The organism is Methylobacterium nonmethylotrophicum, assembly GCF_004745635.1.
GTDB lineage: Bacteria > Pseudomonadota > Alphaproteobacteria > Rhizobiales > Beijerinckiaceae > Methylobacterium > Methylobacterium nonmethylotrophicum.
In genome coordinates, this window is record NZ_SRLB01000006.1 from 1 (window position 1) to 225,078 (window position 225,078).

The 225,078-nt window shown below is 71.3% G+C and carries 203 protein-coding genes, 5 tRNA genes, 4 pseudogenes and 1 riboswitch (1 of these 213 only partly in view); of the genes and pseudogenes, 109 read left to right on the plus strand and 103 right to left on the minus strand.

From position 1 onward, the window contains the following. The 4 genes from EU555_RS08830 to istA form a co-directional block, all read right to left on the minus strand. Window positions 1–2,258 (minus strand): heavy metal translocating P-type ATPase (locus tag EU555_RS08830; RefSeq protein WP_135414317.1); only part of this gene is annotated, 2,258 nt, incomplete at its 3' end. 65 nt (window positions 2,259–2,323) lie between these two features. After that, complete coding sequence (locus EU555_RS08835; protein ID WP_048447856.1) at window positions 2,324–2,560, minus strand: DUF2171 domain-containing protein; 237 nt, start codon at window positions 2,558–2,560, stop codon at window positions 2,324–2,326. Window positions 2,561–2,879: 319 nt separating this feature from the next. After that, window positions 2,880–3,674, minus strand: coding sequence for an IS21-like element helper ATPase IstB (istB, locus tag EU555_RS08840; protein ID WP_091889755.1), 795 nt, complete (start codon window positions 3,672–3,674; stop codon window positions 2,880–2,882). Then, window positions 3,671–4,714, minus strand: coding sequence for an IS21 family transposase (gene istA, locus EU555_RS08845; protein WP_091889757.1), 1,044 nt, complete (start codon window positions 4,712–4,714; stop codon window positions 3,671–3,673). The genes istB and istA overlap by 4 nt, the downstream gene beginning before the upstream one ends. Before the next feature lie 193 nt (window positions 4,715–4,907). Between istA and EU555_RS08850 the strand changes: the two genes are divergently transcribed. The 3 genes and pseudogenes from EU555_RS08850 to EU555_RS08860 all read left to right on the plus strand — a co-directional run. Beyond that, window positions 4,908–5,441 (plus strand): hypothetical protein, encoded by a 534-nt coding sequence (locus EU555_RS08850; protein WP_048447857.1) that lies wholly within the window; start codon window positions 4,908–4,910, stop codon window positions 5,439–5,441. Between the two features lie 955 nt (window positions 5,442–6,396). Beyond that, the gene (locus tag EU555_RS08855; protein WP_048447858.1) at window positions 6,397–6,738 is read left to right on the plus strand and encodes a hypothetical protein; all 342 of its coding nucleotides are present in this window, start codon (window positions 6,397–6,399) and stop codon (window positions 6,736–6,738) included. Beyond that, window positions 6,729–6,902, plus strand: a pseudogene (locus EU555_RS08860) (histidine kinase); the annotation flags it as partial. The gene EU555_RS08855 and the pseudogene EU555_RS08860, both read left to right, overlap by 10 nt. A 336-nt stretch (window positions 6,903–7,238) precedes the next feature. Here the strand turns inward: EU555_RS08860 and EU555_RS08865 are convergent. Next, window positions 7,239–7,472, minus strand: a pseudogene (locus tag EU555_RS08865) (transposase domain-containing protein); the annotation flags it as partial. Window positions 7,473–7,778: 306 nt separating this feature from the next. Between EU555_RS08865 and EU555_RS08875 the strand changes: the two are divergent. The 3 genes and pseudogenes from EU555_RS08875 to EU555_RS08885 all read left to right on the plus strand — a co-directional run bounded on the left by EU555_RS08875 (window position 7,779) and on the right by EU555_RS08885 (window position 9,464). Next, window positions 7,779–7,958, plus strand: a complete 180-nt coding sequence (locus EU555_RS08875; protein WP_048447860.1) for a hypothetical protein — start codon at window positions 7,779–7,781, stop codon at window positions 7,956–7,958. Next, window positions 7,945–8,142: pseudogene (locus tag EU555_RS08880) on the plus strand (recombinase family protein); the annotation flags it as partial. The gene EU555_RS08875 and the pseudogene EU555_RS08880, both read left to right, overlap by 14 nt. 167 nt (window positions 8,143–8,309) lie before the next feature. After that, complete coding sequence (locus EU555_RS08885; protein ID WP_048447862.1) at window positions 8,310–9,464, plus strand: IS110 family RNA-guided transposase; 1,155 nt, start codon at window positions 8,310–8,312, stop codon at window positions 9,462–9,464. Between the two features lie 437 nt (window positions 9,465–9,901). On the opposite strand, the gene EU555_RS08890 is transcribed toward EU555_RS08885, so the two are convergent. From EU555_RS08890 to EU555_RS08895, 3 genes and pseudogenes are all read right to left on the minus strand, one after another. After that, complete coding sequence (locus EU555_RS08890; protein WP_083469530.1) at window positions 9,902–11,746, minus strand: site-specific integrase; 1,845 nt, start codon at window positions 11,744–11,746, stop codon at window positions 9,902–9,904. A 12-nt stretch (window positions 11,747–11,758) separates the two neighbouring features. Then, a pseudogene (locus EU555_RS37685) lies at window positions 11,759–11,956 on the minus strand (DUF6538 domain-containing protein); the annotation flags it as partial. A gap of 79 nt (window positions 11,957–12,035) precedes the next feature. Further along, window positions 12,036–12,110: transfer RNA gene (locus tag EU555_RS08895), tRNA-Gln, on the minus strand. A gap of 145 nt (window positions 12,111–12,255) precedes the next feature. Here EU555_RS08895 and EU555_RS08900 point away from each other — a divergent pair. Both EU555_RS08900 and EU555_RS08905 read left to right on the plus strand, forming a co-directional pair. After that, on the plus strand, window positions 12,256–13,011 hold the full coding sequence (locus EU555_RS08900) for an SDR family oxidoreductase (RefSeq protein WP_135414318.1): 756 nt from the start codon (window positions 12,256–12,258) through the stop codon (window positions 13,009–13,011). A gap of 179 nt (window positions 13,012–13,190) precedes the next feature. Next, a complete protein-coding gene (locus EU555_RS08905) occupies window positions 13,191–14,804 on the plus strand; it encodes a peptide chain release factor 3 (protein WP_135414319.1) in 1,614 nt (537 codons plus the stop codon). A gap of 56 nt (window positions 14,805–14,860) precedes the next feature. On the opposite strand, the gene EU555_RS08910 is transcribed toward EU555_RS08905, so the two are convergent. Together EU555_RS08910 and EU555_RS08915 are read right to left on the minus strand one after the other, a co-directional pair. Beyond that, window positions 14,861–15,313 carry a response regulator gene (locus tag EU555_RS08910; protein ID WP_135414320.1) on the minus strand — a complete coding sequence of 151 codons (453 nt, stop codon included), beginning with the start codon at window positions 15,311–15,313 and terminating at the stop codon, window positions 14,861–14,863. 127 nt (window positions 15,314–15,440) lie between these two features. Then, on the minus strand, window positions 15,441–15,911 hold the full coding sequence (locus EU555_RS08915; RefSeq protein WP_135414321.1) for a BLUF domain-containing protein: 471 nt from the start codon (window positions 15,909–15,911) through the stop codon (window positions 15,441–15,443). A gap of 252 nt (window positions 15,912–16,163) precedes the next feature. Here EU555_RS08915 and EU555_RS08920 point away from each other — a divergent pair, with 252 nt between their 5' ends. The 3 genes from EU555_RS08920 (at window position 16,164) to EU555_RS08930 (ending at window position 21,739) form a co-directional block, all read left to right on the plus strand. Beyond that, window positions 16,164–17,537, plus strand: coding sequence for a flagellar hook protein FlgE (locus EU555_RS08920; protein ID WP_135414322.1), 1,374 nt, complete (start codon window positions 16,164–16,166; stop codon window positions 17,535–17,537). Window positions 17,538–18,047: 510 nt separating this feature from the next. Further along, the gene (gene flgK / locus EU555_RS08925) at window positions 18,048–19,928 is read left to right on the plus strand and encodes a flagellar hook-associated protein FlgK (RefSeq protein ID WP_135414323.1); all 1,881 of its coding nucleotides are present in this window, start codon (window positions 18,048–18,050) and stop codon (window positions 19,926–19,928) included. Window positions 19,929–19,942: 14 nt separating this feature from the next. Continuing rightward, window positions 19,943–21,739, plus strand: a complete 1,797-nt coding sequence (locus EU555_RS08930) for a hypothetical protein (protein ID WP_135414324.1) — start codon at window positions 19,943–19,945, stop codon at window positions 21,737–21,739. 108 nt (window positions 21,740–21,847) lie between these two features. On the opposite strand, the gene EU555_RS08935 is transcribed toward EU555_RS08930, so the two are convergent. From EU555_RS08935 to EU555_RS08950, 4 genes are all read right to left on the minus strand, one after another. Then, window positions 21,848–22,435 (minus strand): CCDC90 family protein, encoded by a 588-nt coding sequence (locus tag EU555_RS08935; protein ID WP_135414325.1) that lies wholly within the window; start codon window positions 22,433–22,435, stop codon window positions 21,848–21,850. Window positions 22,436–22,573: 138 nt separating this feature from the next. Beyond that, window positions 22,574–23,503, minus strand: a complete 930-nt coding sequence (locus EU555_RS08940) for a LysR substrate-binding domain-containing protein (RefSeq protein ID WP_135414326.1) — start codon at window positions 23,501–23,503, stop codon at window positions 22,574–22,576. 113 nt (window positions 23,504–23,616) lie between these two features. Then, complete coding sequence (locus tag EU555_RS08945) at window positions 23,617–24,207, minus strand: glutathione S-transferase family protein (protein WP_135414327.1); 591 nt, start codon at window positions 24,205–24,207, stop codon at window positions 23,617–23,619. Window positions 24,208–24,224: 17 nt separating this feature from the next. Further along, window positions 24,225–25,430, minus strand: a complete 1,206-nt coding sequence (locus EU555_RS08950) for an ABC transporter substrate-binding protein (protein WP_135414328.1) — start codon at window positions 25,428–25,430, stop codon at window positions 24,225–24,227. Between the two features lie 322 nt (window positions 25,431–25,752). Between EU555_RS08950 and EU555_RS08955 the strand changes: the two genes are divergently transcribed. Next, window positions 25,753–26,958, plus strand: coding sequence for an iron-containing alcohol dehydrogenase (locus EU555_RS08955; protein WP_135414329.1), 1,206 nt, complete (start codon window positions 25,753–25,755; stop codon window positions 26,956–26,958). Between the two features lie 39 nt (window positions 26,959–26,997). Here EU555_RS08955 and EU555_RS08960 read toward each other — a convergent pair whose 3' ends face one another. Next, entirely contained in the window at window positions 26,998–27,900 is a 903-nt protein-coding gene (locus EU555_RS08960; RefSeq protein WP_135414330.1) for a polysaccharide deacetylase family protein, read from the minus strand. 19 nt (window positions 27,901–27,919) lie between these two features. After that, window positions 27,920–28,312: a hypothetical protein gene (locus EU555_RS08965; RefSeq protein ID WP_135414331.1), complete on the minus strand. Its 393-nt coding sequence runs from the start codon at window positions 28,310–28,312 to the stop codon at window positions 27,920–27,922. A gap of 127 nt (window positions 28,313–28,439) precedes the next feature. On the opposite strand from EU555_RS08965, the gene EU555_RS08970 reads away from it, so the two are divergent. The 4 genes from EU555_RS08970 to EU555_RS08985 all read left to right on the plus strand — a co-directional run bounded on the left by EU555_RS08970 (window position 28,440) and on the right by EU555_RS08985 (window position 32,989). Then, complete coding sequence (locus EU555_RS08970) at window positions 28,440–28,967, plus strand: hypothetical protein (protein ID WP_245524209.1); 528 nt, start codon at window positions 28,440–28,442, stop codon at window positions 28,965–28,967. Window positions 28,968–29,414: 447 nt separating this feature from the next. After that, on the plus strand, window positions 29,415–30,026 hold the full coding sequence (locus tag EU555_RS08975) for a histidine phosphatase family protein (RefSeq protein WP_135414332.1): 612 nt from the start codon (window positions 29,415–29,417) through the stop codon (window positions 30,024–30,026). Next, window positions 30,023–30,790 (plus strand): TIGR04290 family methyltransferase, encoded by a 768-nt coding sequence (locus EU555_RS08980; RefSeq protein WP_135414333.1) that lies wholly within the window; start codon window positions 30,023–30,025, stop codon window positions 30,788–30,790. The genes EU555_RS08975 and EU555_RS08980 overlap by 4 nt, the downstream gene beginning before the upstream one ends. Before the next feature lie 105 nt (window positions 30,791–30,895). Beyond that, on the plus strand, window positions 30,896–32,989 hold the full coding sequence (locus EU555_RS08985; protein ID WP_135414334.1) for an FUSC family protein: 2,094 nt from the start codon (window positions 30,896–30,898) through the stop codon (window positions 32,987–32,989). Between the two features lie 136 nt (window positions 32,990–33,125). On the opposite strand, the gene EU555_RS08990 is transcribed toward EU555_RS08985, so the two are convergent. Beyond that, entirely contained in the window at window positions 33,126–33,671 is a 546-nt protein-coding gene (locus EU555_RS08990) for a SclB protein (RefSeq protein ID WP_135414335.1), read from the minus strand. A 259-nt stretch (window positions 33,672–33,930) separates the two neighbouring features. On the opposite strand from EU555_RS08990, the gene EU555_RS08995 reads away from it, so the two are divergent. From EU555_RS08995 to EU555_RS09005, 3 genes are all read left to right on the plus strand, one after another. After that, window positions 33,931–34,506: a carboxymuconolactone decarboxylase family protein gene (locus EU555_RS08995; protein ID WP_245524210.1), complete on the plus strand. Its 576-nt coding sequence runs from the start codon at window positions 33,931–33,933 to the stop codon at window positions 34,504–34,506. A 125-nt stretch (window positions 34,507–34,631) separates the two neighbouring features. After that, window positions 34,632–34,826, plus strand: coding sequence for a hypothetical protein (locus EU555_RS09000; RefSeq protein WP_135414337.1), 195 nt, complete (start codon window positions 34,632–34,634; stop codon window positions 34,824–34,826). 9 nt (window positions 34,827–34,835) lie between these two features. After that, the gene (locus EU555_RS09005) at window positions 34,836–35,246 is read left to right on the plus strand and encodes a type II toxin-antitoxin system HicB family antitoxin (RefSeq protein WP_135414338.1); all 411 of its coding nucleotides are present in this window, start codon (window positions 34,836–34,838) and stop codon (window positions 35,244–35,246) included. Window positions 35,247–35,257: 11 nt separating this feature from the next. Here the strand turns inward: EU555_RS09005 and metW are convergent, their stop codons facing one another. Further along, window positions 35,258–35,881: a methionine biosynthesis protein MetW gene (gene metW / locus EU555_RS09010; RefSeq protein WP_425375104.1), complete on the minus strand. Its 624-nt coding sequence runs from the start codon at window positions 35,879–35,881 to the stop codon at window positions 35,258–35,260. A gap of 35 nt (window positions 35,882–35,916) precedes the next feature. Beyond that, complete coding sequence (gene metX, locus EU555_RS09015) at window positions 35,917–37,089, minus strand: homoserine O-acetyltransferase MetX (RefSeq protein ID WP_135414340.1); 1,173 nt, start codon at window positions 37,087–37,089, stop codon at window positions 35,917–35,919. Window positions 37,090–37,349: 260 nt separating this feature from the next. On the opposite strand from metX, the gene EU555_RS09020 reads away from it, so the two are divergent. Further along, window positions 37,350–38,192, plus strand: coding sequence for a chorismate mutase (locus EU555_RS09020; RefSeq protein ID WP_135414341.1), 843 nt, complete (start codon window positions 37,350–37,352; stop codon window positions 38,190–38,192). Window positions 38,193–38,242: 50 nt separating this feature from the next. Here the strand turns inward: EU555_RS09020 and EU555_RS09025 are convergent, their stop codons facing one another. Then, window positions 38,243–39,589, minus strand: coding sequence for an MFS transporter (locus EU555_RS09025; RefSeq protein WP_135414342.1), 1,347 nt, complete (start codon window positions 39,587–39,589; stop codon window positions 38,243–38,245). Between the two features lie 144 nt (window positions 39,590–39,733). Between EU555_RS09025 and cyoA (EU555_RS09030) the strand changes: the two genes are divergently transcribed. From cyoA (EU555_RS09030) to cyoD (EU555_RS09080), 11 genes are all read left to right on the plus strand, one after another. After that, window positions 39,734–40,843, plus strand: coding sequence for a ubiquinol oxidase subunit II (gene cyoA / locus EU555_RS09030; protein ID WP_135414343.1), 1,110 nt, complete (start codon window positions 39,734–39,736; stop codon window positions 40,841–40,843). A gap of 41 nt (window positions 40,844–40,884) precedes the next feature. Next, the gene (gene cyoB, locus EU555_RS09035) at window positions 40,885–42,936 is read left to right on the plus strand and encodes a cytochrome o ubiquinol oxidase subunit I (RefSeq protein ID WP_135414344.1); all 2,052 of its coding nucleotides are present in this window, start codon (window positions 40,885–40,887) and stop codon (window positions 42,934–42,936) included. A 10-nt stretch (window positions 42,937–42,946) separates the two neighbouring features. Then, window positions 42,947–43,579 (plus strand): cytochrome o ubiquinol oxidase subunit III, encoded by a 633-nt coding sequence (cyoC, locus tag EU555_RS09040; RefSeq protein ID WP_135414345.1) that lies wholly within the window; start codon window positions 42,947–42,949, stop codon window positions 43,577–43,579. Continuing rightward, window positions 43,576–43,971: a cytochrome o ubiquinol oxidase subunit IV gene (cyoD, locus tag EU555_RS09045; RefSeq protein WP_135414346.1), complete on the plus strand. Its 396-nt coding sequence runs from the start codon at window positions 43,576–43,578 to the stop codon at window positions 43,969–43,971. The genes cyoC (EU555_RS09040) and cyoD (EU555_RS09045) overlap by 4 nt, the downstream gene beginning before the upstream one ends. Next, window positions 43,968–44,723, plus strand: coding sequence for an SURF1 family protein (locus EU555_RS09050; RefSeq protein ID WP_483466645.1), 756 nt, complete (start codon window positions 43,968–43,970; stop codon window positions 44,721–44,723). Before cyoD (EU555_RS09045) ends, EU555_RS09050 begins: the two co-directional genes overlap by 4 nt. Before the next feature lie 87 nt (window positions 44,724–44,810). Beyond that, the gene (locus EU555_RS09055; RefSeq protein WP_135414347.1) at window positions 44,811–46,178 is read left to right on the plus strand and encodes an ATP-binding protein; all 1,368 of its coding nucleotides are present in this window, start codon (window positions 44,811–44,813) and stop codon (window positions 46,176–46,178) included. A gap of 1 nt (window position 46,179) precedes the next feature. After that, a complete protein-coding gene (locus EU555_RS09060) occupies window positions 46,180–46,716 on the plus strand; it encodes a response regulator transcription factor (RefSeq protein WP_135414348.1) in 537 nt (178 codons plus the stop codon). A 341-nt stretch (window positions 46,717–47,057) separates the two neighbouring features. Continuing rightward, window positions 47,058–47,999, plus strand: coding sequence for a ubiquinol oxidase subunit II (gene cyoA, locus EU555_RS09065; RefSeq protein ID WP_135414349.1), 942 nt, complete (start codon window positions 47,058–47,060; stop codon window positions 47,997–47,999). A 2-nt stretch (window positions 48,000–48,001) separates the two neighbouring features. Beyond that, window positions 48,002–50,011 carry a cbb3-type cytochrome c oxidase subunit I gene (locus EU555_RS09070; protein WP_135414350.1) on the plus strand — a complete coding sequence of 670 codons (2,010 nt, stop codon included), beginning with the start codon at window positions 48,002–48,004 and terminating at the stop codon, window positions 50,009–50,011. Further along, the gene (gene cyoC, locus EU555_RS09075) at window positions 50,008–50,703 is read left to right on the plus strand and encodes a cytochrome o ubiquinol oxidase subunit III (RefSeq protein WP_245524211.1); all 696 of its coding nucleotides are present in this window, start codon (window positions 50,008–50,010) and stop codon (window positions 50,701–50,703) included. Before EU555_RS09070 ends, cyoC (EU555_RS09075) begins: the two co-directional genes overlap by 4 nt. Continuing rightward, a complete protein-coding gene (gene cyoD, locus EU555_RS09080) occupies window positions 50,700–51,170 on the plus strand; it encodes a cytochrome o ubiquinol oxidase subunit IV (RefSeq protein WP_135414351.1) in 471 nt (156 codons plus the stop codon). Before cyoC (EU555_RS09075) ends, cyoD (EU555_RS09080) begins: the two co-directional genes overlap by 4 nt. Window positions 51,171–51,400: 230 nt before the next feature. On the opposite strand, the gene EU555_RS09085 is transcribed toward cyoD (EU555_RS09080), so the two are convergent. The 3 genes from EU555_RS09085 to EU555_RS09095 all read right to left on the minus strand — a co-directional run bounded on the left by EU555_RS09085 (window position 51,401) and on the right by EU555_RS09095 (window position 54,158). Next, a tRNA-Phe gene (locus tag EU555_RS09085) sits at window positions 51,401–51,473 on the minus strand. Window positions 51,474–51,557: 84 nt separating this feature from the next. Then, a tRNA-Phe gene (locus EU555_RS09090) sits at window positions 51,558–51,633 on the minus strand. 107 nt (window positions 51,634–51,740) lie between these two features. Further along, window positions 51,741–54,158, minus strand: coding sequence for a type IA DNA topoisomerase (locus EU555_RS09095; protein WP_135414352.1), 2,418 nt, complete (start codon window positions 54,156–54,158; stop codon window positions 51,741–51,743). 204 nt (window positions 54,159–54,362) lie between these two features. On the opposite strand from EU555_RS09095, the gene EU555_RS09100 reads away from it, so the two are divergent. The 7 genes from EU555_RS09100 to EU555_RS09130 all read left to right on the plus strand — a co-directional run bounded on the left by EU555_RS09100 (window position 54,363) and on the right by EU555_RS09130 (window position 61,975). After that, window positions 54,363–54,758 (plus strand): phospholipase A2 family protein, encoded by a 396-nt coding sequence (locus EU555_RS09100; protein WP_245524212.1) that lies wholly within the window; start codon window positions 54,363–54,365, stop codon window positions 54,756–54,758. A 160-nt stretch (window positions 54,759–54,918) separates the two neighbouring features. Next, window positions 54,919–55,944: an ArsR/SmtB family transcription factor gene (locus tag EU555_RS09105; RefSeq protein WP_135414353.1), complete on the plus strand. Its 1,026-nt coding sequence runs from the start codon at window positions 54,919–54,921 to the stop codon at window positions 55,942–55,944. Window positions 55,945–55,975: 31 nt separating this feature from the next. Continuing rightward, window positions 55,976–56,890: a methylenetetrahydrofolate reductase [NAD(P)H] gene (gene metF, locus EU555_RS09110; RefSeq protein WP_135414354.1), complete on the plus strand. Its 915-nt coding sequence runs from the start codon at window positions 55,976–55,978 to the stop codon at window positions 56,888–56,890. Window positions 56,891–56,918: 28 nt separating this feature from the next. Then, window positions 56,919–57,101 carry a hypothetical protein gene (locus EU555_RS09115; protein ID WP_135414355.1) on the plus strand — a complete coding sequence of 61 codons (183 nt, stop codon included), beginning with the start codon at window positions 56,919–56,921 and terminating at the stop codon, window positions 57,099–57,101. A gap of 301 nt (window positions 57,102–57,402) precedes the next feature. Further along, complete coding sequence (metH, locus tag EU555_RS09120; RefSeq protein ID WP_135414356.1) at window positions 57,403–61,152, plus strand: methionine synthase; 3,750 nt, start codon at window positions 57,403–57,405, stop codon at window positions 61,150–61,152. Window positions 61,153–61,213: 61 nt separating this feature from the next. Further along, window positions 61,214–61,468, plus strand: coding sequence for a hypothetical protein (locus EU555_RS09125; RefSeq protein ID WP_135414357.1), 255 nt, complete (start codon window positions 61,214–61,216; stop codon window positions 61,466–61,468). Window positions 61,469–61,549: 81 nt separating this feature from the next. Beyond that, entirely contained in the window at window positions 61,550–61,975 is a 426-nt protein-coding gene (locus EU555_RS09130) for a hypothetical protein (RefSeq protein WP_135414358.1), read from the plus strand. Here EU555_RS09130 and EU555_RS09135 read toward each other — a convergent pair. After that, on the minus strand, window positions 61,969–62,187 hold the full coding sequence (locus EU555_RS09135) for a hypothetical protein (RefSeq protein ID WP_135414359.1): 219 nt from the start codon (window positions 62,185–62,187) through the stop codon (window positions 61,969–61,971). The genes EU555_RS09130 and EU555_RS09135 overlap by 7 nt on opposite strands. A 145-nt stretch (window positions 62,188–62,332) precedes the next feature. On the opposite strand from EU555_RS09135, the gene EU555_RS09140 reads away from it, so the two are divergent. Both EU555_RS09140 and EU555_RS09145 read left to right on the plus strand, forming a co-directional pair. After that, a complete protein-coding gene (locus EU555_RS09140) occupies window positions 62,333–62,878 on the plus strand; it encodes a formaldehyde-activating enzyme (protein WP_135414360.1) in 546 nt (181 codons plus the stop codon). Window positions 62,879–63,010: 132 nt separating this feature from the next. After that, the gene (locus EU555_RS09145) at window positions 63,011–63,928 is read left to right on the plus strand and encodes a collagen-like domain-containing protein (RefSeq protein WP_135414361.1); all 918 of its coding nucleotides are present in this window, start codon (window positions 63,011–63,013) and stop codon (window positions 63,926–63,928) included. A gap of 137 nt (window positions 63,929–64,065) precedes the next feature. Here EU555_RS09145 and EU555_RS09150 read toward each other — a convergent pair whose 3' ends face one another. Beyond that, window positions 64,066–65,295, minus strand: coding sequence for a BaiN/RdsA family NAD(P)/FAD-dependent oxidoreductase (locus EU555_RS09150; RefSeq protein ID WP_245524213.1), 1,230 nt, complete (start codon window positions 65,293–65,295; stop codon window positions 64,066–64,068). Between the two features lie 231 nt (window positions 65,296–65,526). Between EU555_RS09150 and EU555_RS09155 the strand changes: the two genes are divergently transcribed. After that, window positions 65,527–66,573, plus strand: coding sequence for a TerC family protein (locus tag EU555_RS09155; RefSeq protein WP_135414363.1), 1,047 nt, complete (start codon window positions 65,527–65,529; stop codon window positions 66,571–66,573). A gap of 57 nt (window positions 66,574–66,630) precedes the next feature. Here the strand turns inward: EU555_RS09155 and sorU are convergent, their stop codons facing one another. From sorU to EU555_RS09180, 5 genes are all read right to left on the minus strand, one after another. Then, on the minus strand, window positions 66,631–66,966 hold the full coding sequence (gene sorU / locus EU555_RS09160; protein WP_135414364.1) for a SorU family sulfite dehydrogenase c-type cytochrome subunit: 336 nt from the start codon (window positions 66,964–66,966) through the stop codon (window positions 66,631–66,633). Between the two features lie 70 nt (window positions 66,967–67,036). Further along, window positions 67,037–68,287: a SorT family sulfite dehydrogenase catalytic subunit gene (sorT, locus tag EU555_RS09165; protein WP_245524214.1), complete on the minus strand. Its 1,251-nt coding sequence runs from the start codon at window positions 68,285–68,287 to the stop codon at window positions 67,037–67,039. Window positions 68,288–68,406: 119 nt separating this feature from the next. Further along, on the minus strand, window positions 68,407–69,162 hold the full coding sequence (locus EU555_RS09170; RefSeq protein ID WP_135414365.1) for an N-acetylmuramoyl-L-alanine amidase: 756 nt from the start codon (window positions 69,160–69,162) through the stop codon (window positions 68,407–68,409). Window positions 69,163–69,169: 7 nt separating this feature from the next. Further along, window positions 69,170–69,895, minus strand: a complete 726-nt coding sequence (locus tag EU555_RS09175) for a J domain-containing protein (protein ID WP_135414366.1) — start codon at window positions 69,893–69,895, stop codon at window positions 69,170–69,172. A 197-nt stretch (window positions 69,896–70,092) separates the two neighbouring features. Continuing rightward, window positions 70,093–70,362, minus strand: a complete 270-nt coding sequence (locus tag EU555_RS09180) for a glycine zipper domain-containing protein (RefSeq protein ID WP_135414367.1) — start codon at window positions 70,360–70,362, stop codon at window positions 70,093–70,095. A 247-nt stretch (window positions 70,363–70,609) separates the two neighbouring features. Between EU555_RS09180 and EU555_RS09185 the strand changes: the two genes are divergently transcribed. The 9 genes from EU555_RS09185 (at window position 70,610) to EU555_RS09225 (ending at window position 82,935) form a co-directional block, all read left to right on the plus strand. Continuing rightward, window positions 70,610–71,272: an urease accessory protein UreE gene (locus tag EU555_RS09185; RefSeq protein ID WP_135414368.1), complete on the plus strand. Its 663-nt coding sequence runs from the start codon at window positions 70,610–70,612 to the stop codon at window positions 71,270–71,272. 268 nt (window positions 71,273–71,540) lie between these two features. Continuing rightward, a complete protein-coding gene (locus EU555_RS09190) occupies window positions 71,541–73,862 on the plus strand; it encodes a methyl-accepting chemotaxis protein (RefSeq protein WP_135414369.1) in 2,322 nt (773 codons plus the stop codon). A gap of 163 nt (window positions 73,863–74,025) precedes the next feature. After that, window positions 74,026–75,048, plus strand: a complete 1,023-nt coding sequence (gene dusA, locus EU555_RS09195) for a tRNA dihydrouridine(20/20a) synthase DusA (protein WP_135414606.1) — start codon at window positions 74,026–74,028, stop codon at window positions 75,046–75,048. A gap of 75 nt (window positions 75,049–75,123) precedes the next feature. Beyond that, window positions 75,124–77,232 carry a glycogen debranching protein GlgX gene (gene glgX / locus EU555_RS09200; RefSeq protein WP_135414370.1) on the plus strand — a complete coding sequence of 703 codons (2,109 nt, stop codon included), beginning with the start codon at window positions 75,124–75,126 and terminating at the stop codon, window positions 77,230–77,232. 142 nt (window positions 77,233–77,374) lie between these two features. Continuing rightward, window positions 77,375–77,854 carry a nucleoside deaminase gene (locus EU555_RS09205; RefSeq protein WP_135414371.1) on the plus strand — a complete coding sequence of 160 codons (480 nt, stop codon included), beginning with the start codon at window positions 77,375–77,377 and terminating at the stop codon, window positions 77,852–77,854. 108 nt (window positions 77,855–77,962) lie between these two features. Then, entirely contained in the window at window positions 77,963–78,229 is a 267-nt protein-coding gene (locus tag EU555_RS09210; RefSeq protein ID WP_135414372.1) for a hypothetical protein, read from the plus strand. A gap of 441 nt (window positions 78,230–78,670) precedes the next feature. After that, window positions 78,671–80,620, plus strand: a complete 1,950-nt coding sequence (gene acs / locus EU555_RS09215; protein WP_135414373.1) for an acetate--CoA ligase — start codon at window positions 78,671–78,673, stop codon at window positions 80,618–80,620. A 321-nt stretch (window positions 80,621–80,941) separates the two neighbouring features. Continuing rightward, entirely contained in the window at window positions 80,942–81,250 is a 309-nt protein-coding gene (locus tag EU555_RS09220; RefSeq protein ID WP_135414374.1) for a DUF485 domain-containing protein, read from the plus strand. Further along, window positions 81,247–82,935 carry a cation acetate symporter gene (locus EU555_RS09225; protein ID WP_135414375.1) on the plus strand — a complete coding sequence of 563 codons (1,689 nt, stop codon included), beginning with the start codon at window positions 81,247–81,249 and terminating at the stop codon, window positions 82,933–82,935. Before EU555_RS09220 ends, EU555_RS09225 begins: the two co-directional genes overlap by 4 nt. Before the next feature lie 184 nt (window positions 82,936–83,119). Here EU555_RS09225 and EU555_RS09230 read toward each other — a convergent pair whose 3' ends face one another. Next, window positions 83,120–84,403 carry a DUF3422 family protein gene (locus EU555_RS09230; RefSeq protein ID WP_135414376.1) on the minus strand — a complete coding sequence of 428 codons (1,284 nt, stop codon included), beginning with the start codon at window positions 84,401–84,403 and terminating at the stop codon, window positions 83,120–83,122. 259 nt (window positions 84,404–84,662) lie between these two features. On the opposite strand from EU555_RS09230, the gene EU555_RS09235 reads away from it, so the two are divergent. After that, window positions 84,663–86,189, plus strand: a complete 1,527-nt coding sequence (locus EU555_RS09235; RefSeq protein WP_135414377.1) for a class I adenylate-forming enzyme family protein — start codon at window positions 84,663–84,665, stop codon at window positions 86,187–86,189. Window positions 86,190–86,293: 104 nt separating this feature from the next. Here the strand turns inward: EU555_RS09235 and EU555_RS09240 are convergent, their stop codons facing one another. From EU555_RS09240 to EU555_RS09255, 4 genes are all read right to left on the minus strand, one after another. Then, complete coding sequence (locus EU555_RS09240) at window positions 86,294–87,184, minus strand: LysR family transcriptional regulator (RefSeq protein ID WP_135414378.1); 891 nt, start codon at window positions 87,182–87,184, stop codon at window positions 86,294–86,296. A gap of 114 nt (window positions 87,185–87,298) precedes the next feature. Next, window positions 87,299–88,315 (minus strand): thioredoxin-disulfide reductase, encoded by a 1,017-nt coding sequence (gene trxB, locus EU555_RS09245; RefSeq protein ID WP_135414379.1) that lies wholly within the window; start codon window positions 88,313–88,315, stop codon window positions 87,299–87,301. A gap of 31 nt (window positions 88,316–88,346) precedes the next feature. After that, window positions 88,347–89,348 carry a mitochondrial fission ELM1 family protein gene (locus tag EU555_RS09250; RefSeq protein WP_135414380.1) on the minus strand — a complete coding sequence of 334 codons (1,002 nt, stop codon included), beginning with the start codon at window positions 89,346–89,348 and terminating at the stop codon, window positions 88,347–88,349. A gap of 32 nt (window positions 89,349–89,380) precedes the next feature. Continuing rightward, entirely contained in the window at window positions 89,381–90,697 is a 1,317-nt protein-coding gene (locus tag EU555_RS09255) for a bifunctional folylpolyglutamate synthase/dihydrofolate synthase (RefSeq protein WP_245524215.1), read from the minus strand. Between the two features lie 21 nt (window positions 90,698–90,718). Next, window positions 90,719–90,804: riboswitch (ZMP/ZTP riboswitch) on the minus strand. 161 nt (window positions 90,805–90,965) lie between these two features. Between EU555_RS09255 and EU555_RS09260 the strand changes: the two genes are divergently transcribed. Beyond that, on the plus strand, window positions 90,966–91,445 hold the full coding sequence (locus tag EU555_RS09260; protein ID WP_135414381.1) for an Lrp/AsnC family transcriptional regulator: 480 nt from the start codon (window positions 90,966–90,968) through the stop codon (window positions 91,443–91,445). A 248-nt stretch (window positions 91,446–91,693) separates the two neighbouring features. Further along, window positions 91,694–91,981 carry a hypothetical protein gene (locus tag EU555_RS09265; protein ID WP_167858496.1) on the plus strand — a complete coding sequence of 96 codons (288 nt, stop codon included), beginning with the start codon at window positions 91,694–91,696 and terminating at the stop codon, window positions 91,979–91,981. A gap of 144 nt (window positions 91,982–92,125) precedes the next feature. Here EU555_RS09265 and EU555_RS09270 read toward each other — a convergent pair whose 3' ends face one another. Both EU555_RS09270 and EU555_RS09275 read right to left on the minus strand, forming a co-directional pair. Continuing rightward, on the minus strand, window positions 92,126–92,803 hold the full coding sequence (locus tag EU555_RS09270; protein ID WP_135414383.1) for a type 1 glutamine amidotransferase domain-containing protein: 678 nt from the start codon (window positions 92,801–92,803) through the stop codon (window positions 92,126–92,128). Between the two features lie 352 nt (window positions 92,804–93,155). Continuing rightward, window positions 93,156–94,790 (minus strand): alpha-amylase family glycosyl hydrolase, encoded by a 1,635-nt coding sequence (locus EU555_RS09275; RefSeq protein WP_135414384.1) that lies wholly within the window; start codon window positions 94,788–94,790, stop codon window positions 93,156–93,158. Between the two features lie 247 nt (window positions 94,791–95,037). Between EU555_RS09275 and EU555_RS09280 the strand changes: the two genes are divergently transcribed. Beyond that, window positions 95,038–95,472: a tellurite resistance TerB family protein gene (locus EU555_RS09280; RefSeq protein ID WP_135414385.1), complete on the plus strand. Its 435-nt coding sequence runs from the start codon at window positions 95,038–95,040 to the stop codon at window positions 95,470–95,472. Window positions 95,473–95,610: 138 nt separating this feature from the next. Here the strand turns inward: EU555_RS09280 and putA are convergent, their stop codons facing one another. After that, window positions 95,611–98,700, minus strand: coding sequence for a bifunctional proline dehydrogenase/L-glutamate gamma-semialdehyde dehydrogenase PutA (putA, locus tag EU555_RS09285; protein ID WP_135414386.1), 3,090 nt, complete (start codon window positions 98,698–98,700; stop codon window positions 95,611–95,613). Between the two features lie 125 nt (window positions 98,701–98,825). Here putA and EU555_RS09290 point away from each other — a divergent pair, with 125 nt between their 5' ends. After that, a complete protein-coding gene (locus tag EU555_RS09290; RefSeq protein WP_135414387.1) occupies window positions 98,826–99,290 on the plus strand; it encodes an Lrp/AsnC ligand binding domain-containing protein in 465 nt (154 codons plus the stop codon). 146 nt (window positions 99,291–99,436) lie between these two features. Continuing rightward, window positions 99,437–99,727, plus strand: a complete 291-nt coding sequence (locus tag EU555_RS09295; protein WP_135414388.1) for a hypothetical protein — start codon at window positions 99,437–99,439, stop codon at window positions 99,725–99,727. A 349-nt stretch (window positions 99,728–100,076) separates the two neighbouring features. Here EU555_RS09295 and cysK read toward each other — a convergent pair whose 3' ends face one another. Beyond that, window positions 100,077–101,057: a cysteine synthase A gene (gene cysK, locus EU555_RS09300; protein WP_135414389.1), complete on the minus strand. Its 981-nt coding sequence runs from the start codon at window positions 101,055–101,057 to the stop codon at window positions 100,077–100,079. Between the two features lie 289 nt (window positions 101,058–101,346). On the opposite strand from cysK, the gene EU555_RS09305 reads away from it, so the two are divergent. Both EU555_RS09305 and EU555_RS09310 read left to right on the plus strand, forming a co-directional pair. Continuing rightward, the gene (locus EU555_RS09305; protein WP_135414390.1) at window positions 101,347–102,747 is read left to right on the plus strand and encodes an NAD(P)/FAD-dependent oxidoreductase; all 1,401 of its coding nucleotides are present in this window, start codon (window positions 101,347–101,349) and stop codon (window positions 102,745–102,747) included. Between the two features lie 19 nt (window positions 102,748–102,766). Further along, entirely contained in the window at window positions 102,767–103,132 is a 366-nt protein-coding gene (locus EU555_RS09310) for a hypothetical protein (RefSeq protein WP_135414391.1), read from the plus strand. A gap of 493 nt (window positions 103,133–103,625) precedes the next feature. On the opposite strand, the gene EU555_RS09315 is transcribed toward EU555_RS09310, so the two are convergent. Then, window positions 103,626–104,462 carry an outer membrane protein gene (locus EU555_RS09315; RefSeq protein WP_135414392.1) on the minus strand — a complete coding sequence of 279 codons (837 nt, stop codon included), beginning with the start codon at window positions 104,460–104,462 and terminating at the stop codon, window positions 103,626–103,628. Window positions 104,463–105,124: 662 nt separating this feature from the next. Between EU555_RS09315 and glyA the strand changes: the two genes are divergently transcribed. The 4 genes from glyA (at window position 105,125) to EU555_RS09335 (ending at window position 108,855) form a co-directional block, all read left to right on the plus strand. Continuing rightward, window positions 105,125–106,426, plus strand: a complete 1,302-nt coding sequence (glyA, locus tag EU555_RS09320) for a serine hydroxymethyltransferase (protein WP_135414393.1) — start codon at window positions 105,125–105,127, stop codon at window positions 106,424–106,426. Window positions 106,427–106,543: 117 nt separating this feature from the next. After that, window positions 106,544–107,080, plus strand: coding sequence for a transcriptional regulator NrdR (gene nrdR / locus EU555_RS09325; RefSeq protein WP_135414394.1), 537 nt, complete (start codon window positions 106,544–106,546; stop codon window positions 107,078–107,080). Next, on the plus strand, window positions 107,077–108,210 hold the full coding sequence (gene ribD / locus EU555_RS09330; RefSeq protein WP_135414395.1) for a bifunctional diaminohydroxyphosphoribosylaminopyrimidine deaminase/5-amino-6-(5-phosphoribosylamino)uracil reductase RibD: 1,134 nt from the start codon (window positions 107,077–107,079) through the stop codon (window positions 108,208–108,210). The genes nrdR and ribD overlap by 4 nt, the downstream gene beginning before the upstream one ends. After that, window positions 108,211–108,855 carry a riboflavin synthase gene (locus EU555_RS09335; protein ID WP_135414396.1) on the plus strand — a complete coding sequence of 215 codons (645 nt, stop codon included), beginning with the start codon at window positions 108,211–108,213 and terminating at the stop codon, window positions 108,853–108,855. Between the two features lie 22 nt (window positions 108,856–108,877). Here the strand turns inward: EU555_RS09335 and EU555_RS09340 are convergent, their stop codons facing one another. Genes EU555_RS09340 through hemB form a run of 3 tightly spaced genes read right to left on the minus strand, consistent with a single transcriptional unit; the run spans window position 108,878 to window position 111,620 of the window. After that, window positions 108,878–110,119: a threonine ammonia-lyase gene (locus EU555_RS09340; protein WP_135414397.1), complete on the minus strand. Its 1,242-nt coding sequence runs from the start codon at window positions 110,117–110,119 to the stop codon at window positions 108,878–108,880. A gap of 47 nt (window positions 110,120–110,166) precedes the next feature. Then, window positions 110,167–110,556, minus strand: coding sequence for a hypothetical protein (locus tag EU555_RS09345; RefSeq protein ID WP_135414398.1), 390 nt, complete (start codon window positions 110,554–110,556; stop codon window positions 110,167–110,169). Window positions 110,557–110,570: 14 nt separating this feature from the next. Next, window positions 110,571–111,620: a porphobilinogen synthase gene (hemB, locus tag EU555_RS09350; protein ID WP_135414399.1), complete on the minus strand. Its 1,050-nt coding sequence runs from the start codon at window positions 111,618–111,620 to the stop codon at window positions 110,571–110,573. Window positions 111,621–111,895: 275 nt separating this feature from the next. On the opposite strand from hemB, the gene EU555_RS09355 reads away from it, so the two are divergent. From EU555_RS09355 to ldtR, 3 genes are all read left to right on the plus strand, one after another. Beyond that, entirely contained in the window at window positions 111,896–112,939 is a 1,044-nt protein-coding gene (locus EU555_RS09355) for an enoyl-CoA hydratase/isomerase family protein (protein ID WP_135414400.1), read from the plus strand. 2 nt (window positions 112,940–112,941) lie between these two features. Then, window positions 112,942–113,403, plus strand: coding sequence for a DUF6163 family protein (locus EU555_RS09360; protein ID WP_135414401.1), 462 nt, complete (start codon window positions 112,942–112,944; stop codon window positions 113,401–113,403). 173 nt (window positions 113,404–113,576) lie between these two features. Further along, complete coding sequence (ldtR, locus tag EU555_RS09365) at window positions 113,577–114,092, plus strand: transcriptional regulator LdtR (protein ID WP_135414402.1); 516 nt, start codon at window positions 113,577–113,579, stop codon at window positions 114,090–114,092. Window positions 114,093–114,396: 304 nt separating this feature from the next. Here ldtR and EU555_RS09370 read toward each other — a convergent pair whose 3' ends face one another. From EU555_RS09370 to EU555_RS09410, 9 genes are all read right to left on the minus strand, one after another. Beyond that, window positions 114,397–114,669 (minus strand): DUF6894 family protein, encoded by a 273-nt coding sequence (locus tag EU555_RS09370; RefSeq protein WP_245524216.1) that lies wholly within the window; start codon window positions 114,667–114,669, stop codon window positions 114,397–114,399. Window positions 114,670–114,902: 233 nt separating this feature from the next. Then, window positions 114,903–115,388, minus strand: coding sequence for a F0F1 ATP synthase subunit B family protein (locus EU555_RS09375; RefSeq protein ID WP_135414609.1), 486 nt, complete (start codon window positions 115,386–115,388; stop codon window positions 114,903–114,905). A gap of 24 nt (window positions 115,389–115,412) precedes the next feature. Then, on the minus strand, window positions 115,413–115,976 hold the full coding sequence (locus EU555_RS09380) for a F0F1 ATP synthase subunit B family protein (protein ID WP_135414403.1): 564 nt from the start codon (window positions 115,974–115,976) through the stop codon (window positions 115,413–115,415). A gap of 257 nt (window positions 115,977–116,233) precedes the next feature. After that, window positions 116,234–116,461 (minus strand): F0F1 ATP synthase subunit C, encoded by a 228-nt coding sequence (locus EU555_RS09385; RefSeq protein WP_012336551.1) that lies wholly within the window; start codon window positions 116,459–116,461, stop codon window positions 116,234–116,236. 134 nt (window positions 116,462–116,595) lie between these two features. Continuing rightward, window positions 116,596–117,351, minus strand: a complete 756-nt coding sequence (locus EU555_RS09390; protein WP_135414404.1) for a F0F1 ATP synthase subunit A — start codon at window positions 117,349–117,351, stop codon at window positions 116,596–116,598. Window positions 117,352–117,439: 88 nt separating this feature from the next. After that, window positions 117,440–117,817: an AtpZ/AtpI family protein gene (locus EU555_RS09395; protein WP_135414405.1), complete on the minus strand. Its 378-nt coding sequence runs from the start codon at window positions 117,815–117,817 to the stop codon at window positions 117,440–117,442. A 158-nt stretch (window positions 117,818–117,975) separates the two neighbouring features. After that, complete coding sequence (locus EU555_RS09400) at window positions 117,976–121,425, minus strand: chromosome segregation SMC family protein (RefSeq protein WP_135414406.1); 3,450 nt, start codon at window positions 121,423–121,425, stop codon at window positions 117,976–117,978. Between the two features lie 255 nt (window positions 121,426–121,680). After that, window positions 121,681–122,325, minus strand: a complete 645-nt coding sequence (locus tag EU555_RS09405) for a DsbA family protein (RefSeq protein ID WP_135414407.1) — start codon at window positions 122,323–122,325, stop codon at window positions 121,681–121,683. Between the two features lie 217 nt (window positions 122,326–122,542). Next, window positions 122,543–123,028 (minus strand): DUF721 domain-containing protein, encoded by a 486-nt coding sequence (locus tag EU555_RS09410; RefSeq protein ID WP_135414408.1) that lies wholly within the window; start codon window positions 123,026–123,028, stop codon window positions 122,543–122,545. Between the two features lie 196 nt (window positions 123,029–123,224). On the opposite strand from EU555_RS09410, the gene mutY reads away from it, so the two are divergent. Continuing rightward, complete coding sequence (mutY, locus tag EU555_RS09415; RefSeq protein ID WP_135414409.1) at window positions 123,225–124,457, plus strand: A/G-specific adenine glycosylase; 1,233 nt, start codon at window positions 123,225–123,227, stop codon at window positions 124,455–124,457. Between the two features lie 6 nt (window positions 124,458–124,463). On the opposite strand, the gene EU555_RS09420 is transcribed toward mutY, so the two are convergent. Both EU555_RS09420 and EU555_RS09425 read right to left on the minus strand, forming a co-directional pair. Then, entirely contained in the window at window positions 124,464–125,069 is a 606-nt protein-coding gene (locus EU555_RS09420) for a hypothetical protein (RefSeq protein WP_135414410.1), read from the minus strand. 156 nt (window positions 125,070–125,225) lie between these two features. Further along, entirely contained in the window at window positions 125,226–126,416 is a 1,191-nt protein-coding gene (locus EU555_RS09425) for a site-specific DNA-methyltransferase (RefSeq protein WP_135414411.1), read from the minus strand. A gap of 456 nt (window positions 126,417–126,872) precedes the next feature. Between EU555_RS09425 and EU555_RS09430 the strand changes: the two genes are divergently transcribed. The 3 genes from EU555_RS09430 to EU555_RS09440 all read left to right on the plus strand — a co-directional run bounded on the left by EU555_RS09430 (window position 126,873) and on the right by EU555_RS09440 (window position 127,943). Beyond that, a complete protein-coding gene (locus EU555_RS09430) occupies window positions 126,873–127,268 on the plus strand; it encodes a septal ring lytic transglycosylase RlpA family protein (protein WP_135414412.1) in 396 nt (131 codons plus the stop codon). 70 nt (window positions 127,269–127,338) lie between these two features. Then, window positions 127,339–127,656, plus strand: a complete 318-nt coding sequence (locus EU555_RS09435) for a polyhydroxyalkanoic acid system family protein (protein ID WP_425375100.1) — start codon at window positions 127,339–127,341, stop codon at window positions 127,654–127,656. A 65-nt stretch (window positions 127,657–127,721) separates the two neighbouring features. Further along, entirely contained in the window at window positions 127,722–127,943 is a 222-nt protein-coding gene (locus tag EU555_RS09440; RefSeq protein ID WP_135414413.1) for a hypothetical protein, read from the plus strand. Window positions 127,944–127,953: 10 nt separating this feature from the next. Here EU555_RS09440 and EU555_RS09445 read toward each other — a convergent pair whose 3' ends face one another. Continuing rightward, window positions 127,954–129,786 carry a gamma-glutamyltransferase family protein gene (locus EU555_RS09445; protein ID WP_135414414.1) on the minus strand — a complete coding sequence of 611 codons (1,833 nt, stop codon included), beginning with the start codon at window positions 129,784–129,786 and terminating at the stop codon, window positions 127,954–127,956. A gap of 162 nt (window positions 129,787–129,948) precedes the next feature. Between EU555_RS09445 and EU555_RS09450 the strand changes: the two genes are divergently transcribed. From EU555_RS09450 to EU555_RS09465, 4 genes are all read left to right on the plus strand, one after another. Continuing rightward, window positions 129,949–131,772, plus strand: coding sequence for an ABC-F family ATP-binding cassette domain-containing protein (locus EU555_RS09450; RefSeq protein ID WP_135414415.1), 1,824 nt, complete (start codon window positions 129,949–129,951; stop codon window positions 131,770–131,772). A 384-nt stretch (window positions 131,773–132,156) separates the two neighbouring features. Beyond that, a complete protein-coding gene (locus EU555_RS09455; protein ID WP_135414416.1) occupies window positions 132,157–133,791 on the plus strand; it encodes a porin in 1,635 nt (544 codons plus the stop codon). Between the two features lie 121 nt (window positions 133,792–133,912). Then, entirely contained in the window at window positions 133,913–135,844 is a 1,932-nt protein-coding gene (locus tag EU555_RS09460) for an OmpA family protein (RefSeq protein WP_245524218.1), read from the plus strand. A gap of 7 nt (window positions 135,845–135,851) precedes the next feature. Further along, on the plus strand, window positions 135,852–136,139 hold the full coding sequence (locus EU555_RS09465; RefSeq protein ID WP_135414417.1) for a hypothetical protein: 288 nt from the start codon (window positions 135,852–135,854) through the stop codon (window positions 136,137–136,139). A gap of 37 nt (window positions 136,140–136,176) precedes the next feature. Here EU555_RS09465 and EU555_RS09470 read toward each other — a convergent pair whose 3' ends face one another. Both EU555_RS09470 and EU555_RS09475 read right to left on the minus strand, forming a co-directional pair. Beyond that, window positions 136,177–138,291, minus strand: a complete 2,115-nt coding sequence (locus EU555_RS09470; RefSeq protein WP_135414418.1) for an OmpA family protein — start codon at window positions 138,289–138,291, stop codon at window positions 136,177–136,179. Between the two features lie 77 nt (window positions 138,292–138,368). Continuing rightward, a complete protein-coding gene (locus tag EU555_RS09475) occupies window positions 138,369–139,403 on the minus strand; it encodes a DUF2865 domain-containing protein (protein WP_135414419.1) in 1,035 nt (344 codons plus the stop codon). Between the two features lie 181 nt (window positions 139,404–139,584). Here EU555_RS09475 and EU555_RS09480 point away from each other — a divergent pair, with 181 nt between their 5' ends. Then, a complete protein-coding gene (locus EU555_RS09480; protein WP_135414420.1) occupies window positions 139,585–140,103 on the plus strand; it encodes a CreA family protein in 519 nt (172 codons plus the stop codon). A gap of 91 nt (window positions 140,104–140,194) precedes the next feature. On the opposite strand, the gene EU555_RS09485 is transcribed toward EU555_RS09480, so the two are convergent. The 5 genes from EU555_RS09485 to EU555_RS09505 all read right to left on the minus strand — a co-directional run bounded on the left by EU555_RS09485 (window position 140,195) and on the right by EU555_RS09505 (window position 146,168). Continuing rightward, a complete protein-coding gene (locus EU555_RS09485) occupies window positions 140,195–140,794 on the minus strand; it encodes a GNAT family N-acetyltransferase (protein ID WP_135414421.1) in 600 nt (199 codons plus the stop codon). Beyond that, a complete protein-coding gene (locus EU555_RS09490; RefSeq protein WP_135414422.1) occupies window positions 140,794–143,139 on the minus strand; it encodes an Orn/Lys/Arg family decarboxylase in 2,346 nt (781 codons plus the stop codon). Before EU555_RS09490 ends, EU555_RS09485 begins: the two co-directional genes overlap by 1 nt. A 77-nt stretch (window positions 143,140–143,216) precedes the next feature. Beyond that, the gene (locus tag EU555_RS09495; protein ID WP_135414423.1) at window positions 143,217–143,831 is read right to left on the minus strand and encodes an SGNH/GDSL hydrolase family protein; all 615 of its coding nucleotides are present in this window, start codon (window positions 143,829–143,831) and stop codon (window positions 143,217–143,219) included. Next, complete coding sequence (locus tag EU555_RS09500; protein WP_135414424.1) at window positions 143,828–144,808, minus strand: hypothetical protein; 981 nt, start codon at window positions 144,806–144,808, stop codon at window positions 143,828–143,830. Before EU555_RS09500 ends, EU555_RS09495 begins: the two co-directional genes overlap by 4 nt. Continuing rightward, entirely contained in the window at window positions 144,795–146,168 is a 1,374-nt protein-coding gene (locus EU555_RS09505) for an MBOAT family O-acyltransferase (RefSeq protein WP_135414425.1), read from the minus strand. The genes EU555_RS09500 and EU555_RS09505 overlap by 14 nt, the downstream gene beginning before the upstream one ends. Window positions 146,169–146,535: 367 nt before the next feature. Between EU555_RS09505 and EU555_RS09510 the strand changes: the two genes are divergently transcribed. Continuing rightward, window positions 146,536–147,039, plus strand: a complete 504-nt coding sequence (locus tag EU555_RS09510) for a Ros/MucR family transcriptional regulator (protein ID WP_135414426.1) — start codon at window positions 146,536–146,538, stop codon at window positions 147,037–147,039. A 98-nt stretch (window positions 147,040–147,137) separates the two neighbouring features. On the opposite strand, the gene EU555_RS09515 is transcribed toward EU555_RS09510, so the two are convergent. The 3 genes from EU555_RS09515 to EU555_RS09525 form a co-directional block, all read right to left on the minus strand. Next, window positions 147,138–147,491, minus strand: coding sequence for a hypothetical protein (locus EU555_RS09515; RefSeq protein WP_135414427.1), 354 nt, complete (start codon window positions 147,489–147,491; stop codon window positions 147,138–147,140). A gap of 457 nt (window positions 147,492–147,948) precedes the next feature. Further along, a complete protein-coding gene (locus tag EU555_RS09520) occupies window positions 147,949–148,971 on the minus strand; it encodes a helix-turn-helix domain-containing protein (protein WP_167858498.1) in 1,023 nt (340 codons plus the stop codon). After that, window positions 148,931–150,277: an MFS transporter gene (locus EU555_RS09525; protein ID WP_167858499.1), complete on the minus strand. Its 1,347-nt coding sequence runs from the start codon at window positions 150,275–150,277 to the stop codon at window positions 148,931–148,933. Before EU555_RS09525 ends, EU555_RS09520 begins: the two co-directional genes overlap by 41 nt. 368 nt (window positions 150,278–150,645) lie before the next feature. On the opposite strand from EU555_RS09525, the gene speB reads away from it, so the two are divergent. Next, window positions 150,646–151,692 (plus strand): agmatinase, encoded by a 1,047-nt coding sequence (gene speB, locus EU555_RS09530; RefSeq protein WP_135414430.1) that lies wholly within the window; start codon window positions 150,646–150,648, stop codon window positions 151,690–151,692. A gap of 22 nt (window positions 151,693–151,714) precedes the next feature. Here the strand turns inward: speB and EU555_RS09535 are convergent, their stop codons facing one another. Both EU555_RS09535 and EU555_RS09540 read right to left on the minus strand, forming a co-directional pair. Continuing rightward, entirely contained in the window at window positions 151,715–152,650 is a 936-nt protein-coding gene (locus EU555_RS09535) for an SMP-30/gluconolactonase/LRE family protein (RefSeq protein WP_135414431.1), read from the minus strand. Between the two features lie 71 nt (window positions 152,651–152,721). After that, window positions 152,722–154,026 (minus strand): MFS transporter, encoded by a 1,305-nt coding sequence (locus EU555_RS09540; protein ID WP_135414432.1) that lies wholly within the window; start codon window positions 154,024–154,026, stop codon window positions 152,722–152,724. A 152-nt stretch (window positions 154,027–154,178) separates the two neighbouring features. On the opposite strand from EU555_RS09540, the gene EU555_RS09545 reads away from it, so the two are divergent. From EU555_RS09545 to EU555_RS09570, 6 genes are all read left to right on the plus strand, one after another. Then, entirely contained in the window at window positions 154,179–154,916 is a 738-nt protein-coding gene (locus tag EU555_RS09545; RefSeq protein ID WP_245524219.1) for a GntR family transcriptional regulator, read from the plus strand. Window positions 154,917–154,964: 48 nt separating this feature from the next. Continuing rightward, a complete protein-coding gene (locus EU555_RS09550; RefSeq protein WP_135414433.1) occupies window positions 154,965–155,798 on the plus strand; it encodes an NAD-dependent epimerase/dehydratase family protein in 834 nt (277 codons plus the stop codon). A 241-nt stretch (window positions 155,799–156,039) separates the two neighbouring features. Next, complete coding sequence (locus tag EU555_RS09555) at window positions 156,040–158,292, plus strand: ATP-binding protein (protein ID WP_135414434.1); 2,253 nt, start codon at window positions 156,040–156,042, stop codon at window positions 158,290–158,292. A gap of 23 nt (window positions 158,293–158,315) precedes the next feature. Beyond that, the gene (locus EU555_RS09560) at window positions 158,316–158,777 is read left to right on the plus strand and encodes a response regulator (RefSeq protein ID WP_135414435.1); all 462 of its coding nucleotides are present in this window, start codon (window positions 158,316–158,318) and stop codon (window positions 158,775–158,777) included. Next, a complete protein-coding gene (locus tag EU555_RS09565) occupies window positions 158,770–160,503 on the plus strand; it encodes a response regulator (protein ID WP_245524220.1) in 1,734 nt (577 codons plus the stop codon). The genes EU555_RS09560 and EU555_RS09565 overlap by 8 nt, the downstream gene beginning before the upstream one ends. Window positions 160,504–161,049: 546 nt before the next feature. After that, window positions 161,050–163,365 carry a xanthine dehydrogenase family protein molybdopterin-binding subunit gene (locus tag EU555_RS09570; RefSeq protein WP_135414436.1) on the plus strand — a complete coding sequence of 772 codons (2,316 nt, stop codon included), beginning with the start codon at window positions 161,050–161,052 and terminating at the stop codon, window positions 163,363–163,365. 97 nt (window positions 163,366–163,462) lie between these two features. Here EU555_RS09570 and EU555_RS09575 read toward each other — a convergent pair whose 3' ends face one another. Then, on the minus strand, window positions 163,463–163,936 hold the full coding sequence (locus EU555_RS09575; protein WP_135414437.1) for an Rrf2 family transcriptional regulator: 474 nt from the start codon (window positions 163,934–163,936) through the stop codon (window positions 163,463–163,465). A 93-nt stretch (window positions 163,937–164,029) separates the two neighbouring features. Here EU555_RS09575 and hmpA point away from each other — a divergent pair, with 93 nt between their 5' ends. Next, the gene (hmpA, locus tag EU555_RS09580; RefSeq protein ID WP_135414438.1) at window positions 164,030–165,271 is read left to right on the plus strand and encodes an NO-inducible flavohemoprotein; all 1,242 of its coding nucleotides are present in this window, start codon (window positions 164,030–164,032) and stop codon (window positions 165,269–165,271) included. A gap of 264 nt (window positions 165,272–165,535) precedes the next feature. On the opposite strand, the gene EU555_RS09585 is transcribed toward hmpA, so the two are convergent. From EU555_RS09585 to EU555_RS09610, 6 genes are all read right to left on the minus strand, one after another. Further along, complete coding sequence (locus EU555_RS09585) at window positions 165,536–166,606, minus strand: enolase C-terminal domain-like protein (protein ID WP_135414614.1); 1,071 nt, start codon at window positions 166,604–166,606, stop codon at window positions 165,536–165,538. Between the two features lie 56 nt (window positions 166,607–166,662). Next, window positions 166,663–167,418 carry an SDR family NAD(P)-dependent oxidoreductase gene (locus EU555_RS09590; RefSeq protein ID WP_135414439.1) on the minus strand — a complete coding sequence of 252 codons (756 nt, stop codon included), beginning with the start codon at window positions 167,416–167,418 and terminating at the stop codon, window positions 166,663–166,665. A gap of 8 nt (window positions 167,419–167,426) precedes the next feature. Beyond that, a complete protein-coding gene (locus EU555_RS09595; RefSeq protein WP_135414440.1) occupies window positions 167,427–168,233 on the minus strand; it encodes an amino acid ABC transporter ATP-binding protein in 807 nt (268 codons plus the stop codon). A 10-nt stretch (window positions 168,234–168,243) separates the two neighbouring features. Beyond that, window positions 168,244–168,906, minus strand: coding sequence for an amino acid ABC transporter permease (locus EU555_RS09600; protein WP_135414441.1), 663 nt, complete (start codon window positions 168,904–168,906; stop codon window positions 168,244–168,246). A 43-nt stretch (window positions 168,907–168,949) separates the two neighbouring features. Further along, a complete protein-coding gene (locus tag EU555_RS09605; protein ID WP_135414442.1) occupies window positions 168,950–169,816 on the minus strand; it encodes a transporter substrate-binding domain-containing protein in 867 nt (288 codons plus the stop codon). 88 nt (window positions 169,817–169,904) lie between these two features. Further along, complete coding sequence (locus tag EU555_RS09610; protein WP_135414443.1) at window positions 169,905–171,221, minus strand: NAD(P)/FAD-dependent oxidoreductase; 1,317 nt, start codon at window positions 171,219–171,221, stop codon at window positions 169,905–169,907. Between the two features lie 109 nt (window positions 171,222–171,330). Here EU555_RS09610 and EU555_RS09615 point away from each other — a divergent pair, with 109 nt between their 5' ends. After that, window positions 171,331–172,011: a nitroreductase gene (locus EU555_RS09615; RefSeq protein WP_135414444.1), complete on the plus strand. Its 681-nt coding sequence runs from the start codon at window positions 171,331–171,333 to the stop codon at window positions 172,009–172,011. A gap of 116 nt (window positions 172,012–172,127) precedes the next feature. On the opposite strand, the gene EU555_RS09620 is transcribed toward EU555_RS09615, so the two are convergent. From EU555_RS09620 to EU555_RS09630, 3 genes are read right to left on the minus strand one after another with little or no spacing between them, the layout of a single operon-like run. After that, on the minus strand, window positions 172,128–173,003 hold the full coding sequence (locus tag EU555_RS09620) for an SMP-30/gluconolactonase/LRE family protein (RefSeq protein ID WP_135414445.1): 876 nt from the start codon (window positions 173,001–173,003) through the stop codon (window positions 172,128–172,130). Beyond that, window positions 173,000–174,010 carry an aldose epimerase family protein gene (locus EU555_RS09625; protein WP_135414446.1) on the minus strand — a complete coding sequence of 337 codons (1,011 nt, stop codon included), beginning with the start codon at window positions 174,008–174,010 and terminating at the stop codon, window positions 173,000–173,002. The genes EU555_RS09620 and EU555_RS09625 overlap by 4 nt, the downstream gene beginning before the upstream one ends. A gap of 14 nt (window positions 174,011–174,024) precedes the next feature. Further along, window positions 174,025–174,753, minus strand: a complete 729-nt coding sequence (locus EU555_RS09630) for a FadR/GntR family transcriptional regulator (protein ID WP_245524232.1) — start codon at window positions 174,751–174,753, stop codon at window positions 174,025–174,027. A gap of 214 nt (window positions 174,754–174,967) precedes the next feature. Here EU555_RS09630 and EU555_RS09635 point away from each other — a divergent pair, with 214 nt between their 5' ends. From EU555_RS09635 to mmsB, 4 genes are all read left to right on the plus strand, one after another. Continuing rightward, window positions 174,968–175,726 carry an SDR family NAD(P)-dependent oxidoreductase gene (locus EU555_RS09635; protein ID WP_135414448.1) on the plus strand — a complete coding sequence of 253 codons (759 nt, stop codon included), beginning with the start codon at window positions 174,968–174,970 and terminating at the stop codon, window positions 175,724–175,726. Window positions 175,727–175,907: 181 nt separating this feature from the next. Next, on the plus strand, window positions 175,908–176,972 hold the full coding sequence (chvE, locus tag EU555_RS09640; protein ID WP_135414449.1) for a multiple monosaccharide ABC transporter substrate-binding protein: 1,065 nt from the start codon (window positions 175,908–175,910) through the stop codon (window positions 176,970–176,972). Further along, a complete protein-coding gene (gene mmsA / locus EU555_RS09645; protein WP_135414450.1) occupies window positions 176,972–178,558 on the plus strand; it encodes a multiple monosaccharide ABC transporter ATP-binding protein in 1,587 nt (528 codons plus the stop codon). Before chvE ends, mmsA begins: the two co-directional genes overlap by 1 nt. 4 nt (window positions 178,559–178,562) lie before the next feature. Then, window positions 178,563–179,768, plus strand: coding sequence for a multiple monosaccharide ABC transporter permease (gene mmsB, locus EU555_RS09650; RefSeq protein WP_135414451.1), 1,206 nt, complete (start codon window positions 178,563–178,565; stop codon window positions 179,766–179,768). Between the two features lie 280 nt (window positions 179,769–180,048). On the opposite strand, the gene EU555_RS36085 is transcribed toward mmsB, so the two are convergent. The 3 genes from EU555_RS36085 to EU555_RS09660 form a co-directional block, all read right to left on the minus strand. Further along, window positions 180,049–180,192: a hypothetical protein gene (locus tag EU555_RS36085; protein WP_167858500.1), complete on the minus strand. Its 144-nt coding sequence runs from the start codon at window positions 180,190–180,192 to the stop codon at window positions 180,049–180,051. 150 nt (window positions 180,193–180,342) lie between these two features. Then, window positions 180,343–181,275, minus strand: coding sequence for a LysR family transcriptional regulator (locus EU555_RS09655; protein WP_135414452.1), 933 nt, complete (start codon window positions 181,273–181,275; stop codon window positions 180,343–180,345). Window positions 181,276–181,379: 104 nt separating this feature from the next. Next, entirely contained in the window at window positions 181,380–181,634 is a 255-nt protein-coding gene (locus EU555_RS09660; protein ID WP_135414453.1) for a hypothetical protein, read from the minus strand. Between the two features lie 248 nt (window positions 181,635–181,882). Here EU555_RS09660 and aroQ point away from each other — a divergent pair, with 248 nt between their 5' ends. Further along, a complete protein-coding gene (gene aroQ, locus EU555_RS09665; RefSeq protein ID WP_135414454.1) occupies window positions 181,883–182,329 on the plus strand; it encodes a type II 3-dehydroquinate dehydratase in 447 nt (148 codons plus the stop codon). A 65-nt stretch (window positions 182,330–182,394) separates the two neighbouring features. Here the strand turns inward: aroQ and EU555_RS09670 are convergent, their stop codons facing one another. The 3 genes from EU555_RS09670 to EU555_RS09680 form a co-directional block, all read right to left on the minus strand. Next, window positions 182,395–183,156, minus strand: a complete 762-nt coding sequence (locus EU555_RS09670) for an outer membrane protein (protein WP_135414455.1) — start codon at window positions 183,154–183,156, stop codon at window positions 182,395–182,397. A 110-nt stretch (window positions 183,157–183,266) separates the two neighbouring features. Further along, complete coding sequence (locus EU555_RS09675; RefSeq protein ID WP_135414456.1) at window positions 183,267–183,476, minus strand: hypothetical protein; 210 nt, start codon at window positions 183,474–183,476, stop codon at window positions 183,267–183,269. Between the two features lie 17 nt (window positions 183,477–183,493). Further along, window positions 183,494–183,703, minus strand: a complete 210-nt coding sequence (locus EU555_RS09680) for a hypothetical protein (RefSeq protein WP_135414457.1) — start codon at window positions 183,701–183,703, stop codon at window positions 183,494–183,496. A 147-nt stretch (window positions 183,704–183,850) separates the two neighbouring features. Here EU555_RS09680 and EU555_RS09685 point away from each other — a divergent pair, with 147 nt between their 5' ends. From EU555_RS09685 to EU555_RS09695, 3 genes are all read left to right on the plus strand, one after another. Beyond that, the gene (locus tag EU555_RS09685; RefSeq protein WP_245524222.1) at window positions 183,851–184,786 is read left to right on the plus strand and encodes a DUF6502 family protein; all 936 of its coding nucleotides are present in this window, start codon (window positions 183,851–183,853) and stop codon (window positions 184,784–184,786) included. An 11-nt stretch (window positions 184,787–184,797) separates the two neighbouring features. Continuing rightward, a complete protein-coding gene (locus tag EU555_RS09690; RefSeq protein ID WP_135414458.1) occupies window positions 184,798–186,192 on the plus strand; it encodes a DUF5666 domain-containing protein in 1,395 nt (464 codons plus the stop codon). A 235-nt stretch (window positions 186,193–186,427) separates the two neighbouring features. Next, complete coding sequence (locus EU555_RS09695; RefSeq protein WP_205820859.1) at window positions 186,428–187,543, plus strand: lytic transglycosylase domain-containing protein; 1,116 nt, start codon at window positions 186,428–186,430, stop codon at window positions 187,541–187,543. A gap of 384 nt (window positions 187,544–187,927) precedes the next feature. On the opposite strand, the gene EU555_RS09705 is transcribed toward EU555_RS09695, so the two are convergent. Next, window positions 187,928–189,076: a UDP-galactopyranose mutase gene (locus EU555_RS09705; protein WP_135414460.1), complete on the minus strand. Its 1,149-nt coding sequence runs from the start codon at window positions 189,074–189,076 to the stop codon at window positions 187,928–187,930. A 53-nt stretch (window positions 189,077–189,129) separates the two neighbouring features. After that, window positions 189,130–189,897 (minus strand): DUF4422 domain-containing protein, encoded by a 768-nt coding sequence (locus tag EU555_RS09710; RefSeq protein ID WP_135414461.1) that lies wholly within the window; start codon window positions 189,895–189,897, stop codon window positions 189,130–189,132. A 318-nt stretch (window positions 189,898–190,215) separates the two neighbouring features. On the opposite strand from EU555_RS09710, the gene EU555_RS09715 reads away from it, so the two are divergent. Beyond that, the gene (locus EU555_RS09715) at window positions 190,216–190,413 is read left to right on the plus strand and encodes a hypothetical protein (RefSeq protein WP_167858501.1); all 198 of its coding nucleotides are present in this window, start codon (window positions 190,216–190,218) and stop codon (window positions 190,411–190,413) included. A gap of 379 nt (window positions 190,414–190,792) precedes the next feature. Here the strand turns inward: EU555_RS09715 and EU555_RS09720 are convergent. The 7 genes from EU555_RS09720 to EU555_RS09750 form a co-directional block, all read right to left on the minus strand. Further along, a tRNA-Leu gene (locus EU555_RS09720) sits at window positions 190,793–190,877 on the minus strand. Window positions 190,878–191,207: 330 nt separating this feature from the next. Continuing rightward, window positions 191,208–191,292: transfer RNA gene (locus EU555_RS09725), tRNA-Leu, on the minus strand. A gap of 106 nt (window positions 191,293–191,398) precedes the next feature. Beyond that, entirely contained in the window at window positions 191,399–192,814 is a 1,416-nt protein-coding gene (leuC, locus tag EU555_RS09730) for a 3-isopropylmalate dehydratase large subunit (RefSeq protein ID WP_135414463.1), read from the minus strand. A 282-nt stretch (window positions 192,815–193,096) separates the two neighbouring features. Next, window positions 193,097–193,987 (minus strand): carbohydrate ABC transporter permease, encoded by an 891-nt coding sequence (locus EU555_RS09735; protein ID WP_135414464.1) that lies wholly within the window; start codon window positions 193,985–193,987, stop codon window positions 193,097–193,099. Window positions 193,988–194,003: 16 nt separating this feature from the next. Continuing rightward, window positions 194,004–194,948, minus strand: coding sequence for a carbohydrate ABC transporter permease (locus EU555_RS09740; RefSeq protein WP_135414465.1), 945 nt, complete (start codon window positions 194,946–194,948; stop codon window positions 194,004–194,006). Between the two features lie 365 nt (window positions 194,949–195,313). Beyond that, window positions 195,314–196,624, minus strand: coding sequence for an ABC transporter substrate-binding protein (locus EU555_RS09745; protein ID WP_135414466.1), 1,311 nt, complete (start codon window positions 196,622–196,624; stop codon window positions 195,314–195,316). A gap of 151 nt (window positions 196,625–196,775) precedes the next feature. After that, window positions 196,776–197,867, minus strand: coding sequence for an ABC transporter ATP-binding protein (locus EU555_RS09750; RefSeq protein ID WP_135414467.1), 1,092 nt, complete (start codon window positions 197,865–197,867; stop codon window positions 196,776–196,778). Between the two features lie 275 nt (window positions 197,868–198,142). Between EU555_RS09750 and EU555_RS09755 the strand changes: the two genes are divergently transcribed. Together EU555_RS09755 and EU555_RS09760 are read left to right on the plus strand one after the other, a co-directional pair. Then, window positions 198,143–199,099, plus strand: coding sequence for a 2-hydroxyacid dehydrogenase (locus tag EU555_RS09755; protein WP_135414468.1), 957 nt, complete (start codon window positions 198,143–198,145; stop codon window positions 199,097–199,099). Window positions 199,100–199,117: 18 nt separating this feature from the next. Continuing rightward, window positions 199,118–199,876, plus strand: coding sequence for an AprI/Inh family metalloprotease inhibitor (locus EU555_RS09760; protein ID WP_135414469.1), 759 nt, complete (start codon window positions 199,118–199,120; stop codon window positions 199,874–199,876). Window positions 199,877–199,912: 36 nt separating this feature from the next. Here the strand turns inward: EU555_RS09760 and EU555_RS36090 are convergent, their stop codons facing one another. Beyond that, window positions 199,913–200,077, minus strand: coding sequence for a hypothetical protein (locus EU555_RS36090; protein WP_167858502.1), 165 nt, complete (start codon window positions 200,075–200,077; stop codon window positions 199,913–199,915). 49 nt (window positions 200,078–200,126) lie between these two features. Here EU555_RS36090 and EU555_RS09765 point away from each other — a divergent pair, with 49 nt between their 5' ends. Further along, the gene (locus EU555_RS09765; RefSeq protein ID WP_135414470.1) at window positions 200,127–200,327 is read left to right on the plus strand and encodes a hypothetical protein; all 201 of its coding nucleotides are present in this window, start codon (window positions 200,127–200,129) and stop codon (window positions 200,325–200,327) included. Between the two features lie 391 nt (window positions 200,328–200,718). Further along, window positions 200,719–202,209 (plus strand): carboxypeptidase M32, encoded by a 1,491-nt coding sequence (locus tag EU555_RS09770; protein ID WP_135414471.1) that lies wholly within the window; start codon window positions 200,719–200,721, stop codon window positions 202,207–202,209. A 38-nt stretch (window positions 202,210–202,247) separates the two neighbouring features. Here EU555_RS09770 and EU555_RS09775 read toward each other — a convergent pair whose 3' ends face one another. Next, entirely contained in the window at window positions 202,248–203,039 is a 792-nt protein-coding gene (locus EU555_RS09775) for a class II glutamine amidotransferase (protein ID WP_135414472.1), read from the minus strand. Window positions 203,040–203,479: 440 nt separating this feature from the next. Here EU555_RS09775 and EU555_RS09780 point away from each other — a divergent pair, with 440 nt between their 5' ends. Next, the gene (locus tag EU555_RS09780) at window positions 203,480–203,863 is read left to right on the plus strand and encodes a response regulator (RefSeq protein ID WP_135414473.1); all 384 of its coding nucleotides are present in this window, start codon (window positions 203,480–203,482) and stop codon (window positions 203,861–203,863) included. A gap of 160 nt (window positions 203,864–204,023) precedes the next feature. Here EU555_RS09780 and rpsU read toward each other — a convergent pair whose 3' ends face one another. Together rpsU and EU555_RS09790 are read right to left on the minus strand one after the other, a co-directional pair. Beyond that, a complete protein-coding gene (gene rpsU / locus EU555_RS09785; RefSeq protein ID WP_135414474.1) occupies window positions 204,024–204,320 on the minus strand; it encodes a 30S ribosomal protein S21 in 297 nt (98 codons plus the stop codon). A 323-nt stretch (window positions 204,321–204,643) separates the two neighbouring features. Then, window positions 204,644–205,873, minus strand: coding sequence for a polyhydroxyalkanoate depolymerase (locus tag EU555_RS09790; protein WP_135414475.1), 1,230 nt, complete (start codon window positions 205,871–205,873; stop codon window positions 204,644–204,646). A 344-nt stretch (window positions 205,874–206,217) separates the two neighbouring features. Between EU555_RS09790 and EU555_RS09795 the strand changes: the two genes are divergently transcribed. Continuing rightward, on the plus strand, window positions 206,218–206,871 hold the full coding sequence (locus EU555_RS09795) for a glutathione S-transferase family protein (protein ID WP_135414476.1): 654 nt from the start codon (window positions 206,218–206,220) through the stop codon (window positions 206,869–206,871). 159 nt (window positions 206,872–207,030) lie between these two features. Here the strand turns inward: EU555_RS09795 and chrA are convergent, their stop codons facing one another. Further along, window positions 207,031–208,422 (minus strand): chromate efflux transporter, encoded by a 1,392-nt coding sequence (chrA, locus tag EU555_RS09800; protein ID WP_135414615.1) that lies wholly within the window; start codon window positions 208,420–208,422, stop codon window positions 207,031–207,033. Between the two features lie 143 nt (window positions 208,423–208,565). On the opposite strand from chrA, the gene ruvB reads away from it, so the two are divergent. The 7 genes from ruvB (at window position 208,566) to tolB (ending at window position 215,450) form a co-directional block, all read left to right on the plus strand. Next, entirely contained in the window at window positions 208,566–209,612 is a 1,047-nt protein-coding gene (gene ruvB, locus EU555_RS09805) for a Holliday junction branch migration DNA helicase RuvB (protein WP_135414477.1), read from the plus strand. Then, the gene (locus EU555_RS09810; protein WP_245524223.1) at window positions 209,609–210,547 is read left to right on the plus strand and encodes a metallophosphoesterase; all 939 of its coding nucleotides are present in this window, start codon (window positions 209,609–209,611) and stop codon (window positions 210,545–210,547) included. The genes ruvB and EU555_RS09810 overlap by 4 nt, the downstream gene beginning before the upstream one ends. Before the next feature lie 214 nt (window positions 210,548–210,761). After that, window positions 210,762–211,166 (plus strand): tol-pal system-associated acyl-CoA thioesterase, encoded by a 405-nt coding sequence (ybgC, locus tag EU555_RS09815; RefSeq protein ID WP_135414617.1) that lies wholly within the window; start codon window positions 210,762–210,764, stop codon window positions 211,164–211,166. Window positions 211,167–211,350: 184 nt separating this feature from the next. Continuing rightward, the gene (tolQ, locus tag EU555_RS09820; RefSeq protein WP_135414478.1) at window positions 211,351–212,067 is read left to right on the plus strand and encodes a protein TolQ; all 717 of its coding nucleotides are present in this window, start codon (window positions 211,351–211,353) and stop codon (window positions 212,065–212,067) included. Window positions 212,068–212,097: 30 nt separating this feature from the next. Then, entirely contained in the window at window positions 212,098–212,541 is a 444-nt protein-coding gene (locus EU555_RS09825; RefSeq protein WP_135414479.1) for an ExbD/TolR family protein, read from the plus strand. 15 nt (window positions 212,542–212,556) lie between these two features. Then, window positions 212,557–214,074 (plus strand): cell envelope integrity protein TolA, encoded by a 1,518-nt coding sequence (gene tolA / locus EU555_RS09830; protein ID WP_167858503.1) that lies wholly within the window; start codon window positions 212,557–212,559, stop codon window positions 214,072–214,074. Between the two features lie 47 nt (window positions 214,075–214,121). Continuing rightward, window positions 214,122–215,450, plus strand: coding sequence for a Tol-Pal system beta propeller repeat protein TolB (gene tolB, locus EU555_RS09835; RefSeq protein WP_135414480.1), 1,329 nt, complete (start codon window positions 214,122–214,124; stop codon window positions 215,448–215,450). 78 nt (window positions 215,451–215,528) lie between these two features. Here tolB and EU555_RS09840 read toward each other — a convergent pair whose 3' ends face one another. Together EU555_RS09840 and EU555_RS09845 are read right to left on the minus strand one after the other, a co-directional pair. Then, window positions 215,529–217,088, minus strand: a complete 1,560-nt coding sequence (locus EU555_RS09840) for an OpgD/OpgG family glucan biosynthesis protein (protein ID WP_135414481.1) — start codon at window positions 217,086–217,088, stop codon at window positions 215,529–215,531. A 10-nt stretch (window positions 217,089–217,098) separates the two neighbouring features. Beyond that, entirely contained in the window at window positions 217,099–217,278 is a 180-nt protein-coding gene (locus tag EU555_RS09845) for a hypothetical protein (RefSeq protein WP_135414619.1), read from the minus strand. Window positions 217,279–217,472: 194 nt separating this feature from the next. On the opposite strand from EU555_RS09845, the gene EU555_RS09850 reads away from it, so the two are divergent. Beyond that, entirely contained in the window at window positions 217,473–219,071 is a 1,599-nt protein-coding gene (locus tag EU555_RS09850) for a gamma-glutamyltransferase family protein (protein WP_135414482.1), read from the plus strand. Between the two features lie 6 nt (window positions 219,072–219,077). Here EU555_RS09850 and EU555_RS09855 read toward each other — a convergent pair whose 3' ends face one another. The 3 genes from EU555_RS09855 to EU555_RS09865 all read right to left on the minus strand — a co-directional run bounded on the left by EU555_RS09855 (window position 219,078) and on the right by EU555_RS09865 (window position 222,059). Then, entirely contained in the window at window positions 219,078–219,878 is an 801-nt protein-coding gene (locus EU555_RS09855; protein WP_135414483.1) for a class I SAM-dependent methyltransferase, read from the minus strand. Between the two features lie 153 nt (window positions 219,879–220,031). Next, on the minus strand, window positions 220,032–220,631 hold the full coding sequence (locus EU555_RS09860; protein WP_135414484.1) for an ActR/PrrA/RegA family redox response regulator transcription factor: 600 nt from the start codon (window positions 220,629–220,631) through the stop codon (window positions 220,032–220,034). Window positions 220,632–220,673: 42 nt separating this feature from the next. Further along, window positions 220,674–222,059 (minus strand): ActS/PrrB/RegB family redox-sensitive histidine kinase, encoded by a 1,386-nt coding sequence (locus EU555_RS09865; RefSeq protein WP_135414485.1) that lies wholly within the window; start codon window positions 222,057–222,059, stop codon window positions 220,674–220,676. A gap of 315 nt (window positions 222,060–222,374) precedes the next feature. On the opposite strand from EU555_RS09865, the gene EU555_RS09870 reads away from it, so the two are divergent. Both EU555_RS09870 and EU555_RS09875 read left to right on the plus strand, forming a co-directional pair. After that, the gene (locus tag EU555_RS09870) at window positions 222,375–223,643 is read left to right on the plus strand and encodes a polyhydroxyalkanoate depolymerase (RefSeq protein WP_135414486.1); all 1,269 of its coding nucleotides are present in this window, start codon (window positions 222,375–222,377) and stop codon (window positions 223,641–223,643) included. Window positions 223,644–223,857: 214 nt separating this feature from the next. Then, window positions 223,858–224,601, plus strand: coding sequence for a M48 family metallopeptidase (locus EU555_RS09875; protein WP_135414487.1), 744 nt, complete (start codon window positions 223,858–223,860; stop codon window positions 224,599–224,601). 311 nt (window positions 224,602–224,912) lie between these two features. Here the strand turns inward: EU555_RS09875 and EU555_RS09880 are convergent, their stop codons facing one another. Then, window positions 224,913–225,078, minus strand: partial view of a hypothetical protein gene (locus EU555_RS09880; protein WP_135414488.1) — the final stretch only. 215 nt of this gene lie beyond the right edge of the window; the window shows 166 of its 381 coding nt (coding positions 216–381); its start codon lies off the right edge, out of view — the gene reads right to left on this strand; it ends in the stop codon at window positions 224,913–224,915.

Below are 225,078 nucleotides of genomic sequence, written 5' to 3' on the forward strand. Positions count from 1 at the left end.
AGCGCGTTCGCGGTGACGATCACGGTGGCCCCCGTATCGGCCAGGATGGCGATCCACAAGCCCGTCAGCCCGAGCACGCTCGTGACCAGGAACACCGCCTTGAGCCCCAGCGCGACGGCGATGTTCTGGCGGATGTTGGCCATGGCGGCCCGCGCCAAGCGGATCATCTCCACGACGTCGTAGGTGTGGCTCCTCAGGAGCGCGCCGTCGGCGGTCTCCAGGGCCACGTCGGTGCCCGAACCCATGGCGATACCCACGCTCGCCGCCGCCAGTGCAGGTGCATCGTTGATACCGTCGCCCACCATCATGACCCGGCCCCCCACCCCGAGCGCCCGGATCACCGCGACCTTGTCATCGGGCATCTGCTCGGCGCGGAACTCCAGACCGAGCGCGCTCGCGATCGCCGCACCGGTGCGCGCGTTGTCGCCTGTGAGCATGATCGGACGGATGCCGAGATCCTGTAGGGCTGCAAGAGCCGACTTCGCGTCGAGACGCGGCTCGTCGCGCAGGGCGATCAGCCCCACCAAACGGCCGCCCACCACGAGCGCCGTGACGGTTTTGCCCTCCGCTTCAAGCGCGGCGCTCCGCTCGCTCGCCCCGGCCGGCCAGGTCGTACCGCCTTCGGCAAAGCGCGGAGCACCGAGAAAGATCTCCTGCCCGCCGAGCGAGCCGGTCACGCCCTGACCCGGAACGGCCCTGACCCCGTCGGCGGGCTGGATCCGGCAGCCCGTCGTCCTGGCCCACTCCACGATCGCGACGGCGAGCGGATGGTTCGATCCGGTCTCGACGGCCGCAGCCAGCCGCAGCACCTCAGCCTCGCTACCGGAATAGACCGCGACGTCCGTCACCCGCGGCGCTCCTTCGGTCAGCGTGCCTGTCTTGTCGAAGGCGATGACCTGCGTATTCGCCGCCGCCTCGATCACGGCGCCCCCCTTCATCAGCAAGCCGCGGCGCGCGCCGGCCGACAGGGCCGATGCGATCGAGGCCGGCACCGAGATCACGAGCGCGCACGGGCAGCCGATCAGCAGGAGCGCGAGCCCGCGATAGACCCAGGTCGACCAAGCCCCCCCGAACAGGAGCGGCGGCACCAGAACGACGAGGAGGGCGAGGCCGACGATGAGCGGCATGTACCAGCGCGAGAAGCGGTCGATGAAGCGCTCCGTCGGCGCGCGCGCCTCCTGCGCCTCCTCGACGAGGCGGATGATGCGCGCGATCGTGTTATCCTCGGCGGCCTTGGCGACGCGCACCCGGAGTGCCGCCTCGCGGTTGATCGAGCCCGCGAAGACGCCGTCCCCCGCCCCTTTGGTGCTCGGGAAGGATTCCCCCGTCACAGGAGACTCATCGATGCCGGACGTGCCGGAGAGGATGACGCCGTCGGCCGGGATGCGATCGCCCGGTCGCACCAGCACTGTCTGGCCGATCGTGAGCGAGGCGGCCGGCACGTCTCGGGCGATGCCGTTCTCCTCGACCAACGCTGTTTTCGGGACGAGTTCGCCGAGCGCCCGGATGCCGGCGCGGGCTCGGTCGGCCGCCACGCCCTCCAGCACCTCGCCGACCGCGAACAGGAACACGACGAGGGCGCCTTCCTCCGCGGCGCCGATGAACAGGGCGCCGGCAGCGGCGATCGACATCAGCATCTCGATCGTGAACGGCATGCCGGCGCGCGCGGCCGCGATGGCGCGCTGGGCGACCGGCGTGACCCCGACCAGCGTCGCGCCCACGAATGCCCAGAAGGCCAGCGCGGGAACGCTGAGCTTGATCGTCCAAGCCAGGGCGAGCATGGCGCCGGTGAACAGGACCAGACGGCCCTTGCTGGCCTGCCACCAAGGCCTGTCAGCGCTCTCGCCATGTGCGTGCCCTTGCTTTGCGAGAACGCCGTCATGCTGGTCTGCCGCCGTCAGGGGTGCCTGCTCGTCCTGGTCACAGCCCGGCTCACCACAGCCGTGTGCTGCGTTCGCATCGCGGCGGCCGAGCAGCTCGTGCTCGGGACCGGAAGTGAGGGATGGCGGCAATTTGCGCGTGAGCGTGTAGCCGAGGCCGGCCACGCGTTTTTCGACGGTCCTTGAGGAGATCTGGGTCTGATCGATCGTGGCGGTCAGGGTCTCGGTGATCGTCGAAGCCCTGACGTCGCTGACGCCCGGCAACTTGGCCAACGCCGTTTGGATCTTGCCGACGCAGCTGGCGCAATCCATCCCCTCGACCTTCCAGGTGAAGGTCGAACCGTTCTCGCGCGCGGCGTCCGCACTGTGTCCCGTCATGAGATCCTCCTGCTCCCCGGCAGCCTAGAACCTTTAGCCGCTAGAGGAGCAAGGAGCGGTCGGTCTCAGCCTTGGCTCTGCCACTGCGTCATGACCTCTTGGCTCGACCTGCTGAGGTGCACATGCGCGTCGACGCGCTCGACCCAGGCGAGCGGGATGAGGTGATGCGCGCCGTGCGCGGCCGGATCGTTCCGGGTCAGCTTGATCTGATCGGATCCCTGCATGTGGTCGACGGTGCCGACATGGTGCCCATCGGACGCCTTGACCTCCATGTGCTCTTTGATCTGGCTTGCATCGATCATGACGTATCTCCTCGACCTGAGACGGCTGACACATGGTATGAGGGGAGACGCTCGACGAGCGCCTCGCGCGCTAGGCGGCCATCTTCCGGCAGCTCTCGGCGCAAGTCCGATACCGTTCGAGGCCGATGAGAACACCGTCTCGCCCTGGAACCGGGGATAGCGACGAGAGAACCAGCGCTGCAAGGAATGGTTGCGCACAGTCGTGCTCGAGCCCAACATCGATGATCTCGGAGTATTCCCGCGGGGGGTCTCGTTGTCAACGCCGATTGAAGTCTGACCCACCTTTGGGTTTGTCGCCGATCGTAACCTGACCCACCCCTCACGCAGGAACGTCTGGTTCCCGCACTGGCCGCGCCACCAGTCCGGCGCGCCGCTTGTCCTTCAGCCGGTAGCTCTCGCCGGTGATCGTCACCACGCTGGCATGGTGCAGCACCCGGTCCAACATCGCCGCCGTCAGCACCGCGTCGCCGGCAAACGCCTGGTCCCACGCCCCGAACGACAGGTTCGAGGTCAGGATCATCGCGCCCCGCTCGTAGCGCTTGGCCGCCACCTGGAAGAACAGGTTCGCCTGCTCGCGCGCGAACGGCAGGTAGCCGATCTCGTCGACGATCAGCAGCCGGTAGAGGTTCACCGCCCGGTGCATCGCCTCCTTCAGGCGACCCTGGCGCTGCGCCGTCTCCAGCGTCAGGACCAGGTCCGCCGCACTGGTGAAGCGCACCTTCATCCCGCGCTGCGTCGCCAGGTAGCCGAGCGCGATCGCCAGATGCGTCTTGCCCACGCCGGACGGACCCAGGAACACCACGTTCTGCGCCCGTTCCACGAAGGCCAGGCTGGCCAGTTCCTGGATCTGCGCCCGCGGCGCTCCGGTGGCGAAGCCGAAGTCGTAGCCCTCCAGCGTCTTCACCGCCGGGAACCCCGCCACCCGGGCGAACATCTCCCGTGCCCGGGTGCGCCGGGCCTCGCGCTCGGCGCGCAGCACCTCCTCCAGGAAGACGGCGTAGGGCGTGTCGCGCTCGGATGCCGCTTGCGCGAGCGCGCCGTAGGCCGCGGGCACCGCCTGCAGGCGCAACTCGCCGCAGAGTTCGGCGAGGCGGGCATGCTGCAGGTCGCTCATGCCGGCTCTCCCGTCATCAGGCCCGAGAGCCCGTCGTAGAGCGCCAGCGGGTGCTGCAGCCCGACCACCGGGTGGGCGGGAGCCGGCACCGCCGGGGCCTTGATCTGGCGCACCGAGCGGCCGCCATAGGGCGGCGGCACCGGCTGCAACTGCGTCCGTTCCACGTCCAGGCGCTCGGCCGGCACCGCGCCGGTCGTGGCATGGACCCGCTGGTTGGCCACCGTGCGCAGCCAGCGACCCGCCGCCAGGTTGGCCGCCTCGCGATCGAGCACCAGCCCTTCCTGGCCCAGCCGGCTGGCCAGCGGCACGTAGAAGCTGCCGCGCAGGTAGCGGATGAAGCGCTCGACCTTGCCCTTCGTTTGCGCCCGTCCGGGCTGGCACAGCCGGGGCCGGAAGCCGCAATGGCGGGCAAAGTCCAGGAAGCCGGCCTGGAAGCGATGACGCCCGCGACCGTAGGCGTTCCGCTCCACCACCACGGTGCGCATGTTGTCGTAGAGCACCTCGCGCGGCACGCCCCCGAAGGCCAGGAAGGCGTTCTCGTGGGCGGCGATCAGCGTCTCGAGGCGCTCGTCGGTCACGAACTCCAGGTAGGCCGCCCGGCTCCAGCCCAGCGTTGCCACGAACACCGAGAGACGGTCGGCGCCGCGCCGCATCACCGCCCAGTCGACCTGCATCTGCTCGCCCGGCGCAGTCTCGAAGCGCACCACCGGCTGCGGGGTCGGCGCCGGCGCGAGGCCGGCGACGAACTCCTTGAGCATCGTGTAGCCGCCCGCATAGCCCCGCTCGCGCAACTCGACGAGCAGCACGCTGGCCGGGATCCGCTCCGGCGCCGCAGCCGCCAGACGTTCCACCACGTAGCCCTTGAACGGATCGAGCTTGCCCGGTCGGGGCGGCCGCCCCTTGTAGCGCGCCGCCGCCTCGTCGCGCAGGTAGCGCCTCACCGTGTTGCGCGACAGACCCGTCGCGCGGGCAATCTCGCGGATGCCCTTCCCGTGCCGATGCAACACCCGGATCTCCAACGCTGCCTCCTCACCCACCATCCGGGCCTCCTCCCGCAGAAGGAGCCCAGCCTACGGCCTGGGTCAGGGTTCAGTCGGCGACTGGGTCAGTTTCACATCGGCGCCTACATCGTGCTCGGTCCGGAAGAGCCGCTCGAGATCGCAATCCATGATTCAGTCGCGCGCCAGCGACGACGTGCGGGGACGTCGCGGATCAACGGAGGGAGAGACGACGATGAGACGCAGCGCCCTGTCGACCCTGCTTTGGCTCGGCTGCCTGCACGGAGCCCATGCTCAGGAAGCCCCATTTGGCCTGTCCTGGGGACCCGTCGACACGGTGCCGAAGCCCTCGATGGTCGACCGCGAAGCGAACATCACGGCGCTGACCTACTTCCACGACCGTCCGCTGGCCGCGGGCATCGATACGGACGAGGTCATCCTGGAAGTCTGCCGGGACGAGGGCCTGCAGCAGGTCATCTGGCTCAGCCGTCCGCTCTCGGAGGCCGAACTGCCGTCGCGCTACGAGGCCATCTACCGGGAGGGCGTGCGGCGGTACGGTCAGCCGCAAACCGAGCCGGGTGCCGAGACTGTGTCGTGGCCGTCTGGACGCGCGCTCCTGGCCGTCAGGAAGGCTGTTCCCGGCGAGCGGCGCTTGACCATGCTGGCCAGGGGCGACCACTACGAGGCGTGCTCGGTCGCCCACCAGGCGGCCACAGGCCACCCGGCCTCCCGGCACGCGTCGGACCTAATCCTCGGGCAGACCCCGTGAAGCAGGTCGCGATCATCCGCACCGGGCCTACGATGGCGGCCGATCCACAAACCGCCGAGATAATCGGGCTCGGTGCGACGCCATATGCGGCCTTGATCGGACAATCGCCGCCTTGGTGCCCGGACATGACGATGCGGCCTGAGCCCGGGGCTTCATGAGCGGTGCGCCGCAGTGGGCTTCGTCAGCGGACGACGATCGGCCGACCTGCGGGCCCCGTCCTCCTTTCGAGAGCAAGCCGGTTCCCGCAAACCTGTCCCGCCGGGATCATCCCGGACGGGACGACATGGACGCCACGCACGCCCTCCAGCGCAGGCTTCGAGGCCGGGGGGTGGCGCCCGTACCGGTCGCCCCGCGCCAGCTGTGCTGCGCAGCCGAGAAGCTCACAAGTGGCATCGAACCGTCATCGGCCGTCGATAAAACAGGCGCACCCGGAGATTGCCGCCTGTTTCGGCGGTGACGCGCCCCTGACCGAACCCGCGGCATTCGGGGAACGATCGATCGCGCGCACGACCACGATGCGTTTCGAATGTCGCCCCATTCGCCCGCACGCGGGTTCGCAGTCGTGATTACGGCCGATGGGAAGAGCGGCATGGCTGCCGTCGCTGCGAGCAACCCACACGCTATGCCGCTTGAATTCTGGAAGTTCGGCCTCTCCCCGTCCCGCTCCATAGGCGTGGCGAGGGGCGTGAGGGCGGTGTCTACCTCGGTGGTACGCGTGGCTATCTCATCGGCCGGGGTCGTCAGCTCAACCCGAACCCGGCGGCGGGCTTGCACGAAGCCGCTCGTCCATGGTTAGCAGCGCGGCCAAGTTTGGGCGGATGCCGCATCGTGTCCTGGTCACCGCATCGCTAGTCCGGGTTCGGTTCACGCATGTGGAGGCGGCACGATGAGCCGGTGGAGACAGGCCGCAGGACGCCTCCGCGCAGGTGCAGGGGTTGCGACGTTGCTCGCTGGCGTGTCCACCGGCGCCCACGGGGCCAATCTCGCCACGCCGACGCCACACGACGCGACGCACCTGCCCTCCTTCGGTGCCTGGGCGGGCGGCTATATCGGATGGCAGGGCAGCGCCGGTGACGCCTTCGGCAGCTTCGGCTTCGGTTCCGGCATGATCGGCCGCCGTTCGGTGCCGGAATTCCGCACCGGGGATGCCACGGGCCGCAACGATGCCGGGCGCGATGCGACCACCGCGCTCGGCGGCCTGTTCGGCGGGTATGCTTGGCAGAGCGGCCCGTTCGTGTATGGCCTTGAAGCCGACGTTGACGCCTCGAACCTGGAGCGGCCCGTGTCCAGGTGCTGATCGCCCAGCAGGGCTACCTCTCGGCCCTGGTCACTTCGGCGGGCGCGCGCGCCACCCAGTACGCCGACACCGCCGCCCTGTTCGTGGCGCTCGGCGGCGGCTGGTGGAACCGGGCCGACGTGGCCCCGCCCCCGCCCGAGAAGGACCCGCTCAAGTTCCTGTGAAGGGGCTCTCCCGCGGGACCGGCCAGCCGTCCGCCTCGGGGTCCGCCCGAGCCCAAATCGCACGCCGACGGTCGGGCAGGGCATCCACGCGACTGAGCCGACGCGGCTCAGATCCCCTCGCCAGCTCATGCTGGGCGGTTCTGTCCATGAACGCCGGGCCCGGTGTCGGCCTCGGGAGGTCGGTCATGTGATGGCTCACGAACGGTCGCGGGCGTGGCGCGTCGGTGCCGAGCCCAAGGTCCGGCCCATGGGATTCCGTCAGGGGCATGGATTGGATCCCCGGCCCCGGACGTTTCCTTCCGATCCAGGAGGGTAACGATGGTAAGCGTCAGGCTTTCACACGTTTGCTGCCGGTTTGACGGCGGTCGACCAGTTCCAAGGCAGGAGTACGTCGAGATCTCGGGCCGGATGACCGCTGCTCATCCGGGTCAACACGTCGGTGAGGTAGGCATAGAGCTCGACGCCGTTGAGCTTGGCCGTCTCGATCAAAGAAGCGATGACGGCCCACCGCGCTCCGCCGCCATCTGAACCGGCGAACAGGTAGTTCTTGCGCCCGACCGCCATCACCCGTTCATTCTGCCCATGTCGGGCAGGAAGCGGAGGTTCGTTATCGCGGGCACCCCCATTCCGGCCGGAAGGTGCTGGTGCGCCGGGTCGAGCAGCGGACGTACGGCCCGATTCTCCTGGTGCAAGCGCCTTCCGGCGTTGTGATCGTCATGGCCGGATGGATGTTCGACCCGGTTCACTGCGCCGGCATGACGTCCGGGTCTCCGCGCGTCGATGTCACGGCGCTGATCGAGCTGGCGCGGCTGTTGAGTGGGGCAGACAGCCCCGCAAAGTTCCGGAGCGATGTCGGCATCGTTCCGGAGGCACAGGATGGAACCTTTCAAGCGGCCGGCCGCGGTGCCGGATCGGCAGATCAGCTTCCTCTTCGAACAGGACGGGCTGGAGGGCCTGAGCGCTCAGGAACGCGACACGGTCGTCGCAATGCTGGCGCAGATCCTCATGCAGGCCGGCGGCCTCGGCGTCGAGGAGCTTGACGATGACGAGCGCTGAGCTGCTCCCGCCAGCCATCCTGAAGCGAACGGCGGTCGTCTATGTGCGGCAGTCGACGCAATCCCAGGTCATGACCAATCTCGAGAGCAAACGGCGCCAGTACAATCTGGTCGATGTCGCCCGCCAGCGCGGCTTTGTCGACGTCGAGGTCATCGACGATGATCTCGGCCGGTCGGCGAGCGGACTTTAGCAACATCACCGCGCCGACGCGCCCGAACAAAGCCCCGCTTCCGTTTGCCAGCGCCCTGGGCCTACGCGCTCTGCCACGCCGCATGAATGGCCAAAGATACCATGCAGGGAGCTGGAGATTGGATCACTCTCCGGTTCTCTGACCTTGGACCGGAGTTGGCCATGCTTGATCGTGAACAGATCCAGACAAACCTGCCTGAGGTTGCTGTGTTCGTCACGCTGGAACTCAGCAAGTCGGCATGGCTCCTGGCCGCCCAGGCCGTCCCGAGCGGGAAGACCTCTGCACACCGGGTGAGCGGCGGCGACGTGGAGGGCCTGCTCGCCTTGCTGCGCCGCCTGCAGGCTCGCGAACAGCGCAGCTCCGGCCGAGAGGTCGCGATCATCCTCGGCTACGAGGCCGGATACGACGGCTTCTGGCTGCAGCGCCGCCTCGCGGCCGAGGCAATCACCTGCTTCGTCATGGATCCCGGCAGCCTCCAGGTCGACCGCCGCGCGCGACGGGCCAAGACCGACCGGCTCGACGCGGCCATGCTGCTCCGGGCCCTGATGGCGTGGTGCCGCGGCGATCACGCCGCCTGCCGCATGGTGCAGGTGCCCTCGGTCGAGCGCGAGGATGCGCGGCGCACTCATCGCGAGCGCCAGCGCCTGATCGCGGAGCGGGTGCAGCACGTCAACCGGATCAAGGGCCTGCTCGCCACCCAGGGCGTCTACACGTTCCAGCCGCTGCGACGCGACCGTTGGGAGCGGTTGAAGGAGGTGCGCACCGGCGACGGGCGCGACCTGCCTCAGCGCCTGCGCGGCGAGATCGAGCGCGAGTTCCGGCGGCTGGAACTCGTGCTCGAACAGGTTGCGGCCGCCGAGGCCGAGCGCGATGCCGCCGTGGCGGATCCGGCCGTCACGGACGCCGACGCCGAGAAGGTGGCGCGTCTGGCCCGGCTCGGTGGCATCGGCACCGAGCTGGCCACGGTGCTGGTGCGCGAGGCGCTGTACCAGCCGTTCGCCAACCGCAAGCAAATGACCGCCTATTCCGGGCTCACGCCGAACCCGTACGCCAGCGGCGACCGACAGCGCGACCAGGGCATCTCAAAGGCCGGGAACCCACTCCTGCGGAAGTCGATGGTCGAGCTGGCGTGGCTGTGGCTGCGCTATCAGCCGGGCAGCGGGCTCGCCCGCTGGTTCGTCGAGCGGTTCGGCACCGGACGCGGGCGCATCCGCAAGATCACCGCGGTGGCGCTGGCGCGCAAGCTGCTGGTCGCCCTGTGGCGCTATCTCGCCACCGGGCTGGTTCCAGAGGGCGCGCGCCTGAAAGCGGCCTGAGGATCAAGGTTCGTCCGCCGGGCCGGTCCACGGCATGTCGGACGAGTGGGGGCAGGCGTGTGACCGGAGCTCGACGGGGTTTGCTGCCGTCGCCAAAGATGGGTCCCGCCGCCTTCAGCCGGTTCGCCTCGCATGAGGCATCTTGGTCAGGAACGTTCTGTTCCGCCGGACACGAGTGGATCCGCGAGCCCGGCGCTCGCACGACATCCCGGCTCCCCCGCCCGTCCGAAACGTCGATCACCGACCCCCTTGCGGAAATGCCTCATACGAGAGTTTGGATGAAGGACCGGCCGCGCTGCGGGCACCTTCAAACGTAAGTGCCGGCGCTCCGTCTTGCAGCTCCCGCACAAACTGCATAACCTGTACGCGTGGACGCTCGTTAGAGCGCTGGCAGCAATAGCTTTTTTGGTTGCAGGTTCGAGTCCTGCCGGGCCCACTTATCCCCGAGAGATGGAGCGTCTGCGGGCTCTTGCGAATGGCGGCCGCTCTTTTGCGGAGACCCACGGGAGCAGCTGTATTGGCTTCTGCGCTAGATGGTTGGTGACCGCTGGAACCTTTTTCAGCTCCTCCAGCATCAATGCCAGAGCTGTCGGATCGCAATAACGCTCGTCTGTTTCACCGGACCCGGCGTGTCCAAGGATGTCGGCTCTGATTTCCGTGTGAACGCGGGCTTGCTTAAGATTGTTGCCGAGCGAATGTCTGAAGGAGTGGATGACCTTTTTACGTTCTGCTTCGTTTGAGATCGCTTTTCGAAGTCCGCTGCTAAATTCATCGTAGAGGCGATCGCCGAGCGGCGAGCTTGAGTTTGGCGATTTTAGATCCGGAAACACGAGTCCGTATCCGAGTGCGCGAACAGCTTTGACGTAGTCCAAAAACCCGAGGCGGAGCACCTCTGGGTGCAAAGCGACAAACCGAATAGATTGAACGTTCTTAAGACGACGCGTTTCGTTGAATCGAAAAGCAAGGTATGCAATCCCGCTTGCCTCCTCCACGTCGTCGACATGAAGTCCTGCAATTTCCTCTCGTCTCGCGCCTGTATAATAGAGTAAAATAATTGCGAAGTACAAAGCGCGATGGAATACCTGATCGCCGGTGGTAAACGGATCGCGCCACGAACGACAGCCTGTGAAGCAGGGCAGTCGGAAGATCGCCGCAACATCGTCGTTGCTAAGAGATGGTCGCCGGTTACGTGCCCTGTCCCGCTTGCGGGCGCGAAGGAGCGCGAGATCGATGCTCGCATCAATCGCGAGGCCCTGCGCTTTGAGAAATGTTACAAGCTGTCCGAGGAAAGTCAGGTGACGGTTGATGGTATCCCCGACGATGCCTCGTTTGTTGGTTGGAAGCTTGGCGCCAATCTCACGCAGTTCGGCAGTGCTGCGTTCGGCATCACGAGGGCTCTTACCATACGACGGCGAGACGGACCGCAAAAGATCAACTAATTCGGCAAAATGGCTCTGCCGAAGATCAGTCACACGGATGAGGCCGTTCTCGACGAGTAGCTTGGCGAACAGGGCAAAAATCTGACGCGCCTGGTGCTGTGTTTTTGCATCCCAGGTTTCGTCACGAGCGCGCCCGGCGATCATCGCCTCCCCGAACGCTATGATTGGATGCATCCCCTTCTGATGAGGCTCTTGGTCCGTCGTATCCAGCGCGAGGTCCGGGCTTGCTGACACGATTGCAACGCCTGTCGGCATTTGAGGGACGGCATCAGCGTTTGATTGCGAACGAGCTGTACTCACGGTTGCCGTCGAGCCTGTGGCCTCCGGCGGCACCTGCGCTTCCCTCAGCAGGATCGCGTCGCGCAGTGTGACCTCTTCGATCCGAAGACCATCGTAGCGGCGCTCAGTTGCAAAGGCCGCCGCGGACATACCGCGGAAGGCAATCTCCTGAGCTAGAGACAAGTTAGTCATGGTCGGTGCGACCGCTTGGTTTGCGAGCAGCCCTTCCAGCCGAGCGCGAGGCATCAGGTGGCCGTTCTGGCGCACCATCGCGGCCAGCGTCGCCCGTGCTTCCTCAATGTCGAGGTCATTCAGCCCGTCGCGACGCATCTCATCAGCCAACGGAGTATCAATGGTCGCTGCCGCGCCGCGCGCTCCAAGGATACGCAGGATCCATCCCATACGCCGATCGGCACGCCGGCTCGCCTCAGGATCGAAGTCCGGTTCTGCACGTTCTGCCGCAGCGATCCGGTCGAGTTTTTCGAGGTGGGCCAATAGGCTTTCGCGAAAGATGCCGTCGAGCTGGCGGCGGCTCATGATGAGATCGGGTTCGGGCTCGCTCATGGCGCGATGAAAAAGCTGATCGGAATGAGCCGTGAGCTGGCTCGCGAGGAAGCGTGCCCTGGCTGGGTCGCGCGTGCCTAGGCTTACCACGAGCTGCCTGGAACGGCAGAATCGGATCAGCGGCAGCGGGATCCGGCGGCGCCAGGAATAGCTCCCACCGCGCCTGTAAGCATGAGCGATAGCCGGCACCGGACACCTCGTGTGAGACACGCATGTGCAACACCGATGTGTGCCGACGCCTCCCGCTTCAGCGGGAAATCGTTCGAATTCAGAGACTTACGGGGGAATTTGGCTGGGGCGCCAGGATTCGAACCTGGGAATGGCGGTACCAAAAACCGCTGCCTTACCGCTTGGCGACGCCCCAACGTGCGGCTGGCGCTTCCATAGCGGGGCGGGGCGGTGCTGGCAACCGGGGCCGCCGGGGTTCGGCGCGGGCCGCGGTTGGAGCGACTTTCGGGCTCGTGTATGCCGGAGCGCGCAACGGCAAGGAACACGGGGAGGAGAGACGCATGAGCACGCAGAAGGTCGCACTGGTGACCGGGGCCGGCTCGGGGGTGGGCCGCGCGGTGGCGCTCGGGCTCGCGGAGGCCGGCTACGACGTGGTGCTGTCGGGCCGCCGTCCCGAGCCGCTGCAGGCGGTCGCCGGCGAGATCGAGGGGAAGGGCAGGCGCGCGCTGGCCCAGCCGACCGACATCGGCGACGAGGCCTCGGTGGCGGCACTGTTTGCCCGTCTCGAGGAGGAGTTCGGCCGCCTCGACGTGCTGTTCAACAATGCCGGCATCGGTGCGCCGCCGGTGGAGCTCGACGAGCTGCCGGTCGCGACCTGGAAGGCGGTGGTCGACACCAACCTCACCGGCGCCTTCCTGTGCACCCAGGGTGCGTTCCGGCTGATGAAGAAGCAGCGGCCCCATGGCGGGCGCATCATCAACAACGGCTCGATCTCGGCCCACGTGCCGCGGCCGTTCTCGGCGCCCTACACCGCCACCAAGCACGCCATCACGGGCCTGACCCGCTCGACCTCGCTCGACGGGCGCGCCCACGACATCGCCTGCGGGCAGGTCGACATCGGCAACGCCGCCACCGACATGACCGCGCGCATGCAGAAGGGCGTGCCCCAGCCCGACGGCTCGACGCGGCCCGAGCCGACCATGGACGCCAAGCACGTCGCCGACGCGGTGGTGTACATGGCGAGCCTGCCCCTCGACGCCAACGTGCAGTTCATGACCGTGATGGCGACCAAGATGCCGTTCATCGGCCGCGGCTGAGCGGGCAGGGCCCCGGACTTTGAAGGCCTCTGGCCCTCAGGCGCCTCCTCGGGCTAGAGAGGCGGCGCGGGCGCTGACGCAAGCGACCGCGCCTCCCCATATGGGGAAGACCGTCTCCTCACCGACGACCGGGCCCCCGGCCCGGACCAGACCCGGGCCCGGGCTTTGAAAACACTCCCATGCTGATGCAGACAGACGCCCCGCGCGCCCCCGCCGATCCGGTCGCCCGGCGCCGCACCTTCGCGATCATCTCGCACCCGGATGCCGGCAAGACCACCCTGACCGAGAAGCTGCTCCTGTTCGGCGGCGCGATCCAACTCGCCGGCGAGGTCAAGGCCAAGCGCAACCGCGTCTCGACCCGCTCGGACTGGATGGGCATCGAGAAGGAGCGCGGCATCTCGGTCGTCACCTCGGTGATGACCTTCGAGTATGGCGACTGCGTCTTCAACCTCCTCGACACGCCGGGCCACGAGGACTTCTCGGAGGACACCTACCGGACGCTGACCGCGGTCGATTCCGCCGTGATGGTGATCGACGCGGCCAAGGGCATCGAGGCGCGCACCCGCAAGCTGTTCGAGGTCTGCCGCCTGCGCGACATCCCGATCGTCACCTTCGTCAACAAGCTCGACCGGGAATCCCGCGATCCCTTCGACCTCCTCGACGAGATCGAGAAGACCCTCGCCCTCGACGTCGCGCCGGTGACCTGGCCGATCGGCCGCGGCCGGAGCTTCGCCGGCACCTACGACCTGCTGCGCCGCCGCGTGCGCCGGCTCGACGCGGCGGACGATGCCGGCACGGTGCCGGTGTCGGGCCTCGACGACCCGCTCTTCGACACCCTGCTGCCGGAGGCCGGTGACGCCGCGACCTGGCGCGAGGAGGCGGAGTTGGCGGAGGGCGGCTGCAAGCCGTTCGACCTCGACGCCTTCCGCGAGGGCCACCTGACCCCGGTCTTCTTCGGCAGCGCGCTGCGCAATTTCGGGGTGCGCGACCTGATCGACGGGCTGGCCGAGGTGGCGCCGCCGCCGCGCGGCCAGGACGCCGACACCCGCGCGGTGGCGCCGACCGAGCCGAAGATGACCGGCTTCGTGTTCAAGATCCAGGCGAACATGGACCCGAACCACCGCGACCGCATCGCCTTCATGCGGGTCTGCTCCGGCAGGCTCAGCCGCGGCATGAAGGCGAGGCTGGTGCGCACCGGCAAGCCGATCTCGCTCTCGGCGCCGCAATTCTTCTTCGCCCAGGACCGCGCCATCGCCGACGAGGCCTATGCGGGCGACGTCGTCGGCATCCCCAACCACGGGACTTTGCGCATCGGCGACACGCTGACCGAGGGCGAGGAGCTGGTCTTCCGCGGCGTGCCGAGCTTCGCTCCCGAGATCCTGCGCCGGATCAAGCTCACCGACGCCATGAAGGCCAAGAAGCTGCGCGAGGCTTTGCAGCAGATGGCCGAGGAGGGGGTGGTGCAGCTCTTCCTGCCGCAGGACGGCTCGGGGGCCATCGTCGGCGTGGTGGGAGCGCTGCAGCTCGACGTGCTCAAGGAGCGGCTCCAGGCCGAGTACGGCCTGCCGATCGACTACGAGCCGACCCGCTTCACCATCTGCCGCTGGATCGAGGCGCAGGATCCGGCCGAGCTCGACAAGTTCATCGGCTCGCACGGCTCGTCGATGGCGAGCGACCTCGACGGCGCGCCGGTCTTCATGGCGACCACCGGGTTCTCGCTGCGCTACGAGGAGGAGCGGGCGCCCGCGATCCGCTTCACCGACGTCAAGGACTACCAGAAGCGGCGCGCCTGAGCGCTCCTGACGGCCTTCGCTTCGGCCTGCCCCCGGGACGGGGGGCAGGGCCGATGTCAGAACCGGCCCAGCAGCGGGAAGTCGAGCTTCAGGCTCGAGACCGGGGTCGGGGGCGTGTCGCGCTTGCGCGGCCGGCCGTTGAGCACCTGCTTCAGCTTGGTCTTCAGGAGGGCCAGGTCGAACGGCTTGAGGATGAAGGCGTCGGCGCCGGCGATATGCGCCACGTTGATGTCCTCGAAGCTGAACGAGGTCTCGGTCAGGATGAACGGCGTGTTCATGAGCGTGTCGTCGGACCGGATCTCGCGCAGCAGCTGGATGCCGTCCATCGGCTCCATGTCGAGATCGGAGATCACGAGGCCGTAGCGGCGGGAGCGCAGCTGCTCGAGCGCCTGCTGCCCGTCGGACACGCCGTCGACCTCCGGGAAGCCCAGGCGGTTCATCAACTCGGTCACCAGGCGGACGAGTTTCACCTGGTCGTCGACGATCAGGATGGGAGGGGTTTCGCTCATCGGCACCAGCCAGCGGGTTGTGTTTCGTGACGCGGATCACCGGGCTGGGCCCGGCGGGTTCCTCGGCGGAGGACGGGGTCCCCGCCCAGGCTCTCGATGGTCCGCAGGTCCCGTGACGGGACCTGCTCTAGACGAAAAGGTGGTCGATGCCCTGCTTGGCCATGACCTCGGCCTGGAGCGCCTGGGCGAGACCGTAGACCGTGCTGGCCTTCGGCGTGCCGCGCTGGAGCATCGGCCCCAGATTGGCTCTCTGGAACAGGGCCTCGTTCGACGGCGCGCGCAAGGCGGTGGCGAACGAGGTCACGAACTCGCGCTTGGTGATCTCCCGCCACTCGACGATGTGGACGTCGCGGTGGCGCACATCCGTGCTGATCCGCTGGAACGTCTCCTGCACGGACAGGCGCTCGCCCTCGAGGATCTGGATGAAGTATCCCTGATCGACGATGAGCAGGCTGGTGATCACCGAGAACTCGTTCTTCTTCTGCGCGTGCCGGGCGATCTCGGCGATCTGGCGGGCGCGCACCGGCGGCTCGGCGGAGAGCTGAGACCGCGAGAAGTAGATCAAGTGGATGAGGCTGCTTCGTTTGCTCGCACGCATATCCCTGGTCCGGCGCCGTCCAGAACGCCAGCTAAGGGCAAGAGGTTCAACACGGCGTAAACATCACCCCGCGGATCACGGCAGAATTTGCCGCGGGGCGCCGGTGCGGCCCGGCGGGTTTTGCCGCCCGGTCCGACGCACCCCCAGCAAAATCAAGGACTTGGTCCCTGGCACACGGCTTGCGGTTCCGATCCCCGAGAGCGTGCCGGATGACCTCGACGGGTCGGCCGGCCGGACGGAGACCCGGAAACGATGGACGTTTTCAGCGCGCTGCAGACCTCTGTATCAGGTCTCAAGGCCCAGGCCTTCAGCCTCGAGAACATCTCGGGCAACATCGCCAACTCGCAGACCGTCGGCTACAAGCGGATCGACACCGACTTCGTCGACCTCCTGGCCGAGCAGCCGGCCAGCCACCAGACCGCCGGCTCGGTCGCGGCCTTCTCGCAGCTGACCAACAGCCTTCAGGGCGGCGTGGCGGCGACCGGGGTCGCCACCAACATGGCGCTCAGCGGCAACGGCTTCTTCACGGTGCAGACCAAGGCCGGCGACAATGGCGGCGCCCCGGTCTTCTCCGGCACCAACCTCTACACCCGCCGCGGCGACTTCTCGGTCGACCGCGACGGCTACCTCGTCAACGGCGCCGGCTCCTACCTCGTCGGGCAGACCCTCGACCCGGCGACCGGCCAGTCCACCGGCACGGGGCCGATCGCGGTGCCCGATTCGACCCTGCCGGCCCGGGCGACGTCGAGCATCGCCTACGCGGCGAACCTGCCCAGCACCCCCACCACCGCCTCCGGCGCGGCGCTGCTCGGCACCCTCCTGGGCGGGGATCCCCGGGTGCTCACCGGCACGGCCGCGCCGGGCCCGACGGTCTCGGCCTCCGATTCCGCCACCTTCGTCAATGCGAGCGTGTCGGGCGGCGAGCTCACGGCCTATTCGGGCACCGGCACCCCGGTGAGCGTGCAGCTGCGCTGGGCCAAGGTCGCGAGCGCCGACGCCGCGGCGGGCACCAGCGACACCTGGAACCTGTACTACGCCAACCAGACCGGCTCCGGCTCCTCGGCCGGGACCTGGCAGAACGTCGGCACCGCCTTCACGTTCAACGGCAGCGGCCAGCTCACCGCGCCGACCGGTACCAGCCTCAGCATCCCCGACCTCACGGTGAACGGCACCAATCTCGGGGCGGTGGCGCTGAACTTCGGCACCGGCGGCCTGACCCAGTACGGCTCCCCGACCGGCCAGGTCACCACCAACACCCTGCAGCAGAACGGCTACGCCGCCGGCACCCTCAACTCCCTCGCGGTGACGAGCGACGGCAAGCTCACCGGCACCTATTCCAACGGCAACACCGTGGCGCTGGCCCAGGTCGGGGTGGCGCGGTTCAACGCGCCCGACTCGCTCAAGGCGGTCTCTGCCGGCAACTACGCCCAGACGGCGGAATCCGGCGGGCCGCTGGCGGGGCTTGCCGGCGGCACGATCATCGGCGGCAACGTCGAGCAGTCGAACACCGACACGGCGAACGAGTTCTCCAAGCTCATCGTCACCCAGCAGGCCTACTCGGCCAACACGCGGGTGATGTCGACCGCCCAGCAGATGATGTCCGACCTCATCAACGTGATCCGCTGATCGCGGGATCGGACTCAGCAGAGTTGCACGGGGCAACTCCGCTGAGCTCATCGGATCTGCATCATTGTCGCCGCCGGACCGGTGAACGCTTCGGCACCGGTCGTTCGCGACCGGCGGAATGATGCACAGGATCGCCGGGATCGATCCCGGCGGCCCGCGCGGGGGAGCAGAAGGCTCCGTCGAGATGCGTCGCCCCGCATGAGTGGGCGAACCCGATCTCCGCGTTCCCGGGGCGAGCACCCGGGAACGGCCGGACATCGTACGCGCGGGTCGTCTCTTCGCGATGGAAAGCCGGTCGGCCGCCCGACAACGGACGGCCCGGTGCAACACCGCGACCGCCGCCCAAAAGGGGCGGCAGACCAGGTCGGGACCGCCGCCCAAAAGGGGCCGAGGCGGGCCCGGCCGCGAGCGAGACGCCGGACCGCGACACGACCCCCAAGACGGCCGTCACGGCCGGCGGGGGTCCTCGCGCGGCCCGGCCCGAATCACTGTCGCTACCGGACCCGCCCGATGTCCCTCAACGCCCTCAACACCGCGACCGCCGGCCTGCAGGTGACGCAGGCGGCGATCGGTCTCGTCTCCCAGAACGTCGCCAATTCCGGCACCGCCGGCTACGTCAAGCGCACCCTCACGTCGGTGTCGCAGCTCGGCAATTCCGGCGTCGCCGCCGGGGCGGTGAGCCGGACCTTCGACGCGGTCTCGCTCAAGCAGCTGCGCCTCGAGACCGCCGGGGCCGCCTATACCGGGCTCACCGCCAAGGTGCAGGATCAGCTCGACGCGCTCTACGGTACCCCGGGCAGCGCCTCCGCCCTCGACGGGGTGATGAACAGCTTCACCCAGTCGCTGCAGGCGCTGACCTCGGACCCGACCTCGGCCGCCTCCCGGGCGACGGCGGTGAGCGGCGCCAAGACCCTCGCCACGACGATCGCCCGCATCGCCGACGGCGTGCAGGACCTGCGCACCGGCCTCGAATCCCAGCTCGGCAGCGACGTGGCCTCGGCCAGCACGCTCCTGTCGCAGATCGCCGCGCTCAACACCCGGATCGCCGCATCGAGCGGCGGCGTCACCGGCGACACCACCACGGCCGATCTCCAGGACCAGCGCGACCAGGCGATCAACGCGCTCTCGCAATACCTCGACGTGCAGGTGAGCCCGCAGCGCGACGGCACCGTCACCCTGCTCACCGCCTCGGGTGCGACGCTCGTCGACCACGGCGCGGCGGCGTCGCTCGGCTTCGACGGCCGCGGCACGCTGAGCGCCGAGGCGCAGTATTCCACCGACCCGGCCACCCGCGGCGTCGGCACCGTCACGGCGACGACGCCGGCCGGGGCGACGATCGACCTCGTCGCCACCGGGGCGATCCGCTCCGGCTCGATCGCGGCGGCGGTCTCGCTGCGGGACGACACCCTGGTCGAGGCGCAGCGCCAGCTCGACGACCTGGCGGCCGGCCTCTCGCGGGCGCTGAGCGACCGGCCGGCGACCGGCACAGCCGCGAGCGCGAACGGGCTCTCGGGCTTCGACATCGACCTCACCGGGCTCCAGGCCGGCAACGCCGTGACGCTGGGCGTGCGCAACGCCGCGGGCGTCGGCCGCAACGTCATCCTGATCCCGACGAGCGGCGGCGCGCCGGCGACCATCGATCCGGCGCTCACCGACGACCCGACCGCCCTGGTGGTGCCGGTCGACATCTCGGGCGGGCCCTCGACCTTCGCGGCCAAGATCGGGGCGGCCCTCGGCACCGGTTTCACCGTCTCGGCCACGCCGGACGGGGCGACGGGTTCGGTGCGCATCCTGTCCGATCCGGCGAGCCTCACCCTGACGGGCGCCAGCGCCTCGGTCACGGTGCCGACGAGCGCGGCCGACACCAAGACGGGCAGCGGCCCGCTCGCGCTGTTCGTCGATGCGGGGGACGGCAACGGCGTGTTCACCGGCTCGTTCGAGGGCGGCTCGCACCTGACCGGCTTCGCCCAGCGGATCGCCGTCAACCCGGCGGTGGCCGCCGACAGCGCCACCCTGGTGGACTACGCCGCCACCACCGCCTCGGGCGACACCGCCCGGCCGCAAGCCCTCACCGACGCCCTCACCAACCGGACGCGGACCTTCTCGGCGGGGAGCGGCATCGGCGGCGTCAGCGCCCCGCACGCCGCCAGCGTCGTCGGCTTCACCCAGTCGGTCGTGGACGCCCGCGGGGCGGCCAGCGCCGCGGCCGGGCAGCTCGACGAGGGCCAGCAGATCGCCCTCTCCACCGCCCAGAGCCGCTTCGGCAAGGAATCCGGCGTCAGCGTAGACGAGGAGATGTCCCGGCTGATCCAGCTCCAGACCGCCTACAGCGCCAATGCGCGGGTGCTGACCGCCGCCCGCGACATGCTCGACACCCTGCTCAGGATCTAGAAGGACCGCCCGCGATGACGATCGCCCCGTACGCGGCCGGCACGGCCGCCGCCGACCTCAACACCCAACGCCTCGTCGCCATGAAGGCGACGCTCGGCACGCTCTCGAACCAGATCGCCACCGGACAGGTCTCCGACACCTATGGCGGCCTCGGCACCGGGCGCACCCAGAGCCTGTCCGCCCACGCCCAGATCAGCGCGCTGGACGGCTATATCGCGGCCGCCGGCACCGCCTCGACCCGGGTGGCCTTGGCCACCACGAGCGTGCAGCAGGTCGCGACCCAGTCCTCCGCGGCCTGGAGCAGCCTCGTCGATGCCCGCACCGGCACCGGCACCACCGCCCGCTCCACCCTCCAGCAGACGGCGGCGGGCCAGCTCGGCGGCGCACTCGACGCCCTCAACCAGAGCACCGGCGGCCAGTACATCCTGGGCGGCCGGGTCACCGACCGGGCGCCGGTCGAGACCGCCGCCCGCATCCTCGACGGCGATCCCGCCGCCGGCCTCGACGGCGTCCGCACGCTGATCGCCGAGCGGCAGGCCGCCGATCTCGGCACCGGCACGCCGAAGACCGGGCGGCTCGCCCTCTCGGCCTCGGGCGCCGCCGTCAGCCTGTCGGAGAGCGCGTCGGCGGACGTCCGGGCGAATTTCGGCTTCACGGTCGAGACCGCGGTCAGCTCGAACCCGGCCGGCCTGTCGGTCGCCGTCACGGCCGGGGCGTCCGCCACCGCCACCCTGTCCTTCGCCAGCCAACCGAAGGACGGCGACATCGTGCGGGTGAGCGTGCAGAACGCCGACGGCAGCCAGGGCTTCGTCGACCTCACCGCCCGGGCGGCGGGCAGCGGGGGCGAGAACACCTTCGCGATCGGGACCGACGCTTCGGCGAGCGCCCGGAACCTCACCGCGGCGCTCGCGGGCAAGACCGTCGTCGGAGTCCAGAGCGCGAGCCCGCCCGGCGCGACAGCCGCGCTCGCCGGCGGCACTGCGGCCTCCGCCACCGTGACGGTCGGGGCGGGGCTCGCCGTCGGCGACAGCGTGCAGGTCACGGTCGGCCTGCGCGACGGCACCAGCAAGACCTTGAGCCTGAAGGCCGCACAGGACGGCACCGCTGCCGGAACCTTCGCGATCGGCGCGACCCCGGCCGACACCGCCGCCAACCTGAGGACCGCGCTCGCGACGGCGCTCGACGCCACCGCCACGACCGACCTCGCGGCGAGCGCGGCCACGCGGGCGACGAGCGACTTCTTCGCCGGCTCGTCCTCGCCGGGCCTGAGCCCGCGCCGGGTCGCGACCGATGCGAGCGGCGCCGCCACCGGCTACGTCGCCGATCCGGGCGGCCGCACCCTGATCTGGTACAAGGGCGACGACACCTCCGCCGATCCGCGCCGGACCGCGACCGTGCCGGTTTCGGGCACCCAGACGGTGGCGATCGGCGTCCAGGCCAACGAGCCGGCCCTGCGGGCGGCGCTGAGCGGCTTCGCGGTCCTGGCCGCCACGTCGTTTCCCGACACCGACAGCGACGGGACCCGCTTCGACGCCTATTCGAGCCGGGTCCAGGCACTGCTGAAGCCCGGCGACGGCCAGCAGACGGTGCAGGGCATCGCCTCGGAGCTGAGCCTCGCCTCGGCCCAGATCGACACCCAGAAGAGCCAGAACACCGCCACCAAGACCGTGCTGCAGAAGACGCTCGACGCCGTCGAATCGGTCTCGACCGAGGAGGCGGCGGCCAAGCTCATGACGCTGCAGACCCAGCTCCAGGCGAGCTACCAGGCGACGTCGATGCTCTCGAAGCTGACGTTGACGAGTTACCTGTAAGGATCTCCGGCGGGGCTCACAGGATTCGCGATCATTCCGGGCTCCGCTGCGCAGCCCCGGAACGACCGCGGAGGGTGCCGATGGGTCCAGAGTGAATCGAACACTCTCTCAGTGCACGATGACGCGCATCGCGGCGATGAGGATGCCGGCGAAGGCGGCGAGCATGGCGCCGAGCTTGATCGTCATGCGCTGCTCGAGGAGCTTCATGTCCGCTCGGACGGCGGTGAACTCGTTCTTGGTTTCTTTCTGGGCGGCTGCCATCTCCGCTCGGACGGCAGCGAACTCGTTCTTGGTTTCTTTCTGGGCGGCTGCCATCTCCGCCCGAACGGCGGCGAACTCGCTCTTGGTTTCTTTCTGGGCGGTTGCGATCTCCGCCCGAACGGCGGCGAACTCGTTCTTGGTTTCTTTCTGAAACGCTGCCATCTCCGCCCGAACGGCACCGAACTCGTTCCTGGTGTCTTTCTGAAACGCTGACACCTCCGCGCGAACGGTGGCGAATTCCATCTTCATGTCCGTCCGGAGCACCGCGATCTCGGATCGAACGGAGGTGAACTCGGCCGCCGTTTCGGATTTCGCCGGCACGTTGTCCTGGACGGCCGAGGAGATCGCCGCGGCCAGCCCCTCCGCCTGCTCGGGCGAGAAGGCGGCGTTCTCCCGCAGGTCGCGGGCGAGCTTGAGGGTGTCGAAGGCGAACATCGGCGACGGCGGCTCCCGACGCCGAGGATAGGTCGCAGCGGACGGAAGGGAAAGCCTCGGCACCTGCCGCCGAGCGGGCCCGATGCCTGGATCGCGGCCGCGTGCCGGCGCGCGACCGCTCCGGCTTCGTCGAGCCGGTCACTCGGCCGCCGACGCGTCGGATCCCTCGCCCGCCTCACCCCTCACCCGCGCCAGCACCAGATCCGTGAAGATCCGCGCGTGCGGCATCTCGGGCGCCGGGTGGCGCACCAGCGTCATCGGCGCGACGGGGGCCGGGCCGAGGATCGAACGGTAGCGGACGCCCTCGGTGGCGAGCCGCGCCATCGAGCGCGGCACGATCGCGACCGCGATGCCGGTCGCCACGAGGTTGACCACCGAGGCGAGCTGCGGCGCGTTCTGGGCGATCTGGGGCGAGAAGCCGGCCGCCGCACAGGCCGCCATGATGCCGTCGTAGAGCGCCCGGCCGTTGCGGCGCGGATAGACGATGAAGCCCTCGCCCGAGAGGTCGGCAAGCCCGACCGGGCCGGTCTCGGCGGCGAGCCGGTGCGTCGCCGGCAGCGCCGCCACCATCGGCTCGTCGAAGAGGTGGCGCGCCCACAGGTCATCCACCTCGCCCTCGCCCGGGCGCATGAAGGCGACGTCGACCCGACCCGCCCGGAAGGCGGCGAGCAGGCTCGCGGTCGTCTCTTCGAGAAGCTCGACCTGCACGTCCGGATAGGCGCGGCGGTAGTCGCGGATCGCACCGGTCACCAGCGGATGGAACGAGGCCGAGGAGGTGAAGCCGATGCGGATCTGGCCGACATCGCCTGACGCGATGCGCCGCGCCCGGGCCTTGGCGGCGTCGACGGCGGCGAGCACCGCGCGGGCATCGTCCGCGAAGGCGCGGCCCGGCTCGGTCAGCGCCACCCCGCGGGACAGGCGCTGGAGCAGGATGGTCCCGACCTCCTGTTCGAGGCTCTTGATCTGATGGCTCAGCGCCGGCTGGGCGATGTTGAGCCGCTCCGCCGCCCGGGTGATGCTGAGATCGTCGGCCACCGCGACGAAGTAGCGAAGATGGCGAAGCTCCATCGCGCCGGTTCCCCCCTGACCCGCGGTTCTCGCCGCGGCTGCCGGACTGACATCCGGAAGCCCTACGATAGCGGAGGTCCGGGGGGAGCGCATGGCGCGCGCGTCGAGCGGGCTTATCCGCGCGGCACGGTGTCCCGCACCGACGGGCGGTCGGCATTCGCGTCCCGGAAGGCCGCGACCCGCGGGCAGAGGCCGCGCCAGTCGTGGTCTGGGAAGCGGAACACCAGGTAGTCGAGGGCGGTGATCGCGGCGATCGCCGGGAGGCCGAAGGGCTCCTCGTGCCCGGCGAAGACCGCATCGAGGCGCCGCAGGCCCTCCCGCATGGTGCGGTAGCGCTTGGTGCCGACGAGGCCGGTGTCGAAGTCGGGCGCCGACTTGCGCCCGATGATCACCGCGACGGCCGCGTCGAAGACCCCGATCGCGACGCCTGCGGCCGACAGGGCCTCCGGCCCGCCCGCGAGCACGGCGGGCTTCGATCCGACCGCGTCGAGGTGGCTGAGGATCAGGAGCGCTTCCGTCAGCCGCGCGCCGTCATCGGTGATCAGAGTCGGCACGCGGCCGGCCGGGTTGGCGTCGAGGAAGCCTGGGTCGTCGGCCCAGGCGTCGACGAAGGTGGTGTCGACCGTCTCGTTCAGGCCCTTCTCGATCAGCGCCATGCGGACGATGCGCACGAAGGGCGAGGTCGGGTTGGCGTAGAGTTTCATGATGCGGGCGCTCCGGGTCAGCCGGTGGTCAGGGGGCAGCCGCTCTTGTCGGCGGGGGTGAACAGCGTGCCGCCCGGGATCGTCTCGATGACGCGGTAGAGGTCGGCCTTGCTCTTCGACTCCTTCGGGCTCTTCACCTCGACGAGCATCATGTCCATCACCACCCGGCCGTTGGCCTGAATGCGCGGGTTGCCGTAGAAGCCGTCGTCGATCGGCAGCTCCTTCATGACCTTGTTGACGGCGGCGGCGTCGTCGGTGCCGGCCTTCTCGACCGCCCGCAGGTAGTGCCGCACCGAGGAATAGGCGGCGGCGTGGCCCATGGTCGGCACGACGTTGCCGTTGCGGGCCATCAGGCGCCTGGCCCAGGCGCGGCTGGCGTCGTTGGCGTCCCAGTAGAAGTTCACCGCCATGCGGATGCCCTGCGCCACGTCGAGGCCGAGCGCCACGGTGTTGTTGGTGAAGACCAGCATCGCCACCACCTTCGAGGTGATGCCGAATTCCCGCGCCTGCTTGATGGTGTTGACGAGGTCCGGCCCGGCATTGGCGAGCCCGATCACGTCGGCGCCAGAGGACTGGGCCTGGATCAGCTGCGAGGAGAGGTCGGTGGCCCCGAGCGGGTGGCGGATCTCCCCGACCACGCTGCCGCCGGCGGCCTTCACGGCCTTGCCGGCGTCGGAAGCGAGCCCGTGGCCGAAGACGTAGTCGGCGGTGATGAAGGTCCACTTCTTGCCGCCGGACTGCACCACCGCGCCCGCCACCGCGTTGGCGAGCTCGCCCGTCGAGGGCACCCACTGCGTGCCGTAGGGCGAGCAGCCGGGGCCGGAGAACTGCGAGGCGTAGCCGCCGGTCACCATCGTGGTGATCTTGCGCTCCTTGGCGTAGGCCTGGACGCCGAGACCCACCGAGCTGGCGCCGCCGAGCACGAAGGCGGTGACGCCGCGCTGGTCGACGAGCTGGCGGGCAAGGCCCGAGCCGATGTCGGGCTTGTTCTGGTGGTCGACGCCGATCACCTCGATCGGCCGGCCCAGCACCTTGCCGCCGAAATCCTCCGCCGCCATCGTGGCGGCCAGCACCATGTTCGGCCCGCCATTGCCGGAATACATCCCCGACAGGTCCTCGATCACGCCGATGCGCAAGGGCGTCTGGGCGAGCGCCGGGACGGTGAGCGTCGTGGCGAGCAGTCCGGCGACGGCGGCGCGTCGCGTCCAGGACGGGCGGAGCATGGGCGTTTCCTCGTGATCGGCATCGGTCTTCCCGCGCCCGTCGAGGGGCGTCGGAGCGATGCGGGATGAGCGGCACGGATCTTATGGATCGCCGCGATATCGCGGCGGATCACAGTCGAAGTCCAATAGTTTGCGCGAGGCCCCGCCATCGTTTCCCGTTATGGCATGCCTCGACCTCGGCCGTACGCGCCGTCATCGTCGCCGTCTATGGCTCGCGCCCGACGTTTGTATTGGACGTGAGCCCCGCCGATCGGCGAAACCCGGGACATGATCGCGAGGGCCGTCCGCACACGAGCGCCCCGCAGCCGGAGGAGACGCCCGCATGATCACCAGCTTCTACATGCCGACCCGGATCGTCTCGGGGTCGGGCGCGCTCGCCACCATCGGCACCCTCGCCCGCGACCTGAAGATGACGCGGGTGCTGGTCGTGTCCGACCCGGTGATCTCGGCGCAGGGCTTCCACGCCGACGCGCTCGCCGCGCTCAATGAGGCCGGGATCGCGACGGCGCGCTTCGACGCGTGCGGGATCGACGCGCGGTGCTCGCACATCGACGACCAGGGCGAGCGGGTGCGCCGGGACGGCATCGACGGCGTCGTGTGCATCGGCGGCGGCTCGGTGATGTGCACCGGCAAGGGCATCGCCATCGTGGCGACGAACCACAAGCCGATGGCGGAGTGCACCGGCGTCGGCCGGTTCGACCGCAAGGCGCTGCCGATGATCATGGTGCCGACCACCGCCGGCTCCGGCTCCGAGGTGTCGCAATGGACCATCGTCAAGGACGAGGTGCGCCACCTGAAGCTCCTCGGCGGCGGCCCCCTGAGCTTCCCCGACGCGGCGATCCTCGACCCCGTCACCTTGCGCTCCCTGCCGATGCACGTGGCGGCCCTGCCGGCGGTCGACGCGCTGACGCACGGCGTCGAGGCGTACTTGAGCGGAATCGGCTCGCCGCTCACCGACGCGGTGGCGCTCGCCGCCGTGCGGCTCCAGGCCGCCTCCTTGCGCGCCTCGATCAATGCCGACGACGACCGGGCCCGGGAGGACAACCTCGTCGCCTCCTGCATGGCCAACATCGCCTGCGGCAACGCGCGGCTGGGCCACGGCCACGCCCTGTCCCTGCCGCTCGAGGGCCATCTCGACCTTCCCCACCCCTACGGCGTCGGGGTGCTCCTGCCGCACGTCATCGCGTTCAATCTCGCGGTTCTGCCCGCCAAGGTGGGTTCTCTCGCCGAGGCGCTCGAGGTCGAGACCGCCGGCCTGTCGCGGCAGGAGACGATCGAATCTTGCGCCGACGCGGTCCGGGCGCTCTACGCCGATATCGGCTTCCCCACCCGCTTCACCCCCGAGCAGCTCCCCCGCGACCGGGTGCGCGAGATGGCGCTGCGCGCCGTGCCGGGCCTCTATGCCGGCATCGCCGCCGAGGACTTCGACCCGGCGACCGCCAACGACCGCACCCTCATCGCGAGCCCGGCGGCGCGGAAGATGACGGTCAGGCAGGCGGAGGAGATGTTTGAGCGCTGCGTCGGGTGAGGGGGCGGTTCGCCCGCCGGATCCGGAATCCCCGGGTCGTCACCCCGGCACCATCCCTTCCGGCAGCCCGATCGCGTGATCCGCGATATCGCCGGCGCGGGTGATCCACACCGCGTCCCGGTGCTGCGCGATGTGCCGGAGCGCCTGCCGCAGCGGCCGCAGGCGGTGCGGCTGGCCGACGAGGTAGGGGTGGAGCGCGATGCCCATCACCAGCGGCGCGGAGGCGGCCGCCTCCCGCATCTCGTCGAAGGTGTCGACGATCATCTCGGCGAACTGGGACCCCGAATCCTTGCGTCCGACGATCGACGGGATGTCGTTCAATTCCTGCGGGTAGGGCACCGACAGGATGCGCCCGCCGCCGCGGGTCGAAAACCAGGTCGGCTGGTCGTCGTGGCACCAGTCGAGGAGGTAGCGGTAGCCGGCCTCGGCCAGGAGGTCCGGGGTCGCGCGGCTCTGCGAGATCCAGGGGCCGAGCCAGCCCGCCGGCGGTTGGCCCGCGTGGCGCGTCAGGACCGCGGTAGCCTCGGCGATCAGCGCCCGCTCCTCCTCCTCCGGCAGGGTGCCCTGGCGCTCGGCATTGGTGCGGCCGTGCCCCACCACCTCGTCGCCGCGGGCGCGGAAGACGTCCATCAGGCCCGGGCACGCGGCGTAGATGCGGCTGTTGACCAGCACCGAGGCGGGCAGGGCGAGCGCGTCGAACAGGTCGGCGAGGCGAAACACCCCGACGCGGTTGCCCCAGTCGCGCCAGGCATAGTTCAGCACGTCGGGCTGCGGCCCGCCCGGCGCCAGCTCGGCCCCGAGGCCGGTGCCGAAGTCGAAGCACTCGACGTTGAGGGCGACGTAGACCGCGAGCCGCTTCCCTCCGGGCCAGTCGTAGGCCGGACGTCGCGGCAGGGGGCTGTAGGCGTAGCGCCCGTGCTGGCGGCCGGTGCCGTCGCTCATCCGAGTCTCCGTCCTTCGTTCATTTGGCGGGCGGGGGCGCCTCCGCCGGGGCGGCGGGGGGCAGGAGGATGCCCGGGGCGACGCTGCCCTCCGGGCCGTACTCGCCGGCAACCGCCCGGCAGGCGGCGTCCCGGTTCTGCATCATCTGGTTCGACATCAGGGCGAAGATCGTCTGGACCTTGGCGCCGAAGGGACCGCGCGGCGGGCGCACGTCCTCGATTCCCACCTGATAGCGCGCGAGCAGCGCCTCGAACGGCGCCGTCCCGATGCGGTAGCCGCAGACATTGGCCGCCGCGAACACGTAGGCGGCCGTCTCCAGCGCCCGCGGCGGCGGGGCGTTGCGGATGCCTTGGGCGGCGGCCGGGCCGCAGGCGAGGGCCGCCGCGAGGGCGAGGGGCGGGATCGGACGCATCGGGGATCCTCCTGAAGGCGCCGCCCGGTCTGCGGCCGGGCTTTCGGCATGGGGCGGAACCTAGCGCAATCCGCCCTCGGCGCCAGGGCGGGCGCAACCGCCTCGCGGAGTGCCTCGAGACCGGCCGGTGCCGGAATCCGGGCGCGCGGCACACCCCGGCGGCGGCGATGACCTGACGGCTGACCATCCGCACGTGTACCTTGCGGCAGCCGCGAATCGTGACGGCGCCCGGATCTTTTGGGGAAGATATTCGATGTTGCGACTGGCGATCATGGCGGTCCTGCTTCTCGGTGCCCTCCCGACGGGGGCGCAGGCGCAGCAACCGCCCGGCCCGGCGGCGACGCCTGCGGATTACGTTCTCCTCACCATTCTCATGCGCCACGACCAGTCCAAGAACTTGGGTGAAATCAACCAGATACAGGATGACCAGGGGTTCTGGCGGAATTTCCCTCCCGAGGGGATCGAGGTCGAGTCGTGGTATATCGCCATGGGACTCGGGTATGTCGTGACGCTGCGGGTGCCGCCGGCACGGCTGCGGGAGGTGAACCGCTCCGTCGAGCAGGCGGCCTGGAAGGCGTTCCGGACGGAATTCTATCCGACCTACGACGCACGGGAGATCGTCAAGGCCTTGCGCGAGCGGGCCAAGGCGAAGTGACGCCTCAAGAGGGGCCGGCGCCCGATCGGGGCCGGCGCCGGGTCCGTGCGACGGCGTGAGCCGTGCCGCGGCGCCCTCGCGCCGGCTCCTCGGTTGCCGATGCCGACCTGCGGGTGGAGCCGCGCCGCGGCGAGCGGCAGCGGCGTCGTCCGGACCGGCAGCCCTCGTCGCGGATCCCGGACCTCCTTCCGCCCGGGTTCGGGTCCGCGCGGTCGCACGGCGTGCAGGTCAGCCGCGTGCCCGTGGCCGGCGGGGAATGGCCGAAGGGGAACGGGCGTCCGGGGCAGGCGGGCCGGCCTCGACGCGAGGCGCGGCGAAGGTCCGCGGGAATCGCCGCGATGGACGTGGCGAAGCGCCCCCGAAAAACTACCCTCCAGTATCCTGCCGACCCATGGCGGCTCCCGCGCCCCAGCCTATCTGCCCCCGGACGTTGCGGGGCCGGACAGCATGACCACGACCTTCTTCCTGGTGCGGCACGCCGCCCACGACCGGCTCGGCCGCACCTTGTGCGGGCGGATGCCCGGCGTGACGCTCGGGGCCGAGGGGAGGGCGCAGGCCGCGGCGCTGGCGGAGCGCTTGGCCGGCGAGGGGCTGGCGGCCGTCTACGCCTCGCCGCTCGAGCGGGCGCAGGAGACCGCCGCCCCGCTCGCGGCCCGCACCGGCCTCGCGCTCGAGACCCTGCCGGCCTTGAACGAGATCGATTTCGGCGCCTGGGCCGGCCGGGACTTCGAGGCGCTGCACGCCGATCCGGCCTGGACCGGCTGGAACCAGGCCCGCCACGTCACGAGGCCGCCGGGGGGCGAGACGGCGCTCGAGGCGCAGGCCCGCGTGCTGCGCGGCCTCGAGGAGCTGCGGCAGCGCCACGGCGAGGCCCGCCTCGCCCTCGTCAGCCACGCCGACCTGATCAAGCTCGTGATCGCCCACGCCCTCGGGCTCGGCGCCGACGCGATGCAGCGTTTCGAGGTCGGCCCGGCCTCGGTGAGCGTGCTGGTGCTGGGCGACTGGGGCACCAAGGTCGAGAGCCTGAACGAGCGGGCCTTCCTGGGGGAGAACGCATGACCGACGAGAGACTGCGCGCCGAATCCCTGCGCGAACGGGCCGAGGCCCTGGGCCCCTGGTTCCACAACATCGAGCTCGCGCCCGGCGTGGTCACGGCGCCGGACCACTTCCTCGGCGACTACCCGATGGTGAAGTGGCGGAGCTTCGCCGACGCGGTGCCGGCCGATCTCACCGGCCGGACCGTGCTCGACATCGGCTGCAACGCCGGTTTCTACGCGATCGAGATGAAGCGGCGCGGCGCCGCCCGGGTGCTCGGGATCGACGAGGACGAGCGCTATCTCGCGCAAGCGCGCTTCGCCGCCGAGGCGCTGGGGGCGGAGATCGAGTTCCGCACCCTCTCGGTCTACGATGTCGGGGCGCTGGGAGAGCGCTTCGACGTCGTGCTGTTCATGGGCGTGCTCTACCACCTGCGCCACCCGCTGCTCGCCCTCGACCTGATCCACACCCACGTCGCCGGCGACCTCATGGTCTTCCAGTCGATGCAGCGGGGTGCGAACACGGTTGCGCCGGTCGCGGACGACTACGATTTCTTCGAGACCGGCCACTTCGACGATCCGGGCTATCCGAAGCTGCATTTCATCGAGACCAACTACGCCGGCGACCCGACCAACTGGTGGGCCCCCAACCGCGCCTGCACCGAGGCGATGCTGCGCGCCTCCGGCTTCCGGATCGAGGCGCATCCGGAGGAGGAGGTCTATCTCTGCCGGCGCGCCGCGACGCCGGTCGATTGCCGGCCGGTCTACCCGGCGCGCCCGCCGGCTTGAGCGGTACACGGGGCAGGCCTGCGTCCAATAACGTCGCGGCGGGCACGCGGATTGCCAAGGTCCTCGCGCCCCAGGACCCGAGCGCCCCGTGACACCTCCCGCCCGATGAAGCTCACGATCCGCCGCGGGACCCTGCGCGAGCCGGGCCCGGATCTCACCCGGCTGCCGGTGGCGCCGGACCTCACCGGCATCAGCATCGCCGAAGGCCTGCGGGCGGCGGTGGCGTTCGCGAGCATCATCCTGCTCGAAGGGTGGCTGGCCTGGCCGCCGCTCCTCACCATGGCGCTCGCCGCCAACCTGACCTGCTTCTGCGACATCGGCGGGCCGATCCGGCCGCGCCTCACGGCGCTCCTCGCCTTCGCGGGACTCGGAGGCGTGGTCTGGGGCGCCTTCGGGGTGATGGAGGGCCACGGTCCGGCCCTGGTGCTGCCGGTGGCGCTCGCGGTCATCCTCTGCTGCACCTTCGCGCGGGTCTGGGGCGTGCCGGCCCAGACGGTCGGCAACGTGCTGGTGGTGGTGCTCTGCCTCGCCCTCGACCGGGCGCTGACCCCGGAGCAGGGCGTCGTCGTGGCGGCGATGTTCTGGGCCGGCGGGCTCTGGGCCGCCTTCCTCGCCCTGGTGGTGTGGCGGCTCCACCCCTACCGGCCGGCCCACGCCGCCATCGGGGGCGTCTGGCGCGGCCTCTCGCGCCTCGCCCGCGACCTGCGCCGCCTCTCGGCCGACCCGCACGGCGCCGGCCTCGCGGTCTGGGAGGCCCATGCCCGGGGCCACCGCCGGGCGGTGCGCGACGCGATCGAGGCCGCGCGCACGCTCGTTCTCGACCTCGCCCGCAGCCGCGCACGGCTCTCGGAGCGCAACGCCCGGGCGTTGATCCGCCTCGAGGCGGCCGAGCAGCTGTTCGGGGTGATGATCGCCCTGTCGGACTACCTCGAGCGCGCCACCCCGGCGCAGCGGGCGGAGGCGGCCAAGCTCCTGCGCCTGCTGCCGCCGATGCTGAAGGTCCTGGCCCGGGCGATCCGCCGCGACCGGCCGGTGGATCTGCGCCGCATCGAGCGGGCCTTGAGCCGGGCGAAGCCCGCCCCCGAGGCCGACCCGGCCTTGCGCCGGATGGCCGAGCGCATCCTCGACCGGGTGCGCATCGGCGCCAAGCTGTCGGGGCCGGAGGACCTCGCCGGCGGCGGGGGGCTCGCCGGCGCACCGGCCCCGCCCTGGCGCGAGCGGGTGCTGGGGCCGCTGCGGGCAAACCTGACCTGGTCCTCGGCGAACCTGCGCCATGCCGTGCGGGCGACCGTGGTGGCGCTGCCGGCGCTCGCCGTCACCGTCTGGTGGCCGGGCCCGTTCACCCACTGGCTCACCATCACGGTGGTGCTGACGATGCAGCCCTTCTACGCCGCCACCTGGCAGCGGGCGCTGGAGCGCATCGGCGGCACGGTGCTCGGCGGGGTGATCGGGGCGGTGCTGGCCTTCTACGCCACCTCGCCGCCGATCCTCGCCGCCATGATGGTGCCGCTCAGCGTCGTCGGCTTCGCGGCCCGCGGGGTGAGCTACGGCACCTTCATCGCCTGCCTCACGCCCCTCGTGGTCGTGCTGGTCGAACTCGTCGAGCCCGGGCACTCGTCCTGGGAGATCGTCGGGATGCGGGCGCTGTTCACGGTGCTGGGCGGTGCGGTGGCGGTGCTGGCCGGCCTGCTGCTCTGGCCGCTCTGGGAGCCGGGGCGCGTGCGCGACGCGCTGCGCATCGCGCTCCAGGCCCATGCCCGCTACGCCGAGGCGGTGGTGGCGGAGCGCTTAGGCGAGGGGACGATGCCGGCCGCCGAGGCGGCGGCCCGGGCGGCGGGGCTCGCCAGCAACAACCTCGAGGCGGCGCTCTCCCGCGCCCTGCAGGAGCCGCACCGCCGCGGCCGCTCCCGCATCGAGGCCGCGATGGTGGCCGACGCCACGCTCCGTCGCATGGCCGGCCGCCTCGCGATCCTGCGCCACGAGCCGGAGCCGGCGGGGGCCGACGCAGCCGCCTGGAAGGCCTGGCGCGACTGGCTCGGCCAGGCGCTTGCCGCGACCGCCGCGGGCGAGAGGCTGCCGCCGAAGCCCGAGGGTGCGGACTCGGCGGCATTCGGGCGCATCGCCGCCCAGGTCGAGCTCCTGGCCGGGACGCTGAAGCGGGCGGGGATCGGCGGGCGCGAGGCTGGGGCGGCGGGGTAGCGGCGGTTCCGGAGGACGGGATCGCTCACCGTCACGGTCCATCCCGGCCACGACCCCTTTCCGAGGTCGCGGGTGGGGCGAGCGATCCACGCCGGTCCGGTCGGGTTCATGCCTCGCAAGCGTCGCGGCGTTCCCCTCACCCCCGCTTCGCCCCCGCCCGGTCCGCCGGGGAGGCGAGGGGATCCCGGGGGGCCTCGCGCCCCTCGCGGGCCGCGTTCGTGAACACCGTCTGGCCGCCCGGGCCCGTATCCTCGCGCCGGGGCGGATTGCGCCTTGTGTCGTCGCGGCCGGCCAGCTCGTCCGGGTTGCCGCGCTCGGACGGAGGGACATCGTCGATCCGCGTCGGCGCCGCCTCGCTGCCGCCCGGCGCGCTCAGGATCCCGGATTGCGTCGTCCCGTCGCCGCCCATGCCGCCATAACCCTGCGGCCCGCCGCCGCCGGCATTCTCGCCGGCGGTGCCGAAGGCCGCCCGCACGTCGTCCGCCTCGCCCGGCAGGTCGCCGGGATCGGGGGCCCGCCCGGCATCGTCGCGCGGCCCGTCGGGATGAGCGAGGCGCTCGGCCAGCTCGCGCCGCTCCTCGGGCGTGAGCAGCTCCCGGCGGGCCGTCCCGGCCGCGCCCGTCGCGGGCGAGACCCGGCCGCCGGGCACCGGCGCCTCTCGGTTGCCAGGATGATCGGCCATGCGCGCGCTCCCTCTCGACACGGATCCGGCCGCCGGCCGGGCCGGACCAAAGCGCGGGGTCTGGGGCCGTTCCATCGCCCACCCGAGTGGAACTCGGCCTGCGATGCGTCTACGACGGGAGCGCCGCCCGAAGAGGCGGGACGTCCCGTGCGGACGAGACGACAGGGAGGATGAGGCGATGCCTGGAAAACGGCTGTGGATGCTGTCGGTCGCCGTGGCGGCCGGGTGCGGATGGCTGGCGTCGGGATGGAGCGCGTCGATGGCGACCGGGAAGGAACCCCGCTTTCCCCAGCTCACGCTCGAGACCCTGAACGAGCAGCAGCGCCCGCTCGGCGAGAAGATCATGAAGATCTCCAGCGTCGGCATCGGCGGGCCCTACAACCCGCTCCTGCGCAGCCCGGTCCTGGCCTCGCGGATGTACGACCTGCTCGACTACCTGCGCTGGAACAGCTCGCTGCCGGCCCGCCTGAGCGAGTTCGCGATCCTGATCCAGGCCCGGCTCTGGCGCTCGCAGGTCGAGTGGTACGCGCACCATCCCCTCGCCCTGAAGGCCGGGCTGCCGGAGAGCGTCGCGGCCGACCTCAAGGCGAACCGGCGCCCGGCCGGCATGAGTCCGGAGGAGGAGGCGGTCTACGACTTCTGCATGGAACTCACGACGAAGCACGAGGTCTCGGACGCGGTGTTCGACCGCGCCAAGCGCCTGCTCGGCGAGCAGCAGGTCGTCGACCTCATCGGCATCAGCGGCACCTACGTGACGGTGGCGATGATCCTGGCGGCCGCGGAGGCCGGCGTGCCGCCCGGCAAGGAGCCGCCCTTCAAGCCCGGCGAGCCGTGAACCGGGAAGCGGGTGGCCGTCGGTGCCGTGCGTCGTGGCCGTCAGGCGTGAGATGATCTCGTCCGCAGCAGCACCTTCCGGCGACGGAGATCTCATGCATAAATAAATACACACGGAGCGCGGCGATGCCCAAGGTCGAAACGGATCCTCGGGCGATCGTCGTGCGCCTCCTGGCCGAAGGCTGGCTCAGCGAGGGTGGCGCGAAGCACGAGAAGTTCGCTCATCCGCAGCGACCCGGCGTGAAGATCATGGTGCCCCGGCACCGAACCCTCACGCCCGGCGTCGCCCGCGTCATCGCCAAGGGGGCCGGCTGGATCTGAGAGGATGACATGCCCCGCTACATTGCCCTGATCGACGGCGAGCCCGGCGGCTACGGCGCCGCCTTTCCGGATTGCCCCGGCTGCACCGCCATGGGCGGGACGATCGACGAGGCCATCGGCAATGCCGGCGAGGCGTTGCGCGAGTGGATCGGCGACCGCCTGGCCGCCGGGCTCGCTGCCCCGGAGCCGCGAACGGCCGACGCCCTCCTTGCCGATCCGGAGGAAGCGGAGGCGATGGTCGAGGCCATCCTGGTGGCGACCGTTCCGCTCGTCCTCGACGAGGGCCGCTCGGTACGGGTGAACCTCTCGCTCGACGCGGGCGCCCTCGCGATGATCGACCAGGCCGCCCGCGAGCGCGGCGTGACGCGCTCGGCGTTCCTCGTCTCGGCGGCGCGGGAGAAGATCATGGCCGACGGGTAGGGGCGGCCCCCTCACCCCCGCCGCAGCAGGAACACCCCCTGCGTGCCGACGAGGTTCCACACCCACCACGGCAAGGCGAAGCGCATCGGGTGGCCCGAGGCGTCCAGCGCCGAGGCGCGCTCGATCCGGGCGCCGACGAGGCGGCACAGGCCGACGAAGTCGCGGATGGTGCAGTGGTGGATGTTCGGGGTCTCGTACCAGGGATCCGGCAGGGTGTCGGTCACCGGCATCCGGCCGCGCAGCATCAGCTCGCTGCGCACCCGCCAGTGGCCGAAATTCGGAAACGACACGATCGCCCGGCGGCCGATCCGCAAGAGGTGCTCCAGCACCACCTTGGGCTGGCGCGTCGCCTGGATCGTCTGCGACAGGATCACGTAGTCGAAGGCGTCGTCCGGATACGCCGCGAGATCCGTGTCGGCGTCGCCCTGGATCACCGGCAGGCCATGGGCCAGGCAGGCATTGACGCCCGCACGCGACAATTCGATGCCCCGGCCGTCGACGCCGCGGCGGTCCCGCAGGAGCGCGAGCAGCGAGCCGTCGCCGCAGCCGACGTCGAGGACCCGCGAGCCCGGCTCGACGAGGTTGAGCATCACCAGATGGTCGATGCGTGACGAGCCGGTGGCGTCCTGCGGCAGGTCCGCCGGGGCGAGGGAGGGAGAAGCGGTGGCGCTCACAGGCCGCGCTCCCGGGCGGCGGCCGCGATGAAGCCCCTGGCCGCCGAGATCATGGCGGGCTCGTCGAGCAGGAAGGCGTCGTGGCCCTTGTCGCTCTCGACCTCCACGAAGGCGACCGGCGCCGCCGCGGCGTTCAGCGCGTGGACGATCGCCCGCGAATCGGCGGTCGGAAAAAGCCAGTCGGAGGTGAAGGACATGATGCAGAACCGGGTCCTGGTGCCCCGGAAGGCGTTGGCGAGCACGCCGCCGTGGTCGGCGGCGAGGTCGAAATAGTCCATCGCCCGGGTGAGATAGAGGTAGGCGTTGGCGTCGAAGCGCTCGACGAAGGTGATGCCCTGGTGGCGCAGGTAGCTCTCGATCTGGAAGTCGGCGTCGAACGAGAAGGTCGGGGCGTCCCGGTCCTGCAGGCGGCGGCCGAACTTGCGATGGAGCGCCGGCTCCGACAGGTAGGTGATGTGGGCGCCCATCCGGGCGACGCCGAGGCCCTTGGCCGGGCGCGTGCCGACGTCGAGGTAGCGCCCGCCATGCCAGTTCGGGTCGGCCAGGATCGCCTGCCGGCCGACCTCGTGGAAGGCGATGTTCTGGGCCGAGTGGCGCGCGCCCGTGGCGATCGGCATCGCGGAAAAGACCCGCTCGGGATAGCTCGCCGCCCATTGCAGCACCTGCATCCCGCCCATCGAGCCGCCGATGCACAGGAAGAGATCCTTGATGCCGAGCCGGTCGAGCAGCATCGCCTGGCCCCGGACCATGTCGCGGATCGTCACCAGCGGGAAGTCGAGGCCGTAGGCGCGGCCGGTCGCCGGATTGATCGAGGCCGGGCCGGTCGTGCCCATGCAGGAGCCGACCACGTTGGCGCAGATCACGAAGTAGCGGTCGGTGTCGACCGGCTTGCCGGGCCCGACCAGGCGCTCCCACCAGCCGGGCTTGCCGGTGACCGGATGGGTGTTGGCGACGTGCTGGTCGCCGGTGAGCGCGTGGCAGACCAGCACCGCGTTGCTGCGGGCCGCGTTCAGCGTGCCGGCGGTCTGGTAGGCGATCTGCCAGGGTGCCAGGTCCACCCCCGCATCCATCGCCAGGGCTTCGTCGGCCTCGAAGCGGGCGACGGGGCTCGTCGGCTCGACGGCCTGGGAGGGGGCCTCGATCCCGGGCTTCAGGAGTGGTGTGGCCATGCTTCTCACGGGGCTGTCGCCGGGCGGCGGGCTCGACGAGGCGGCTCTCGGAAAATCCGGAGGCGGTTCGTTCTCCAAACCGGACCGGCCGTTAAAGCGTCCGAAAATTCCGCTTCGACGGACGAAAGAGGTAGGCCTTCGCTGCCGCCCCGTCAATCGACGGAAGTCTCTTCTCTCAAGGCCCGCGCGCCGTCGGCGCTGGCCCGCGGCGGCGGCGGGTCGTAAGACGGATTTTTCCCACCGCTGTCTCACGGGACGCCATGACGTCGACCCCGCCCGCCGACCTCGCCGCCCTCCGGGCCGACATCGACCGTATCGATTCGGCGATGCACGACCTCCTGATGGAGCGCGGCCGGATCATCGACCGCCTGATCGCCGTGAAGAAGACCTCGGCCTCGGGCTCCGCCTTCCGGCCCGGCCGCGAGGCCTCGATGATGCGCGCCATCGCCGAGCGCCACACAGGCCTCCTGCCCCTCGACACGGTGGAGGGGATCTGGCGCGTCATCATCGCGACCTTCACCTATGTGCAGGCGCCGTTCGCGGTCCATGCCGACGTCTCGGGCGGCGACGCGCCGATGCGCGACTCGGCCCGGTTCCATTTCGGCTTCACGGTGCCGTACCGGCCGCATCCGAGCGCCGCGGCGGTGATCGCCGCGGTCGCGGCCTCGCGCGGCGACCTCGGGGTCTTCCGCCTCGACCAGGGGGTGACGGCCGGCGCGTGGTGGCGGCTCCTGGCGGGTCCGGGCCGCCCGAAGGTGATCGCCCGGCTGCCCTTCATCGAGCGACCCGGCCACCCGGCCGGCACCCCGGTCTTCTGCATCGCCAAACCCCTCGACGACCCGGCGGCGGCCCAGCGCGACTGGGTGCTCTACGCCGCCCGCTTCGAGCGCTGGCGCGACGAGGCGGCGGAGGCGGTGGCGGAGTTCGGCGGCGAGGTGGTGGCGAGCGCCGGGATCGGCGGGGGCCTGAGCCAGCTCCTGGCGCTGCCCGGGGGCGTGAGCCCGGAGGAGGCGCAGGCGGCGCTGGCGGAGGCGGGCGCGGCGCCGGGCGCCTTCGAGGAGATCGGCAGCCACGCGGCCCGGTTCCGGGTGGGCGCTGCCTAGAACTTCCTCCCCCGGCGATCCTGGGATCGCCGGGGGAGTGGGGAGAGGTGTCAGGCCGTCGTGCCGAGCCGCCGGTTGAGCGCCAGCGCCCCGAGGGTGCAGACCGCGCCAGAGAGCAGGTACACCCCGACCCAGGGCAGCCCGAGGCGGCTCGAAGCGGCGAGCGCGACGAGCGGCGCGAAGCCGGCGCCGACGAGCCAGGCGAGGTCGGAGGTCAGCGCCGAGCCGGTGTAGCGGTACTTGGTCCCGAAGTTCTCCGCGATGGCGCCCGAGCTCTGGCCGTAGGCGAGGCCCAAGAGCGCGAAACCGATCACCACGAAGATCGTCTGCCCGGCCATGCTGTCGCCGAAGAGCAGCGGGCCGATGATGCTGCCGAGGGCGAACAGGCCGATCAGCGAGGCGGCGAGCGCGATGGTGGAGCGCCGGCCGATCTGGTCGGCGATCAGGCCCGACATGATGATCGTCATCGTGGCGATGGCGGCGCCGGCGAACTGCACCATCAGGAACTCGCCGACGGAGCGGCCGGTGAACAGGTTGATCCAGCTCACCGGAAACACCGTGACGAGGTGGAACAGGGCGTAGCAGGCGAGCGGCACGAAGGCGCCGACCACGATGTTGCGGCCGCTGGCCTGGACGGTGGCCAGCACCGGCTCCGGCTCGAGCTCGTCGGCCTCGAGCAGGCGGCGGAACTCCTCCGTGGCCACGAGGCGCAGGCGCGCGAACAGGGCCACGACGTTGATCGTGAAGGCGACGAAGAACGGGTAGCGCCAGCCGAAGCCCATGAAGTCGGCGTCCGAGAGCTGGGTCTCGAAGAAGGCGAACAGCCCGCTCGCCAGCATGAAGCCGACCGGCGCGCCGAGCTGCGGCAGCATCGCGTACCAGCCGCGGCGGCTCTCCGGCGCGTTGAGGGCGAGGAGCGAGGCCAGCCCGTCCCAGGCGCCGCCGAGCGCCAGGCCCTGGCCGATCCGGCAGAGCGCCAGCAGCACCGCCGACCAGGTGCCGATCGTCTCGTAGCCCGGCAGGAAGGCGATGAGGCAGGTCGAGGTGCCGAGCAGGAACAGCGCGATGGTGAGCTTGGTGGCCCGGCCGTAGCGCCGGTCGATCGCCATGAACACCACCGAGCCGACCGGCCGCGCCACGAAGGCGAGGGCGAACAGCCCGAACGCATACAGCGTGCCGGTCACCGGCTCGGCCCACGGGAAGACGTGGCGCGGGAAGACCAGCACGCAGGCGAGGCCGAACACGAAGAAGTCGAAGAATTCCGAGGTCCGGCCGATGATGACCCCGAGGGCGATCTCGCCGGGGGCGACGTGGCCCGGCTCCGACGAGGCCAGGCGGGCATCCCGTTCCGGCTTGGAGGAGTTGGCGGCGGCGGGATCCGCCGTGATCGTGGCCATATCGGAGTCCTGCTTCGTCACGCTACGACGGCCTCTTCTTTAGAGGAGAACCGCGCCCGAGGGGGCCTGGACAAAACGTCCAATGCCGCGGCGTGCGCAGGGAGCGTAAGTGACGGAAGCCGAAAGCTGACGTCCGGGCTGCCCGTGAAACACTTGCGCCTCCTCCTCGTCCTCCCGCTCATCCTCCTCACCGGAGGGTGCAACATGGTGCTCCTGTCGCCGTCCGGCGACGTGGCGCTGCAGCAGCGTAACCTGCTGATCGCCTCCACGGTCCTGATGCTCCTCATCATCGTGCCGGTGATGGCGCTCACCGTCGCCTTCGCGTGGCACTACCGCGAGGGCAACAAGAAGGCGGTCTACGACCCCAGCTTCCATCACTCGATTGGTCTCGAGGTGGTGATCTGGTCGGCGCCGCTGCTGATCATCGTGGCGCTCGGCGCGCTCACCTGGCTCGGCACCCACCTGCTCGATCCCTACCGCTCGGTCAGCCGCATCAGCGCGTCGAAGCCGATCGTGTCGAGCGTCGGCGACCCGATGGTCTCGGGCAAGCCCCTGGTGGTCCAGGTCGTCGCCCTCGACTGGAAGTGGCTCTTCCTCTACCCCGAGCAGGGCATCGCCTCGTTGAACGAGGTCGCGGCCCCCGTCGACCGGCCGATCGAGTTCCGCATCACCTCCTCCTCGGTGATGAACTCGCTGTTCATCCCGGCGCTCGCCGGCCAGATCTACGCCATGCCGGGCATGCAGACGCGGCTCAACGCCGTGATCAACAAGGCCGGCAACTACGAGGGCTTCTCGGCCAATTACAGCGGCGCCGGGTTCTCGCACATGCGCTTCACCTTCAAGGGCGTCGACGAGGGCGATTTCAGCGCCTGGGTCGACAAGGTCAAGAAGGAGGGCGGCTCGCTCAACCGGGCCGACTACCTGAAGCTCGAGCGGCCGAGCGAGAAGGAGCCGGTGCGCTACTACAACGCCGTCGACGCCGACCTCTACGACGCGATCCTCAACATGTGCGTCGACCGCGCCAAGATGTGCATGCACGACATGGTGGCGATCGACGCCCGGGGCGGCGGCGGCCGCGAGGGCATCAACACCGTCATGAGGCTGACCTACGACAAGGCGGTCCGCCGTGGCACCGGCGCGACCCAGCAGGCCACTTTCGTGACGGCGCTCTGCACCCCGGCCGACGCCTACGGCTTCGGCAGCACCTCGGCCGCCAACGCCAAGGCGGCCGCCGCGACGCCGCGCCTGAACTGACACGAGCCCGGGCACAGACTTTCCGACATCCAGGCTGAGCCATGAACTCCGAGCACAATCCGATCGAAGCCTACCCGCACTGGTGGCGGCTGCTGTTCGGCCGCTTCACCCTCGAGTCCCTGCCGCTCCACGAGCCGATCGTGGTGGTGACCTTCGCGGTCGTGGCGCTGGGCGGCCTCGCCATCCTGGGCGCGCTCACCCGCTACAAGCTGTGGGGCCCGCTCTGGCGCGACTGGCTGACCAGCGTCGACCACAAGAAGATCGGGATCATGTACATGGTCCTCGGGCTCGTCATGCTGCTGCGCGGCTTTGCCGACGCGCTGCTGATGCGCTCGCAGCAGGCGATCGCCCATGGCGGCGCCGAGGGCTTCCTGCCGCCGCACCACTACGACCAGATCTTCACCGCCCACGGCGTGATCATGATCTTCTTCGTGGCGATGCCGCTGGTCACCGGGCTGATGAACTTCGTGGTGCCGCTGCAGATCGGCGCCCGCGACGTCGCCTTCCCGTTCCTCAACAACTTCAGCTTCTGGATGACCGCCGGCGGCGTCGTGCTGACGATGATGTCGCTGTTCATCGGCGAGTTCGCGGCGACCGGCTGGCTCGCCTATCCGCCGCTCTCGAACATCGCCTACTCGCCGAGCACGGGCGTCGACTACTACATCTGGGCGCTGCAGATCGCCGGCATCGGCACGACATTATCGGGTGTCAACCTGATCGCCACCATCGTCAAGATGCGGGCGCCCGGCATGTCGATGATGAAGATGCCGGTCTTCACCTGGACCTCGCTCTGCACCAACATCCTGATCGTCGCGTCCTTCCCGGTGCTCGGCGCCGTGCTGGCGCTGCTCACCCTCGACCGCTACGTCGGCACCAACTTCTTCACGAACGATCTCGGCGGCAACCCGATGATGTACGTGAACCTGATCTGGATCTGGGGCCACCCCGAGGTCTACATCCTGGTCCTGCCGGCCTTCGGCATCTTCTCCGAGGTGACGTCGACCTTCTCCGGCAAGCGCCTGTTCGGCTACGCCTCGATGGTCTACGCCACGGTCGTCATCACCATCCTGTCCTACCTGGTCTGGCTGCACCACTTCTTCACCATGGGGTCGGGGGCGAGCGTCAACTCGTTCTTCGGCATCACCACGATGATCATCTCGATCCCGACCGGCGCGAAGATCTTCAACTGGCTGTTCACCATGTATCGCGGCCGGATCCGCTTCGACCTGCCGATGATGTGGACCGTCGCCTTCATGCTGACCTTCGTCATCGGCGGCATGACCGGCGTGTTGCTCGCCGTGCCCCCGGCCGACTTCGTGCTGCACAACTCGCTGTTCCTGGTCGCGCACTTCCACAACGTGATCATCGGCGGCGTGCTGTTCGGCCTGTTCGCCGGCATCTACTACTGGTGGCCGAAGGCCTTCGGCTTCCGCCTCGACCCGTTCTGGGGCAAGGTCTCGTTCTGGTGCTGGGTCAGCGGGTTCTGGGTGGCGTTCATGCCGCTCTACATCCTCGGCCTGATGGGCGTGACGCGGCGCATGAGTTCCTTCGCCGACACCTCGCTCCAGCCCTTCTTCGTGATCGCCGCCCTCGGCGCGCTGCTCATCGCCTGCGGCATCGCCGCGATGATCGTCCAGTTCGCCGTCAGCATCCTGCGGCGCGACCAGCTCGCCGACCTCACCGGCGACCCCTGGGGTGGCCGCACCCTGGAATGGGCGACCTCCTCGCCGCCGCCGGCCTACAACTTCGCCTTCACGCCGATGGTGCATGACGGCGACGCCTGGTGGGACATGAAGCACCGCGGCTACGAGCGTCCGCTCCAGGGCTTCAAGGCGATCCACATGCCCAAGAATACCGGCGCGGGCGTCATCATCGCGGGCATCGCCACGGTCTTCGGCGTCGCCATGGTGTGGTACGTCTGGTGGCTCGCGGCGATCTCCTTCGCGGGCGCGGTCGCCGCCACCATCATCCACACCTTCAACTACGACCGCGACTATTACATCCCCGCCGACGAGGTCGTGCGGACCGAGGACGAGCGCACCCGGCTGCTCGCCCGCGCGGTCGCGAACGCCCCCGCCCCCGCGCAGGCCTGAGGACCCCGGCATGGCACAGTCACACACGGCCGCGGCCGACGACGGCGCGCTGCACTTCTACGTCACGGACGACGAGCACGGCCACGCCGAGGGCGGGACCATGCTCGGGTTCTGGCTCTACCTGATGAGCGACTGCCTGATCTTCGCGATCCTGTTCGCGACCTACGGCGTGCTCGGACGGAACTACGCGGCGGGCCCGTCCGGGGCGGACCTGTTCGACCTCAAGCTCGTGGCGGTGAACACCTCCATGCTCTTGTTCTCCTCCATCACCTACGGCTTCGCCATGCTGGAGATGGACAAGGGCGACCAGCGCATGACGCAGCGGTGGCTCGCGGTCACCGGCGCCTTCGGCCTCGCCTTCGTGGGCCTCGAACTCTACGAGTTCGCCCACCTGATCCACGAGGGCGCCACGCCCCAGCGCAGCGCCTTCCTGTCCTCGTTCTTCACCCTGGTCGGGACGCACGGCCTGCACGTCACCTTCGGGCTGATCTGGCTCGTGACCCTGATGGTGCAGGTGCACCAGCGCGGCCTGATCGAGGCCAACCGCCGCCGCCTCATGTGCCTGAGCATGTTCTGGCACTTCCTCGACGTGATCTGGATCGGCGTCTTCACCTTCGTCTACCTGATGGGGTCCCTCAAATGAGCGCCCGCGCGCCCGCCTCCGACGAGGTCCACGTCGAGGTCGTCCACGACCATCACGAGGCCGCCCACGGCTCGCGCCGGGGCTACATCACCGGCTTCGTCCTGTCGGTGATCCTGACGGCGATCCCGTTCTGGCTCGTGATGGCCGAGGTGTTCGCCGATTCCCGCGTGACCTCGATCGTCATCATGGCCTTCGCGATCGCCCAGATCTTGGTCCACATGGTCTACTTCCTGCACATGAACGCGCGCTCGGAAGGCGGCTGGACCATGATGGCGCTGATCTTCACCGTCGTGCTGGTGGTGATCGCGCTCTCGGGCTCGCTCTGGGTGATGTACCACCTCAACACCAACATGATGCCGATGTCGCCCGGCGACATGCGCACCATGCCGTGACGGGGCCCACCGGCGTTCCGCAATCCCTGGCCGGGACGGTTCCGCCCCGGCCTGCCACGCAGGCCAAGCGCCTCCTCCTGGTCGCGCTCTCGCTCCTGGCGACGGCGCTCTTCGTCGCCCTCGGGGTCTGGCAGGTCGAGCGCCGGGCTTGGAAGCTCGACCTCATCGCCCGCGTCGAGGCCAGGCTCGCGGCCAGCCCTGTCCCGGCCCCCGGCCGGCCGGCCTGGCCGACGCTCTCCCGCGAGGCCGACGAGTACCGCCGCGTCACGGCGACCGGCCGCTTCCTCCCCGGGCAGGCCGTGCGGGTGATGGCCGTGACCGAGAAGGGGGCCGGCTCCTGGCTCCTCGTGCCTCTCGTCACCGCGACCGGCGACGCGATCCTCATCAACCGCGGCTTCGTGCCGCCCGACTGGCAGCCCACCCCCGGCGAGGGGGCGGGAGCCGCGACGGTGACCGGCCTCCTGCGGATGCCCGAGCCCGGCGGGGCGTTCCTGCGCAGCAACGATCCGGCGAACGACCGCTGGTATTCCCGCGACACCGCGGCGATCGCGGCGGCCCGCGGCCTCGGCGAGGTCGCGCCCTACTTCATCGACGCCGACGCCTCCGGCAACCGCCCCGGCCAGCCGGTCGGCGGGCTCACCGTGGTGGCGTTCCGCAACCATCACCTGATCTACGCGCTGACGTGGTTCGGGCTGGCGATCATGTCGGGATACGCGGTGTATCGGCTGCTGCGGGAGGCACCGCCAGGGTGAGGAGGGTTTTTCCGGGCATGGCGCGCGCGAGAACCCTCCCCCGCTGCGGGGGGAGGGTTCTCGCGGGCGCGCACCAACGGTCCTCCCATGACCGACTGGGCTGACCTGCAGCGGACCGCCCGCGAGATCCTGGCCGAGGCGGCACGGCGGCTCGGTGCCGGCACGCCGGCCGGTCTGCCGGAGCCCGGCGCCCTCGACGACCACGATGGCGGGCGGCAGAACCTGCTGCTGCTGGTGCAGCTGCGCTGGATCGCGGTGGCCGGCCAGGTCATGACCATCGCGGTGGCGCAGGGGGTGCTGGGCGTCGTGCTGCCGCTCGGCGCGATGGCGGTGGTGCTGGTCGGGCTCGTGCTGCTCAACCTCGTCAGCCTCGGGTGGATCGTCCGGGGTGGGCGCGTCACCGAGGGCGTGCTGTTCGTGGCGCTGCTCCTCGACGTGGTCGCGCTCACGGTGCAGCTCTCCCTGAGCGGCGGCGCCACCAACCCGTTCACCTCTTTGTTCCTGCTCCAGCTTACCCTGGCGGCGGTGCTGCTCAGCAGCCGGGCGACGATCGGCCTCGTCGCCATCACCACCGCAGCTCTCGGGCTCCTGATGCTGGTCTACCGGCCGCTGGTGCTGCCGCAGGGCGACGGCGAGGGCGACCTGTTTCGCCTCTACCTCATCGGCATGCTGGTGAGCTTCGTGATCGACGCGGCGCTGATCGCGGTCTTCGTCACCCGGGTCTCGCGCAACCTGCGCCGGCAGGATGCCCGGCTCGCCGACCTGCGCCAGCGCGCGGCGGAGGAGGACCACATCGTCCGCATGGGCCTGCTCGCCTCGGGCGCGGCGCACGAGCTCGGCACGCCGCTCTCCTCGCTCTCGGTGATCCTCGGCGACTGGCGCCGGATGCCGGAGCTCACGGCGTCCCCCGACATCGCCCGCGAGATCGAGGAGATGCAGGAGGCGGTCGGGCGCTGCAAGGCGATCGTCACCGGCATCCTGCTCGCCGCCGGCGCCGCCCGCGGGGAGGCGCCCCACCTCACCAGCGTGCGCGCCTTCGTCACCGAGCTCGTGGTCGATTGGCGGCGCATGCATGCCTGCGCCCCCCTGCAGGTCCGCGACGCGTTCGGCGAGGACGAGGAGATCGTCTCCGACACCGCCCTGAAGCAGGTGGTGTTCAACGTCCTCGACAACGCGCTGGACATGTCCCCGGACTTCGTCGAGCTGGCGGTCCTGCGCGAGGGCGACACCCTGCGGCTCTCGGTCACCGACCGCGGTCCGGGTTTCGCGCCCGAGATGCTGGCGCGGCTCGGCCAGCCCTATACATCGAGCAAGGGCCGCCTCGGCGGCGGGCTCGGGCTCTTCCTCGTCGTCAACGTCGTGCGCAAGCTCGGGGGCACGGTGGAGGCCCGCAACCGCAGCATCGGAGGCGCCGTCGTGACCCTCAGCCTGCCGCTCTCCAGTCTCACGGTGTGAGATGCCCGAAGACGACCGCCTGCTCGTCATCGTCGAGGATGACGACCGCTTCGCCGCCACCCTGACCCGCTCCCTCGAGCGGCGCGGCTACACGGTGGTGAGCGTCGTCGGCCTCGCGGCCCTCGAGGCGCTGCTCGCCGAGCGCACGCCCGCCTACGCCGTCGTCGACCTGAAGCTCAACGGGGAATCGGGGCTCGCCTGCGTCAAGGCCCTGCACGACCACGATCCCGACACCCTGACGGTGGTGCTGACGGGCTATGCCAGCATCGCGACGGCCGTCGAGGCGATCAAGCTCGGCGCCTGCCACTACCTCGCCAAGCCCGCCAACACCGACGACATCGAGGCCGCCTTCTCGAAGGCCGCGGGCGACGTCGACGTCTCGCTCGATGGCCGGCCGACCTCGATCAAGACGCTCGAATGGGAGCGCATCCACCAGACCCTGGCCGAGACCGACTTCAACATCTCGGAGACCGCCCGGCGGCTCGGGATGCACCGTCGGACGCTGGCCCGCAAGCTCGAGAAGCAGCAGGTCAAGTAAGGCCTGCGGCGGGATCATCGCCGGTCCCATCAGGCCTCGGGACCCGTCACTGATGCCCGTCGGGCCTGCTATCGTGCGCGTGGTAGGATTGCATAGAGCAAAGTCAAGGGCAGCTGGATCTCAGATATTTGCTGGCTAAAGGCCTCGCTTGAGGTTCGTCAATCGTCCTCGTCTTAACATGCATCAGTGCAGGGCGGGCCCGTTCGACGGCACAACGAAGCCCGATCGTCCGATCGATCGCCCGTCGATCGACCGGACGCGCTGGAGAGCCGTATGCGACGCAGCCAGCACCGCGAAGACATCGTCGAGTCTTGCCCCGCATCTGTCGCAGCGACCCCGCGATGAGAGGCGACGCAGCCCGGCCGCAGCGCCGGCAGGCGAGAGTGTCCGCCGCGCTTCCCCACCTCGGCGCCATCGCCGCCGCAGGCCTCGTCCTGTCCGGCTGCCAGATGAGCCTGCTCAACGCCAAGGGGCCGGTCGGCTCCGACGAGGCCAACATCCTGATCGTCGCGTCGATCATCATGCTGGCGATCATCGTGCCGACGATGATCGGCACCCTCGCCTTCGCCTGGTGGTTCCGCGCCTCGAACACGCGGGCGCATTACCGGCCCGACTGGGCCTTCTCGGGCAAGATCGAGCTGGTCATCTGGTCGGTGCCGTTCCTCACCATCGTTTTTCTCGGCGGCATCGCCTGGATCGGCGCGCACCGGCTCGACCCCGCGGTGCCGCTCGACTCCGACAGGACGCCGCTGCGGGTGCAGGTCGTGTCGCTCGACTGGAAGTGGCTCTTCCTCTACCCCGACCAGCAGGTCGCCTCGGTCAACGAGCTGGTCGTGCCCGCCGGCACCCCGGTGCAGTTCGTCCTGACCTCGAGCAGCGTCTGGAACGCGTTCTTCGTGCCGCGGCTCGGCAGCATGATCTACACGATGCGGGGCATGACCTCGCAGCTCAACCTGATGGCGGATCAGGAGGGCACGCTGCACGGCCTCTCGACGCATTTCAGCGGCGACGGCTTCCCCCACATGCAGTTCCCGGTCCGTGCCGTGTCGGACACAGCCTTCGCCGGCTGGGTGCAGGGCGCCAAGGGCGGTCCACGACTCGACACCGCGGCCTATGGCGAGCTCGCCCGGCAGGGCACCGTCGACGCGCCCCGCACCTACGGCAGCCTCGAGCCCGGTCTCTTCGCCCGCATCGTCGACCAGACCATCCCGAAGGGCCCCGGCCCCGCGCAGGGGGCCGAGACCGGCGCCCCCCCGACCGTCAAACCCAAAGGGGGCTCGTGAGCATGCTCGGCAAGCTGACCTGGTCGGCGATTCCCTTCGACCAGCCGATCCCGCTCGTCGCCGCGGCGCTCGTGGGCGTCGTCCTCCTCGGCGTGATCGCCTGGGTGGCGGTCGCCGGCTGGCTGCCGTACCTCTGGCGCGAGTGGATCACGAGCGTCGATCACAAGCGCATCGGCGTGATGTACGTGATCCTCGGGCTCGTCATGCTGATCCGCGGCTTCTCCGACGCGATCCTGATGCGCTCGCACCAGGCGCTCGCCTACAACGCCCCGGGCTACCTGCCGCCCGAGCATTACGACCAGATCTTTTCCGCCCACGGCACGATCATGATCTTCTTCGGCGCGATGCCGTTCATGATCGGGCTGATGAACTTCGTGGTGCCGCTGCAACTGGGCGTGCGGGACGTCGCCTTCCCGACCCTCAACTCGGTCAGCTTCTGGCTCACCGCCACCGGCGCGCTCCTCGTCAACGTCTCGCTGGTGGTGGGCGAGTTCGCCCGCACCGGCTGGTGGCCGTCGCCCCCGCTCTCGGAGGTCACCTACTCGCCGGGCGTCGGCGTCGACTACTATCTCTGGGCGATCCAGATCTCGGGCATCGGCACCCTGATGTCCGGGATCAACCTCGTCACTACGATCCTCAAGATGCGGGCGCCGGGCATGAGCTACCTGCGCATGCCGATGTTCTGCTGGACCGCGCTCGCCTCCAACATGCTCATCATCGCGGCCTTCCCGATCCTGACCGCGACCCTCGCGATGCTGACCCTCGACCGCTACCTCGGCTTCCACTTCTTCACCGACGAGGCCGGCGGCAACTCGATGCTGTTCATGAACCTGTTCTGGGCCTGGGGGCATCCGGAGGTCTACATCCTGGCGCTGCCGGCCTACGGGGTCTTCTCGGAGGTGATCTCGACCTTCTCCGGCAAGCCGCTCTTCGCCTACCGCTCGATGGTCTGGGCGACGCTGGCGATCTGCCTGCTCTCGTTCATGGTCTGGCTGCACCACTTCTTCACCATGGGGCCGGGCGGCGACGTCAACGGCGTGTTCGGCATCACCTCGATGATCATCGCGGTGCCGACCGGCGTGAAGATCTTCGACTGGATGTTCACGATGTATGGCGGGCGGGTGCGCTTCACCACGCCGATGCTGTGGTCGGTGGCCTTCCTCGTCACCTTCGTGGTCGGCGGCGCCACCGGCGTGCTGCTGGCGATCCCGCCGGCCGACTTCGTGCTGCACAACTCGCTGTTCCTGGTCGCCCACTTCCACAACGTGATGGTGAGCGCGGTCGTGTTCGCGGCCTTCGCGGGCTACACCTACTGGTTCCCGAAGGCGTTCGGCTTCACCCTCGACGAGTGGTGGGGCAAGGCGGCGTTCTGGTTCTCCCTCGTCGGCTACGTCTGGGTGTTCACGCCGCTCTACGTCGTCGGCCTGCTGGGCATGACCCGGCGGCTGCAGCATTTCTCCGTCGCCGAATGGTATCCGTGGATCGTGGCGGCGAGCCTCGGCGTGATCGTGATGGTGTTCGGCGTGGTCTGCCAGGTGGTGCAGCTCGTCGTCAGCATCCGCCGGCGCGAGCAGTTGCGCGACGTCACCGGCGATCCGTGGGACGGCCGCTCGCTCGAATGGGCCACCGCCTCGCCGCCGCCCTCGTTCAACTTCGCGGTGATGCCGCGCGTCGAGGGCGAGGAGGCCTATTGGGCGATCAAGCAGCGCGCCCGCGAGCAGGCGCGGCTGCGCGAGGAGCCGGATTACGAGCCGGTCGAGATGCCGCTCAACAGCCCGACCGGTTTCGTCTGCGCCTTCTTCGCCACCCTCGTGGGCTTCGCGATGATCTGGCACATCTGGTGGCTCGCCGCCCTGGGTCTCGCCGGCGCCTTCGCCACCTTCGTGGTCTTCGCCTGGCGCGACCGGGTCGAGTACGAGATCCCGGCGGACGCCGTCGCGCGCATCAATCGCCGGAACCGGGCGAGCCGCCTCGAGGCGCTCCAGCAGGCCCGCCGCAAGGAGGCCGCATGAGCAGCTCCGCGGCCATGCCGGGTGCCGTCCCGGGGGTGGTGCCGATGCGGCGCGACCCCAACCACCTCGGCCACCACGCCGCAGGCGAAGGGGAGACCCGCGCCCCGGGGCGCGGCATCGGCGGTCCCGCCCCGAAGCGCATCGTCGTCGGCTACGGCTTCTGGATCTTCCTGCTGAGCGACATCGTGATGTTCGCCGCGTTCTTCGCGGCCTTCGCGGTGCTGCAGGGCGGCACCGCCGGCGGCCCGACCGGCGCCGAGCTGTTCGACCTCACCAACGTGGCGATCGAGACGGGCCTGCTGCTCCTGTCGAGCTTCGCCTGCGGCATCGCCACCCTGGCGCTGAACGCCCGCCGACCCCTCGCCTTCCAGGCCGCGATGGCGGTGACCTTCCTGTTCGGCGCCGGCTTCCTCGCGCTGGAGCTGCGCGAGTTCACCGACCTCGTCGCCCGCGACGCCGGCCCGACCCGCAGCGCCTTCCTGTCGGCCTTCTTCACCGTGGTCGGCTGCCACGGCCTGCACGTCACGGCCGGCCTGCTCTGGCTGCTCACCATGATGGCGCAGGTGCTGGCCAAGGGGTTCCGCCCCGACATCCTGCGCCGGGTGATGTGCTTCTCGCTGTTCTGGCACGCCCTCGACATCGTCTGGGTCGCGGTCTTCACGGTCGTCTACCTGATGGGGGCCGCCACATGAGCCACACCGACACCGACGACCGCGCCCATGCCGACGTCGCCCCGGGCGACGAATACCCGCACGAGGAGTTCGGCGCCGGGCTTCGCAGCTACCTGATCGGGCTCGCGCTCGCGACCCTCCTCACCGCCGCGTCGTTCTGGGTCGCGCAGACCAAGGTCATGTGGGCGCCGGCGATCCCCGTCGCGTTGCTGACCTTCGCCATCGCCCAGATGGGCGTGCATCTGGTGTTCTTCCTCCACCTGACCAGCGGGCCGGACAACACCAACAACATCATGGCGCTCGCCTTCGGCGTGCTGATCGTCTTCCTGCTGTTCGGCGGGTCGGTGTGGATCATGCACCACATGAACTATAACATGATGGCGCCGGTGGAGGGCGGGGTGCGGATGCCGTTGCAGAAGGGGGTGCCGCTGCAGCCGGAGCCGCAGAAGGGAGTGCCGATGCAGCACGGGGGCGGCGGGCACCATTGAGCGGCTGACCCTGCGAGCCGGACAGTCACGCGCAGGTGCAACACTTCGCATTATTCCGGCGCGGACCGGAGGCGGAGACCCGGGATGAGGCTGAGTATTTCAGCGCCGTCGCGACAGCCGAACGATCGCATCGCGGCCGCAAACCTATGGCACGAACAGAATTCGGATCGCTCGTAGCATTATCGTAGGATACACGATCGTCATCGTAGGATACACGGTCGTCTGAACGGTGCCCGGGGACGGAGTCGAACCGCCGACACTGCGATTTTCAGTCGCATGCTCTACCAACTGAGCTACCCGGGCGCACCGGCCGCGCGAGGCGGAGGTCAAGGCACCAGAGATCGTCCCCGTCGAGGGACGGCACCACTCACGTCAGACTGTGAGGAGTGGTGCCCGGGGACGGAGTCGAACCGCCGACACTGCGATTTTCAGTCGCATGCTCTACCAACTGAGCTACCCGGGCCCGCCGGCTGCGCGGGGCAGCGGCGTTGAGCGGCGGTATAGAGACGCCCGGATCCCCTGTCCAGCCGTCTCGTGCGGGCGCGCGGGCGATTGTGTGCCGGCGCCGGCTCACCCCTCGCCGTGGCCGGCGGCGCGGCGCCGGCGGGGGGCGCGGCCCGGGCTCGGTGCGGCGCGCGGGCGGCGGGTGCGGGTCTTCTTCGCCGGCGCGTCGCGGGGAGACGTCGTCTGTCCCTCCGGGCGCCGGCCCTCGCCGCCCGCATGGGCGTCGAGGAAGGCGCGGCAGGCGGAAAAGTCGGTCTCGACCTCGGGCGGCAGCGCCTCCAGGCGCTTCTCGCGGGCCAGCGAGGCGGCGAAGCGCAGCATGGCCGGGGTCGGCGGGCGGGTCGCCCCCTCGGCCGCCGGGGTCCTCGGTCCCGCATGGGTGTTGAGGAAGACCCGGCAGGCCCCGGCCTCGCGGGTGGCCTCCGGGGGGAGGGGGATGCCCTTGCGGGCGGCAAGCGAGCGCGCGAACGACACCATCGCGGCACTCGGCGCCCGGCCGCCGCGGGGCGGGGCCTCGCCCGCGACGGCCAGCCGCTCGGCGCCCGAGACGGCCCCGATCAGCGCCTCGACCCGCTCGCGGGTGCGCCGGCGGAAGGCGTCGGCCCGGCGCAGGGCCTCGGCCTTCGTGGCGGCCCGGCCGATCTCGGCGAGTTCCGATTCGAACACCGCCCGGCCGACCGGGTCGCCATAGGCCGGAAACACCCGTCGGACCGCGGCCACGAAGGCGAGGCCCGCCTCCGTCACGGTGATCGCCGGGTCCTTGCCCTTGAGCAGCGTGACGTAGTGGCTCTTCATCAGCTTCGGCAGCACCGCGTCGCGCGTCGCGGCGGTGCCGAGGCCCTTGGGCTCGGTCGGGTTGGCGGGGTTCTCGAGCGCCCGCTTCAGGGTCGGATCCTCGACCTGGTCGATCAGCCGGCCCATCACCACCGGCAGCTCGCCCCGGGTGATGCGCCGGGGCGGCTCGGTCCGGGCGGTCTCGATCGTGGGTGCGCCGCCTGTTCCGGCCTCGCCGTCGCGCACCGGCGGCAGGCGCCCGGTGGTCGGCTCGTCGTCAGGCCTCGCCTTGCCGGGCACGACCTCGTCCTCGTCGGCCTCGGTGCCGTAGAGCGCGCGCCAGCCCGGCACCGTCACCACGCTGCCGGTGATGGCGAAGCGCTTCGGCCCCCGCGGCGTCGCGACCTCGGCCGTGACCGTGGTGCGGGCGTCGGTCCCGTCGGCCATGTGCGCGGCGAGGAAGGTCTTGGCGACGAGGAGCCAGAGCTTCCGCGCGTCGGGCGCGACGTCGCCCGGCCCCGGCACCTTGCGCAAGGGCACGATGGCGTGGTGCTCGCCCGGGTCCTTGACGTAGTGGCCCTTCGGCCCGCGGCGGATCTGCGGCGTCGCGGGCGTGTGCGTGGCGAGGTCCGTGTCGGCGGCGGCGATCGCCGCGAGCACCGCGCTCGCGTCCTTGGCTTGCGAGTCCGGCAGGTGCACGGATTCGGTGCGGGGATAGCTGAGAAAGCCCTTGTCGTAGAGCGCCTGCGCGTGGCGCGCCGTGACTTGCGGGTCCCAGCCGAAGCGCTTGGCGCAGGCGCGCGCCAGCGTGTCCTTCGAGAACAGCTTCGGGGGTGCCCGCCGCACGTCCTTCTGCATCACCGCGAGCGGGCCGGACCAGCCATCGGCCGCGTCGCGGATCGCCTCGGCGTCCTTGATGTCGAAGATCTTCTCCTTCGGCGCGTGCCAGAGCGTCAGGCTCGCGCCGCTCTCGGTCGTCACCGGCAAGGCGATCTTGAAGAAGTCGCGCGGCACGAAGGTGCAGATGCGCTCCTCCAGGTCGGCGAGGATCGCCAGCGTCGGCGTCTGCACGCCGCCGAAGCGCCAGGGCTCGCGGAAGGCCGGCGGGCGCAGGCGCAGCGACACCGCCCGGGTGCCGTTGAGGCCGAGATGCCAGTCCTCGTATTGCCGGCACAGGGCCTCGAGATAGGCGGCGTAGTCGCGCTCGCCGGAATCGTCCTCCCGCGCCAGCAGCCCGAAGGCACGGCGGATCGAGACCTCGTCGAGGGCGCCGAGGCGCAGGCGGTCGACCCTCCCGCGCCAGCCGAGATGCTCCAGCACCTCCCAGGCGATCATCGAGCCCTCGCGGCCCGGATCGGTGGCGATGATGACCCGCTCCACCCCCGCGAGCGCCTGGCGGATCGCCGCGAGCTTCGGCGCGTGGGACTGGCCAGAGCGGCCGTGGCCGGGGGCGACGGGCAGGCGGTCCAGGGCGATCGGCAGCGCGTCGAAGCGCCAGGGCTTCCAGTCCGGCCGGATCTCCCCGGGTTCGGCCACCTCCAGCAGGTGCCCCTCGGCGGCGACGCAGACCGTGCTGGCCGAGCGGAAGAACCGCTGCACCTGGCGCATCGCCGAGGGCTTCTCGAAGAAGAACAGCGTCTTGCCTGAGGATGGCGTGCCGGGGGGCGTCTTGCCGGCCGGGGTCTTGCCGGGGGAGGGGGCCTGCGCCATGGCCGCTCGGCGCTCCTTGCGGGCGGCGGTGCCCGAACGAAGCAAGAACATATCGGAAGCCGGGCCGGTCGGTCAACGTCCGGCCGGACGCCCTGGTGCGCCACTGCGGAGGTGCGGGGACACACAGGTCAGCACGGGGCGTCATTGCGAAGCTTGCCGATTGTGGCATCCTGGACTTGAGGCAAACAGACGAGACCAAGTCCCATGCGCAAGATCGCCCGTTCAAGACTGGTGGCGGCCGTCACGATGCTGTCGTTTTCATTTTTGGCCGCCGGGCCGGCGGCGGCCCAGGGGCTGCCGTTCGGGGTCGAGCTTCCGGCTGGCGTCGACATCCCGAGCGACTCCCTGGTGTTCCATGGCAATTACTGCGGGCCCGGGAGCCGCGGACCCGGGTTGCCGCCGGTCGACGCCCTCGACGCCGCCTGCATGCGCCACGACGCCTGCACCCCGCCGCGCGGCCGCGGCCTGCCGACCTGCTCCTGCCACGCCCGGCTCCAGCGCGAGGCGGAGGCGGTGGCCCGCAATCCCCGCAACCCCGACGACCTGCGCAGCCTCGCCGGCCTCGTCTCGGCCGGCGCCACCCAGCTGCCCTGCCGCTGAACTTGTCGTCGTCACCTCGTCCGATCGCCCCGGCGCGTGCCCCGCGCCGGGGCGATGTCGTTCCCGGGTGCCGACGCCTCGAAAACGGCGCTTGCGCCATCGTCTCCGCTCACATAAAGATATCTTTATGTTTCGCATCGGAGGCGAGGAGCCCGCCGGAATGAGCGCCACGATTCCCTTCGCGGACGCCTTGAGCGTGCTGCGGGCCGCCGCCGAGGAGACCCGCCTGCGCATCCTGGTGCTGCTCGGCGAGGGCGAGTTGTCGGTCTCCGACCTCACCGACATCCTGGGCCAGTCGCAGCCGCGGATCTCCCGCCATCTCAAGCTCCTGGTCGAGGCCGGGCTGGTGGTGCGCCACCGCGAGGGCGCCTGGGCCTTCTTCCGCCTGCGCGAGGGCGTGGCCGGGCTGGTCGCGCCCCTCATCGCCGCGCTCGACGCCGCCGAGCCGCCGCTCTCCGAGGACCGGGCCCGGCTCCAGGCGGTGCGGGCGCAGCGGGCGGAAGCCGCCCAGACCTTCTTCGCGCGGCTCGCGCCGCAATGGGACCGGGTGCGCTCGCTCCACGTGCCGGAGGCGACCGTCGAGGCGGCGGTGCTCGACGTGCTCGGGGAGGGCCCGGTCGGCAGCCTCGTCGATCTCGGCACCGGCACCGGGCGGATGCTCGGGCTCCTGGCGCGGCGGGCGTCCCGGGCCACCGGGCTCGACGCCAACCACGCCATGCTGTCGGTCGCCCGCGCCAACCTGGAGCGCCAGGGCCTGACCCGCATCGACCTGCGCCAGGGCGACATCCACGCGCCGCCCTTCGGCCGGGCGAGCTTCGACCTCGTGCTGATCCACCAGGTGCTGCACTACCTCGACGACCCGGCCCGGGCCCTGCGCGAGGCCGCCCGCCTCGTCGCCCCGGGCGGCCGCCTCCTCGTGGTCGATTTCGCGCCCCACACCCTCGAGTTCCTGCGCGAGGACGAGGCGCATCGCCGCCTCGGCTTCGCGCCCGAGCAGGTGTCGGGCTGGCTCGCCGAGGCCGGCCTCACCGACCTGCGGCTGCGCCACCTCGCCCCGACCGGCGGCGCGGAGCACCAGCTCACCGTCACGCTCTGGCTCGCTCACCACCCGGAGGCGGCGGCCGATCGACAGATCGGGGCCGATCAACGGATCGGTCCCGGCCTGCCCGACCGCGCCGTCGCCTGATCCGCCACCCGTTTTCCGCCTGAGGCCGCCGATGTACGCCACCGCCTTCCGCCCGAGCCGCGAGAGCCGCCGCCCGATCCGGGTCTCGTTCGAGTTCTTCCCGCCCAAGACCCCGGAGATGGAGGCGACCCTGTGGTCGTCGATCGAGCGCCTGGCGCCGCTCGGTCCCAGCTTCGTCTCGGTGACCTACGGCGCCGGCGGCTCGACCCGCGAGCGCACCCACAACACCGTGGCGCGCCTGGTGCGCGAGACCGCGCTGAAGCCCGCCGCCCACCTCACCTGCGTGGCCGCCACCAAGGGTGAGGTCGACGACGTGGTGCGCGCCTACCACGAGGCGGGCGTGCGCCACATCGTGGCCCTTCGCGGCGATCCGGCCGAGGGCGTCGGCACCGCCTACACGGCGCATCCGGGGGGCTACGAGCGTTCCTGCGACCTCGTCGCCGGCATCAAGCGCGTCGGCGACTTCGAGGTCTCGGTCTCGGCCTATCCCGAGCGCCACCCGGAGGCCGGTTCTCTCGATCAGGACCTCGACGCGCTCAAGGCCAAGGTCGATTGCGGCGCCGACCGCGCCATCACCCAGTTCTTCTTCGACAACGACCTGTTCTTCCGCTACCTCGACCGGGTGCAGGCGCGCGGGATCGCCATCCCGATCATCCCGGGCATCCTGCCGGTGCAGAACTTCAAGCAGGCCGCCAACTTCGCCCGCCGCACCGGCTCCTCGGTGCCGGACTGGCTCGCCGCCCGCTTCGAGGGCCTGGACGACGATGTCGCCACCCGCAAGCTGGTGGCCGCGGCGGTGGCCGCCGAGCAGGTGCTCGACCTCGTCGACCGCGGCATCACCGACTTCCACTTCTACACCATGAACCGCGCCGACCTCGTCTACGCGATCTGCCACCTGCTGGGCTTGCGCGCGGCGCCGGGGGCGGTGGAGAAGGCGGCGGCCTGACGATCGATCATCGCGAGGGGAGGCGGCCTTGGCCGAATCGCAGGACGTGAGCGTTCCGCGGCTGAGCCAGATCCTGGCTGATCCCGCCTCCGCCCGGCCTGCGGTCCTGGAGGAGGCCCGGACCTACGCCGCGGCGCGCATCGAGGCACGGCTCGACGACCTTGAGCGGCGCCTCGCCGCGCTCGAAGCCCGCATGGCTGCCCGGGAATAAGAATAGGCGCGAGATCCCCCCTCTCCCGTGTGGGAGAGGGGCCGGGGGTGAGGGTGATACGCTGCCGTATAAAGCGCTGAGCGTGGTGCTGGCAGCGTGACGCTCAGAGCTTGATCCTGGAGCGTGTCACCCTCACCCCTACCCCTCTCCCACACGGGAGAGGGGATCCCGCGCCTACCTTTCTGTCGAAGAGTTCGGGGGTGACGCCCCGCCGAATTACTGAATCGGCCGCTGCCACACGGCCCACATCTTCCCTTCGCGGCCCCGCGCCGCCCGACCGACCCGCTGGAACCCCACCCCGATGACCGATTTCCGCCCCGCCGACGGTGCCGACATCCTGACCGCCCTGCGCCGGCGCGCGGCGGAAAAAATCCTCGTCCTCGACGGGGCGATGGGCACGGTGATCCAGCGCCTCGGGCTGAGCGAGAGCGATTTCCGCGGCGACCGGTTTCGCGATCACGCGCACGACCAGAAGGGCAACAACGACCTCCTGATCCTGACGCAGCCCGATGCGATCCGGCAGATCCACCTCGACTACTTCCTTGCCGGCGCCGACGTCGTCGAGACCAACACCTTCTCGGGCACGACGATCGCCCAGGCCGATTACGGCATGGAAGCGATCATCCACGACCTCAACCGCGAAGGCGCGCGGCTCGCCCGCGAGGCGGCCGTGCTGGCCGAGAAGCAGGACGGGCGCCGCCGCTTCGTCGCCGGGGCCATCGGCCCGACGAACCGCACCCTGTCGATCTCGCCGGACGTCAACAACCCGGGCTATCGCGCCGTGACCTTCGACCAGGTCCGCGACGCTTACGCCGAGCAGGTGCGCGGCCTGATCGCCGGCGGTGCGGAACTCATCCTGATCGAGACGGTGTTCGACACCCTGAACGCCAAGGCGGCGGTGGCGGCGGCCTGGCAGGTGTTCGAGGAGACCGGCACCCGCCTGCCGATCATGATCTCGGGCACCATCACCGACCTCTCGGGCCGCACCCTGTCGGGCCAGACGCCGACGGCGTTCTGGCACTCGCTGCGCCACGCCGACCCGCTGACCTTCGGGCTCAACTGCGCGCTCGGCGCCCGCGAGATGCGCGCCCATATCGACGAATTGTCCCGCACCTGCGACACGCTGGTCTGCGCCTACCCGAATGCCGGCCTGCCGAACGAGTTCGGCCTCTACGACGAGAGCCCGGAGGCGATGGCCAAGCTCGTCGGCGAGTTCGCCGAGAGCGGCCTCGTCAACATGGTCGGCGGCTGCTGCGGCACCACGCCGGACCACATCCGGGCGATCGCCGGGGCCGTCGCCGGCAAGGCCCCGCGCCGGGTGCCCACGGTGAAGCCCCTGATGCGGCTCTCGGGCCTCGAGCCCTTCACGCTGACGCCCGAGATCCCGTTCGTGAATGTCGGCGAGCGCACCAACGTCACCGGCTCGGCGCGCTTCCGCAAGCTCATCACCAACGGCGACTACGCGGCCGCCCTCGACGTCGCCCGCGACCAGGTCGCGGCCGGCGCCCAGGTGATCGACGTCAACATGGACGAGGGTCTTCTGGATTCGCAGAAGGCGATGGTCGAGTTCCTGAACCTCGTCGCCGCCGAGCCCGACATCGCCCGGGTGCCGGTGATGATCGATTCCTCGAAGTTCCCGGTCATCGAGGCCGGCCTGAAATGCGTGCAGGGCAAGGCGATCGTGAACTCGATCTCCCTCAAGGAGGGGGAGGAGAAGTTCATCGCCGAGGCGAAGATCTGCCGCGCCTACGGCGCCGCCGTGGTGGTGATGGCCTTCGACGAGCAGGGCCAGGCCGACACGCTCGAGCGCAAGGTCGCAATCTGCACCCGCGCCTACAAGGTGCTGACCGAAGAGGTCGGCTTTCCGCCCGAGGATATCATCTTCGATCCCAACGTCTTCGCGGTGGCGACCGGCATCGAGGAGCATAACGGCTACGGCGTCGCCTTCATCGAGGCGGCCCGGATCATCCGCGAGACGCTGCCCCACGCCCATATCTCGGGCGGCATCTCGAACCTGTCCTTCGCCTTCCGCGGCAACGAGCCGGTGCGCGAGGCGATGCACGCGGTATTCCTGTACCACGCCATCAGGGTCGGCATGGACATGGGCATCGTGAATGCGGGCCAGCTCGCGGTCTATGACGAGCTGCCGGCGGAGCTGCGCGAGCTGTGCGAGGACGTCGTCCTCAACCGCCGCCCCGACGCCACCGAGCGCCTGCTCGACGCCGCCGCCCGCTTCAAGGAGGGCGGCCAGGCGCAGGCCAAGGGCGCGGATCTCGCCTGGCGCGAGGCGCCGGTGGAGAAGCGCCTGGAGCATGCCCTCGTCAACGGCATCACCGAGTATATCGAGGCCGACACCGAGGAGGCGCGCGCGAAGGCCGAGCGCCCGCTCCACGTCATCGAGGGTCCGCTGATGGCCGGCATGAACGTGGTCGGCGACCTGTTCGGCGCCGGCAAGATGTTCCTGCCGCAGGTTGTGAAGTCCGCTCGCGTCATGAAGCAGGCCGTGGCCTACCTGATGCCCTTCATGGAGGCGGAGAAAGCCGCCAATGGCGGCGTCGGCGGCCGGCAGGCGGCCGGCAAGGTGCTGATGGCGACCGTGAAGGGGGACGTCCACGACATCGGCAAGAACATCGTCGGCGTCGTGCTCGCCTGCAACAACTACGAGATCATCGACCTCGGCGTGATGGTGCCGGCGGCCAAGATCCTGGACACGGCGCGGCGTGAGAACGTCGACATCGTCGGCCTCTCGGGCCTGATCACGCCCTCCCTCGACGAGATGGTCCACGTCGCGGCCGAGATGGAGCGCGAGGGCTTCGACGTGCCGCTCCTCATCGGCGGGGCGACGACGAGCCGGGTCCACACCGCGGTGAAGATCCACCCGGCCTACGCCAGGGGCCAGGCGGTCTACGTGACCGACGCCAGCCGCGCCGTCGGCGTGGTCTCGAACCTCCTCTCGCCCGACACCAAGGTGCAGACGATCGAGAGCGTCCGCGCCGAGTACAAGCGCGTCGCCGAGGCCCATGCCCGCTCCGAGGCCGACAAGCAGCGCCTGCCGCTCGCCAAAGCCCGCGCCAACGCGTTCAAGGGCGACTGGTCGGCCTACAGGCCGGTCAAGCCGACCTTCACCGGGACGCGGGTCTTCCGCAGCTACGACGTCGCCGAGCTCGTCCCCTACATCGACTGGACGCCGTTCCTGCAGACCTACGAGTTCAAGGGCCGCTATCCGGCGATCCTCGACGACCCCGAGCAGGGGCCGGCCGCCCGCGCCCTGTTCGAGGATGCGCAGGCGATGCTGCGCCAGATCGTCGAGGAGCGCTGGTTCAACCCGAAGGCGGTGATCGGCTTCTGGCCGGCCAATGCCGTGGGCGACGACATCCGGCTGTTCACCGGCGAGAGCCGGGCCGAGACGCTCGCCACCTTCCACGGCCTGCGCCAGCAGCTCTCGAAGCGCGACGGCCGGCCGAATACCTGCCTGTCGGACTTCGTGGCGCCTGCCGAGAGCGGATTGCCCGACTATGTCGGCGGCTTCGTGGTCACGGCGGGGCTGGAGGAGGTGCGCATCGCCGAGCGCTTCGAGCGCCAGAACGACGATTACCGCTCGATCCTGGTCAAGGCGCTCGCCGACCGCATCGCCGAGGCCTTCGCCGAGCGGATGCACGAGCGCGTGCGCCGGGAGTTCTGGGCCTACGCGGCGGACGAGGCCTACAGCCCGGCCGAGCTCGTCACCGAGCCCTATGCCGGCATCCGCCCGGCCCCGGGCTACCCGGCCCAGCCCGACCACACCGAGAAGATGACGCTGTTCTCGCTGCTTCAGGCCGAGCCGCGCATCGGCGTCAAGCTCACCGAATCCTACGCGATGTGGCCGGGTTCCTCTGTCTCGGGCCTCTACCTCGCCCATCCGGACGCGCACTATTTCGGCGTCGCCAAGGTCGAGCGCGACCAGGTCGAGGACTACGCCGCCCGCAAGGGGATGGACGTGGCGGAGGTGGAGCGCTGGCTCGGGCCGATCCTGAACTACGACACGGCGCGATATCGGGCGGCGGCGGAGTAGGGGCCTTGCCTCCGAGGGAGGCCCGTCCTCAGGAAGGGCCGGACAGCCCCGGAGGTGCGTATTGGGCGAGACCGAGAAGCCGGTGACGGGCGGCTGGGACTGGCTCCGGGACCGCGTTCAGCCGCTCGATCGCGACGTGGAGGCGGCATTGGACGAGCCATGGCCCGAGATGCCCGAGACGCCGATAGAATTCCCGGAGAACTGGGATTGGCTGCGTCGGCTCGTCGGCCCGCTGGACGACGACTTTGCGCGGGCGGCGGCCGAGCAGCCGCCTTTGCTCCCCGATGACGCGGTGGAGGACGACCCCACGCCCTGACCCGGGCTTGACCGCCGCGCCCGCCCCGGCTCAAAGCTTGGGCTTGAGGGCGCCGGACGGATCGGGCGGGAAGGGTCGGGGATGCGGACAGGACCAGGGAGGCTCGCCCTCGTCGCCGTGGCGGGTGCCATCGGGGCGGCGGCCGGCTGCACCGAATTCTCCTACATCTCGAAGACCTATGTCGGCCTCGTCCCGCAGGTGGTCACGATCGGCTGCAACGACCCCTACGAGGTCTACGACCAGCGCCAGCAGCGCAAGGTCCTGATCGTCTCGAACAACCTGCGCGAGATCGCCGGCTGCGGCCTCGAGGGCAAGGACCCGGCGCTGACGCGCCGGCGCCGCTTCTCGGAGGCCGCCGCGACCTACCTGCGCGAGACGGCGCGCGAGACCTGCACCATCGTCGGCGAGACGGTGTTCACCGACCTCCAGACCGAGTTCGTCTATTCCTGCGCCGAGCCGATCGAGAAGCCCGGCACCAAGGTGCCGCGCCTGCCCGGCCGCTACTGAGGGCCCTCGCCGTCGACGGGCGGGTGCGGGAAGGTGCGCTCGGCGGCGTCGCCCGCGGCGGCCAGCATCGCCCGGGCGAAGCGGCGCGCCTCGGCCCGGTCGAGGGCGATCGCCGCGGTGACCGGGGCGCCGTCGAGGTCGGCGAGGTCCAGTTCGAGCCGCACGCCCGCCTCGGTCGGCGTCACCCGCAGGGTCCAGTCGCGATCGCTCATCCGTCCGCATCAGCTCTTCGGGGCGCCCGGCCCCAGCCATCGGCCCTATAGACCAATTTCCGGACAGGTCGATGGGTTCGCGGCCGTTGACGGTTCCGGCGCCGGTATGGTCGATCCGCCCCGGGATCGAACCGAGGAATCGCCGATGAGCGAGATCGTCTTCCGGACCGGCGAAGCCACGGTGCTGGCGGCCGAGGGCCAGTACACCGACGCGATGCCCGAGGTCTTGATCGGCTCGGTGCGCGGGCCGGTCGGCCAGGCCTTCGCGTCGATGATGGGGCAAGTCCAGGGCCATACCCGGATGTTCGTGGTGCGCGACATCAACCAGCTGGTGCGCCCCGCCACGATGATGACCACCAAGGCGACGATCCACACCGCGGAATATGTCGAGCTCCTCGGCGGCGTGGTCCAGGCCGCGACAGGCGACGCCATCGTCGACTGCATCATCGAGGGCATCCTGCCCCGCGACGGGCTGGACGAGCTGTGCATGATCATCATGATCTGGCTCGACCCGCGCTGCGCCGAGGACCCGAACCTCGACCGCAAGGATCTCTACCGCACCAACTACGAGGCGACGAAGCTCGCCATCGCCCGGGCCTTGAGGGGCGAGCCGACGGTCGACGAGCTGATCGCCAACCGCCGGACCGTGCGCCACTACGCTCTCGAGGGCGTGCTCGACGACGAGGGCTGACGAGGCCCCCTTCTCATCGCGCCCTGCGCAGTTGACCGCAGCTTGACAGCGCCGCAAGGTGCGCCGCCCGCCACCTCGACTCCGCGCGCGGGCCGTCCATCACACCGTGCCATCACGCCTTGGGGCTGAACGATGCGTCCATTCCGCGCCGCGTTGATCCTGACCGCCTGCGCCGTCCTGTCCGGCCCGGGCCTCGCGCAGCAGCCGTCGCCCCCGCCGCCAGCACCGTCCGGCCAGCCCGGCCAGCGCGCCGCCGCGCCGTCCCAGTCCGCCGGCATCAATGTCTGGGACGCGCGGATCGAGGGCGGGGACCTGCGCGTCTCCGGCAGCGTCGGCAAGGGCGGCGTGGTCGTCACCCTGGACGAGGACATCCCGGTCACCGCCGACAAGCGCGGGCGCTTCGCCTTCAAGGTGCCCTACGTGCCGCAGAACTGCGTCGCGACCCTGAAGGCCGGCGAGATGTCGCGCGAGATCGCGGTGGCGAATTGCGGCGCCACCGGTGCGTCGGGCCCGAAGGGCGAGCCAGGCCCCACCGGCCCGCAGGGGCCGGCAGGTCCGCAGGGGATGGCCGGCCTCGCCGGTCCGCCCGGCCCGAAGGGCGATGCCGGTCCCAAGGGCGATACGGGCCCGAAAGGCGAGCCGGGTGCCAAGGGCGATGCTGGTCCCAAGGGCGAGCCCGGCCCGAAGGGCGAGGCCGGCCTGAAGGGGGAGGCGGGCCCGAAGGGCGAGGCGGGCCCCGCCGGCCCCCGCGGCGAGTCAGGCCCCAAGGGCGAGCGCGGCCCTCAAGGTCCGGCAGGCCCGCAGGGACCGGCCGGGTCGCCGGCTGCGGCGACGGCCGCGACCACGGCGGGCCTGCCGTTCCGGATGCTGCGCACCGACGGCTGCGCCAAGCCCCATTGCGAACTGACCTGCGACGAGGGCGAGACCTTCGTGTCGGCCTATTGCCTGCGCGGCGGCAGCCCGAGCTTCACCCGCCGCGAGAGCGGCGAGGCGGTGGCGATGTGCGCCTCCGACAGCTCCGGCATGGTGGGCTTCTGCGCGAAGCTCTGACGAAGCGGTCGGCTCCCGCGGCCAAATCGGCACCTCAAGGGTCGTCCCGGAGCCGCAGAGCGGAAACGGGATGACAGAGCGAGGATCGGCGTGTGGCCCGTCCGATCGTCACGGCAGGTGACGGAGCGGACGGGTCGTCAGCGCCTGCCGAGCCAGTCCAGCACTCCCCCCGCCGCCGCCCGGCCGCTGGCGAAGCTCGCCTGGAGCAGGTAGCCGCCGGTCGGCGCCTCCCAGTCGAGCATCTCGCCGGCCAGGAAGGTGCCGGGCCGGGCCCGCAGCATGAACCGGTCGTCGATACCCGCGAAGGCGACGCCGCCGGCACTCGAGATCGCCCGCTCGATCGGCCGCAGGCCGGTGAGCCGCAGCGGCACCGCCTTGATCAGCGCCGCCAGCGCCCCGGCTTCCGCCGGGAGCTCGCGCGCGGCCTCGCGCAGCAGGCCCGCCGCTGGCGGGCTCAGGCCCGCGGCCTTGCGCAGGACCGTGGCGCGGGACTCCTTCGGCCGCGCCGCCGCCAGGCGTCGGGCGAGGGCGGCGATGTCGAGGTCGGGCCGCAGGTCGACCTCCACCACCGCCTCCGCCCGCGCCTCGATCGCCTCGCGGATCGGCCGCGACAGGGCGTAGATCGCGCCGCCCTCGATCCCGTCGTGGGTGATCACCGCCTCGCCCCGCACCTGATCGGCCCCGAGGCGGAGCGCGATGCGCTTGAGCGGCGCGCCGGCGAACCGCTCGGCGAAGACCGGCGACCACGCGGCCGTGAAGCCGGCATTGGCCGGGCGCAGGGGGCTCACCGGAACGCCCGCGGTCTCCAGCACCGGCACCCAGGCGCCATCGGAGCCGAGGCGCGGCCAGCTCGCCCCGCCGAGCGCCAGCACTGTCGCGTCGGCCCGCAAGGTTTCCGGCCCCGCCGCGCCCGCGAGGACGAGCGCCCCGTCCCGGTCCCAGCCCGTCCAGCGGGTGCGGGTACGCAGGATGACGCCGAGGCGATCGAGCCGCGCGAGCCAGGCCCTCAGCAGCGGCGAGGCCTTGAAGGCGTCCGGGAACACCCGGCCGCTCGAGCCGACGAAGGTCGGCTGGCCCAGGGCCTCGCACCAGTCGCGCAGGGCCTGCGGCGGGAAGGCGCGAATCGCTGCGTCAAGGCGTCGCTCCTGCGGCGCGTAGCGGGCGAGGAAGCGCTCCAGCGGCTCGCTGTGGGTGAGGTTGAGGCCGCCGCGCCCGGCGATCAGCAGCTTGCGGGCCGGGGAGGGCATCCGCTCGATCACGGTCACCCGCAGGCCCGCCTCGGCCAGGGTCTCGGCGGCAAAGAGGCCGGCCGGCCCGCCCCCGATCACCGCCACGCGGGCGCCCGGCTCCGTGATTGGCTGGGTCATGGGCTCGGTCATGCCCCCGCCAAGGCCGTGACCTAGCCGGCCCTGTCAACCGGACGCCCCGCTGCGACACGAAAAATAAGAGCGTGGCCGTCGCGCGCCGCTGCCCTTGATCCGCCGCCATCCGGGACATAAGTCGGGCCCATCGGCTGCGGGCCCCTCTGGCGAGCTGCGCTTCTCGCGCTCGTGATGTCGGAGCCGATGCTTTCTTCCTCGAAGCATCACGGTCCCGCGATGGTCGATTTCCTGTACATGACGTGGCTCGGCAAGCCGGTCTGGATGTGGCTGGGTTTCCACGCCGTCATCTTCATCCTGCTCGCCCTCGATCTCGGCCTCCTGCACCGCGACAAGAGCCGCGAGATCGGCGTGAAGGAGAGCCTGCTCCTCACCGCCTTCTACCTCAGCCTCGGGCTCCTCTTCGGCGGCTGGGTGTGGTGGTACATCGGCCCGCAGGCGGGCCAGGAGTATCTCGCCGGCCTCGTGGTCGAGAAGTCGCTGTCGATGGACAACGTCTTCGTCATCGCGGTGATCTTCGGCTATCTCGGCATCCCCCGCAACGCCCAGCACCGGGTCCTCTTGTGGGGCATCCTGGCGGCGATCGTGCTGCGCGGCCTGATGATCGGCCTCGGCGCCGCCCTCGTGCACCAGGCCGAGTGGGTGCTGACGATCTTCGCCGCCTTCCTGATCTATGCCGGCATCAAGATGCTGGTCTCGGGCGAGGAGGAGGAGGGCGAGAGCAAGTCCGCCGACCGCTTCACGAGCTTCATGCGCAGGCACATGCGGGTGACCGACGAGCTCGACGGCCAGAAGTTCACCACCCGCCGCCCCGACCCGAAGACCGGCCAGCCGGTGCGCTGGCTGACCCCGCTCGCCCTGGCGCTGGTGCTGGTCAACGGCGCCGACGTGATCTTCGCGGTCGACAGCGTGCCGGCGATCTTTGCCATCACGACCGACACCTACGTCGTCTATACCTCGAACATCTTCGCGATCCTCGGCCTGCGCGCGCTCTACTTCGCGCTTGCCGCCATGGTCGACCGCTTCGCCTACCTCAAGAGCGCGCTCGCCCTGATCCTGATCTTCATCGGCCTGAAGATCGTGGTCGCCGACACGTTCGAGCTGGTCGAGATCCAGCCCTGGGTCGCGCTGGTGGTGACCGTGGTCCTGCTCGCCGGCGGCATCGTCTACAGCCTGTGGCGCACCCGCGGCGCGGCCGAGGCGCCGGCCGCCGTTCCGCCCCAGGCTGGCGCGCCGCGCGAGCGGCTCGGCAGCAGCCACGGGTGATGGACGGGGGGCGGCTGCACCGCCCCTCCTGCCGGGCAGGGTGGAGCGCCCGCTCGCCTATCGCGTCGCCCCGGTAACCGACGCGACGTAGCCGGCGACGGCCGCGACCTGTTCGGGGGTCAGGGCCTCGAAGGCCGGCATCACGCCGATGCCGTTCGTCACCGCCGTTGCGACCCGGGCGGCATCCGGCTTCAACGTGTCGAGGCTCGGTCCGACCTCCCCCTTCGTGCCCGCATCCGCGAGCGTGTGGCAGATCCCGCATTGCGGCTCGGCGAGTTCGGTGAACACGCGCTTGCCGAGCGCGAGGCGTGCCGGGTCCGCGGCGGCGGGGCATGCGGCGAGGGAGAGGCCGAGAACGAGGTGAGCCAGGACCAGGCGAGGCGGAGCGTTCATCGAGGGCTTTCGGGACGTAGGCAGGGCGCCCGCATCGCCGGGATGCGGGCCGAGGGCGGCGGGAGGGCGCTCAGGTGGTCTCGATCCTGACCGCCGGTCCGCGCCAGCCGTTGTAGCTGTAGCCGCCGCCGTTCGGCGCCGTGTCCTCGGGCTGGACGTGACCGGCCGCGTCGGTCGCCCGGCTCGCCAGGACGTGCCGTCCGGCCGGCAGGTCGAGCGCGAGGGCGAAGTGCCGCCAGGCGTAGCGGCCGAGATCGGGGCCGACGAGCGGCGCGTCGGTCCAGCTTCGGCCGCCATCGGTCGACACCTCGACGCGCGCCACCGCGTGCATGCCGCCGAAGGCGACGCCCGTGACGACCGTGCGACCCGCTGCACCCCCGTCCAGGGGGCCGGTGATCCATGAGCGCACCGGCTGCTCCCAGATCGCGGGCTGGGTGGGTGCGGCCTTCTCGCCGACGCCGTGCATGCGGTAGCTCGCGGCCTGGATCTTGGCGTCCGTCTCGGCCTCGGTCAGCGCCACGGTCTTCACGTACTTGATGTTGTTCACGCCCGAGTAGCCCGGCACGATCATCCGCAGCGGGCCGCCATGCGCCAGCGGGAGGGGCTCCCCGTTCATCTCCCAGGCCAGCAGCACCGTGTCGAGGGTCGAGATCGGCACCGAGCGCTCGACGATCACGTCCTTGGGCTTCAGCCCGGCGGGCAAGTCCTCGCCGCCCGTGCCGGTGACGAACTTCACGCCGCCCGCCGGGCCGCCGAGCATATCGACAACGGCCTTGAGCGGCACGCCGCTCCAGATCACGCAGCCGGCCGCCCCGACCGTCCAGGGCGTGCCCGGGATCGTCTGGCCCGGCTGCAGCGCGTCCTGCATGTACTTGCGGCCGTTGCCGGAGCATTGCAGGACGGTCGCGACGCTCGCGAGGCCGATGCGCTTCAGCTCGGCCAGCGTCAGCGTCCGCGGGCTCGCCACCCCTGCGATCTCGACCCGCCACGCGTCCCGGTCGGCGACGATGCTGTCCGGAGGCGGATTGACGTTGTTGCGGATGAACAGCCGGCCGACGGGCGTGATGACGCCGCTGCCGGTGTGACCGCGCTTCGTCTCCACCGTCTGGTTGGAGTGAACGATGAAGGCGTTCGGGTCCTTCCAGGCGAGGGACGCGGGCAATCCCTTGGCGCCGGGCTTGCCGGCATCGGGCTTGCCGGCATCGGGCTTGGGCGCCTCCGCGGCGGGGGATTGCGCGCGCGCGGAGGAAGCCACGGTCATCGCCCCCGCGGCGGAGCCGGCGAGGAAGGTCCGTCGGTGCAGGTTCGTCGCCTCGGGCACGCCACATCCTCCCGTTCTGTTCTTTTGGGGGAGATGTTGTCTGCCGCGCGCCGTCGGGCCGTCAAGCGCCCGGCGCGCGACACCGCCTGACGGCGCGTCGCCCTACGCCGCGCCGGCCGTCAGGCCGGCTTGGCCGCCAGCAGGTCGCGCAGGGTCGTGATGGTCGAGGCGTCGGCGACGCCGTCGGCCCGGGCCGGCCGGAAGTGGCGCTGGAACGCGGTCACCACCGCCTTCGTCCTCGCGTCGAAGGTGCCGCTCACCGGCACGTCGTAGCCGTAGAGGGCGAACAGCGATTGCAGCGCCTCGATCGGCTGGCCGGCATCGCCCTCGGAGAAGAAGCGGCCGTCGCGGATCGGGGCCGGCGGCACCCAGTGGCCGATGCCTTCCCGGTGCAGGTCCCGCCACGGGAAGGACTCGCCCGGATCGTTCTTGCGCTCGGGCGCGACGTCGGAATGCGCCAGCACCCGGTCGGCGCGGATCGGCCAGCGCGCCAGGATGTCGCGGCAGAGCGCCGTCACGGCGGTCATCTGCGCCTCCGGATAGGGCGCGAGCGTCCCGTCGGCGGCGTGGCCCGGATGGGCGATCTCGATCCCGATCGAGCGCGAATTCGTGTCGCGCACGCCCTCCCAGGCCGACAGGCCGGCATGCCAGGCGCGGCGCGCCTCCGGCACCAGCTGCACCACCCGGCCCTCCTCGAAGACGAGGTAGTGCGACGAGACCTTGGCCAGCGGGTTGCAGAGCCGCAGCAGCGCCTCCCCGGCGCTCGCCATGCCGGTGTAGTGCAGGATCAGCGCGTCGACCGGCAGGGTGCGGGCGTCGTGGTTGGGGGAGGGCACCACCTGGGTGGCGACCGGGCTGTCGGGGGAGAGGCTCATCGGCGGCTCAAGGCAGATGCCGCTCGGCGGCGATGCGGTCGTAGGCGGCGTTGATGGCGGCGAGCCGCCGCGTCGCGATGGCGACCGCGGCGGGCGGCAGGCCGCGGGCGATCGCCCGGTCGGGATGGTTCTCGGCGACGAGCGCCCGGTAGCGCGCCTTCAGCTCGGCGTCGGTCAGGCTGCGGGCGACGCCCAGCACGTCGTAGGGATCGTCGGCCAGGCGCACGTGGCGGGCGGTGATGGCGGCGAACCGCGCCTCGTCGAAGCCGAAGATCGCCGCGACCTCGGCGAGGTAGCGCGCCTCGCTCTCGTGCACGGCGCCGTCCGCCTTGGCGATGTGGAAGAGCCCGTCGAGCACGTCCTCGAGCAGGGCCGGCTCGTCGCGGAAGGCCTCGGCGACCTGGCGGGCATAGCCCTCGAAGCCGCTGGTGGTGCGCTTGGCGAGATCGAACAGCCGCTCGACCCCGGCGCGCTCGGCGTCGGGCACCTGCACGATGTCGGCGAAGGCCGCGACCTCGGAGGGCGTCACCACCCCGTCGGACTTCGCCATCTTGGCGGCGAGCGCGACGAGCCCGGTGGTGAACACCACCTCGCGCGGCGTGGGGCCGAGGAGCGAGCCCTCGCGGTCGATCAGGAAATGGCCCGCCACCGCGCCGATCAGCGCGCCGAGCGGACCGCCGGCGGCGAGCCCGAGGCCCGCGCCGCCGAGCTTGCCCCAGACGCCCTGGCTCATGCCCGCCTCCTGAGGTCGGCCGGGCGGGGGAGGGACGTGGGGTCTGGTGGAGGAGCGGACGTCATCACGCCCTTGTAGCGCCCCCGCGGCTCCGGCGGAACGCCGGAGCGTGGCCGGCGGAACGCCGGAGCACGGCTGGCAGCCCTCGAAGCACCCCGGCGGACGCGCCGCCGGGGCACTCGCTCAGGCGAGGCCGATCAGCGGCAATAGATGTTGCCGTACGGGTCGCGGTAGGTGCCGTAGGGGCACTGGGGCGCTGTGGCCGCGCCGACCACGGCGCCGCCGGCCGCACCGATCAGGCCGCCCGCGAGCGCGCCGCTGGCCCGGCCCGTGGCGGCCGCGCCGACCGCCGCGCCGGTCAGGCCGCCGAGGGCGGCGCCGCCGGCGGCGCGGTCGCCGGGGGTGTTGCAGGCGCCGACGGACAGCGCCAGGGCGCCGGCGAGCGTGGCGGCGATGAGCTTCTTCATGGTGGTGTCCCCTCGTGCGTGTCGCGGTCCGGCTTGTCGGGCGTCACGCCCGCGCCGCTGCCTCCCAGCTTAGCCGTGTGGCCGCTGAACGCCAAATGAGCTTGGCCGTCGGATGGTTCCCGGGACCCTGGCCGGGCCGGGCGGGAGGCGTGACGGTGAGGCACCGGGGCCACAGGTGCAGGGCCCTGCCGCGCGCCCGGCAAATGCTCTAAAGGGGGCCACGACAGCCCGCGAGGAACCTCCTGCGATGCAGCGCGCCACCACCATCGTCCGCAAAGCCGCCGTACGGCCCGACGCCGTCGTCGATGAGGTCGCCCTCGACCACGCCGCGCGCTCGCGGCGCAGTGCCGCGCTGACCGCGCAGGGCGGCCTCGCCTTCCGGCTCGACCTCGACCGGGCGACGACCCTCGAGGACGGCGATGCGGTGCGCCTGGAGGACGGGCGGCTGGTACGCGTCCTCGCCGCCCCGCAGGCGCTCCTCGCCGTGACGGCGGAGAACCCCGTCCGCCTGACCCGCCTCGCCTGGCAGCTCGGCAGCAACCACGTCCAGGCCGAGATGACCGCCGACGCCCTCTACGTCCTCGACGATCCGGTGGTGGCGGAGCTGATCCGCGGCCAGGGCTGCACCGCGACCGCGCTCCAGCGCCCGTTCCGCCCCGAGAAGGAGGTGGAGGCCCACGACCACACCACTTGCGGGCACGACCATCACCATCATGGGCACGAGCACCAGGCTCACGACCATCACGGCCATGATCATCACGACCACGGCCATGACCATCACGCGCACGGCCATGATCACGATCATGCCCACCATGACCATGGCCACTCGCACGGCCACTCGCACGGCCATGAGCATCACGCGCCTGGTCACGGCCACGTCCACGGCCCGGGTTGCAAGCACGGCCACTGACCGCGGCCTGTCCGCCGGAGCGGCCCAGGGACCCGGGCTCCCCGTTTGCGCCGCGCGCGGGGCGGAACGAGCCGCCTCGCGCCGGACGAGGCGCAGCCGGCGCCGGGCATGCAAAGACAGCGAAACCGTCAGGTTCGCGGGGCCCGACGTGCAGCGACTTCGAGCAACGATGCCATGCGGGCTCAGGGCCCGCGAAGTCTTAAGTCGGGCTTAAGCCGGTCTCCCTATTCCTGATCCCGGTGACGGCAAGACCCGGGTTCACGGACCGATGACGATCAAAGCGCGCCTGCTCTGCGGCTTCACGGTGATGCTGGCGCTGACCGCCGGCGTCGCCGCCTCGGGCTGGGTCAGCCTCTCCGGTTTCGCGCGGCGCGTGGACACCGCGAATGCGGCGCAGACGCTCGCAGGCCGGGTGGGCGACCTCGCGCTCGCCGCCGAGCGGTCGCTGCACGACCCGGCCGGCCGGGGCGAGGGCGCGGTGACGGACGGTCTGGCGCAGGTCCGCTCCGGCTTCGCCGCGGTTCCGGGCGCGGACGCGATGGCCCGCGGCGTCGACGCCTTCGCGCGCACCCGCACCACCTACGCCTCGGAGCAGGACCGCAAGGCGCGCGTCCAGGCCGAGCATCTCAGCCTGATCGAGGAGCTGCAGGGGGCGGCCGGCCGGATCGGCGAGGCCCAGCGGGCCCGCCTGGCGGCGGCGAGCCAGGCGCTCCAGGAGAGCGTCGAGGCGCTGAAAGGCGCCGCCACCACCGGATCGCTCACCGGCTCCGCGGTCCGCGGCGCGCTCGAGATGCGCAACATCGAGCAGGCCCGAGGCGGCGAGCGGACCGCGATCGCCGAGCGGTACCGTCTCCTGTCCGCGATCGTGAAGCGCCTCGCCGCGCAGGACGCGATGCGGCCCCCGGCCAAGGCCGCCGGCGACGCCCTGGACGATTACTTCGACGCCATCGACCTGCCGCCGGACGAGGCCGGAAGGCTTGAGACGATCACGAAGGCGTTCGACGCGCTCATGGCGGCCCTGCGGGAGGTCGAGCAGGTCCAGAGCGACGCCGGCCTCGCGGTCCAGGCCCGCCTCCAGCAGGAGCAGGACCGGGTCGAGCGGGCGGCGGCGCTGCTCGCCGCCAGCGCCGAGGCGGTCAACGCCTCGAAGTCGCTCCAGATCGCCGAGATCGCCCTGTTCGCGGCCCGGGACGAGGGCGCCGCCGTCGTCGCCAGCGCCGACGCGCTGATGACGGCGCTCGACACGATCCGCCGCGTCGAGACCGACCCGACCGCACGCAACGCCGTCGAGGCGCTGATCGCGAAGGTGCGGGACGTCAAGGACAAGGTGCCGGGGATCGTCGAGGCGAACGGCGCGCAGGCCGCGATCCTTCGGGAGCGCGACGGGCACCTGAACACCCTCGTGACGACGGCCCGCGCGGCGGGGGACGGCGAGCTCGCCCGGATCGGGTCCGAGCGGCGCGCCGCCGAGATCCTGCTCCTCGTCGGCGTCGCGCTGGCCGCCGCCCTCGGTGCCGCCGCGGCCTTGTGGCTCTCCCGCAGCATCGTGCGTCCGATCGGGCAGCTCGGCGCCGCCATGCGGGCGCTCGCCGCCGGCGACCTGTCGGTCGCGGTCCCGGCCCGGGAGCGGCGCGACGAGATCGGCGGCATGGCCCGGGCGGTCGGCGTGTTCCAGGACGCCCTCGTCGCGAAGGCGCAGAGCGACGCCGAGGCGGCCGCCGCCGCCGAGGCCGCGGCCGAGCGCGCCCGCCGGCTCGGTGCGCTGACCGCGGAGTTCGACGGGACGATGTCGTCCTCGACCCAAGACCTGACGCGGGCCGCCGACACCATGCAGGGCACGGCCGAATCGATGTCCGCGGCGGCCGCCCGCACCAACGCCCGGTCCGCGGAGGTCGCGGAGGCCGCCGCGCGCACCTCGGCCAATGTCGAGACGGTCGCCGCCGCGACGGAGGAGATGGCGATCTCGATCCGCGAGATCGCCCGCCAGGTCGCGCACTCGGCCGAGATGGCGGCGGGCGCGGTCGGCCGCGCCAGGGAGACCGACGCCACCATCGCGGCCCTCTCCGCCGGCGCCGAGCGCATCGGCGAGGTCGTCACCCTGATCCAGGGCATCGCCGGGCAGACGAACCTCCTGGCGCTCAACGCCACCATCGAGGCGGCCCGGGCCGGCGAGGCGGGGCGGGGCTTCGCGGTCGTCGCCCAGGAGGTCAAGCAGCTCGCCGGCCAGACCGCGAAGGCCACGGAGGAGATCGGCGACCAGATCGCCCGCATCCAGGACGCGACCCGCGAGGCCGTCGCGGCCCTCCAGGCGATCGGCGGGGTGATCGGCGAGATGTCCGAGATCGCGACCGGCATCACCGCCGCCATGGAGCAGCAGGGCGCCGCGACCCAGGAGATCGCCCGCAACGTCGGCGAGGCCGCGCAGGGCACGCAGGTGGTCTCCACCGGCATCCGCGACGTGCGGCGCGACGCGGAAGGAGCCGGCGAGGCCGCCGCCCGCGTGCTCGCCGCCGCCGAGGCGCTGGCCGGCACCGCGACGGGCCTGCGCGGCGAGGTCGATGCGTTCCTTGATGGCGTGAAGGCGGCCTGAGGGCCCTCGGTGGCGTGGCGCCACCCCCATATCGCCGCCTCGGTCCCATGCCGGGCCGGGGGTACCCCCGTGTTCCCGGGCGCGGTACAAGCCGGCCCCTGATCCGGACGGGAAGACCGTCCTCGCGGCTGGTGGTGAGACGGGACGGAACAACGTGACGGTGATGGTCGAGCAATCCGGCAGCTTCAGCCCCTGGCGCTTCTCCGTCGCCCCCATGATGGACTGGACCGACCGCCACTGCCGGGCGTTCCACCGCACCCTCTCGGCCCGCGCGCTCCTCTACACCGAGATGGTGACGACCGGGGCGGTGCTGCACGGGCCGCGGGAGCGGCTGATCGGCTTCGATCCGGCGGAGCACCCGGTGGCGATCCAGCTCGGCGGATCGGACCCGGGCGACCTCGCGGCGGCCGCCCGCATCGCCGAGGAGTTCGGCTACCGGGAGGTGAACCTCAATGTCGGCTGCCCCTCCGACCGGGTGCAGGACGGGCGCTTCGGCGCCTGCCTGATGCGCGAGCCGGGGCTCGTCGGCGAGTGCGTCGCCGCCATGAAGGCGGCGGTCTCGGTGCCGGTGACGGTCAAGTGCCGCATCGGCGTCGACGACCAGGACCCGGAGGAGGCCCTCGACGCGCTGACGGCCATGGTCCGGGCGGCGGGCGTCGACGCGCTCATCGTGCATGCCCGCAAGGCCTGGCTGAAGGGCCTGTCGCCGAAGGAGAACCGGGACATCCCGCCCCTCGATTACGGCCGCGTCCACCGCGTCAAGGCCGCGAATCCCGACCTGCCGGTGGCGATCAACGGCGGCCTGCAGGACCTCGCGACCGCGAAGGCCGAGCTCGCGCCGCGGGACGGCATCGCTCTCGACGGGGCGATGCTCGGCCGCGCGGCCTATGCCGAGCCGGCGCTCCTGCTCGGCGTCGATCCGGAGCTGTTCGGGCAGGACGCGCCCGTGGCCGATCCCTTCGCGGCGATCGAGGCCTACGAGCCCTATATCGCCGCCCGGCTCCAGGAGGGCATGCGCCTGCACGCCATGACCCGGCACATGCTCGGCCTGTTCAACGGCCGCCCGGGGGCGAGACCCTATCGCCGCCACCTCTCGGTCGCCGGCACCCGGCCGGAGGCGGGCCTGCACACCCTGCGCGAGGCGGTGGCCCTCGTCTCGCGCGAGGCGGCGAGCGCGGCGGCCTGAGGACGGGACGGGCCCCAAGCTTGGCAGCCGCCCGGTCCGGGGGCATGTTCGCTCCCGAACAGGATGACGGACCGGATGATCGCACTCGATGACGGCGCGCCCGCGCCGCTCGGCGCCCATTTCGACGGGCGCGGGGTCAATTTCGCGCTGTTCTCGGCCCACGCCACGGCGGTGGATCTCTGCCTGTTCGACCCGACCGGCCGGGTCCAGACCGACGTGGTCCGGCTGCCCCGGCGCAGCGACGACGTCTGGCACGGCTACCTCTCGGGTGTGCTGCCGGGCCAGCTCTACGGCTACCGGGTGCACGGCCCCTGGGAGCCGGGGCGCGGTCACCGCTTCAACCCGCACAAGCTCCTCCTCGACCCCTATGCCCGCGAGCTGCACGGGCGGGTGCGCTGGCACGACGCCCTCTACGCCCATCGCCGCGGCAGCCACCGCGAGGACGTGCTCGACCGGCGCGACAGCGCCCCGATGATGCCGAAGGGCGTGGTCACCGCCCCCGAGGCGCCGGTCCACGACGATCCGCCCCTGCGCCACCCCCTCGTCGACAGCGTGATCTACGAGGCCCATGTCCGCGCCCTGACCCAGACCCATCCGGGCGTGCCGCTGCCCTGGCGCGGTTCCTACGCGGCTCTAGGCCATCCGGCGATCGTCGAGCACCTGCTGCGCCTCGGCGTCACGGCGATCGAGCTGCTGCCGATCCAGGCCTTCGTCGACGACCGCTTCCTGGTCGAGCGCGACCTCACGAACTTCTGGGGCTACTCGCCGCTCAACTACTTCTCGCCCGAGCCGCGCTATCTCGGGCCGACGGGCGCCGCCGGGCTCAAGGCGGCGATCCGCCAGCTCCACGCCGCCGGCATCGAGGTGCTGATGGACGTGGTCTACAACCACACCTGCGAATCCGACCATACCGGCCCGAGCCTGTCGTTCCGCGGCATCGACAATGCGAGCTACTACAAGCTCAAGCCCGACGACCCGCGCCGCGACATCGACTGCACCGGCTGCGGCAACACCCTCGACGTGGCGGTGCCGCGGGTGATGCAGATGGTGCTCGACTCGCTCCGCCACTGGGTCGAGACCTACCGGGTCGACGGCTTCCGCTTCGACCTCGCCTCGAGCCTCGCCCGCTCGCCCTACGACTTCACGCCCCGGGCCGCGGTCCTGCAGGCGATGGCGCAGGACCCGGTCCTGTCCCGGGTCAAGCTCATCGCCGAGCCGTGGGACATCGGCATGGGCGGCTACCAGCTCGGCGGCTTCCCTGTGGGCTGGAGCGACTGGAACGACCAGTTCCGCGACGCGGCGCGGGGCTTCTGGCGCGGCGATGCCGGCCAGCTGCCGAAGCTGACGCAGGGGCTGACGGGATCCAAGGAGATCTTCTCCGCCTCCGGCCGCGGGCCTGGCGCCAGCATCAACTTCATCGCCTCGCATGACGGCTACACGCTGGCCGACGTCGTCGCCTACGAGGAGAAGCACAACGAGGCCAACGGCGAGGGCAACCGCGACGGCCACGGCCACAACGTCTCGCGCAATTACGGCGTCGAGGGGCCGACCGACGATCCCGCCATCCTGGGCCTGCGGGCGCGCCAGAAGCGCAACCTGATCGCCACGATCCTGCTCGCGCAGGGCGTGCCGATGCTGCTGATGGGCGACGAGCGCTCGCGCACGCAGAGAGGCAACAACAACGCCTATTGCCAGGACAACGCCACCTCCTGGGTCGACTGGGAGGACGATGGCGGTGATCCGGGCCTCACCGAGTTCGTGCGCAACCTGCTGGCGCTCCGCCGCGACCACCGGGCGCTGCGGCGGCGAAGATTCCTCACCGGCGAGACCCTGGCGACGAGCGGCCTGAAGGACGTGCACTGGCTCTCGCCCTGCGGCGCCGAGATGGACGCCGCCGCCTGGGGCGACGGCGAGCGCCGGGCCTTCGGGATGCAGATCGGCAACGATGCCCCGGACGGGCGCCGCCTCCTGATCCTCGCCAATGCCGGCGAGGCGGCGCTCGACTTCCACCTCGCCCGGGTGATCGGCGGGCCGTGGACGCCGCTCTTCGACACGACCGTGGCGGATGGCCGGCCCGCCGCGCGCGAGAGCGTGAAGGGCGGCGGCTTCGTGCGGCTGCCCGGGCGGGCGCTCGTGGTGCTGGCTCGGAGCGTGCCGCGCGGCGGGAAGGCCGCGCCCGCTTGACCGGTGCGGGCTTCGTCCTTGCCTCGGGATGCGGTCGCGGAGGGGACGAACGGACGATCCCGGGGCGCCCCTTGCGCTTGCCTTTCCGTGCGCCGGCGCCATGCTCGCGGAGCCGCCGCTAGGTCAGCCTCGAGGAGCCCCGATGACCGACGACGAGACCTTCATGGCCCGCGCCATCGCGCTGTCGGAGAGAACCGCCCTGGTCGAGAGCGCGGGCGGCGTCTTCGGCGCCGTGATCGTGCGCGACGGCCGCATCATCGGCGAGGGCGCGAACCGGGTCGTCGCCGAGAACGACCCGACCTGGCACGCCGAGATGGCGGCGATCCGCAACGCCTGCAGGCAGGAGGGCAGCTTCAAGCTGCCCGGAGCCACTCTCTACACCTCCGCCGAGCCGTGCCCGATGTGCATGGCCGCCGCCTACTGGGCCGGCATCTCGCGGATCTTCTACGCCTCGACCAACGAGGACGCGCTGCGCCACGGCAATTTCGACGACAGCATGATCTACGAGGAGATCCGCAAGCCCGTCGACCAGCGCAAGATCCCGATCCGGCAGATCATGCGCGCCGAGGCGGTCGAGGTCTGGAAACGCTACGAGGCCAAGGACGACCGGGTGCCGTATTGAAGCGCGTGTGCCCGCCGGACGAAACCGTGGCTCGGCCGTGGCGTTGTGCTCTGTAACCCGTGAAGCGTCGCCCCGATCCTCGACCGGACGATCACCAGGAGGCCGTTCATGCGTCGCGCGCCTCATCTCGCCGCCCTCCTCGCGGCGGCCCTCGCCCCCGGCCCGCTTCTCCCGCAAGCCGGGCCCCCGGCGCGGGAGCCGGGCGTCACCGGATCCCTCGGATCCGCCGCTCGCGACACGATCGGCGTAGGTCAGACCAAGCCGCCGGGTGCGGCCCTGGGCTCCGATGGAGAGATCACGCCCGCGTTGCGGGAACGCGACCGCGCGCTTCAGCGCAGCATCGACACCGGCATCTGCGCCGGCTGCGACGACTGACACGTTTTCCGCTTGATCTGTTCCAATATCAGTTAAGCGCGGGATCCCCTCTCCCGTGTGGGAGAGGGGTAGGGGCGATCGCAGATCGCACGTGAGGGTGACACGCTTCAGTGTAGATCGCAGAGCGTGGTGCTGGCAGCGGAACGGTCGGAGCCTGACTCGGAACCGTGGCACCCTCACGTGCGATCTTCGATCGCCACGGCCCCTCTCCCGCACGGGAGAGGGGAGACGCGTTCTATTCTGAATGCGAACGAATCAAATGGAGGTCGTATGACACGTTTTCGCCGCCTACGGGCAGCGGCGCGACTTAATCCATCGCATATTAGACGGAATGATCGGTTGCGAGGGCGGCGAGCGGATGACTAAACCGGCCGCAATCGGTCCGGCCGCCCGTGCGTCCGTCCGGACGGGCCAGAACAGAGTCGAGACAGGGAGAGCGCCATGAACCAGCGGGTGATCGAGGTCAGCCAGGACACGCGTGCCCGGGCGCATATCGACGAGGCGAAGTATCAGGCCTGGTACGAGGCCTCGATCCGCGATCCGGAAGGCTTCTGGCGCGAGCACGGCAAGCGGATCGACTGGTTCACACCTTACGCCAAGGTCAAGGAGACGACCTTCGGCCCGGGCGACGTCTCGATCAAGTGGTTCTCCGACGGCGTCACCAACGCCGCCCATAACTGCATCGACCGCCATCTCGCCAAGCGCGGCGACCAGGTGGCGATCATCTGGGAGGGCGACGACCCGTCGGAATCGCGCCACATCACCTACCGCGAGTTGCACGCGGAGGTGTGCCGGATGGCCAACGTCCTGCGCAACCGCGGCGTCGGGAAGGGCGATCGGGTGACGATCTACCTGCCGATGATCCCGGAGGCCGCCTTCGCGATGCTGGCCTGCGCCCGCCTCGGCGCGATCCACTCGGTGGTGTTCGGCGGCTTCTCGCCCGACTCGCTCGCCGGCCGCATCCAGGGCTGCGACTCGAAGCTCGTCATCACCGCCGACGAGGGCCTGCGCGGCGGCCGCAAGGTGCCGCTCAAGGCCAATGTCGACGCGGCGATCCAGCGCCTGCCCGCCGACAGCGTCGACCACGTCGTCGTGGTGCGCCGCACCGGCGGCGCCGTCGAGATGGACCCCGTCCGCGACGTCTATTACGACGCCGCTGCCCGGGAGGTCACCGACGAGTGCCCGGTCACCCATGTCGAGGCCGAGCACCCGCTGTTCCTGCTCTACACCTCGGGCTCGACCGGCCAGCCGAAGGGCGTCGTCCATACCACCGGCGGCTACCTCGTCTACGCCTCGATGACGCACCAATACGTCTTCGACTACCACGAGGGCGACATCTACTGGTGCACCGCCGATGTCGGCTGGGTCACCGGCCATTCCTACATCCTGTACGGGCCGCTGGCGAACGGCGCCACGACGCTGATGTTCGAGGGCATCCCGACCTACCCGTCGATCTCGCGCTTCTGGGACGTCGTCGACAAGCACAAGGTCAACATCTTCTACACCGCGCCGACCGCGATCCGCTCGCTGATGGGCGCCGGCGAGGAGCCGGTGAAGAAGACCTCGCGCAAGACGCTGCGGGTGCTCGGCTCGGTCGGCGAGCCGATCAACCCGGAGGCCTGGGAATGGTACTACCGGGTCGTCGGCGACGAGCGCTGCCCGATCGTCGACACCTGGTGGCAGACCGAGACCGGCGGCATCCTGATCACGCCGCTCCCCGGCGCCACGAAGCTCAAGCCCGGCTCGGCGACCCGGCCGTTCTTCGGCGTCAAGCCGGTGGTGGTCGACGGCGACAACGTGGTCCAGGAGGGCGCCTGCGAGGGCAATCTCTGCATCGACGATTCCTGGCCCGGCCAGATGCGCACCGTCTGGGGCGACCACGAGCGCTTCATCCAGACCTATTTCTCGACCTTCCCGGGCCGCTACTTCTCGGGCGACGGCTGCCGGCGCGACGCCGACGGCTATTACTGGATCACCGGGCGGGTCGACGACGTCATCAACGTCTCGGGCCACCGGATGGGCACGGCGGAGGTCGAATCCTCGCTGGTCGCCCACCCGAAGGTGTCCGAGGCCGCTGTGGTGGGCTATCCCCACGACATCAAGGGCCAGGGCATCTACGCCTACGTCACCCTGATGCAGGGCGAGGAGCCCACCGACGCGTTGCGCAAGGAGCTCGTCGCCTGGGTGCGCAAGGATATCGGGCCGATCGCCTCGCCCGACCTGATCCAGTTCGCCCCAGGTCTGCCCAAGACCCGCTCCGGCAAGATCATGCGCCGCATCCTGCGCAAGATCGCCGAGAACGAGTTCTCGTCCCTCGGCGACACCTCGACGCTCGCCGAGCCGGCGGTGGTCGACGACCTGATCGAGAACCGGCAGAACCGCACCAAGTGACCGCGACCGAGTGACCGCGACCGACGGATCGTGCGCCGGGGCCCACGCCGGGCCCCGGCCTTTCATCCCGGCCAATATGCCTGCGCTTCTCAGACCTTCGTCGTACTAAGAGCATTCTCAGTCTCTTTGCGCTGGCATTTGCCCGAAAATCAGGTCATCCGCATTTTTGCGCCGCACCATACGCAGTCGGCGCAAGTCGGCCTGGCAAGAACAGGCGCACCACAGAATGACCGAAGCATCGGCTTTGCTGCCCCGCGTCGCACTCGGCGCGGGGTGGAGCCGTCATCGGTCGCAGAAGCGAACCAGGAGGGAGCCCCGCCGATGGCAGAGGCAGACACCGCACGGGTTCTGACGAGCCCGAAATTCCGCGAGCTGGTGACCGAGCGCACCCGCTTCGGCTGGATCCTGTCCGGCGTGATGCTGGGCATCTACCTCGTCTTCATCCTGCTCGTCGCCTTCGCGCACGGCCTGATGGCGACGAAGATCGGCTCCGGCGTGACCTCGCTCGGCATCGTGCTCGGCCTCGTCGTGATCGTCTCGGCCTTCGTGCTCACCGGCGTCTACGTCGCCCGTGCCAACGGCCGCTTCGACGACCTGACCCGCGACCTCAACCGGGAGCTCGGCCGATGACCGCGCGCCGCATCGCCATCGTGGCGCTCCTCACCCTCGTCGGAGCCGGCGCCGCCCTCGCCGCCGGGCCGGATCTCGGCGCGGTCCAGAAGCAGGCGACGAACTGGACCGCCGTCATCATGTTCCTGCTCTTCGTGCTGGCCACGCTGGGCATCACCTACAAGGCCGCTGCGGGCTCGAAGTCCGCCGCCGACTTCTACGCCGCCGGCGGCGGCATCTCGGCCGGCCAGAACGCCCTCGCCATCGCGGGCGACTACATGTCGGCGGCCTCGTTCCTGGGCATCTCGGGCCTCGTGTTCTCGTCGGGCTTCGACGGGCTGATCTACTCGATCGGCTTCCTGGTCGGCTGGCCGATCGTGCTGTTCCTGATCGCCGAGCGCCTGCGCAACCTCGGCAAGTTCACCTTCGCCGACGTGGCGAGCTTCCGCCTCGACCAGACCCGGATCCGGATCCTGTCGGCGACCGGCACGCTCGTCGTGGTGGCGTTCTACCTGATCGCCCAGATGGTCGGCGCCGGCAAGCTGATCCAGCTCCTGTTCGGCCTCGACTACCTCTACGCGGTCATCGCGGTCGGCATCCTGATGATCGTCTACGTCGCCTTCGGGGGCATGAAGGCGACGACCTGGGTGCAGATCATCAAGGCCTGCCTGCTGCTCGCCGGCGCCTCGTTCATGGCGCTCGCGGTGCTGTGGCGCTACGGCTTCAACCCGGAGGCGCTGTTCGCGGCCGCCGTGCAGGAGCACCCCAAGCACGAGGCGATCATGGCGCCGGGCGGCCTCGTCGCCGATCCGGTCTCGGCGATCTCGCTCGGCATCGGCCTGATGTTCGGCACCGCCGGGCTGCCCCACATCCTGATGCGGTTCTTCACCGTCTCGGACGCCCAGGCCGCCCGCAAGTCGGTGTTCTACGCCACCGGGCTCATCGCCTACTTCTACATCCTCACCTTCATCATCGGCTTCGGCGCCATCACCTTCCTGATGAGCGACCCGAGCTACTTCAAGGCCGGGGCGAACGGCGGCTACGACCGGATCGCCGGGCTCCTCGGCGGCAGCAACATGGCGGCGGTGCACCTCGCCAACGCCACCGGCGGCTCGCTCTTCCTCGGCTTCATCTCGGCGGTGGCCTTCGCGACGATCCTGGCGGTGGTGGCGGGCCTGACGCTCGCCGGCGCCTCCGCGGTCAGCCACGACCTCTACGCCCAGGTCTTCGCCCGCGGGCGCACCACCGAGGCCGGCGAGGTGCGGCTGTCGAAGATCTCGGCCGTCGTGATCGGCATCGTGGCGATCTATCTCGGCTACGTGTTCGAGAACCAGAACGTCGCCTTCATGGTCGGCCTCGCCTTCGCGGTGGCGGCGAGCTGCAACTTCCCGGTCCTCGCGATGTCGATCCTGTGGAAGGGCACCACGACGCTGGGCGCCCTGGTCGGCGGCCTGATCGGCCTCGTCAGCGCGGTGGTGATGGTGGTGCTGTCGAAGGCCGTGTGGGTCACCACGTTCGGCTATCCGGCGGCGTTGTTCCCCTACGACAACCCGGCGCTGTTCTCGATGCCGCTGGCCTTCCTGGGCATCTGGGCGGTCTCGAAGGCTGATTCGAGCGCCCGGGCGCGGCGCGAGCGGGCGAGCTTCGAAGCGCAGTACGTGCGCTCGGAGACCGGCATCGGGGCCGCGGCGGCGCACGCGCACTGACGAAAGAGGGGCGGCGGCCGGTGATCGCCGCCCCTCTTCTTTCAAGGATGACCTTGTTTCAAGGATGACTTGGCGGGCTCGACGGTGTTGGCACCCACCGCATCATTCCGGGGCCGCGCAGCGGAGCCCGGACTGCCGCAGAGGGAGTCAGGTCCGTCCATGACAGCGAACCAGGGCGATCCCATCAGTGCCCGCCCGGCTCCGCATGCATCCGCCGGATCCGCCGGACCGTCCACCACACGCCGACCAGCACCAGCGGCACCGCCAGGGCGGTCCCGATCGTCGCGTCGACCGGCACGCCGGCGTGGTGGGCACCTTCGAGCACGTGGTGGACGAGGCTCGCGACGTAGTAGGTGATCGCCGCGACCGAGAGGCCCTCGACGGTCTGCTGCAGGCGCAATTGCAGCCGCACCCGGTCGTTCATCGACTGGAGCTGGGCCTGGTTCTGGCGCTCGAGCTCGATGTCGACCCGGGTGCGCAGCATCTGCGAGGCCCGGGCGAGGCGGCGCGAGAGCGCGTCCTGGCGCTCGGCGATCGCCAGGCAGGTGCGGATCGCCGGGTTGTAGCGCCGGCCCAGGAACATCGACCAGCTCGTCTGGCCAGGCAGCGCGTGCTCGCCCGCCGCCGAGAGGCGCAGGCGGATCAGCTCGTCATAGGCCCGCGTCGCCCCGAAGCGGAACATCGTCCGCGACGCCCCGACCTCGAGCTCGGCCGCGAGCGCGATCAGCCGGTCGAGGAGGGCGTGGTTCTCGGCGAATCCGTCGCTCGTGCGCATCGCCTCCATCAGGAGCGGCAATTCGGTCTCGATCCGCCGGATGGCCGGCCCGAGGCTCTGCGCCTCCGGCAGGCCGAGGAGCGCCAGCGTACGGTAGGTCTCGATCTCGAGCAGGCGCTGCACCAGGGCGCCGGCGCCGAGGCGGCTCAGGCGCCGGTCGGCGACCACGATCCGGACATAGCCGTGCGGGTCGGGCTGGAAGTCGGTGGCGATCACCGCGGCCCCGCCCTCGGCCTCCGCCATGGCGAGCGAGGCGGCGTTGAAGGTCGAGACGATCTCGGGCGGCAACCCGCCCTCCACCGCCGGCAGCAGGTGGAGGTCGACCGCGACGAGGAGCGGGCCGGGCTGGGCCACCTCGTTCATCGCGCCCTCGAGGGCGTCGGGCTGCGGCTGGAAGGCCTGGGCCTGGGCGTCGCCGAACTCCCAGGTATAGGTGGTGAACTCGCTGTGGCTCTCCCAGCGCAGCACGGCGCCGGAGAAGATCACCCGGTGCTGCTTGACCCCCGGGGCCGGGCCCGGATGGCCGAGGCCGGTGCAATAGGCCTCGAGGGCGTCGCGATCGGCCGCCGCCGCCTCGCCGTCGGTCAGGAAGGCATAGTGCAGGAAGCGGCGCGGCGTCTTGACCGGCGTGAACGGCCGGGCATGCACCTCCGCCAGCACCCGCGACCGCAGGGGATGTTCGCTCAGCCTCACGATCCGGTCCGCCCCCGCTCCCCCGCCCACCGGTGCCGCTGGGCACCGGCACCGCTTGGTGCAGGGAAAGCGTGGTGCAAGCAAGGCTTGGTTCACGCAAGCGCCGCCCGTCAACGGCCTTTCAGGGGCGGGCGGTGACCCGTCCCGCGAGCCGGCCGCCCGCTGCTGCGCCGGGCCCGCGCGACGTCCGCAGCCCCTGGCCACCACCCCGACCCCGCGCTAGCACAGGCTTCCGACACCGCGACCCGGAGCCCGCGCCTTGCTCGACGACCGCCAGCCGCCGCCGCGCTTCAACGGCGCCCGCTACTGCCTGGAGGCGAATGCCCGGGAGCGTGGCGACAAGCCCGCGCTGGTCATGGTCGGCGATGGCGGCCGGACGGAGGTGATGACCTTCGGCGAGATCGACCGGGCGGTGCGGAGCGTCGCGGCGGGTCTTCGGGGCCTCGGGCTGCCGGCGGGCGCCCGGGTGATGATCCGCATGGGCAACGACGCCGATTACGTGATCACCTACTTCGCGGCGCTCGCCGCCGGGCTCGTGGCGCAGCCCTCCTCGCCCCAGCTCACCGCCGGCGAGGCGGCGTTCCTGATGCAGGATTCCGGCGCCGCGGTGATCGCGGCGGCCGACGACTGCCCCCTCGACCCGGAGGCCTGCCGCGGCCGGATCGTCCTGCGCCGCGACGACATCGCCCGCCTGCGGGAGGGCCGCCCGCTCGACGCTTACGCCGACACCGCCGCCGACGATCCCGCGACTCTCGTCTACACCTCCGGCACCACCAGCCGGCCGAAGGGCGTGCTGCACGCCCACCGCACGATCTGGGGCCGGCGGCCGATGCACGATCACTGGCTCAGCCTGCGCGAGGACGACGTGGTGCTGCATGCCGGCACCATGAACTGGACCTACACCCTCGGGGTCGGCATCCAGGATCCCTGGGCGCGGGGCGCCACCACGGTGCTCTACAACGGACGCCGCGACCCCGCCCTGTGGCCGGCCCTGATCGCGCGCCACCGCGCCACCCTGTTCGCGGCGGTGCCGAGCCTCTACCGGCAGATCCTCAAATACGCGGACCTCCCCGCCCACGACCTCTCGTCCCTGCGCCACGGCATCACGGCGGGCGAGGCGCTCTCGCCCCAGCTCCTCGCCGAGTGGCGGGCCGCCACCGGCACGCCCCTCTACGAGGCGCTCGGGATGAGCGAGATCTCGACCTACATCTCGACGAGCCCGGTCGTGCCGATCAAGCCCGGCTCGCCGGGCCGGCCGCAGCCGGGCCGGCGCGTCGCGATCCTTCCCGTCGAGGGCGCGCCGGAGCCGCTGCCGGCGGGCGAGGTGGGGCTGCTGGCCATCCACCGCTCGGACCCGGCCCTGATGCTCGGCTACTGGAACCGCCCCGAGGAGGAGGCGGCGGTGATGCGCGGCGACTGGTTCGTCGGCGGCGACCTCGCCTCCCTCGATGCCGACGGCTACGTCTGGTTCGAAGGCCGCAACGACGACATCATGAACGCCTTCGGCTACCGCGTGTCGCCGAACGAGGTCGAGAGCGTGCTGATCGGCCATCCGGACGTGCAGGAGGTGGCGGTGACCGAGCTGCCCGTCCGCGACGACGTGCGGGTGATCGCCGCCTTCGTGGTGCCGAAGCCCGGCGCGGCGCCGGCGCGCGACGCGCTCCTCGCCTGGTGCGCCGAGCGGCTTGCCGCCTACAAGTGCCCGCGGGAGGTCGTCTTCCTCGAGGCGCTGCCGCGGACGCCGAACGGCAAGGTGCAGCGCAAGCGGCTGCCGGCGGTGGGGTGAGGGGGTGTCATGGCCCGGCTCGCCGGCGTCTCGCTGAGCACCGGAAGCCGCCCAGCTTCCGACCGACGTTTGCGGATATCGCCTCTCTCTCCGGAAGGACGCCCTCAATACGTCCAGCGCTGCGCCTTCGCGACGAGGAAGTCCCGGAAGGCCTGGACGCGGGCCACGGTCCGCATCTCCTCGGCATAGACGAGGTAGCTCTCGAGGTTCGGCATCTCGTAGTCGCGCAGGACCTGCACCAGCTGCTCGTTCCCGTCGGCGACGTAGTCCGGCAGGATGCCGATGCCGGCGCCGGTCTCGACCGCGAGCTGGAGCGCCGAGATGTTGTTGACCGTGAAGTGGATGGTGCGGTGCTCGCGGCCCTCGCGGCCGACGGTGGCGAGCCAGTGGGTCGCCATCAGGTAGGAGGGCTGGTCGCCGCCGAACGAGACCAGGCGGTGCTTGTCGAGTTCGTCGATCGTCTTCGGCTCGCCGAAGCGCTTGATATACTCGAGCGAGGCGAAGACGTGGTAATGCACGGTAAACAGCCGGCGCTGGATCAGGTCGGGCTGGGCCGGGCGGCGCAGGCGGATCGCCACGTCGGCCTCGCGCATGGCGAGATCGAGTTCCTCGTTGGTCAGGATCAGCTCGACGCGCACGTCCGGGTGCAGGTCGAGGAACTCGGCGACGCGCTGGGCGAGCCAGGCGGTGCCGAGGCCGACCGTCGTCGTCACCTTGAGGTCGCCCGAGGGGCGCTCGCTGGTCTCGACGAGGCGCGCCCGGGTGGTCTCGAGCCGCATCTTCATGTCCCGGGCGGCCCGGAACAGCAGGTCGCCCTGCTCGGTCAGGATCAGCCCGCGGGCATGGCGGTGAAACAGCGGCGCCTTCAGCTCGCGCTCCAGCGCGCTGATCTGGCGGCTGACGGCCGACTGGCTGAGGCCGATGTCGTCGCCCGCCTTGGTGAAGCTGCCGGCTTCGGCGACGTTGAGGAAAATCCGGATCTTGTCCCAGTCCACGACCGTCAACCCCTCGCCACGGCCCCGTCCGGCCCATGGAGGGGCCGGTAAGGTCAGGGCGAACGCACCACAAGGCCGGAACCGGGGCTCATCCCCGGCCCCGGTACATGTCGCCTACTCGGCCGCGGCCTGGCGCGGCGATTCGGCCGCGGCCTGGCGCGGCGCCTCGCCGATCGCCAGGTTGGCCAGGTACTTCTCCGCCTCGAGGGCGGCCATGCAGCCCATCCCGGCGGCGGTGATCGCCTGCCGGTAGACGTCGTCGGTCACGTCGCCGGCCGCGAATACCCCGGGGATCGCCGTCATCGCGGTGCCGGGCGTCACCTCGAGGTAGCCGCCGGCCCGGAAGGGCAGCTGCCCCTCGAACACCGCCGTCGCCGGCTGGTGGCCGATGGCGACGAACACGCCGTCGGCCTTGCGCTCGGTGATCGCGCCGGTGCGGGTGTCGCGCAGGCGGACATGGGTGACCGACGGGGCCGGCTTCTCGCGGCCGCAGATCTCCTCGACCGCGTGGTTCCACACCACCTCGACGTTCGGATGCTTGAACAGGCGCTCCTGCAGGATGCGCTCGGCCCGGAAGGCATCGCGCCGGTGCACCACCGTGACCTTGGAGGCGAGGTTGGCCAGGTACAGCGCCTCCTCGACCGCCGTGTTGCCGCCGCCGACCACGACCACCTCCTTGCCCCGGAAGAAGAATCCGTCGCAGGTGGCGCAGGCCGAGACGCCGAAGCCCTGGAACTTCGCCTCCGAGGGCAGGCCGAGCCACTTCGCCTGGGCGCCGGTGGCGATGATGAGCGCGTCGCAGGTGAAGACCGCGCCCGAATCGGCCTCGAGCCGGAACGGCCGCCGCGTCAGGTCGACCTTGGCGATGTATTCCGAGACGATGCGGGTGCCGACATGCTCGGCCTGGAGCCGCATCTGCTCCATCAGCCACGGGCCCTGGATCGCATCGGCGAAGCCCGGGTAGTTCTCGACGTCGGTGGTGATCATCAGCTGACCGCCGGGCTGGAAGCCCGAGATCAGCAGCGGCTCGACCATGGCGCGGGCGGCGTAGATCGCGGCGGTGTATCCGGCCGGGCCGGAGCCGATGATCACGAGCTTCTCGTGCTGGGGAGCCTGCGGGGTGACGGACATAGGGGTCTCCGGGGCTGCCGCCGGTCAGGCTCTAACGAACCCGATGGCGGGCGAGCGCGTCGCGATGCCCGATATAGGCATTCGCCACAGCCTGCGCGATCGCGAGTGTCATGTCTAAGGGCTTGGGCCGCAACGCTTCAACCCGTCCGTCGAAGGCATGCACAGGTCCGTGGCTTTTCAGCGCCTCGAACAGCGGGCGATGGCGGGCATAGAGGTTTTTCGGCTCGAACAGCAGCACCGGCACGCCGGCGGCGCAGGCCTCCGTCACCATGTTGGCCGAATCGGCCGTCGCCACGATCGCGTCGGCCAGCGCCAGCATCGACAGGTACGGGTTCTCGCCGCTGCCGTCCCAGAAGAAGCCGCCGCGCCGGCGCGCGAGGTCGGCGAGCGCCGCCCGCAGGGCGTCCGGGGTGCGGCGGGAGGCGGTGATCATCAGGCTCGTCCCCTCCGCCAGGCGTTCGAGCCCAGCGAGGAGGCGTGCGGCGTCCTCGTCCGAAAAGCGCCCGTGCCGGCTGTCGCCGCCGATCAGCACGGCGGCGCGGGGTTGGGGCAGGGCGGCAAGCCGCGGGTCGGGCCCTGCGCGCGCGGCGGCGAGGCGCGCGGGCGAGATCGGGTGAGGCCCCATCACCGTCACCACCACGTTGGCGCCGCGCAGGCGGTCATGGGCCGGCACCCAGATCAGGTCGGCGGCCCGGGTGCCGATGCGCGGATCGCGCAGGAACACCGTGAAGCTCCGGCCCCCCGAGCGGTGCTTGACGGCCCGGAGCGCCGGCACCGCCCGGCGGCCGGTCGCGATGGCGAGATCCGGCCAGGGAGGCAGGAGCGCGGGTTCGCGCGGATCGGCCGGGCCGCGGGGGGCGATCCACGAGAAGGGCGGGCGGGGCGCCACAACCCGTTCCTCCGCCATGACCCCGAGGGCCTCGGCGAGGCCGCGGCAGGGCGCGAGGTCGCCGGCCTTGCCGTCGGTGATCAGCCAGGTCGTGGTGCCGGCCGGCAGCAGACCGGCCGGCGCGGGAGGGGAGGGGAAGGCCACGCCTCCGCGATGGGGCGGCGGGAGCCCGCCTGTCAAGGCGCGCGCGTCGCGGATCGCAGGGCGCCGACGAGGTGGAGCGAGCCGGTGACGAGCACCCAGCCGCCGCGCCGGGCGGCCCGCTCGGCCGCCCGCGCCAGGGCCTCGTCCGGCGCCTCCACCGCCTCGGCCGCGAGTCCCTCGGCGAGGGCGAGCCCCCGCAGCGCCGCGGCGCCGTGCCCGCGGCGTCCCGGCATCTCGGTGCAGATCACTTCCGCTCCCGGGCCTTGCGCACCGTGCCGGTGCAGGACCGCGAGGAAGCCCGCCGCGTCCTTGTCGGCCGCCAGGGCCACCACGGCGATGCAGGGGCCGGCGAGCGCCGGATCGTCCGCGAGGTCGCGCAGGACCGCCGCGAGGTTGAACGGCACGTGGGCGCCGTCGAGCGCCACCGGCACCAGCCCCGCAGGGCCCCGGATCTCCCGCCGCTCCAGCCGCCCCGGCAGCCGCGCGGCCTCGAGGGCCGCCGCATCGAGCAGGGCGCCACCGAGCGGGATGGAGCGGCCCGCACGGGTGCCGGTGGCGCCGTTCCTGCCGAGATGGTCGAGGACGAGGCCAGCCAGAGCCGCGTTCTCCTGCGCGATCGAGGCGCCGGCCGGGATCGCCGGCCGCAGGACCGGGCAGCCGAGGGCGGCGGCGCGGGCGGCGACGACGCGCCCGGCCTCGTCCCGAGGGCCCAAGGTGGTGACGAGCGTGGCGCCGGCCTTGAGGATGCCGGCCTTCTCGGCGGCGATGGCGGCGCGGGTATTCCCGAGGATCTCGGTATGCTCGAGCTCGACATTGGTGATGACCGCGACCGCGCTCGCGACCGCGTTGGTCGAATCGAGGCGCCCGCCGAGGCCGACCTCGACCACCGCCCAGTCGAGCCCGGCCTCGCCGAAGACCAGGAGGGCGGCGGCGGTCAGCACGTCGAACCAGGTCGCGTCCCGGCCGGCCGTCGCGTCCCGGCCCGCCGCCTCGTGGGCGTCGAGCGCCCGGGAAAGCGCCCGGGCGAGCACCGGCTCCTCTACCGGCCGGCCCCCGAGGCAGACCCGCTCGGTGACCGACTCGACGTGGGGCGAGGCGTAGCGCCCGACCCGCAGGCCGGCCCGCATCAGCCCGGCCTCGATCAGCGCGCAGACCGAGCCCTTTCCCTTGGTGCCGCCGACATGGATCACCCGCAGGTCCGCCGCCGGCTCGCCGAGCCGCCGCAGCAGGTCGCGCATCGGGTCGAGGCCGACCCGCATCCCGCCCCGCGGCCGCTTCTCCCAGTCGGTCAGGCGGTCGAGGCGGTCGAGCACCCCGGTCAGGGACGAAGCGTCGTGCGCGGCGATCATGGGTCACCCGTCGGTCGGTTCGGGGGGTGCCCAGGCGAGCGGCAGCGAGACATCCGCGCTCCCCGGTGGTTGGACCACCTTGAACCTCGCCAGTCACGCGGACAGCCCCCCATAAGAGACGAGCCGGTGGCGGGCAACGGGCCGCGTCACCTTGTGCGGGCTCCGGCGGACGGCTACTCACCGACCCAAGCCCCTTGGCCCAGCCGCTCGGCCCGGCCTCTTGGCCCAGCCGCTCGGCTTCGCCCCTCGCGCAGGATCGCCCGCCGCCTTGCCCGCCCGCCTCGACGCCATCGACTGGGCGATCCTCCGGGAGCTGCAGGCCGACGGCTCCATCACCAACGTGGAGCTGGCCCGCCGGGTCGGCCTCTCGGCGCCGCCCTGCCTGCGCCGGGTGCGGGCCCTGGAGGAGGCCGGCATCATCCGCGGCTACCGGGCGCTGCTCGAGCCCAAGGCGCTCGGCTACGAGGTCGTGTGCTTCGCCATGGTGCAGCTCGCCGCGCAGGGCCAGGCCGAGCTTGCCGCCTTCGCGGCGGAGATGCGGGGCTGGCCGCTGGTGCGGGAATGCTGGACCCTCTCGGGCGAGACGGACTTCCTGCTCAAATGCGTCGCGCCGAATCTCGGGGCGTTCCAGCAGCTCGTCGGCCACCTCACCGGCCTGCCCAACGTGCGCACCGTGCGCACCGCCCTCGCGATCGACCAGATCAAGGACGAGCCGATCGCCCCGCTGGACGGCACCGCCGAGGCGTGAGGCGAGTCATCCACTGCCGCCGCATCTCCCTAACCTGTGAAACGCTGACTTTCGCGACAGTCATACCTTATATGGGTGATGCCGTAGGACAGTGCTGCGCGTTGTCATCACGGCTGCTGAAGTCCAAACCGGGCGCCCCGTGGCGTCCTGCGAACCGTGAGTTGTTGTTTTGATGGGACGATGACGATCCTGGCGTGTGCGGCGGCCGGCGTTACTCGTGACCATTACTGAAGCGCCATGATCGCAAGGTGACGATGCGCCACTCCATAGACCCGGTCAGCCTTTTCGCCACCCCGATCGGCCGCCTGACGAGCGCTCCCGACGATCCCGTGCCGGTGACCCAGACGCTCTACCGCATCCCGGACGGCAGCTACGCGCTCCGGACCTGCCTGCATCTCGGCGGAGACCCGCGGCGCGATGCCTGCGACGTGATGATCTACGCCGACGAGGACGACCTGCGCGAGGCGCTGTCGGCCGGCGGTGACGGGTTCGACCAGGCGCTGCTTGCGGCCGCCGGCCTCGACCGGGGCGGGTAGGCAGTCGGCGAGCGGCGCAACCTAGAAGGGAATGCCGCGCTCGGGTCGAAATCCAACCCGCTTGGCCACGCGAGGGTCTGAACCCGGCCCCTTGCGGACGCTGCACTCACGTCTCGCAAGTGGCCGTTTCGCACGTGACAGCGGTCATCCGGCGATCGTCTTCAGCGCCGCGAGCAGTTCCTTTGCCATTGGACCCGCCGATGCTGGATTTTGACCGGTTATGAGGCGGCCGTCGACAACAACTTTCGGCATCCAATTATCTGCTGAGGAGTATTCGGCGCCTTCTGCTCGAAGTGCGTCTTCTAGTTCGTAAGGAACGTCGTCGCGGGCATAATCGTATTCTTCCTTCTTCGAAAAGGAAGTGAGCTTCTTGCCGCGCACGAATGGGACGCCGTCACCAAGGTCCACGCCGAGGAGCGAGCAGGGGCCGTGGCAAACGGCGGTCACGATCTTGCCCGTGGTCCAAGAGCGAACGACAGCCTTCTGCACATCCGTATTGCGCGCGATGTCGACCATCGGTCCGAGACCGCCCGGGACCAGAATTGCGTCATAGTCAGCGGCATCGATTTCGGACAGCTTGCGGCTCCGATTGAGTCTCCGAAATGCCTTGCTTTCCAGAAATTTTTTCTGTGCATTATCGTTTTCGTCATAAGCATCGTAAGGTGTCCAGCCGCCTGAGATGGATGCGAACTCGATCGCTATCCCCGCTTCGTCAAGCACCTCAAATGGATGAGCGACCTCGGCAAAAAAGAAGCCGGTCTTGCGATTGTTCGGTCCAATGACCGCTGCGTTGGTGACAATAAAGAGAACATGCTGGGTCACGATGTTGCTCCCTGTCGAGAGATCCGCGCAGCTTGTGAATACGCAACTGGTTCAGCATCCTGTCTGATGTATAGGCCGGATGCAAACGCTGCTGATCGTTCGGCGTGAGGCGGCCGGTGGGGCAACGGCTCGTTCACACCCGCCACAGCCCCTCGCATGGTCAAGCTGGTTGGGTTTTGACCTAAGCATCACTCGCCGAAGTGGTCACCGGTTCAGCGGCAAAAATGATGCAGGCCAGGAGCGAAGCAGAGTTGCCCCGTGCAGCTCCGCTGAGTGTCTCTCACACAACTCCCGATCGCCGGCCTTGCTCAGTGTGGCGGCCTCGGCGAAGCGTGGGTTGTGTGAGGTGCAGTTAGCCGCGCGTCTCCACGATCGCCCCCTCGTGCGGGCCGAGCGCGACGCTGTCCTCGACCGTCTCCCCCTCCCGCCCGGGACCGCTGGCGAGGACGATCCGCCCCCGGCCGGGAAGGGCGGGCCGCAGGCGCGAGGCGGTGAGGTTGAGCGCGACGACGAGCCCGTCCGCCCGGTGCCAGCGGGCGAAGACCAGGGTCCCGCCCCCGCTCGACAGCCGGCGGTAGCGCCCGGTCTGCAGGGCCATTCGGCTCCGCCGCAGGGCGATGAGCCGGCGGTAGAGCGTGAGGAGCGAGCCTGGATCGCCGCGCTGCGCGGCGATCGTGCAATGGTCCGGCACCCCGTCGGCCGGCAGCCAGGGCTCGCCGGTGGTGAAGCCCCCCTCCGCCTCCCAGCGCAGGGGCACCCGGAACGGGTCGCGGCTCAGTCCGTAGCCCGGCACGCAGCGCTCGAACGGGTCGCGCCCGGCCTCGGGCGGCACCGGCACGCTCGGCATCCCGACCTCGTCGCCGGCATAGAGAATCGGCGTGCCCGGCAGCGTCATCAGCAGCATCGCGGCGATCCGGGCCTGGTCGGTCCCGATCCGGCCGGCGATGCGGGGCTTGTCGTGGCTGCCCAGCACCCAGTTCGGCCAGGCGCCCTCCGGCAGCGCGTCGAGGAAGTCCTGCACCAGGCGCCCGATCGCGTCGGGCTTCCAGGGCGCGTCGACGAGGCGGTAGTTGAGCGGCAGATGCAGGCGCGGCACGTCGGCGCCGTAGAAGTCCGGCAGCGTGTCGGGCGCGGTGTCGACCTCGCCGAGGAGCACGCGGTCCGGAAACTCCTCCACCACCTGCCGCAACTCGGCAAGGTAGTCGAGGCCGACCGGCTGGCTGTCGGTGCGGGTGCGCCGGAAGCGCTCGGGCGGCGGCGTGTCGCCGTCGACATCCGGGTTCGGAGGCTCGTCGCGCAGGACCGCATCCTCCGCCAGCACCGCCGCCGCGTCGACCCGGAAGCCGTCGACCCCGCGCCGCAGCCAGAACCGCATCACGTCGTGGATCGCCGCCCGCACGGCGGGATTGCGCCAGTTGAGGTCGGGCTGCTCGGGCAGGAAGGCGTGGTAATAGGCTTGGCCCGTCGCCGGGTCGGTGGTCCAGGCCGGGCCGCCGAACCGGCTGAGCCAGTTGTTCGGCGGCAGGCCGCCCGGGCCCGGATCGGCCCAGACGTACCAGTCCCGCTTCGGGCTGTCCCGCGCGGCGCGGGCCTCCCGGAACCAGGGATGCCGGTCCGAGGTGTGGTTGGGCACGAGGTCGAGGATCAGCCGGATGCCGCGGGCCTGCAGGGCGGCGCGCAGCCGGTCGAAGGTGTCGAGGTCGCCGAAAGGCCGGCCGACGGCGCAGTAATCCGCGATGTCGTAGCCCGCATCAAGGAGCGGCGAGGGATAGATCGGCGTCAGCCATACGGCGCCGACCCCGAGATCCGCCAGGTGGTCGACCCGGCTCAGGATGCCGGCGAGGTCCCCGAACCCGTCGCCGTCGGAATCCTGGAAGGAAGGGGTGAAGATCTGGTAGATCACCGCGCGCTGCCACCAGGGCTGGCCGGTGGCGGACGCGCCGGCGGAGCGGGCGTCGTCGGAGGCGGGATCGGTCAGGTCGCTCATCGGCTCAGGTCTGCGATCGCTCTCGCGCGTGGCCGCGCGGCTGGCCGAGGAGAACGACCGACCGCAGGCCCGGTTCGCATCGCCCTGTCCTTCGCGGTCTTCGATCACATCCTGCATGAAACCTTCCGGTCTGCTCGACGTCGCGCCGGGATGATCGCGTGCCTTGCGGTGCCGCAGCCGGTGCGGATGTTCGTCCCGCGCGGGTCTTGCTAAGCAGAGCCCGACTGATTCGCCCTGAAAGAGACCCATGAGCTTCGTCCAGGCGGCCTTCGGCCGGTTCAAGCAGACGGTGACGGCCTATGCGGGCGACGCGCTGCTGATGCGGGCCGCGGTCTCGGCCTGCGCCAACGTGATCGTGGCCGACGGCGAGGTCGCGGGCGCCGAGTTCGAAGCCGCTCTCAAGGGCCTGCTGGCCGATCCCGTCCTGGAGAAGGGCTACGACAGCCTGATGCTGGAGGAGGAGCTCTACGACGCGATCGGCCGCGCCCGGACCCGCGCCGGGCGGATGCAGAACCGGCACTTCATCGAGGCGATCGCCGAGCGCCCGGCGGAGCAGCGCCAGAGCGTCTTCCTGATCGCCGCCGACGTCGCCGATTTCGAGGGCATCAGCCGGTCCGAGCACCGGGCGCTGACCGAGGTGGCAACGGCGCTCCGGCTCGATCCGGACGCGCTGCTGTCCTGACCGCCGCCTGCGCGGGGTCGGGAGCCGGCCGGGTGCCCCTGCTATACCTGCGCGTCACCCCGGGCTCGGCTGACGCGGGCCCGCGACGGAACGGGGGCTGTCCGACGCCCCCGACATCGCCCGCCTTCTGACCGGCCCTCACCCCTCCATCGCGATCAGCGCTGCATCGCCCCCCGCCGCCGCGGTGTTGACCGTCACGGTCTGCTCGGTGGCGAAGCGGGCGAGGTAGTGCGGCCCGCCGGCCTTCGGGCCGGTGCCGGAGAGGCCGTGGCCGCCGAAGGGCTGCACCCCGACCACCGCGCCGATCATGTTGCGGTTGACGTAGACGTTGCCGGTGGAGAGCCGCGCCACCACCCGCTCCACCGTGGCGTCGATGCGGGAATGGATCCCGAGCGTCAGGCCGTAGCCGGTGGCCTCGATCGCGTCGAGCACCCGGTCGAGGTCCCCGGCGTGATAGCGGGCGACGTGCAGGATCGGGCCGAACACTTCGTCCGTCAGGGCCTCGGGGCCGGGGATCTCGTAGATCTGGGGCGCCACGAAGTGCCCCTCGCCCGGGACCTCGCCGACGTAATGGGTTCGGGCAGCGCGGCGCATCGCGGCGCCGTGGCGGTCGAGGCGGGCGCGGGCCTCGGCGTCGATCACCGGGCCGACATGGGTGGCGGGGTCGGCGGGGTCGCCGAGGCGCAGTTCCCTCGCGGCGCCCGCCACCATGGCGATCACCTTGTCGGCGACGTCCTCCTGCACCAGGAGCAGGCGCAGGGCCGAGCAGCGCTGGCCGGCGGAGCGGAAGGCGGAGGTCACCACGTCGTCGGCGACCTGCTCAGGGAGAGCGGTGGCGTCGACCAGCATCGCGTTGATGCCGCCGGTCTCGGCGATCAGCGGCACGATCGGGCCGTCCTTGGCGGCGAGCGCCCGGTTGATGTGGCGCGCCACCTCGGTCGAGCCGGTGAAGACCACGCCGGCGACGTCCCGGTGCGCCACGAGCGCCGCCCCGACCGTGCCGTCGCCGGGCAGGAGGTGGAGGGCGGAGGGCGCCACGCCGGCCCGGTGCAGCAGGCGCACGGCCTCGGCCGCCACGAGCGGCGTCTGCTCGGCGGGCTTGGCCACCACCGCGTTGCCGGCCATCAGCGCCGCCGCGACCTGCCCGACGAAGATCGCGAGCGGGAAGTTCCAGGGCGAGATCGCCACGAACACGCCGCGGCTGCGCAGGGACAGGCGGTTGCTCTCGCCGGTCGGGCCCGGCAGGGCCTGCGGCGTCCCGAAGAGCTTGCGCCCCTGCGCCGCGTAGTAGCGGCAGAAATCCACCGCCTCGCGCAGCTCCGCCACCGCGTCGTCGAGGGTCTTGCCGGCCTCGGCCTGGAGCAGGTGGATCAGCCGGCCGCGCGAGGCCTCCATCGCGTCGGCGGCGCGCTCCAGCGCCGCGGCGCGTTGCTCAGGCAGAACCCTGCCCCAGGCGAGCGCGCCCTTGCGGGCGGCCCGCATCGCCGCCGCGGCGGTCTCGGGCGACGCCTCGGTCACGGTGCCGACGACCGTGCGGGCATCGCTCGGGCTCACCACGGCGCGCGGCGTGCCGCCCTGCACCGCGCCGTCGACGAGCGGGGCGGCCTCTCCGGGCCCTCCCGCCGCGGCGACCGCCCCGGTCAAGCGCTCGAGCGCCGCCCGGTCGCCGAACTCGACCCCGGCGGAGTTGATCCGCTCCGGCGCGAACAGGTCGGCCGGGCGGCGCAACTTGGCGTGCCGGGCGCGGTCCGGGTTGCCGACGCTCTCGGCCGGGCGGCGCAGCAGGCTCTCGACCGGCACCGCCGGGTCGGCGGCCTGCGAGACGAAGGAGGAGTTGGCGCCGTTCTCGAGGAGCCGACGCACCAGGTAGGCCAGGAGGTCGCGATGGCCGCCGACCGGCGCGTAGGTGCGGCAGGCCACCCCCGGCACGCGGGCGAGCAGCCGGGCGTAGAGCGCCTCGCCCATGCCGTGCAGGCGCTGGAACTCATACGTTCCCGCCTCGGGTCCGGCCCGCTCGACGATCGCCGCGACGGTGAGCGCGTTGTGGGTGGCGAATTGCGGGAAGAGCCGCGGCCGGTGGGCGAGCATCCGCTCGGCGGCCGCCACGTAGCTGAGATCCGTCATGCTCTTGCGGGTGAAGACGGGGTAGTCCGGAAGGCCGCGCTCCTGCGCCCGCTTCACCTCCGTGTCCCAGTAGGCGCCCTTGACGAGGCGCACCATCAGGCGCCGGTCGAGGCGGGCGGCGAGGTCCGCGACGTGGTCGATGACGGCGAGGCAGCGCTTCTGGTAGGCCTGGACCGCGAGCCCGAACCCGTCCCAGCCGGCAAGCGACGGATCGCCCATGACGGCGGCGATGACGTCGAGGGAGAGCTCCAGCCGGTCCGCCTCCTCGGCATCGACCGTGAAGTTGAGGTCGTAGCTCTTGGCGGCCCGCGCCAGGTCGAGGAGGACCGGCACCAGCTCGGCCATCACCCGGTCGCGACTGAGCGCCTCGTAGCGCGGGTGCAGGGCCGAGAGCTTGACCGAGATGCCGGGACGGTCGGGCAGCGGCTTGTTGCCGGCCGCCCGGCCGATCGCCTCGATGGCGGCGGCGTAGGAGGCGGCGTAGGCGCGGGCATCCTCCGCCGTGCGGGCGCCCTCGCCGAGCATGTCGAAGGAGTAGCGGTAGAGGCGCCCTTGCCCGCTCGCCGAGCGCTTGAGCGCCGCCTCGATCGTCTCGCCGAGCACGAAGTGCCCGCCCATCACCCGCATCGCCTGGCGGGCGGCCTGGCGCACCGCGGGCAGGCCGAGGCGCTTGGCGAGGCCGGCCAGGATCCCCTCCGGCGTGTCGCCGGGCTGGATGATCCGGGCCGAGAGGCCGAGCGCCCAGGCCGAGGAGCGCACCAGCAGGGCGTCCGAGCGGGTGGCGTGCTGCTCGAAGCCGCCGAAGCGCAGCTTGTCCTCGATCAGCCGGTCAGCGGTGGCGGCGTCGGGCACGCGCAAGAGCGCCTCGGCCAGCACCATCAGGGCCAGCCCCTCCTTGGTCGAGAGCGAGTATTCGCGCAGCATCGCCTCGACGCCGCCGAGGGACCCGCTCTCCTGCCGGATGGCGCCGACGAGGTCGCGGGCGAGCGCGTCGACCCGCGCCTCGCGCTCGCGGGGCAGGGTGCTGCGCTCCAGGAAGAGGCGGGCGAGAGTGGCGTCGTCGGCCGCGTAGGGAGCGTGGAAGACCGGGAGGGGAGCGGGCATCGGGGCAGTCCGGGCGAGGCGCTTCAAGACGATGCTCAGCGTAAACCGGCTTTCGCCGCGCTTCGATGGCGCTTATCGCGGGATCGCCGCAGGATCAGCGGCGAAACGGGCAGGTGGTAGAGAACATGACGGACGGGCTCGACCGGGTCGACCGGCAGATCCTCAGGATCCTCCAGCGCGAGGGGCGCATCCCGAACGTGGAGCTGGCCGAGCGGGTCGGGCTGTCGCCGACCGCCACCGGCGAGCGCTTGCGCCGGCTGCAGAAGGACGGGGTGATCACGGGTTTCGGGGCGCGGCTCGACCCGCATCGCCTGGGCCTGAGCCTCCTCGTCTTCGTCGAGGTCTCGCTGGACAAGACCACGCCCGACGCCTTCGCGCGCTTCGCGGCGGCCGTGCGGCGCGCGCCCGAGGTGCTCGAGTGCCACATGGTCGGGGGCGGGTTCGACTACCTGGTCAAGGCCCGCGTCGCCGACATGCCGGCCTATCGCCGCTTCCTCGGCGAGGGCCTCTTAGGTCTGCCGGGGGTCAACAACACCCGCACCTACGCGGTGATGGAGGAGGTGAAGAGCGACGGGCTGCTGCCGCTCTGACGCCCGCGCCATGCCCCGGGCGCAGGAGATGACTGCGACATAACGGAGCTTTGCGGCGCCTGCGGAGTTGGCAGACGGAGCAACTTGCCGCAGTCTCTCGGGGACAGGCCGCCGCAGAGCGGCCCGACGAGAACGGAGGTACGCCGATGGTCAATCCGAACCGCCTCGTGAAGTCCGCCTGGATCGCCGCGGAGGTCTCCCGCGACAAGGCCGAGAAGGTCCTGGTGGTCGAGGCCTATATCGCGGTGAGCCCGCTGGAGGGCGGCTTCGACGCCGACCGTTACGGCCGCCTGGTCGAGGACGTGCGCCGGATCCTGGCCGACAATCCCGACATCGACCGCGCCTCGATCCTCAGCGTCCACCGCGAGTCGCGTTGCGCCGCGCTCTTTCGCCGGGGTGCCTGCGAGGAGGAGCGCCGGCCCGAGCTGGTGGCCTGAGGCGCGGCATCCCCCTCTCCCACCCACGACCTCATCCTGAGGTGCTGCCGCTTGCGGCAGCCTCGAAGGAGGGCTCCAGACGTCTCCGTGATCCCTGGAGCCATCCTTCGAGGCCGTCGATCAAAGATCGAGATGATCTCCGATCGCGTGCGATCTCCGATCGCCAGCACCTCAGGATGAGGTCGTGGATGGGATGATCAGGGTTTGATGGGGTGCTCAGCTCGGTCGAACTGGTCTCGGGCGTCCGCGGTCACGGGTCGCGCTGCGCGGCCCCGGAATGACCAGGAGGGTCCTCATTCGCCGAGTGAACCCGACGAGGCGGGGCCTTATGACCCCGCCCCGGCCGATCTCACAGCCCCTCGAACAGCGCCGACGAGATGTAGCGCTCGGCAAACGAGCAGGCGACCGTCACGATCCGCTTGCCCTTGAACTCGGGCCGGGCCGCGACCTCGAGGGCCGCCGCGACGTTGCCGCCGGTCGAGATGCCGCCGGGGATGCCCTCGATCCGGGCGAGGAGGCGCGCGGTGTCGAAGGCGGTCTGGTTGGAGACCGTCACCACCTCGTCGATCACGCCGCGGTCGAGCACGTTCGGCACGAAGCCGGCGCCGATGCCCTGGATCTTGTGCGGGCCGGGCTGGCCGCCGGACAGGACCGGGGAATCCTCCGGCTCGACCGCGATCACCCGGAGGTTCGGCAGGCGCGGCTTGATCACCTGGCCGACGCCCGTGATGGTGCCGCCGGTGCCCACGCCCGCCACGAAGGCGTCGAGCTGGCCCTGCGTGTCGTTCCAGATCTCCTCCGCGGTCGTCTTGCGGTGGATCTCGGGGTTGGCCGGGTTGTTGAACTGCTGGGGCATGATGGCGCCCGGGATCTCCTTCAGCAGTTCCTCGGCCTTGGCGATCGCGCCCTTCATGCCCTGCGGGCCGGGGGTCAGCGCCAGCTCGGCCCCGAGATAGGCCAGCATCTTGCGCCGCTCGAGCGACATCGTCTCGGGCATGACCAGGATCAGCCGGTAGCCCCGGGCCGCGGCCACGAAGGCGAGCGCGATGCCGGTATTGCCGGAGGTCGGCTCCACCAGGGTGCCGCCGGGCTTGAGCACGCCGGAGGCCTCCATGGCGTCGATCATGTTGACGCCGATGCGGTCCTTCACCGAGGCGATCGGGTTGAAGAACTCGAGCTTCAGGAGGATCTCGGCGTCGACCCCGCGCTCCTTGGCCAGGCGGCTGAGGCGCACCAGCGGCGTGTTGCCGATGGTCTCGGTGATCGACCCGTAGACCCGCCCGTGGCCGATCCGGCGGCCGTGATCCGAGGTGGCGGTGGCGTCGGCCATGGTGTGTCTCCCTCAAGGGCTCGTCGTCCGCCGCACGGGTAGCGGAAATCCCGCGCTGCGTCGAGGTATGCTGTTTTATACAGATTTCGACTGTAAAATATGCTCTGTACCAGTATGGGGCGGACACCGGAACACCGCCCTTCCTGCCGGGTTGAACGGCAGCGCATCGCGCGCGGCGCGGCGCGCCACGGACCTCGCCAGGACGGTAACCTTGGGTCACAATGTCGCTCCGGCAAGCCCCGACACGGCAAGCCCCGAACAGGCGACACCGCCCGCCCGAGAGAGTCGCATGCCCGAGATCCTGCCTCGCTCCACCGTCGAATCCGGTCCTGGTCCGGAGGGCTCCGTCCCGGCGAGCGAGGCCGCCCGGGTGCCGGTCCCGGCGAGCGGTCCGCACCGGGTGGTGATCGTCGGCGGCGGCTTCGGCGGGCTCACCACGGCGCGGGGCCTCGGCGGCGCCGAGGGCATCGACGTCACGCTGATCGACCGGCGCAACCATCACCTCTTTCAGCCGCTGCTCTACCAGGTCGCCACCGCGGTGATCGCCCCGGGCGAGATCGCCGAGCCGATCCGGGCGATCCTTCGCCGGGACCGCAACGTCTCCGTGCTGATGGGCGAGGTCCAGGGCGTCGACGTCGAGGGGCGTGCCGTGATCCTGCGCGACGGCACCCGCATCCCCTACGACACGCTCGTCCTCGCCACCGGCGCCACGCACAGCTATTTCGGCCATCCCGAGTGGGAGAAGCACGCCCCGGGCCTGAAGACCCTCGACGACGCGCGCCGGATCCGGGCCCGGGTGCTGCTCGCCTTCGAGGCGGCCGAGCGCGAGGACGACCCGGCCGCCCGCGAGCGCCTCCTGACCTTCGCGGTGATCGGCGGCGGGCCGACCGGGGTCGAGATGGCGGGCGCCATCGCGGGCCTCGCCCACCACGCCCTGTCGCAGGATTTCCGCCGCATCGACCCGACCAAGGCCCGCATCCTGCTGATCGAGGCGGCGCCCCGGGTGCTCGGCACCTTCTCGGAGGACCTTTCGGCCTATACCCGCCAGGCGCTCGAGCGTCTCGGCGTCACGGTGCTGACGAACCATGCCGTCGAGGACGTGTCGGAGGCCGGCGTCACGGTGGCGGGCCGGCTGATCCCGGCCGCCACCGTGGTCTGGGGCGCGGGCGTGCGCGCCTCGCCGGCGGGCGAGTGGCTCGGGGTCGAGACGACGCGCCAGGGCCACGTCCCCGTGGGTCCGGACCTCGCGGTGATCGGCCGGCCCGGGATCTACGCGCTCGGCGACCTCGCGATGGCGAAGGCCGAGGACGGCACGCCCCTGCCGGGCCTCGCCCAGGTGGCCGACCAGCAGGGCCGCTATCTCGGCCGCTCCTTGCGCGCCCGGATCCTGCACGGCGCCGCCCCGGCGCCGTTCCGCTTCAAGAGCCGCGGCAACCTGGCGATCATCGGCCGCAATGCCGGCGTCGTGCAGTGGGACCACACCAAGCTGAAGGGCTTCCTCGCCTGGTTCGTCTGGGGCGTCGCCCACGTCTACCTGCTGGTCGGCTTCCAGAACCGCATCGTCGTCACCCTGCGCTGGCTCTGGGCCTACCTGAGCTTCCAGCGCGGCGCCCGCCTGATCGCCGAGCGCGACGAGGCCGTGATGGCGCTCATCCGCGGCAAGGCGCCGGCCGCGCCTCCCCCGCCCTGACCCTTCGACGGAGCACGCGATGGCGAGACCCCCCTCCGACCTGCCGCCGACCCGCACGATCGCGCCGGTCGCGACGCCGCCCGATTCCGCGGCGCCGACCTCGGCCCAGCTCAAGGCCGACATCGACAGCGGCCGCACCGGCGACAAGACGGAGGTGTTCGATCCCGGCCTGTCGCCGCTGGGCACCGACGACGAGGCCGCCGGCCACACGCCCTCGCCCGAGCGGGTGGCGCTGGCCCGGGCGACGGAAGGGGCGGGGCGCTGGCGCGCCGGCGGCGAGACGAAGTCCTACGCCCATCACCGCCAGAACAAGGCGCTGTGGTTCTTCCTCGCCTTCATCGTGCTGGCGGCCCTCGTGTTCGCGTCGGTGGCGTGGCTGCGCTGAGCTAAGCGGACTGGTGTTTGCGTGCTACAGGGTACAGACAGTGCGGTTCTGGCGGCGTCAGGCCCTCCTCCTACCCGCGACCTCATCCTGAGGTGCTGCTGCTTGCAGCAGCCTCGAAGGAGGCCTCCAAAAGGCTCCGCGATCCCTGGAGCCCTCCTTCGAGGCCGTCGATCAAAGATCGAATCGATCTCCGATCGCGTGCGATCTCCGATCGCCAGCACCTCAGGATGAGGTTTGAGGATCGGAGATCCGTGACCGCCGGTAGATCGCGCTGTCGTGTACCGTGACCTGCCTGGCGCAACTCCGCTTAAGTTTTCGTTTTGCCGCAATTTTATTTTGCAAAACCGGCGATCGATTTTGTGAAACCTGCTTGGCGGCCCGGTCGAGGCGCCGGAGCCGGTGTCGAGGTCCGCGAGCGGCGTCCGGACGAAGAATGCCCCGGGCTCATCGCCCGGGGCACGGATCTCACGCGTCAGGGCGCGGGAGCCTCGGCTCAGAACGTGCCGAACTTGAAGTTGAGGCCGGCGCGGACGAGGCTGCCCTCGGTGCGGAACCGCGTGAAGTAGCCGACGCCGGGGCTGAGCGGCGCGCCGGTCGAGGCGACCAGGATGTTGCGGCTGCCAAGGTCGTAGCGGAGGTATTCGATCTTGGCCGTCACCGCGCTCGACTTGAGGAAGTTCAGGAACGAGTCGGTCGGAAGGGCGTACTCGACGCCGCCGCCATAGGCGTAGCCGGTCTCGATCCGCGAGCGGCTGCCGAAATAGGTGACCGGCGCGTTGGTCTGGAAGGCCACCGTCTGGGTCACGTCGCCGTAGGCGAAGCCGCCGGTGCCGTAGACCAGGAAGCGGTCGAACGCGTAGCCGATCCGGCCCCGCACCGTACCGACGAAGCTGAGATCCGCCCGGTAGCTGTTGGTGAGCAGGTTCGGGTTGAAGGCCGGCAGGAAGATCGTCTCGCTGCGCCGGCGGTTCAGGTCGGTATAGGCCGCGTCGGCCTCCAGGCCGATGACGAAGCCGGAGCCCGGCGTGAACTGGTAGTTGTAGCCGACCTGGCCGCCGGCGGTGAAGCCGTCCTGCGGCAGCGGGACGTTGGGGCGGCGCAGGCCGTTATTGACGTTGGTCTGCAGCGCGCCGATGCCGGTGGTGCGCAGGGTGTCGGCCTCGGTGAAGGCGTAGCCGGCATTGACGCCGAAATAGGCCCCCGTCCAGGTGAAGACCGGAACCGGCGTGAAGACCGGCGGCGGCGCCGCGCGCCGCGGCAGGTCGGCCGCGGAGGCAGCGCCCGCGGACAGGACGGCGGCGCCTCCGGCCGCGAGGATGCGTCTGAGCATCGGAATTTCCCTTTGTGCGTGATTGGGACGCCCGCGTGATAACCGGCCGCCCCGGCGGGGCCTATGTCCGGATGGCCACGGCGGCACGGAATGCGCGCCTTCGACCAAGTTTCGGGCCGACAATCGACGCAATTTGACTGGGAGTGGTCGAGGGGACACGCGACAACTCGTCTTTCATGATCTAACAAAAAATCTCGTCTGTAGTCGGGATTAAACGGGATGTTCGGACGTAAGCTTTCCGCGCCGGGCCGGGAACGCCACGGGCCGGCGAGTGGCGCCTCGATACGTGGCGACGCGACCGCTGGCCCCCGGACCGCACCCGGGATCGCGGCTCGGAGACGTGAACAATGCGGTCATGTGGTCCTGCTCTCCCGGGTGCTCATTTTCTCTTGGGCCGACGTTCAATTTTTCTGATTCGAGAGCGCCTTGACGTAAATCGCGTTCAATCTTAGCTCAGTTCGGCGCGGCGATCGTGTGACTGGATCCTCTGATCTCGACGGATCGGCGCCAAGTCCCGAACCGGGCGCGGTGCGTGTGGCCGAAGGTCCGGGGCCCCGGCCTTGGACTCTCCTGCGCCCGCGTGTAGAAGCCCGACGATCCCATCGCGTTACGTCCGCGCCGGCGTCCCGTCCGGTCGGCTCCCGACAACTCCCGAGGCCATCATGAGCGTGGGCACCGCCGCCAATTCCCGGTCCAACTCGTTCTTCTCCGCGTCGCTGGCCGACGCCGATCCGGAGCTCGCCCGCGCGGTCGGGCAGGAGCTCGGTCGCCAGCAGCACGAGATCGAGCTGATCGCCTCGGAGAACATCGTCTCGCGCGCCGTGCTCGAGGCGCAGGGCTCGGTGCTGACCAACAAGTATGCCGAGGGTTATCCGGGCCGGCGCTACTACGGCGGCTGCGAGTTCGTCGACATCGCCGAGAACCTCGCCATCGAGCGCGCCAAGCGCCTGTTCGGGTGCGACTTCGCCAACGTGCAGCCGAATTCCGGCTCGCAGGCGAACCAGGCCGTGTTCATGGCGACCATGCAGCCCGGCGACACCTTCCTCGGCCTCGACCTCGCGGCGGGCGGCCACCTCACCCACGGCGCGCCCCCGAACGTCTCGGGCAAGTGGTTCAAGCCGGTCTCCTACACCGTGCGCCGCGACGACCAGCGCATCGACATGGAGCAGGTCGAGCGCCTGGCCCAGGAGCACAAGCCCAAGGTCATCATCGCGGGCGGCTCAGGGTATCCCCGCCACTGGGACTTCGCGAGGTTCCGCGAGATCGCCGACAGCGTCGGCGCGGTGTTCTTCGTCGACATGGCCCACTTCGCCGGCCTGGTGGCGGGCGGCGCTCATCCGTCGCCGTTCCCGCACGCCCACGTCGTCACCACCACCACCCACAAGACCCTGCGCGGCCCGCGCGGCGGCATGATCCTGACCAACGACGAGGCGCTGGCCAAGAAGCTGAACTCGGCGATCTTCCCGGGCCTCCAGGGCGGGCCGCTGATGCACGTCATCGCCGGCAAGGCGGTGGCCTTCGGCGAGGCGCTGCGGCCGGAGTTCAAGGTCTATGCCCGCCAGGTGGTGGAGAACGCCCGCGCGCTCGCCGACACGATCATCTCGGGCGGCTACGACATCACCTCGGGCGGCACCGACAACCACCTGATGCTGGTCGATCTCCGTTCCAAGGAGCTGACCGGCAAGGCGGCGGAAGCCGCGCTCTCCCGCGCCGGCATCACCTGCAACAAGAACGGCGTGCCGTTCGATCCCCAGAAGCCGACGATCACCTCCGGCATCCGGCTCGGCACCCCGGCCGCGACCTCGCGCGGCTTCGGCGTGGCGGAGTTCAAGAAGGTCGGCGAGCTGATCGTGCAGGTGCTCGACGGCCTGCATCGCGCCGGCGAGGCGGGGGATGCGGGTGCCGAGGAGGCGGCCAAGCGCGAGGTCCACTCCCTCACCGACCGCTTCCCGATCTACGGCTGATCGCGAGAGCCTGACTCCCGGCTTCCCCTTCCGCCGGGAGCGCTCTAGAACACGCCCCTCCGGGGCCGGTCCCGCGCGGGACCGGCCCTTTTTCGTCACGAGAGGAACGGGCGGCCGATGCGGTGCCCCTATTGCGGCGGCCTCGACACGCAGGTGAAGGATTCGCGGCCGAGCGACGACAGCTCGGCGATCCGGCGCCGGCGGATCTGCCCGGATTGCGGCGGCCGCTTCACCACCTTCGAGCGGGTGCAGCTGCGCGAGCTGATCGTGGTCAAGCGCTCGGGCCGCAGGGTGCCGTTCGATCGCGACAAGCTGCAGCGCTCGGTCGAGACGGCTTTGCGCAAGCGCCCGGTCGAGCCGGAGCGGATCGAGCGCCTGGTGAGCGGCATCACCCGGCGCCTGGAGAGCAGCGGCGAGGCCGAGGTGACCAGCGAGGCGATCGGCGAGGCGGTGATGGAGGGGCTCAAAGGCCTCGACGACGTCGCCTACGTGCGCTTCGCCTCGGTCTACAAGAATTTTCGGGAGGCCCGGGACTTCGAGGAGCTGCTCGGCCACCTCGCCGCCGGCGCGGCGCAGGCCGCGGCGGCCGCCGACGAGACGGCCCCGGCCGACGAGGCGCCGCCGGCCCGGCGCCCGCGGACCCGCGCGTCATGAGCGGGCCGGATGCTGCGGCCCAACAGGCGGTCGACCGGCGCTACATGCGCCTCGCCCTGGCGCTCGGCCGGCGCCACCTGGGCCAGGCCTGGCCGAACCCGTCGGTCGGCGCGGTGCTGGTCGGCGGTCCGCCCGGGGCCGAGCGCATCCTCGCCCAGGGCGTGACGCAGGAGGGCGGCCGGCCCCATGCCGAGCGGGTGGCCCTCGCGGCGGCCGGGGAGGCGGCCCGAGGCGCGACCCTCTACGTGACCCTGGAGCCGTGCTCGCATCACGGCCGCACCTCGCCATGCGCCGATGCCACCATCGCGGCCGGCGTCGCCCGGGTGGTCAGCGCGATGGACGACCCCGACCCCCGGGTCGCCGGCCGTGGCCATGCCCGGCTGAAGGAGGCCGGCATCGCCGTCTCGGTCGGGCTGATGGGGCTTGAGGCGGCCCGCGACCAGCGCGGCCACATCGCGCGGATCACCCTGGGCCGGCCGGCCGTCTTCCTCAAGCTCGCCCGCACGGCGGACGGCTTTGCGGCGGGAGGGGAGGGGCGGCTGATGATCAGCGGGCCCCGGGCCAATGCCGAGATCCACCTGCAGCGGGCCCATTGCGACGCCATCATGGTCGGCGTCGGCACGGTGCTGGCGGACGACCCCGAACTGACCGTGCGCCTGCCCGGGATGGCGGCGCGCTCGCCGCTGCGGATCGTCCTCGATCCCCAGCTCCGCACGCCCCCTACGGCCCGCCTGGTGCGCACGAGCGCGACCGTCCCGACCCTGATCCTCGCAGGCCCCGGCGGCCCCGCCGCGGCGGCCGAGGCGCTGACGGCGGCCGGTGCCGAGGTGCAACGGGTGCCGATCACCGCCGAGGGGCGCATCGACTTGCCCGCAGCCCTGCTTTTCCTCGGCGCCCGCGGCCTGACCCGGATCTGCTCGGAGGGCGGGCCGACCCTCGCCGATGCCCTCGCGCGCGAGAACCTCGTCGACGAGTGCCTGCTCGTCACCGGCGACAGGCCCCTCGGCCAGCCCGGCCTGCCGGCGGTCGGCCCGAACCTCGCCGCGCGCCTCGCCTCGGCGGACTTCGCGGTCGCGGAGGAGTACAGGATCGGGACCGATCTCTTCACCTGCCACGCACGGAGCCCGTAGATGTTCACCGGCCTCGTCTCGGATGTCGGCCGCGTCGCCGCGGTCTCCGGCGATTCCAAGCTCCGGCGCATCGCCATCGACTGCGCCTACGACCCCGCCACGATCCTGATCGGCGCCTCGATCGCCTGCGCGGGGCCCTGCCTCACCGCCGTGACGGTGACGCCGCGCGAGGGCGGCTGCACCTTCGCGGTCGATGCCGCTGCCGAGACCCTGGCCCGCACCACGGTGGGGCTTTGGGCGCCCGGCACCCGGGTGAACCTCGAGCGCTCGCTCAAGATCGGCGACGAGCTCGGCGGCCACCTCGTCACCGGCCACGTCGACGGGCTGGCCGAGATCCTGGCCCGCGAGCCGGTGACGGCGCAGGTCGACGATGTCTGGGCCCCGAGCGAGCGTTTCGTGATCCGGGCGCCCGCGCCGCTGGCGCGCTTCATCGCCGAGAAGGGCTCGGTCTGCCTCGACGGCACCTCGCTCACCGTGAACGGTGTCGAGGGCGACACCTTCACGGTGCTGCTGATCCCCCACACGCTCGCGGTCACCACCTGGGGCGAGCGCCGGGCCGGCGACCGGCTCAACCTCGAGGTCGATCTGATCGCCCGCTACGCGGCGCGGTTGACCGAGGCGCGGGAGGCGGTCGGGACCGTCTGAAGGTCGGCGGCCGGTCGCGCCCTCAGCCTCCGGTCGCCGCGGTCCCGTGCGGGCCGATGCGCCGCGGCATCAGCCCTTCCCGGCACAGCGTGTCCAGGATCTCGGCGGTGTGGCCGGGGCCGCGGGTCTCGATCGTGACGTCGATCGAGACGCTTTTCGCCGGCACGTCGAGGTGCAGGCGGCCGTGCGAGACCTCCAGGATGTTGGCGCCGAGCTCGCCGAGCCGCCCGGCGACCCGCCCGAGCACGCCGGGCCGGTCGCTCGCGGTCATCCGGAACGAGATGATGCGGTCCTCGCGCTCCAGCTCGCGCACCATCACGGAGGCGAGCAGCCGCGCGTCGATGTTGCCGCCGCAGAGCACCAGCCCGACGGTGCGGCCGGAAAAGAGGTCGGGCCGGGCGAGCAGCGCCGCGAGGCCGGCGGCGCCCGCGCCCTCGGCGAGGCTGCGCTGGAGCGTGGCGTAGTCGTGCACCGCCCGCTCGATCTGCGGCTCGTCGACGAGGACGATCTCGCGCACGAGGTCGCGGATGATCGGCAGGGTCAGGCGGCCGACGGTCTTGACCGCGATGCCCTCGGCGAGCGTCGGGCCGCCGATCGGGCGGTCCTGCCCGTCGATGGCGTTGAGGAACGAGGGGTAGAGCGCGGCTTCGACGCCGTAGAGCGCCACCTGCGGCTCCGGGCTCGCCGCCACCGCGATGCCGCTCATCAGGCCGCCGCCGCCGATCGGCACCACCAGGCAGTCGAGGTCCGGGGCGTCCTCCAGCATCTCCAGCGCGATCGTGCCCTGGCCGGCCATCACCAGCGGATCGTCGTAGGGGTGGACCAGCACGTAGCCGTGCGCCTCGACGAGGCGCTCGACGGCGGCTGCCGCCTCGACCAGGGTCTCGCCCTCCAGCACCACCGTGGCGCCGTGGGCGCGGGTGTTCTCGACCTTCACCAGCGGAGTCGTCGCCGGCATCACGATGGTGGCCGGGATGTCGAGGCGCTTGGCGTGGTAGGCCACGGCCTGGGCGTGGTTGCCGGCCGACATCGCCACCACGCCGCGGCGGCTCTCCGCCTCCGAGAGGGCGCTGAGCCGGTTGATCGCGCCCCGCTCCTTGAAGGCGCCGGTCGCCTGCATGTTCTCGTGCTTGACGAGCACCCGCGCCCCGGTCAGCTCCGACAGGCGCGGCGCCTGCACCAGCGGCGTGCGCAGCACGTGGCCGCGGATCGTGCGGGAGGCCCGGACGACGTCGTCCGGGGTGATGGCGTAGGGCTGGCTCAACGGGCTTCTCCGGCGCAGCACCACTCTACGGCCGGCAGCATCCGGCGTCAGCCCGCCCCCGGCTCGGCGAGCGCCGCGTCCGGCGTGTCGAGGTAGTAGTGCTTGAGGAGATAGAGCGCCGCGCCGCCGACCGGGCCGCGGTCGCTCGACAGGCCCGACAGGTCGGTGCGATTGAGCCCCGAGAACTCGCAGACCGCGTAGCGCGGCACCGGGGTGCGGCCGTCGCGCTCCTGCGAAAAGTCGATGCGGATGCTGCGCTCCTGCGGCCCGCTCGCCGTGCGCAGGACCGCGACGCGGGCGCCCGCCGGCACCAGGGTCGGCAGCGCCCGCCGGCAGGTCCGGGCCTGCTCCGCGTCGACGCTCCCGGAGCAGGCGCCGAGGCCGAGAAGGGCGGCGAGGATTACGGGCCTCGTCTTCCCCCTGACGCTCGGGCTCACCCCCGTTTCCAAGGTCACCCTTGGCGCAGCCGCTCGGCGACCCGCGGGGCGAAGTAGGTGAAGATGCCGTCGGCGCCGGCGCGCTTGAAGGCGGCCAGGCTCTCCATCATGGCGCGCTCGCCGTCGAGCCAGCCGTTCTGGGCGGCGGCCGCGATCATCGCGTACTCGCCCGAGACCTGGTAGGCGAAGGTCGGGACCGAGAAGGTCTCCTTCACCCGGCGGATCACGTCGAGATAGGGCATGCCGGGCTTGACCATCACCGAGTCGGCGCCCTCGTCGAGGTCGAGGGCGACCTCGCGCAGGGCCTCGTCGGTGTTGCCGGCATCCATCTGGTAGGTGCGCTTGTCGCCCACCAGCGTGGCGTTGGTGCCGATCGCGTCCCGGAACGGGCCGTAGAAGGCGCTGGCGTACTTCGCCGCGTAGGTCATGATCTGCACGTCGCGATGCCCGGCCCGGTCGAGCCCGGCCCGGATCGCGCCCACCCGCCCGTCCATCATGTCGGAGGGCGCGATGATGTCGGTGCCGGCCTCGGCCTGGATCAGGCTCTGCTCGACCAGGAGCGCCACCGTCTCGTCGTTGACGATCACCCCGTCCTCCAGGAGCCCGTCATGGCCGTGGCTGGTATAGGGGTCGAGGGCGACGTCGGTGATGACCCCGACCTCCGGCACCGCCTTCTTGACGGCGCGGACGGCCCGGCAGACGAGGTTGTTGCGGTTCAAGGCCTCGGAGCCGGTCGCGTCGCGCAAGGCGGGCTCGACGAAGGGAAAGAACGAGATCGCCGGGATGCGCAAGCCGGCGGCCCGCTCGGCCGCCCGCACCGCCTCGTCGATCGACAGGCGCTCGACGCCCGGCATCGAGGCCACGGGCTGGCGCCGCCCGTCGCCCTCGATCAGGAAGATCGGCCAGATCAGGTCGTCGACGGTGAGCGTCGTCTCGCGCACCAGGCGGCGCGACCACTCGGCCTTGCGGTTGCGCCGCGGGCGCTGGGTCAGCGCCAGGGAGGCCGGCTCGGTCCGGGCGGCTTCCCGGGCCAGCGGCCGGGGCATCGGCTGGATCTGCGACATCCGGGATCGGGCCTCCTCGCGGCCCGCTTCGCGCCGGGCCTGATTCTTCGTGGAATTCATCCAATGCGGAGGTAGCACGATCCGGCCCGCGCCAGAACCCGGGCAGAGCTGCGCAAGCAGGGAAGCCGGTGCATGGCAGGGCCGCGGGCGCTCCACGGCACGGCGCGGGCGCTCGACACGACCGCGGGCGCGCGGCGGGGCCGCGGACCGCCCTGCGCCGTTGACGGGGCGGGTCCCGCCCGGTTAACCGCCCTTAACCCCGGAGGGACGAGACCATGGGCGAGACGGCGGACGACGCGGTTCTGTGCGAGCGGCGGGGTGCGGCCGGGCTCATCACCCTCAACCGGCCGAAGGCGCTCAACGCGCTGACCCTCGAGATGGTGCGGGCGATCCGCGCCGCCCTCGAGGCCTGGGCGGCGGATCCGGCGGTGACCCGGGTGGTGGTGCAGGGCGCCGGCGAGCGCGCCTTCTGCGCCGGCGGCGACATCCGCCGCATCCATGAGGAGGGCAGCGCCGGGCGATACGCGCAAGCCCAGACCTTCTTCCGCGAGGAATACGAGCTCAACGCGCTGATCCAGCGCTACGCCAAGCCCTATGTCGCGCTGATCGACGGCATCGTGATGGGCGGCGGCGTCGGGGTGTCGCTGCACGGCTCGCACCGGGTCGCGGCGGAGCGCACCGCCTTCGCGATGCCCGAGACCGGCATCGGCTTCTTCCCCGATGTCGGCGCCACCTACGCCCTGCCGCGCCTGCCGGGCTTCGTCGGCACCTATCTGGCGCTCACCGGCGAGCGGATCGGCCAGGGCGACGTCCTCGCCTTCGGGCTCGCCACCCACGCGGCCCCGGCCGCACGGCTCCCTGAGATCCGCGACGCGCTCGCCGAGGGCGCGCCGATCGAGACGGCGCTCGGCCCGCACGACGATCCGGCCCCCGGCCCGGTCCATGCCGAGCGGGCGCTGATCGACGCATGCTTCTCGGCCGACAGCGTGCCTGAGGTTCTGGCGCGCCTCGACGCCGCCGGCTCCGACTTCGCCGGCAAGGCCGCCGCGACGATCCGGACCCGCTCGCCCACCAGCCTCACCCTGGCCCTGGCGCAGATGCGGCGCGGCGCCTCCCTGTCCTTCCCGGAGGCGATGCAGCTCGAATACCGCATCCTGTGCCGGATCCTGCGCGGGCACGACTTCTACGAGGGCGTGCGCTCGGTCCTGATCGACCGCGACGGAAAACCGGACTGGCGGCCCGCCACCCTGGAGGCGGTGAGGCCCGACGACATCGCAGCGCATCTCGCGCCGATGCCCGGCGAGCCGAGCTTCACCTGACCATGCGCTCGCTCAGCAAGGTCCGGGGCGGTCCCCGGCGGTCGGTGCCCGAGGACACGGCCGACCGCATCGAGCGCCGGGCGCCGCGGCCCGAGACGCGCTGGGACGTGGTGCTGGTCTGGCTGATGCGGGTCGTCGCCGTGGTGTGGATGGTCAAGGGCCTGAGCGCCTGGGCCGAGATCCTCGGGGCCCGCCCCAACGCCGCGCCGTTCGAGGCCGCGCCGATCGGGCGCCAGGCGGTGATCGTCTATTTCGGGGTCATGAACCTCCTGGCGGCGGTGGGCCTGTGGCTCGCCACCGCCTGGGGCGGGGTGGTCTGGCTGCTCGCCGCCACCTCGGCCATGGTGCTCGCTCTCCTGACGCCGCAGCTCCTGCCGATGTCGCTCCCGAGCCTCGCCTTCGACGGCATGATCATCATGGTCTACTTCACCGTATCCTGGCTTGCCTCGCGCGAACTACGCTGAAGGTCAGCCTTTCTCGAAAGTGAACGATCAGGTTCATCTTCGGTTTACCGACAGAGGTAAATCGAGAATTTATCCTGTCGTTTAAACTCACATTCACGGGGTGCGCCTAATTTGAACCCATAAGCGGAGCGGGAGACACCGCCGAGCACCCCCGTACAGAGTGAGGCGTTCCCATGAAGACCCAGGCGACGAAGCTGGCGCAGACGATCTCCGCTCTCGAGGCCGAGACCGCCGTGCGTCCCCACTACCTCGAGGCCCTCCACCTGGTCGAGCGCCTGCACCGCCGGCTCCTCGACGTGATCAAGGACGAGTTCGAGCGCCGCGGCCGCGAGGACGTCAACAGCGTCCAGGCGCTCCTGCTCTACAACATCGGCGACAAGGAGCTGACCGCCAGCGAGCTGCGCACCCGCGGCTACTACCTCGGCTCGAACGTCTCCTACAACGTCAAGAAGCTGGTCGAGACCGGCTACCTGCACCACGCCCGCTCGAAGACCGACCGCCGCTCGGTGCGCATCAGCCTCACCGAGAAGGGCCGCGAGGTGCACGAGATCGTCCGCGGGCTCTACGACAAGCACGCCAAGACCATCCAGCCGATCGGCGGCATCTCGGAGGACGATTTCGGCCGCCTCAACCAGGCGCTCGCCCGCCTCGAGCGCTTCTGGACCGACCAGATCCGCTACCGGCTCTGAGGCGCAGACGCCCTCTCCCCGGCCGTGGCCCGGCGACGCCCGATCGCGGGCGCTTCCGGGCCGACCGGACCCGCGACCGGCCTATGAGCCTGGCACCGCCGGTGCCGCCCACCGAGCCCGTCCGCAGCCCCCCGAGGGTCGCGGGCGGGCTCGCCGTGTTGTCGGAGGGTGTGGACCCGCGAAAATGGCTTGCCCGCCGGGCTGCCTGCGCCCCGCCCTGGTCCTGGACGGACCCGCGCGGCGCCGGACTGCCTGCCCCTCGGCTCGAGCCGCCGAGGCTCGCCGCCGAACCTGGCCGGGGTCCCTAATTCACGAAGGCCCGGCTGCGGCTCTCCCGCGCCCGGACGGTCGTCATCGGAAGGCGGAAGACGCGGCGCTGGTGCTGGTCCTCGACCCGGAAGGCGCTGCGTGCCCAGTCGCAGGCGACCTCGCGGTCGTCGAGCAGCCCGGCCGCGAGCTTGGCCGCCACTTCCAGGGCGTCGGCCGGGCTCTGCAGCTCGACCCCCTCGGGATCCATGATCAGGCGGCGCCCCGACTGGAAGTGGAAGTAGTAGACGGTCATCACGGGCCCGGCCAAGCGATTCGGGATGTTCTATGCCACAGAAAATGACAGCGCGCGATTGTCTCTTTATTTAACCGGTAAAACCGATGCGGGTTTAGAGATGTCGCGTCGACGCGCAGCCGCCGAGCTTGAAATAATTCCTTGGTTTCGGAGCGAAAACAAAATGAGAACTTGATGTTTCGGGCGCGCCAAACAAGAAAGCCGCCCGAAGGCGGCTCTCGCAGTGGCATCTGGAGGCGTGGCGCGTGTCAGGCCCGCAGGCGGGTGCGGACCTCGCCGAGGCTGCGGCGGACGAGGTCCTGGGCGGCCTCGCCGCTGACCTTCTCCCGCAGGATGGTCTCGGAGACCCGCACGGCGGCTTCCGCCGCGGCGGCCCGCACCTCGGCGGCGGCCTGGGCCTCGGCCTGCGCGATCTTCGTCTCCGCCGCCTTGGTGCGGCGGGCGACGAACTCGTTCAGGCGGGCATGGCCTTCGGCCGCGGCGGCCTCGGCCTCGGCGCGGGCATTGGCGACGATCTCGGCGGCCTCGCGCTCGGCGTCCGACCGGCGGCGCTTGTAATCCGCCAGCACGGCCTCGGCCTCCTCGCGCAGGCGACGGGCCTCCTCGAGCTCCTTGCGCACGCGCTCGCCGCGCTTGTCGAGCCCGCCGATGATCTGGTCGAACAGGCCCATCTTCCAGGCGATGCCGCAGAACACCACGAAGGCGACCGCGACCCAGAACTCCGCATCGAACAGCATGATGATGATCTCCTGCGGGCTCTAATGCACGGCGCGGGTGCGGTCGTAGGCCGCCTCGACGGCGCCACGCTCCGGCGCCTGGCCGGTCAGGCGCTCGACGATCGCGGTCGCGGCATCCGCCGCCACCTCCCGCACGCTGCTCATCGCGGTGGCGGTGCGGCTCTTGATCTGGGTCTCGGCCTCGGCGAGCTTGGTCGCGAGGTCGGCCTCGAGGGACTTGCGCCGGGTCTCGGCCTCGGCGGCGAGCTGCGCGCGGGTGGTCTGCGCGATGCCCTTGGCCTTGTCCTGAGCGTCCTTGAGGGCGCGCTCGTAGGTGTCGCGGGCGCTGTCGGCCTCGGCCTTGGCGCGGGCGGCCTGGTCGAGGTCGCCGGCGAGCCGGGTCTGCCGGTCGTGCAGGATGCCGGCGATCTGCGGCAGCGCGATCTTCGACATCAGGTAGTAGAGCAGCCCGAAGGCGAGCGCGAGCCAGAGGATCTGCGCCACGAAGGTGCTGCTCTCGAACGGCGGGAAGCCGCCGCCATGCTCGGAGGCCGGCTCGTGAATCAGCCCCTCCTTGGTGGGGGCGGGTGCGTGTGGCTGCGCCATGGTGTCGTCCGGGTGTGGGGGAGACGAAGCGCTCCCGCCGAGCGCTCGGCCGGGCCGGCCGTCGCGCCGCCACGCCTCGCGGAATGGCGGCGGCACGAAGAGGGGCGAGGCGGCCCGTCGCGGCATCCCCCGCGCACCGCCCGGCCGCCATCGGCGGCGGGCGTGGCGTGAGGGTTCACGAACGCGCGCGCACCGGCACCTTGCTCAGAAGGCCCGGTGCGCGGGTGGACCACCTCGTGAGGCAATCCTCGCCGGGATCAGACGGCGAACAGCAGCAGCAGCGCGACGAGCAGCGAGAAGATGCCCAGCGCCTCGGTCAGCGCGAAGCCGAGGAGCAGGTTGGCGCGCTGGCTGTCGGCCGCGGAGGGGTTGCGCAGGGCGCCGGCGAAGAACTGGCCGAACAGGTTGCCGAGGCCCACGGCGGCGCCCGCCATGCCGAGGCAGGCGAGGCCGGCGCCGATGTACTTCGCAGCAACGGGATCCATCAGAGTGCTCCTAAGGTCGTCTAGTCGTCTGGCGGGTGGGATCCGGCCGCGACACGGCGAACCGGGGTGGGAAGCTCTGGGGGCGCGATCGCGGGCGAGGGGCCGGAGGTCTCGGATGAGGCCTCAGGCCGCGCTCAGTGGCCCGGATGCAGGGCGTCGCTGAGGTAGATCGAGGTCAGCGTCGCGAAGACGTAGGCCTGCAGCACCGCGACCAGCATCTCCAGCGCCGTGACGGCGACCGAGAGGGCGAGGGGCAGGGGCGAGAGGATGCCCCAGACGCCGGCGGCGAGGAGCGCCGGGACGAAGCCCGCGAAGATCTTGAGCGCGATGTGGCCCGCCAGCATGTTGGCGAAGAGACGGACCGAGAGGCTGATCGGCCGCGAGATGAAGGACACGACCTCGATCACCACGATCAGCGGCTTGAGCCAGCCCGGCACGCCCGGGGGCACGAACAGGCCGAGGAAGTGGGTGCCGTGGGCCATGAAGCCGTAGATCACCACGGTGAGGATCACCACCAGCGCCAGCATGAAGGTGACGATGATGTGGCTGGTCACCGCGAAGGCGTAGGGGATCATCCCGAACAGGTTCAGCAGCAGCACGAACATGAACAGGGAGAAGACCAGCGGCACGAAGCGCTCGCTGCCGTGGCCGGCCGACTGGTGCACCGTCTGGCCGATGAACTCGTAGAACACCTCGGCCAGGGACTGGGCCCGGCCCGGCACCACCGCGCGGCTCTTGGTGGCCCAGATCGTCAGGAGCGCGATCAGCCCCACGGCCAGGAACATGTACAGCGCCGACTGGGTGAAGGCGATGTGCTGGTGGCCGATATGCCCGAACGAAACCAGCGGCTTCAGCTCGAACTGGTGGATCGGATCCATCTTGACGGCCATGCCGGTCCCGCCCCCTCGTGTGTCGCCGCGGGCTCCTCCCGCTGCGCTGCAAATCCGTGCAGGCGGATGCACGGCATCCACCGGATGATCAAGACCCTGGCGGGCCTTTCTTCGTGTCCGCGGCCGGAAAAAATCCGGAAACCCGCATCACGTTGTAGATTCCGGCCGCGAAGCCCAGGACGAGCAGGACGATCAGGCCCCAGGGCTTGGTGCCCAGGAGACGATCGCAGCCCCAGCCGAGGAGGCCGCCCGCCAGCACGCCCGCCACGAACTCCGTGGACAGCCGCATGGCGACGCCGAGGGACGAGGGCTGGCCGCGGTCTTGACGCGCCGAAAGATCGGGAGCCGCCGCGGGGCGCTTCCGGTCGATCTGCATCTCGAGACGCTTGAGCCTCGCGGAGAGGTCGTCGTCGGCGGGCTGGCCCTCACCGGTGCCGTCCTTTCCCCGCGGGTCGTTGCCGCTCATGGCGAAACCTCGCGCGTGAAAGGATGAGGAGATCCGGTCCGGCTACCCCCGTCGAGCGGGCGCACCATAGTTTCGCCCACCTTGGGTGTCAAGGCATCCAGGACTGGCGTTAAGTCATTGGACTTTCGGCGGATTTCTCGAATTTCGCGCAGCCTTCGTCAAACCGTCTCGGACAGCCGTTCCGCGGTCGCGAGATCGATCGAGACGATCTGCGACACCCCCCGCTCGGCCATCGTCACGCCGAACAGGCGGTTCATCCGCGCCATCGTGATCGGGTTGTGGGTGATGACGATGAAGCGGGTGTCGGTGTCGCGCGCCATGGCGGCGAGGAGGTCGCAGTAGCGCTCGACATTGGCGTCGTCGAGGGGTGCATCGACCTCGTCGAGAACGCAGACCGGCGACGGGTTGGTGAGGAACACCGCGAAGATCAGGGCGGTCGCGGTGAGCGCCTGCTCGCCGCCGGAGAGCAGCGTCATGGTCTGGGGCTTCTTGCCCGGCGGCCGGGCCAGGATGTCGAGGCCGGCCTCCAGCGGGTCGTCGGAATCGACGAGGGTCAGCTCGGCGGTGCCGCCGCCGAACAGCGTCGTGAACAGCCGCTCGAAATGCCCGTTCACCGCCGTGAAGGCGGCGAGCAGGCGCTCGCGCCCCTCGCGGTTGAGGCCCTGGATCGCGCCGCGCAGGCGCCGGATCGCCTCGATCAGCTCGTCGCGTTCGCGGCCCAGCGCGTCGCGCCGCCCCTCCGTCTCGCGCAACTCCTCCTCGGCCCGCAGGTTGACGGCGCCGAGGCGGTCGCGATCGCCCCGCAGGCTCGCGACCTTCGCCTCGACGGCGCCCGCCTCCGGCAGGGGATCGCCGGGCGTCGCGCCGGCGAGCGCGGAGAGGCCCTCCGGATCGGTCTCAAGGGTGTCGGCGATCGCGCGGACGATCTCGGCGAGGCGCCGGGTCAGGGCCTCGTGGGCGGCCGCCGCCGCCGCCCGGGATTCGCGGGCCGCCGCGAGGGCGTCGAGGGCCCGGCGCGCCTGCGCCTCGGCCTCGGCCAGGGTCTGTTCACCCGCGACGAGGCGCCCGGCGGCCGTCGCCCGGGCGGCGCCGGCTTCCTCCGTGGCGGCGGTGAGCCGGCGGCGCTCCGCCGCGAAGGTCCCCGGGGCCTCCGCCAGCTCGGCCTGCTCCTCCTCGGCGGCGGCGAGCCGCTCCCCGAGCTCCTCGAGCACGGCCTCGGTCCGCTCGGCGCGCTCCTGCCAGCGCGCCCGGTCGGCGGCGAGCGCCGCACGGCGGGCCGCCGCCTCCTCGGCGGCGCGGATCAGCGACAGGCGGGCGGCCCGGGCCTCGGCGGCGGCGCGCCGGCGGGCCTCGGCCTCGGCCCGGGCGGTGTCGAGGCGGGCCGTCAGGTCGCCCGGCTCGTCGAGCGCCGCGAGCGCCTCCTCGGCGGCCTCGGCCCGGGCGGCCGCCTCCTCGGCCTCCGCGGCGATGCGCCCTTGCGCCTCGGCCAAGGCTTCCCGGCGGGCGGCGGTCTCGGCCTCCCGGCGCTCGGCACGGCTCAGGAGGTCGCGGGCATCGTCGAGGGTGCGGCGGGCGAGGCGGGCGCCGTCGAGGGCGCGGATCTCCGCTCCGGCGGCCTCCTGCGCCCGCGCCTGGAGCGTGTCGTGACTCTCCCGGGAGGCCTCCGCCTGCTCCCGGGCGAGCGCCGCTGCCTCGGCCAGGGACTCGAGCCGGTTGCGCTCGGAGAGCCGGCGCGCCGCCGGCCGCGGCGCCTCCGCGGCGGCGGTCAGCCCGTCCCAGCGATAGAGGTCGCCGCGCCGGGTGACGAGGCGCTGGCCCGGACGCAGGCGCCCGCGCAGGGCGGCGGCCTCCTCCGGCGCCACGATACCGACCTGGCGCAGGCGCCGGGTGAGGGCCGGCGGGCCGGTCACCTGGTCGCTCAGCGGCCGCGCCGGCGCCGGCAGGCCTGGATCGGTGCCGGGATCGGGCAGGGGCGCCCAGTGGGTCGGCGCGTCCGGGTCGGTCGCGGCCTCGAGGTCGTCGCCGAAAGCCGCCGCCAGGGCCGCCTCGTAGCCCGGCGCGACGGCGAGCGCGTCGAGGACGGGGGGAAAGCGCGCCTCCGCCACCGGCGCCACCAGGCGGGCGAGGGTGCGCGCCTCGGCGTCGAGCCGCGCCGCCTCGCGCTCCGCCGCCGCCAGGACCGGCCGGTCCCGGACCTCGGCCTCCCGCGCTTCCGCGACGGCGTCGCGGGCGGCGCTTGCCGCCTCCTCGGCGGCCTCGGCCATCTCCCTGGCCTCCTCGAAGGCGGCACGCAGGGCGGAGACCCGTTCTGTCTCTGCCTTGCCCACGGCGCCGGCCTCGCGGGCGAGGCGGGCCTGCTCGGCGGCGAGGCGCCCGGCCCGGGCGCGCTCGTCGGCCGCCGCCCGGATCAGGGCGCTGCGGCGCGCCGCGTGCTCCGCCTGCGCGCCTTGCGCCGCGGCGAGCGCCGCCTCGGATGCGGCGAGGGCTCGCTCCGCCGCCGCGGCCGCTTCCTCCGCCTCGTCCCGCGCCGCCGTCCCGCCATCGGCGCCGGCGAGGGCGGCGGCCTCGCCGTCGAGGCGGTCCAGGGTCGTCCGCGCGTCGTCCCGGGAGGCGGCCTCGCGGGCGAGGTCGCGGCGCAGGTCGGCGACCCGGCGGCCGAGGTCGTGCAGGCGCTCGGCGTTGCGGCGCTCCTGCGCGTCGAGCTGCGCCGCCGCCAGGGTCAGGCGCTGCAGCCCGGCTGCCGCCGCGGCTTCCGCCTCGCGCAGGCGCGGCAGGGCGGCGGCGGCGAGTCCCTGCGCGGTCGCGGAATCGACCTGCTCGGCCTGCGCACCGGCCAGCCTCTCGAGGGCCTGCGCCAGGGCGGCCTCCGCCGCCGCGACCTCGCGGCGCGCGCCCGCATGCCCGATCAGCAGCAGCAGGGCCTCGTGCCGGCGGATCTCCGCGGCGATCGCCCGGTAGCGCTGGGCGGAGCGGGCCTGGCGGCGCAGCGAATCGACGCCGGCGGTGATCGCCGTCAGCACGTCCTCGACGCGCGCCAGGTTCTCCTCCGCCGCCTTCAGGCGCAGCTCCGCCTCGTGCCTTCGGGCGTGCAGGCCGCCGATGCCGGCGGCGTCCTCCAGGATGCGCCGGCGCGCCTGGGGCTTGGCGGCGATCAGCTCCGCCACCTGGCCCTGGCGCACCATGGCGGGGGAGCGCGCGCCGGTGGCCGCGTCGGCGAACATCAGCTGCACGTCGCGGGCCCGCACCTCGCGGCCGTTGACCCGGTAGGTCGAGCCCGCGCCCCGGTCGATGCGGCGCGAGACCTCCAGCATGTCGGCGGCGTTGAAGGCGGCGGGCGCGGTGCGGGCGCCGTTGTCGAGGCTGAGCGTCACCTCGGCATGGCTGCGCCCGGGCCGCCCGCCCGAGCCGGAGAAGATCACGTCGTCCATGCCGGAGGCCCGCATGCTCTTGTGCGAGCTCTCCCCCATCACCCAGCGCAGGGCCTCGACGAGGTTCGACTTGCCGCAGCCGTTCGGCCCGATCACCCCCGTCAGCCCCGGCTCGATCAGGAACTCGCTCGGCTCGACGAAGGTCTTGAAGCCGACGATGCGCAGGCGCGTGAATTTCATGAGGAGGCGCGGTGCGCGGGGTCGGGATGCGGATTTGCGCCGGGTCCGAAGCGCGGCGCACTTCCCCTCTCCCGAGTGGGAGAGGGGTTAGGGGTGAGGGTGGCGACGTTTCAGGATCAAGCGCTGAGCATTGAGCTGCCAGCACGACGTTCCCGGCCTGACTCAGGACCGTAGCACCCTCACCCCTACCCCTCTCCCACTCGGGAGAGGGGATCCCGCGGTCAATTTGGTAGGGTTCGTTCGGGCAGGAGCGGTTTACGCCCCCACGATCGGCTTGATCACCTTCTCCATGCCGTCGATCGACATCTCGCCCTGGTACTTCTGGCCGTTGATGAAGAAGGTCGGCGTGGCGTTGACCTTGAGGGTCGTCATCGCGCGCTCCTTCACGGCATTGACCGCGTCGTAGAGCTTCTGGTCCTTCAGGGTCGCCTCGAACTTCTCTTTCGAGAAGCCGGCCTGGCGCATCATCTGCTCGAGGGCGTCGAGGGGCTTGGGGACGAAGGCCCAGTTCGGCTGCTGGTCGAACAGCATGTCGGTGATCGGGTAGTAGCGCGCCGCGTTGTCGGACCGCGCCAGCATGAAGGCCGCGGTGGCGAGCGGATCGAGGGGGAACTCGCGCAGGGTGAAGCGGACCTTGCCGGTATCGATCCAGCGCTCCTTGAGCGCCGGCCAGGTCGACTTGTGGAAGGCGGCGCAGTGCGAGCAGGTCATCGAGGCGTATTCGATGATGGTGCAGCGGGCATTGTCCGGGCCGAGCCAGACGTCGCCGAGGGGGCCGGGCTGCATGATGCCGTCGACCACAGGGCCCTGTGCGAGGGCGGAGAGCGGCAGGACCGGCGCGAGCAAAGCCGCGCCGAGGGCCGAGCCGGTGAGTGTCAGGGCCTCGCGACGGGTGAGCATGGCAGGCGTCCTCGTAAGGCGGTTGCGGGAGGGTCCGCGATCGTCAGTGCGGTAGAATCCCGGCCGCCTCGTGGCAAGCATCCGGCGCATCAACAGCCCGCGACGCTTCTTCCTGGGTGCCGCCGCGTGACGCGGCGGCGTCCGGCACACACGTGCCGGCGCCCGGTCGGGCTTGCCGCGGGCTGCACGCCCGCGGAATGCGGAAGGGGTGTCGTGCTCAGCGCGGGCGCTGCGCCCCCAGCACCGCGAGGCCGAGGCGGTCGAGGGCGTCGCGGAGCGCCGCCTCGCTCACGGTGGAGACGGCGAGCGCGACCTCGCCGCGGCGGACCGGGTCGAGGGGCGGGGGGGCGGGGCTGCGGCGGCGGGCCTGCGCCACCCGGTCCTGGCGCAGGCGGATCCGGCCGACGCAGGCCCAGCCGTAATGGCGGTTGATCCGCTCGATCACCAGCGGCACGAGATGCTGCAATTCGAGGGCGAAGGCGCCCTCGACCCGCACCGTCAGGGTGCCGGGCTCGGGCCGCTCGCGCGTGCCGCCGCGCCGGCGCGGCCATTCGAGCTTCTCCGGCTGGCAGGCCCGGGCCAGGCGCTCGCCGACGATCTCGGCCCAGGAGGCCAGGATGTCGGTCGAGGCGAAGCCCTGCGCCGCGAAGACGGGGCCGAGGGACCGCTCGATCAGCTCGCTCAAGGGTTTGGGCCGCGCCATCGCCCGTCCGTCCTGACACAATCGCCGCCCTCGGCGTGAAGCCCCGAGAGATAGAGCCGTCCCGTGAGGGAAGACTTAACCCTCCGCCGCGGGGCCGCCAGAGCCTGTTCCCGGCGGTGGATGCGGGGGCTCCGACCCGGCATCCTGCCCGAAATCCCGCTCCCGCCGCGGCGGAAAACCGGGTAAGGCGGACCGCATGGTAGCGCCCGCCGCGTCGCACTCAAGGCCGGATGCCGCCGACCTCCTGGTCTGGTACGACCGCCATCGCCGCGCGCTGCCCTGGCGCGCGCTGCCCGGCGTCGCGCCCGACCCGTACCGGGTCTGGCTCTCCGAGATCATGCTGCAGCAGACCACCGTCGCTGCGGTCAAGCCCTACTTCGCCCGCTTCCTGGAACGATTCCCCACCGTCGAGGCCCTGGCGGCGGCGGCGGAGGAGACGGTGATGAGCGCCTGGGCGGGCCTCGGCTACTATTCCCGCGCCCGCAACCTGCACGCCTGCGCGAAGGCGGTGGCGGCGGCCGGCGGCTTTCCCGACACGGTCGAGGGCTTGCGCAAGCTGCCCGGCATCGGCGCCTACACGGCGGGCGCCATCGCGGCGATCGCCTTCGACCGGCCGGCGGCGGCGGTGGACGGCAACGTCGAGCGGGTGGTGTCGCGGCTCTACGCGGTCGAGACGCCGATCCCGGCGGCGCGGCCCGAGATCCGCCGCCTCGCGGAGGCCCTGGTGCCGCAGGAGCGGCCGGGCGACTTCGCGCAGGCGGTGATGGATCTCGGCGCGACGCTCTGCACGCCGAAGCGGCCGGCCTGCGCGCTCTGCCCCTGGATGCGGCCCTGCCGCGCCCGGGCCGAGGGGCTGCAGGAGACCTTTCCGCGCAAGGTGAAGAAGGCGGCGGGGCAGCTGCGCCGCGGCGCCGCCTTCGTGGTGCTGCGGGCGGGCGACGACGCGATCCTACTGCGCACCCGGCCGTCGGAGGGGCTGCTCGGTGCCATGGCCGAGCCGCCGACGAGCGAGTGGCGCGCCGATTACGACCCGGCCCAGGCCCTCCTCGACGCGCCCCTCGACGCCCGCTGGAAGCGCCTGCCCGGCACCGTGCGCCACGTCTTCACCCACTTCCCGCTGGAGCTGACGGTCTTCCTCGCCCGGGTCGCGGCCGGCACGCCGGCGCCGGAGGGCATGCGCTTCACCCCGCGCGCCGGCTTGGAGGCCGAGCCGCTGCCCGGCGCGATGAAGAAGGTGCTGGCTCACGCCCTCGAGCAGAAGCTCGCGGCGCCGCCTCTCGCCCCGGCGCCCGCGACGGAGCCCGACCTCGGGACGCTCCCCGAGCCCGAGCCGCCGCCGCGGCGGGCGCCGCTGCCGAAGGTGCTGTCGCGCCGCCCGGCCGCGGCCGCTCCGGTGGTCAAGACGCGGGGACGGCCGAAGGGGCGTTGACGGTCCTCACGTCCCGGCGGCGAGCCAGTTCCTGAAGCGGCGGGCGAAGTCGTTGGCGGCGCGGTCGAACAGGTCGTCGAAGCCGCCGGCCGTCAACGCGCCGTCGACGACCACGCCGAGCACGCCCTGGCCGGCCGGCTGCATGCCCTGGTCCCCCGAATAGGCCGTCAGGATCGCGCCGGTGCGGGGATCGACGATGTCGATGTTGGCGCGGATCATCGGCGCGCCGCCGATGATGATGCGGCGCACCGCCGACGGGATGTCGGCCGCCACCAGGGTGACGACGAGCCGGGCCGGCCGCGCGCCCTCGGGCCGGCTAGCCAGCGCCCGCTCCAGGGCCGCCTTGAGGCGCTGCCCCGCCATGCCGCGGATGAAGTCCTGCGCCTCGGGCGTCCGGACCAGAGCCGGATCGGTCTGCGGCAGGTTGCGGCTCTGCAGGTAGGCGGCCTCGGCGTCGCCCCAGTTCACCGCCGCCCCGCCGGTCCGGACCTCGATGCCGGTGAAGCGCAGCTGCGCGGTATCGGCCAGCGAGAGGCGGTTGGGCGCCACCGTGTTGCACGCCGCCACGCTCAGGGCGGCCAGCACGGCGAGCACCCAGGACCATCGACCCATCGTCAAAACCTCCCGCCCTCGCGCCGCCTTGAGCGGACGCGGAGGACGGGCAATGTCTGACGTAAGGTCAATCGGCAAGCCGAGCGTTTCGCCTGTGTCAACGGCAGACGAGCCTGTGGCCGCCGGGCCACAGGCTCGTCCGTCAGGCCAGGACGCTCAGGCGGCCGAGCCCATCCCGGCCCGCATCGTGCCGCGGAAATCGTCGATGCAGACGAGACGCCCGCCGCGCTCGGCGTGCCAGAAGGTCCAGCCGTTGCAGGCCGGCAGGCCCTGGACCAGGGCGCCGATCTTGTGGATCGAGCCGGAGGCCGGCCCGACCCCGAGGGTACCGTCGGGGCGCACCAGCGCCTTGTGGCGGCGGCGCTCGTCGGTCAGCGTCTCGCCGGCCCGGACGTGGCCGGCCTCGAGCAGGCTCAGGAAGGGCACCCGCGGCTCGGCGCGCTTCGTCGGCGCGGTGAGGAGGGCGGCCCGCGACAGGGGCTCGACGGCGGCGATGCGTTCGCGGGCCGCTTGCGCGTAGGCCGGCTCCTGCTCGATGCCGATGAAGTGGCGGCCGAGGCGCTTGGCCACCGCGCCGGTGGTACCGGTGCCGAAGAAGGGATCGAGCACCACGTCGCCGGGATTGGACGAGGACAGGATGGTGCGGGCGAGCAGGGCCTCGGGCTTCTGGGTCGGGTGCAGCTTGCGTCCGTCCCCGCCCTTCAGGCGCTCCTCGCCGGTGCAGAGCGGGATGAACCAGTCCGAGCGCATCTGCAGGTCGTCGTTGCCACCCTTCAGCGCCTCGTAGTGGAAGGTGTAGCCCTTCTGGTCGCTGCGCGAGGCCCAGATCAGGGTCTCGTGTGCGTTGGTGAAGCGCTTGCCGCGGAAGTTCGGCATCGGGTTGGCCTTGCGCCACACGATGTCGTTCAGGATCCAGAAACCAAGATCCTGCAACGCGCTGCCGACGCGGAAGATGTTGTGGTATGAGCCGATCACCCAGAGGGTCGCGGTCGGCTTCATCACCCGGCGGCAGGCGGCAAGCCAGGCGCGGGTGAAGGTGTCGTAGGCCTCGAAGCTCGAGAACTGGTCCCAGTCGTCGTCGACGGCGTCGACGGCGCTCTGGTCCGGGCGCAGGAGGGCGCCGGCTCCGAGCTGGAGGTTGTAGGGCGGGTCGGCGAAGACCAGGTCGACGCTCGCCGGCGGCAGCCGGTCGAGGGCGCTGAGGCAATCCCCCAGGATGACCTCGTCCAGGGGAAGACGCTGTGCGGGGGTGACGAGACCCATCCGCGGCGCCGACGCCACTCGCCCGGTACGCGAGACCTGATTCCGGGCGGTGGCGCCGGCGACCGCGGTACGCGGGGAAGCCATGGCAAACACCGGTTACGCGACTGACCACCAGACATTGCCGCCGCTACGGTAAAGGTCAGGTTGCCGACTGGCACATTTCGCGTCTCGAAATGGGGCTGCACTTCTTGCCTAGTCGTTCCGCGCATCGGCTCAACCCTTAACGAACCGCTATGGCGGCCGGCGACGGCGCGGCGTGATTGATGGGCGCTGTCGAGCCCCTGCATCCGGCGCAGCCCAGGCCCGCGGCGGCGGCCGGCGCCAAATCTCGGCAATACCGACGACCCGAGTGCAGCTGCCCGCTTGCGCAAGTCGCCAGCAAGACCTCGGCGCTCTTCATGACTTCGAAAGTCAATCCTTAATGTCGCGGTAAGATATCGATCGGGAATAGGGCATCACCTGCCACAAATCGGGCGGTCATATTTTCGTCCTGTTTGGTCTCGATTGGCTCCGCTGTCAGCAGCCACCAAGGACAGTGGAATGAACAGCGCCAAGCCTGTGCGTCGGTCGAACGCGGCTCGCATCGCGGCCCAGATTGCGGCGTTCTCGGGCGGCCTCGCCCTCGCCGGACTCGGGAGCCTCGGGGCGGTGTCGACGGCGCAGGCCCAGAGCGGCAAGGCCTCCTGGTACGCCTCCGGCCAGCGGACCGCGAGCGGCGAGCGCTTCAACCCCAACGGCCTCACGGCGGCGCATCGCAGCCTGCCCTTCGGCACGCGGGTGCGGGTGACCAACCAGGCCAACGGCCGCTCGGTGGTGGTGCGGATCAACGACCGCGGGCCCTTCGCGCATGGCCGCATCATCGACCTCGCCCGCGGGGCGGGCCGGGCGATCGGGATGAACGGCGTCGCCCGCGTCGCCGTCGCGGTGGTCGACTGATTCGCCGAGGGCGGCGTTGCCCGGGCGGCGCGCGTCCCCACATCATCACCGGATGCCTCAGCGGAGCGTGATGATGGCAAAGCCCCTGGTTGTCGTGATTCCCCATCAGCTCGGCCGGGCCGAGGCCCGCCGCCGGCTCGAGAACGGGATCGGCCAGGCGAAGGACATGCTGCAGAAGGCGGGCCTCAGCATGGCCGACGCGACCTGGAGCGGCGACCGTCTCTCCTTCCTGGTCGGCGCCATGAACCAGCGGGTCGACGGCGACATCGACGTCGAGGACGACGCGGTGCGGGTCGAGGTGCGGATGCCGCTGCTGCTGTCGCTCTTCGCCCACAAGGTGCAGCAGATCGTCAGCCAGAACGGCGCCAAGCTCCTGACCAAGCAGTAGGCCGGACGTTGCGGAACCGGGGCCCGGCGCCCCGGTTTGCCGTCGACAGACGAGAGGAGCGCTCGATGTCGAATCCCGGCCCGATCCCGGACCAGCCCTACGATCCCGTGCCCCCCACGCCGAGCCCTGGGAATCCCGGCCCGGACGTCCCGAATCCCGGCGGGCCCGACCTGCCGAGCGAGGCCCCGGGCGACCGGCCGGTCGAGATCCCGGTGAACGATCCCGGCAACTCGCCGGCGATCACCCCTGACCCTTCCCCGACCGGGCCCGCCAACCCGACGATGTAGGGCCGGTTCCTCACCGCCCCGCCGCGTAGCCCTGCATGCCGCGGGGATTGGCGGCGGCCCTGAGGCGGCGGCCGTCGCGGCTCGCCGCCGTCAGGCGTCCCTCCGACCAGTCGGACCCGACCTCGACGACGTGGCCGCGACGGCGCAACTCCGCCACGGTGTCGGGGCTGACCCGGTTCTCCACCACCACGACCCCCGGCCGCGCCGTGCGGGGCCAGAACGACGACGGGAAGTGCTCGGTGTGCCAGGCCGGCGCGTCGATCGCCGCCTGCAGGTTCATGCCCGCATGGACGTGGCGCAGGAAGAATTGCGGGATCCACTGGTCCTGCTGGTCGCCCCCCGGCGAGCCCCAGGCGAGGTAGGGGGCGCCGTCGCGCAGGGCCATCGTCGGCGACAACGTCGAGCGCGGCCGCTTGCCCGGGGCAAGGGCGGCCGGATGGGCCTCGTCGAGCACGAACATCTGCGCCCGCGTGCCGAGGCAGAAGCCGAGCGCCGGGATCACCGGCGAGGATTGCAGCCACCCGCCGGAGGGCGTGGCGGTGATCATGTTGCCGTGCCGGTCGATGATGTCGAAGTGGACCGTGTCGCCCCGCACCACGCCGGACCGGGCATCGTCCGGTGGCACCGTCGCGGCGATCCGGCCGACCGTCGGCTCGCCCGCCCCGGTGCTGCCGACCGCCGTGCGGGCGCCATCGCTCACCCGGGCGTCGAGCGCCTTGCCGAAGCCGGCAATCGTTCCGGGCCGCTGCTCCAGCGAGGCTGTGTCGCCGACGAGCCTGCGGCGCTCGGCGTTGTAGGTCTCGGACAGCAGCGTCTCGACCGGCACGTCCACGAAGGCGGGATCGCCGTAGAACGTGTCCCGGTCCGCGAAGGCGAGCTTGGCGCACTCGACCTGGAGGTGGATGAAGTCGGGCCCCGCCGGATCGAGCCCGTCGAGGGAAAAACCTTTCAGCAGGGCGAGCTGCTGCAGCGTCGCCAGCCCTTGCGTCCAGGGCCCGGCCTTCAGCACGGTGTAGCGGCCGTACTCGTACCCGATCGGGTCCTCGACGCTCGCCTGCCAGGCCGCCATGTCGGCGCCGGTGAGGAGGCCGCGGTGGGGCGTGCCCGTCACGTCCATCACCGGCTCACCGCGGCAGAACGTGTCGATCGCTTCCGCCACGAAGCCCTGCGACCAGATCCGGCGCGCCCGCTCGATCTCCTGCTCGCGCGTGCCGCCGGCGGCCTCGCGCACGATCCGGGCGTAGGTCTCGGCGAGCGCCGGGTTGGTGAACAGCGTGCCGGGGGCGGGCACGCCGCCGTCCTTGAGGTAGACGCGAGCGGAGCTCGGCCAGTGCTCGCGAAACAGCCCCTCGACGGTGGCGATGGTGGCCGAGACCCGCTCGACCAGCGGGAAGCCGTCGCGGGCGTAACCGATCGCCGCCTCGAGCACGTCGGCGAGGCGCCAGGTGCCGTGGTCGCGCAGGATCAGCATGTAGGCGTCGAAGGTGCCGGGCACGCAGGGCGCCAGCAGCCCGGTGCCCGGCACGAGGTCGAGGCCGAGATCGTCGCGCAGATGCGTGATGGTGGCGGCCTGCGGCGCCGGACCTTGCCCGCACACCACCTGCGGCCGGCCGACCCGGACGTCGTGCAGGATCACCGGCACGTCGCCGCCCGGCCCGTTGAGGTGCGGCTCGACCACCTGCAGCACGAAGGCCGTGGCGACCCCGGCGTCGAAGGCGTTGCCGCCCCGCTCCAGCACGCCCATGCCGACCGCGGTGGCGATCCAGTGCGTCGAGGCCACGACCCCGAAGGTGCCGTCGATCTCGGGCCGCGTGGTGAAGGGATCGGGGGTGACGAAGCTCATCGGGGGTCCTCTTCCGGGCGGTGCCCGTGGTCGCGGGCGACGCCCTGCCGGGCAGCACTGTAAGAGCCCGGTCGGGCTTGGGGGAGCCCCCACCGGCGGCAACCCTCCGCGCCCTCGGGCGCAGGGCTCGCCTTTCCCGGAGGCCTGCCGTAATCCCCGCCCATGGCCGCTCCTCCGCTCCTCACCCTCCAGGGCATCGCGCTCACCTTCGGCGGCACGCCGCTGCTCGCGGGCGCCGACCTCTCGCTCGCGCCCGGCGACCGCACCTGCCTCGTCGGCCGCAACGGCTCGGGCAAGTCGACCCTGCTCAAGGTCGCCGCCGGGCTGATCGAGCCCGACCGGGGCGTGCGCTTCCTGCAGCCCGGCACGACGGTGCGCTACCTCGCGCAGGAGCCGGATTTCGCGGACCACGCCACCACCCTGTCCTTCGTCGAGGCGGGACTGGGGCCGGGCGACGAGGCCTATCGCGCGCGCTACCTGCTGGAGAGCCTGGGGCTCACCGGCGAGGAGGACCCGGCGCGCCTGTCCGGCGGCGAATCGCGCCGGGCGGCGTTGGCCCAGGCGCTGGCGCCGGAGCCCGACATCCTGCTCCTCGACGAGCCGACCAACCACCTCGACCTGCCGGCGATCGAGTGGCTCGAGGCCGAGCTGAAGGGCAGCCGCTCGGCCCTGGTGCTGATCAGCCACGACCGGCGCTTCCTCGAGGCCCTGTCGCGGACGACCGTCTGGCTCGACCGCGGCACGACGCGGCGCCTCGAGCAGGGTTTTGCCGCCTTCGAGGCCTGGCGCGACCAGGTGTTCGAGGAGGAGGAGCGCGACCGCCACAAGCTCGACCGCAAGATCGCCGCGGAGGAGGACTGGCTGCGCTACGGCGTGACGGCGCGGCGCAAGCGCAACGTCAAGCGCCTCGCCGGCCTGCATGAGCTGCGCCGCAAGGCCCGCGAGCATCGCGGGCCCGTCGGCGCCGCGACCCTCACGGTGAGCGAGGCCGAGGCTTCGGGCTCGCTCGTGGTCGAGGCGCGCGCCGTCTCCAAGGCTTATGACGACCGCCCGATCGTCCGCGACCTGTCGCTGCGCATCGCGCGGCGCGACCGGCTCGGCATCGTCGGCGCCAACGGCACCGGCAAGACCACGCTGGTCAACCTGCTCACCGGCCGGCTCGCGCCCGATTCGGGCGAGGTGAAGGTCGGCGCCAACGTCACCCTCAACCTCCTCGACCAGCGCCGCAGCGCGCTGGATCCCGAGCGTACCGTCGCGGACGTGCTGACGGGCGGGGGCAGCGACAGCGTCCAGGTCGGCGGCCAGAGCCGGCACGTCGTCGGCTACATGAAGGACTTCCTGTTCTCGCCCGAGCAGGCGCGCACGCCCGTCGGCGTGCTCTCGGGCGGCGAGCGCAACCGGCTGCTCCTCGCCCGGGCGCTCGCCGATGCCGGCAACCTCCTGGTGCTCGACGAGCCGACCAACGACCTCGATCTCGAGACCCTCGACCTCCTGCAGGAGATGCTCGGCGACTATGCCGGAACCCTGATCCTGGTCAGCCACGACCGCGACTTCCTCGACCGGGTCGTCGACACCGTGCTGGTCTCGGAAGGGGAGGGGCGCTGGGTCGCCTATGCGGGCGGCTACAGCGACATGGTCGCCCAGCGCGGCGTCGGGGTGCAGGCCCGCGGGGCGGTGTCGCCCAAGGGCGCCGACAGGGCGGCGGGCAAGGACGCCCCGAAACCCGCGCCGAGCCGCGCGGCGGTCAGGCGCCGTCTCGGCTTCAACGAGCAGCACGAGCTCAAGACCCTGCCGGCCCGCATCGCGGCGCTCGAAGGCAACCGCGGCAAGCTGCGGGCCGCCCTCGACGACCCGACGCTCTACGCCCGCGATCCGGCCCGATTCGAGGCGATCTCCCGCACCCTGGAGACGACCGAGGCCGACCTCGCGAGCGCCGAGGAGCGCTGGCTCGAACTCGAGATGCTGCGCGAGGAACTCGAGGGCTGAGCCGCTCTCCCGGCCTGAGAATGAAGCAGGGTGCGCGCCGCGGGCGCCTCTGCGCGTCCGAGCGACGACAGCGTGACGGGCGCGATGACGAGGTTTCGCCGGCGAGCGCCACGGGTTTATCTGACTCGCGTAAGCTTTCGTGGCGTCCGTGCAACATTCCGGCTGAAACCCGGCGACTTGGCCGTTCCGGAAGCGGTTGCCAGTTGATCCGCGTTAGCGCCTCGCACATGGTGCCCTTGCACCGGGAACAACCCGGTGGGGCCGGCAGACATCCCGTGCAGGGGGCGCCGGTCGCAAGGGGAAAAGAGTGGCGTGGTTCGGCTCCGGTAGGATCGTCGAGACACAGTCGTTCACCCCCAGGGTCTCGAAACTTTGGAGGTCTCGATGAAGCTCGTGAAGAGCCTTCTGCTGGGTTCGGCCGCTGGCCTGACCGTCGTCGCGGGGGCGCAGGCTGCCGATCTGCCGGTCAAGAAGGCGGCGCCTGTTGAGTACGTTCGTGTCTGCTCGGCCTACGGGGCCGGCTTCTTCTTCATTCCCGGTACCGACACCTGCCTGCGCGTCTCCGGCCGCGCCCGCTTCGAAGCCGGCTACTCGCAGGGCTATCAGCGCGGCGGCAACAACGGCGACCTGATGGGCTACCGCGGCCTCGGCCGTCTCAACCTCGACGCCCGCACGCAGACCGCCTACGGCACGCTCCGCGCCTTCGTGCGCTTCGAGCTCGCCTCCCGCACCGGCGCCTACCTGAACTCGGGCACGCAGCAGCGCGCCGCCAACGCCTTCCCGGCGCTCGGCGTCGACACGTTCGGCCGCGCCCAGCAATACGTGAACGTCGACAAGGCCTTCATCCAGTTCGCCGGCCTCACCGCCGGTCGCGCGGCCTCGTTCTACGACTTCTACGCCCACGACTTCGAGATCATCGGCACCTCGCTGGGCTCGGACGTCTCCTCCACCAACCTGCTCGCCTACACCGCCACCTTCGGCCAGGGCTTCTCGGCGACGCTGTCGATCGAAGACCCGACGTTCCGCAAGAACCCGCTGTTCGGCACCGCCACCGCCGGCAACGCGGCGAGCCAGTTCGCGGTCTTCACCGCCGCGGCCGCCAACCTGAGCCCGGTCATCGCCTTCACCCCGGCCGGCGTGCCGGTCGGCGAGGCGTTCTACGACCTGCGCCAGACCAACCGCATGCCCGACTTCGTCGGCGTGCTGCGCTACGACGCCGCCTGGGGCTCCGCCCAGCTCTCGGCCGCCGTGCACGAGCTGAACGCCCAGAACGCCGCGACCGTCCTGACCTTCGGTGGTGCGGCCATCGCGCCCGGCACCGTCGTGTCCCCGCGCGTCAACACCGAGTACGGCTGGGCCGTGCAGGGCGGCGTGAAGTTCAACCTGCCGTTCATCGCTCCGGGCGACGCCCTGTACCTGCAGGGTTCGTACGGCGAGGGCGCCCAGATCTACACCGGCTACTCCCAGTACATCGGCACCTACACCGCCAGCGCCGGCAACACGCAGGGCTCGCCCTTCGCGACCTTCTTCACCGATGCCGCCGTCAATCCTCTGACGGGCAAGATGGAGCTGTCGACCAGCTGGACGGTGGTCGGTTCGTACCTGCACTACTGGACCCCCGAGTGGCGCTCGGCGATCATCGGCAGCTACGGCGAGATGTCGTTCGGCAAGACCAGCCGTGCGCTCCTCGGCGCGCTGAACTTCAACGGCCTGGGCAACCCGGTCAACAGCGCCGGCGCCTTCGCGTACAGCTCCGCGCTGCGTGACACGAGCCAGATCGTTGCCGGTGCGAGCATCATCTGGTCGCCGGTGAAGGACCTCGATATCGGTGTCGAGGGTCTCTACAACCGCGTCGACCTCAAGAACGGCCGCGTCGTCGACCAGAACAAGGCTCCGGGCGCCGTCCCGGTCGGCCTGACCGCCGCCGGCCTGCCGACCAACGCCGCCGGCGCGGTGCTGCCGACCACCAACTACGCGGACACGTTCCAGGTCCGCATGCGCGTCCAGCGCGACTTCTAAGCCGCGCCGGCGCCCCTCGGGGCGCCCGCGGACCAGCACTTCGGGGTCCCGGCGCGAGCCGGGGCCCCTTTTTTCTTGCCGGGTACGCCGCCTTGCTGATGCCGGAAACCGGCGCCAGGGTATGGCCTTGCGCGGTGCCCGCGAGCGGGCCGCGCCTTTCTTCCGCGACGAGGTCCTTTCGGTGGCGATGCGCTCGATCGGCTGGCTCGCCGGCCTTCCCTTCCTGGCCGGTGCCTGGGCGGCCGCGACGGTCTGGGCCGAGCCGCGGCTCGAATCCGCCCTGGAGGCACCCGCCGGTGCCGTCGCGGCCGCGACCGGCCGGGACGGGGCGGAGCCGTGGCTGCGGGTCGAGGCGCGGGGCCGCGACCTCGTGGCGGGCGGCGAGGCGCCGGGGCAGGCCGCCCTCGATGCGGCCCGCGCCGCGCTCGCCGCCATCCCGGGCCAACGTCGGATCGTCGACCGCCTCGGCCTCGTCGCCGCGGTCTCGCCCTTCACCTGGGCAGCCGCCCACCGCAGCCCGGACCGCCTCGACCTCATCGGCCACCGCCCGGCGGAGATCGGCCGCGCCGCCCTGGGCCAGGCCCTGAGCGCCGGCCTGCCCGCCGACCTCGCCTTGCGCGACGTGGCGCGCGCTGCCCGCGGCGCCCCTGAGAACTTCTCCGATGCCGCCCGCTTCCTCGTCGCGCAGGTCCTGCACCTGAAGCCCGGCGCCGCCGCGGCGCTGAGCGACCGCGTCCTCTCGGTCCGCGGCGAGGCGGCGAGCGTCGAGGCCTATGCCGCCCTGCAGGCCGACCTCGCCCGCCCGCCCGCCGGCTTCACGGTCGGCGAGGTCGCGGTCGAGCCGGCCTTGGTCTCGCCCTTCCTCTGGTCGGCCACCCGCGGCCCCGACGGCATCCGCCTCGACGGCTACGCCGTATCGGAGGCCGACCGGGCCGCGATCCTGGCCGCCGCGCGCGGGATCGCCGAGGGCGCCCCGGTGACCGACGCGATGCGCACCGCCCGCGGATTGCCGGCCGGGATCGACGCCAGGGCGCTCACCGACCGCGCCTTCGAGGCCCTCGCCCTGGTGCGGGACGGCAGTGTCGCCCTCGACGGGTCCACCCTGTCGATCCGGGGCGCGGCCATCGACGCCCAGGCGGTGCGCGAGGCCGATGCCCTCGTCACCGGCAGCCTGCCGGCCGGCGTGACCCGCGGCACGGTCGACCTGACGGCGAGCCCGGTCTCGCCCTACCGGGTCACGATCCGGCGCGGACCCGATTCGTTCACGCTTACCGGCCACCTGCCGGACACGGAAGCCCGCAATGTCCTGCGTGCGGCGCTCCGGCCCTCCCTCTACGGCGAGCGGGTGATCGACCGCACCCGCCTCGCGGAGGGAGCGCCGCCGGCGCTCCTCGCGGCCCTGACCGCCGGGATCGGCGCCCTCGGCCAGCTCGCCGAGGGCGAGGTGACGGTGCGCGACCAGAGCCTGCGCATCGCCGGCGAGGGGCTCTACCCCGAGAGCGTGCGCCGCCTCGCGGCGGACGCCGCGCGCCTCGCGCCCGCCGGCTGGCGCACCGAGGTCGCGGTGCAGGCCCGCGGCGCCGCCCCGCCCCGGGATCCGGCTGCCTGCCGCGAGACCTTCGCGGCCCTGGCGACGGAGCCGACCCTGCGCTTCGATCCCGGCAGCGCCGATCTGAAGCCGGCCTTCTATTCCGTCCTCGACGAGGTCGCGAGCCTCGCCCGCGCCTGCCCGCAGGCCCGGATCGAGGTCGCCGGCCACGACGACCCGCCGGGCTCCGCCCCGCCGCCGGTGCCCAAGGAGCCTGCGCCCAAGGAGCCGGCGAAGGAGACGCCCAAAGGCAAGGCCGCGGCGAAACCCGGCAAGACCGCCGAGAAGACCATCGAGAAATCCGCCGAGAGGCCGACCATGCCGGATCCCGGCCTGCCGCAGCGGCGGGCCGCCGCCATCGTCGACTACCTGCTCAAGGCCGGCATCCCGGCGGGCCGGATCGCTGCCGCCCCGGCCGAGACGCCCACCGACCGCCGGGCCATCGCCTTCGCGCTGCGCTCCTGAGGGTCCCGTGCTGCTCCTCGTCTCCGTCGCCTGGCCGGGCCTCCTCGCGGCTTTCCTGATCGGCGCCGGTACCGGCCGCTGGGCCGGTCCGCCGGCCGGCCGCCTCCCGAGCCTCGCCGCCGCCCTCGTGGCGCTCCTCGTCCTCGTGGCCGGGGCGGCGTCCCTCGCCGGGCTCGCCCCCGGGCCGCTCGCGGTGCCGGGGCGGGAGGGGTTCTGGGTCGAAACCGCCGCCCTGATGCTGGCTGGCTACCTCGCCGGCTGCATCCTCGGGGCCGCTTTGCCGCGGCGGGCGTGAGGGACCGGGCGCGGCCGGCAGCCGCGCCCGGACCGTCTCACCGCTGCCCGGCCTGCTGCTGGATCAGCGGGGTGATGCGGCGCACGGTGACCCGGCGGTTCTCCCGCGCGGGCCCTTGCGTGTTCACCTTCAGGTACTGCTCGCCGTAGCCCTGCGTGGTCAGGTTCTCCGGCGGCACCCGGAAGTCGCGGGTCAGCACCTCGGCCACCGACTGGGCGCGCCGGTCGGAGAGCGAAAGGTTGTCGACGTCGGCGCCGACCGCGTCGGTGTGGCCCTCGATCAGGAACACCTCCTGCGGGTTGGTCTGGATCGCCTGGTTGATCGCCCCCGCGATGGTCTCGAGCCGGCGCGCCTGCTCGGGCGACACCTCCCACGACCCGGTGTCGAAGGTGATGGTGTCGATGTCGACGCTGCGCATCCGGGCGCGCAGGCTCTGGCTGTAGCGCACCTCGTCGAGGGTGTAGCGCCGCTCTACCGGCGCCACCGGCGGGGCGGTCAGCGCCTCGTAGATCGCGCCGCGGTCCGCGCGCTCCGCCTCCACGACGTAGCGCTCGCGCGGAATGCGGATGTCGGGCGGCGGCAGCACCACCACGTCCTGCGCGAAGGACCGCCGCGGCCCGGCGTAGCTGTTGTCGATCAGCACCACCTCGCGCCCGTCCGGGCCGCGGCGATAGCGCCGCAGCAGCCGGCCGTCATCGTCCACCACCGTGAAGACCTGAGTGCCGCCGGGGCGGTCGATGATCGTCACGGTGTCGCGGCCGCGCCGCTCGATGCGGGCGTCGCGGTCGAGCAGGCGGAAGCGCTCGGTCTCGTCGTGGCGCAGGAAGTAGCGGTCGTCGTCGCGCACGATCACGCGGCCGGGCTCGCGGATGGTCAGGCGGCCGCCCTCGTTGTACTCGCGCCGGGCGCGGCGGACCTCCTCGTAGCTGCGCACGTCGACGTCGCCGCGGCGGAAGCCGCCCGGGACGTAATCGGGCGCGTCGCGGCGATAGCCGCCCGGCAGGTCGCCGCGGTCGTCGAGGCCGCGCCGGTCGCCGTCCCGGCGATCGGGATCGCGGCGATCCAGATCGCGGCGGTCGCCGTCGCGCCGGTCGAAGCCGCGCCGGTCGCCGTCCCGGCGATCGGGATCGCGCCGGTCGAAGTCCCGGCGATCCTGGTCGCGCGGGTCGCGGCCATCCCGGCCGTCGGTCGGTGCACCGGCGCCTCCGGGCACGAAGGGACGGCCGGGCAGGCCGGGCTGCTGATTCGGGGGAAGCGGCGCGCCGTTCGGGCCGGCGCCGGGAGCGTCCGGCCGGCCCGGCGCACGCCCGGGAGCACCCGGCCGCGACTCGCCGGCCGGCGGGCGACTCGCCGGTTCGTCGGGCCCGCCGGCGGGCGCACGGCCCGGCGCCCCGGGTTGCCCCGGCCCGCGTTGGGCAGGGCCGCCGGGCGTGTCGGGTCCGCGGCGGTCGTCGCGCGGGTCCGGCCGCTCGTCGCGGCGATCAGGCCGCTCGTCGCGGCGGTCGGGTCGGGCGTCCGGCGCCGGGCGCTCCCGCTGTTCGGGCCGCCCGGCGGGGCCGCGCTCGGGCGCGCGGTCCGGAGCCGGCGGCCGGCCGGGCTCCTCGCCGCGGGGCCCACGGGGCTCCTGACGCTCGCGAGGTTCCTGGCGCTCTCTCGGCTCCTGCCGCTCGCGCGGCGCTTCGGGGCGTTCCGGCCGGCCCTGCGGAGAGCGCTCCTGAGGCTCCGGCCGCTCCTGGCGCCCGCGGGGCTCCGGCCTCTCGCGGGGCTCGGGTCTCTCGCGGGGCTCCTGGCGCTCCTGCCGGGGCTCCGGCCGCTCCCGCGGCTCGGGCCGTTCCGGGCGCTCGGCGGGCGCGCGCTCCGGCCGGGGGCTGGGCCGCTCTTGGCGGGGTTCTTGGCGGGGCTCCTGCCGGGGCTCCTGCCGCTCCTGCCGCGGCTCCGGACGCTCGGCCGGGCCGCGCTCGGGCCGCCCCCCGCCGCCCGGTCCGCCGGGACCGCCCGGGCCACCGCGCTCGCCCGGGCCACCCGGCCCGCCCTGGGCCAGCCGGATCACGTCGTCGCCTCGCGCCGCCGCCTGGCTCGTCGCGGGAAGGGGCTGGAGCAGCAGCGCCGGCAGGATCGTGCCGGTCAGCAGCAGCGCGCGGGCAGAACGCATCAGGGAACCTCTCGTCCGTCGTCGGTCCCTTCGAACTTCGTGACGGCGAGATGGTTCCCGTTGGTCAACCCCGCGGCCTACGGGGTGGCGACCGGCCCGGCGCCCGGGGTCGCGACGCCGGAGGCCGCCGCCTGCGGGCCGTCGGCCCTGGCGGCGAGCGGCACCGGGATGAGGTTGGGGGCGATGATCCGCACGCCGGGACGCTCCTCGGGCTGCGCCGGCCGACCCGTATCCGGGGTCTCCGCGGCGCTCTCCTCGCTCCGCGCCGCGGCGGTGGCGGCCAGCGCCGCCGCGGCCTTGTCGGCACGGCCGACGAGGGTCAGCCGCACCTTCGGCCGCGACATCGCCTCGGCCTGGGCCGGGGTGACGAAGATGTCGCCCTTGTGGCGCACCAGCATGCTCTCGGCCTTGGCCAGCGCCTGCGCCCAGGTCTGCGTGCCCTTGCACGAGCAGTTCGGCACGAAGGCCTTCTGGAACTTGAAGGCGTTCGGCAGGGCCGTGTAGGCGCGCCGGGTCTGGACCGCCGCGGCCTGGGTCAGGCCGTTGTCGGTCGGCGGCATCGAGTAGGCTGCGGCCTCGGTGCCGGGGCAGAGCGCCTGGCACATCTCGTCGGCGCCCTCCCGCCCATCGGGCAGGTTCGGCATCGGGAAGTACGCGCCGTCGCACATCCGCACGCAGATCACCTGCGAGCCGCCGCGGGCGAAGCCCTCGGCCGGCGGCTTCTCGGCGGCGCGCTGCGGGCTCGGCAGGCCGGTGCAGGCGTCCTTCACGGCAGCGATGAGCTGCTCGCGGCGGGCGTTCGACACCTCGCGGGCGCCGGCACCATAGCCGGCGTTGAGGGCGCGGATGCGCTGCTCGACCTGGGCGCATTGCGGCGGCCGCATGTCGAAGAACAGGAAGCGCCCGCCCTCGCAGCCGATCGACTGGCGGTAGGCGACGAGCTGCTGGATCTCCTCGATCTGGCCGCGGTTGGAATCCCGCTGCAGGCCGGCGAGCTCGGCGCGGTAGCGCTGGCAGGCGGCCGCGTTGGGCTCGGCCAGGGCAGCCTGGCACAAGGAAAGTGACGCAAGGACGCCGGCGATGAGCCGGACCGTGAGGCGGAGCAGCGGCATGGCGTTCGGGGACCGGCCGGTATGCGGACAAGACCCGCCCGCGCGGACGCGGCGGACGAGCAGGGGCTGTCCCGCACGGGTGAACGGCAAGCGTGGCGGGACGGGATCGTTCTAGCCGCCCTCGCCGCCGCGCGACAGCCTCCCTACATACGTTAAGCCTGTTCACGGAAAGGTTGACGCGATGGTGTGGCGGCGGGGTCTCAGGGCGGTCTGCGCGGTGGCCTGGCTCGGGGCAGCCGCCGGTACGGCGGCCGCGCAGGAGCCGGACCGGATCTTCGACAAGTCGACGGTGTGGCGGCCGCTCACGCCCAACGACAAGCTCGTGGTCTACGGCATCGACGATCCCGACGTGGACGGGGTGGCCTGCCACTACACCCAGCCGGAGAAGGGCGGGATCAAGGGTACCCTCGGCCTCGCCGAGGAGGTCTCGGACATCTCGCTGTCCTGCCGGCAGGTCGGGCCGGTGAAGATCAAGGACAAGATCAAGCAGGGCGAAGTCGTGTTCAGTGAGCGCCGCTCGCTGATCTTCAAGAGCATGCAGATCGTGCGCGGCTGCGACGTCAAGCGCAACACCCTGATCTACATGGTCTACTCCGACAAGGTGGTGGAGGGCTCGCCGAAGAACTCGACCTCGACGGTACCGCTGATGCCATGGGGGACGGAGCCGCCGCCGAAATGCGGCGACTTCCTGAAGGGGTGAGGAGCGGATCGGGCCGGGAGGCAGCACCTCCCCGGCTCCCGCCTCCCTTAGGGTAGCCGTGGCCGGTCCTGCGGCGTCTGCGCACCGCCGCTCACGGCAGCGGCGCCCGCGCACCTTGCGCCACCGCCTCCCGGCGCCAGGTCGACGGCTGGTCCGACGCGCCCGTGCCGAGCGGGCACTGCACCATCACGCTGTCGGCCCAGCGGCCGTAACGGTAGGCCACCGCCGGCAGGTGGCCGACCTTGGCGAAGCCGCAGGCCTCGTGCAGGCGCAAGGACGCCGCGTTCTCGGCGTCGATGTAGCCGATCATCTGGCGGTAGCCGCCGGCGGCGCAGGCCTCGATCAGGGCCGGCAGCAGGCGCCGGCCGATCCCCGCGTGCAGGTGGCCGGGATGGACGTAGATCGAGTGCTTGAGGGTGTAGCGGTAGGCCGGGCGCTTGCGGAACGGCACCGCGTAGGCGTAGCCGGCCACCACCCCGTGGCGCTCGGCCACGAGGTGGGGCAGGCGCTTGGAGCGCATGTTCTTGCGCCGGCGCTTGAGGTCGTCCGGCAGCAGCCTGTCCTCCTCGAAGTCCCCGGTATCGCCGACGCCGTGGCGGATGTGATGCTCGTAGATCTCGATCATCGCCGGCACATCCGCGTCGGTCGAGGGCCGGATCACGATCCCGGGCTGGGTCGAGGCGGCCTCCATCAGCGCCCGTCCCGCAGCACGTAGGTGTAGAAGCGGATGCGCCCGTCGGGCTCGACCTGGCGGTAGACGCCCTGGATCTCCGCCTCGAAGCCCGGAAACAGGTTGGCGGCGGACTCGAACATCGTGAAGTAGTCGAGCATGGGCTTGGCCCGCCCGTCGAGCCGCTCGCCCGGCAGCACCGTGCCGATGCCCGGCGGATAGACCAGCATCAGGGTGGTGGCGATCCGCCCCGCGGCCTCGGTAATGGGCACGAAGTCGACGTTGTTGCGCGTCAGCATCTGCGCCGCGGCCTTCGGCGGCATCACCATCTCGGGCAGGTGCTCGGGGGCGAACTGCTTGCGCTGCAGGCTGGATGTGCCCGATTGCCGGTGGAAGGCGTGGTAGTCGGCGCAGAGATCGCGCAGGCGCACGCCGCCGTAGCGCTGCGGCCGGCGCCGGACGAACTCGGGCATCGCTTCCTCCAGGAGCACGTTGTCGTCGTGCAGGCGCTTGAAGGCGACGAGGCCGGAGATCAGCGTGCCGGCCTTCGAGGATTCGACGCCGGGCGTCAGCAGGAAGAGCAGCGAGTTGAGGTCGTTCTTCTCCGCCACGATCCGGTTCTCGCGCAGGTACTGGGCGACGATCGGCGCCGGCACGCCGTGCTCGGTATATTCCCCGGTCTGCCGGTCGAAGCCGGGAGTGAGCACCGTGAGCTTGTTCGGGTCCGTCATCGCGTAGCCCGGCGCCACGTGGGTGAAGCCGTGCCAGCGCGCCCCGGGCTTCAGCTCCCAGTGCCGCGGGTCCGAGGCGAGCTCGTCGGTCGGCAGGCTCTCCCACGGCACCTCGGCGCCGCCGGCTCCCGTCGCCATGTCGGGCACGAAGGGGTCGAAGAACCAGCGCCTTCTCGGATCGCGCTCGTTCTCCTCGAACTCCCGGCGGATCGCCCGCACCTTCTTGCGCCACTCGATGCCGAGCCGGATCGTGTCGTCCCACAGGATCATGCCGGAGCGCCCCTTCATCATCTGGGCGCCGACGTCGAGGGAGGCGAAGAGGGGGTAGAACGGCGAGGTCGAGGCGTGGACGAGGAAGCTCTCGTTGAGGCGCCGGTGCTCCACGCGCCGCGTCTGGCCGCGGATGTGGCCGTCCTTGGTGTGGATCTGCGAGGCCTGGCTGAAGCTCGCGAGCTGCTTGTGGGTCGATTGCGTGGCGATGATGCCGGGCGAGGTCTCGTCGAGCCCGGTCAGCCCCATGGCGTAGCGGCCCTGGAATAGCGGGTGGAACTTCATGAAGCCGGCCCAGGCCTCGTCGAACAGGATGTAGTCGCAGAGATGGCCGATCCTCGCGACGATCTCGCGGGCGTCGTAGATCGTGCCGTCATAGGTGCATTGCTCGATCACCGCGACGCGGAACGGGCGCTCCTTGCGCCAGGCCTCGCGGTCCTTGACCAGCGGGTTGTCGCGGATCTTCTGCCGGATGCGGTCCTCGTCGAGGGCCTCGTGGAAGATCGGGCCGATCAGCCCGTAGGCGTTGCGGTCGGTCTCGAGGAAGATCGGGATGCCACCGCCGAGGAAGAGCGCGCCGTGATGCGCCGCCTTGTGGTTGTTGCGGTCGAACAGCACCAGGTCGTCCTCGGCGACGAGAGAGGACAGCACGATCTTGTTCGAGGCCGAGGTGCCGTTGAGGACGAAGTAGGTCTTCTCCGCCCCGAAGATCTGGGCCGCCTCCTTCTGCGCCTTGAGCGCCGGGCCCTCGTGGGTCAGGAGATCGCCGAGGTCGAGGACCGAGTTGTCGAGGTCGTCGCGAAAGATCGCCTCGCCCAAGTGCTCGACGAAGATGCGCCCGATCGGCGAGCGGTTGTAGAAGATGCCGCCGTTGTGGCCGGGGCAGGTCCAGAGCTGGTTGCCCTTCTCGGCGTAGTCGACGAGCGCGCCGAAGAACGGGGTCTTCAGGGTCTCGGCATACTGGGTCACCCGGCTGACGAGGCCGCGGGCGATGAATTCCGGCGTCTCCTCGGCGAGGAAGATGTACCCGTCGATGAAGTCGAGGAGCTCGACGGGGATGTCCTCCAGGCGCTTGCGCCGGACCATGATGACGATCGGCATCTCGAGGCCGCGCTTGCGCATCATGTCGATGAGCGCCGCCGCCTTGCCGTCGAGGCCGCGCTTGCCCCAGTCCACCACCAGGCAGCCCACCGCCGCGTCGGTCTGCACCGTGATCGCCGCGTCCTCGACCCGCCGCGCCCGCACCACCTCGAAGCCGCGCTCCTCGACCGCCGCGACGATCTGGTTGACGCGGGCGCCCTCCAGGTCGTCCGGGTCGAAGGCCGGCGTGCACATCAGCACGGTGAAGCGGCGGTGGAAGTCCATCGGGCGGGGCTCCTGTCCCTGGCGGAATGGCTTGCGTGTCGGCCGCTCGCGTGACGATCCGATGACAGCGGCGGGCCTCACCCGTCCCGCAGGAGGGCCGCGAGCGCGGTGCTCAGGGCGGCGTAGCCGCTCGCGTTGAGATGGAGCCGGTCGGGTTCGAGGCCGGCGGCGGGATCGGGCGAGAGGGCGGCGTCGCAGTCGAGGAGGCGGAGCGCGTCGCGGCCCGCCAAGGCCCCGATGGCGTCATTGAGGGCGAGGCGGTCGGCCTCGCCGCGCCCCGGTGGGGGCGCCCGCCATGGCACGGTGGCCAGCACGACCACCGAAGGGGCCCAGGCGGCCCGCATCGCCGCCACCAGGGCGGCGAGGCCGGTCGAGACGGTGTCCGGATCGTCGCCCTCCGCGAAGCTGTTGGTGCCGACCATCGCGACGGCGAGGCGGGGCCGGATGGCAAAGGCCGCCATCGCGGCGAGGCGCCAGCGGGTGGTCTGCACCCGGTCGCCGGGAAGGCCGAGATTGAGCGTCGGCACGCCGGTGGCGCGGTCGAGGTCCGGCCCGGGCCAGCCGGCGGCGAGCGAATCGCCGAGGATCACCGCCTCGGGCGCCGGCCCGGCGGCGAGGCGCGCCAGCATCGCGTGGTGATGACGAAGGCCCGTGTCCTTCAGCGGCGGGGCAGGGGGGCGAGCGTCGTTCATCGGGGAGCCTGCCGTAATCCCAGCCGCTCCAGCACCTGGCGGCCGATCACCGGCGTATAATGCAGGTTGTCGAGCCAGGCCGCCGTCGAACCGGCGGCGGGATCGAAGGGATAGGGATTCCCGAGGTCGGTGAGGTCGCGAACCGGCCGCCCGCGGGCGGCGCAAAGCCGCATCACCGCCGCACGCCAGCGGTCGAAATCGTCGGTGAGCCCGAGATCGGCGAGGACCCGCCGCTGCGCGTCGCTGACCGGCGAGAGGTAGACGGTCAGCGCGACGCCCGAGAGCCGGTCGAGGGCGAGGTCGAGGCCCGCCAGGGTCTCGGGCCGGAACGGCACGGTGGTGCGCCGGCGCGTGGCGTCGTTCTCACGCGTCAGCGCCGGGGGCAGGGGCGGGTTCCGTCGGAAGCCGGCGCGGGTCCAGGCGCCCGGATCGTCGCCGCCCGCGACCGCCGCGAGCCGGCTGTCCTCAAGGGCATAGCGGCCGAGCACGCTGCCCATCAGCGCCGCGACCCGGCCGCTCGGCGTGGCGAGCGCCTCGTCGAGATGCACCGGCACGCTCGGGCGCGAGAACATGTAGTAGTCGAGCCCGAGCGTCGCCCGGGCCGGCGCGCGCGCGGCGACCACCGCGGCGATCACCGGCAGTTCCGTGGCGATCAGCGCCGAGATGCCGGTGTTGAACACCCGGGGCGCCGGCACGGCCGTGACGTCGTCGGGGTCGAGGCCGTGATAGACCGTCGAGCTGCCGATGAGCGCGAGGTCGTAAGGCCGCGTCAGCGCCTGCAGCACCTTGGCCCGGCGGGTCTGCCGGTCGAGAAGGCGGCTGTTGCCGCCGGTCTCACGCAGCCAGGGCGGATCCTGGCGGAAGACCCAGTAGGCGTCGAACCAGATCACCCGCCCGGCGATCGCGGTGGCGAGGAGCGCGAGGCAAGCCGCCGTGAGCGCGAGGTAGCGGCGGGAGGCCGCCTCAGAACCGGGCATAGATGAAGGCCTGGTTGGCGTCGTTGCCGACCTGAAGCAGGACCAGGGCCAGCACCAGGGCGGTCGCGGCGGCGGCCCAGCCCTGCGGGATCAGGCGCTCCGCCGCCTCGCGGGCGGTGGGGCCGAGAACCGCCAGGACGGCGGCGCCGGCGGCCAGCGGCCAGAACGCGGCCGCGACCCCGGTGGTGTCGGTGCCGAGGCCGAGGAGCCCGCGATAGACCGCGAGCGCGGTGGCGAAGTCCGGTGCCCGGAACAGCACCCAGGCGAGGCACACGAAGGTGAAGGTCGCGACGACGCCCGCCGCCTCCGGCAGGGCGAGACCGGCGCGGCGCCACAGGACGTGAAGCCCGAGCGCGAGCCCGTGCGCCGCCCCCCAGGCCACGAAGGTGAGCCCGGCCCCGTGCCACAGGCCGCCGAGCGCCATGGTGGCCAAGAGCGCGAGGAGCTGGCGCGGCAGCCCGTGCCGGCTGCCGCCGAACGGGATGTAGAGGTAGTCGCGCAGGAAGGCCGACAGGGTGATGTGCCAGCGCCGCCAGAAATCCTGGATCGAGGCCGCCCGGTACGGCGCCCGGAAGTTGTCCGGCAGGCTGATGCCGAACAGGAGCGCGAGGCCGAGCGCCATGTCGGTGTAGCCCGAGAAGTCGAAATAGAGCTGGAGCGCATAGCCGAGGGTCGCCTGCGTCGCCGCCGCGAAGCCGGGCTGCCCGCCCGCCGCCGCGGCCGCCCAGACCGGATCGACGAAGCTGCCGAGCCCGTCGCCGAGGAAGACCTTCTTGGCGAGGCCCGCCGTCAGCAGCGTCACCCCGCAGGCGGCGCGGTCGGCCGACGTCGCCTCGGGGCCGCGCAACTGGCCCAGAAGCTCGGAGGGCTGCACCAGCGGCCCGGCGATCACCCGGGGGAAGAACGCGACATAGACGGCGTATTCGGGGAGCGTCATCCGCTCGGCCGTGCCGCGCCGCAGGTCGACCAGGTAGGCGACGTGCTGGAAGGTGAAGAACGAGATGCCGAGCGGCAACGCCAGCGCCACGAGCGGCAGGTCGGCCCCGGTCGCGGCATCGACGAGCGCTGCGAAGAAACCGAGATACTTGAACAGCCCGAGCAGCCCGAGGTCGAGGACGATCGCCGAGGTCAGGATTCCGGCGCGTCCGGTCCGCCGCCAGATCTCACCGGCGAGCCAGTTGAAGGCGATCGAGCCGGCGAGCAGCGGCACGAAGCGCAGGTCCCACCATCCGTAGAAGGCGAAGGACAGGAGAGCGAGCCAGGGGACGCGCCAGCCCGGCCGCCTCGCCACGCAGAGGGCGTGCAGCCCGAGCGCCACCGGCAGGAACAGCAGCAGGAACGGGAGGGAGTTGAAGGGCATGGCGGCGCCTCGCCGATCGTCAATCGGCGGTAGAGCAAGTTCGGTTCCGGGGAAAGTGTCGGCCTGCGGGACGGAGCGCCGGCGCGGGTCCGGCATCGGCGCCGTTGACTCAGCATCCCGCGCCGTCGCTGCCCCGGCTCGGCCTTCGGCGCCAGAGTAGGCTGCACTAATCGCTCCTCGGCGCAAGGCTTGGGTGAATCTCGGGATCCGGCGGACCGCCACGGCGTGCCGCGAAGCTGCCGGTTTATCAAAAGCATCTGTGGGAAATTCCGGGGTGAATAGGTCGGGACGGGTTGAAACCGCGGCGCGATGCCCGATATCGCAGCCATGCCCGTCGAACGGGTGCGTAAAATTAGGACGATTATCCGTGTCGCAAGAAAATCTGGTCCAGGAGGTCGATTTCGTCGCCCTCGCCGCCGATGTCGTCGCCGCCTACGTGGCCAACAACTCCGTCCCGGCCGCGGATCTCGCCGGCCTGATCGGCACCGTGCACAGCGCTTTCGTCACCCTCGGCCAGCCGATGGCCAAGGAGGCGGAGAAGCCGGTTCCGCTGATGCCGATCAAGAAGACGGTGACCCCGGACTACCTGATCAGCCTCGAGGACGGGAAGCAGTACAAGTCGCTCAAGCGCCACCTCTCGACCCGCGGGCTCACCCCCGAGGAGTACCGGCGCAAGTGGGGCCTGCCTCACGACTACCCGATGGTCGCGGCCAACTACGCCGCGCAGCGCTCGGAACTCGCCAAGAGCATCGGCCTCGGGCGGGGCCGCACCGTTGCGGCGGCCGCCAAGCGCGCCGCGTCCGACGCCGTCGTGAAGGCGTCGGTCGCCGAGGCGAAGCCGGCCCGCCGCGGCCGCGGCCGGAGCGCCTGAAGCCGGCCTGCTGCCCGGCGGTTCATCGGGACCGGTGAGCGCCGCCCTCCGGGCGGCGGCTCATCGGGCGCGTGTCCCACGGGGGCCGAGCGGGCGCATCACGCGGCCGCCGGATCATGCTGGCCGCGGTCGAGGGTGAACAGCGAGAACCCCGCGTGGGGCACGCGCCCTTCCTTGTAGCCGCTCTGCAGGAAATGCAGCTGGGCGCTGGCGATGGCGCCGGTGCGGATCGCCTCGCGGACATCCGGATAGGCGTCGAGGTAGAAGGCCTCGTCGACAGGGATCGCGTAGGGCAGCTTGCCCTCGAAATAGCCGTGCTTGACGAAGTGATCCTTGGCCGACGCGAATGCGCCGGCGGCCACGGCCTCCTGCACGTCGCGATGACGGTCGAGATACCACACCTCATCGACCGGTACATGCTGCAGCATCTGCTGCAGGATGCCGAAGAACATATCCTTCCTGACAAGGACGCACTCTTCGTTCGTGCTCGTCCTGAAGTCGCTGATGTCGTCCCTCAGACTTGACCACAAAGACATGAAGGAGCCCCGATTCCGCAAGTTGACGCGGCCACGGAGTCGATTTCCGTGGCGTTTTACGTCGAGTTTTTTATTTTTGCTTCCCACGGTATATATTTTTCTGACGCAATGTCAAGCCGTCCTGGCAAGATCGGCCGTCTGAAAAATCCTGGTGCCTCGTGCAACGTGCATGGCATGCCCTAGCGCAACTTCTCCGCATCGGTGTCCGCCCCGGTCATTGAGCACACTGACGACATGATCATGACGGCCGCGCGCATGACCGGATCGGAACTCTGCGATTGAATTGTGCCCCGGTGCTGCGTGACCGGATCCACCCCGCCCCCGCCACGCTTCCACGTCCCGGGGATCTGCGCCGGTGGCCCGGCGGTCCGGCTCAGAGCAGCTCGCCGTGCCACGCGGCCAGGCCGGCGGCCGGTCCTGGGCCGAGAACCGGGTGTGCCTCCCCTCGTTCAAACCCCCCGCCCTGCGTGCGCCGCGCGCGGCGGTACTCTCCGGGCGGCACGCCGAACGTCTCGCGGAACACCCGTCCGGCATGGCTCGGCGACGTGAAGCCGGCCGCGGCGGTGAGCTCGTCGATCGTGCGGTCCTCACCCACCCGGGACAGGGCGCGGCGCAGACGCAGGACGCGCTGGCTTTGCACGAAACGGGCCACACCGCCCGCGGGCTCGAACAGCCGGTAGAGCACGCTGCGCGACAGGCCGGCCCCGGACGCGATGGCGGCGGCGGTCAGGTCGCGATCCGCGAGATGCTGCGCGATGAAGGCGACCGCTCGGGCGCGGTCGCGGCCGGCCGCGACCGCGGGCGGCATCGGCGCGGCCCGGTCGCGCAGGGAGGCCAGGGTCGCACCGAGCACGAGGCCGAGGGAATCCGTCGCGGCGGCTGCGAGATCCGGCGTCAGCGTCGCCGCATGCGCCGCCAGGGAGCGCACGAGGTCGATCGCCAGGCCCGCCTCTGCGGGCCCGAGAACGCGACCGTGCAGGTCGAGCCCGTCCAGGACCGACGGGCCGAGGCGATCCCGGGCGACCGCGGCGGTGACGATGTGCGCACCGTCGGTCCAGGTCCGCTGCGGCCGGGTGAGGTCGAACAGGGCCAGGCCGCCGGCCTCGACCCGGCGCACCGTCCCGGGCACCTCCAGCATCATGCTGCCGGAGAGGACGAGGTGGATTGTGACGTGGTCGAAGCCGTCGCGGGCGACCCGGCGCGGGCTGCGGACGTGCGACACGCCGGCAAGGCGGCGGTCGAACAGGAGCAGCCGCGGCAGCCGGTGGGCGACGACCTCCGTCCGCAGCGGACCCGGCCGGCGGTCGACGTCGGCCCCTCCGCTGTAGAGCCTGCGGTAGGCCTCGAAGGCGGCCTCATCGCCGGCCGGATCCGGGCTCAGGGTGATCGTGTCCATCGCGCGCTCGCGGGGCCGAGCGGCGGCCGGCCCGCATCGGCTCCACCGCGGTCGTCCTGCCGCCGTAGAGGAGAGCGCACGCGACGGCAATGATACCGACGGCATAGGCCGTGGCGTTGGTCGCCAGCAGGGCAAGGCCGAGTCCTGCCTCGCCGAACACACGGTCCGCCAGGAGCCCGACCGTCGGGGGCCCGACCCCGAATCCCGCCAGGGTGATGCCGGCCATGAACGGTGCGGTGACGCGGCCCCGCAGGCCGCGCGGCGTGACGATCTGGAGGCCGGCGAGCGTCGCGACCGAGCCGATGCCGAGGCCGAAGACCATCGCGGCGAGCGCGGCGAGCCCGAGGACGGGGCCGTCCGCGAGACCGGCGAGGACGGCGAACGGCAAGGTGCCGACGAGGGAGCCGAGGAGCAAGGCTCCGCCGGGCAGGCCGCCTCCGGCCCGTCGGTCGAGCAGGCGGCCGCCTGCGATCTGGCCGAGCGGCGCGGCGGCGGCGACGACGAGGCCGAACAGCATGCCGGCGGAGGAGAGCGGCAGGGCGAAGCGGCGCACCAGGAGCGTGACCGCCCAGGCATTGGTCGTCTGGACGACGAGCGTCACGGCCGCACCTCCGAGGGTCAGGGCGGCGTAGCGGCCGGCGTGGCGGACGAGCCAGGGACCGACGCGCGCCGGCCGACGCGCCCCTCCCGCGCCCTCGCGCCCGGGATCGGAAAGGCGCAGGAGCAGGAGCGCCAGGACGAGGTTCGGCAGGGCGCTCAGCAGGAAGAGCACCCGCCAGGCCGCGACCGGGCCGCCGATTCCCACCGGCACCGTCGCGGGCAGCACCGCCAGGAGCCCGCCGCCCAGGATCAGCGCCGCGCCGCGCCCCAGGACGGCGCCGGCGGTGTAGAGCGAGACGCCGCGCCCGATCTGATCGCGCGGCTGGCGGGCGGCGATGAGCGCGAGGGCGGCGGGGGTGAGGGCGGCCTGGCCGAGGCCCAGCAGCAGCCGGGCGAGGACGAACTCGCCGAGATCCGTCGCCAGCCCGCAGGCCAGGGAGGCGACGCTCCAGACCAGGATCCCGCCGGCGATCAGGCGCGGGCGGTGGACCCGGTCGACCAGCGGACCGGCCAGGAGCGTCGCGACGGTGTAGGCCGCCACGAAGGCGGTGCCCTGCGAGAGGCCGAGCTCGAAGTCGCTCAGGCGCAGGTCGGCCTTGATCGCCGGGGCGACCAGGGCGGCGAGGAACCGGTCCGCGAAGGCGAGGAGATGAGCGCCGGCAAGCAGCCAGACGCCCGGCCAGGCCGGCGCGAAGGGAAGCCGCATGAGGTCGCCGTCTCCGCTCAGGAGGCCGGCGCGCCGAGACCCGGCGCGCCGCCGCTCGGGTGCCGGTCGATGCGGCAGGCGTCGCGGCGGGGATCGTTCATGGCGTGGCAGCTCTCGATGCGTGGAGACAAGGCTGCCGGCGATGCCGGCGCGCTGCCGACCGGAGACGATACTCTGGGTCACCCCGTCCTGGACCGTCGGCGACCGCCCGGACAACGGGCTTGCCAGCATGGCCGGCCTGCGCTTGAGTCACGGCCGGGCGGCGCGGGCCGAGGGCACGCCGGGCGCGCCGGGCCTCCGCGCGGGGGCGCCCCTTCGAGTGCTGCACCCGCGACCACCGCGCGGGCCCTCCCGTCCCGGAGCCTCTCATGGATCAGGCCAAGCTCGCGGCCCTTCGCGCCCGCTACCTCGACGCGACCGGCGGCGACATCGACGACCCGGACTTCGCGAAGGCGGCGGCGCAGCAATTCAGCGAGAGCGACCGGCGCAAGTGGCCCTTCGCGGACCCGGCCACCTTCCTCGACCTGCCGTACCGCCCCGAGGCCGCGACGCTGCCGGATTTCGGCGGCCTCGACGTGGCGCTGATCGGCGTGCCGATGGATCTCGGCGTCACCAACCGGGCCGGCGCCCGCCACGGGCCGCGGGCGGTGCGGGCGGTGGAGCGCATCGGTCCCTACGAGCATGTGCTGCGGATGACGCCGGCGGCGGAGCTGACGGCCGCCGATATTGGCGACGTGCCGTTCCGCAGCCGCTTCTCCCTCGAGAGCTGCCACGAGGACATCGAGGCGTTCTTCGCCACCGTGGTGAAGGCGGGCGTGGTGCCGCTCGCGGTCGGGGGCGACCACTCGATCAGCCGCGCCACCCTGCGGGCGGTGGGCGCGGGCCGGCCGGTCGGGATGATCCACATCGATGCCCATTGCGACACCGGGGGCGTCTACGAGGGCTCGAAGTTCCATCACGGCGGGCCGTTCCGCCAGGCGGTGCTCGACGGCGTCCTCGATCCGGAGCGCACGATCCAGATCGGCATCCGGGGCGGCGCCGAGTACCTGTGGGAGTTCTCGTATGCCTCCGGCATGACCGTGATCCACGCCGAGGAGGTGGCGCAGCTCGGATTGCCCGCGGTGATCGCCCGGGCCCGCGAGGTCGCGGGCGACGGCCCGACCTACATCTCCTTCGACGTCGACAGCCTCGATCCGGGCTTCGCGCCCGGCACCGGCACGCCCGAGATGGGCGGGCTCACGCCGCGCGAGGTGCTGGCGCTGCTGCGGGGGCTGGCTGGATTGAACGTGATCGGCGGCGACGTGGTCGAGGTCGCGCCGCAATACGATCAGACCAGCAACACCGCGCAATGCGCCGCGCAGGTGCTGTTCGAGTTGCTGTGCCTGGTGGCGGCGGGGCGGCGTCGCCGCGGGTAGGGACCGCGGCGCCGGGGGCGCCTCACCCCCCGGCCACGCCCTGCGTGTCGACGTAGACCGCGTAGAGCGACTGGCTCGCCGCCATGAACAGACGGTTGCGGTGGCGGCCGCCGAAGCAGAGGTTGGCGCAGCGCTCCGGCAGGCGGATGCGGCCGATCAGCGTGCCCTCGGGGTTGTAGACCATGACGCCGTCGAGGGCGTCGGTGCCCATGCCCCAGCCGCACCAGAGGTTGCCGTCGACGTCGCACCGGAAGCCGTCCGGCGTGCCGGGGCCGGCATCGATGTGGACGCGCCGGTTCGTCAGGGTCGTTCCCTGGACGTCGAAGGCGAGGATGCGGCGGTTCGGCTGCGCCCGCGACTCGACGAGGTAGAGGATCGATTCGTCGGGGGAGAAGCACAGGCCGTTCGGCCCGGCGAGGTCGGTCGCCACCGCCGAAAGCGCCCCGGTCGCCGGGTCGAGGCGGTAGACGTTCTGGGGCGATTCGGGCTCGGCCCGCTCGCCCTCGTAGTTGCCGAGGATGCCGAAGGGCGGGTCGGTGAACCAGACCGCGCCGTCGGAGGCCACCACCACGTCGTTGGGCGAGTTCAGCCGCTTACCCTCGTACGCGTCGGCCAGCACCGTGATGGCGCCGTCATACTCGGTGCGGGTCACCCGCCGCCCGCCATGCTCGCAGGTGACGAGGCGGCCCTGGCGGTCGCGGGTGTTGCCGTTGGCGAAGTTCGACGGCTTGCGGAAGACCGAGACCGCGCCGCTCTCCTCGTCGTAGCGCAGGATGCGGTTGTTCGGGATGTCGCTCCACAGGAGGTAGCGCCCGTCGCCGAACCAGACTGGGCCCTCGCTCCAGCGGCAGCCGGTGGCGAGGCGCTCGACCCCGGCGCTGAACACCCGGTAGCGGGCAAACGAGGGGTCGATGACCTCGATGGCGGGGTCGGGATACCGGGTCGTCGGCGTCCACACGGGGGCTGTCCTCCTGTCGTTTCTTCGTGCGGCGGACCTTCGCGGTCCGCCGCCTCCGATGCAAGCCGGGTTCAATGCGCGGCGACACCCGCCGGCAGCGGCTGCGCCGGCCGGCGCTCGCCCAGCATCAGCCAGACCACCAGGAGCGCGACGAGGTCGAACACCGTCAGGCAGGCGAAGAGCGGCTCGAAGCCGATGCGGCCGGCGAGCTGCCCGATCAGCAGCGAGAACAGCGCGCCGCCGAGATTGCCCGCCATGCCGCAGAGGCCGGTCGTCGTCGAGAGCTCGTGCGGGGCGAAATGGTCGGTGACGACGGCGTAGGGCAGGCTCGACAGCATCTGGTGGGCGAAGGCGCCGAGCGAGAACAGGCAGATCGCCGCGAAGGGGCTGGAGGCGAGCCCGATCAGCCCCGGGCCGACCATGCAGACCGCCCCGATGCCGATCCCGGCGATGCGCGAGTTGGCGAGCGAGATCCGGAAGCGCCGGCTGAGGCAGGGCGAGAGGTAGCCGCTGAGCACGCAGCCGAGATCGGCGGCGAGGAACGGCAGCCAGGCGAAGAGCGCGAACTGCTTGATGTCCATGCCGCGCGCGCTGACCATGTAGAGCGGGATCCAGTAGCTGAAGGTCTGCCAGGCCGGCTCGGTGAGGAAGCGCGCGACCGCGATGCCCCAGAACTGCCGCCGCCCGACCACCGCCTTGACCGGAGGCTTGGGCGGCGCCGCCCGCGGCGCGTCGGCGCCGATATGGGCCCGCTCGGCCTCGGACAGGCCGGGATGCGCCTGCGGATCCCGGTAGAACAGCCACCACAGGGCCGCGACGCCGACCGACAGGAGCCCCGTGACCACGAAGGCGACCTGCCAGCTCCAGGTGAGCGACAGCCACACCACGAGGGGCGGGGCGATCATGGCGCCGATCGATGAGCCGGTGTTGAACCAGCCGGTGGCGATCGAGCGCTCCTTCGGGGGGAACCACAGGGTCGAGGTCTTGACCGCCGAGGGGATCGCCGCCGCCTCGCCCAGGCCCAGCAGGCCCCGGAAGGCCGCCATCGCCTGCCAGTTGCCGGCGAGCGCGTGCAGCGCGCAGGCCGAGCCCCAGACCAGCGCGAACAGGCAGTAGCCGGTGCGCAGGCCGATGAGGTCGGTGAGGAAGCCGGCCGCCGGCTGCATCACCCCGTAGGAGATCTGGAACGCCGCGACGATGAACGAGTACTGCTCGGTCGAGAAGCCGAGCTGGTCCTTCAGCAAAGGCGCCAGCACGCCGAGCGTGTTACGGTCGAGGGAGTTGACGACCGTGCCGAGGCCGACCAGCGCCAGGATGCGCCAGCGCAGGCCGCTCGGCTTCGTCGATGATGGTCGCCGGCCGCTGACCTCGGCCATCCGCGTCCCCCTCTTCTGTGGCGTCATTGCCGGCCGGGCCGGAAACAATGCAGAATCAAGGCCCTGCGCCGGTCCGGTCTTCCTGCCGGCGGGGGCCGCACGGAGCGTCTTGGTGATTATCGATATCGATAATGCCTGATAAGGGAGGGGGCATGACCGAGGCCGGAGACATGATCGCCGCCGCGTCCGTGGGGCCCGAGAGGCCCGGAGCGACCGTTCCGGTCGCCGCTCGCCCGCTCCCGCCGCGGGCGCGCCGCCACGCGCAGGTGGCCGACGGCCTGCGCCGCGTCATCATGCTGGGCGAGACCGCCCCCGGGGCGGCCCTGCTCGAACTCGAACTCGCGGGCCGGTTCGGCTGCAGCCAGGGCGTGATCCGCGAGGCGCTCCTGCTGCTTCAGGAGGAGGGGCTGGTGCAGCGCTCCGGCCACCGCGGCACCCGGGTGTCGGACCTGAACCCCGAGGAGGCGGTCGAGATGCTGCGCCTGCGCCGCGACCTCGAATGCCGCGCCGCCCGCCGGGCCTGCGCGCGCCCGGCCGGCCGGCCTGGGACGCTCAGGGCCGACCTCGAGACCCAGCTCGCCCTGATGGAGGCGGCGGCCGGGGCCGGCGATCCTTATGCGCTCGCCCAGGCCGACCGCGAGTTCCACCGCCGGCTCTTCGCCGAGGCCGGCTGGCCCGGCCTCGAGCCGATGCTGCTGCGCTGCCTGACCCACAACCACCGCTTCAAGCTGATCGCCGGGCCGGCCGACCTGGCCCACACCGCCCAGCGCCATCTCGGCATCCTGGAGGCGGCGGAGAGCCGGGACGGGCCGGCGCTCGCCGCGGCGCTCGCCCATCACGTCGCGACGATCCTTGACGACGGGCCCTCGCTCCTCGACGACGAGGCGTGATCCGCGCCGTCCAGGTGCGCCACCAACGACAGTGACACGGGAGGAAGCATGAGCGAGGCAGCAGGGATCAGGGTCGCCCTGTCGGGGGCGGGCGGTCAGATCGGGGCGGTGCTGCGGCCGCGGCTCATCGCCGCCGGGATCGTCCTGCGCTCGGGTGGGGGCCCGACGGCGCTGACGCCGCTGTCGGAGGCCGAGACGGTGACGACCGGCGACCTGCGCGATCCCGAGGCGGTCGACCGGCTGCTCGCCGGCACCGAGGTCCTGGTGCACCTGGCCGGCACCAGCGTCGAGAAGCCCCTGCCGGAGGTGATCGAGAACAACCTGATCGCGCTCCACGCGGTCTACGAGGGCGCCCGCCGGCACGGGTTGCGGCGCGTGGTCTTCGCCAGCTCCAACCACGCCTTCGGGATGCATTCGGTCGACGACCGGCTCGCCATCGACGCGCCGTTCCGGCCCGACGGGGCCTACGGCCTGAGCAAGGCCTGGGGCGAGCTGATGGGGCAGATGTACTGGGACCGTCACGGGATCGAGGGCGTGGCGTTGCGCATCGGCAGCGCGCTCCCGCGGCCGACGGAGTTCCGCCACCTCTCGACCTGGCTCGGCCACGACGACCTGACCCAGCTCGTGCTGCGCAGCATCGCGGCACCGGTCCCCGGCACCATCGCGGTCTGGGGCGCCTCGAACAATCCGCGCAGCTACTGGGACAACAGCGCGGCCGCGGCCGTGATCGGCTACCGGCCGACGCAATCGGCCGAGGACTATGCCGAGGAGATCCTGGCCCGGGAGAATCCCCTCGACCCGATCGCCCGCACCCTCCAGGGCGGCAGCTTCACGACCATGGACTACACGCCGGAGGCGGAGCGGCCGCGGCGCGAGGGATGAGGCCAGAGGTGAGGATGGAAGGGGTGAGGGCGGGCTCGTCCGCCGCACTGGTCGGAGACGGTCGCCTCCCATAAGGTGCCGCTGCCCAAGCTCGTGAGAGCTTCGGGCATCGCTCGGCAGAACCGCATGGCGCAGTTCTGCCGGGCCTCTTGTGTCTGCATCAGTGTTGCCGCCGAACCGGTGGTCACTCGGCATCGGCCGTAAAAGGCCGGCGGAATGATGCTCAGCGGCGAGGGCAGCCATGCGGTCTGTGCAACCGGCGGAACTCACGGCCTGCGACAGGGAGCCGATTCACATCCTCGGCACCCTGCAGCCGCACGGTTTCCTGCTGGCGCTCGAAGGGCCGGAGCTGCGCATCGTCCAGGCCAGCGCGAACCTGCCCGACCTGCCGGGGCGCCCCGCCGCCCGGGCGCATGGCCGGCCCCTGTGCGAGGCGCTGCCGGAGGTCGGGGCGCCGATCCTGGAGGTGATGGCGACGCAGCTCGGCCGCGACGGCGCGGCCTATCTCGGCACCCTGGTCCTCGAGACCGGCGACGGCCCCCGCGCCTACGACCTCGCGGCCCACCGCTCCGGCGCCCTCACGGTGCTCGAGTTCGAGGAGAGCGCCGGCGAGGCCGCCCCCGGGAGCCTCGACACGCTCTATCCGCGGCTGCGGGCCTTCATCGAGGCGCTGCACGGGGCCGGCAGCGTCGAGGAACTGTGCGGGCTGCTCGCCGCCGACATCCGCCTCCTCACCGGGTTCGACCGCGCCCTGGTCTACCGCTTCGACCGCGACCAGCACGGCACCGTCGTGGCGGAGGACGGCAACGGCGTCCTGCCCTCCTATCTCGACCTGCGCTTCCCGGCCTCCGACATCCCGGCCCAGGCGCGGGAGCTCTACCGCCGCAACCGCCTGCGCATCATCCCGGACGCGGCCTACGAGCCGGTCCCGATCGTCCCGGCCCGGACGCCCTCGACCGGGGCGCCCCTCGACCTCAGCCAGTCGGTCCTGCGCAGCGTCTCGCCGGTCCACGTCGCCTACATGCGCAACATGGGCACGATGGCCTCGATGTCCGTCTCGATCCTGGTCGAGGGCGCGCTCTGGGGCCTGATCTCCTGCCACAACAAGACGCCGCGGCGGGTGCCGCTCCAGACCCGCAACGCCTGCGACATCCTCACCCAGACCTTCGCGCTGCAGCTCGCCGCCAAGGAGCGCGGGGCGCTGGCCGAGCAGCGCCTGGCGCTCGGCGCGATCCAGGCCCGCCTGCTCGGCTTCATGGCCGAGGAGGAGAACTTCGTCGAAGGGTTCCTGAAGCACCCCGGGGACGTCCTGGCGCTGGCCAATGCCGGGGGCGCCGCGATCGTGACCGACCAGCGCTGCCACCTCGTGGGCCGCACGCCCACGGAGCGGCAGGTGCGCGGCGTCTACGACTGGCTCTCGTCCGAGCATGCCGGTGAGGCCGTCCACGTCACCGACGCGCTCTCCGAGGAATACCCGCCGGCGCGCACCATCGCCGACACGGCGAGCGGGCTCCTCGCGATCTCGATCTCGGAGAAGTACGCCAGCTACGTCCTGTGGTTCAGGCCCGAGGTGGTGCAGACCGTGCGGTGGGGCGGCGACCCGACCAAGGCCGCCACCAAGGACCCGGCCGGTGGCCCCGACCGGCTGCACCCGCGCCAGTCCTTCGAGACCTGGAAGGAGACCGTGCAGGGCCGCTCCCTGCCCTGGTCGGTGCCGGAGGTCGACACCGCCAAGGACCTGCGGGGGGCGGTGCTCGGCATCGTGCTGCGCCGGGCCGAGGAGCTGGCCGCCCTCACGGAGGAGCTGCAGCGCTCGAACAAGGAGCTCGAGGCCTTCTCCTACTCGGTCAGCCACGACCTCAGGGCGCCGTTCCGCCACATCGTCGGCTATGCCGAATTGCTGCGCTCGCGCGAGGGCGACCGGCTCTCGGACCGCGGGCGGCGCTACGTCGACACGATCGTCGAGGCGGCGTTCGCCGCCGGCACCCTCGTCGACAACCTGCTGACCTTCTCGCAGATGGGCCGCAACGCCCTCAACCGCATCCCCTGCGACATGAACCAGCTGGTCGAGGAGGTGCGCCGCCGGCTGATCCGGGACATTCCCCTCGAGCGGGCGATCCGCTGGCAGGTCGGGCCGCTCGGCCAGGCCCGGGCCGATCCGGTGATGATGCGGCTCGTGATCGAGAACCTCCTGTCGAACGCCGTCAAGTACACCCGCGGGCGGCAGGAAGCGGTGATCGAGGTCGGGCGCGAGGGGGACCGCGACGGCGAGGCGGTGTTCTACGTCCGCGACAATGGCGTCGGGTTCGACATGGCCTATGTGAACAAGCTGTTCGGCGTCTTCCAGCGCCTGCACCGGGTCGAGGAGTTCGAGGGGACGGGCATCGGCCTCGCCAATGTCCGCCGCATCGTCGAACGCCACGGTGGACAGGTCCGGGCGGAGGGCGCGCTCGACCACGGCGCCACCTTCCACTTCACGCTTCCCACCCGTTAGAGAGGCGTCCTCAGAGAGGTATCATGGCGGACCTCAAGCCGATTCTCCTCGTCGAGGACAATCCGAACGACATCGAGCTGACCCTCGCGGCGCTCGAGAAGAGCCAGCTGGCGAACTCCATCGTCATCTGCCGCGACGGCGCCGAGGCGCTCGACTACCTGCGCCGGCAGGGCCCGCACGCGGAGCGGCCGGTGCAGGACCCGGCCGTGGTGCTGCTCGACCTGAAGCTTCCCAAGGTCGACGGGCTCGAGGTGCTGGCGGCGGTGAAGGGCGATCCCCGGACGCGGGCGATCCCGATCGTGATGCTGACCTCCTCGCGGGAGGAGAGCGACCTCGTGCGCTCCTACCAGCTCGGCGTGAACGCCTTCGTGGTCAAGCCGGTCGGATTCACGGAGTTCTTCGAGGCGATCCAGGATCTCGGGGTGTTCTGGGCCGTGCTCAACGAGCCGCCGCCCCACCGGGCGAGCTGGTCCTCCGGTGACTGACGCCCTGGCGCCGGAGGACGGCGCGGCGCCCCTGCGCATCCTGCTCCTCGAGGACAGCGACCTCGACGCCGAGCTGCTCGCCGCCAGCCTTGAGGATGCGCGCGTGCCGTGCGCGATCGACCGGGTGATGACCCGCGACGGCTTCGCGGCCGAGACCGCTCGCGGCTGTCACGACATCATCCTGGCCGATTACGTCCTGCCCGCCTTCGACGGGATGAGCGCGCTCGCCGCCGCCCGCCGCAACTGCCCGAACGTGCCGTTCGTGTTCGTCTCCGGCACCCTCGGGGAGGACGTGGCGGTGGAGGCGCTCAAGCACGGCGCCACCGACTACGTGACGAAGCAGCGGCTCGACCGGCTGCCGCGGGTCGTCCTGCGCGCGCTCGCCGAGGCCCGCGCCCACGTGCTCGCCCGCAACGCCGAGCAGGCCCTGCGCGACGTCAACGAATCCCTGGAGCGGCGCGTCGCCGAGCGGACGCGGGAGCTCGCCGAGGCGAACGCGGCGCTGCAGCACCAGATCGCCGAGCGCGAGCGGGTCGAGGGGGCGTTGCGCCAGGCCCAGCGTCTCGAGGCGGTGGGCCAGCTCACCAGCGGCGTCGCCCACGACTTCAACAACCTCCTGACGGTGATTGCCGGCAACATCGAGTTCCTGGAGCGCGCCGTCCCGGACGAGCGCTCGAAGCGCCGCCTCGACATGATGCGGGGCGCCGCCGAGCGCGGGGCGCGGCTGACCGCCCAGCTCCTCGCCTTCTCGCGCCGCCAGAAGCTCGAGCCGAAGCCGGTGCAGCTCAACCGCACCGTCGCGTCGATGCGCGACCTCCTGCAGAGCTCGATGGGCGGCTCGATCCGCATCGAGATGACGCTGCAGCCCGACCTCTGGCCGGCTCTCGTCGACGCGACCCAGATCGAGCTCATCATCCTCAATCTCGCGATCAACGCCCGCGACGCGATGGCGGTCGGCGGCTGCCTGACGATCGAGACCGCGAATGTCTCGCTCGCCGCCGAGCCGACCCGGCCCGAGCAGCCCCTGCCGGGCGACTACGCCATGGTGGCGGTGAGCGACACCGGCACCGGCATCCCGCCCGAGGTGCTCGCCCGGGTGTTCGAGCCGTTCTTCACCACCAAGGAGGTCGGCAAGGGCTCCGGCCTCGGCCTCGCCCAGGTCTACGGCTTCGCCAAGCAGTCGGGCGGCGGCGTGCGCATCGATACCGAGGTCGGCGAGGGCACCTCGGTGCGGGTCTACCTGCCGCGGGTGACGGCCGATGCCGTGCCGGAGACGCGCCCGGCCGAGATCGACTGCGCCCTGCGCCGGGGGCCCGGCGACCGCCGGGTGGTGCTCGTCGTCGACGACGACGGCGACGTCCGCGACATCACCACGACGCGCCTGCGCGAGGCCGGCTACGCGATCCGCGAGGCGGGCTCGGGGCTGGCGGCGATCCAGTCCCTCGAGGTCGACCCCTGCATCGACCTCGCGGTGCTCGACTTCGCCATGCCGGGCATGAACGGCGTCGAGGTCGCCGGGGCGATCCGGAGCCGCTGGCCGCAGATCCGCATCCTGTTCGTCACCGGCTACGCCGACCACACCGCGCTCGACAAGGTCGACGGCGGCACCGAGGACCGGGTGGTGCAGAAGCCGTTCCGCGGCGACGACCTCGAGCGCAAGGTCGCGGCGCTCCTCGAGGCCCGGCCGCCGCTGAAGCTCGTGGCCGGCGGAGCGGGGCGGCTTTAGCCGGGGTAGCGGGGCCCGCCGCTGTCCAGGGGATGTCGTCGCAGGCCGACCGCGGCGCGCCTTCACGTCGTCCCGGGGCTCGCCGAAGGCGGGAACCCGGGATTCGTCGCAGCTGACGCAGAAGAACGAGGGATGGGCGTTCCGCTTCGTCTTGCTTCATCGGCGATGATGGTTCCCGGGCTCCGCTGCGCGGCGCCGGGACGACGGTGGCGGTGTCGTCGTTGCGTCGAGACGATGGCCCGAGGAACGCGCCACCGCGTCAAGCCGCACCGCAGACGCCCCCGATCCGACGTGCTACGGTCCGTATCGATAAGGACCGACTCGCACGCCCGGCCGGTTCATCGGAGGACAACCCCGCATGGCAGGAGCCCCGTCGCTCCCGTTCCGCACGGACCGTCCGGCCGCCCCGGCCGCGGATCCCGTGCCGAGCGACGGCCATGAGCCCTCCGTGATCACGAGAGACCGCGCGCCCGGATCGCGGGCCGTCCCGGGTCCCTCCGGCGCGTCGGCCATCCCCACGCTCCAGCATCGCATTGCGAGGTTCCCATGACAGTGACCAAGTTCGGCCTCGGCCAGCCGCTGCGCCGGGTCGAGGATCGTCGCCTGATCACCGGCGAGGGCCATTACGGCGACGACCATGCCCCCGAGGGCTGCCTGCACGCCGCTTTGCTGCGCAGCCCGCACGCCCACGCCAAGTTCACCGTCACCGACCTCGAAGCCGCCCGGGCGATGCCCGGCGTGCACCTGGTGCTGACCGCCGAGGACGTGGCCGGCCTCGGCGACATCAAGTGCCAGGCGCCGCTGCCGAACAGCGACGGCAGCCAGAACCACGTCGCCAACATCCCGCTGCTGGCCAAGGGCGTCGCCAAGCATATCGGCGACGCCGTCGCCTTCGTGGTCGCCGACACCCTCGCCCAGGCCCGCGACGCCGTCGAGGCGATCGGCATCGACTACGAGGTGCTGCCGGCGGTGGTCGGCATCCGCGGCGCGATCTCGGGCGGCGGCACCGCCGTGTGGGACCAGCAGCCCGACAACGTCTCGTTCGACGCGACGATGGGCGACAGGGCGCCCGTCGACGCCGCCTTCGCCAAGGCTGCCAAGGTGGTGCGGGTCGAGGTCGAGAACCAGCGCCTCGTCACCAACTACATGGAGACCCGCAGCGTCGTCGCCGAGTACGATGCGGGCACGAAGCGCTTCACCCTCACCATCCCGAGCCAGGGCGTGCACGGCCTGCGCAAGACCCTGACGGGCGTGCTCGGGGTCGGGAAGGACCAGATCCGCGTCGTCACCGGCGATGTCGGCGGCGGCTTCGGCACCAAGACCTTCACCTACCGCGAATATCCCCTCGCGGCCGAGGCCGCGCGCCGGCTGGGCAAGCCGGTCAAGTGGGTCTCCGAGCGGGCCGAGCACTTCGTCGCCTGCACGCAGGGCCGCGACAACCTCTCGGTCGGCGAGGTCGCGCTCGACCAGGACGGCACCTTCCTCGCCATGCGCTTCGACGTGATCGGCGATCTCGGCGCCTACCTGTCGCAATACGGGCCCTACATCCCGTATCTCGGCGCCACCATGCTGACCGGCGTGTACAAGACGCCGGCGGTGTTCGTCCGGGTGCGTGGCGTCTACACCAACACCGTCCCGGTCGACGCCTATCGCGGCGCCGGCCGGCCGGAGGCCGCCTACCTGATCGAGCGCCTGGTCGACCGGGCGGCGCGCGAGACCGGGATGTCGCCGGCCGAGATCCGCCGGCGCAACTTCATCCCGCCGAGCGCGATGCCCTACACCACCCCGATCGGCGACCGCACCTACGACACCGGCGACTTCGCCGGCCATATGGGCCGGGCCATCGAGGCGGCGGACTGGGACGGCTTCGCGGCCCGCGTCGAGGAATCCCGCCGCAACGGCCTGGTGCGCGGCATCGGGCTCGCCACCTACATCGAGTGCACCGCCTGGGGCGAGGGCGAGGACGTCAAGGTCACCCTCGACAAGGACGGCGGCGCGACGGTCTATGTCGGCACCCAGTCGAACGGGCAGGGCCACGCCACGGCCTATGCCCAGTTCGCCGCCGAGCATCTCGACCTGCCGCTGGAGCGCATCCGGATGGTCCAGGGCGACACCGACAAGGTGGCGACGGGGGCCGGCACCGGCGGCTCGCGCTCGATCCCGGTCGGCGGCATCTCCGTGGGCGCAGCGTCGAAGAACCTCGCCGGCAAGCTCAAGGAGCTCGCCTCCGAGGAGCTGGAAGCGGGCATCGGTGACCTCGAGATCGCCGAGGGCGCGGTGAGGGTGGCCGGCACCGACCGGTCGATCGACTTCGCGGCGCTGGCGAGCCTGCCGAAGGCCACCGAGGCGATGCTGACCGGCCAGGGCGACTTCGTGCCGCCGAGCGCCACCTACCCGAACGGCACCCACGTGGCCGAGGTCGAGATCGACCCGGAGACCGGCATCACCGAGATCGTGCGCTACACGGTCTGCGACGATTTCGGCATCGTGGTGAACCCGCTGCTCCTCGCCGGCCAGGTCCATGGCGGGGTGGTGCAGGGCATCGGCCAGGCGCTGCACGAGCGCACGGTCTACGACGCGGACGGCCAGCTCCTGACCGCGAGCTTCATGGACTACGCCATGCCGCGGGCCGGCGACGTGCCGTTCTTCCACTTCGAGACCCGCAACGTGCCCTCGACCACCAACCCGATGGGCATCAAGGGCGCCGGCGAGGCCGGCAGCATCGGCTCCTGCCCGGCGGTGATGAACGCCGTCGTCGATGCCCTCGACCGCAGCGTGGGCCTGCGCGACATCGACATGCCGGCGACCCCGGCCCGGATGTTCGCGGCCCTCGCGCCCCTGCGCAAGGCCGCGGCGGCCTGACGTCACGCAGGAAGCCCCGGCACCATGACGCGGCGCCCGGCCACCCGGCCGGGCGCCGCTTCCATTTCTGCCGGTCGGCCGCCGGTGAGCGGCGCCCCTACGGCACCGTCGCGGCTCCGACCCGCTCGCCCGCCGGCTCCGGCAGGCCGAGGAGGCGGGCGAGGTCCGGCGCGGCGCCGCCCGCCAGCAGGTCGGCGAGCGTGATGCGGTCGAGCACCGCCAGGAAGGCCGCGAGCGCCTCGCCGAGGGCATGGCGCAGGCGGCAGGCCGGGGTGATGGCGCAGGCCCCGCTGCCGAAGCACTCGACCAGCGCCAGGTCCTCCTCGGTCTGCCGCACCACCGCGCCGATCACGATCTCGGACGGGGGGAGGGCGAGGCGCAGTCCGCCGCCGCGGCCCCGGATCGTGCGCACGAGGCCGAGCCGCCCGAGCTGGTGCACCACCTTGGTCAGGTGGTTCTCCGAGATGCCGTAGGCCCGGGCGACCTCGGCGATCGAGCTCTGTCGCGGCTCGTTCGCCCCGAGATACAGCAGGGTGCGCAGGGCATAGTCGGTGTAGCGCGTCAGGCGCATGAGTGCCGTCTCCGCCTCATAACATGTAATTTCTATACACCTTCTGGGCTCCGGATTAGAAGGTTCGGAGCAAATATACCTTTGAGCGCCGCCATGCCGTTCCCTCTGAGCCCCGCCACCATCGCCCTCGTCAAGGCCACCGTGCCGGCTCTGGAGGCCCAGGGCCTCGCCATTACCCGCCGAATGTACGAGCGCCTGTTCCAGGACCCGGCGATCCGCGACCTGTTCAACCAGTCGCATCAGGGCGAGACCGGGTCCCAGCCGAAGGCCCTGGCCGCCGCGGTGCTCGCCTATGCCCGCAGCATCGACGATCCGGGCGTGCTCGCCGGCGCCGTCGAGCGCATCGCCCAGAAGCACGTTGCCCTGACGATCCAGCCCGCGCATTACCATTCCGTCGCCGAGGCGCTGCTCGGGGCGATCCGGGACGTGCTCGGGGCGGCCGCCACCCCGGAGATCTGTGCCGCCTGGGGCGAGGCCTACTGGGTCCTGGCCGAGATCCTGATCGGCCGCGAGGCCGCGCTCTACCGCGATCACGCTTCCCGTCCGGGCGGCTGGACCGGCTGGCGCGACTTCCGGATCGAGAGCGTGATGCGGGAGAGCGAGACGATCCGCTCCTTCGTGCTGGTGCCGGCGGATGGCGGGCCCGTCCTGCGCCACCAGCCCGGCCAGTATCTGGGCATCCGGTTCGACCTGCCGGGCCGGGGCGTGCTGACGCGCACCTACTCGGTGTCCTGCGCGCCGAACGACCGCGCCTACCGCATCACCGTGAAGCGCGAGGGCGAGCCGGGCCGGCCCGCCGGCGCGGTCTCGTCCTGGCTGCACGACGCGGCCGGTCCCGGCACGGTGCTGCCGGTGGCCGCCCCGGCCGGCGACTTCGTCCTCGACCGCGACTCGGGCGCGCCGGTGGTCCTGGTGAGCGGCGGCGTCGGCCTCACGCCGATGATGAGCATGCTCGAGACGATCGGCGCCGAGACGCCGGAGCGGCCGACCTGGTACGTCCACGGCGCGCGGGACGGCCGCGTCCACGCGATGGCCGAGCGGGCCCGGGCGCTGGCCGCCGGCCACCCGGCGATCCGCCTCCACACGGTCTACGAGGCGCCGCAAGGGTCGGACCGGCTCGGTACCGACTACGACGCGGCCGGCCGCATCACTCCCGACTGGCTCGTCGCCCACACCCCGGCGGCGGAGGCGACCTATTATCTCTGCGGCCCCAAGCCGTTCCTCGCGAGCCTCGTCCACGGCCTCGCGCGTCTCGGTGTGCCGGAGACGCGGATCCGCTACGAGTTCTTCGGGCCGGCGGACGAGCTGTCGGAGGCGGTGCGGGAGGCGGCGTGAGACGCTTTCCGCTTGATCTATCCCGACCCGAACAAGGCGCGGGATCCCCTCATACACACGGGAGAGGGGAGACGTGCTTTCTCTCTATCTGAACGCATCTGTCGACAATCGTGTGGGATCGAGAGATGCAGTCGATGATCAGATCTGTGCTTGAATGTGATCGACGAGACTGACGATCTCCATCGTCATCCCGGGGCCGCGCAGCGGAACCCGGGACGACATCGAGGGCCGCAAGTCCGATGCGCGCGGCGAACCGCCTGCGGCTCACGCCTCCGCCAGCACCCGCGCATTCCCCCGGATCGCCGCCTCGCTCACCGCGATCCCGAGGCCCGGTCCGCGCGGTACCACCACCGCGCCGGCCTCGACCGGCACGCGCTCCTCCAGCACGTCCTCGGTGAGCACGTGGTGGGGCATGTAGAACTCGCAGCCGAGCGAGATGCCGGGCGTCGCGGCGATGAGCTGGGTGCCGGCGGCGAGCGCGATGCCGCCCTCCCACAGGGTGCCGCCATAGCCCGGCAGCCCCGCCGTCTCGGCGATCGCCATCAGCCCTTGCGCCTTCAGCATCCCGCCGCACTTCATCAGCTTCACCGAGACCGCGTCGGCAGCCTGGCGGCGCACCACCTCGAGGGCGTCGGCGGCATCGAAGCAGCTCTCGTCGGCGAGGATCGGGGTGTCGAGGGCGGCGGTGAGCGCCGCCATGGCATCGAGGTGACGGCGGGCCACCGGCTGCTCGATGAAGGTCGGCCGGAACGCCTCGACGTCGCGCAAGATGCGCAGCGCCCCGAACGGCGGGAGCGCCTGGTTGTAGTCGACCCTGAGGTCGATCCGGTCGCCGAAGGCCGCCCGCATCGCCTCCAGATGGGCGAGGTCCTCGCCGTGGGGCTTCACCCCGGTCTTCACCTTGAACAGGCGGTGGCCCTGCGCCGTCATGGCGTGCATGCGGGCGAGGTCGGCGGCGAAATCCGGATCGGCGATCGAGAACGAGAGCGGGATCGTGTCGCGCACCCGGCCGCCCAGCAACTCGGCCACCGACAGCCCGGCGGCGTGGCCGAGGATGTCGAACAAAGCCATCTCGACCGCCGCCTTGGCGTCGGTGTGGCCGGTGAGCGCCCGGTCGAGGTCGCCGGCGAGCGCCCGCACGGCCCGCGCCGAGCGGCCGAGGACCAGCGGGCGGAGATAGGTGTCGAGGGCCGCGAAGGCGCCCTCGGCGGTGCCGGTGAAGACCTCCCAGGGTGCGGCCTCGCCCCAGCCGACCACGCCCTCGCGGGTGGTCAGGCGCAGCAGCACCCGCTTGACCGTGCCCTTGACGTCGCCGACGCCCTGGCGGCGGGCCATCTTGATCGGGCTCTCGATCAGGACGACGCGCAGGTGCTCGATGATCAGGTCGCGGCTCACGTGAGCCCTCCGTCGACGTGGACGACCTGGCCGGTGACGTAGGACGCCGCCGGCGAGGCCAGGAAGGCGATGACGGCTGCGATCTCCTGCGAATCGGCCCGGCGCCCGAGGGGGATGGCGGCTTCGAGCGTCGCGATCGCCTCCGCCGAGAGCGCGCCCGCCCGGCCCGGATCCTTGCGGGTGAGGCCCGGCGCGACGGCGTTGACGGTGACGCCGTCGGGGCTGAGCTCGCGGGCGAGGCTGCGCACCAGGGCCTCGAGGGCGGCGCGCCCGGCGGACGAGGCCGCGAACAGCCCGAGATCGGCCCGGTAGAGATGGGCGACGTAGGACGAGACCGCGACGATCCGCGGCGCGGTGCCGGCCCGCAGCAGCGGCGTCGCGGCCTGCGCGAGGCGCAGGAACGACTCGGCCGAGAGCGCCAGACCCGCGGCGAGGCTCGCCGCATCGAGGCTCAGCGCCCCGCCGCGCTGGGCCTTGCCGGCGGCGGCCACCACCGCGTCGAGGCGCCCGAAGGTCCCGGCGGCGAGGGCCACGCCGCGCGGCGCCGTGTCGGGATCGGCGAGGTCGCCGAGCCAGGTGGCGACGGCCGCGCCCCGCGCCCGGGCGGCGTCGGCCACCCCGGCCAGGCCCGCGGCGTTGCGGCCGCTATGCAGCACGAGGCCGTGGCCCGGGGCGGCGAGGGCGAGCGCCGTGGCGCGGCCGATGCCGCTGCCCGCCCCCGTCACCAGGGTGACGCGCAAGACAGCGGTCATGGCATCGGTCACGGCGCGAGCGCTCCGGCGGCGGGCGCGTCGCCGCGGCGGTGGAAATGGGCCAGGAAGGCCTTCGTGTCGGGGTGCTGCGGCGCGTCGATCAGCGTCCGGGCCGGGCCCTCCTCGACCACGATCCCGTCGCGCAGGAAGACCACCCGGTCGGCGACCTCGCGGGCGAAGGCGATCTCGTGGGTGACGATCACCATGGTCATGCCGTCGGCGGCGAGCGCCCGCATCACACCCAAAACCTCGCCGACGAGCTCCGGGTCGAGGGCCGAGGTCGCCTCGTCGAACAGCATCACCGCGGGCTCCATCGCCAGCGCCCGGGCGATGGCGACGCGCTGCTTCTGCCCGCCGGAAAGGCGGCTCGGATACTGCTCCGCCTTGTCGGCGAGGCCGACCTTGGCGAGCAGGGCGCGGGCCCGCGCCTCGGCCTCGGGCCGCTTCAGGCGCTGCACGGTGAGCGGCCCCTCCATGACGTTGGCGAGCGCCGTCAGGTGCGGAAACAGGTTGAAGTGCTGGAACACCATGCCGGTCTTGGCGCGGAACCGCGCCAGGGCCTGCGTGCCGGGGAGCCTGGTGCCGGGGCCGAACCGAAATTCGTCGCTCCCGACCCGGACCTCTCCGGCATCGGGCACCACCAGCAGGTTGATGCAACGCAGGAGCGTCGACTTGCCGGAGCCCGACGGGCCGATCAGCGCCACCACCCCGCCCGTCGGCACGGCGAGCGACACGTCCCTGAGCACCGCGTGGCTGCCGAAGCTCTTGGCGAGGTGGGCGATCTCGATCTTCGGTTGCGTGACCGACGGGTCCATGCCGGAAGCCTCAATCGCTGGTGGCGAGGCGCTGCTCGCCCCGGCGCACGATCCAGGTGAGCGGGTACAAAGCCGCGAAGTACAGCACTGCCACGAGCGTGTAGATCTCGAGCGGCCGATAGCTGTCGTGGGCCGCGACCTGGCCCTGGTAGAGCAGGTCGGGCACCGCCAGCACCGAGACCAGCGAGGTGTTCTTGAACTGGATGATCGACTGGTTCATCAGCGGCGGCACCATGCGCTTGAGCGCCTGGGGCAGGATGATCCGGCGCAGGCTCTGGGCCGGGGTCATGCCCAGAGCCGCCGCCGCCTCGCCCTGGCCGCGGTCGATCGACACGATGCCGCCGCGGATGATCTCGGCGTAGAACGAGCCGCCGTAGAGCGAGAGCGCCAGCACCGAGGCGCCCACCGCCGAGATCTCGAGCCCCGACAGGATCGGCAGGGCGTAGTAGAACCACACCAGCTGCACCAGCAGCGGGGTGCAGCGGAAGACCTCGATATAGGCGTTGCTGAGCCAGCGCAGGGGCGCAAAGCGCGACAGCTTGGCGAGGCCCGCCGCCAGCCCCGCCAGGAGCCCGAGCGCCACGATCGCGACCGTGAAGGCCGCCGTGACCCCGAGCCCCTGGACGAACAGCCAGCGATAGGTCCAGAGCGAGCCGAAATCCCAGGTATACATGTCCAGACCTAACGCGTGTCGGGCTTTCCCGCCCTAAATGCCGCTACAGCGAGACGCCGGCCGGCATGTCGGCCTCCGAGACGCCGACCAGCTCCATGTTCGACACGATGGTCTGGCGGATGAAGCCGAGGCCCTTGTTGTAGTCGATCCAGGTGTTGACGAAGTCGCGCAGGGTCTTGTCGCGCTCGCGCCGGAAGCCGGCATTCGAGGTGGTGGCGAAGACCGGGTTCGGCACCACGAGCTGGCCCAGCGCCGGGTTCTTCTTGAGCACGGTGAGCGACAGCATCAGGATCAGGCATTGCGCGTCGACGCGGCCGGTCGAGAGCGCGAGCGTCGCCTCGTCGGCGGACTTGAAGCGCACGATCTGGGCCTTCGGGCAGAGCCGGGTCACCACCGCGTCGTGGGAGGAGCCGACATCGACCGCGAGCTTGACGTCCGGGCTGTTCAGCTCGGCCCAGGACTTGGGCGAAAAGCCCTTCTTGGCGATCACCGTGAAGGCGTTGCTGAACACCGGACCCGAGAAGTCGACCACCAGCGCCCGCTTCGGGGTCGGGTTGAGCCCGAAGAACATGTCGATCTTGTTGGCCTGGAGATCGAGCACGGCGTTGCCCCAGGTGGTCTCGGACAGCTCCAGCTCCGCCTCGAGCTCGGTGGCGAGCGCCTTGGCCATGTCGACGTAGAAGCCGCGCCACTGCCCGCTCGCCAGGTCCTTGTGGTAGTACGGCGCCCCGCCGGCCACCGCCGCGGTACGCAGCTTCTTGGTGCGCCGGATCCGGTCGAAGGCGCTCTCGGACGCGTCCTGCGCCAGGGCCGGAGCGGCGAAGGCGGAGGCGGCGGCCCCCGCCGCCACGGTGCCGGCCCCGAAGATGCCTGTTCCAACCAGGCCCGCCAGCGATCTGCGCGACAGCATCACGAATACTCCTTCTCGGGCGTCTCCCCGGCGGTCGCGCTTAGCACGTGGCGGGCCAGAGGCCAGGGGGTGCGCGGGCCGGGGCGATTTAATCCGCAGGTGTGTGCGGTCGAGTTGGACCGGGAAACCGCGCCTCCGCCAGATGGACCGCCTGCGCGCCAACCTCGTAGGTGAATTCCCGCGCCGCCCGGAAGCCGAGCGGGACCGGCTCCGTCACCGGCAGCGGCAGGTCGGCCTCGGTGATGCGACCTGCGACGAGGTCGGCGAGCACGCGGCCGAAGGCGGTGCCGGGCGCGATGCCGCGCCCGTTGTAGCCGCTGAACGCCACGACGTTGCGGGCGAACCGGTGGAAGCGCGGCAGGGCATCCGCCGTCATGCCGATCTTGCCGTACCACTCGGCCTCGAACGGCACGTCGGCGGCCTGCGGAAACAGGGACTTGAGCGTGCGCCGCGCCCAGGCCCGGTGGATCGCGGCCCCCGTTCCCCGCAGCGCCCCGACGCTGCCGAGGACGAGGCGGCCGGCGGCGTCGAGGCGGAACGAGGTCAGCACCGGCTTGGTGTCCCAGGCGCCCTGGCGTCCGGGCAGGATCGTGCCGCGCAGGTTGCCGGAAAGCGGCGCGGTCGCGATGTTGAAGTAGGGGAGGTGCGCGATCTCGGCCCGGATCTCCGGCCAGGGCGCCTTCGTGTAGGCGTTGGTGGCGACGATGACCCAATCGGCGCTCACGCTGCCCCCGGGCGTCGTCAGGCGCCAGCGCGCCCCGTCCTCCGCGACGCCGACGACCGGGCTTCCGGTGTGGATCGATGCCCCCGCCGCGAGCGCTGCATGGCCGAGGCCGCGCGCGTAGGCGAGCGGCTGGATCGTGCCGGCGCGCGCGTCGAGCAGCGCCCCCGTATAGGCCGCCGTGCCGGTGAGCCGGGCGGCCTCCGCGGCGTCGAGGAGGCGCACCGGCGCCCCGCGGGCCTGCCATTGCCGCGCCCGGTCCGCGAGGTCGGCGAGGCCCTTCCTGCCGACGGCGCAGTGCAGCGTGCCGGCGGTCTCCGCCTCGCAGGCGATGGCGTGCTCGGCGACGAGGTCGAAGACGAGCCGCGGCGCCGCGCCGAGGAGCGCCAGCAGCCGCTCGCCCCGCTCCGCCCCGAGGGCTGCCGGCACGAGGTCCGGCTTCACCCACAACCCCGCATTGACGAGGCCGACATTGCGCCCCGATCCGCCGAAGCCGACCGCCTCGCCTTCCAGCACCGTCACGCGGGCGCCGGCCTTCGCGAGGTGGAGCGCCGCCGAGAGGCCGGTATAGCCGGCCCCCACCACCGCCACGTCGGCGCGCGCCTCGCCGCGCAGGGGCGAGGTGTCGGGGGCGGGCGGGGCGGTCGTCGCCCAGAGGCCGTGCGAGCGGGGATCGGTGGTCACGGTTCTGTCGGTTCCTCGGTCGGGCCGGCACCATGCTCGATCGGGTCCGGCCGCGCCACGGCTGGCCGCGGCGCCGGGCCTGTCTAGTTTAGCCGCCAGGGAGGCCAGCATGACGGCAGCGAACGCGGTCGACGAGGCGATCATCAGCCGGCGCAGCGTCCGGGGCTTCCTCCCGGACCCGGTGCCGGCCTCGACGATCCGCGACCTGATCGCGCTCGCCGGCCGGGCCCCGAGCGGCAGCAACATCCAGCCCTGGAAGGTCCACGTGGTCACCGGCGCGGCGCTCACGCGCCTCACCGACGCCCTCTCGGCCGCGCATGAGAGCGACGCGCCGGAGGCGCGGGAATACGAGTATTATCCCGTCACCTGGCGCGACCCCTATCTCGGCCGGCGCCGGGCGCTCGGCTGGCAGCTCTACGGCCTCGCCGGGATCGGGAAGGGCGACCGCGCGGGCGCGAAGCGCCAGATGGGGCGCAACTTCACGTTCTTCGGCGCGCCGGTCGGCCTCGTCTTCGCCATCGACCGCGACATGGAGCAGGGCAGCTGGCTCGATTACGGCATGTTCCTGCAGACCCTGATGATCGCCGCCCGCGGCCGCGGCCTCGACACCTGCCCGCAGGCCGCGATCGCGAGCTATCCGGGGGTGGTGCGCCAGCAGCTCGGCATCCCGGAGAGCGAGATGGTGGTGTGCGGGATGGCTTTAGGTTTTGCCGATCCGGACGAGCCGGTGAATGCGCTTCGGGCGGAGCGGGAGCCGGTCGAGAGCTACACGGTGTTCCACGCCGATTGACCGGCCCTCTGCGTTCTTGAACACAGCGGGGTGGCGTCGAACCCGGCGCGGCCGAGCCGCCAGGCCGCGGTGGCGCCGACGATGCTGGCGCCGGTGATCAGGATGCGGCGAGCACGCTACGCCACCCGCACCGCCGGCTCGAACCGCCCCTTCACCTTTCCGGGCACGGTGAAGGTCTGCCCGGCGAACGGATCGTCGGTCCGCTCCGGGGGGAGCCCTTCCGTCGCCGAGGTCACCACCAGGGTGTCGGCGTCGGGCCCGATGAAGGCCGGGCAGGTCACCTGGCGGGCCGGCAGGGCGATGCTGCGCACCCGCGTGCCGTCCGGCGCGTAGGCGTCGAGGCTGGCGCCGCCCCAGCGGGCGTTCCAGACCAGGCCCTCCTGGTCGATCACCGCGCCGTCCGGCGCGCCCTCCGAGGCCGGGATCCGGACGAAGACCTGACGGTCGCCGACCGGCAGGCCGGTCTGCGGGTCGGTGGCGACGCGCCAGATCGTGCCGGCCTCCGAATCGGCGAAGATCGCGCTCGTGCCGTCGGCCGAGAACGCGATGGCGTTCGGAATGGTGAGGCCTGAGAACAGTTTCCGGAGTTCGCCGCGGAAGAACCAGTGGATCGCGCCGTACCCCGTCTCCGCCTTCCTGCCCATCGTACCGAGCCAGAGCGCGCCGCTCGGATGGACCCGGCCGTCGTTGGAGCGGGTTTCCGGCCGGTCGGCCTCGAGCGGTGTCAGCAGCCGCAGGCGGCCGGTCGCGATCTCGCGCAGGTACAGGCCGTCCTCGGCCCCGAGGAGCAGGGTGTGGTCGTCGACCCGCGCCACCATCGAGGCCATCACCGGCAGGTCGTGAACGGTCGTGCGGCCGCCCGAGAACGGCCGCTCGATCAGGTGCCGGCCGAGGATGTCGAGCCAGTAGAGCCGGCCGAGGCCGGGATGCGCCGCCGGTCCCTCGCCGAGGATGCAGGCGCGGTCGCAGAAGATGCCGGCTCCGCCGCTCATCGCGCGGTCTCCCTCGTGAAGCGGTACTCGATAATCTGGCGGTAGGTCTCGCCCGGGCGCAGCACCGCGCTCGGGAAGCCCGGGTGGTTCGGCGCGTCCGGGAACGCCTCGGGCTCGAGGCAGAAAGCGGAGCGGGCGGCGTAGCCGAGGCCCGCCCGGGCGAGATGCGTGCCGTCGTAGAACTGGACCGCCGGGGCGGTGGCGAGCACGGTGAGCGCCACGTCGCTGCCCGGCGCCGTCACCCGGCCGACCGGGCGCGGTTCAGGCACGGTCTCCCGGCCGAGCACGAAGGTGTGGTCGAAGGCCTGGGCCCCGATGCGCGTCGGGCGGCGCAGGTCGAAGCGCGTGCCGGCGACGGAGGCGACCGCGCCCGTCGGGATCTGCGCCTCGTCGACCGGCAGGTAGGCCTCGGCCGGGATCGCGATCACGTGGTCGTCGATGGTCGGGGCCGGAGAGCCGTCCGGCGGCAGCGTCAGGTTGAAGTAGCTGTGGTTCGTCAGGTTGACGAGGGTGGGCTTCGTCGTGGTCGCCGTCAGGGTGGTGCGCAGGGTGCCGGGGCCGGCGATGGCGTAGGTGCAGGCGACGGCGAGCGCCCCCGGATAGCCCTCCTCGCCGTCGGCGGCGTGGTAGGTCAGCGTGACCGCGCGCGCGCCGGCCTCGGCGAAGCGCCAGTTGCGCCGCGAGAACCCGCCGGCGCCGCCATGCAGGTGGGTGAGGCCGGCCTCGTTGCGGGGGAGGTCGTAGGTGGTCCCGTCGAGGGTGAAGCGCCCGCCGGCGATGCGGTTGGCGAAGCGCCCGACGATCGCGCCGCATTGCGGTGTCCTCGCCACGTAGTCGTGGGGATCGTCGCGCCCGAGCACCATCGGGCGGCCCTGGAAGTCGAGCCGGCGGATCACCGCCCCGAGGCTCAGCACCGCGACCGAGAGCCCATCGCCGGCGAGCCGTGCCTCGAGGATCGGGCTGCCGTCCGGCATCGCGCCGACCGGGACGGGGGCGTCGTCGCTCATTCCGTGGTCCCTGGTCATGGCGGGCTCCGTCCCGCGGGAGGCGGGCCGGCACTAGGGTAGGGCGGCGGCGGCGCTCTCTCCACCGCCGCCGCGCCGTTCCGGAGCCCGTCGCGCACCACCACCTCGGTCGCAAGGGCCGCGGCCTCGGGGTCGCCGGCCCGGATCGCCGCCGCGATCGCCGCGTGGGCGCGCCAGGAGGCGGCATGCGCCTCTCTGTCGGTCGGACGGCTCAGCCGGAAGACCACGTCGAGGGCCGCCTCGGTCACCGCGCCGACGGAGTGCATGAAGACGTTGCCGGAGGCGTCCGCCAGGGCGAGGTGGAAGGCGAGGTCGGCCCGCGCGAAGGCCGGGTCGAGGCCCGGCGCGTCGCGCATCGCGGCGACGCAGGCATCGAGCACCGCGAGATCGGCCGTGGTCCGGCGCGCGGCGGCGAGCGCCGCCGCCGCCGGCTCGATCGCCAGGCGGATCTCCGCGAGGTCGCGCAGGAAGCGCGCGTCGAGGCCGCCCTCGAGCGTCCAGGCCAGCACGTCGCGGTCGAACAGGTTCCAGGCCGCCCGCTCCCGCACCCGCGTGCCGACCCGGGTCCGGGCCTCGACCAGCCCCTTGCCGGCGAGCGTCTTGATCGCCTCGCGCAGGACCGTGCGCGACACCCCGAACCGGGCGAGGAGCACCGATTCGGCGGGCAGCACGGCTCCTTGCGGGTGGCGCCCGGCCACGATGCCGGTGCCGAGCGCCCGCGCCACCCGGGCGTGCCCGGGTCCTTGCCCCGGGCTCTCGTCCTGACCCTCGCGCGAAACCGCCGCGGCCTCGCTCCTATCCAAGGTTGCGCCCTCCCGGTAAATTTCTGCCTCTTGCCCGAGCGTCAGGAATCCGCAATAAGGGCCGGGCCACTTGAATAGTCATATTAAATGATTTTCAGTGCGTCGAGCGATCCGACGGGCTTCGAGGGAGGAAGCGGTGGCGGCGATCTATCCGGACCTTGCGGGCAAGGTCGTGGTGGTGACGGGCGGCGGCTCCGGCATCGGAGCGGAGCTGGTCCGGCACTTCGCCCGGCAAAAGGCCCGGGTCGGGTTCCTCGACATCGCGGCGGAGCCCTCGCGGGCGCTCGCCTCCGAACTCGAGGGTGAGGGGTTCGCGGTCGCCTTCGAGCACGCCGACGTCACCGACATCCCGGCGCTCAAGGCCGCGATCGGCCGGATCCGCGACCGTTTCGGCCCGGTCGACGTGCTGATGAACAACGCCGCCCATGACGAGCGCCACGCCACCGAGGAGGTGACGGAGGCCTACTGGGACGGCCGCATCGCCGTGAACCTCAAGCACCAGTTCTTCGCCGCGCAAGCCGTCCTGCCCGACATGAAGGCGAAGGGCGCTGGCGCCATCGTCAATTTCGGCTCGGTCTCGTGGATGATCGGCCAGGGCGGCATGGCGGCCTACACCGCCTGCAAGTCGGGGGTGATCGGGCTCACCCGCTCGCTCGCCCGGGATTTCGGCCCCTATGGCATCCGCGTCAACGCGCTGGCGCCGGGCTGGATCATGACCGAGCGCCAGCTCGCCCTCTGGGTGACCCCGGAATCCGACGCCGAGATCAACGCCCGCCAGTGCCTCAAGCGCAAGCTGGTGCCGGCGGACGTCGCCCGCTTTGCCGTCTTCCTCGCCTCGGAGGAGGCCGGCGCCTGCACCAACCAGCACTACGTCGTCGACGGCGGCTGGGTGTGAGGCACGAGCCGGCGCCCCACGCCGGCTCGCGTCAGGGCAGGGCGATCGACGGACAGTCGCGACCCGGCCGACAGACATGATGCGGAAATCATCGGACCGGCAGAATTGCAGGGTGCAATTCGACCGGGCGCCCATCACCGGCAGCCCCGCGCGACGAAGATGCGGGGATTTGGGAGGAACCATGACGTCGTTCGTCGCCCTCATCGGCGGGGCCCTGATGGCCGCCGCGATGCTCGCATCCCCGGCCCACGCCCAGCAGAAGGGCAAGATCGGGGTGTCGATGCCGACGAAATCCTCGGCGCGCTGGATCGCCGACGGCCAGGGCCTGGTCCAGGCGCTGAAGGCCAAGGGCTATGGCGCCGACCTGCAATACGCCGAGGACGAGATCCCCAACCAGCTCTCGCAGATCGAGAACATGATCACCACCGGCGCCAAGGTGCTGGTGATCGCGGCGATCGACGGCACCACCCTGTCGGACGTGCTGCAGCAGGCGAGCGACCGCGGCATCAAGGTCATCGCCTATGACCGCCTGATCCGCGGCTCGAAGAACGTCGACTACTACGCCACCTTCGACAATTTCCAGGTCGGCGTGCTCCAGGGCAGCTACATCGTCGACAAGCTCGGCCTGAAGGACGGCAAGGGGCCGTTCACGATCGAGCTGTTCGGCGGCTCGCCGGACGACAACAACGCGTACTTCTTCTATGACGGCGCGATGTCGGTGCTGAAGCCCTACATCGATTCCGGCAAGCTGTCCGTGCCGAGCAAGCAGCTTGGGATGGACAAGGTCTCGACCCTGCGCTGGGACGGCGCGGCGGCCCAGGCCCGGATGGACAACCTGCTCTCCGCCTTCTACGGCAACAAGCGCCTCGACGCGGTGCTTTCGCCCTATGACGGCATCTCGATCGGCATCATCTCGTCGCTGAAGGGCGTCGGCTACGGCTCGTCCGACCAGCCGATGCCGGTCATCACCGGCCAGGACGCCGAGGTGCCCTCCGTCAAGGCGATCGTGCGCGGCGACCAGAGCATGACGGTGTTCAAGGACACCCGCGAGCTCGCCAAGGTCACGAGCGACATGGTCGACGCGATCTCGTCCGGCGGCCAGGTCCAGGTCAACGACACCAAGACCTACAACAACGGCGTCAAGGTGGTGCCGTCCTACCTGCTGAAGCCGGTGGCGGTCGACAAGTCCAACTGGGAGAAGACGCTGGTCGAGAGCGGCTACTACAAGGCGTCGCAGGTGAAGTGATGGCGGCGTCCCCGGCTCCGCGCGTGGCGCCGAGCGCATCCCCGATCCTGGAGATGCGCGGCATCACCAAGGCGTTCCCGGGCGTGAAGGCGCTCGACAACGTCGCCCTCGCCGTCCGCGCCGGCGAGATCCACGCCGTCTGCGGCGAGAACGGGGCCGGGAAGTCGACCCTGATGAAGGTGCTGAGCGGGGTCTACCCCGCCGGCTCCTACGACGGCAGCATCCTGTTCGACGGCGAGGAGCGGCGCTTCTCGGGCATTCCGGACAGCGAGGCTCTGGGCATCATCATCATCCACCAGGAGCTCGCCCTGGTGCCGCTCCTGTCGATCGCCGAGAACATCTTCCTCGGCAACGAGGCGGCCTCGCGCCTCGGCGTGATCGACTGGCCGGTCGCCATGGCGCGCACCCGCGATCTGCTGACCCGCGTCGGCCTGAACGAGGCGCCCGAGACCCTGGTGACGGATCTCGGCGTCGGCAAGCAGCAGCTCGTCGAGATCGCCAAGGCCCTGTCGAAGCGGGTGCGGCTCCTCATCCTCGACGAGCCGACCGCCTCGCTCAACGAGACCGACAGCGACGCGCTGCTCACGCTCCTGGAGGCCTTCCGCCGGCAGGGCATCACCTCGATCCTGATCTCGCACAAGCTCAACGAGATCGCCCGGGTCGCCGACAGCGTCACGATCCTGCGCGACGGCGCCAGCGTCGAGACCCTGCCCCGCGCGGCGATGCTGGGCCCGGACGGGCGGCTCAACGAGGACCGGATCATCAAGGGCATGGTCGGGCGCGACCTCGCCCACCGCTACCCGCCGCGGGAGGGCGTCGCCATCGGCGAGCCGCTGCTCGAGGTCAAGGGCTGGAGCGTGCGCCATCCGCTCCATCCCGACCGGCTGGCGGTGGAGGACGTGAGCCTCACCGTGCGCCGCGGCGAGGTCGTCGGCATGGCGGGCCTGCTCGGCGCCGGGCGGACCGAGTTCGCCATGAGCCTGTTCGGCGGCGCCTACGGCACGCGCGTCGCCGGCGAGGCGCGCTTGAGGGGCGAGCCCGCCGATCTCGGCAGCGTCGAGAAGGCGATCGCGGCGGGCCTCGCCTACGCCACCGAGGACCGGAAGGGCTACGGCCTGGTGCTGCACGAGGACATCCGCACCAACGTGTCGCTGGCCAACCTCGCGGGCGTCGCCGCGAAGGGCGTGATCGACGAGGACCGGGAGCGGGCCGTGGCCGAGCGCTACCGCGAGCGCCTGCGGATCCGCTCGTCGGGCATCGACCAGGCCACCGTCAACCTCTCGGGCGGCAACCAGCAGAAGGTCGTGCTGAGCAAGTGGCTCTTCGCCGACCCGGACGTGCTGATCCTCGACGAGCCGACCCGCGGCATCGACGTCGGCGCCAAGTACGAGATCTACGCGATCATCAACGACCTCGCTGCCCAAGGAAAGGGCGTGCTGATCATCTCCTCGGAGATGCCCGAGCTGCTCGGGATGTGCGACCGCATCCTCGTCATGAACCGGGGCCGCATCGTCGGCGAGCTTCCGGCGGCGCAAGCCTCGCAGGAGGCGATCATGCGGGCCATCGTCACCTCGGGAGGACACTAGCGCCATGAGCGACACCGCCACCCCCCTCCAGGCCCCGCGCCCCCCGGCCGTCATGGGCTTCAACGCCAAGGCGTTCTCCGGCTCGCTGCGCGACTACGGCATGATCCTGTGCCTCGTCGGCATCGTGATCTTCTTCCAGTTCTTCACCGACGGGGCGCTCCTGCGCCCGCTCAACCTCACCAACCTGGTGCTGCAGAACAGCTACATCGTCGTGATGGCGCTCGGGATGCTGCTCGTCATCGTGGCCGGGCACATCGACCTGTCCGTCGGCTCGACCGCGGGCTTCATCGGGGCCTTCGCCGCGGTGCTGATGGTGCAGATGGGCCTCCACCCGCTCCCGGCGACGCTCGCCTGCCTCGTCGCCGGCGGGCTCATCGGCGCCGCGCAGGGCTGGTGGGTCGCGTACCTGCGCATCCCGTCCTTCATCGTGACGCTCGCCGGCATGCTGGTGTTCAAGGGCCTGACCCTGGCGCTGCTCGCCGGCCAGTCGGTCGGGCCGTTCCCGCCCGACTTCCAGAAGCTCAGCTCCGGCTTCATCCCGGACGTGGTCACGGGCGGCTCGCTGCGCGTCACCTCGGTCCTCGTCGGCGTCGCGCTGGCGCTGATCCTCGTCGGCTCGAACCTGCGCCGGCGCATCGGCCAGCAGCGCCAGGGCTTCACCGCGGAGCCGATGGCCGCCTTCGCGCTCAAGAACGCGCTGGTCGCCGCCGTCATCGTCGCCTTCAGCACCTGGCTCGCCACCTATCGCGGCCTGCCGAACGTGCTGATCGTGATGTTCGCGCTGATCCTGCTCTACCGCTTCGTGACGAGCCGAATGGTGATCGGCCGGCGGATCTACGCGCTCGGCGGCAACGAGAAGGCGGCGAAGCTCTCCGGCATCAACACCGAGCGCCTGACCTTCCTGACCTTCGTCAACATGGGGGTGCTGGCCGCGCTCGCCGGCCTGATCTTCGCCGCCCGCCTCAACACCGCGACCCCGAAGGCGGGCTTGGGCTTCGAGCTCGACGTGATCGCCGCCTGCTTCATCGGCGGCGCCTCGGCCTCGGGCGGCGTCGGCAAGGTCACGGGCGCGGTGGTCGGCGCGCTGATCATGGGCGTGATGAACAACGGCATGTCGATCCTCGGCATCGGCATCGACTACCAGCAGGTCATCAAGGGGCTGGTGCTGCTGGGGGCGGTCAGCATCGACCAGTATTATCGCAAGCGGTAGAGGCGGCTGGTCGGCCGCGAGACAGAAGCTCAGCCACGGTTTCTGCCATCCACCCTGTCATGCCGGGCTCACTGACGGCGAGAACCCGGGATCCATAACGGCTGGTTGGAGAACGAGGCGGAAGCGATCCGCCTCATCCTGGAGCGTCGGCGGTTATGGATCCCGGGCTCCGTTGCGCGGCTCCGGGATGACGAGGGAGGGCTATCGTTACCGTCGAGAGGGTCGACAGGTGCCCGGGCGGCCGTATCCGCCCGCCGAGGGGCCGTACGGCGCGAGAGCCTCAGCGCCAGCGGGGCGGCAGCGGCTGCGGGTTCAGGCCGCCGGCGGCCCCGGCCAGTGCGGTGTCCGACAGGACGGTCTCGTCGGCGGCCTGCTTCGGGGCAGCCTGCTTCCGGTCGGAAGATGTCTTGAAGATCTTGAGCATGTCCGGGCTCCTTGGCCTGCGATCAACTCGCCGGATCATCAGTACGACAGGTCATGCCGCGTTGAGGTGCGGCCTCGCACGCAGTATTGCCCGCTCGACGGTGCCCCGCAGCGATTCGAACTCTCGCGCAGCCCGAAGCCTCGTCCGGTCTCACGCCTCGCCGCCCCTGGCCCGCTCGCGCGCGGTCGCGAGCGCCGGGGCGCCGAACCAGGTCGCCCGCATCGCCTCGCGCAGGAGCGCGCCGACCGCCGGGGCGTGCGGCCGGCCGCGGACGGTGACGAGGTTGACCTCACGCCAGAAGTCCGGCTCGACCAGCGGTCGGACGACCACGCCGGGATGGACCGCGCAGGAGCGCGGCATGAAGCCGAAGCCGAGCCCCGCCGCGATCATCGCCAGGATCCAGTCGTCGCGCTCGCTCCGGTAGATCGTCTCGCAATCAGTGCAGCCCTGCGCCTCCCAGATCGGGCCGGCATAGCCGCGGAACTCGCAGTTGAGGCGGTGGACGTAGTGCTGGCCGCTCAGGTCCTGCGGCCGCACCGCGTCGAGCGCGGCGAGGGGGTGCCTCGCCGCCACCGCGATCACCATCGGCTCGCGGAACAGCGCCAGGTGGTGGAGCCGCGGATCGGGCTCGCGGCCCGGCAGGCAGTAGAGCGCCACCTCCAGGCCGCCCGCGAGCAGGCGCTCCTCGAGGGCGCCGGCGCTGGCATCGACGATGTCGAGCTCCAGGCCGGGATCGCGCCCCCGCAGGCCGCCGATCAGACCGACCAGGGCGTCGGGCTGGATCGTGCACATCACCCCGAGGGTCAGGCGGGTGCGGCGCTGCCGGCCGAAGGCGCGGGCCTCGGCCTGCGCGGCTCGCGCCTTGGCGTAGACCTCCTCGAGATAGGGCCGCACGGTGCGACCGAGCTCCGAGAGCTGCGTGCCGGCGCGCTCGCGGTGGAAGAGCGCGCCGCCCAGCTCCTCCTCCAGGAAGCGGATCGCCCGGGTGAGGGAGGGCTGGGTGACGTTGCAGGCCTGGGCCGCGCGGGTGAAGTTGTGCTCCTCGCACAGGGCCAGGAAGTAGCGGACCTGATGCATCTCCATCGTCGCCCTCCGCGGCGTGGGACCACGACCCGCCGGGCCCCGGGCATCGGGGACGGGTCGCAGGCTACCACCGCGGCAGCGGGGCGGGAATGACGGCGCGGCCGTCAGCACCACGGGCAGGAGGGCCAGGCCGGCGGGTCGGACGGCCGCGAGGGCGCGGCCGTGCCGCGGGTCGCCGGCGGGGCCCGGCGTGCCATCCGGGGGCTCGCATCGTCGTAGCCGGTATAGCGCGGGGGCATCGGCATCACGGTCTCGGCGGCCGCCCCCTGTCCCTCGGGGTGGAGGAGCGACTGCGTCCAGGCGCCGGCTGAGGTGGAGAGGGCGGCGAGCACGGCGCCGGCAAGGAGAAGGCTGCGCATCGGACGGGAACCCTTCGTGGAGGGCGGGGCGGGAGGCCTCGCTCTGTGAGAGGGATCATCGCCCCCCGGGGCCCGCGCCGGCCAATGCCGTTCGCCTATCGTGGCGATGCCGTCCGGCTCTGGGCAAGGCCGGCGGCAGTTGACGCTCCGCGGCGGATCGGCGCCTAAACGGGGCCTCGCGAACCGACACGGCGTCCGCGCCAGAGGGCTCCCGCGAGAGGAGCCCGAACCCGAGAGGAGCCCCCGTCATGAGCCGCCTCGTCTACGTGCTGAACGGCCCGAACCTGAACCTGCTCGGCAAGCGCCAGCCGCACATCTACGGCAGCGAGACGCTGGCCGACGTCGAGGCGTCCTGCCGGGCGCTCGCCGGCGAGCTGGGCCTCGAGATCCGCTTCCACCAGTCGAACCGCGAGTACGAGATCATCGACTGGATCCACGAGGCGCGCGAGACCGCCGGCGGCATCGTCATCAACCCGGCGGCCTTCACCCACACCTCGGTGGCGATCCTCGACGCGCTCAACGCCTTCGACGCGCCGGTGATCGAGGTGCACATCTCGAACGTCCACAAGCGCGAGGCCTTCCGCCACCACTCCTACGTCTCGCTCCGCGCCGACGGGGTGATCGCGGGCCTCGGCACGCAGGGCTACGGGCTGGCGCTGCGCCGCCTCGCGCAGCTGATCGACGCGCAGGGGTAAGCGCAGGTGGACCGGAGGCGGTCGCCCGCCCCCGGCCTTCTCGAACGTCCTGACGCTGGGGGTTATCAGTCCGTCGAGAACCGGTAGTTCAGGCCGGCGCGCACGACGCCGAAATCCGCCTTGGGCTTGCCGAGGCCGTAATAGGCGTTGGTGGCGGCGTCGTAGACGAGGCCGCCGCTGCCGCCGTCGCGGTCGAGGCTGACGTAGAGCGCCTCGATCCGGGCGCTGAGGCGCTCGGTGATGGCGTACTCGACGCCGCCGCCGGCGGTCCAGCCGGTGCGGAAGGTCCCCGGCAGGGTGCCGGTGTAGTAGGAGGTGTTGGACGCCGTGCTGCCGCCGCCATACGCGAAGCCGCCGGTGCCGTAGACCAGGAAACGGTCGAAGGCGTAGCCGAGGCGGCCGCGCACGGTGCCGAACCAGTCGAGGCTGGGGCCGACATCGGTGAAGGTGGTGGTGCCGACGAGACCGCTGCGGGACCGCCCGAAGGTGGTGCCCTGGATGTCGGCCTCGGCGCCGATCACGAAGCCCGAGCCCGGCGTGAACTGGTAATTGTAGCCGATCTGGCCGCCGCCCACGAAGGCGGCGTCGCGGCTGCCCTCGGTCACCGTGCCGTAGGTGGCATCCGTGAAGGTGCCGCCCCCGCCGCCGAAACCGGCGCCGGCGTTCACGCCGGCATAGAAGCCGGTCCAGGTGAAGACCGGGACGGGGGTGAAGGCCGGCGGCGGGGCGGCCCGGCGCGGCAGGTCGGCGGCGTCGGCCGGTCCCATGAGGGCAGCCGTCAGGGCGAGCGCGCCGGCGAGGCCGAGCGCTTCGGTCAGTCTGGTCATCGGGGATGCCGTATGTGCGGTTCTTCGGGGAGGAGCCGGGGCGGCGGGCCGTCCGGGCTCGCGTCGTCGAGGCGGCCGCGCTCGGGGGCGGCCGCTTCGTCCGAACCGGGTCAGAGGTTCTGGACGATGCAGATCGCCTGGAGGGCGACCAGCACGATCGCGCCGCCGATGACGAGGCAGAGGGCGGCGACGATCACCGCCTCCCCGCCATCGGTCCGCTCGCGCCGGGCGCGGAGGGTGGGGCGGACGCCCTCGATCGCGGGAGCCGGGAAGGCTCGGCCGAGGGGGCGCGGGCGGTCGCTGCGCAGGGCTTCGAGCATCGCGAGGGACTCCTTCGTCAGCGCGTCGCGGTGGACGGGGAGGCGGGGTGGGCGAGGTCGGCCAGCGTCGCGGCCGCCACCGGCATCCCGAGTCCGGCGATCACCGCGAGGCCGCGCACCAGCATGGCGATCGGAAGCCGGGAGGCGGGCCGGCGCAGCGCGCCGCCGCCGAGCGTGAGAGGCTCCGGACCGTCCGAGCGGCACACCAGGGGGAGGGGAGAGGCCATCGGCGGCTCCTGCGTCTGATCTCGGCGTGGGAAAACTGACCACGGGCCATTTTCTATGTGGGCATATTTCCCACGTCAACAGGAAAACGGGCGCTGCCGCGCTTTTGTGGGATTGTGTCCCACGACGCCTCGGCTACAACGGCCGTAATGTCAGAGCCGACCCCGAGATTGCCGCCCGATGCGGGCGCGCTGCAGGCCCCCCTCGCCAGGTTGCTGCGCCCGCTGGTGCGGCTGTTCGTGCGAAGCGGGATCACCTTCCCGGCGCTGACCGACCTGCTGCGCGAGCTGTACGTGAACGTCGCCGAGTACGACTTCGCCCTGCCCGGCAAGGACCAGACCGACAGCCGGGTCAGCCTGCTCACCGGCATCCACCGCAAGGAGGTGCGGCGCCTGCGCGGGGCCGGCGCGCCGGTGAGCGCGGTGCCGGCCTCGGTCTCGCGCACCAGCCGCATCATCGCCCGCTGGGTCGCGGCGCCCGACTTCACCGAGGCCGACGGCCGGCCCAAGGCCCTGCCGCGGGCCTCCGAGAGCGAGCCGTCCTTCGAGAGCCTGGTCGAATCGGTGACCCGCGACCTGCGCCCGCGTGCGGTGCTCGACGAGTGGCTCGACCGCGGCCTCGTCACGCTGGATGCGCAGGAGCGGATCGTGCTGGCGGAGGCGGCCTTCGTGCCGAGCGGCGGCGGCAGCCAGCAGCTCTATTATTTCGGCCGCAACCTCCACGACCACATCGCCGCCGCAGTCACCAACATCCTGGAGGAGAAGCCACGCTTCCTGGAGCGCGCCGTGCACTATGACGGGCTCTCGCCCGAGCTGGCCCGGCGGCTCGAGACGCGGGCGCGGGAGATCGCCATGGACGCGCTGCAGCAGGCCAACCGCGAGGCGCACGCGGCCTGCGAGACCGATCCGGGCGGCGAGGCGCGCTGGAACTTCGGCATCTACATCTATGCGGAGCACGCGCCGCGCGCCGAGCCGGCAAATGCGCCGCGCGCCGAGCCGGCGAACGCGCCGCGAGCCCAACGGGGTGACGCGCCGCGAGCCCGGCCGGCAGGGGCCGCCAAGCCCCGCCGCGAGCCGAAGGCGTGAGGGCGCGGCCCGTGCGACCCACCCCGTCCGTCACGCGGCGCGGCCTCCTGCGCCTCCTGTCCGGCGCGAGCTGGCTCGCCGTTGCGGGCCCGGCCGGGGCAGCGGGCGACAAGATCCTCGACCAGGGCATCGGCGGCACCGGCATCCGGCCCGGACCGGACGAGGAGGAGGGCGACCGCGGCATCGGTGGCACCGGCGTCGTCGGCACCATCCGGGGCTTCGGCAGCATCATCGTCAACGATCTGCGCATCGCCTACCCGCCCGACGTCCCGGTGACGATCGACGGCCGGCCGGCGCGAGCCGAGGACCTGCGGGTCGGCCAGGTGGTGCGCACCCTGGCCCGGCCCGGCGAGCAGGGGCTCTCCACCGGCGGCATCGCGGTGATCCACGAGGTGGTGGGCCCGGTGCAGCGCGTCAGTCACGACCGGCTCACGGTGCTCGGCCAGGCGGTCGCCACCGCCGGGCTGCCGCCCGAGATGCCGCGGCCGCGGGTCGGCGAGCGGGTCGCGGTGAGCGGCCTGCGCCGGCCGGACGGCAGCATCGCGGCGAGCCGGATCGACCCGGCCGGCAATGCGCCGGACCTCGTCGCCGGTCCCGTCAGGCGCGGGCCGGCGGGGGCCTTGCGCATCGGCAACCTGCCGATTTCGGGCCTCGACCCGGCGCTGGCCGGCAGCCGCGCGGTGGCGGAGGGCAGCCTCGCCGGCGGCCGGCTCGCGGTGGCGCGGGCGGTGCCGGCGGCGGAGCCGTTCGGACCCGAGGCGCGGCGCCTGTCGATCGAGGCCTACGTCACCCGGGAGGGCGGCGTGCTGCGCACCGGCGCCGGCTACGCGGTGGCGGGGCGGGGCGGGCTCGTGCCGGCAAGGGGCGGACTCGCGATCCTCGACGGCACGGCCGGTCGCGGCGGCCGGCTCGACCTCGACGGCCTGCGCCTGCGGCCCGATCCGGCCGGGCGGGACGGCACCCGCGGGCCGGGCGTTCCGGGCGGCGGGCCCGGTCATGGTGGGCCCGGTCGCGGCGCGCCGGGGGGTGGACTGGACGGCCCGAGGGGTGGCCCGGGTGGCGGTCCGGGCGGGCGCCCGGGTCCCTCGGGCCGGGCCTCGCCGAGCGGGGAAGGGCCGTTCGGCAGGCCCGAGGGCGGGCGGTTCGGCGGCCCGGGCCGCGGCGAGATCGATCCGCGCATGCCGGGCAGCGACGGGATGGGTCGCTTCGGCGGCCAGGGCGGCTTCGGCGGGCCGGGCAGCCCAGGCGGCTTCGGCGGAGGCAGCGGCTTCGGCGGACCGGGCGGCTCCGGCGGGTTCGGCCGCCCGGGCGGCGACGGGCCGGGCGGCTTCGGCGGCCCCGGGGGCGGCTTCGGCCCCGGGGGCGGACTCGGCGGAGGCGGCGGGCTCGGAGGTGGGCGGCGCTGAGGCGAATCAGCCGGATCGAAGGACGTCGCAGACGGGCCGGCCGGGCTCGCCGCGGCCGCGAAGATGTGCCTGCCCGGCCACACCGCAGTGCGAAACCTGACGGTTTCACGGCTGAGTTAACGGCCAAGTCAGGGGACGGAACGGCCAAGTCTCTTTCCCGCCGCATTTGAACCGGAGCAGGATGCACCTTCCCCGTCGGTGCGGCAGCGCACCGGCTCCCTCCCGCAGGTTCTGCATGCGCAAGCGCCTCCTCATCGCCGTCGCCGTCGCGGCGCCGCTCCCGGCCTCGGCGCAGGTGAGCCCCGTCCGCGACAACATCGACGCGCTGATCGAGGCGCACGCCAAGGCGAACAACGTCCCGGCGAGCTTCATCCACCGGGTGGTGAAGCGGGAGAGCGGCTACAATCCCCGCGCCGTCGGGCGCGGCGGGGCGATGGGCCTGATGCAGATCAAGCACGGCACCGCCCGGGCGCTGGGCTATAACGGCCCGGCCTCCGGACTGCTCGACGCCAAGGTCAACCTGACCTACGGCGTCGCGTATCTCGCCGGTGCCTACAAGACCGCGCACGGCAACGAGGCGCAGGCCTACAGCTACTACGCCCGGGGCTATTACTACGCCGCCAAGCGGGCCGGCATCCGCACCGACGTGGCGGAGCTCGAGGCCCCGCCGGTCCGGGAGCTCCCCGCCAACCCGATCGGCAAGTTCTTCAGCAACGTCTTCGGGGCGCGACCCGCGACCGTCACCGCTACGGCCTCCGCGGACCCGTCGGTCGCCGCCCTCTCAAGCGCCGTCGCGCCGCAAGGCACCGCGCTGCAAGCGGCCGCGCCGCAAGTCACGCTGCCCCAGCCCACGGCGCCCCAGCAGGTCGCCGCCCTCCCGGCACCGTCCGCGCCCGAGGCTGTCCTACCGGCTGCCCAGGCCCAGGCCCAGGCCCAAGCCGCGGCCGAGCCCACCGTCACCGTGCCGCTGCCGCCGGTCCGCCCGGCCTCCCTGGCGTTCCATGCGGCGCCCGGCTCGACCCCCGGCCCGGCCCTCGCCTATGCGGGCGGCTCGGCCGTCGCCGGCCTGCCGTTCCCGACCTCCGGCCAGACGGTGAGCCTGGCGGCGTCCCCCGCCGCGGCGGCTCCTGCGGCGCCGTTGCCCGTCGGCCAGCCGCCGGCGGCGACCACGGTCGCCTCGCTCGCTCCGGTCGCGGCCCCGCCCGAGCCCGACGCGGAGGCCGGCCCCAAGACCCCGCTGCCGCCGCGCCGCCCGGTCGAGTTCCGCCACTTCGTCGTGCGCAAGCCCGCGCCGCCGGTGCCTCAGACCGCCGCCGCCGCGCCCGAGCCGGCCGCCGCGGTCAGCCAGTAGGTTTTCCGCGCGACAGCCGCGGGCACCGGCCCCGTCCGGAACTGGCCGGGAGGTACAGTCTGATCCTCCCTCGGTTCCGCGAACACCTCCGACACGCTCGCTTGGAGCGGGGCCGGTGTTGGATGGCGAAGACACGACGGGAGGTCACCCCCGGGTCCGAACGCGAGGCGGTGGCCCTGCTCGAGAGCGGCCGGTCGCCTTCAGCAGATTCTGACCGGCGTGTCGTCGCGTGATGATCGCAGACGGCGGGTCCGGCAGGCGCGGCTGCAAGCAGGACCATGACTATCGTACTGTGGATGCGCTCGGTCCCGGCCCGTCCGCATCGTGCAGCGGAGCAAGCGTTTCTCAAAACGAGTAAGCGTCTTTGAATTTTCGAATTATATTTTATCTGTGGTTTCTAAGCCAAGCATGTGCTCCCGCAAGAGATTGATTTATCACTTGATCCATATCTAAGTATTGATAGGTTCCACACCGCCCTATAAAACTCAATCTCGGCAAATCCTCAGATATTTTTCGATACGTCTCGTAAATCTTCTGATTGCGCCCGTCGGCTGTCTTGATGGGATAGTATCTTTCATGATCATTGATTCGATAATCACACGGTTCCTCAAGTGTCAAAGTTCTTCGTCCGGACTCCGATACGATATGATGCGGCAGCACATGCCATGCAGTTTCCCTAGTATAAGCTCTATTGTCTGTAAAATTGACGACTGGGAAATCTTGATGTTCTACGTCCATAGATGTCACGCTTCTATGATGAAACTTGATTGATCGGTATGGAAGTTCTCCCTCGGAAAAATCAAAATACTCGTCAATCGGCATCGAATTAAAACAATATGAAAAATCTCTCTCCATTGATTTTTCAAATTTCGTGTTCAACAAAACAGTGATATTTCGATGATCTAATATTTTACTGAACAAGCCAGTATAGCCATTGACCGGGATCATTTGTGTTTCGGAACTGTCAAAGTAAGTATCGGATTTATCAAAATTAATTGGTATTCTTCTTACGACAGTTTCTGACATGTCTTCAAGATCTGTGCCCCACATTTTTTTTGTATATGGTCTGAAGAATAGATTAGTCAATTCTTTGCCTATACGACTATAAAGATACTCTGCAGCATTCTGTGGGATGGCGATAGGCTCAGCAATATTTTTCAGAAAATCTTCAGTCTCAGTCGCGTGTTCAAAGGTTTTCCCGAAGACAGTATTAATGGTCTCGATATTAATCGGAAGGGGCGCAAATCTCCCATCCGGCAACAAAGCGCGGACTCGATGGCGGTAAGGGCTAAAATTCCCGTATTGTTTTATCCATTCTATAGCTCTAATTGATTTCGAATGAAATAAATGAGGCCCATAGGCATGCACTCTTATGCCATTGCCATCAGTTGTATCGTAGGCATTGCCGCCAATATGCGCTCTCCTGTCAATGAGAGTAATGCAATATCCTGCTTCCGCTAGAGTTATTGCATAGACGGAACCAGCAAAACCCGACCCAACGATGAGTATGTGTTTCTGGTTTGACTGTGACACGGCTCACTCATTGGTCCGCCAAAGACAAACGACACTCATTTGCAACGACTCGCTCATGTCTGAGGCCCGGTTGCCGCGCCGACTGGATCGGGTATGAATGCGAACGGCACCTCAAGATGTCTTATATTGTTGACGAGAAGCCATAATCCGAGAAACCGCTCTGCCACAAATCCTGGATATCGGTCAGAAAATTCGTGTCCTGATACGCCTTCGACGCTATGGAGCCTCTCCAGCAAGGGCATCAATTCTGACATATAATGATCGAAGAATGGCCAAGACATGACAAATATATTACGAGTCGTGCTGATTGTCGATAAATTAAAATAAGATATATAGTTCCCATACTTCGGATGCACTTCGGGCAGAACCTTGATAAAATTATCCCACGCCGTTCCCTGTGTGTGGCGACGGTAATGTGCCTCTATGCTCTCACCGAAAGACTCGCGTTGAGAAATAATGACGTTTGTAATCTTGAGAAGCTGCACTAATTTATCATGCTGAACATCAGATGTGAGATGCCGAAGTTGATCGCTCACCGCATATCCAGGTTGTGCAGGTGCATAATCAAGATATCGACGATAATGGTAGAACCCTACCGCGTCACTTTTCCTATTCTTCCATACCCAATAGTGAGTTGTAATTTCGCAGAAATAAAGGTTTTTTTCTGCAATGTTGTCTCCGCTATCATCACGTAAATCAATCCCATTCGACTGATAATTATTTGCCGCAACAGGATAAATCCATGAACAATCTGATACGAATGGAAAATCTCTGTGGAAGGTTGCATAGATTTTTACGTCTACATCGACCGGTCGGTCCATCAAGAGAGGCTCCACTACTATGAATGATCGAGCGGCTGGACCGAAGGAACGTGCGGGCGATCGTTTGAGCGATGCACAACAAAATCTCTGAACTAGTGCACCTGAACTTGATCGATCAGAACAACTGGCTGAAACGGCAAGACAAACTAACCCCCGCGTGCCTCCTGACACTACCTTGTTAGTCCAAGGTGTCAAGGTAAGCGGAAGCGGTGCCGGCAGTCAGGCGCACGGGATGGGTGGAAGAACATCCTCGAACGGCAGGTCGATGGTCGCTTGGCGTGGTCTCAGGCATCTCCACAGGCCGGCGACCGCGCGACCGTGCTGCGGCTCGACACCCGCCTTGCCGATGCCCGCCGCGCCGGCATCGACGACTGGGCGATCAGGAAGGACAGCCGTTGCGGCGCGGCCGCCATCGATCTCGACCGCCACCGCGAGATCGACCTCCTCCCGGATCGTGCAGCGCTCACGCTATCCGCTTGGCTCGAACGGCATTTTGACGTTCGCCTCATCGCTTGAGCCAAACCTCGTGCTTCCACGCCGCACGCTCGTGGGCTTCACGGTCAGTCAGAACGCTTGGTGGCTTCCGGATACGAGGCTCAGCGGTCGGGTATGGCGTCCGCTGCGGAGAACTGACCATCGGGCCCAAAGCCTGGCCGTTTCCTCGACGTGACCCCCCCCTGGCGTCGACGGACTCACGTGCAGAAGGGGCCGCTTCTCCTCGCGCGCATCGACGAGAGACACTCAGTCGACTGGCACCGCCCTGCAGAGCCAATAGCCACCGGTCTTGAGATGCTCCCTGGGACAACCCACAGCGAGAGGCATCAATACCACCTGACCGGCCTCAAGTTCTCGGTTCTACAGGATTTCTGAGTGCATCAACCACTCCGAGAGTGGTTGGTGCCCAGGAGAGGACTCGAACCTCCACGGCTTGCACCACTGGTACCTGAAACCAGCGCGTCTACCAATTCCGCCACCTGGGCCCGAAGCGCTGCCTGGCAGCGCCGCGGTGACCGTCGTTTAGAGGGCGCCGGCCGTGCCGTCAACGTGGCCGGCGCGGATTTCTGACGGGCGTCCGACGGGGTCTCGGGACGCTTCTTGTCGTCGAGGTTCATCGGTCCGGTCGACGCCCGGACCTTAGGGTTGCCGACTGAGGTGCGACGCGACGATGGCAGGCCGGCATCCCGGGAGCCCGCAAGCATCGCCATGCACAAGAGCTGATCCCTGATCGAGAGCGTCTCGCCGGGGTTCGATCGACGATTGTCCGGGATCGAGAGGCCCAACGCCGTGAGACATCAGTCTCGAACGGTCGTTGGTGCCCAGGAGAGGACTCGAACCTCCACGGCTTGCACCACTGGTACCTGAAACCAGCGCGTCTACCAATTCCGCCACCTGGGCCCGAAGCGCTGCCTGGCAGCGCCGCGGTATGGGTCGTTTAGTCGGCGGCGGAGCCGGCGTCAACGCCGAACTCCGCCGCTTCGAACGAAGCGTCAGGCGCGAGATCTCAGAGTCCCGCCGGCCACTCGCGGATGTCGACGAAGTGGCCCGCGATCGCGGCGGCCGCGGCCATCGCCGGGGAGACGAGGTGCGTGCGGCCCTTGTGGCCCTGACGGCCCTCGAAGTTGCGGTTCGAGGTCGAGGCGCAGCGCTCGTGCGGCTTGAGGCGGTCGGCGTTCATGCCGAGGCACATCGAGCAGCCCGGCTCGCGCCAGTCGAAGCCGGCCTCGATCAGGATCCGGGCGATGCCTTCCTGTTCCGCCTGCTGCTTCACGAGGCCCGAGCCCGGCACCACCATGCCCGAGACGTTCGGGTGGATCTTCTTTCCCTCGACCATCCGGGCGACGATCCGCAGGTCCTCGATCCGGCCGTTGGTGCAGGAGCCGATGAACACCTTGTCGAGGGCGATGTCGGTGATCTTCTGGCCCGGGGTCAGGCCCATGTAGGAGAGCGCCTTCTCCTTGGAGGAGCGCAGGTTCTCGTCCTCGATCTGGGCCGGGTCCGGCACGCGGCCCTGGACCGAGATCACGTCCTCGGGCGACGTGCCCCAGGTCACGATCGGCGGCAGGTTGGCCGCGTCGAGACGGATCTCGCGGTCGAAATGCGCGCCCTCGTCGGAGACGAGGGTGCGCCAGTAGGCGAGCGCGCGCTCGAACGCCTCGCCCTTCGGGGCCTTCGGCCGGTCTTTGATGTAGGCGAAGGTGGTCTCGTCGGGGGCGACCATGCCGGCCCGGGCGCCGCCCTCGATCGACATGTTGCAGATCGTCATCCGGCCCTCCATCGAGAGGCCCCGGATCGCCTCGCCGGCATATTCCAGCACGTGGCCGGTGCCGCCGGCGGTGCCGATCTCGCCGATGATCGCCAGGATGATGTCCTTGGCGGTGACGCCGGCGGGCAGGCGGCCGTCGACGACGGCGCGCATGTTCCTCGCCTTCTTCTGGATCAGCGTCTGGGTGGCGAGCACGTGCTCGACCTCCGAGGTGCCGATTCCGTGGGCGAGCGCCCCGAAGGCGCCGTGGGTCGAGGTGTGGGAATCGCCGCAGACGATCGTCTGGCCCGGCAGGGTGAAGCCCTGCTCCGGCCCGATGATGTGGACGATGCCCTGCCGCTTATCGAGGGCGTCGTAGTACTCGATGCCGAACTCGCGCACGTTCTCGGCCAGCGTGTCGATCTGCGTGCGGCTCTCGGGATCCTCGATGCCGAGGCTGCGGTCCGAGGTCTGGACGTTGTGGTCGACGACCGCCAGCGTCTTCTCCGGGTGGCGCACCCGGCGCCCGGCAAGACGAAGCCCCTCGAAGGCCTGGGGAGAGGTGACCTCGTGCACGAGGTGACGGTCGATGTAGAGGAGGCAGGTGCCGTCCGGCTGACGATCGACGACGTGGTCGTCCCAGATCTTGTCGTAGAGGGTGCGAGGGGCAGTCATTGGGATTGTGGCCTTGGGGTTTGTTGCCTTGTCACGAAGACCTGACGATGAGACCGGGCGCGCGGCGTTCCGGCCCGGGATCCGTCATGTAACCGTCTCGTCGGCGGACCGGTAGGCCCCACGGCGCCGCAAGGGGATGCAGGCGCCGCAAGCGTGCCGACGCGCCCTTGCCTCTCACAAATGCCCCAGCCTCGGTGCTTCGAGGCAGGGCATCCGGCCGGCTTGCCTGGCCTGGTCGACCGAAGCCGTTCGACCAGGCAGCGGTTGCTGTCTTCCCGGGGTCTATTCCTTCACCGCTCCGGTCATGGCCGAGACGTAGTGCTCGACGAAGAACGAGTACAGGATCACCAGCGGCAGCGAGCCGACGAGCGCGCCCGCCATCAGCGAACCCCAGCGATAGATGTCGCCGTCGACGAACTCGCTCACCACCGCCACCGGCACGGTCTTGTTCTGGGTCGAGGACAGGAAGGTCAGCGCGTAGATGAACTCGTTCCAGCACAGGGTGAGCGAGAAGATGCCGGCCGAGATCAATCCCGGCACCGCCAGCGGCAGGATGATCTTGAGCAGGATCTGCCAGCGGCTCGCGCCGTCGATGAGCGCGCATTCCTCCAGCTCGTAGGGGATGGTCTTGAAGTACCCCATCAGGAGCCAGGTCGAAAACGGGATCAGGATGGTGGGGTAGACCAGCACCAGGGCGAAGGGCGAGTCGTAGAGCCCGTAGGCCTGGATGATGGTGGCGAGCGGGATGAACAGGATCGAGGGCGGCACCAGGTAGGCGAGGAAGATCGCCGCGCCGACCGCGACCGCGCCCTTGTAGCGGATGCGCACGATCGCGTAGGCCGCGAGCACGCTGGCGAACAGCGACAGCACGGTGGCCGCCACCGAGATCATCATCGTGTTCCACAGCCACAGCGGATAGTTGGTCTGGAACAGCAGTTTCGCGATGTGCTTGAGCGTCGGCGAGACCACCCAGAACGGGTTGTAGGTCTCCATGTCGATGAGCTGCTCGTCCGGCTTGATGGCCGTCAAGGCCATCCAGTAGAACGGAAAGAGCAGCACCACCATGATGACGAAGAGCGGCAGGTAGACCGTGACGACACGCTTCGGCAGCGTGTCGAGATAGGCCATGCCCTCGCTGTTGTCGGGGGTGTCGGGGGTCGCGGTCGCGGCCATTCTTGCTGTTTCCTTCTCAGCCGGTCTGCCACTTGCGGTTCTGGAGGCCGAACCAGGAGATCCCGATGGCGAAGATCAGGAACGGCACCATCGCGGTGGCGATCGCCGCGCCCTCGCCGAGATTTCCCGACAGGATGCCGCGCTGGTAGGACAGGGTCGCCATCAGGTGCGTCGCGTTCACCGGCCCGCCGCGGGTCATCGCCCAGATCAGCTGGAAGTCGGTGAAGGTGAACAGCACCGAGAAGGTCATCACCACGGCGATGATCGGCGTGAGCAGCGGCAGGGTGATGTGGCGGAAGTTCTGCCACGGCGTCGCCCCGTCGATCGTCGCCGCCTCGTAGAGCGAGGGCGAGACGGTCTGCAGGCCGGCGAGCAGCGTGATGGCGATGAACGGCACGCCGCGCCAGATGTTGGCGAAGGTCACGCAGATCCGCGCCATCGTCGGATCGCCCAGGAAGTCGATGTTGCGGTCGAGCAGGCCGAGATGGCGCAGCGACCACGAGATGATCGAGAACTGGCTGTCGAAGATCCACCAGAACGCCAGCGCCGACAGCACCGTCGGCACGACGAACGGGATCAGCACGATCGAGCGGATCAGCGCCTTGAACGGCAGCCGCTTGTTGAGGAGCAACGCCAGGTAGAGGCCGATCGCGAACTTCGCCACCGAGGCGAAGCCGGTATAGACCAGCGTGTTGAACACCGAGAGCCAGAACACGCTGTCGTCCGACAGCCACTCGTAGTTCTCGAGCCCGACGAAGCTGCCGCCGCGCCCGATCCGCGTGTCGGTGAGCGAGAGCCAGATGCCCTTCCCCAGCGGATAGGCCAGGAACAGCAGCAGGATCGCGGCTGCCGGCAGCATGAACCAGAAGCCCAGCCAGCCGCGGCTGGCCCGGAACCGGCTCCAGACCGAGCTGGTCGTGGGCGCCGCCGCTGCGTGGCGGGCGAGGGCGATGTCGGCCACGGTGAGCCTCCTCCGGGTGTTTCTCTGTGTTGGGACCCGCCGCCCCTCGGGGGCGCGTTCTCCCCTCTCCCGTGTGGGAGAGCGGTCGGGGGATCGAAGATCCCGCCCGGGCCTGAAGGCCCGCGTGAGGGTGGCGCGGCTTCCGCCATGACCCTGAACCATCGAGCGGTGCGGCTCGACGCCCGGCGGTTCATGCGGAGGCCGAGCCACCCTCACCCCTAAGCAGAGTTGCATGGGGCAACTCTGCTTAGCCCTTGTTTGTGCATCATTTTCGACGCCGAACCGGTGACCACTTCGGCGAATGATGCTTAGCCCCTCTCCCGCACGGGAGCGGGGGACGTGCTCTGTCCGTCGACGGGGGGGCGCTAGGCAGACCGGAAGATCCGCTGCGCCTGCCGCTCGGCCGTCCGGATCGCGCTCTTCAGGTCCTCGCGGCCGGTGCAGTACGCGGCGAACATGTCGACCACCACGAAGTCGGCGAGCACGGCGGCCACCTTCTCGCTCACCGGGGCGAGGCCGCCGGCCGCGAGCGTGCGGGTCGAGGCTTCGCCGAAGACCTTGTTCTTCGGGTCGGCGGTCCAGATCGGGTTCTTGGCATAGGCCTGGAGCGGGTGGCAGAGATAGCCCTGCGACGCCTCGAGCCAGGCGTTGTAGTTCTGGGCCTCGAGCGCGAAGGCCATGAAGGCCTTACAGGCGTTCGGTGCCTTGGTGTAGGTGTAGGCCAGGATCGGGAAGGCGAGCTGGAACTCGGTCGGCTTGCCCGACTTGCCGACCGGGTAGGCGGCGTGGTCCATGTCCGCCGCGATGTCCTTCTTCTCGTTCTTGGCCGCGGCGTAGATCGAGATGCCGTTGTTGGTCAGGTACAGGTCGCCCGACAGGAACGCCTTGTTGTTCGACGAATCGTTCCACGACACCGTGCCGGGCACGAAGGTCTCGTAGAGGGACTTGACGTATTCGAGCGCCTTGGCGGTCTCCGGCGAGTTGATGACGATCTTCTCGTTGGCGTCGACCAGGTAGGCGTCGTGCGACCACAGCGCCCAGTGGATCCAGGAATTGGCATCACCGGTGGCGTGACCGAGTGCGAAGCCGGCCGGGGTATTGTTCTTCTTCAGCGCCCGGCACAGTTCCAGGAAGCCGGCATGGTCATCCGGGAATTTCTGGAAGCCGGCCTTGTTCATGGCCGAGACACGGTAGTTGAGGTAGCCGCCGTTGAACGCCATCGGGATGGCGATCCACTTGCCCTTGACCTTGCCGTAGGCTTCAGCCGCCGGCAGCCAGCCGCCGTACTTCTTGCCGAGGTAGTCCGCGACGTCGCCGACCTCGATGCACTTCGACGGGAAGAGGGCCGGGAAGGAGTAGAGGCCCCAGACCATGTCCGGGCCCTGGCCGGTATTGGCCGCCACCGACGCCTTCGGCTGGATGTCGTCGAACGACTCGCTCGTGACGCTCACCGGCACGCCGGTGGCCTTGGTGAAGGCGTCGACGAGGCGCATGAACGCCTCGTCCTCGGAGGGGATGAAGCGCTTCCAGCGCAGGAGCTTGAGCGAGGCGCCCTGTTCGGGCTTCCACTGGTTCTCCTGCGCCCAGGCGCGGGCAAAGCCCTCCAGGCCCGCCGCGGAGGCGAGGCCCAGGGCGGCACCGCCCTTGAGGATCTGGCGGCGATCGAAGGCTGACATCGTGGCGTCTCTCCCGGAACGTCGTCGTGGGGGGGTGGGGCGGTCAGTGGCGGGATGGCGTCCCGCTTCTTCGGCAGGCGTGTTGGCGGGCCTGCGCCTTGGCGGGCCTGCGTCTTGCCCGGCCGGAGCTTTGGCCGGCCGGAGATCGTCGTCAGTTCAGGCGGCGGCCGCTGTCGGCGTCGAACAGGTGGACGAGGGCGGGATCGGCCGTGATGCTGATCCGCTCGCCCGGCCCGGCGCCGATGCGGTCGCGGAACACGCAGGCGATGTCGCGGGCGACCTCCGCGGCGATGTCCTGCGCGCCGCCGCCCGGTGGGCGCACCAGCACCATGGTCTCGGAGCCGGTGGGCTCCACCACCGCGACCTCGACCGGCACCCCGCCCTCGGCGAGGCGCACGTGCTCCGGCCGCAGGCCGTAGACCGCCGGCATGCCGTCAGCGGGGCGCGCGCCGCGGGCCGGCAGCGGCAGAGTCAGGCCGCTGTCGGTGCGGAAGGTCTCGCCCGCGATCCTGCCCTTCAGGAAGTTCATCGCCGGCGAGCCGATGAAGCCGGCAACGAACATGTTGTCGGGCCGGTCGTAGAGCTCGAGCGGGGCGCCGACCTGCTCGACGATTCCGTCATGCATCACCACGATCTTGTCGGCCATGGTCATGGCCTCGATCTGGTCGTGGGTGACGTACACGGTGGTGGTGCGAAGCCGCTGGTGCAGTTCCTTGATCTCGGACCGCATCGCCACGCGCAGCTTGGCGTCGAGGTTGGAGAGCGGCTCGTCGAAGAGGAAGACCTGCGGGTCGCGCACGATCGCCCGGCCCATGGCGACGCGCTGGCGCTGGCCGCCGGAGAGCTGGCGCGGATAGCGGTCGAGGAGCTTCTCGAGGCCGAGGATCGCCGCGGCGCGGCTGACCCGGCTCTCGATCTCCTCCTTGGCGGCCTTCCTGAGCTTCAGCGAGAACGCCATGTTGTCCCGCACCGTCATATGCGGGTAGAGCGCGTAGTTCTGGAACACCATGGCGATGTCGCGCTCCTTGGGCGGCACCGCGTTGACGACCCGCGACCCGATGCGGATCTCGCCCGCCGTGATGTTCTCGAGCCCGGCGATCATCCGCAGCAGGGTCGACTTCCCGCAGCCCGACGGGCCGACCAGGATGACGAACTCCCCGTCCTGAATGTCGATCGAGACGCCGTGCAGGATCGGGGTGGCCCCGAACGACTTGCGCACGTTCCTGATTTCCAGCCCGGCCATCGGCTCCTCGTGGTCACTTGTGTCTAGAGACAGTTGCGCGTGGCGCGCGAACCGGAGTGGCAGCGCTGCCAAAGGCAGACGACAGAGAAACGACAGACAGGCCCCCGCTCGGGCATCCGGCGCTCATTGGGGTGTTCCCTCAACCCGTAAGAACGGGGCAGCCTGTCTTGCCGCCTCTCGCGTTGGCGGCCATCATCGGGCGTGCGCGGCGCAAGATCAAGCGCCTTCGCCATGCGTCCATCGTCGGATGCGCCAGAAACCACCGGGAGACAGGCTTGAAGTCCACAGATGTTCTGATCCTGCGGCCGATGATGCCGCTCGTGACCGAGAGCCTGGAGAGGCATTTCACCCTTCACCGCGGCGACCAGGCCGAGGACAAGGAGCGCTTCCTCGACGAGGTCGGGAGCAAGATCCGCGGCATGGCGGTGAGCCACGTCCACGTGAACGACGCGCTGCTCGACCGGCTGCCCAAGCTCGAGATCGTCGCCAATTTCGGCGTCGGCTACGACACGATCGACGCCGCCGCCTGCGGGCGGCGCGGGGTGATCGTCACCAACACGCCGGACGTTCTGACCGACGAGGTGGCGGACCTGGCGGTCGGCCTGCTGCTCGCCACCGTGCGGCAGATCCCGCAGGTCGACCGCTACCTGCGCCAGGGCAAGTGGCTGGAGAAGCCCTACCCGCTCACCGGCACCCTGCGCGGGCGCAAGATCGGCATCCTCGGGCTCGGGCGCATCGGCCGGGCGATCGCCCACCGCCTCGTCGCCTTCGGGCTCCCCATCGCCTATCACGGCCGCTCCAAGCAGACGGACGTGCCGTACGAGTACTTCCCCACGCTCATCGAGATGGCGAAGGCCTGCGACGTGCTGATGGTGGTGGCACCCGGCGGCCCCGAGACGAAGAACATGATCGGCCGCGAGGTGCTGGAGGCGCTGGGGCCGCAGGGCGTCCTGATCAACGTGGCCCGCGGCACCCTCGTGGACGAGGACGCGCTCGCCGCGGCGCTCGCCGACGGGACGATCCAGAGCGCCGGCCTCGACGTGTTCGCCGACGAGCCGAAGGTGCCCGACGCCCTGATCGCGCAGGATCATGCGGTTCTGCTGCCACATGTCGGCTCCGCCTCGCACCACACACGCAACGCGATGGGGCAGCTCGTCGTTGATAACCTGACCTCCTGGTTCCAGGGCAAGGGTCCGGTGACCCCCGTGGCCGAGACCCCCTGGAAGGCTTAAGACGAGAGAGCCACGTCCATGCGCCTGCGCCGCCGCCTCGCCGTCCTCGGTCTCGCCGCCTCGGCGATCTGGGCCGGGGGCGCCGCGGCGCAGGAGCCGGGCCCGCCCCGGGACCCCGGCACGGCGGGGACGTGGGAGCTGGCCCTCGACGGCAGCTTCCGCCGCTGCGGCCTGATGCTGGCGGCGGAGGCCGGTCCGGTCGGCCAGGCCCTGCGCTTCCCGGCCGGCTGCCGGCGGGCCCTGCCGGTGGTCAACGGCCTCAGCGGCTGGCGCCGCGAGGGCGGCCTGATCCAGTTCCTCGACCGGGAGGGTCAGCCGGTGCTGGCCTTCGCGGCGCCCGAGGGCCCGGGCGCCTGGACCGCCGAAGCCACGACCGGCGAGCGCTACAGCCTGGCCCAGGCCGGCGCGCGGCCGGCCGCGCCCGAGGCGCCGCTGGTCACGCCGGCGGCCCTCTCGGCGCCGTCGGCCCCGCGGGAGAGCTGGGCCTTGGCCCCCGCGACCGCCGCCGCGGTGACCGGGCTCTACACCCTCGACCGCTTCATCGAGAAGGACGTCTGCCGGGTGATGCTCAGGGCCGACGGCGCCCAGGTTCAGGAGGGCTGCCGCGACCCGGGCCTGGCGCTGTTCGATCCCACTGCCTGGCACTACGAGGCCGGCCGCCTCGTCCTCGTCGCCCGGCGCGGCCACAGCGTCGAGCTGGTCCCGGTGGGGGAGGGGCGCTGGCGGCGCGATCCCGAGATCGGCACGACCTTCGTGCTGCGGCGGGTGGAGCCGTGAGGGATTCGTCCCACCGAGCGCGCCGGCACACCTCCGTCACGCCGCGACCTGCGGCCGTGCCATGGCCTCGCGCAGGTGCTGCGCGAGCTCGCGGAAGGCCGGACCCCGCGCGGCCGGGGCGGCGTGCAGGGCGGTCGCGAAGGACGGGAGGTCCGCCGGCACGGTCGCCCGCGTCGCGTCGAGGCCGCCATTCTCGAACACCGGGCGGCTCGCGCGTCCCGGCCGGGCCAGGGCGGACGGGACGGGCGGGATGCTCCACGAAAGCTGGTATCGACGGCCGACGAACCGGGTGCGGCTGCACATGGCCAGACGACTCGACGGTGCGAGACATGTTGCGGTGATCGCTGCCGTGACGCTCGGCGCTTGCGACCTTCCGGGCGATCCGGAAATCATCGCGGAGGGACGCAGGCAGTGCATGGCATTGGCCATGCCGTTCCTCGATGACTTCTAACCCGGACAGCGCTGCTCGTTCGTCGATGAAGCGAACGTAAGCGCCGATCCGACGAAAAACACATTCGAATTCATTTTGAATAAAAACAGTGTCGCTCCCATATCAGATTATTCTAATTTATCAATATTTTGTCGTGGGGACCGCTCAGGCAGAACGATATCAATATTGAATATAAATAGAAAATCCTGAAGGGTCATTATATATTAGATGTGCCGTCGCACCCCATTCGCGACGAAGCCACGTGACACGTCGAACGGGCCGGTGCCTCCAAGCCGCAGCGTCTGATCATGCCGACGAGACGGGCCCGGCTTCGGGTCGCAACGGGTCCTTGCCAGCCCGCACGCACTCGTCCGACAACCCGACGACGATTCCTCCCCGACGGACTGACCCGATGCAGGCCTACCGCGCCCTCGAAGCCACCTTCGCCCGGATCAGCGCCCTCGAGGATGCCTCCGGCATCCTCGGCTGGGACGCCCAGACGCTGATGCCGGACGGGGCGGCGGAGGGGCGAGGCGACCAGATCGCGGTGTTGCGCGGGCTCGCCCACGACCTCCTGACCGATCCCGCCACCGCCGACCGGCTGGCCGTGGCGGACGGGGAGGGCGGCCTCGATGCCTGGCAGCGGGCGAACCTCGCCGAGATGCGCCGGGCCCACACCCACGCCGCGGCAGTGCCGCGCGACCTCGTCGAGGCGAGTTCGCGCGCCGTCTCGCGGGCCGAGATGACCTGGCGCGAGGCGCGCCGCACGGCCGATTTCGCGCTGCTGCGGCCCGACCTCGCCGAGGTGTTGGGGCTCCAGCGCGAGATCGGCCGGGCGAAGGGCGAGGCCTTGGGCCTCTCGCCCTACGACGCGCTCCTCGACAGCTACGACCCGGGACTGCGCCAGGCCGCGATCGACCCGCTCTTCTCGGTGCTCGAGGCCGAGCTGCCGGGCCTGATCGCGCAGGCGCAGGCGCGCCAGGCGGCGGCGGGACCGGTGCCCGTGGCCGAGGGGCCGTTCCCGGTCGAGACTCAGCGCCAGGTCGGGCTCGCGCTGATGCGCGCGGCGGGGTTCGACTTCGACCGGGGCCGCCTCGACGTGAGCCTGCACCCGTTCTGCGGCGGTGCCACCGACGACGTGCGCATCACTACCCGCTACGACGAATCCGATTTCGCCCGGGCCCTGATGGGCGTGCTGCACGAGACCGGCCACGCCCTCTACGAGCAGGGCCGCCCTGCCGCCTGGCGCCGCCAGCCGGTGGGTGCGGCCCGCGGCATGAGCCTGCACGAGAGCCAGTCGCTCACCCTGGAGATGCAGGCCGGCCGCAGCCGCGACTTCGTCGCCTACCTGGCGCCGCTGGTGCGGGAGGCCTTCGGCGGCACCGGCCCGGCCTGGGAGGCCGATGCGCTCCACCGCATCTACACCCGGGTCGCGCCCGGCTTCATCCGGGTCGACGCCGACGAGTGCACCTACCCGGCCCATATCCTGCTGCGCTACCGGCTCGAGCGGGCGCTGATCCGGGGCGAGATGGAGATCGGCGACCTGCCGGGCGCCTTCAACGAGGGGATGCACCGGCTCCTCGGGCTGACGGTGCCCGACGACGCGCAGGGCTGCCTGCAGGACATCCACTGGCCCGGCGGCGCCTGGGGCTATTTCCCGACCTACACGCTCGGCGCGATGATGGCGGCCCAGCTGTTCGAGGCCGCCTGCGCGGCCGAGCCGGACCTGCGCCCCGGCCTCGCCCGGGGCGACTTCGCGCCCCTCGTCGGCTGGCTGCGCGCGAACGTGCATGGCAAGGGCAGCGCGCTCGGCACGCAGGCGATCCTGACCGAGGCGACCGGACGGCCGCTCTCGGCCGACATCTTCCTCGGGCACCTGCGGCGGCGCTACCTCGAGGCCTGACCGGTACCGCCTGGTCACCGGTTCCCGGGACCGGACCCTCAGGCCGCCACCCGAAGCCCCGTCTCCCCCGGCCCGGCCACCCGGACCGGCTGGCCCGGGCGCGCCAGGAGGGTGCCGCCCTTCGGCACCTCGGCCCAGCCGGCGCGCCGGCCGTCGATCGGCTCGGAGACGACGGCGAGGCCGGTGCCGGTCTCGCGCCAGTACAGGCTCGGCGGGCGGCCGTCGCAGGCCCAGCGATAGGCGGTGAGGCTCTCGCCGTCGGTGAGCACGGCGGTGAAGCGCAGCGGCTCGTCGATGCCCGCCTCGCGCATCAGGCCGCGGGCGGCCGACAGGCTCGCCGCCATGGCGCCGACGGGATCGTGCTCGAGGCCGTGCGCGAGGGCGAGGAGGAAGAGCGCCTCCGAATCGGTGGTGCCCTGGCGCGCCTCGTAGAGCCCGTCCGGGATCAGCGCCTCGAGCCGGCGGCGGATGCGCGGGTAGCCGCCGATCTGGCCGTTATGCATGAACAGGTGGCGGCCATGGGCGAAGGGATGGCAGTTCGCCCGGGTGGTCGCGGTGCCGGTCGCGGCGCGGACATGGGCGAAGAACGTACGGGCGCGGATCTGGCGCGAGAGGCTGCGCAGGTTCTCGTCGGACCAGGCCGGCCGCACGTCGCGGTAGAGGCCGGGCTCGGGCCGCTCGCCGTACCAGCCGATGCCGAAGCCGTCGCCGTTGGTCTCGGTCTGGGCCTCCGTGGCGTGCAGCGACTGGTGCACGAGGGAGTGGGTCGGCGCGCAGACCAGCTCGTCGAGATAGACCGGTTCGCCGTGGTAGGCGAGGAAGCGGCACATCGGCTCTTCACCTCCCGCGGCGTGTGCCGGTCCCGCCCGGGCCGTGCCTCGTCCGCCGCCGTCATGGAAAGGTAACATTCCGCCCGGCACGGTGAACAGCTCGTTAATGCGCCGCGGCATGCCCATGGGTTAGGCAGCATCGCCGGCTCCGCCGCCGGATCGCGCCTCGGTCCGCAGCTCTTGGCGAAGAAGGACCTTTTGCCGGGATCAATCCCAGGATTGAGTCGTTGATGCTCGCGCGGGCGTGTTCGCGTAGCCGGCTTCCGGTCCGCGTTCCGGCCTTCGCCCCGCGCTCGATCCCCGTCCGTCGCTCTCGCCCGCCCCGCCTCGCGCACCGGGGGCGGCCGGGCGCTTCGTCGGACGGCCGATCGACCCAGCATCGTCCCGAGCACCCACGCACACCCGGGAAACCAGAACACTCGATAAAGACAGGAGGCTTCATGGGCAGAGCAGCATCCACCGGTCCGATCGCCGTCGTGGTCGAGAACGACGAATCCGTCCGCGACTTCGCGGCGGCGATCCTGGAGGAGACCGACCTCGCGGTCATCGCCTGCGACAGCGCCGCCGACGCTCTCGCGGTGATGCGCGAGCACGGCTCCGAGGTCGCGCTGCTCTTCACCGAGATGCAGCTCGCCGGCGAGATGGATGGCGCGGCGCTCGCCCGCACCGTGGAGCGGGACTGGCCGGACGTGCGCCTGGTGGTGACCTCGCGGCCGGGCGCGACCCAGGCGGTGCCGGACCACGCCATCTACATGCCGAAGCCCTGGCGGCCCCTCGACGTGCTGGTCGAGGCCGAGCGGGCCGCTTACGCGGCGGCGGCCTGACCCTGAAGCGGCGGCCTTGCGCCGCCGCAGACCCCAAGGAACGAGGCGGCGGCCTTGCGCCGCCGCAGACTCGAAGAAACGCGAAAAGCCCGATCGCCTCGCGGCGTCGGGCTCACGTCTCGAAAGCGGCCCCGCCCGGCGGCGGGGCGCAGCCGACGGCTTACGCGTTGGCGGCCGGAGCCGCGGCCGGGGCAGCGGAGGCCGGGGCCGGACGGCGGGGAGCACCGACGCGGGGCTTCGGCTTCGGCGCGGCGATCAGGCCCTCGCGGATGGCGGTCTTGCGGGCCTGCTTGCGGGCGCGGCGCACGGCCTCCGCCTTCTCGCGGGCCTTGCGCACCGACGGCTTCTCATAGGCCTTGCGCTGCTTCATCTCGCGGAAGATGCCCTCGCGCTGCATCTTCTTCTTGAGCACGCGGAGCGCCTGATCGACGTTGTTGTCCCGAACGAGTACCTGCAAGGGTGTATGTCCTCTTGTCGAAATTCCGAAAAACGTGGCCGACCTTGCGCGGAACGCGCCCGGATGGCTGCCTGCCCGGCAAACCGAAATGCGCCCCACGGCCCGGACCTGGAAGGGCCGGGAGGGGCTGACGTCACATCGCGGTCGCACCGGAGCCCGGCGCAAGCTGTCGGCGCACGGTATGCGCCTGATCGGGGCCTTACACCACTCCGCCGCGACTTCCAACCGGGGAGTGGCCGCCTGACCGAAATTTGAGCGTCTCACGCGCCTCGAACGGGCCGCGCGCCGGATGACGTCGTTTCTGGGCGACGGCGCCCGGGGGATCAAGCGTTGGCCTGGATGAAGCTGCGCACCAGCGGGTAGGTCTGGCCCTCCCACTTGCGGCCCGAGAAGACGCCGTAATGGCCGACCCCGGCCTGGAGGTGGTGGCGCTTGCGGAACGGCTTGAGCCCGGTGCAGAGGTCGTGCGCCGCCATCGTCTGCCCGACGGAGCAGATGTCGTCGCGCTCGCCCTCCACCGTCATCAGGGCGGTCTTGCGGATCGCCCGGGTGTCGATGGCCGAGCCGCGATAGGTCAGCTTGTTCTGGGCGAGCGTCGCGTCCTGAAACACGGTCTTGACCGTTTCAAGGTAGAATTCCGCCGCGAGGTCGAGCACCGCGAAGTACTCGTCGTAGAAGGTCTCGATCTGGTCCGCCTTGGCGCGCGCCGTCGCGTCGCCCTCGCCCTCCGCGAGGTGCCAGAACAGGTCGAGATGGGCGTGGTTGTGGCGGGCGGCGTTCATCGACATGAAGGCCGCGACCTGCATGAAGCCCGGATAGACCCGCCGCCCGGCCCCGGCATGGCGGCGCGGCACGGTGGCGATCAGGTTGCGCTCGAACCAGTCGATCGGCCGCGAGGTCGCCAGTTCGTTGACCTTGGTCGGGTTGATCCGGGTATCGATCGGCCCGGCCATCAGAGTCATGCTGGCCGGATGCGCCGCGTTGCGGCTTTCGGCCATCACGGCGGCGGCGGCCAGCGACTGCACGGCGGGCTGGCACACCGCCACGAGGTGGGCGCCCTCGCCGATCGTCTCGAGGAACCGCACCAGGTGGGCGACGTAGTCGTCGAAGCCGAAGCGGCCGGCGCTCAGCGGCACGTCGCGGGCGTTGTGCCAGTCGGTGATGTAGACGTCGTGGTCGGGCAGCAGCGTGCGCACGGTGCCGCGCAGGAGCGTGGCGAAGTGGCCGGAGAGCGGCGCCACCACCAGCACCCGGGGCTGCTCGCTGACGAGATCCTTGCGGAAGCGCAGCAGGGTGCCGAAGGGCGTCGAGAGCACCGCCTCCTCGGTCACCGGCACCTCGCGGTTGCCGACCCGCACCGTCCCGATCCCGTAGGCCGGCCGGGCATGGGTGAGCCCCGCCCGCATCATCATCCGGGCCGCGGCCGAGACCCAGGTCGCCGGCGCACCGTAGCCGGCCTCCGTCCAGGGCGTCGCGCCATCGTGGAGCACCCGCCCCCAGGCGCGGGTGGCGGCGGCGAGGTCGGACTGGACCTCGAAGGCATCGTAGAGCATCGGCCCGGGCACTCCCTCACGGACACGCGCGGGAAGCGGCCCGCCCGCAGGCGTAAGGCAACGCTTCGTCCTGCGCGACCGGACTTTCGGTGAAGCGCGGCACGCGCCGCTCCCCTTGCCGATTCGGGATGCGACCCTCGTGCCAAGTCGCGCTGTCGCCAAGTCGAGCCGTGCCGATCCTGTCCCGACGTCTCCATCCCGACCCTGCTCGGCCTGCCTCCTCGGGGCAGGTCTTCGGCACGGGAGTCCTCGGCACGCGAGACTTCGGCACGAGTCTTGGATCGTCCGGGTTCGAACCTGAGAGGAAGGCGGGCCGCGCGACGTCGGCCCCGGGGGAGGACCGGATGGCCGAGGCGACGCTGACGATCTCAAGCCGCAACTACTCGTCCTGGTCGCTGCGGGGCTGGCTGCTCTGCCGGATGGCGGGGCTCGATTTCACGGTCGAGGTGCTGTCCGGGGATCCGGCGAGCCGGGCCGAGCTCCTGCACCTCACGCCGTCCTTCCTGGTGCCGCGCCTGACCCACGGGGGGGTACGGGTCTGGGACGTGCTCGCCATCGCCCAGTACCTGACCGAGGTGCGCCCCGAGGCCGGGCTGCTTCCCGACGACCTCGCCGCCCGCTCCTGGTCGCGCTCGATCTCGGGCGAGATGCATGGCGGCTTCATCAACCTGCGCTCGGCGCTGCCGATGAACCTGCGGGCCCGCTACACCGACTTCAAGCTGTGGGGCGGCGCCCAGGCCGATATCGCCCGGGTGGTGGAGATCTGGCAGGAGGCGCTGAAGGCCCACGGGGGTCCCTACCTGTTCGGCAAGCGGCCGATGGTGGCGGACGCGATGTACGCGCCCGTCTGCACCCGCTTCGTCACCTACGGCGTCGACCTGCCGCCCGACTGCGCCGCCTATCGCGACACGATCATGGACTGGGACCTGATGCGCGAGTGGATCGCCGCGGCAGAGGACGAGCCGGAGGAGATCGAAGAACTCGACATGGAGTTCTGAGGGATTTCCTCTTGATCGATCCGAATGACGGCAGAGCACATCTCCGCTCTCCAGGCGATGCCGGGCCGGCCCTGTATCGCAGCAAGGTGCGGGAGGGGGGATCCCGCGCTTTATTGATGCCGGTGAGTGGAAGGTCTGTTGGTTGCCTCTGCCAACCCGTCAGATCAGCCCCGCCAGCCGCAACGCCACCCCTGCCGCCGCGCAGGCCCCCAGCACCGGGATCATCCCGACCCGGAAGCGGAACACCGCCACGGCCGCCGCGAGCGACAGCGCCAGCGCGAAAGGGTCGACGCTCGCAAGCACCGGCACCTCGAGCGTGAGCGGGCCGAGGACGACCGGGTGCAGCTCGCGGAACAGCGTGTGGAGCGCGAACCAGACGGCGAGGTTCAGGATCACCCCCACCACCGCCGCGGTGATCGCCGCGAGCGCGCCGGCGAGCGCCCGGTTGCCGCGCAGGCGCTCGACATACGGCGCGCCGACGAAGATCCACAGGAAGCAGGGTGCGAAGGTGACCCAGGTGGTCAGCAGCCCGCCGAGCGTGGCGGCCAGCAGCGGCGGCAGCGCGCCGGGGGCGCGATAGGCGGCGAGGAAGCCGACGAACTGCGTCACCATGATGAGCGGGCCGGGCGTGGTCTCGGCCATGCCGAGGCCGTCGAGCATCTCGCCGGGCTTCATCCACCCGTACTGCTCCACCGCGGCCTGCGCCACGTAGGCGAGCGCCGCGTAGGCGCCGCCGAAGGTGACGAGCGCCATCTTGGAGAAGAACACCGCGATCCGGGAGAAGACGTCCTCCGGGCCGAGGGCCAGGAGGAGCGCGGCGACCGGGACGAGCCAGAGCGCGGCCCAGATCGCCAGGGTCGCGACCGTGTCGCGCCAGGCGGCGCGCTCGCGCGGCAGCGCGTCGTCGCCGAACAGGTAGGGGCCGTCCGATGCTCCCGCGGCGTGGCCGCCCCCGGGCCGGAAGGCGGGATGCCCGGCCCGGCCCCCGAGATAGCCGATCAGGCCCGCCGCCACGACGATGACCGGGAAAGGCACGTCGAGGAAGAAGATGCCCGCGAAGGCGGCTGCCGCGAGCCCGAGCATCACCCGGCTGCGCAGGGCCCGCCGGCCGATGCGCTGGACCGCCTCCAGCACGATGGCGAGCACCGCCGCCTTGAGGCCGAAGAACAGGCCGGCGACCGGGCCGGCCTGGCCGTAGAGCACGTAGACCCAGCTCAGGGCCATGATGGCGAGGAGCCCCGGCAGCACGAACAGCCCGCCGGCCAGGAGGCCGCCGCGGGGCCCGTGCATCAGCCAGCCGACGTAAGTGGCGAGCTGCTGCGCCTCCGGCCCGGGCAGCAGGGTGCAGAAGTTGAGCGCGTGCAGGAAGCGGTTCTCGGAGATCCAGCGCTTCTCCTCGACCAGCACCCGGTGCATCACCGCGATCTGCCCGGCCGGGCCGCCGAAGGACAGGGCGGCGACCCGCAGCCAGACCGGCAGGGACTCGGCCAGGGTCACGGGCCGGGGGGCCGTCCGGGTGGGCGGGGCGCTGCGTGCCGCGGGCTCGGGCATCGTCACGGGGTCGGGCGCTCCGGTTCGGGGGAGCCGCAGCGTAGCGCGATCGGTCGCGTTGTGCGACAGAGCCCAGCGATTACATCCGGGGAGCGGGTGCCGCCGGCCTCGCGCCGCCGAACAGAACACCCGTCAGGTCCCGCTTGAGCAAGCCCAAAGCCCTCCTCACCCCCGAGCGCCGCGAGGACGATGCCGACGCCTCGATCCGGCCGCTCAGCCTCGCCGACTTCACCGGCCAGAGGGCGGCGCGCGCCAACCTCCAGGTGTTCATCGACGCGGCCAAGAAGACCGGCCAGGCCCTCGACCACGTGCTGTTCGTCGGCCCCCCGGGCCTCGGCAAGACCACGCTGGCCCAGATCGTCGCGCGGGAACTCGGGGTGAACTTCCGCTCGACCTCCGGCCCGGTGATCGCCAAGGCCGGGGACCTCGCCGCGCAGCTCACCAACCTCGAGGAGCGCGACGTCCTGTTCATCGACGAGATCCACCGCCTCAACCCGGCGGTGGAAGAGATCCTCTACCCGGCGATGGAGGATTACCAGCTCGACCTGATCATCGGCGAGGGCCCGGCCGCCCGCTCGGTGAAGATCGAGCTGCCGAAATTCACGCTGGTCGCCGCCACCACCCGGGCGGGGCTCCTCACCACGCCGCTGCGCGACCGCTTCGGCATCCCGGTCCGGCTCGAATTCTACGACATCGACGAATTGGAGCTGATCGTCAGCCGCGGCGCCCGGGTGCTCGGCATCGGCATGGCGCCGGACGGCGCCAACGAGATTGCCAAGCGCGCCCGCGGCACCCCGCGCATCGCCGGGCGGCTGCTGCGGCGGGTGCGCGACTTCGCCATCGTGGAGGACGCGCCCACCATCACCCGGGCGATCGCCGACCGGGCCTTGCGTCTCCTCGACGTCGATCCGGTCGGCCTCGACACGATGGACCGGAAATATCTCGGCATCATCGCCCACTCGTTCAACGGCGGGCCGGTCGGGGTCGAGACCATCGCGGCGGCGCTCTCCGAGCCTCGAGACGCGATCGAGGAGATCATCGAGCCCTACCTGATCCAGAAGGGCTTCGTGCAGCGCACGCCCCGGGGCAGGGTGCTCACCGCCCATGCCTTCCGCCATCTCGGCCTGCCGGAGCCGAACCGCGACCCCACCGTGCAGTACGGGCTGTTCACGGGAGACGAGGAGGCGTGAGGACGGGCCGGCGCCTGTTCACCCGCCGGCGCGTGCTGCAGGGAGCGGGCGTCGTCTCGCTCTCAGGGATCAGCACCGGTGCCTACGCCACCGGGATCGAACCGTTCCGGCAGGTGGTGACCCGCTACGCGATCAGGCCCAATCCCGCCGCGCCCTGGCCGGCGGGGCTGCGCCTTCGCATCGCCGTCCTCACCGACATCCACGCCTGCGATCCCTGGATGAGCCTGGAGCGCATCGCCGGCATCGTGGCGGCCACCAACGCGCTTCAGGCCGACCTCGTGGTGCTGGTCGGCGACTTCATGGTGGGCCAGCGCTACGTCACCCGCATCATCCCCGCGGCCGAATGGGCGCCGGTGCTCGGCGGCCTCGCCGCGCCGCTCGGCGTCCATGCGGTGCTCGGCAACCACGATTGGTGGGAAGACCCCGACGCCCTGCGCCGCGGCGGCGGCCCGACCGCTTCCGGCACGGAGCTGACCCGGAACGGCATCCGCGTGCTGTCGAACGAGGCGGTGCCGCTCGCGACCCGCGCCGGCCCGGTCTGGCTTGCCGGGCTCGAGGACCAGCTCGCCCTGCTGCCGGTCCGCCGCCGCACCGGCCGCGGCCGGCTCGGCCTGCACGACCTCGCCGCCACCCTGAAGGCGGTGCCGGACGGGGCCCCGATGATCCTGCTCGCCCACGAGCCCGACATCTTCGCCCAGGTGCCGGCCCGGGTGGCGCTGACCCTGTCGGGCCATACCCATGGCGGGCAGGTGCGGCTGTTCGGCTGGTCGCCGGTCGTGCCCTCGCGCTATCCCGGCCGCTACGCCTACGGCCATGTCCGCGAGCGGTCCGACCTCGTGATCTCCGGGGGCCTGGGCCTCAGCATCGCGCCGATCCGCCTCGGGGTGCCGCCGGAGATCGTGGTGGTGGAGCTGGGGGCGGAGGCGGTGGCGTGACGTGTCTCCAGATGAATGCTTGCGACGGGCTTGAAGGCTAACCTTTTGTGAGGACCGACACTTCCCCTCCCCCTTGTGGGGAGGGGTTAGGGGTGGGGGTGGTGCAGGAGGCACCACACACCTTTACTTGGCACCACCCCCACCCCCTTGCCCCTCCCCACAAGGGGGAGGGGAGGCGCCATGACGAGGACCCCGCGTGACCGACCCCGAGACCATGCCCCCGGACGCCCACGCCCTGGCCGTGCGCGTCTATTACGAGGACACGGATTTCTCCGGCTTCGTCTACCACGCGAGCTACCTGCGTTTCATGGAGCGGGGCCGCACCGAGCTGCTGCGCGGGCTCGCCGGCGACCAGTCCGAGCTGCACCGGGAGGCGGACGGGCTCGTCTTCGTGGTGCGGCGCATGACCCTCGACTACCTCAAGCCCGCCCGCATGGACGACGCGCTCACCGTGCTCACCGCAACCCGCGACTTGCGCGGCGCCTCGATGCACCTCGCCCAGGAGGTGCGCCGGGGCGACGAGACCCTGGTGCGGGCCGAGGTGGTGGTGGCCTGCGTGCGCGAGGGCCGGGCGGTGCGCCTGCCGGAGGCCCTGCGCCGGACGCTCACGCGGCGCTGACGGATCGCTCACCATTCCTTAACCCTGCCGAGGGCTTAACTCGCAGCGGGCGAACGCTCCCTGGCGGAACGCTGGCCCTTACTTTCGACAGATTCGGGCGCGATCGAACCACGATACGAAAAGCCCCGATCCCGTTGGAGTGCCTGAGGGCCGTTCAGTCGGCCCGGGACGCGAGGACAGCCGCATGAATCCCGCCGACGCCGCCCAGGCGATGCCCGTGGTCGAGATCACGATGTTCGGCCTGTTCTGGCAGGCCCATTTCGTCGTCAAGGTGGTGATGCTCGGGCTGCTCGGGGCCTCGATCTGGTGCTGGTCGATCATCATCGACAAGACGTTGCTCTTTCGCCGCACCAAGGCGGAGATGGACGCCTTCGAGGAGGAGTTCTGGTCCGGCCGGCCGCTGGAGGAGCTCTACCGCGCCTACAACGACAAGCCGGCGACCGGGCTCGCCGCCCTGTTCGTCGCCGCGATGCGCGAGTGGCGCCGCTCCTACGAGGGCTCGGGCCGCTCGATCCGCAGCCTCGGCCAGCGCATCGACAAGGTGCTCGACGTCACGATCCAGCGTGAGGTCGAGCGGCTGGAATCGCGCCTGCTGTTCCTGGCCTCGATCGGCTCGGCCGGCCCGTATATCGGCCTGTTCGGCACGGTGTTCGGCATCATGACGGCCTTCACGTCGATCGCCGCCTCGAAGAACACCTCGCTCGCGGTCGTCGCCCCCGGCATCGCCGAGGCGCTGTTCGCCACCGCGATCGGCCTGTTCGCGGCGATTCCCGCGGTGCTCGCCTACAACAAGCTCCAGGCCTCGGTGGCCAAGGCGCAGGGCCGCCTCGAGGGCTTCGCCGACGAGTTCTCCGCCATCCTGTCGCGCCAGATCGACGAGCGCATGGCGCTCGCGGCCTGATCCGCAACGTCTGAGGAAGGATTGAGCCAGATGGGCATGGCCTCCGGAGCGGTCCAGGGCGGCGGGCGTCGCCGGCGTGGCCGGCGGGGCGGCGCGATCAACGAGATCAACATGACGCCGTTCATCGACGTCGTGCTGGTGCTCCTGATCATCTTCATGGTCGCCGCGCCGATGATGACGGTCGGCGTGCCGCTCGACCTGCCGCAGACGAAGGCCGCGCCGCTCAACCAGGATTCGAAGCCGATCACCCTCTCGATCCGCCAGTCCGGCCAGGTCTTCCTCGGCGAGGACGAGCTCACCGACGACGCGATCGTCGGAAAAATCTCGGCCACCGCCAAGGACGGCTTCGAGGAGCGGGTGTTCGTGCGCGGCGACAAGCGGGTTGATTACGGCCGCGTCGCCCAGGTGATGGCGATCGTGACGAGCGGCGGCTTCAAGAAGGTCGCCCTCGTGACCGAGCCCGACCAGCGTTAGGGCGGGGTGGCCGCGGTGGTGTTTCCCTTCGACAGGTCCGAGCCCGGCGTCTGGGTGTCGGCCGGCGCGCATGCGGCGCTGCTCGGGCTGGCGCTGTTTGCCGCCGCCTCGCACGCGCTGCCGCAGGCCGAGGAGGGCGTGCCGGTCGAGGTCATCACCGAGAACCAGTTTTCGGAACTGACCAAGGGCCAGCGCGACGGCGAGGCCCCGGCCAAGACCCCCCGAGCCGACCGGGTCGCCGACAAGCAGGACGAGCGCGACCCCGGCGAGGCCAAGGCCAACGTGCCGACGCCGCCGACACGCCCGCCCGACATCAAGGTCGCCAACGCCGAGGAAATGCCGGTGCCGCCCCTGCGGCCGGCCCTCGAACAGCCCGAGCCCGCCCCGGCCCCCATGCCGCCCGCGCGTCCTGACACCGCCAAGGCCGATGCCGAGAAGGCCGCCGCGGCGGCCGCTGCCGCCGCCGCGAAGGCCAAGGCGGAGGCCGAGGCGCGCGCCGAAGCCAAGGCGGAAGCCGAGCGCGAGGCCAGGGAGGCTGCCAAGGAGGCCGCCCGCGAGGCCGCGAAGGCTGCCGCCAAGGCGGCGGCCGAGCGGGCCGCCGCCGCCGCGAAAGCTGCTGCCGAGAAGGCGGCGGCCGAGAAGGCCGAGGCCGAGGCGATCCGGCGCGAGGAACTGGCCGAGGCCAAGGCGGCGGCCGAGAAGGCCGCTGCCGAGCGGGCCGCCAAGGCGCGGGCCGAAGCCAAGGCGCAGGCCGAGGCCAAGGCGCGCGCGGAGGCGAAGGCCGAGGCGGAGCGGGCGCAGGCGGAGGCGAGAGCCCAGGCCGAGGCGAAGGCGCGGGCCGAAGCCAAGGCGCAGGCGGAAGCGAAGGCCCGCGCCGAGGCCAAGGCCCAGGAAGCCAAGGCGCAGGCCGAGGCCAAGGCGGAAGCGGAGGCCGAGGCGAAAGCGCAGGCCAAGGCGGAGGCCGAGGCCAAGGCGCAGGCCGCCGCGGAGGCCAAGGCGAAGGCGGAAGCCGCCGCGAAAGCCAAGGCCGTGGCCGAGGCGAAGGCCAGGGCGGCTGCCGAGGCCAAGGCCCGGCGCCAGGCCGAGCTCGCCGAGAAGTTCAACTCGGGCGCGATCCGCGACGTGCTGGCGGCGCACGGGCCGTCGCACTCCACCGGCGCCACCGGCCGCGAGGTGCAGCGCACCGCCGCCCTGGGAGCGCCGAGCGGCACGGCCCAGCGCCTCAACCCGAGCCAGCGCGACGCCCTGGTCGGCCTGCTGCAGCAGCAGATCGAGCGCTGCTACTCGGCGCCCCCCGGCGCCGCGCAGGGCATCGTGCTGCCCCAGCTCGACATCCGCCTGAACCCCGACGGCTCGCTCACCACCGATCCGCGCATCCTGCGGGCCGGCGGCAGCGCGGTCGACCGCTCGATCGCGGAAGCCGCGGTGCGGGCGGTGCGGCGCTGCGCGCCGTATCGCATCCCGTCCCAGTTCGCCCCGTTCTACAACGACTGGCGGGTCATCAACGCGGAGTTCGAGCTGCCGCGGGCCTGAACAAGATCCCCAACGGCGGTCTGCCTCACCACACGACGGACGTCCCCATGCACTCCCCCTCGCGACTGCGTCACGCGCTCGCCGCGCTCCTGTGGCTGTGCCTCGCGGCTGGTTTCGCTTCCCCGGCCCTAGCCCAGCTCAACCTGCGCATCGGCCCCGGCGGCTCGTTCCAGCCGATGCCGATCGCGGTGGCGGATTTCTCCGGCGACCCGGGCCTCGGCCCGACGCTGTCGGGCATCGTGACCAACAACCTGAAGCGCTCCGGCTACTTCACGCCGATCGACAAGGCGCGCTTCCCCGAGACCCCGAACTTCGACGCCGCGCCGAATTTCGCCGCCTGGAAGGACACCGGCGTGCAGGGCCTGGTTACCGGCCGGGTCACCCGCGACGGGTCGGGCCGGCTGAAGACCGAGTTCCGGCTGTGGGACGTGCTCTCCGGCCAGCAGATGATCGGCCAGCAATATGCCGGCGACGGCGCCAACGCGCGCCGGATGGGCCACCTGATCTCGGACGCGGTCTACACCAAGATCACCGGCATCGGCGGCTTCTTCGACACCCGCGTCGCCTTCGTGGACGAGTCCGGCTCGAAGGAGAACCGGCGCAAGCGCCTGGCGATCATGGACCAGGACGGCGCCAACGTGCGCTACCTGACGAGCGGCGAGGCCTCGGTGGTGGCGCCGCGCTACTCGCCCGCGACCCAGGACATCACCTACATGTCCCAGGTCACCGGCCAGCAGCCGCGGGTGCAGGTGATCAACCTCGCGACCGGCGCCCGCCAGGTGATCCCGACCAACGCCGAGATGAGCACCAGCCCGCGCTTCTCGCCCGACGGCCGGCGCCTGGTGATGAGCGACCAGGACGGCGGCAATGCCAGCATCTACGTGATGGACCTCGCCTCGAAGGCGCAGACCCGGGTCACCAACGCCAACGCCATCGACACCTCGCCGTCCTTCTCGCCGGACGGGCGCGAGATCGTGTTCGAATCCGACCGCGGCGGCCAGCAGCAGATCTACGTCATGGGCGCCGACGGCTCGAATCCGCGCCGCCTCTCCTTCGGCGACGGCTCGGCCTCGCAGCCGGCCTGGTCGCCGCGGGGCGACTACATCGCCTTCACGCGCCAGCGGAAGGGCTCGTTCGCGATCTGCATCATGAAGCCCGACGGCACCGGCGAGCGGGTGCTCACGGAGGGTTTCCACAACGAGGGCCCGACCTGGGCGCCGAACGGCCAGTACGTGATGTTCTTCCGCGACCCCGGCGGCCAGGCCGGCGGCAAGCTCTACATGGTCGACGTCACCGGCAAGGTCGAGCAGCCGGTCCCGACCCCGTCCTACGCCTCCGACCCGACCTGGTCGCCGCTGATCGACGCGCAGAGGTGAGCGTGCGGGGCGCCGCTCGTGCGCGGCGCCCCGGATCCGATGGCCGTCCGGTGCGCCGATCGCCTCAGGCGGCGCGCGTCACGCCGGCGGGATGTACTGGTAGGTCCAGGTCTCGCTCAGGGTCTCGTCGCCGCGGCGCAGGAACAGCCGCAGCTCCACCGGCTCGGGGCCGGTCACCGCGAGGTCGAACTCGGCCCGCCAGTGGCCCGGCACGTCGTCCGGCACCGCCTCGGTGCGGGCGAGCGGGAAGGTGCCGCGGGAGGCGGTGAGCACGGGCTCGGGCTTCACGCCGGCGGGCAGCTTCGCGAGCGGCTCGCCGAGGAACTCGACCACGAACTTGCGCACGCCCTTCGGCCGGTCGGTGCCGGCCTGGCCGCCATTGCCTTCGCGCGTCGCGACGCACCGGGCGAGATTGCTCGGATAGGGCTCGCCCGCGACCCAGTGCAGGCGATAGGCGAGGTCGTGCGAGGTGCCGGCGCGGGCCGGTTCCGCCGGCACCCACATCACCACCACGTTGTCGTGGATCTCGTCGTCGGTGGCGTTCTCTACGAGCTGCACGCTGCCTTTGCCCCAGTCGCCCAGGGGCTCGACCCAGAGCGAGGGCCGGCGGTCGTAATAGACGCCGTCCTGGTAGTGGTCGAACAGGCGGTCGCGCTGCATCAGCCCGAAGCCGCGCGGGCGCTCGTCGGAAAAGGCCGAGACCATGGTGCGGGGCGGGTTGCGCAACGGGCGCCACAGCCGCTCGCCGGCGCCGGTCCACAGCGCGAGCCCGTCCGAATCGTGCACCTCCGGCCGCCAGTCGACGGCGGTCGGCTTGGCGGTCTCGGAGAACCAGTACATCGAGGTGAGCGGCGCCAGGCCGAAGCGGCCGACATCCCGGCGCAGGTGCAGGCTCGCCTCGATCTCCATCACCACCGCCTTGGTGCGGCGCATGCGGAAGCGGTAGGCGCCGGCGGCGGAGGGCCCGTCGAGCAGCGTCAGGACCGTGACGGTGTCGGAATCCGGCGCCGGGGTCTCGAACCAGACATGGGTGAAGTCCGGGAATTCCTCCGGCCGGTCCGGCATCACCGTGTCGAGGGCGAGCCCGCGGGCCGAGAGGCCGTACTGATAGAGTTCGCCGATCGCCCGGAAGTACGAGGCGCCGAGGAATGCCACCCAGTCGTTGCGGCGCCAGTCGAGGGCGCCGCCGCGGCGCTCCTGGAAGCGGAAGCCCGCGAAGCCCGGATTGGGCGGAAGGCGGCGGGCCGGCGAATCCGCCGGCATCTCGAAGGCGGCCGGATCGTAGATGATCTCGCGGGCCTTATCCCCCTCGACCACGTGCATCCGCACCGGCTTCTGGAAGTAGCGGCCGAGATGGAAGAAGGTGACCGGGAAGGCGCTCGGGCCGTCGGCCCACAGGGCGTGGTCCGGCTTGTATCTCAGCTTGCCGTGGGCGTCGTAGTCGATCGCCTGCAGCACGTCCCGGTCGGGGATCGCCGGCGGCGCGTAGGGCCGGCCGGCCAGCTCCCGCGCCCGGGCCTTGAGCGCCTCGAAGCTGAAGGCCTCCGGCTGGCCCAGCGGCAGCGCGGCGCTCAGGACCTCGGGGCCGGAACCGAGCAGGAGCGCGGCGCCGGCGATGAGCGTGCGGCGGTCGATCATCGGCGTGGTCCTAGCGGATCGGCTCGATGCTGGTGGCCCGGCGCCAGAGCTGGACCATGATGTAGAGGGCGAACAGGCTGAACAGCAGCATCAGCCCGTGGCCGACGGTGTCGCCGAGCTCGAAGATGCCGGCCAGCGCCCAGCCCGCCGCGATCGCCACGGCGAACACCTCGACGCCGACCAGCACCATGATGCTGAGGATGGTGACGAGGTTGCGGGACTTGAGGGATCCTGATGCGGGCACGCGGCCTGACCCTTATGCTGGTGACGGGGCGACGGCGCGCGCAGGATGGCGCCTATCGTTTCATGGCTGCGGGGACTAGCCTGAACCGCAGGGCCGGCGCAACCGCGCGGGCCCGTTCCGTCCCATCATCGTGCGGTGAGATGCCCGAGACTCCCGTCTTCTCCCGCGCCGCCTGCGCGGCGCCCCACCACCTCGCGGCCGAGGCCGGCCAGGCGATCCTCCAGGAGGGCGGCAACGCCGTCGAGGCGATGCTCGCCATGGCGGCGACCATCGCGGTGGTCTATCCCCACATGAACGGCATCGGCGGCGACGGCTTCTGGCTGATCCGCGGCCCGAACGGCACCGTGCGGGCGATCGAGGCCTGCGGCCCGGCCGGCAGTCTCGCGACGATCCGGCGCTACCGCGACAAGGGCCATGACGCGATCCCCGAGCGGGGCCCCGATTCCGCCCTGACGGTGGCGGGCGCCGTCGGCGGCTGGGCGCTCGCCCACGGCATCGCCCGCGACCTCGGCGGGCGCCTGCCCCTCGGCCTCCTTCTCTCCGATGCGGTCCGGCACGCCCGGGACGGCGTCGCGGTCTCGCCCTCCGAGGCGCGCTACGTGCCGAAGGAGCTCGACACGCTCTACGACCAGCCGGGCTTTCGCGAGACCTTCCTGATCGACGGCCAGCCGCCGAAGGCCGGGGCGACGCGGGCGCTGCCGGCCCTCGCCGCGACGCTCGAACAGCTCGGCCATGCCGGGCTCGACGATTTCTACCGCGGCGATATCGGCCGCGAGGTCGCCGCCGACCTCGAACGGGCCGGGAGCCCGGTCACCCGCCACGACATCGAGCGCTACCGGGCGGTGGCCCGGGCGCCGCTCTCGCTCAAGCTCTCGGGCGCCACGGTCTACAACTGCCCGCCGCCGAGCCAGGGCCTCGCCGCCCTGATGATCCTCGGCCTCTACGAGCGCCTGGGGAGCATCCGGCCCGAGACGGCGGCGCATTACCACGGGCTGATCGAGGCGACGAAGCGTGCCTTCCGGGTCCGCGACGCGGTGGTGACCGACTTTGACCGCCTGCGCCACGATCCCGCGACCTTCCTCACGCCGGCGCGGCTGGAGGCGGAGGCCGCGATGATCCGGATGGACCGGGCTTCTCCCTACCCGGTCAGGCCGGTCGGCGACGGCGACACGGTGTGGATGGGGGCGATCGACGCGAGCGGCGTCGCGGTCTCCTACATCCAGTCGGTCTACTGGGAGTTCGGCTCCGGCCTCGTCCTGCCGCGCACCGGCATCACCTGGCAGAATCGCGGCCTCTCGTTCTCCCTCGACCCGAAGGCGGTCAACCCGCTCGAGCCGGGGCGACGGCCGTTCCACACCCTCAACCCGGCGCTCGCCGTCCTGGCGGACGGGCGGGTCCTGTCCTACGGCAGCATGGGCGGGGACGGGCAGCCTCAGTTCCAGGCCCAGGTCTTCACCCGCTACGCGACCTACGGCATGGGCGTGGCGGAGGCGGTCGACGCGCCGCGCTTCCTGTTCGGCCGCACCTGGGGCGCCGAATCGATGACCGTAAAGGTCGAGGATCGGTTCGAGTCGTCCTGCGTCGCGGCGCTGTCCCGGATGGGGCACGAGGTCGAGGAGCTGGGCGGGTCGTACGTCGACTCGCTGGGGCACGCCGGCCTGCTGGTGCGCCATCCCGGCAACGGGCGCGTCGAGGCGACGCACGACCCCCGGTCGGATGGCGGGGCGGCGGGCCTGTAGGCCGTCCTACGGCTTTCCCGCCTCGATCATCAGCATCTGCAGCCGGGCCGTGGCGGGCTCACCCAAGACCGGGCGCAGCCGGCGCTCCAGCTCCGGCACCAGCGCCTCCGATGCGACGCCGCGCTCGCGCAGCAGGATCGCGGTCGGGTTGCCGAGGAGGAGGCCGGCCGCGAACAGCGTGACATCCGGGACCGGCGCGTCCAGCCGGACGACCTCGGCGCGACAACCCGCGAAGCCCGCCCCGCCCGCCAGCGCCCTGATCTCGTCGAGGCTCGTCATGCCGTAGGCGAGCCCGAACACCCCGGGCTCGCCGACCGTCTCGACCACGAGTTCCGCGGCGACCCGCGCGTAGGGGTTGGCCTCCCGCCCATCCCAGGTGGTGAACAGGAACCGCCCGCCGGGTCGGAGCACGCGGGCGGCCTCGCGCAGGCCGGCGGCGCGATCGGGGAAGAACATCACGCCGAACTGGCAGACGACGAGATCGAAGGACGCATCCGGGAACGGGAGCGCCTGGGCGTCGGCCTGCTGCATCTCCACGGCGGCGCCCGCCGGGAGATGGCCGGCCGCGAGGGTCAGCATCGCGGGCGCGAGGTCGGTGGCGATGATCGCAGTCCCGGCCGGCAGGCGGGAGGCGAGGAGCCGCGTCACCTGGCCCGTCCCCGCCGCGGTCTCGAGCACCCGCCGCGGGGCGAGCTCGACGGCCCGGGCCGCCGTCACCTCCGCGGTGGGCGCGAACATCACCGGCGCCATTCCGCGCTCGTAGAAATCCGGGATCGAGCCGCCGAAATTCCGAAGGCCTTCGCTCATCGCGTCGTCCTCCCCGCACGTTTCGGGACATTATCAGCCCGACGCGGCAGTGCGACAGGATCTGAAAGTTAGAAGTGGCTCTCCTGCAGCCGAGACGAAAAGGGCCCGGCACCTCTCGGCGCCGGGCCCTTCCCGCTCCGTGCTCCACGGCGATCAGCGCGGCGCGCGCTTGGCCAGGATGCGCTGCAGCGTGCGCCGGTGCATGTTGAGCCGGCGCGCCGTCTCCGAAACGTTGCGGCCGCACAGCTCGTAGACCCGCTGGATGTGCTCCCAGCGCACCCGGTCGGCGGACATCGGGTTCTCGGGCGGGTCGGCCCGCTCGCCGGGCTCCGCCATCAGGGTGCCATGGATCTCGTCAGCGTCGGCGGGCTTGGCCAGGTAGTCGAAGGCGCCGAGCTTCACGGCGGTGACGGCGGTGGCGATGTTGCCGTAGCCGGTGAGGATCACGCCGCGGGCCTCGGGCCGGCGCTCCTTCAGGCGGGCGATCACGTCGAGGCCGTTGCCGTCGGCGAGCCGCATGTCGATCACCGCGAAGGCGGGCGGCTGCGCGTCGACGGCCGAGACGCCCTCGGCCACGCTCTCGGCGACGTGAACCCGGTAGCCGCGGGCCTCCATGGCCCGGGCGAGGCGGGTCGAGAACGGCTTGTCGTCGTCCACGATCAGCAGGCTGCGGTCGGCGTGGTTGGCGAGGGCGTCGCCCTCCGGAATGGTGCCGGCCTGGGCCTCCGGGCTGAGTGTTCCGTACTGCGTCATCAGGCGACGCTCCTCCAGCTTTCAGTCAGTTTATTCAGAGCTTTATATAGGAACGTCGCGGGCCTGCGTCAGGGGTGCGGCGCCGCCCGTGCCCGGGTTTCGCTGCCCGCGGGCCTCCCTCTCGAAAACGTGACGAGGCCAGGCAATCCGCACCACCGCCCCGGTGGATGGATCGACGGCGTTGGCCAGGGAGAGTTGCGCGCCCGAGCGCTCGATCAGCGTCTTGGCGATGAACAGGCCGAGGCCGAGGCCGGTCCCGCCCTCGGCCTTGTCCGCCCCGGCCCGGGCGGCGCTGCGGGTGCTGACATAGGGCTCGCCCACCCGCAGCAGCACCTCGGGGGCGAAGCCCGGCCCGTCGTCCCGGATCTCGAGGGAGACCCGCTCGGCGCTCCAGCGCGCCTCGATCGCGACGCAGCTCTCGGCGAAGTCGACGGCGTTGTCGACGATGTTGCCGAGGCCGAACATCACCCCCGGGTTGCGCCGGCAGGCCGGCTCCGGCCCGTCGCCCTTCGTCGTCACGTCGAGCACGATGCCGAGCGCCCGCTGGGGCGCCACCAGCTCCTCGACGAGGTGGCTCAGGCTGATGGTCTCGATGAAGCCGCCCTGGTCGGCATCAAGGGAGGTGAGCTTGGCCAGGATCCCGCGGCAGCGCTCGACCTGGTCGCGCAGCAGCGCCAGGTCCTCCGCCACGCTCGGGGAGGCGGTGGGCCCGAGCTGGCGGTCGAGCTCCTTGGCCACGACCGTGATCGTGGCGAGCGGCGTGCCGAGCTCGTGGGCCGCCGCCGCCGCCAGCCCGTCGAGCTGCGACAGGTGCTGCTCGCGGGCGAGCACCAGCTCGGTCGCGGCGAGCGCCTGGGCGAGCTGGCGCGCCTCCTCGGCCACGCGCCAGGCGTAAACGCCCGTAAAGGCGGTTCCGAGCAGGATCGCGGTCCAGACGCCCGACACGTACAGGAACGGCAGTTCGAGCTTCTCGCCCGCGAACCACGGCAGCGGCCGGTAGACGAGGGCGAGCAGCGTCGAGAGGCCGACCGCCAGGAGGCCGAGCGCCAGCGTGCGGGCCGGCGGCAGGGCGGTAGCGGAGATCAGCACGGGGGCGAGGAACAGGAGCGCGAACGGGTTCTGCAGCCCGCCGGTGAGGAAGAGCAGGGCGGCGAGCTGGATGATGTCGAAGGCGAGGAGCAGCACCGCGGCGTCGTCGCTGAGCCGGTGGCTGGCCGGGTAGCGGATCCGCAGGGTGAGGTTGAGCCAGGACGAGGCCGCGATGACGAGGAAGCACCAGCCGAACGGCAGCGGCAGGCCGAGCCCGAGATGGGCGCCGGCCACCGCCGCACCCTGGCCCGCCACCGCGAGCCAGCGCAGCCGCACCAGGGTATCGAGGCGCAGGTGGCGGGCGTCGCGCACCAGGTCGGTCTGCTGGGTGTCGAACATGGCCGAGACGATAGTGCGCCGCCGCCCGCCGCCCAGGGCGACCGGTTCGGAAACCCTCCGCCGTTCGGTGCGTTCTCATCATCCGTGCAGCCGCAGGCTCAGGATCGGATCCCGACCCTCTCCAACGGTTTCCCAAGCGCTCGGGATGCGCGCGGGAGTTGAGGTAAAAAGGGCACAGTTCCACCTTTTGACAGCTTGGTTCTTCGCAGATGTTGCCCTTCAATACCGCTACTCTATTGTCAGCCTCCCAGTTGGGTCAGGCGTCTCCTGGTGGCGGCTGCGCGCGCCGCTGGGTCAATCGTGGACGGTGGCGTCATGGATCTCTCGTATTTCTGGTATGAAGCCGCGCACTGGATGTTGACGCCTGCCCGAGCGGCCGCCGACGCCACCCAGCTCGTGTTCAAGAATCCCGTCAACCCGATCACCTACACGCCCTACGGCCGGACCGTCTCGGCCGCCTGCGAGATGTTCGAGCGCACGACGCGCCGCTACGGCAAGCCGGCCTTCAACCTTCCCACCACCACGGTCGAGGGCGTGCCCACGGCTGTGACCGAGCGGGTGGTGTGGGAGAAGCCGTTCTGCCAGGTCATCGCCTTCGAGCGCGACCTGAAGCGCCCGCCGGTCGAGGCCCAGCCCAAGGTGCTGGTGGTCGCCCCGATGTCGGGTCACTACGCCACGCTGCTGCGCGGCACCGTCGAGGCGCTGCTGCCCGCCCACGAGGTGATGATCACCGACTGGGCCGATGCCCGGCTGGTGCCGCTCGAGGCCGGCCGCTTCGACCTCGACACCTACATCGACTACCTGATCGAGATGTTCCAGGCCTTCGGGCCGGACCTGCACGTGATCGCGGTCTGCCAGCCCTCGGTCCCGGTCTTCGCCGCCGTGGCCCGGATGGAGGCGCAGGGCCTGCCCGGCGTGCCGACCTCGATGACCCTGATGGGCGGCCCGATCGACACCCGCCGCTCGCCCACCGCCGTCAATTGCCTCGCCGCCGAGCGCGGCTCGGAGTGGTTCAAGCGCAACTGCATCACGGTCGTGCCGCCGGGCTACCCGGGCAGCTGGCGCGAGGTCTATCCGGGCTTCTTCCAGCTCTCCGGCTTCATGGGCATGAACCTCGACCGTCACCTGACGGCGCACTGGGACATGTTCAAGCACCTGGTGCGCAACGACGGCGACTCGGCCGAGAAGCACCGCGAGTTCTACGACGAGTACCTCTCGGTGATGGACCTGACCGCGGAGTTTTACCTGCAGACGGTCAACACCGTGTTCGTCGAGCACGCCCTGCCGAAGGGCGAGATGCGCCATCACGGCGAACTCGTCGACCTGACGGCGATCCGCCACTGCGCCATCATGGCGGTGGAGGGCGAGAACGACGACATCTCGGGCGTCGGCCAGACCCTGGCGGCCCTCGACCTGACACCGAACCTGCCGGCGGAGCGCAAGCTCTACCACCTTCAGAAGGGCGTCGGGCATTACGGCGTCTTCAACGGCTCGCGCTTCCGCGCCCACATCCTGCCGCGCATCTCGGCCTTCATGCACGAGATGCAGGGCACCCCGCTCCACGACCTGCGCGAGGCGTCCTGATCCGGCGCCCGGCGCCGCGACGGCGGCGCCGGGCCCTCTCCCGGTCCGGTGCCGCCAAGGCGGCGCTGGTCTCCTCTCCCGAAGGACGATCCTTCGCCCCTGACCGCCGATGTCGCCGGCCCGCCATCTGCGCGCATGGCTCGCGCGCCTCTTCGCCGCCGCGCGGCGAACCGGGACGCTGACACGCTCGCGGTCTCCCGCATACAATGGCGGCATGCGAGTCGCGCTCCTGCGCCGGTCGGCGCCCGAACCCACCCACGTTACGGTCATCCACGCCGGCACCTGCTACCCGGTCGCGGTGCGCCGCCGCGCGGCCGCCCGCCGCATCACCCTGCGGGTGTCGAGCGCCACCGGCGAGATCGTCCTGACCCTGCCGGAGGGCACCGATCTCGCCACGGCCCAGCGTTTCGCCGATTCGCACGGCGCCTGGATCGCCGCCCGGGTGGCCAAGCTGCCGCAGCGGGTCGCGTTCGAGCCGGGGGCGGTGGTGCCGCTGCGCGGCGTGCCCCACCGCATCCTGCACTGGTCGACGGCCTCCGGCGCCACGACCGTCACGACCGCACCGGACGGCACGCCGGTGATCGCGGTCTCGTGCGGGCGGCCCCACGTCGGGCGCCGGGTGCGCGACTTCCTCGAGGCCGAGGCGCGCAGTGATCTGACCGCCGCGGTGGCGCGCCACGCCGGCGCGCTCGGCCGGACACCGAGGCGCCTGACCGTGCGCGACACCCGCAGCCGCTGGGGCTCGTGCTCGGCGGCCGGCCAGCTGAACTTCTCCTGGCGCCTGATCCTGGCGCCGCCCGAGGTGCTGGACTACCTCGCGGCGCACGAGGTCGCGCACCTGGCCGAAATGAACCACTCGGACCGGTTCTGGCGCGTCGTCGCCGGCCTCTATCCGGGCTACGAGGCGCCCGAGGCCTGGCTCAAGCGGCACGGCACCGAGCTGCACCGCTACGGCTGAGGGCGGCCGGCCTCGCCGCCCGCCCCGGTCGCAGCGCCGAGGATCTCGGCCCCGATTGTCTCAGAGCCTGTTGGATTGCCGAGAACGGCATCACATCGGTCTCATCCATCCAATCGACGACCTCATCCTGCGGTGCGACTGAAAGGAGCCTCGAAGGAGGACTCCAGCAGGCTCCGTGATTCCTGGAGCCCTCCTTCGAGGTCAGTCGATCTTCAATCGTGCGCGATCTCCGATCGCCGACACCTCAGGATGAGGTTGAGGGTCGGACAATTTTGCAAGGCACGTCAAACAGGCTCTCAGCCCCGAAGATCTCAGCCCTTGGTGCGCACCACCACGAGGCGCCGCGCCGGCCAGGCCGGCCGGGGATCGACGTCGCCCGGGGCGAGGGTGCGGGGCGCGATGCTGTCGCAGGTCTCGCGCTGGCGCAGGATGACCTCGCCGAACTCGCCGCGCCGGCGGATCACGCCGCCGTCGCGG

Excerpts from the sequence above, each read along its gene's own strand:
- EU555_RS08835 (WP_048447856.1), bottom strand. The coding sequence starts at position 2,560 with ATGATCGATGCAAGCCAGATCAAAGAGCACATGGAGGTCAAGGCGTCC.
- istB (WP_091889755.1), bottom strand. The coding sequence starts at position 3,674 with ATGAGCGACCTGCAGCATGCCCGCCTCGCCGAACTCTGCGGCGAGTTG.
- istA (WP_091889757.1), bottom strand. The coding sequence starts at position 4,714 with ATGGTGGGTGAGGAGGCAGCGTTGGAGATCCGGGTGTTGCATCGGCAC.
- EU555_RS08850 (WP_048447857.1), top strand. The coding sequence starts at position 4,908 with ATGAGACGCAGCGCCCTGTCGACCCTGCTTTGGCTCGGCTGCCTGCAC.
- EU555_RS08875 (WP_048447860.1), top strand. The coding sequence starts at position 7,779 with ATGGAACCTTTCAAGCGGCCGGCCGCGGTGCCGGATCGGCAGATCAGC.
- EU555_RS08885 (WP_048447862.1), top strand. The coding sequence starts at position 8,310 with ATGCTTGATCGTGAACAGATCCAGACAAACCTGCCTGAGGTTGCTGTG.
- EU555_RS08890 (WP_083469530.1), bottom strand. The coding sequence starts at position 11,746 with ATGAGCGAGCCCGAACCCGATCTCATCATGAGCCGCCGCCAGCTCGAC.
- EU555_RS08900 (WP_135414318.1), top strand. The coding sequence starts at position 12,256 with ATGAGCACGCAGAAGGTCGCACTGGTGACCGGGGCCGGCTCGGGGGTG.
- EU555_RS08905 (WP_135414319.1), top strand. The coding sequence starts at position 13,191 with ATGCTGATGCAGACAGACGCCCCGCGCGCCCCCGCCGATCCGGTCGCC.
- EU555_RS08910 (WP_135414320.1), bottom strand. The coding sequence starts at position 15,313 with ATGAGCGAAACCCCTCCCATCCTGATCGTCGACGACCAGGTGAAACTC.
- EU555_RS08915 (WP_135414321.1), bottom strand. The coding sequence starts at position 15,911 with ATGCGTGCGAGCAAACGAAGCAGCCTCATCCACTTGATCTACTTCTCG.
- EU555_RS08920 (WP_135414322.1), top strand. The coding sequence starts at position 16,164 with ATGGACGTTTTCAGCGCGCTGCAGACCTCTGTATCAGGTCTCAAGGCC.
- flgK (WP_135414323.1), top strand. The coding sequence starts at position 18,048 with ATGTCCCTCAACGCCCTCAACACCGCGACCGCCGGCCTGCAGGTGACG.
- EU555_RS08930 (WP_135414324.1), top strand. The coding sequence starts at position 19,943 with ATGACGATCGCCCCGTACGCGGCCGGCACGGCCGCCGCCGACCTCAAC.
- EU555_RS08935 (WP_135414325.1), bottom strand. The coding sequence starts at position 22,435 with ATGTTCGCCTTCGACACCCTCAAGCTCGCCCGCGACCTGCGGGAGAAC.
- EU555_RS08940 (WP_135414326.1), bottom strand. The coding sequence starts at position 23,503 with ATGGAGCTTCGCCATCTTCGCTACTTCGTCGCGGTGGCCGACGATCTC.
- EU555_RS08945 (WP_135414327.1), bottom strand. The coding sequence starts at position 24,207 with ATGAAACTCTACGCCAACCCGACCTCGCCCTTCGTGCGCATCGTCCGC.
- EU555_RS08950 (WP_135414328.1), bottom strand. The coding sequence starts at position 25,430 with ATGCTCCGCCCGTCCTGGACGCGACGCGCCGCCGTCGCCGGACTGCTC.
- EU555_RS08955 (WP_135414329.1), top strand. The coding sequence starts at position 25,753 with ATGATCACCAGCTTCTACATGCCGACCCGGATCGTCTCGGGGTCGGGC.
- EU555_RS08960 (WP_135414330.1), bottom strand. The coding sequence starts at position 27,900 with ATGAGCGACGGCACCGGCCGCCAGCACGGGCGCTACGCCTACAGCCCC.
- EU555_RS08965 (WP_135414331.1), bottom strand. The coding sequence starts at position 28,312 with ATGCGTCCGATCCCGCCCCTCGCCCTCGCGGCGGCCCTCGCCTGCGGC.
- EU555_RS08975 (WP_135414332.1), top strand. The coding sequence starts at position 29,415 with ATGACCACGACCTTCTTCCTGGTGCGGCACGCCGCCCACGACCGGCTC.
- EU555_RS08980 (WP_135414333.1), top strand. The coding sequence starts at position 30,023 with ATGACCGACGAGAGACTGCGCGCCGAATCCCTGCGCGAACGGGCCGAG.
- EU555_RS08985 (WP_135414334.1), top strand. The coding sequence starts at position 30,896 with ATGAAGCTCACGATCCGCCGCGGGACCCTGCGCGAGCCGGGCCCGGAT.
- EU555_RS08990 (WP_135414335.1), bottom strand. The coding sequence starts at position 33,671 with ATGGCCGATCATCCTGGCAACCGAGAGGCGCCGGTGCCCGGCGGCCGG.
- EU555_RS08995 (WP_245524210.1), top strand. The coding sequence starts at position 33,931 with ATGGCGACCGGGAAGGAACCCCGCTTTCCCCAGCTCACGCTCGAGACC.
- EU555_RS09000 (WP_135414337.1), top strand. The coding sequence starts at position 34,632 with ATGCCCAAGGTCGAAACGGATCCTCGGGCGATCGTCGTGCGCCTCCTG.
- EU555_RS09005 (WP_135414338.1), top strand. The coding sequence starts at position 34,836 with ATGCCCCGCTACATTGCCCTGATCGACGGCGAGCCCGGCGGCTACGGC.
- metX (WP_135414340.1), bottom strand. The coding sequence starts at position 37,089 with ATGGCCACACCACTCCTGAAGCCCGGGATCGAGGCCCCCTCCCAGGCC.
- EU555_RS09020 (WP_135414341.1), top strand. The coding sequence starts at position 37,350 with ATGACGTCGACCCCGCCCGCCGACCTCGCCGCCCTCCGGGCCGACATC.
- EU555_RS09025 (WP_135414342.1), bottom strand. The coding sequence starts at position 39,589 with ATGGCCACGATCACGGCGGATCCCGCCGCCGCCAACTCCTCCAAGCCG.
- cyoB (WP_135414344.1), top strand. The coding sequence starts at position 40,885 with ATGAACTCCGAGCACAATCCGATCGAAGCCTACCCGCACTGGTGGCGG.
- cyoC (WP_135414345.1), top strand. The coding sequence starts at position 42,947 with ATGGCACAGTCACACACGGCCGCGGCCGACGACGGCGCGCTGCACTTC.
- cyoD (WP_135414346.1), top strand. The coding sequence starts at position 43,576 with ATGAGCGCCCGCGCGCCCGCCTCCGACGAGGTCCACGTCGAGGTCGTC.
- EU555_RS09055 (WP_135414347.1), top strand. The coding sequence starts at position 44,811 with ATGACCGACTGGGCTGACCTGCAGCGGACCGCCCGCGAGATCCTGGCC.
- EU555_RS09060 (WP_135414348.1), top strand. The coding sequence starts at position 46,180 with ATGCCCGAAGACGACCGCCTGCTCGTCATCGTCGAGGATGACGACCGC.
- cyoA (WP_135414349.1), top strand. The coding sequence starts at position 47,058 with ATGAGAGGCGACGCAGCCCGGCCGCAGCGCCGGCAGGCGAGAGTGTCC.
- EU555_RS09070 (WP_135414350.1), top strand. The coding sequence starts at position 48,002 with ATGCTCGGCAAGCTGACCTGGTCGGCGATTCCCTTCGACCAGCCGATC.
- cyoC (WP_245524211.1), top strand. The coding sequence starts at position 50,008 with ATGAGCAGCTCCGCGGCCATGCCGGGTGCCGTCCCGGGGGTGGTGCCG.
- cyoD (WP_135414351.1), top strand. The coding sequence starts at position 50,700 with ATGAGCCACACCGACACCGACGACCGCGCCCATGCCGACGTCGCCCCG.
- EU555_RS09095 (WP_135414352.1), bottom strand. The coding sequence starts at position 54,158 with ATGGCGCAGGCCCCCTCCCCCGGCAAGACCCCGGCCGGCAAGACGCCC.
- EU555_RS09100 (WP_245524212.1), top strand. The coding sequence starts at position 54,363 with ATGCGCAAGATCGCCCGTTCAAGACTGGTGGCGGCCGTCACGATGCTG.
- EU555_RS09105 (WP_135414353.1), top strand. The coding sequence starts at position 54,919 with ATGAGCGCCACGATTCCCTTCGCGGACGCCTTGAGCGTGCTGCGGGCC.
- metF (WP_135414354.1), top strand. The coding sequence starts at position 55,976 with ATGTACGCCACCGCCTTCCGCCCGAGCCGCGAGAGCCGCCGCCCGATC.
- metH (WP_135414356.1), top strand. The coding sequence starts at position 57,403 with ATGACCGATTTCCGCCCCGCCGACGGTGCCGACATCCTGACCGCCCTG.
- EU555_RS09130 (WP_135414358.1), top strand. The coding sequence starts at position 61,550 with ATGCGGACAGGACCAGGGAGGCTCGCCCTCGTCGCCGTGGCGGGTGCC.
- EU555_RS09135 (WP_135414359.1), bottom strand. The coding sequence starts at position 62,187 with ATGAGCGATCGCGACTGGACCCTGCGGGTGACGCCGACCGAGGCGGGC.
- EU555_RS09140 (WP_135414360.1), top strand. The coding sequence starts at position 62,333 with ATGAGCGAGATCGTCTTCCGGACCGGCGAAGCCACGGTGCTGGCGGCC.
- EU555_RS09145 (WP_135414361.1), top strand. The coding sequence starts at position 63,011 with ATGCGTCCATTCCGCGCCGCGTTGATCCTGACCGCCTGCGCCGTCCTG.
- EU555_RS09150 (WP_245524213.1), bottom strand. The coding sequence starts at position 65,295 with ATGACCCAGCCAATCACGGAGCCGGGCGCCCGCGTGGCGGTGATCGGG.
- EU555_RS09155 (WP_135414363.1), top strand. The coding sequence starts at position 65,527 with ATGGTCGATTTCCTGTACATGACGTGGCTCGGCAAGCCGGTCTGGATG.
- sorU (WP_135414364.1), bottom strand. The coding sequence starts at position 66,966 with ATGAACGCTCCGCCTCGCCTGGTCCTGGCTCACCTCGTTCTCGGCCTC.
- EU555_RS09170 (WP_135414365.1), bottom strand. The coding sequence starts at position 69,162 with ATGAGCCTCTCCCCCGACAGCCCGGTCGCCACCCAGGTGGTGCCCTCC.
- EU555_RS09175 (WP_135414366.1), bottom strand. The coding sequence starts at position 69,895 with ATGAGCCAGGGCGTCTGGGGCAAGCTCGGCGGCGCGGGCCTCGGGCTC.
- EU555_RS09180 (WP_135414367.1), bottom strand. The coding sequence starts at position 70,362 with ATGAAGAAGCTCATCGCCGCCACGCTCGCCGGCGCCCTGGCGCTGTCC.
- EU555_RS09185 (WP_135414368.1), top strand. The coding sequence starts at position 70,610 with ATGCAGCGCGCCACCACCATCGTCCGCAAAGCCGCCGTACGGCCCGAC.
- EU555_RS09190 (WP_135414369.1), top strand. The coding sequence starts at position 71,541 with ATGACGATCAAAGCGCGCCTGCTCTGCGGCTTCACGGTGATGCTGGCG.
- dusA (WP_135414606.1), top strand. The coding sequence starts at position 74,026 with ATGGTCGAGCAATCCGGCAGCTTCAGCCCCTGGCGCTTCTCCGTCGCC.
- glgX (WP_135414370.1), top strand. The coding sequence starts at position 75,124 with ATGATCGCACTCGATGACGGCGCGCCCGCGCCGCTCGGCGCCCATTTC.
- EU555_RS09205 (WP_135414371.1), top strand. The coding sequence starts at position 77,375 with ATGACCGACGACGAGACCTTCATGGCCCGCGCCATCGCGCTGTCGGAG.
- EU555_RS09210 (WP_135414372.1), top strand. The coding sequence starts at position 77,963 with ATGCGTCGCGCGCCTCATCTCGCCGCCCTCCTCGCGGCGGCCCTCGCC.
- acs (WP_135414373.1), top strand. The coding sequence starts at position 78,671 with ATGAACCAGCGGGTGATCGAGGTCAGCCAGGACACGCGTGCCCGGGCG.
- EU555_RS09220 (WP_135414374.1), top strand. The coding sequence starts at position 80,942 with ATGGCAGAGGCAGACACCGCACGGGTTCTGACGAGCCCGAAATTCCGC.
- EU555_RS09225 (WP_135414375.1), top strand. The coding sequence starts at position 81,247 with ATGACCGCGCGCCGCATCGCCATCGTGGCGCTCCTCACCCTCGTCGGA.
- trxB (WP_135414379.1), bottom strand. The coding sequence starts at position 88,315 with ATGTCCGTCACCCCGCAGGCTCCCCAGCACGAGAAGCTCGTGATCATC.
- EU555_RS09255 (WP_245524215.1), bottom strand. The coding sequence starts at position 90,697 with ATGATCGCCGCGCACGACGCTTCGTCCCTGACCGGGGTGCTCGACCGC.
- EU555_RS09275 (WP_135414384.1), bottom strand. The coding sequence starts at position 94,790 with ATGAGCGACCTGACCGATCCCGCCTCCGACGACGCCCGCTCCGCCGGC.
- EU555_RS09280 (WP_135414385.1), top strand. The coding sequence starts at position 95,038 with ATGAGCTTCGTCCAGGCGGCCTTCGGCCGGTTCAAGCAGACGGTGACG.
- putA (WP_135414386.1), bottom strand. The coding sequence starts at position 98,700 with ATGCCCGCTCCCCTCCCGGTCTTCCACGCTCCCTACGCGGCCGACGAC.
- EU555_RS09290 (WP_135414387.1), top strand. The coding sequence starts at position 98,826 with ATGACGGACGGGCTCGACCGGGTCGACCGGCAGATCCTCAGGATCCTC.
- EU555_RS09295 (WP_135414388.1), top strand. The coding sequence starts at position 99,437 with ATGGTCAATCCGAACCGCCTCGTGAAGTCCGCCTGGATCGCCGCGGAG.
- cysK (WP_135414389.1), bottom strand. The coding sequence starts at position 101,057 with ATGGCCGACGCCACCGCCACCTCGGATCACGGCCGCCGGATCGGCCAC.
- EU555_RS09305 (WP_135414390.1), top strand. The coding sequence starts at position 101,347 with ATGCCCGAGATCCTGCCTCGCTCCACCGTCGAATCCGGTCCTGGTCCG.
- EU555_RS09310 (WP_135414391.1), top strand. The coding sequence starts at position 102,767 with ATGGCGAGACCCCCCTCCGACCTGCCGCCGACCCGCACGATCGCGCCG.
- EU555_RS09315 (WP_135414392.1), bottom strand. The coding sequence starts at position 104,462 with ATGCTCAGACGCATCCTCGCGGCCGGAGGCGCCGCCGTCCTGTCCGCG.
- glyA (WP_135414393.1), top strand. The coding sequence starts at position 105,125 with ATGAGCGTGGGCACCGCCGCCAATTCCCGGTCCAACTCGTTCTTCTCC.
- nrdR (WP_135414394.1), top strand. The coding sequence starts at position 106,544 with ATGCGGTGCCCCTATTGCGGCGGCCTCGACACGCAGGTGAAGGATTCG.
- ribD (WP_135414395.1), top strand. The coding sequence starts at position 107,077 with ATGAGCGGGCCGGATGCTGCGGCCCAACAGGCGGTCGACCGGCGCTAC.
- EU555_RS09335 (WP_135414396.1), top strand. The coding sequence starts at position 108,211 with ATGTTCACCGGCCTCGTCTCGGATGTCGGCCGCGTCGCCGCGGTCTCC.
- hemB (WP_135414399.1), bottom strand. The coding sequence starts at position 111,620 with ATGTCGCAGATCCAGCCGATGCCCCGGCCGCTGGCCCGGGAAGCCGCC.
- EU555_RS09355 (WP_135414400.1), top strand. The coding sequence starts at position 111,896 with ATGGGCGAGACGGCGGACGACGCGGTTCTGTGCGAGCGGCGGGGTGCG.
- EU555_RS09360 (WP_135414401.1), top strand. The coding sequence starts at position 112,942 with ATGCGCTCGCTCAGCAAGGTCCGGGGCGGTCCCCGGCGGTCGGTGCCC.
- ldtR (WP_135414402.1), top strand. The coding sequence starts at position 113,577 with ATGAAGACCCAGGCGACGAAGCTGGCGCAGACGATCTCCGCTCTCGAG.
- EU555_RS09380 (WP_135414403.1), bottom strand. The coding sequence starts at position 115,976 with ATGGCGCAGCCACACGCACCCGCCCCCACCAAGGAGGGGCTGATTCAC.
- EU555_RS09385 (WP_012336551.1), bottom strand. The coding sequence starts at position 116,461 with ATGGATCCCGTTGCTGCGAAGTACATCGGCGCCGGCCTCGCCTGCCTC.
- EU555_RS09390 (WP_135414404.1), bottom strand. The coding sequence starts at position 117,351 with ATGGCCGTCAAGATGGATCCGATCCACCAGTTCGAGCTGAAGCCGCTG.
- EU555_RS09395 (WP_135414405.1), bottom strand. The coding sequence starts at position 117,817 with ATGAGCGGCAACGACCCGCGGGGAAAGGACGGCACCGGTGAGGGCCAG.
- EU555_RS09400 (WP_135414406.1), bottom strand. The coding sequence starts at position 121,425 with ATGAAATTCACGCGCCTGCGCATCGTCGGCTTCAAGACCTTCGTCGAG.
- EU555_RS09405 (WP_135414407.1), bottom strand. The coding sequence starts at position 122,325 with ATGCTCACCCGTCGCGAGGCCCTGACACTCACCGGCTCGGCCCTCGGC.
- EU555_RS09410 (WP_135414408.1), bottom strand. The coding sequence starts at position 123,028 with ATGGCGCGGCCCAAACCCTTGAGCGAGCTGATCGAGCGGTCCCTCGGC.
- mutY (WP_135414409.1), top strand. The coding sequence starts at position 123,225 with ATGGTAGCGCCCGCCGCGTCGCACTCAAGGCCGGATGCCGCCGACCTC.
- EU555_RS09420 (WP_135414410.1), bottom strand. The coding sequence starts at position 125,069 with ATGGGTCGATGGTCCTGGGTGCTCGCCGTGCTGGCCGCCCTGAGCGTG.
- EU555_RS09425 (WP_135414411.1), bottom strand. The coding sequence starts at position 126,416 with ATGGCTTCCCCGCGTACCGCGGTCGCCGGCGCCACCGCCCGGAATCAG.
- EU555_RS09430 (WP_135414412.1), top strand. The coding sequence starts at position 126,873 with ATGAACAGCGCCAAGCCTGTGCGTCGGTCGAACGCGGCTCGCATCGCG.
- EU555_RS09435 (WP_425375100.1), top strand. The coding sequence starts at position 127,339 with ATGATGGCAAAGCCCCTGGTTGTCGTGATTCCCCATCAGCTCGGCCGG.
- EU555_RS09440 (WP_135414413.1), top strand. The coding sequence starts at position 127,722 with ATGTCGAATCCCGGCCCGATCCCGGACCAGCCCTACGATCCCGTGCCC.
- EU555_RS09445 (WP_135414414.1), bottom strand. The coding sequence starts at position 129,786 with ATGAGCTTCGTCACCCCCGATCCCTTCACCACGCGGCCCGAGATCGAC.
- EU555_RS09450 (WP_135414415.1), top strand. The coding sequence starts at position 129,949 with ATGGCCGCTCCTCCGCTCCTCACCCTCCAGGGCATCGCGCTCACCTTC.
- EU555_RS09455 (WP_135414416.1), top strand. The coding sequence starts at position 132,157 with ATGAAGCTCGTGAAGAGCCTTCTGCTGGGTTCGGCCGCTGGCCTGACC.
- EU555_RS09460 (WP_245524218.1), top strand. The coding sequence starts at position 133,913 with ATGGCCTTGCGCGGTGCCCGCGAGCGGGCCGCGCCTTTCTTCCGCGAC.
- EU555_RS09470 (WP_135414418.1), bottom strand. The coding sequence starts at position 138,291 with ATGCGTTCTGCCCGCGCGCTGCTGCTGACCGGCACGATCCTGCCGGCG.
- EU555_RS09475 (WP_135414419.1), bottom strand. The coding sequence starts at position 139,403 with ATGCCGCTGCTCCGCCTCACGGTCCGGCTCATCGCCGGCGTCCTTGCG.
- EU555_RS09480 (WP_135414420.1), top strand. The coding sequence starts at position 139,585 with ATGGTGTGGCGGCGGGGTCTCAGGGCGGTCTGCGCGGTGGCCTGGCTC.
- EU555_RS09485 (WP_135414421.1), bottom strand. The coding sequence starts at position 140,794 with ATGGAGGCCGCCTCGACCCAGCCCGGGATCGTGATCCGGCCCTCGACC.
- EU555_RS09490 (WP_135414422.1), bottom strand. The coding sequence starts at position 143,139 with ATGGACTTCCACCGCCGCTTCACCGTGCTGATGTGCACGCCGGCCTTC.
- EU555_RS09495 (WP_135414423.1), bottom strand. The coding sequence starts at position 143,831 with ATGAACGACGCTCGCCCCCCTGCCCCGCCGCTGAAGGACACGGGCCTT.
- EU555_RS09500 (WP_135414424.1), bottom strand. The coding sequence starts at position 144,808 with ATGCCCGGTTCTGAGGCGGCCTCCCGCCGCTACCTCGCGCTCACGGCG.
- EU555_RS09505 (WP_135414425.1), bottom strand. The coding sequence starts at position 146,168 with ATGCCCTTCAACTCCCTCCCGTTCCTGCTGCTGTTCCTGCCGGTGGCG.
- EU555_RS09515 (WP_135414427.1), bottom strand. The coding sequence starts at position 147,491 with ATGTTCTTCGGCATCCTGCAGCAGATGCTGCAGCATGTACCGGTCGAT.
- EU555_RS09520 (WP_167858498.1), bottom strand. The coding sequence starts at position 148,971 with ATGGACACGATCACCCTGAGCCCGGATCCGGCCGGCGATGAGGCCGCC.
- EU555_RS09525 (WP_167858499.1), bottom strand. The coding sequence starts at position 150,277 with ATGCGGCTTCCCTTCGCGCCGGCCTGGCCGGGCGTCTGGCTGCTTGCC.
- speB (WP_135414430.1), top strand. The coding sequence starts at position 150,646 with ATGGATCAGGCCAAGCTCGCGGCCCTTCGCGCCCGCTACCTCGACGCG.
- EU555_RS09540 (WP_135414432.1), bottom strand. The coding sequence starts at position 154,026 with ATGGCCGAGGTCAGCGGCCGGCGACCATCATCGACGAAGCCGAGCGGC.
- EU555_RS09545 (WP_245524219.1), top strand. The coding sequence starts at position 154,179 with ATGACCGAGGCCGGAGACATGATCGCCGCCGCGTCCGTGGGGCCCGAG.
- EU555_RS09550 (WP_135414433.1), top strand. The coding sequence starts at position 154,965 with ATGAGCGAGGCAGCAGGGATCAGGGTCGCCCTGTCGGGGGCGGGCGGT.
- EU555_RS09555 (WP_135414434.1), top strand. The coding sequence starts at position 156,040 with ATGCGGTCTGTGCAACCGGCGGAACTCACGGCCTGCGACAGGGAGCCG.
- EU555_RS09560 (WP_135414435.1), top strand. The coding sequence starts at position 158,316 with ATGGCGGACCTCAAGCCGATTCTCCTCGTCGAGGACAATCCGAACGAC.
- EU555_RS09570 (WP_135414436.1), top strand. The coding sequence starts at position 161,050 with ATGACAGTGACCAAGTTCGGCCTCGGCCAGCCGCTGCGCCGGGTCGAG.
- EU555_RS09575 (WP_135414437.1), bottom strand. The coding sequence starts at position 163,936 with ATGCGCCTGACGCGCTACACCGACTATGCCCTGCGCACCCTGCTGTAT.
- hmpA (WP_135414438.1), top strand. The coding sequence starts at position 164,030 with ATGCCGTTCCCTCTGAGCCCCGCCACCATCGCCCTCGTCAAGGCCACC.
- EU555_RS09585 (WP_135414614.1), bottom strand. The coding sequence starts at position 166,606 with ATGGCCCGCCGCCAGGGCGTCGGCGACGTCAAGGGCACGGTCAAGCGG.
- EU555_RS09590 (WP_135414439.1), bottom strand. The coding sequence starts at position 167,418 with ATGACCGCTGTCTTGCGCGTCACCCTGGTGACGGGGGCGGGCAGCGGC.
- EU555_RS09595 (WP_135414440.1), bottom strand. The coding sequence starts at position 168,233 with ATGGACCCGTCGGTCACGCAACCGAAGATCGAGATCGCCCACCTCGCC.
- EU555_RS09600 (WP_135414441.1), bottom strand. The coding sequence starts at position 168,906 with ATGTATACCTGGGATTTCGGCTCGCTCTGGACCTATCGCTGGCTGTTC.
- EU555_RS09605 (WP_135414442.1), bottom strand. The coding sequence starts at position 169,816 with ATGCTGTCGCGCAGATCGCTGGCGGGCCTGGTTGGAACAGGCATCTTC.
- EU555_RS09615 (WP_135414444.1), top strand. The coding sequence starts at position 171,331 with ATGACGGCAGCGAACGCGGTCGACGAGGCGATCATCAGCCGGCGCAGC.
- EU555_RS09620 (WP_135414445.1), bottom strand. The coding sequence starts at position 173,003 with ATGAGCGGCGGAGCCGGCATCTTCTGCGACCGCGCCTGCATCCTCGGC.
- EU555_RS09625 (WP_135414446.1), bottom strand. The coding sequence starts at position 174,010 with ATGAGCGACGACGCCCCCGTCCCGGTCGGCGCGATGCCGGACGGCAGC.
- chvE (WP_135414449.1), top strand. The coding sequence starts at position 175,908 with ATGACGTCGTTCGTCGCCCTCATCGGCGGGGCCCTGATGGCCGCCGCG.
- mmsA (WP_135414450.1), top strand. The coding sequence starts at position 176,972 with ATGGCGGCGTCCCCGGCTCCGCGCGTGGCGCCGAGCGCATCCCCGATC.
- mmsB (WP_135414451.1), top strand. The coding sequence starts at position 178,563 with ATGAGCGACACCGCCACCCCCCTCCAGGCCCCGCGCCCCCCGGCCGTC.
- EU555_RS36085 (WP_167858500.1), bottom strand. The coding sequence starts at position 180,192 with ATGCTCAAGATCTTCAAGACATCTTCCGACCGGAAGCAGGCTGCCCCG.
- EU555_RS09655 (WP_135414452.1), bottom strand. The coding sequence starts at position 181,275 with ATGGAGATGCATCAGGTCCGCTACTTCCTGGCCCTGTGCGAGGAGCAC.
- EU555_RS09660 (WP_135414453.1), bottom strand. The coding sequence starts at position 181,634 with ATGCGCAGCCTTCTCCTTGCCGGCGCCGTGCTCGCCGCCCTCTCCACC.
- aroQ (WP_135414454.1), top strand. The coding sequence starts at position 181,883 with ATGAGCCGCCTCGTCTACGTGCTGAACGGCCCGAACCTGAACCTGCTC.
- EU555_RS09670 (WP_135414455.1), bottom strand. The coding sequence starts at position 183,156 with ATGACCAGACTGACCGAAGCGCTCGGCCTCGCCGGCGCGCTCGCCCTG.
- EU555_RS09675 (WP_135414456.1), bottom strand. The coding sequence starts at position 183,476 with ATGCTCGAAGCCCTGCGCAGCGACCGCCCGCGCCCCCTCGGCCGAGCC.
- EU555_RS09680 (WP_135414457.1), bottom strand. The coding sequence starts at position 183,703 with ATGGCCTCTCCCCTCCCCCTGGTGTGCCGCTCGGACGGTCCGGAGCCT.
- EU555_RS09685 (WP_245524222.1), top strand. The coding sequence starts at position 183,851 with ATGTCAGAGCCGACCCCGAGATTGCCGCCCGATGCGGGCGCGCTGCAG.
- EU555_RS09695 (WP_205820859.1), top strand. The coding sequence starts at position 186,428 with ATGCGCAAGCGCCTCCTCATCGCCGTCGCCGTCGCGGCGCCGCTCCCG.
- EU555_RS09710 (WP_135414461.1), bottom strand. The coding sequence starts at position 189,897 with ATGGACCGACCGGTCGATGTAGACGTAAAAATCTATGCAACCTTCCAC.
- leuC (WP_135414463.1), bottom strand. The coding sequence starts at position 192,814 with ATGACTGCCCCTCGCACCCTCTACGACAAGATCTGGGACGACCACGTC.
- EU555_RS09735 (WP_135414464.1), bottom strand. The coding sequence starts at position 193,987 with ATGGCCGCGACCGCGACCCCCGACACCCCCGACAACAGCGAGGGCATG.
- EU555_RS09745 (WP_135414466.1), bottom strand. The coding sequence starts at position 196,624 with ATGTCAGCCTTCGATCGCCGCCAGATCCTCAAGGGCGGTGCCGCCCTG.
- EU555_RS09750 (WP_135414467.1), bottom strand. The coding sequence starts at position 197,867 with ATGGCCGGGCTGGAAATCAGGAACGTGCGCAAGTCGTTCGGGGCCACC.
- EU555_RS09760 (WP_135414469.1), top strand. The coding sequence starts at position 199,118 with ATGCGCCTGCGCCGCCGCCTCGCCGTCCTCGGTCTCGCCGCCTCGGCG.
- EU555_RS09765 (WP_135414470.1), top strand. The coding sequence starts at position 200,127 with ATGCTCCACGAAAGCTGGTATCGACGGCCGACGAACCGGGTGCGGCTG.
- EU555_RS09770 (WP_135414471.1), top strand. The coding sequence starts at position 200,719 with ATGCAGGCCTACCGCGCCCTCGAAGCCACCTTCGCCCGGATCAGCGCC.
- EU555_RS09775 (WP_135414472.1), bottom strand. The coding sequence starts at position 203,039 with ATGTGCCGCTTCCTCGCCTACCACGGCGAACCGGTCTATCTCGACGAG.
- EU555_RS09780 (WP_135414473.1), top strand. The coding sequence starts at position 203,480 with ATGGGCAGAGCAGCATCCACCGGTCCGATCGCCGTCGTGGTCGAGAAC.
- EU555_RS09790 (WP_135414475.1), bottom strand. The coding sequence starts at position 205,873 with ATGCTCTACGATGCCTTCGAGGTCCAGTCCGACCTCGCCGCCGCCACC.
- EU555_RS09795 (WP_135414476.1), top strand. The coding sequence starts at position 206,218 with ATGGCCGAGGCGACGCTGACGATCTCAAGCCGCAACTACTCGTCCTGG.
- chrA (WP_135414615.1), bottom strand. The coding sequence starts at position 208,422 with ATGCCCGAGCCCGCGGCACGCAGCGCCCCGCCCACCCGGACGGCCCCC.
- ybgC (WP_135414617.1), top strand. The coding sequence starts at position 210,762 with ATGCCCCCGGACGCCCACGCCCTGGCCGTGCGCGTCTATTACGAGGAC.
- tolQ (WP_135414478.1), top strand. The coding sequence starts at position 211,351 with ATGAATCCCGCCGACGCCGCCCAGGCGATGCCCGTGGTCGAGATCACG.
- EU555_RS09825 (WP_135414479.1), top strand. The coding sequence starts at position 212,098 with ATGGGCATGGCCTCCGGAGCGGTCCAGGGCGGCGGGCGTCGCCGGCGT.
- tolB (WP_135414480.1), top strand. The coding sequence starts at position 214,122 with ATGCACTCCCCCTCGCGACTGCGTCACGCGCTCGCCGCGCTCCTGTGG.
- EU555_RS09840 (WP_135414481.1), bottom strand. The coding sequence starts at position 217,088 with ATGATCGACCGCCGCACGCTCATCGCCGGCGCCGCGCTCCTGCTCGGT.
- EU555_RS09845 (WP_135414619.1), bottom strand. The coding sequence starts at position 217,278 with ATGGTGCTGGTCGGCGTCGAGGTGTTCGCCGTGGCGATCGCGGCGGGC.
- EU555_RS09850 (WP_135414482.1), top strand. The coding sequence starts at position 217,473 with ATGCCCGAGACTCCCGTCTTCTCCCGCGCCGCCTGCGCGGCGCCCCAC.
- EU555_RS09855 (WP_135414483.1), bottom strand. The coding sequence starts at position 219,878 with ATGAGCGAAGGCCTTCGGAATTTCGGCGGCTCGATCCCGGATTTCTAC.
- EU555_RS09860 (WP_135414484.1), bottom strand. The coding sequence starts at position 220,631 with ATGACGCAGTACGGAACACTCAGCCCGGAGGCCCAGGCCGGCACCATT.
- EU555_RS09865 (WP_135414485.1), bottom strand. The coding sequence starts at position 222,059 with ATGTTCGACACCCAGCAGACCGACCTGGTGCGCGACGCCCGCCACCTG.
- EU555_RS09870 (WP_135414486.1), top strand. The coding sequence starts at position 222,375 with ATGGATCTCTCGTATTTCTGGTATGAAGCCGCGCACTGGATGTTGACG.
- EU555_RS09875 (WP_135414487.1), top strand. The coding sequence starts at position 223,858 with ATGCGAGTCGCGCTCCTGCGCCGGTCGGCGCCCGAACCCACCCACGTT.